The 230,686-nt window shown below is 32.8% G+C and carries 207 protein-coding genes, 9 tRNA genes and 6 rRNA genes (2 of these 222 running past the window's edge); 99 read left to right on the top strand and 123 right to left on the bottom strand.

What is annotated here, in order from left to right:
* The 4 genes from ACR9ES_RS12230 to ACR9ES_RS12215 all read left to right on the top strand — a co-directional run.
* Nucleotides 1–157, top strand: partial view of an NAD(P)H-dependent oxidoreductase gene (locus tag ACR9ES_RS12230; protein ID WP_435254402.1) — the 3' portion only. Its footprint begins 476 nt before the window's first position; the window shows 157 of its 633 coding nt (coding positions 477–633); its start codon lies beyond the left edge, outside the window; the stop codon is at nt 155–157.
* Between the two features lie 63 nt (nt 158–220).
* Nucleotides 221–1,666: a sodium:solute symporter gene (locus ACR9ES_RS12225; RefSeq protein ID WP_435254401.1), complete on the top strand. Its 1,446-nt coding sequence runs from the start codon at nt 221–223 to the stop codon at nt 1,664–1,666.
* A gap of 20 nt (nt 1,667–1,686) precedes the next feature.
* Nucleotides 1,687–2,142 carry a YciI family protein gene (locus tag ACR9ES_RS12220; protein ID WP_435254400.1) on the top strand — a complete coding sequence of 152 codons (456 nt, stop codon included), beginning with the start codon at nt 1,687–1,689 and terminating at the stop codon, nt 2,140–2,142.
* A gap of 1 nt (nt 2,143) precedes the next feature.
* Nucleotides 2,144–2,302, top strand: coding sequence for a hypothetical protein (locus ACR9ES_RS12215; RefSeq protein WP_274633599.1), 159 nt, complete (start codon nt 2,144–2,146; stop codon nt 2,300–2,302).
* A 333-nt stretch (nt 2,303–2,635) separates the two neighbouring features.
* Here the strand turns inward: ACR9ES_RS12215 and ACR9ES_RS12210 are convergent, their stop codons facing one another.
* Nucleotides 2,636–3,259 carry a LysE family translocator gene (locus ACR9ES_RS12210; protein WP_274633598.1) on the bottom strand — a complete coding sequence of 208 codons (624 nt, stop codon included), beginning with the start codon at nt 3,257–3,259 and terminating at the stop codon, nt 2,636–2,638.
* 110 nt (nt 3,260–3,369) lie between these two features.
* Between ACR9ES_RS12210 and ACR9ES_RS12205 the strand changes: the two genes are divergently transcribed.
* Nucleotides 3,370–4,263: a LysR substrate-binding domain-containing protein gene (locus tag ACR9ES_RS12205; RefSeq protein ID WP_435254399.1), complete on the top strand. Its 894-nt coding sequence runs from the start codon at nt 3,370–3,372 to the stop codon at nt 4,261–4,263.
* A 52-nt stretch (nt 4,264–4,315) separates the two neighbouring features.
* Here the strand turns inward: ACR9ES_RS12205 and ACR9ES_RS12200 are convergent, their stop codons facing one another.
* The 3 genes from ACR9ES_RS12200 to ACR9ES_RS12190 form a co-directional block, all read right to left on the bottom strand.
* Nucleotides 4,316–4,573: a DUF6952 family protein gene (locus ACR9ES_RS12200; RefSeq protein WP_028892839.1), complete on the bottom strand. Its 258-nt coding sequence runs from the start codon at nt 4,571–4,573 to the stop codon at nt 4,316–4,318.
* Between the two features lie 2 nt (nt 4,574–4,575).
* Complete coding sequence (locus ACR9ES_RS12195; RefSeq protein ID WP_028892838.1) at nt 4,576–4,884, bottom strand: thioredoxin family protein; 309 nt, start codon at nt 4,882–4,884, stop codon at nt 4,576–4,578.
* Between the two features lie 89 nt (nt 4,885–4,973).
* Entirely contained in the window at nt 4,974–5,612 is a 639-nt protein-coding gene (locus ACR9ES_RS12190) for a peroxiredoxin (protein WP_435254398.1), read from the bottom strand.
* Nucleotides 5,613–5,908: 296 nt separating this feature from the next.
* Here ACR9ES_RS12190 and katG point away from each other — a divergent pair, with 296 nt between their 5' ends.
* Nucleotides 5,909–8,101 (top strand): catalase/peroxidase HPI, encoded by a 2,193-nt coding sequence (gene katG, locus ACR9ES_RS12185; RefSeq protein ID WP_435254397.1) that lies wholly within the window; start codon nt 5,909–5,911, stop codon nt 8,099–8,101.
* A gap of 73 nt (nt 8,102–8,174) precedes the next feature.
* Here the strand turns inward: katG and ACR9ES_RS12180 are convergent, their stop codons facing one another.
* The 5 genes from ACR9ES_RS12180 to ACR9ES_RS12160 all read right to left on the bottom strand — a co-directional run bounded on the left by ACR9ES_RS12180 (nt 8,175) and on the right by ACR9ES_RS12160 (nt 12,815).
* Nucleotides 8,175–9,338, bottom strand: coding sequence for a sigma-54-dependent transcriptional regulator (locus ACR9ES_RS12180; RefSeq protein ID WP_435254396.1), 1,164 nt, complete (start codon nt 9,336–9,338; stop codon nt 8,175–8,177).
* A gap of 42 nt (nt 9,339–9,380) precedes the next feature.
* Nucleotides 9,381–9,506: a hypothetical protein gene (locus ACR9ES_RS12175; RefSeq protein ID WP_274633593.1), complete on the bottom strand. Its 126-nt coding sequence runs from the start codon at nt 9,504–9,506 to the stop codon at nt 9,381–9,383.
* A gap of 22 nt (nt 9,507–9,528) precedes the next feature.
* Nucleotides 9,529–10,461: a mechanosensitive ion channel family protein gene (locus tag ACR9ES_RS12170; RefSeq protein ID WP_435254395.1), complete on the bottom strand. Its 933-nt coding sequence runs from the start codon at nt 10,459–10,461 to the stop codon at nt 9,529–9,531.
* A gap of 98 nt (nt 10,462–10,559) precedes the next feature.
* Nucleotides 10,560–11,882: an ABC transporter permease gene (locus ACR9ES_RS12165; RefSeq protein WP_274633591.1), complete on the bottom strand. Its 1,323-nt coding sequence runs from the start codon at nt 11,880–11,882 to the stop codon at nt 10,560–10,562.
* Between the two features lie 3 nt (nt 11,883–11,885).
* Nucleotides 11,886–12,815, bottom strand: a complete 930-nt coding sequence (locus tag ACR9ES_RS12160) for an ABC transporter ATP-binding protein (RefSeq protein WP_435254394.1) — start codon at nt 12,813–12,815, stop codon at nt 11,886–11,888.
* 190 nt (nt 12,816–13,005) lie between these two features.
* Here ACR9ES_RS12160 and ACR9ES_RS12155 point away from each other — a divergent pair, with 190 nt between their 5' ends.
* From ACR9ES_RS12155 to ACR9ES_RS12055, 21 genes are all read left to right on the top strand, one after another.
* The gene (locus ACR9ES_RS12155) at nt 13,006–13,467 is read left to right on the top strand and encodes a MarR family winged helix-turn-helix transcriptional regulator (RefSeq protein WP_274633589.1); all 462 of its coding nucleotides are present in this window, start codon (nt 13,006–13,008) and stop codon (nt 13,465–13,467) included.
* A gap of 18 nt (nt 13,468–13,485) precedes the next feature.
* A complete protein-coding gene (locus tag ACR9ES_RS12150) occupies nt 13,486–15,891 on the top strand; it encodes a 3-hydroxyacyl-CoA dehydrogenase NAD-binding domain-containing protein (protein ID WP_435254393.1) in 2,406 nt (801 codons plus the stop codon).
* 4 nt (nt 15,892–15,895) lie between these two features.
* Entirely contained in the window at nt 15,896–17,086 is a 1,191-nt protein-coding gene (locus ACR9ES_RS12145) for an acetyl-CoA C-acyltransferase (protein ID WP_274633587.1), read from the top strand.
* A 33-nt stretch (nt 17,087–17,119) separates the two neighbouring features.
* Complete coding sequence (locus tag ACR9ES_RS12140) at nt 17,120–17,476, top strand: four helix bundle protein (RefSeq protein ID WP_073184577.1); 357 nt, start codon at nt 17,120–17,122, stop codon at nt 17,474–17,476.
* A gap of 34 nt (nt 17,477–17,510) precedes the next feature.
* The gene (locus ACR9ES_RS12135; protein ID WP_435254392.1) at nt 17,511–19,319 is read left to right on the top strand and encodes an acyl-CoA dehydrogenase family protein; all 1,809 of its coding nucleotides are present in this window, start codon (nt 17,511–17,513) and stop codon (nt 19,317–19,319) included.
* Between the two features lie 289 nt (nt 19,320–19,608).
* Entirely contained in the window at nt 19,609–20,607 is a 999-nt protein-coding gene (locus tag ACR9ES_RS12130; RefSeq protein ID WP_274633585.1) for a PliI family lysozyme inhibitor of I-type lysozyme, read from the top strand.
* A gap of 11 nt (nt 20,608–20,618) precedes the next feature.
* Entirely contained in the window at nt 20,619–21,047 is a 429-nt protein-coding gene (locus tag ACR9ES_RS12125; RefSeq protein ID WP_274633584.1) for an META domain-containing protein, read from the top strand.
* Between the two features lie 442 nt (nt 21,048–21,489).
* On the top strand, nt 21,490–22,587 hold the full coding sequence (locus ACR9ES_RS12120) for a hypothetical protein (RefSeq protein WP_435254391.1): 1,098 nt from the start codon (nt 21,490–21,492) through the stop codon (nt 22,585–22,587).
* Entirely contained in the window at nt 22,584–23,111 is a 528-nt protein-coding gene (locus ACR9ES_RS12115) for a hypothetical protein (RefSeq protein ID WP_435254390.1), read from the top strand. Before ACR9ES_RS12120 ends, ACR9ES_RS12115 begins: the two co-directional genes overlap by 4 nt.
* Before the next feature lie 397 nt (nt 23,112–23,508).
* A complete protein-coding gene (locus ACR9ES_RS12110; protein WP_198639449.1) occupies nt 23,509–23,841 on the top strand; it encodes a helix-turn-helix domain-containing protein in 333 nt (110 codons plus the stop codon).
* Nucleotides 23,834–24,874, top strand: a complete 1,041-nt coding sequence (locus ACR9ES_RS12105; RefSeq protein ID WP_198639450.1) for a DNA cytosine methyltransferase — start codon at nt 23,834–23,836, stop codon at nt 24,872–24,874. Before ACR9ES_RS12110 ends, ACR9ES_RS12105 begins: the two co-directional genes overlap by 8 nt.
* Entirely contained in the window at nt 24,871–26,310 is a 1,440-nt protein-coding gene (locus ACR9ES_RS12100) for a protein NO VEIN domain-containing protein (RefSeq protein ID WP_198639451.1), read from the top strand. Before ACR9ES_RS12105 ends, ACR9ES_RS12100 begins: the two co-directional genes overlap by 4 nt.
* Nucleotides 26,280–27,416: a DNA cytosine methyltransferase gene (locus ACR9ES_RS12095; protein ID WP_198639452.1), complete on the top strand. Its 1,137-nt coding sequence runs from the start codon at nt 26,280–26,282 to the stop codon at nt 27,414–27,416. The genes ACR9ES_RS12100 and ACR9ES_RS12095 overlap by 31 nt, the downstream gene beginning before the upstream one ends.
* Before the next feature lie 141 nt (nt 27,417–27,557).
* Nucleotides 27,558–28,778: a hypothetical protein gene (locus ACR9ES_RS12090; protein ID WP_435254389.1), complete on the top strand. Its 1,221-nt coding sequence runs from the start codon at nt 27,558–27,560 to the stop codon at nt 28,776–28,778.
* Between the two features lie 160 nt (nt 28,779–28,938).
* On the top strand, nt 28,939–30,135 hold the full coding sequence (locus tag ACR9ES_RS12085) for an SMI1/KNR4 family protein (protein WP_435254388.1): 1,197 nt from the start codon (nt 28,939–28,941) through the stop codon (nt 30,133–30,135).
* A gap of 264 nt (nt 30,136–30,399) precedes the next feature.
* A complete protein-coding gene (locus ACR9ES_RS12080; RefSeq protein ID WP_435254387.1) occupies nt 30,400–31,602 on the top strand; it encodes an adenine-specific methyltransferase EcoRI family protein in 1,203 nt (400 codons plus the stop codon).
* On the top strand, nt 31,599–32,762 hold the full coding sequence (locus tag ACR9ES_RS12075) for an HNH endonuclease family protein (protein WP_435254386.1): 1,164 nt from the start codon (nt 31,599–31,601) through the stop codon (nt 32,760–32,762). Before ACR9ES_RS12080 ends, ACR9ES_RS12075 begins: the two co-directional genes overlap by 4 nt.
* Before the next feature lie 257 nt (nt 32,763–33,019).
* A complete protein-coding gene (locus ACR9ES_RS12070) occupies nt 33,020–33,619 on the top strand; it encodes a hypothetical protein (protein ID WP_435254385.1) in 600 nt (199 codons plus the stop codon).
* Between the two features lie 160 nt (nt 33,620–33,779).
* Entirely contained in the window at nt 33,780–35,495 is a 1,716-nt protein-coding gene (locus tag ACR9ES_RS12065; RefSeq protein ID WP_205123428.1) for an amidohydrolase, read from the top strand.
* Between the two features lie 6 nt (nt 35,496–35,501).
* Entirely contained in the window at nt 35,502–36,215 is a 714-nt protein-coding gene (locus tag ACR9ES_RS12060) for a hypothetical protein (protein WP_138259781.1), read from the top strand.
* 192 nt (nt 36,216–36,407) lie between these two features.
* Entirely contained in the window at nt 36,408–36,974 is a 567-nt protein-coding gene (locus ACR9ES_RS12055; protein ID WP_435254384.1) for a hypothetical protein, read from the top strand.
* Nucleotides 36,975–37,019: 45 nt separating this feature from the next.
* On the opposite strand, the gene ACR9ES_RS12050 is transcribed toward ACR9ES_RS12055, so the two are convergent.
* The 3 genes from ACR9ES_RS12050 to ACR9ES_RS12040 form a co-directional block, all read right to left on the bottom strand.
* Nucleotides 37,020–37,985 (bottom strand): IS110 family transposase, encoded by a 966-nt coding sequence (locus tag ACR9ES_RS12050; protein ID WP_435254383.1) that lies wholly within the window; start codon nt 37,983–37,985, stop codon nt 37,020–37,022.
* Between the two features lie 354 nt (nt 37,986–38,339).
* A complete protein-coding gene (locus ACR9ES_RS12045; protein WP_435254382.1) occupies nt 38,340–39,332 on the bottom strand; it encodes an IS110 family transposase in 993 nt (330 codons plus the stop codon).
* 131 nt (nt 39,333–39,463) lie between these two features.
* A complete protein-coding gene (locus ACR9ES_RS12040; RefSeq protein WP_435254381.1) occupies nt 39,464–39,736 on the bottom strand; it encodes a hypothetical protein in 273 nt (90 codons plus the stop codon).
* A gap of 276 nt (nt 39,737–40,012) precedes the next feature.
* Between ACR9ES_RS12040 and ACR9ES_RS12035 the strand changes: the two genes are divergently transcribed.
* From ACR9ES_RS12035 to ACR9ES_RS12025, 3 genes are all read left to right on the top strand, one after another.
* On the top strand, nt 40,013–40,573 hold the full coding sequence (locus ACR9ES_RS12035; protein WP_435254380.1) for a helix-turn-helix domain-containing protein: 561 nt from the start codon (nt 40,013–40,015) through the stop codon (nt 40,571–40,573).
* A gap of 86 nt (nt 40,574–40,659) precedes the next feature.
* Entirely contained in the window at nt 40,660–43,077 is a 2,418-nt protein-coding gene (locus ACR9ES_RS12030) for a heavy metal translocating P-type ATPase (protein WP_435254379.1), read from the top strand.
* Nucleotides 43,078–43,196: 119 nt separating this feature from the next.
* Nucleotides 43,197–43,418 (top strand): heavy-metal-associated domain-containing protein, encoded by a 222-nt coding sequence (locus ACR9ES_RS12025; RefSeq protein WP_299034443.1) that lies wholly within the window; start codon nt 43,197–43,199, stop codon nt 43,416–43,418.
* 184 nt (nt 43,419–43,602) lie between these two features.
* On the opposite strand, the gene trxB is transcribed toward ACR9ES_RS12025, so the two are convergent.
* Nucleotides 43,603–44,541: a thioredoxin-disulfide reductase gene (trxB, locus tag ACR9ES_RS12020; protein ID WP_435254378.1), complete on the bottom strand. Its 939-nt coding sequence runs from the start codon at nt 44,539–44,541 to the stop codon at nt 43,603–43,605.
* A 221-nt stretch (nt 44,542–44,762) separates the two neighbouring features.
* Between trxB and ACR9ES_RS12015 the strand changes: the two genes are divergently transcribed.
* A tRNA-Pro gene (locus tag ACR9ES_RS12015) sits at nt 44,763–44,837 on the top strand.
* A 330-nt stretch (nt 44,838–45,167) separates the two neighbouring features.
* On the opposite strand, the gene ACR9ES_RS12010 is transcribed toward ACR9ES_RS12015, so the two are convergent.
* The 6 genes from ACR9ES_RS12010 to ACR9ES_RS11985 form a co-directional block, all read right to left on the bottom strand.
* Nucleotides 45,168–45,548: a hypothetical protein gene (locus ACR9ES_RS12010; RefSeq protein WP_435254377.1), complete on the bottom strand. Its 381-nt coding sequence runs from the start codon at nt 45,546–45,548 to the stop codon at nt 45,168–45,170.
* 15 nt (nt 45,549–45,563) lie between these two features.
* On the bottom strand, nt 45,564–45,986 hold the full coding sequence (locus ACR9ES_RS12005; protein WP_274634531.1) for a GreA/GreB family elongation factor: 423 nt from the start codon (nt 45,984–45,986) through the stop codon (nt 45,564–45,566).
* 12 nt (nt 45,987–45,998) lie between these two features.
* Nucleotides 45,999–47,300: a Glu/Leu/Phe/Val family dehydrogenase gene (locus tag ACR9ES_RS12000; protein WP_435255648.1), complete on the bottom strand. Its 1,302-nt coding sequence runs from the start codon at nt 47,298–47,300 to the stop codon at nt 45,999–46,001.
* Between the two features lie 141 nt (nt 47,301–47,441).
* Complete coding sequence (locus ACR9ES_RS11995) at nt 47,442–47,612, bottom strand: hypothetical protein (protein ID WP_299000184.1); 171 nt, start codon at nt 47,610–47,612, stop codon at nt 47,442–47,444.
* Between the two features lie 187 nt (nt 47,613–47,799).
* On the bottom strand, nt 47,800–49,125 hold the full coding sequence (locus tag ACR9ES_RS11990; RefSeq protein WP_435254376.1) for a sigma-54-dependent transcriptional regulator: 1,326 nt from the start codon (nt 49,123–49,125) through the stop codon (nt 47,800–47,802).
* A gap of 5 nt (nt 49,126–49,130) precedes the next feature.
* Nucleotides 49,131–50,228 carry a sensor histidine kinase gene (locus tag ACR9ES_RS11985; RefSeq protein WP_435254375.1) on the bottom strand — a complete coding sequence of 366 codons (1,098 nt, stop codon included), beginning with the start codon at nt 50,226–50,228 and terminating at the stop codon, nt 49,131–49,133.
* Between the two features lie 152 nt (nt 50,229–50,380).
* Here ACR9ES_RS11985 and ACR9ES_RS11980 point away from each other — a divergent pair, with 152 nt between their 5' ends.
* The 3 genes from ACR9ES_RS11980 (at nt 50,381) to ACR9ES_RS11970 (ending at nt 52,159) form a co-directional block, all read left to right on the top strand.
* A complete protein-coding gene (locus ACR9ES_RS11980) occupies nt 50,381–50,992 on the top strand; it encodes a DUF4230 domain-containing protein (RefSeq protein ID WP_435254374.1) in 612 nt (203 codons plus the stop codon).
* A gap of 247 nt (nt 50,993–51,239) precedes the next feature.
* Nucleotides 51,240–51,605 carry an MmcQ/YjbR family DNA-binding protein gene (locus ACR9ES_RS11975; RefSeq protein ID WP_435254373.1) on the top strand — a complete coding sequence of 122 codons (366 nt, stop codon included), beginning with the start codon at nt 51,240–51,242 and terminating at the stop codon, nt 51,603–51,605.
* A gap of 5 nt (nt 51,606–51,610) precedes the next feature.
* Entirely contained in the window at nt 51,611–52,159 is a 549-nt protein-coding gene (locus tag ACR9ES_RS11970) for a 5-formyltetrahydrofolate cyclo-ligase (protein ID WP_435254372.1), read from the top strand.
* 43 nt (nt 52,160–52,202) lie between these two features.
* On the opposite strand, the gene rho is transcribed toward ACR9ES_RS11970, so the two are convergent.
* Nucleotides 52,203–53,822, bottom strand: a complete 1,620-nt coding sequence (gene rho, locus ACR9ES_RS11965) for a transcription termination factor Rho (RefSeq protein ID WP_435254371.1) — start codon at nt 53,820–53,822, stop codon at nt 52,203–52,205.
* 198 nt (nt 53,823–54,020) lie between these two features.
* Between rho and ACR9ES_RS11960 the strand changes: the two genes are divergently transcribed.
* From ACR9ES_RS11960 to ACR9ES_RS11945, 4 genes are all read left to right on the top strand, one after another.
* Nucleotides 54,021–54,455 (top strand): DUF4293 domain-containing protein, encoded by a 435-nt coding sequence (locus tag ACR9ES_RS11960; protein ID WP_274634538.1) that lies wholly within the window; start codon nt 54,021–54,023, stop codon nt 54,453–54,455.
* Between the two features lie 219 nt (nt 54,456–54,674).
* Nucleotides 54,675–55,328, top strand: coding sequence for a response regulator (locus ACR9ES_RS11955; RefSeq protein WP_435254370.1), 654 nt, complete (start codon nt 54,675–54,677; stop codon nt 55,326–55,328).
* A gap of 261 nt (nt 55,329–55,589) precedes the next feature.
* A complete protein-coding gene (locus ACR9ES_RS11950; protein ID WP_274634540.1) occupies nt 55,590–56,267 on the top strand; it encodes a hypothetical protein in 678 nt (225 codons plus the stop codon).
* A 9-nt stretch (nt 56,268–56,276) separates the two neighbouring features.
* A complete protein-coding gene (locus ACR9ES_RS11945) occupies nt 56,277–58,058 on the top strand; it encodes a tetratricopeptide repeat-containing sensor histidine kinase (protein ID WP_435254369.1) in 1,782 nt (593 codons plus the stop codon).
* Here the strand turns inward: ACR9ES_RS11945 and ACR9ES_RS11940 are convergent.
* Nucleotides 58,041–58,538 carry a metallophosphoesterase family protein gene (locus ACR9ES_RS11940; protein WP_435254368.1) on the bottom strand — a complete coding sequence of 166 codons (498 nt, stop codon included), beginning with the start codon at nt 58,536–58,538 and terminating at the stop codon, nt 58,041–58,043. The genes ACR9ES_RS11945 and ACR9ES_RS11940 overlap by 18 nt on opposite strands.
* 285 nt (nt 58,539–58,823) lie before the next feature.
* Between ACR9ES_RS11940 and truA the strand changes: the two genes are divergently transcribed.
* From truA to ACR9ES_RS11925, 3 genes are all read left to right on the top strand, one after another.
* Nucleotides 58,824–59,558, top strand: a complete 735-nt coding sequence (truA, locus tag ACR9ES_RS11935) for a tRNA pseudouridine(38-40) synthase TruA (protein ID WP_435254367.1) — start codon at nt 58,824–58,826, stop codon at nt 59,556–59,558.
* Between the two features lie 50 nt (nt 59,559–59,608).
* Nucleotides 59,609–61,324, top strand: a complete 1,716-nt coding sequence (locus tag ACR9ES_RS11930) for an ABC transporter ATP-binding protein (RefSeq protein WP_435254366.1) — start codon at nt 59,609–59,611, stop codon at nt 61,322–61,324.
* Between the two features lie 69 nt (nt 61,325–61,393).
* Nucleotides 61,394–61,849 (top strand): hypothetical protein, encoded by a 456-nt coding sequence (locus ACR9ES_RS11925; protein ID WP_435254365.1) that lies wholly within the window; start codon nt 61,394–61,396, stop codon nt 61,847–61,849.
* A gap of 51 nt (nt 61,850–61,900) precedes the next feature.
* Here the strand turns inward: ACR9ES_RS11925 and ACR9ES_RS11920 are convergent, their stop codons facing one another.
* The 3 genes from ACR9ES_RS11920 to folP are packed head-to-tail and all read right to left on the bottom strand — an operon-like array spanning nt 61,901 to nt 64,266.
* Nucleotides 61,901–62,593, bottom strand: a complete 693-nt coding sequence (locus ACR9ES_RS11920; protein ID WP_435254364.1) for a GLPGLI family protein — start codon at nt 62,591–62,593, stop codon at nt 61,901–61,903.
* Nucleotides 62,594–62,604: 11 nt separating this feature from the next.
* The gene (cdaA, locus tag ACR9ES_RS11915) at nt 62,605–63,387 is read right to left on the bottom strand and encodes a diadenylate cyclase CdaA (RefSeq protein ID WP_435254363.1); all 783 of its coding nucleotides are present in this window, start codon (nt 63,385–63,387) and stop codon (nt 62,605–62,607) included.
* A gap of 60 nt (nt 63,388–63,447) precedes the next feature.
* Nucleotides 63,448–64,266, bottom strand: a complete 819-nt coding sequence (folP, locus tag ACR9ES_RS11910) for a dihydropteroate synthase (RefSeq protein WP_435254362.1) — start codon at nt 64,264–64,266, stop codon at nt 63,448–63,450.
* Nucleotides 64,267–64,346: 80 nt separating this feature from the next.
* Between folP and ACR9ES_RS11905 the strand changes: the two genes are divergently transcribed.
* The 4 genes from ACR9ES_RS11905 (at nt 64,347) to ACR9ES_RS11890 (ending at nt 67,192) form a co-directional block, all read left to right on the top strand.
* The gene (locus ACR9ES_RS11905) at nt 64,347–64,892 is read left to right on the top strand and encodes a DUF1599 domain-containing protein (RefSeq protein ID WP_435254361.1); all 546 of its coding nucleotides are present in this window, start codon (nt 64,347–64,349) and stop codon (nt 64,890–64,892) included.
* An 18-nt stretch (nt 64,893–64,910) separates the two neighbouring features.
* Complete coding sequence (locus ACR9ES_RS11900; RefSeq protein ID WP_435254360.1) at nt 64,911–65,894, top strand: DoxX family protein; 984 nt, start codon at nt 64,911–64,913, stop codon at nt 65,892–65,894.
* 142 nt (nt 65,895–66,036) lie between these two features.
* Nucleotides 66,037–66,429: a fluoride efflux transporter CrcB gene (crcB, locus tag ACR9ES_RS11895; protein ID WP_435254359.1), complete on the top strand. Its 393-nt coding sequence runs from the start codon at nt 66,037–66,039 to the stop codon at nt 66,427–66,429.
* Nucleotides 66,430–66,487: 58 nt separating this feature from the next.
* A complete protein-coding gene (locus ACR9ES_RS11890; protein ID WP_299034209.1) occupies nt 66,488–67,192 on the top strand; it encodes a crotonase/enoyl-CoA hydratase family protein in 705 nt (234 codons plus the stop codon).
* 29 nt (nt 67,193–67,221) lie between these two features.
* On the opposite strand, the gene ACR9ES_RS11885 is transcribed toward ACR9ES_RS11890, so the two are convergent.
* Nucleotides 67,222–67,830: a DUF1684 domain-containing protein gene (locus ACR9ES_RS11885; RefSeq protein WP_435254358.1), complete on the bottom strand. Its 609-nt coding sequence runs from the start codon at nt 67,828–67,830 to the stop codon at nt 67,222–67,224.
* Nucleotides 67,831–68,194: 364 nt separating this feature from the next.
* On the opposite strand from ACR9ES_RS11885, the gene ACR9ES_RS11880 reads away from it, so the two are divergent.
* Nucleotides 68,195–68,425, top strand: coding sequence for a hypothetical protein (locus ACR9ES_RS11880; protein ID WP_274634553.1), 231 nt, complete (start codon nt 68,195–68,197; stop codon nt 68,423–68,425).
* A gap of 147 nt (nt 68,426–68,572) precedes the next feature.
* A tRNA-Pro gene (locus tag ACR9ES_RS11875) sits at nt 68,573–68,647 on the top strand.
* Nucleotides 68,648–68,683: 36 nt separating this feature from the next.
* Here ACR9ES_RS11875 and ACR9ES_RS11870 read toward each other — a convergent pair.
* Nucleotides 68,684–69,655, bottom strand: a complete 972-nt coding sequence (locus ACR9ES_RS11870) for a helix-turn-helix domain-containing protein (RefSeq protein WP_435254357.1) — start codon at nt 69,653–69,655, stop codon at nt 68,684–68,686.
* Between the two features lie 104 nt (nt 69,656–69,759).
* Between ACR9ES_RS11870 and ACR9ES_RS11865 the strand changes: the two genes are divergently transcribed.
* The 13 genes from ACR9ES_RS11865 to ACR9ES_RS11805 all read left to right on the top strand — a co-directional run bounded on the left by ACR9ES_RS11865 (nt 69,760) and on the right by ACR9ES_RS11805 (nt 88,134).
* Nucleotides 69,760–72,216, top strand: a complete 2,457-nt coding sequence (locus tag ACR9ES_RS11865) for a TonB-dependent receptor (protein WP_435254356.1) — start codon at nt 69,760–69,762, stop codon at nt 72,214–72,216.
* Between the two features lie 12 nt (nt 72,217–72,228).
* Nucleotides 72,229–73,584: a hypothetical protein gene (locus ACR9ES_RS11860; protein ID WP_435254355.1), complete on the top strand. Its 1,356-nt coding sequence runs from the start codon at nt 72,229–72,231 to the stop codon at nt 73,582–73,584.
* Between the two features lie 196 nt (nt 73,585–73,780).
* Nucleotides 73,781–73,854: transfer RNA gene (locus tag ACR9ES_RS11855), tRNA-Thr, on the top strand.
* 98 nt (nt 73,855–73,952) lie between these two features.
* Nucleotides 73,953–74,558, top strand: coding sequence for a uridine kinase (gene udk / locus ACR9ES_RS11850; protein ID WP_274635074.1), 606 nt, complete (start codon nt 73,953–73,955; stop codon nt 74,556–74,558).
* Between the two features lies 1 nt (nt 74,559).
* Complete coding sequence (locus ACR9ES_RS11845; protein ID WP_408034882.1) at nt 74,560–74,883, top strand: FtsB family cell division protein; 324 nt, start codon at nt 74,560–74,562, stop codon at nt 74,881–74,883.
* Complete coding sequence (locus ACR9ES_RS11840) at nt 74,876–76,222, top strand: methylmalonyl-CoA mutase subunit beta (protein ID WP_435254354.1); 1,347 nt, start codon at nt 74,876–74,878, stop codon at nt 76,220–76,222. Before ACR9ES_RS11845 ends, ACR9ES_RS11840 begins: the two co-directional genes overlap by 8 nt.
* On the top strand, nt 76,215–78,278 hold the full coding sequence (scpA, locus tag ACR9ES_RS11835; RefSeq protein ID WP_298999976.1) for a methylmalonyl-CoA mutase: 2,064 nt from the start codon (nt 76,215–76,217) through the stop codon (nt 78,276–78,278). The genes ACR9ES_RS11840 and scpA overlap by 8 nt, the downstream gene beginning before the upstream one ends.
* Nucleotides 78,279–78,283: 5 nt before the next feature.
* Nucleotides 78,284–79,162 (top strand): phosphatidylserine decarboxylase, encoded by an 879-nt coding sequence (locus tag ACR9ES_RS11830; protein WP_435254353.1) that lies wholly within the window; start codon nt 78,284–78,286, stop codon nt 79,160–79,162.
* 105 nt (nt 79,163–79,267) lie between these two features.
* Nucleotides 79,268–82,414: a cytochrome c biogenesis protein CcsA gene (ccsA, locus tag ACR9ES_RS11825; RefSeq protein WP_435254352.1), complete on the top strand. Its 3,147-nt coding sequence runs from the start codon at nt 79,268–79,270 to the stop codon at nt 82,412–82,414.
* Between the two features lie 61 nt (nt 82,415–82,475).
* On the top strand, nt 82,476–82,991 hold the full coding sequence (locus ACR9ES_RS11820) for a DUF2892 domain-containing protein (RefSeq protein ID WP_299034175.1): 516 nt from the start codon (nt 82,476–82,478) through the stop codon (nt 82,989–82,991).
* A gap of 59 nt (nt 82,992–83,050) precedes the next feature.
* Nucleotides 83,051–84,955: a polysaccharide biosynthesis protein gene (locus ACR9ES_RS11815; RefSeq protein ID WP_435254351.1), complete on the top strand. Its 1,905-nt coding sequence runs from the start codon at nt 83,051–83,053 to the stop codon at nt 84,953–84,955.
* A gap of 28 nt (nt 84,956–84,983) precedes the next feature.
* Nucleotides 84,984–85,751, top strand: a complete 768-nt coding sequence (locus ACR9ES_RS11810; protein WP_435254350.1) for a polysaccharide biosynthesis/export family protein — start codon at nt 84,984–84,986, stop codon at nt 85,749–85,751.
* Nucleotides 85,752–85,758: 7 nt separating this feature from the next.
* On the top strand, nt 85,759–88,134 hold the full coding sequence (locus ACR9ES_RS11805) for a GumC family protein (protein WP_435254349.1): 2,376 nt from the start codon (nt 85,759–85,761) through the stop codon (nt 88,132–88,134).
* A 28-nt stretch (nt 88,135–88,162) separates the two neighbouring features.
* Here ACR9ES_RS11805 and ACR9ES_RS11800 read toward each other — a convergent pair whose 3' ends face one another.
* Nucleotides 88,163–88,918: a tyrosine-protein phosphatase gene (locus ACR9ES_RS11800; protein WP_435254348.1), complete on the bottom strand. Its 756-nt coding sequence runs from the start codon at nt 88,916–88,918 to the stop codon at nt 88,163–88,165.
* 150 nt (nt 88,919–89,068) lie between these two features.
* Between ACR9ES_RS11800 and ACR9ES_RS11795 the strand changes: the two genes are divergently transcribed.
* The gene (locus ACR9ES_RS11795) at nt 89,069–89,920 is read left to right on the top strand and encodes an N-acetylglucosamine kinase (protein ID WP_435254347.1); all 852 of its coding nucleotides are present in this window, start codon (nt 89,069–89,071) and stop codon (nt 89,918–89,920) included.
* Here ACR9ES_RS11795 and ACR9ES_RS11790 read toward each other — a convergent pair.
* Nucleotides 89,917–91,170 carry a UDP-N-acetylmuramoyl-tripeptide--D-alanyl-D-alanine ligase gene (locus tag ACR9ES_RS11790; protein ID WP_435254346.1) on the bottom strand — a complete coding sequence of 418 codons (1,254 nt, stop codon included), beginning with the start codon at nt 91,168–91,170 and terminating at the stop codon, nt 89,917–89,919. The two genes, ACR9ES_RS11795 and ACR9ES_RS11790, sit on opposite strands and share 4 nt — an antisense overlap.
* A gap of 63 nt (nt 91,171–91,233) precedes the next feature.
* On the bottom strand, nt 91,234–92,937 hold the full coding sequence (gene gldJ / locus ACR9ES_RS11785; RefSeq protein WP_435254345.1) for a gliding motility lipoprotein GldJ: 1,704 nt from the start codon (nt 92,935–92,937) through the stop codon (nt 91,234–91,236).
* A 355-nt stretch (nt 92,938–93,292) separates the two neighbouring features.
* Between gldJ and porV the strand changes: the two genes are divergently transcribed.
* From porV to ACR9ES_RS11760, 5 genes are all read left to right on the top strand, one after another.
* Nucleotides 93,293–94,396, top strand: a complete 1,104-nt coding sequence (gene porV / locus ACR9ES_RS11780; protein WP_435254344.1) for a type IX secretion system outer membrane channel protein PorV — start codon at nt 93,293–93,295, stop codon at nt 94,394–94,396.
* 80 nt (nt 94,397–94,476) lie between these two features.
* Nucleotides 94,477–94,959 (top strand): cytidine deaminase, encoded by a 483-nt coding sequence (cdd, locus tag ACR9ES_RS11775; protein ID WP_299006461.1) that lies wholly within the window; start codon nt 94,477–94,479, stop codon nt 94,957–94,959.
* A 174-nt stretch (nt 94,960–95,133) separates the two neighbouring features.
* A complete protein-coding gene (locus ACR9ES_RS11770) occupies nt 95,134–96,198 on the top strand; it encodes a 3-oxoacyl-ACP synthase III family protein (protein ID WP_435254343.1) in 1,065 nt (354 codons plus the stop codon).
* A gap of 71 nt (nt 96,199–96,269) precedes the next feature.
* Nucleotides 96,270–97,805: a glutamine-hydrolyzing GMP synthase gene (guaA, locus tag ACR9ES_RS11765; RefSeq protein ID WP_435254342.1), complete on the top strand. Its 1,536-nt coding sequence runs from the start codon at nt 96,270–96,272 to the stop codon at nt 97,803–97,805.
* 33 nt (nt 97,806–97,838) lie between these two features.
* Entirely contained in the window at nt 97,839–99,671 is a 1,833-nt protein-coding gene (locus ACR9ES_RS11760; RefSeq protein WP_435254341.1) for a LysM peptidoglycan-binding domain-containing protein, read from the top strand.
* 1,427 nt (nt 99,672–101,098) lie between these two features.
* Here ACR9ES_RS11760 and rfbB read toward each other — a convergent pair.
* The 35 genes from rfbB to ACR9ES_RS11585 all read right to left on the bottom strand — a co-directional run bounded on the left by rfbB (nt 101,099) and on the right by ACR9ES_RS11585 (nt 134,506).
* Entirely contained in the window at nt 101,099–102,145 is a 1,047-nt protein-coding gene (rfbB, locus tag ACR9ES_RS11755; RefSeq protein ID WP_435254340.1) for a dTDP-glucose 4,6-dehydratase, read from the bottom strand.
* Between the two features lies 1 nt (nt 102,146).
* On the bottom strand, nt 102,147–103,016 hold the full coding sequence (gene rfbD, locus ACR9ES_RS11750; protein WP_435254339.1) for a dTDP-4-dehydrorhamnose reductase: 870 nt from the start codon (nt 103,014–103,016) through the stop codon (nt 102,147–102,149).
* Nucleotides 103,017–103,021: 5 nt separating this feature from the next.
* Nucleotides 103,022–103,573, bottom strand: a complete 552-nt coding sequence (rfbC, locus tag ACR9ES_RS11745) for a dTDP-4-dehydrorhamnose 3,5-epimerase (RefSeq protein WP_435254338.1) — start codon at nt 103,571–103,573, stop codon at nt 103,022–103,024.
* Nucleotides 103,574–103,576: 3 nt separating this feature from the next.
* A complete protein-coding gene (gene rfbA / locus ACR9ES_RS11740; protein WP_435254337.1) occupies nt 103,577–104,452 on the bottom strand; it encodes a glucose-1-phosphate thymidylyltransferase RfbA in 876 nt (291 codons plus the stop codon).
* A 2,036-nt stretch (nt 104,453–106,488) separates the two neighbouring features.
* Entirely contained in the window at nt 106,489–107,463 is a 975-nt protein-coding gene (gene galE / locus ACR9ES_RS11735; RefSeq protein ID WP_435255647.1) for a UDP-glucose 4-epimerase GalE, read from the bottom strand.
* Nucleotides 107,464–107,516: 53 nt separating this feature from the next.
* Nucleotides 107,517–108,101, bottom strand: coding sequence for an acetyltransferase (locus tag ACR9ES_RS11730; RefSeq protein ID WP_435254336.1), 585 nt, complete (start codon nt 108,099–108,101; stop codon nt 107,517–107,519).
* A 7-nt stretch (nt 108,102–108,108) separates the two neighbouring features.
* A complete protein-coding gene (locus ACR9ES_RS11725) occupies nt 108,109–109,059 on the bottom strand; it encodes an MraY family glycosyltransferase (RefSeq protein ID WP_435254335.1) in 951 nt (316 codons plus the stop codon).
* Between the two features lie 5 nt (nt 109,060–109,064).
* A complete protein-coding gene (locus ACR9ES_RS11720; protein WP_435254334.1) occupies nt 109,065–109,814 on the bottom strand; it encodes a glycosyltransferase family 2 protein in 750 nt (249 codons plus the stop codon).
* Nucleotides 109,814–111,097 (bottom strand): phenylacetate--CoA ligase family protein, encoded by a 1,284-nt coding sequence (locus ACR9ES_RS11715; protein ID WP_435254333.1) that lies wholly within the window; start codon nt 111,095–111,097, stop codon nt 109,814–109,816. The genes ACR9ES_RS11720 and ACR9ES_RS11715 overlap by 1 nt, the downstream gene beginning before the upstream one ends.
* Nucleotides 111,094–111,603: an acyltransferase gene (locus ACR9ES_RS11710; RefSeq protein ID WP_435254332.1), complete on the bottom strand. Its 510-nt coding sequence runs from the start codon at nt 111,601–111,603 to the stop codon at nt 111,094–111,096. Before ACR9ES_RS11710 ends, ACR9ES_RS11715 begins: the two co-directional genes overlap by 4 nt.
* Entirely contained in the window at nt 111,593–112,738 is a 1,146-nt protein-coding gene (locus tag ACR9ES_RS11705; RefSeq protein ID WP_435254331.1) for a glycosyltransferase family 4 protein, read from the bottom strand. The genes ACR9ES_RS11710 and ACR9ES_RS11705 overlap by 11 nt, the downstream gene beginning before the upstream one ends.
* Before the next feature lie 10 nt (nt 112,739–112,748).
* Entirely contained in the window at nt 112,749–114,161 is a 1,413-nt protein-coding gene (locus ACR9ES_RS11700) for a glycosyltransferase family 39 protein (RefSeq protein WP_435254330.1), read from the bottom strand.
* Nucleotides 114,152–115,162: a polysaccharide deacetylase family protein gene (locus tag ACR9ES_RS11695; RefSeq protein ID WP_435254329.1), complete on the bottom strand. Its 1,011-nt coding sequence runs from the start codon at nt 115,160–115,162 to the stop codon at nt 114,152–114,154. The genes ACR9ES_RS11700 and ACR9ES_RS11695 overlap by 10 nt, the downstream gene beginning before the upstream one ends.
* Nucleotides 115,155–115,670 carry an acyltransferase gene (locus tag ACR9ES_RS11690; protein ID WP_435254328.1) on the bottom strand — a complete coding sequence of 172 codons (516 nt, stop codon included), beginning with the start codon at nt 115,668–115,670 and terminating at the stop codon, nt 115,155–115,157. Before ACR9ES_RS11690 ends, ACR9ES_RS11695 begins: the two co-directional genes overlap by 8 nt.
* 2 nt (nt 115,671–115,672) lie before the next feature.
* Nucleotides 115,673–117,109, bottom strand: coding sequence for a lipopolysaccharide biosynthesis protein (locus ACR9ES_RS11685; RefSeq protein ID WP_435254327.1), 1,437 nt, complete (start codon nt 117,107–117,109; stop codon nt 115,673–115,675).
* Nucleotides 117,093–117,689: an acyltransferase gene (locus ACR9ES_RS11680; protein WP_435254326.1), complete on the bottom strand. Its 597-nt coding sequence runs from the start codon at nt 117,687–117,689 to the stop codon at nt 117,093–117,095. The genes ACR9ES_RS11685 and ACR9ES_RS11680 overlap by 17 nt, the downstream gene beginning before the upstream one ends.
* Before the next feature lie 30 nt (nt 117,690–117,719).
* On the bottom strand, nt 117,720–118,652 hold the full coding sequence (locus ACR9ES_RS11675) for a Gfo/Idh/MocA family oxidoreductase (RefSeq protein ID WP_435254325.1): 933 nt from the start codon (nt 118,650–118,652) through the stop codon (nt 117,720–117,722).
* Between the two features lie 166 nt (nt 118,653–118,818).
* The gene (locus ACR9ES_RS11670; protein WP_274635341.1) at nt 118,819–119,172 is read right to left on the bottom strand and encodes a four helix bundle protein; all 354 of its coding nucleotides are present in this window, start codon (nt 119,170–119,172) and stop codon (nt 118,819–118,821) included.
* 47 nt (nt 119,173–119,219) lie between these two features.
* Nucleotides 119,220–120,503 carry a nucleotide sugar dehydrogenase gene (locus ACR9ES_RS11665; RefSeq protein WP_435254324.1) on the bottom strand — a complete coding sequence of 428 codons (1,284 nt, stop codon included), beginning with the start codon at nt 120,501–120,503 and terminating at the stop codon, nt 119,220–119,222.
* A gap of 177 nt (nt 120,504–120,680) precedes the next feature.
* Nucleotides 120,681–121,664 (bottom strand): SDR family oxidoreductase, encoded by a 984-nt coding sequence (locus tag ACR9ES_RS11660; protein ID WP_435254323.1) that lies wholly within the window; start codon nt 121,662–121,664, stop codon nt 120,681–120,683.
* 2,377 nt (nt 121,665–124,041) lie between these two features.
* Complete coding sequence (locus tag ACR9ES_RS11655) at nt 124,042–124,146, bottom strand: GIY-YIG nuclease family protein (protein WP_435254322.1); 105 nt, start codon at nt 124,144–124,146, stop codon at nt 124,042–124,044.
* Between the two features lie 268 nt (nt 124,147–124,414).
* Entirely contained in the window at nt 124,415–124,519 is a 105-nt protein-coding gene (locus tag ACR9ES_RS11650; RefSeq protein WP_435254322.1) for a GIY-YIG nuclease family protein, read from the bottom strand.
* A gap of 123 nt (nt 124,520–124,642) precedes the next feature.
* On the bottom strand, nt 124,643–124,843 hold the full coding sequence (locus ACR9ES_RS11645) for a GIY-YIG nuclease family protein (protein ID WP_435255646.1): 201 nt from the start codon (nt 124,841–124,843) through the stop codon (nt 124,643–124,645).
* Nucleotides 124,844–125,021: 178 nt separating this feature from the next.
* The gene (locus tag ACR9ES_RS11640; protein ID WP_435254321.1) at nt 125,022–125,273 is read right to left on the bottom strand and encodes a GIY-YIG nuclease family protein; all 252 of its coding nucleotides are present in this window, start codon (nt 125,271–125,273) and stop codon (nt 125,022–125,024) included.
* 268 nt (nt 125,274–125,541) lie between these two features.
* Complete coding sequence (locus ACR9ES_RS11635) at nt 125,542–125,646, bottom strand: GIY-YIG nuclease family protein (protein ID WP_435254320.1); 105 nt, start codon at nt 125,644–125,646, stop codon at nt 125,542–125,544.
* A gap of 45 nt (nt 125,647–125,691) precedes the next feature.
* Nucleotides 125,692–125,766: transfer RNA gene (locus tag ACR9ES_RS11630), tRNA-Val, on the bottom strand.
* Nucleotides 125,767–125,884: 118 nt separating this feature from the next.
* Nucleotides 125,885–125,959, bottom strand: a tRNA-Val gene (locus ACR9ES_RS11625).
* Between the two features lie 70 nt (nt 125,960–126,029).
* Nucleotides 126,030–127,238 carry a bifunctional folylpolyglutamate synthase/dihydrofolate synthase gene (locus ACR9ES_RS11620; RefSeq protein WP_435254319.1) on the bottom strand — a complete coding sequence of 403 codons (1,209 nt, stop codon included), beginning with the start codon at nt 127,236–127,238 and terminating at the stop codon, nt 126,030–126,032.
* A 34-nt stretch (nt 127,239–127,272) separates the two neighbouring features.
* Nucleotides 127,273–128,283, bottom strand: coding sequence for an NAD-dependent epimerase (locus ACR9ES_RS11615; RefSeq protein ID WP_435254318.1), 1,011 nt, complete (start codon nt 128,281–128,283; stop codon nt 127,273–127,275).
* The gene (locus ACR9ES_RS11610) at nt 128,283–129,608 is read right to left on the bottom strand and encodes a UDP-glucose dehydrogenase family protein (RefSeq protein ID WP_435254317.1); all 1,326 of its coding nucleotides are present in this window, start codon (nt 129,606–129,608) and stop codon (nt 128,283–128,285) included. Before ACR9ES_RS11610 ends, ACR9ES_RS11615 begins: the two co-directional genes overlap by 1 nt.
* 279 nt (nt 129,609–129,887) lie before the next feature.
* A complete protein-coding gene (locus tag ACR9ES_RS11605; RefSeq protein WP_435254316.1) occupies nt 129,888–130,700 on the bottom strand; it encodes an energy transducer TonB family protein in 813 nt (270 codons plus the stop codon).
* Nucleotides 130,701–131,093: an ExbD/TolR family protein gene (locus ACR9ES_RS11600; RefSeq protein ID WP_435254315.1), complete on the bottom strand. Its 393-nt coding sequence runs from the start codon at nt 131,091–131,093 to the stop codon at nt 130,701–130,703.
* 82 nt (nt 131,094–131,175) lie between these two features.
* A complete protein-coding gene (locus ACR9ES_RS11595; RefSeq protein ID WP_298999759.1) occupies nt 131,176–131,859 on the bottom strand; it encodes a MotA/TolQ/ExbB proton channel family protein in 684 nt (227 codons plus the stop codon).
* A 175-nt stretch (nt 131,860–132,034) separates the two neighbouring features.
* Nucleotides 132,035–133,261, bottom strand: a complete 1,227-nt coding sequence (locus tag ACR9ES_RS11590; RefSeq protein WP_435254314.1) for a Glu/Leu/Phe/Val dehydrogenase dimerization domain-containing protein — start codon at nt 133,259–133,261, stop codon at nt 132,035–132,037.
* A 180-nt stretch (nt 133,262–133,441) separates the two neighbouring features.
* Nucleotides 133,442–134,506 (bottom strand): anhydro-N-acetylmuramic acid kinase, encoded by a 1,065-nt coding sequence (locus ACR9ES_RS11585; RefSeq protein ID WP_435254313.1) that lies wholly within the window; start codon nt 134,504–134,506, stop codon nt 133,442–133,444.
* Nucleotides 134,507–134,600: 94 nt separating this feature from the next.
* Between ACR9ES_RS11585 and ACR9ES_RS11580 the strand changes: the two genes are divergently transcribed.
* Complete coding sequence (locus ACR9ES_RS11580; RefSeq protein WP_435254312.1) at nt 134,601–135,743, top strand: acyl-CoA dehydrogenase; 1,143 nt, start codon at nt 134,601–134,603, stop codon at nt 135,741–135,743.
* Nucleotides 135,744–135,791: 48 nt separating this feature from the next.
* On the opposite strand, the gene ACR9ES_RS11575 is transcribed toward ACR9ES_RS11580, so the two are convergent.
* The 3 genes from ACR9ES_RS11575 to ACR9ES_RS11565 all read right to left on the bottom strand — a co-directional run bounded on the left by ACR9ES_RS11575 (nt 135,792) and on the right by ACR9ES_RS11565 (nt 138,935).
* Nucleotides 135,792–136,580, bottom strand: coding sequence for a tRNA pseudouridine(38-40) synthase TruA (locus tag ACR9ES_RS11575; RefSeq protein ID WP_435254311.1), 789 nt, complete (start codon nt 136,578–136,580; stop codon nt 135,792–135,794).
* A 111-nt stretch (nt 136,581–136,691) separates the two neighbouring features.
* Nucleotides 136,692–138,188 carry a sensor histidine kinase gene (locus ACR9ES_RS11570; RefSeq protein ID WP_435254310.1) on the bottom strand — a complete coding sequence of 499 codons (1,497 nt, stop codon included), beginning with the start codon at nt 138,186–138,188 and terminating at the stop codon, nt 136,692–136,694.
* Between the two features lie 6 nt (nt 138,189–138,194).
* Nucleotides 138,195–138,935: a LytR/AlgR family response regulator transcription factor gene (locus ACR9ES_RS11565; RefSeq protein ID WP_435254309.1), complete on the bottom strand. Its 741-nt coding sequence runs from the start codon at nt 138,933–138,935 to the stop codon at nt 138,195–138,197.
* A 362-nt stretch (nt 138,936–139,297) separates the two neighbouring features.
* Here ACR9ES_RS11565 and ACR9ES_RS11560 point away from each other — a divergent pair, with 362 nt between their 5' ends.
* From ACR9ES_RS11560 to ACR9ES_RS11540, 5 genes are all read left to right on the top strand, one after another.
* On the top strand, nt 139,298–140,347 hold the full coding sequence (locus tag ACR9ES_RS11560; RefSeq protein WP_435254308.1) for a hypothetical protein: 1,050 nt from the start codon (nt 139,298–139,300) through the stop codon (nt 140,345–140,347).
* On the top strand, nt 140,344–141,213 hold the full coding sequence (locus tag ACR9ES_RS11555) for a DUF4412 domain-containing protein (protein WP_435254307.1): 870 nt from the start codon (nt 140,344–140,346) through the stop codon (nt 141,211–141,213). Before ACR9ES_RS11560 ends, ACR9ES_RS11555 begins: the two co-directional genes overlap by 4 nt.
* Before the next feature lie 12 nt (nt 141,214–141,225).
* Entirely contained in the window at nt 141,226–142,143 is a 918-nt protein-coding gene (locus ACR9ES_RS11550; RefSeq protein WP_435254306.1) for a hypothetical protein, read from the top strand.
* Between the two features lie 11 nt (nt 142,144–142,154).
* Nucleotides 142,155–142,601, top strand: coding sequence for a hypothetical protein (locus ACR9ES_RS11545; protein WP_435254305.1), 447 nt, complete (start codon nt 142,155–142,157; stop codon nt 142,599–142,601).
* A gap of 207 nt (nt 142,602–142,808) precedes the next feature.
* The gene (locus ACR9ES_RS11540) at nt 142,809–143,789 is read left to right on the top strand and encodes a hypothetical protein (RefSeq protein ID WP_435254304.1); all 981 of its coding nucleotides are present in this window, start codon (nt 142,809–142,811) and stop codon (nt 143,787–143,789) included.
* A gap of 235 nt (nt 143,790–144,024) precedes the next feature.
* On the opposite strand, the gene rrf (ACR9ES_RS11535) is transcribed toward ACR9ES_RS11540, so the two are convergent.
* The 10 genes from rrf (ACR9ES_RS11535) to ACR9ES_RS11490 form a co-directional block, all read right to left on the bottom strand.
* Nucleotides 144,025–144,133, bottom strand: a 5S ribosomal RNA gene (rrf, locus tag ACR9ES_RS11535).
* A gap of 156 nt (nt 144,134–144,289) precedes the next feature.
* Nucleotides 144,290–147,162 (bottom strand): 23S ribosomal RNA (locus ACR9ES_RS11530).
* A gap of 229 nt (nt 147,163–147,391) precedes the next feature.
* Nucleotides 147,392–147,468 (bottom strand) — tRNA-Ala (locus ACR9ES_RS11525).
* A 159-nt stretch (nt 147,469–147,627) separates the two neighbouring features.
* A tRNA-Ile gene (locus ACR9ES_RS11520) sits at nt 147,628–147,701 on the bottom strand.
* A 79-nt stretch (nt 147,702–147,780) separates the two neighbouring features.
* Nucleotides 147,781–149,298: ribosomal RNA gene (locus tag ACR9ES_RS11515) — 16S ribosomal RNA — on the bottom strand.
* Nucleotides 149,299–150,402: 1,104 nt separating this feature from the next.
* A 5S ribosomal RNA gene (rrf, locus tag ACR9ES_RS11510) occupies nt 150,403–150,511 on the bottom strand.
* A gap of 100 nt (nt 150,512–150,611) precedes the next feature.
* A 23S ribosomal RNA gene (locus tag ACR9ES_RS11505) occupies nt 150,612–153,484 on the bottom strand.
* A gap of 229 nt (nt 153,485–153,713) precedes the next feature.
* Nucleotides 153,714–153,790, bottom strand: a tRNA-Ala gene (locus tag ACR9ES_RS11500).
* A 159-nt stretch (nt 153,791–153,949) separates the two neighbouring features.
* Nucleotides 153,950–154,023 (bottom strand) — tRNA-Ile (locus tag ACR9ES_RS11495).
* Between the two features lie 79 nt (nt 154,024–154,102).
* Nucleotides 154,103–155,620, bottom strand: a 16S ribosomal RNA gene (locus ACR9ES_RS11490).
* The 16S, 23S and 5S rRNA genes sit together here with 4 tRNA genes alongside, the layout of an rRNA operon.
* A 993-nt stretch (nt 155,621–156,613) precedes the next feature.
* Here ACR9ES_RS11490 and thrS point away from each other — a divergent pair.
* From thrS to ACR9ES_RS11460, 6 genes are all read left to right on the top strand, one after another.
* Nucleotides 156,614–158,560 (top strand): threonine--tRNA ligase, encoded by a 1,947-nt coding sequence (gene thrS / locus ACR9ES_RS11485; RefSeq protein ID WP_435254303.1) that lies wholly within the window; start codon nt 156,614–156,616, stop codon nt 158,558–158,560.
* A 73-nt stretch (nt 158,561–158,633) separates the two neighbouring features.
* A complete protein-coding gene (infC, locus tag ACR9ES_RS11480) occupies nt 158,634–159,152 on the top strand; it encodes a translation initiation factor IF-3 (RefSeq protein ID WP_408035320.1) in 519 nt (172 codons plus the stop codon).
* Between the two features lie 47 nt (nt 159,153–159,199).
* On the top strand, nt 159,200–159,397 hold the full coding sequence (gene rpmI, locus ACR9ES_RS11475; RefSeq protein ID WP_099215431.1) for a 50S ribosomal protein L35: 198 nt from the start codon (nt 159,200–159,202) through the stop codon (nt 159,395–159,397).
* A 149-nt stretch (nt 159,398–159,546) separates the two neighbouring features.
* Complete coding sequence (gene rplT, locus ACR9ES_RS11470) at nt 159,547–159,891, top strand: 50S ribosomal protein L20 (RefSeq protein ID WP_028891166.1); 345 nt, start codon at nt 159,547–159,549, stop codon at nt 159,889–159,891.
* Nucleotides 159,892–159,987: 96 nt separating this feature from the next.
* Complete coding sequence (locus tag ACR9ES_RS11465; protein ID WP_435254302.1) at nt 159,988–160,572, top strand: hypothetical protein; 585 nt, start codon at nt 159,988–159,990, stop codon at nt 160,570–160,572.
* Between the two features lie 148 nt (nt 160,573–160,720).
* Complete coding sequence (locus tag ACR9ES_RS11460) at nt 160,721–161,761, top strand: XAC2610-related protein (protein ID WP_435254301.1); 1,041 nt, start codon at nt 160,721–160,723, stop codon at nt 161,759–161,761.
* Between the two features lie 122 nt (nt 161,762–161,883).
* Here the strand turns inward: ACR9ES_RS11460 and ACR9ES_RS11455 are convergent, their stop codons facing one another.
* Nucleotides 161,884–163,560, bottom strand: coding sequence for a formate--tetrahydrofolate ligase (locus ACR9ES_RS11455; protein WP_435254300.1), 1,677 nt, complete (start codon nt 163,558–163,560; stop codon nt 161,884–161,886).
* 206 nt (nt 163,561–163,766) lie between these two features.
* On the opposite strand from ACR9ES_RS11455, the gene secDF reads away from it, so the two are divergent.
* The 4 genes from secDF (at nt 163,767) to ACR9ES_RS11435 (ending at nt 170,089) form a co-directional block, all read left to right on the top strand.
* Nucleotides 163,767–166,745 carry a protein translocase subunit SecDF gene (gene secDF / locus ACR9ES_RS11450; RefSeq protein ID WP_435254299.1) on the top strand — a complete coding sequence of 993 codons (2,979 nt, stop codon included), beginning with the start codon at nt 163,767–163,769 and terminating at the stop codon, nt 166,743–166,745.
* Between the two features lie 87 nt (nt 166,746–166,832).
* Nucleotides 166,833–167,951 carry an adenylate kinase gene (locus ACR9ES_RS11445; protein WP_274634936.1) on the top strand — a complete coding sequence of 373 codons (1,119 nt, stop codon included), beginning with the start codon at nt 166,833–166,835 and terminating at the stop codon, nt 167,949–167,951.
* Nucleotides 167,952–168,161: 210 nt separating this feature from the next.
* On the top strand, nt 168,162–169,151 hold the full coding sequence (gene obgE, locus ACR9ES_RS11440; RefSeq protein WP_298996356.1) for a GTPase ObgE: 990 nt from the start codon (nt 168,162–168,164) through the stop codon (nt 169,149–169,151).
* A gap of 170 nt (nt 169,152–169,321) precedes the next feature.
* Entirely contained in the window at nt 169,322–170,089 is a 768-nt protein-coding gene (locus ACR9ES_RS11435) for a hypothetical protein (RefSeq protein WP_298996360.1), read from the top strand.
* A 106-nt stretch (nt 170,090–170,195) separates the two neighbouring features.
* Here the strand turns inward: ACR9ES_RS11435 and ACR9ES_RS11430 are convergent, their stop codons facing one another.
* Genes ACR9ES_RS11430 through surE form a run of 4 tightly spaced genes read right to left on the bottom strand, consistent with a single transcriptional unit; the run spans nt 170,196 to nt 172,928 of the window.
* Nucleotides 170,196–170,753 carry a C40 family peptidase gene (locus ACR9ES_RS11430; RefSeq protein WP_435254298.1) on the bottom strand — a complete coding sequence of 186 codons (558 nt, stop codon included), beginning with the start codon at nt 170,751–170,753 and terminating at the stop codon, nt 170,196–170,198.
* A gap of 7 nt (nt 170,754–170,760) precedes the next feature.
* Entirely contained in the window at nt 170,761–171,873 is a 1,113-nt protein-coding gene (gene lpxB, locus ACR9ES_RS11425; protein WP_435254297.1) for a lipid-A-disaccharide synthase, read from the bottom strand.
* 9 nt (nt 171,874–171,882) lie between these two features.
* Nucleotides 171,883–172,170 carry a hypothetical protein gene (locus tag ACR9ES_RS11420; RefSeq protein ID WP_435254296.1) on the bottom strand — a complete coding sequence of 96 codons (288 nt, stop codon included), beginning with the start codon at nt 172,168–172,170 and terminating at the stop codon, nt 171,883–171,885.
* The gene (gene surE / locus ACR9ES_RS11415) at nt 172,158–172,928 is read right to left on the bottom strand and encodes a 5'/3'-nucleotidase SurE (RefSeq protein ID WP_298996366.1); all 771 of its coding nucleotides are present in this window, start codon (nt 172,926–172,928) and stop codon (nt 172,158–172,160) included. Before surE ends, ACR9ES_RS11420 begins: the two co-directional genes overlap by 13 nt.
* Before the next feature lie 382 nt (nt 172,929–173,310).
* Here surE and ACR9ES_RS11410 point away from each other — a divergent pair, with 382 nt between their 5' ends.
* Together ACR9ES_RS11410 and ACR9ES_RS11405 are read left to right on the top strand one after the other, a co-directional pair.
* A complete protein-coding gene (locus tag ACR9ES_RS11410; RefSeq protein WP_435254295.1) occupies nt 173,311–175,431 on the top strand; it encodes a carboxy terminal-processing peptidase in 2,121 nt (706 codons plus the stop codon).
* Between the two features lie 45 nt (nt 175,432–175,476).
* Nucleotides 175,477–176,091 carry an HD domain-containing protein gene (locus ACR9ES_RS11405; protein WP_435254294.1) on the top strand — a complete coding sequence of 205 codons (615 nt, stop codon included), beginning with the start codon at nt 175,477–175,479 and terminating at the stop codon, nt 176,089–176,091.
* On the opposite strand, the gene ACR9ES_RS11400 is transcribed toward ACR9ES_RS11405, so the two are convergent.
* Entirely contained in the window at nt 176,086–176,880 is a 795-nt protein-coding gene (locus ACR9ES_RS11400; protein WP_435254293.1) for a DUF2797 domain-containing protein, read from the bottom strand. The two genes, ACR9ES_RS11405 and ACR9ES_RS11400, sit on opposite strands and share 6 nt — an antisense overlap.
* A 66-nt stretch (nt 176,881–176,946) precedes the next feature.
* On the opposite strand from ACR9ES_RS11400, the gene ACR9ES_RS11395 reads away from it, so the two are divergent.
* Nucleotides 176,947–178,455, top strand: a complete 1,509-nt coding sequence (locus tag ACR9ES_RS11395) for a GH3 auxin-responsive promoter family protein (protein ID WP_435254292.1) — start codon at nt 176,947–176,949, stop codon at nt 178,453–178,455.
* Nucleotides 178,456–178,457: 2 nt separating this feature from the next.
* Here the strand turns inward: ACR9ES_RS11395 and ACR9ES_RS11390 are convergent, their stop codons facing one another.
* Genes ACR9ES_RS11390 through ACR9ES_RS11375 form a run of 4 tightly spaced genes read right to left on the bottom strand, consistent with a single transcriptional unit; the run spans nt 178,458 to nt 182,155 of the window.
* Nucleotides 178,458–178,922 (bottom strand): hypothetical protein, encoded by a 465-nt coding sequence (locus ACR9ES_RS11390; RefSeq protein WP_435254291.1) that lies wholly within the window; start codon nt 178,920–178,922, stop codon nt 178,458–178,460.
* Nucleotides 178,923–178,958: 36 nt separating this feature from the next.
* Nucleotides 178,959–180,212 (bottom strand): tetratricopeptide repeat protein, encoded by a 1,254-nt coding sequence (locus ACR9ES_RS11385; RefSeq protein WP_435254290.1) that lies wholly within the window; start codon nt 180,210–180,212, stop codon nt 178,959–178,961.
* Nucleotides 180,213–180,263: 51 nt separating this feature from the next.
* Nucleotides 180,264–181,790 (bottom strand): M56 family metallopeptidase, encoded by a 1,527-nt coding sequence (locus ACR9ES_RS11380; protein ID WP_435254289.1) that lies wholly within the window; start codon nt 181,788–181,790, stop codon nt 180,264–180,266.
* Nucleotides 181,787–182,155: a BlaI/MecI/CopY family transcriptional regulator gene (locus ACR9ES_RS11375; RefSeq protein WP_435254288.1), complete on the bottom strand. Its 369-nt coding sequence runs from the start codon at nt 182,153–182,155 to the stop codon at nt 181,787–181,789. The genes ACR9ES_RS11380 and ACR9ES_RS11375 overlap by 4 nt, the downstream gene beginning before the upstream one ends.
* 120 nt (nt 182,156–182,275) lie before the next feature.
* On the opposite strand from ACR9ES_RS11375, the gene ACR9ES_RS11370 reads away from it, so the two are divergent.
* The 4 genes from ACR9ES_RS11370 to ACR9ES_RS11355 all read left to right on the top strand — a co-directional run bounded on the left by ACR9ES_RS11370 (nt 182,276) and on the right by ACR9ES_RS11355 (nt 188,014).
* Nucleotides 182,276–182,776: a DUF456 domain-containing protein gene (locus tag ACR9ES_RS11370; protein ID WP_435254287.1), complete on the top strand. Its 501-nt coding sequence runs from the start codon at nt 182,276–182,278 to the stop codon at nt 182,774–182,776.
* A gap of 424 nt (nt 182,777–183,200) precedes the next feature.
* Nucleotides 183,201–184,898 carry a lysine--tRNA ligase gene (gene lysS / locus ACR9ES_RS11365; protein WP_435254286.1) on the top strand — a complete coding sequence of 566 codons (1,698 nt, stop codon included), beginning with the start codon at nt 183,201–183,203 and terminating at the stop codon, nt 184,896–184,898.
* Nucleotides 184,899–185,183: 285 nt separating this feature from the next.
* Entirely contained in the window at nt 185,184–185,921 is a 738-nt protein-coding gene (locus ACR9ES_RS11360) for a ChaN family lipoprotein (RefSeq protein WP_435254285.1), read from the top strand.
* Between the two features lie 65 nt (nt 185,922–185,986).
* Entirely contained in the window at nt 185,987–188,014 is a 2,028-nt protein-coding gene (locus ACR9ES_RS11355; protein WP_435254284.1) for a ComEC/Rec2 family competence protein, read from the top strand.
* A 2-nt stretch (nt 188,015–188,016) separates the two neighbouring features.
* Here the strand turns inward: ACR9ES_RS11355 and ACR9ES_RS11350 are convergent, their stop codons facing one another.
* The 4 genes from ACR9ES_RS11350 to ACR9ES_RS11335 form a co-directional block, all read right to left on the bottom strand.
* Complete coding sequence (locus tag ACR9ES_RS11350) at nt 188,017–188,538, bottom strand: thioredoxin family protein (RefSeq protein WP_298996399.1); 522 nt, start codon at nt 188,536–188,538, stop codon at nt 188,017–188,019.
* 98 nt (nt 188,539–188,636) lie between these two features.
* Nucleotides 188,637–190,400, bottom strand: coding sequence for a peptide MFS transporter (locus ACR9ES_RS11345; RefSeq protein WP_435254283.1), 1,764 nt, complete (start codon nt 190,398–190,400; stop codon nt 188,637–188,639).
* A 70-nt stretch (nt 190,401–190,470) separates the two neighbouring features.
* Entirely contained in the window at nt 190,471–192,015 is a 1,545-nt protein-coding gene (locus ACR9ES_RS11340; RefSeq protein WP_435254282.1) for a peptide MFS transporter, read from the bottom strand.
* Nucleotides 192,016–192,031: 16 nt separating this feature from the next.
* A complete protein-coding gene (locus ACR9ES_RS11335) occupies nt 192,032–194,176 on the bottom strand; it encodes a S9 family peptidase (protein ID WP_435254281.1) in 2,145 nt (714 codons plus the stop codon).
* Between the two features lie 143 nt (nt 194,177–194,319).
* Here ACR9ES_RS11335 and ACR9ES_RS11330 point away from each other — a divergent pair, with 143 nt between their 5' ends.
* Genes ACR9ES_RS11330 through ACR9ES_RS11315 form a run of 4 tightly spaced genes read left to right on the top strand, consistent with a single transcriptional unit; the run spans nt 194,320 to nt 199,063 of the window.
* Nucleotides 194,320–196,050 (top strand): hydroxymethylglutaryl-CoA reductase, degradative, encoded by a 1,731-nt coding sequence (locus ACR9ES_RS11330; RefSeq protein ID WP_435254280.1) that lies wholly within the window; start codon nt 194,320–194,322, stop codon nt 196,048–196,050.
* Between the two features lie 42 nt (nt 196,051–196,092).
* Complete coding sequence (locus ACR9ES_RS11325; protein WP_435254279.1) at nt 196,093–197,400, top strand: GYDIA family GHMP kinase; 1,308 nt, start codon at nt 196,093–196,095, stop codon at nt 197,398–197,400.
* Entirely contained in the window at nt 197,397–197,858 is a 462-nt protein-coding gene (locus tag ACR9ES_RS11320; RefSeq protein ID WP_435254278.1) for a hypothetical protein, read from the top strand. Before ACR9ES_RS11325 ends, ACR9ES_RS11320 begins: the two co-directional genes overlap by 4 nt.
* Nucleotides 197,855–199,063, top strand: coding sequence for an NAD(P)/FAD-dependent oxidoreductase (locus ACR9ES_RS11315; protein WP_435254277.1), 1,209 nt, complete (start codon nt 197,855–197,857; stop codon nt 199,061–199,063). Before ACR9ES_RS11320 ends, ACR9ES_RS11315 begins: the two co-directional genes overlap by 4 nt.
* A gap of 62 nt (nt 199,064–199,125) precedes the next feature.
* Here ACR9ES_RS11315 and ACR9ES_RS11310 read toward each other — a convergent pair whose 3' ends face one another.
* Nucleotides 199,126–199,428: a hypothetical protein gene (locus ACR9ES_RS11310; protein WP_125066776.1), complete on the bottom strand. Its 303-nt coding sequence runs from the start codon at nt 199,426–199,428 to the stop codon at nt 199,126–199,128.
* Between the two features lie 22 nt (nt 199,429–199,450).
* Entirely contained in the window at nt 199,451–199,681 is a 231-nt protein-coding gene (locus ACR9ES_RS11305; protein WP_435254276.1) for a hypothetical protein, read from the bottom strand.
* A 137-nt stretch (nt 199,682–199,818) separates the two neighbouring features.
* Between ACR9ES_RS11305 and ACR9ES_RS11300 the strand changes: the two genes are divergently transcribed.
* From ACR9ES_RS11300 to ACR9ES_RS11275, 6 genes are read left to right on the top strand one after another with little or no spacing between them, the layout of a single operon-like run.
* Nucleotides 199,819–200,031, top strand: a complete 213-nt coding sequence (locus ACR9ES_RS11300; protein WP_082118685.1) for a LytTR family DNA-binding domain-containing protein — start codon at nt 199,819–199,821, stop codon at nt 200,029–200,031.
* A 35-nt stretch (nt 200,032–200,066) separates the two neighbouring features.
* A complete protein-coding gene (gene mvaD / locus ACR9ES_RS11295) occupies nt 200,067–201,152 on the top strand; it encodes a diphosphomevalonate decarboxylase (protein WP_159494826.1) in 1,086 nt (361 codons plus the stop codon).
* A 13-nt stretch (nt 201,153–201,165) separates the two neighbouring features.
* A complete protein-coding gene (locus tag ACR9ES_RS11290; RefSeq protein WP_159494825.1) occupies nt 201,166–201,660 on the top strand; it encodes a toxin-antitoxin system YwqK family antitoxin in 495 nt (164 codons plus the stop codon).
* 51 nt (nt 201,661–201,711) lie between these two features.
* A complete protein-coding gene (locus ACR9ES_RS11285) occupies nt 201,712–202,638 on the top strand; it encodes a mevalonate kinase family protein (protein ID WP_435254275.1) in 927 nt (308 codons plus the stop codon).
* Between the two features lie 9 nt (nt 202,639–202,647).
* Complete coding sequence (locus ACR9ES_RS11280; RefSeq protein ID WP_047790552.1) at nt 202,648–203,565, top strand: geranylgeranylglycerol-phosphate geranylgeranyltransferase; 918 nt, start codon at nt 202,648–202,650, stop codon at nt 203,563–203,565.
* Nucleotides 203,566–203,610: 45 nt separating this feature from the next.
* Nucleotides 203,611–204,447 carry a pseudouridine synthase gene (locus tag ACR9ES_RS11275; protein WP_047790553.1) on the top strand — a complete coding sequence of 279 codons (837 nt, stop codon included), beginning with the start codon at nt 203,611–203,613 and terminating at the stop codon, nt 204,445–204,447.
* Between the two features lie 36 nt (nt 204,448–204,483).
* On the opposite strand, the gene ACR9ES_RS11270 is transcribed toward ACR9ES_RS11275, so the two are convergent.
* The 30 genes from ACR9ES_RS11270 to ACR9ES_RS11125 all read right to left on the bottom strand — a co-directional run.
* The gene (locus ACR9ES_RS11270) at nt 204,484–204,849 is read right to left on the bottom strand and encodes a heavy-metal-associated domain-containing protein (RefSeq protein ID WP_159615612.1); all 366 of its coding nucleotides are present in this window, start codon (nt 204,847–204,849) and stop codon (nt 204,484–204,486) included.
* A gap of 26 nt (nt 204,850–204,875) precedes the next feature.
* On the bottom strand, nt 204,876–207,101 hold the full coding sequence (locus tag ACR9ES_RS11265; RefSeq protein ID WP_435254274.1) for a TonB-dependent receptor: 2,226 nt from the start codon (nt 207,099–207,101) through the stop codon (nt 204,876–204,878).
* Nucleotides 207,102–207,158: 57 nt separating this feature from the next.
* The gene (locus ACR9ES_RS11260) at nt 207,159–207,569 is read right to left on the bottom strand and encodes an HYC_CC_PP family protein (RefSeq protein WP_435254273.1); all 411 of its coding nucleotides are present in this window, start codon (nt 207,567–207,569) and stop codon (nt 207,159–207,161) included.
* Between the two features lie 116 nt (nt 207,570–207,685).
* Nucleotides 207,686–208,405 carry a hypothetical protein gene (locus ACR9ES_RS11255; protein ID WP_435254272.1) on the bottom strand — a complete coding sequence of 240 codons (720 nt, stop codon included), beginning with the start codon at nt 208,403–208,405 and terminating at the stop codon, nt 207,686–207,688.
* A 67-nt stretch (nt 208,406–208,472) separates the two neighbouring features.
* Entirely contained in the window at nt 208,473–209,234 is a 762-nt protein-coding gene (locus tag ACR9ES_RS11250; RefSeq protein WP_435254271.1) for a hypothetical protein, read from the bottom strand.
* 67 nt (nt 209,235–209,301) lie between these two features.
* Complete coding sequence (locus ACR9ES_RS11245; protein WP_435254270.1) at nt 209,302–210,039, bottom strand: hypothetical protein; 738 nt, start codon at nt 210,037–210,039, stop codon at nt 209,302–209,304.
* 71 nt (nt 210,040–210,110) lie between these two features.
* Entirely contained in the window at nt 210,111–210,830 is a 720-nt protein-coding gene (locus tag ACR9ES_RS11240; RefSeq protein WP_435254269.1) for a hypothetical protein, read from the bottom strand.
* 3 nt (nt 210,831–210,833) lie between these two features.
* Complete coding sequence (locus ACR9ES_RS11235; protein ID WP_435254268.1) at nt 210,834–214,079, bottom strand: toxin VasX; 3,246 nt, start codon at nt 214,077–214,079, stop codon at nt 210,834–210,836.
* Between the two features lie 3 nt (nt 214,080–214,082).
* Entirely contained in the window at nt 214,083–214,865 is a 783-nt protein-coding gene (locus ACR9ES_RS11230) for a hypothetical protein (protein WP_047790823.1), read from the bottom strand.
* The gene (locus ACR9ES_RS11225; RefSeq protein WP_435254267.1) at nt 214,862–216,484 is read right to left on the bottom strand and encodes a PAAR domain-containing protein; all 1,623 of its coding nucleotides are present in this window, start codon (nt 216,482–216,484) and stop codon (nt 214,862–214,864) included. Before ACR9ES_RS11225 ends, ACR9ES_RS11230 begins: the two co-directional genes overlap by 4 nt.
* A gap of 21 nt (nt 216,485–216,505) precedes the next feature.
* On the bottom strand, nt 216,506–218,350 hold the full coding sequence (locus tag ACR9ES_RS11220) for a type VI secretion system Vgr family protein (protein ID WP_159495468.1): 1,845 nt from the start codon (nt 218,348–218,350) through the stop codon (nt 216,506–216,508).
* A 131-nt stretch (nt 218,351–218,481) separates the two neighbouring features.
* Complete coding sequence (gene tssD, locus ACR9ES_RS11215) at nt 218,482–218,880, bottom strand: type VI secretion system tube protein TssD (RefSeq protein WP_073184365.1); 399 nt, start codon at nt 218,878–218,880, stop codon at nt 218,482–218,484.
* Between the two features lie 303 nt (nt 218,881–219,183).
* Nucleotides 219,184–219,678, bottom strand: a complete 495-nt coding sequence (locus ACR9ES_RS11210) for a hypothetical protein (RefSeq protein ID WP_047790431.1) — start codon at nt 219,676–219,678, stop codon at nt 219,184–219,186.
* A 588-nt stretch (nt 219,679–220,266) separates the two neighbouring features.
* Nucleotides 220,267–220,875, bottom strand: a complete 609-nt coding sequence (locus tag ACR9ES_RS11205; protein ID WP_435254266.1) for a hypothetical protein — start codon at nt 220,873–220,875, stop codon at nt 220,267–220,269.
* Nucleotides 220,876–221,122: 247 nt separating this feature from the next.
* Nucleotides 221,123–221,584: a tetratricopeptide repeat protein gene (locus tag ACR9ES_RS11200; RefSeq protein WP_274635267.1), complete on the bottom strand. Its 462-nt coding sequence runs from the start codon at nt 221,582–221,584 to the stop codon at nt 221,123–221,125.
* A 208-nt stretch (nt 221,585–221,792) separates the two neighbouring features.
* A complete protein-coding gene (locus ACR9ES_RS11195; RefSeq protein ID WP_274635268.1) occupies nt 221,793–222,014 on the bottom strand; it encodes a hypothetical protein in 222 nt (73 codons plus the stop codon).
* Nucleotides 222,015–222,052: 38 nt separating this feature from the next.
* A complete protein-coding gene (locus ACR9ES_RS11190; RefSeq protein ID WP_274635269.1) occupies nt 222,053–222,538 on the bottom strand; it encodes a hypothetical protein in 486 nt (161 codons plus the stop codon).
* A gap of 48 nt (nt 222,539–222,586) precedes the next feature.
* Nucleotides 222,587–223,207: a hypothetical protein gene (locus tag ACR9ES_RS11185; RefSeq protein ID WP_274635270.1), complete on the bottom strand. Its 621-nt coding sequence runs from the start codon at nt 223,205–223,207 to the stop codon at nt 222,587–222,589.
* Complete coding sequence (locus tag ACR9ES_RS11180; protein WP_435254265.1) at nt 223,152–224,207, bottom strand: TIGR02594 family protein; 1,056 nt, start codon at nt 224,205–224,207, stop codon at nt 223,152–223,154. Before ACR9ES_RS11180 ends, ACR9ES_RS11185 begins: the two co-directional genes overlap by 56 nt.
* Before the next feature lie 309 nt (nt 224,208–224,516).
* Nucleotides 224,517–225,104, bottom strand: coding sequence for a hypothetical protein (locus tag ACR9ES_RS11175; protein ID WP_047790424.1), 588 nt, complete (start codon nt 225,102–225,104; stop codon nt 224,517–224,519).
* Nucleotides 225,091–225,375 carry a hypothetical protein gene (locus tag ACR9ES_RS11170; RefSeq protein ID WP_274635274.1) on the bottom strand — a complete coding sequence of 95 codons (285 nt, stop codon included), beginning with the start codon at nt 225,373–225,375 and terminating at the stop codon, nt 225,091–225,093. The genes ACR9ES_RS11175 and ACR9ES_RS11170 overlap by 14 nt, the downstream gene beginning before the upstream one ends.
* Nucleotides 225,376–225,652: 277 nt before the next feature.
* Nucleotides 225,653–225,754 carry a peptidoglycan-binding domain-containing protein gene (locus tag ACR9ES_RS11165; protein ID WP_435255645.1) on the bottom strand — a complete coding sequence of 34 codons (102 nt, stop codon included), beginning with the start codon at nt 225,752–225,754 and terminating at the stop codon, nt 225,653–225,655.
* Nucleotides 225,755–225,782: 28 nt separating this feature from the next.
* Nucleotides 225,783–225,986: a hypothetical protein gene (locus tag ACR9ES_RS11160; RefSeq protein ID WP_435254264.1), complete on the bottom strand. Its 204-nt coding sequence runs from the start codon at nt 225,984–225,986 to the stop codon at nt 225,783–225,785.
* Nucleotides 225,987–226,120: 134 nt separating this feature from the next.
* Complete coding sequence (locus tag ACR9ES_RS11155) at nt 226,121–227,053, bottom strand: SH3 domain-containing protein (RefSeq protein WP_435254263.1); 933 nt, start codon at nt 227,051–227,053, stop codon at nt 226,121–226,123.
* A gap of 150 nt (nt 227,054–227,203) precedes the next feature.
* Nucleotides 227,204–227,719: a hypothetical protein gene (locus ACR9ES_RS11150; protein WP_073184348.1), complete on the bottom strand. Its 516-nt coding sequence runs from the start codon at nt 227,717–227,719 to the stop codon at nt 227,204–227,206.
* Nucleotides 227,719–228,333, bottom strand: coding sequence for a hypothetical protein (locus ACR9ES_RS11145; protein ID WP_435254262.1), 615 nt, complete (start codon nt 228,331–228,333; stop codon nt 227,719–227,721). Before ACR9ES_RS11145 ends, ACR9ES_RS11150 begins: the two co-directional genes overlap by 1 nt.
* A gap of 100 nt (nt 228,334–228,433) precedes the next feature.
* Entirely contained in the window at nt 228,434–229,081 is a 648-nt protein-coding gene (locus ACR9ES_RS11140) for a hypothetical protein (protein WP_435254261.1), read from the bottom strand.
* 6 nt (nt 229,082–229,087) lie between these two features.
* A complete protein-coding gene (locus tag ACR9ES_RS11135) occupies nt 229,088–229,663 on the bottom strand; it encodes a hypothetical protein (RefSeq protein ID WP_435254260.1) in 576 nt (191 codons plus the stop codon).
* 149 nt (nt 229,664–229,812) lie between these two features.
* Nucleotides 229,813–230,364 (bottom strand): hypothetical protein, encoded by a 552-nt coding sequence (locus tag ACR9ES_RS11130; protein WP_435254259.1) that lies wholly within the window; start codon nt 230,362–230,364, stop codon nt 229,813–229,815.
* Nucleotides 230,364–230,686: the 3' portion of a hypothetical protein gene (locus ACR9ES_RS11125; RefSeq protein ID WP_435254258.1), read on the bottom strand. It continues 262 nt past the right edge of the window; only the last 323 of its 585 coding nucleotides appear in the window; the start codon falls outside the window, past its right edge; the stop codon is at nt 230,364–230,366. Before ACR9ES_RS11125 ends, ACR9ES_RS11130 begins: the two co-directional genes overlap by 1 nt.

Raw genomic sequence — 230,686 nt, 5'->3', positions numbered from 1 at the left:
TAACCCAGTAAAATATGATGAAATTTTAGGTTTAAATAAGCTAAACTTAAACTCGGTTTTGGTATTACCCGTTGGTTTTAGAGCTGAAGATGACTATATGAAAGACTTAAAAAAAGTTCGTAGAAAAACCGAAGAAGTGGTTATTGAACTTTCTTAGATAATCTTAATTATGAATTACGAATGATAATTTTAGTACATTCGTAATTCATAATTTAACTACATGCAACCACTACATATACTCCTCCTTATTTTAGCTTATTTTGGTGTATTAATCCTTATTTCGTACATCACTGGAAAATCAGCAAACAACCAAACATTTTTTAAAGCAAACAACTCATCTCCTTGGTATTTAGTTGCCTTTGGTATGATTGGCGCATCACTTTCCGGGGTTACTTTTATCTCTGTTCCTGGGTGGATTGAAGGTGATAAAATGAGCTATATGCAAATGGTACTTGGGTATGTATTAGGATATGCCGTGATTGGTTTAGTACTACTCCCACTTTACTACAAATTAAATCTGACTTCAATCTATACCTACTTAGAAGGTCGTTTCGGTAGGTATTCTTATAAAACAGGTGCTTCCTTTTTCTTACTTTCTAGAACAATTGGTGCTTCCTTCCGATTATTTTTAGTTGCCAACGTGTTACAATTAATTTTGTTTGATGCCTATGGAGTTCCGTTTTGGATTACCGTTACCATTACGATTTTATTAATTTGGTTATATACGTTTAAAGGAGGAATAAAAACTATTGTATGGACAGACACCTTACAAACTTTATTCATGCTGATTGCTGTTGGTGTATGCATTGTGATGATAAAAGATGAAATGCAAATCGATAATCTATTTTCGTATGTTGCTAACAATGATCTATCAAAAACCTTCTTTTTTGACGATGTAAAGGCAGGAAATTACTTTTGGAAACAATTCTTTTCAGGAGCTTTCATTTCTATAGTAATGACGGGATTAGATCAAGATATGATGCAAAAAAACTTAACCTGTCGTAACTTGAAAGATGCTCAAAAAAACATGTTTTGGTTTACTATCGTATTAGTAATTGTAAACTTTTTCTTCTTAGCTCTAGGTGTATTGTTAACCGATTATGCTTCTGCTAATGAAATAAACGCACATAAAGATGAACTATTTCCAACAATAGCTATGAGTGGTGATTTAGGAATAGCCACAGCCCTATTCTTTTTATTAGGATTGATTGCCGCAGCATACTCTAGTGCCGATAGTGCTTTAACTTCATTAACTACTTCTTTTAGTATCGATATTTTAGAAATCGACAAAAAAGATAATGAGCAAGAAAAAGAAAAAACACGAAAGAAAATCCACATATTATTTTCCTTCATTTTAGTGGCTACCATTTTAATTTTTAAATATTTTATTGCTGATGAAAGTGTAATTGCTAAAATATTCCAATTTGCAGGTTATACCTATGGTCCGCTATTAGGGTTATATGCCTTCGGATTATTTACCAAACTAAATGTAAAAGACAAATTAGTTCCAATTATTTGTTTAATTACTCCTGTTTTAACGTATGTAATTAGTTTTTACAGCAAAGAAAAAATGGGATTTGACTTTGGTTTCTTTGTGTTAATCTTAAACGGAGCTTTGACTTTCTTAGGTTTATTAACAATTCATAAAAAACGTGTAATTTTATAATTCACAAAACCTTACACAACATGAAGCCTTTTTTTATACTCATAGTAGCCTTATTGTCTATCACAATACATGCTCAAAAAAACAATCCTAATTATGATGCAAAACTTGCTAAGGAATTAGGTGCAGACGACTACGGAATGAAAAGTTATGTGTTTGCTGTCTTAAAAACAGGCACTAATACCTCTACTGATAAAGAACTAAAAAGTAAAGCTTTTAGGGGACATTTAGACAATATTAATAGGTTAGTTAAAGAAAATAAACTTATTGTTGCTGGACCTTTTGGCAAGAATGAAAACGCTTATCGAGGTCTTTTTATTTTTAATGTAAAAACCCTAGAAGAAGCTCAAGAACTAATAAAAACAGACCCTGCTATTGCTGAAAAATATTTAGCAGTAGATTTATACAACTGGTATGGTTCAGCTGCTTTGTCTGAATATTTAAAAACCGCAGATAAAATCTGGAAAATCAATCCTTAAAATGCCTAAAAAAGGAAAAGCTAAAAATACAGTGAACAAAGCGAAACACACTCGCTTAATGAAACAAAAGGAGAATAAACTTCGCCTAGAAAAACAACGCACTAAAGAACGTTTAAAAGCAATTATTAAAAAGGCTAACGAGGAAAAAAACGAAGAATAAACAAGAAAAAGTTAAAGAGATTAAAGATCTTTTCGTTGCTAAAAAATCTAAAATGCACTATCGCGTTTATGAAAGTGGTTTTGGTAAAGTAGGAGACCGTTTTGTTGTGGTTATATCTGCAAAAATAGATTGGATTATGCTCAAAAAAGTGAAGAAAACAGAAACTTATTAGGTAACGATTTCAAACTTAAATTTGACGATTTATATAGTTTACTTTCTAATTACTCTGAAATTTCAGGAAAAATGCGACCAGAGCTTAGCTACACTCAAAAAAAATAAACTTTTTAACCAAATTTAAACCGGTGAGATTTAAATCTTACCGGTTTTTAACTTTTACATAAACGCTATTTGCAATCCCATTAAAACAAAAACTACTCCTGAAATCTTATTCATTCGAATCCCGATATTTTGATTTTCTTTCACCTTTTTTGAAAATGCTCCTGCAAAAGAAGTTAAAAATAAATACCAAACGGTAGTCATAAGTGCATAAGAAATCCCCATAAAAATGAACGGAACTGGATTTTCTATATGATCAGGACTAATGAACTGTGGAAAAAATGCAATGAAGAATAATGCAACTTTCGGATTTAATATATTCGTTATAAATCCTGATTTAAAATCATTTTTTGCTGAATTTTTCTTTTGCTCCTCAACGTCATTTCCTATCAAATCTTTCTTTGATAACACTTTCATCACTCCTAAATAAATTAAATAGGCAGCTCCTAAATATTTTATCAATGCAAAAAATATTGCTGACTTTGCTACAATGATTGACAAGCCTAATGCTCCGAACAAGGTATGCACTAAAGCCCCCGTATTTAAACCAAAAGCAGTATAAACTCCTGATTTCCTCCCCTGACTTATCGATTTGTTTATTAAAAAAATCGTTTCCATTCCTGGTGTTAATACAAAAAGAATGGTTGCTGTAAAAAATGCTATAAAGTTCTCAATTCCCATTTCCTTTAATTTTAAAAATGAATATCAATGTTTTTTTGTGCAAAGCAACGGCAGTTCTGTTTATTAAAAAATACTTATTTTTGAATGATTAATGCAAAAACCGCATTAAAATGACTTTACAACAAATTCGATATTTTTTAGTACTCGCTGAAGAGTTACATTTTTGGAAAACCGCAGAAAAGGTATATGTCTCACAATCATCATTAAGTAGACAAATTCAATCGTTAGAAGAAGAATTAGGCGTTACCTTATTTGAACGCGATAAAAGAAACGTAAAATTGACCGATGCTGGTGTTTTTCTTAAGAAAAAATGGGAAGATTTATTAGATGAGTTTGACCGTACACTTCAACATGCAAAAAAAATTGAAGAAGGTTCTTCTGGGCTTATTAGTATTGCCTATCCTGGTTCTATTTCCTACAACTATTTACCCGAATTACTTAGGATATTTTCCGAAGAAAAACCTGACTTAAAAGTAGAGCTTATGGAGCCTACCGACATTACCCTTGAAAACTTACTGACAAGCTATCAAATAGATGTTGCTTTTAGCAGAAACACTGTTTTAAACTCTTCTATTTGTTCTGAAAGATTGTATGCTGAACCTGTTTGTCTTGTTGTGCCAAAAAACCACTGGTTAACAGCTGAGGATTTTGTAGATTTAAGAGATGTAAAAGATGAAAAGTTTATTCTTTCTGGCTTACATCATACTACTTATTTTTCGTCGTTACTTCGCAGTATTTTTAACACTTATGGTTTTGAACCACAAGCTCATATTGAATCTGATTTTGGAAGTATGATCTTAAACTTAATTTCTAGAGAGTTAGGAATTTCAATTCTCCCTTATTCTTTTCAATTTTCATTAAACTCACATGTTCGTTTTATCACGCTTCCTGAAAAAACAGAATTATTTATCAACTGGCGTAAAAACGACGATAGAAAGATTGTAAAAAATGTTATTGAATATGCTACGAATTTAGGTAAAAGATACAATCAACAGTTTATATAAAACAAAATCCCGAGCAAATTGCTCGGGATTTATATTTTCTTTCGTAGTAAAACTATTGGTCAATCGAACCTAAAACACGCTTCATAAAATTATTCAACGCTTCTTTTTTAGGTGTTCCGTCTTTAATCATTTTATCAACTTCAATTGCCCCGTACATGTTAGAGATTAGTTCTCCTATCACATCTAACTCTTCGTCTTTTAAAGAAGGAACTTCTGTTAAAGCTTCTAGAGTTTCAATAGTTTCTAGTACGTAATCTTGGTCATTTTCTTCAATAAAAGAAGTTAAATGTTTAATTACTGGTAATTTCATAATTAAGCTACTTCGTTTACTAAATCTTTTAACACTTCAAACTTGTTCGTTTGCGTTTGGTTTACAAACTTACCATCTACAAATGTTGCAAATGTTGGTAAGTTACTTACATCAGCAAGTTTTCTACTTTCAGGAAACTGTTCTGCATCTGCAATAATAAAAACCACGTCTTCATTTTCTGAAGCTAACTTCTTAAATTTTGGTTTCATAATACGGCAGTTACCGCACCAAGTAGCAGAATATTGTACCACTACTTTTTTATTACCTGCAACAACTTCTGATAAATTATCTTGACTTAATTCTTGTACCATAGTCTTAAAATTTATTTTATTTCGAAAGGAGCTCGTGCTCGACCCCTTCACTTATCTTACACGAACTTATTCCCTCTCTTAATGTTATATTAGTTTGCCGCTAAGTACTCTGCTGTAGCTTTAGCGTTTGCTTGCATAGCTTCTTTACCTTCTTCCCAGTTTGCAGGACAAACCTCACCTTTTTCTTGTACGTGAGTGTAAGCATCGATTAAACGTAAGTACTCGTTTACGTTACGACCAACTGGCATGTGGTTAATTCCTTCGTGGAATACAGTTCCTTCTTCATCAATTAAATACGTAGCTCTGTATGTTACGTTATCTCCTTCTACTTGTACAGTTCCTGTAGCTTCATCATACGTTTCATTAGTAATATCTAAAATTCCTAAAATAGATGATAAGTTACGGTTACTATCAGCTAATAATGGATAAGTAACTCCTTCGATTCCTCCGTTAGCTTTAGATTGGTTTAACCAAGCAAAGTGTACTTCAGGAGTATCACATGACGCACCAATTACAATTGTGTTTCTTTTTTCAAATTCTGATAAAGCAGCTTGAAAAGCGTGTAATTCTGTTGGGCAAACAAAAGTAAAGTCTTTTGGATACCAGAATAATAATACTTTCTTGTTGTTTTTTACTGCTTCTTCTAATACATTTATTTTAAACGTATCACCCATTTCGTTCATTGCATCTACGCTTAAACTTGGAAATTTTTTTCCTACTGTAGCCATTTTATATTTTTTAAAGGTTAATAATAAATATGTTCTTTTTATCTGGGGCAAATTTATTTCCTTTCTTACGATCTGCACCCTAAAAGCAAAAATATTTTCTTATTCAACTATAAAGATTATCAATACATTTTAAAAAACAAAATAAGTAAAACAAATACAAACCTAACTATCAAAAAGTTATATACTAAAAAAACAAAATAATAAGAATTTATTATATTGAGATAAAAAATATAGATAAAAATTATTCAAGGTTTTATCGTAAATTTGATGGTATTCTAACCTATAAAATTGATAACATGAAAGATGCAAACTCACACGCTTCTGGTAAATGTCCATTCTCACAAGGTGCTAATACCGAAACCCATGATAACGTTATGGAATGGTGGCCTAAATCTTTGAATTTAGACATTCTCAGTCAGCATGACACTAAAACGAATCCTCTAGGAGAAGATTTTAATTATGCTGAAGAATTTAAAAAACTAGACCTTGAAGCTGTAAAAAATGATTTAAAAACGCTTATGACCGATAGTCAAGATTGGTGGCCTGCCGATTGGGGAACTTATGGTGGATTAATGATTCGTATGGCGTGGCACGCTGCAGGCACATATAGAGTTGCAGACGGAAGAGGTGGTAGTAACACCGGAAACCAGCGTTTTGCCCCCTTAAACAGTTGGCCCGATAATGGAAATCTAGATAAAGCACGACGCTTATTATGGCCTATCAAAAAGAAATATGGAAATAAACTATCGTGGGCTGACCTTATTATTTTAGCAGGAAATATGGCTTACGAATCTATGGGATTCAAAACTTTTGGTTTTGCTGGAGGGCGTGAAGATATTTGGCATCCTGAAAAAGATATTTATTGGGGATCAGAAAAAGAATGGTTAGCTCCTACAGGAAGTAAAGGCACGCGCTATTCTGGTGAGCGAGATTTAGAAAATCCTTTAGCAGCTGTTATGATGGGATTAATTTATGTAAACCCTGAAGGTGTTGATGGCAAACCCGATCCGTTAAAAACTGCACATGATGTTAGAGTAACTTTTAAGCGTATGGCTATGAACGATGAAGAAACCGTTGCTTTAACTGCTGGTGGGCACACTGTAGGAAAAGCACACGGTAATGGTGATGCAGGGGCATTAGGTCAAAGTCCTGAAGGAGCAGAAATTCAAGATCAAGGTTTTGGGTGGATGAACCCTAAAGGAAACGGAAATGCAGCCGATACCGTAACGAGTGGTTTGGAAGGAGCTTGGACAACTACCCCCGATAGATGGAACCATACGTACTTTCATTTGTTGTTAAATCATGATTGGGAATTAACAAAAAGTCCAGCTGGTGCGTGGCAATGGGAGCCTGTGAGTATGGATGAAGCAGATAAACCTACCGATGCTCACAATCCGAATGTGAAAAGGAATCCTATTATGACTGATGCAGATATGGCGATGAAAATGGATCCTGAATACAGAAAAATATCGGAGAAGTTCTACAACGATCCTGCAGCTTTTGAAGACGCTTTCGCTAGGGCTTGGTTTAAACTTACCCACCGTGATTTAGGTCCAAACACTCGTTATTTAGGAGCTGACTCTCCTACCGAAACATTAATTTGGCAAGATCCAGTTCCAACTGTTGACTACACTTTAAGTACTACAGAAATTGAAGAACTAAAAGAAAAGTTATTAAATAGTGGACTTACTCGTACAGAATTAATTAATACTGCTTGGGATAGTGCCAGAACATACAGAGGTTCCGATTTTAGAGGTGGTGCTAGTGGTGCTCGTATTCGTTTAGCTCCTCAAAAAGATTGGGAAGGAAACGAACCTACAAGATTGAAAAAAGTGCTTGATAAATTAACTGAAATTCAATCAGGATTAAGTAAAAAAGTAAGTATTGCTGATTTAATTGTTTTAGGAGGAAGCGCTGCCATAGAGAAAGCCGCTAAAGAAGGTGGTTTCGACATTAAAGTTCCTTTTACTCCTGGAAGAGGTGATGCAACTGCTGAAATGACCGATGTAGAATCTTTTGATGTACTAGAGCCTTTACACGATGGCTACAGAAACTGGCAAAAGAAAGATTACGTAGTAAAACCAGAAGAATTATTATTAGACAGAACACAACTTATGGGCTTAACTGCCCCTGAAATGACTGCTTTAATTGGTGGAATGCGTGTTTTAGGAACCAATCATGGAGACACCAAACATGGAGTATTTACTGACAATGAAGGTGTTTTAAGCAATGATTTCTTTGTAAATCTTACCGACATGAAATACTCATGGAAACCTGCCGGTGAAAACCTATATAATATTGTTGAACGTAAAACTGGAAATACTAAATGGACAGCAACCAGAGTTGATTTGATATTTGGATCCAATTCAATTTTACGTTCGTATGCAGAAGTATACGCACAAGATGATAACAAAGAAAAATTTGTAAAAGATTTTGTAGCTGCTTGGACTAAAATAATGAATGCTGACAGATATGATGTAGCATCATAGTTTAACATGACTAATAATCATAAAAAAAGAAGAGCTATATGCTCTTCTTTTTTGTTATTTATGGTTAGATGTATTACTTGCTCGCAAATAGTTTTACATCATTTTTAGACACTTCTTTTTCTCCTAAAATAAGTAAGCGTTCTACAACATTGCGTAACTCACGAATATTACCTGTCCAGTCATATTCTTGCAATTGTTTAATTGCTTCGTCTGCAAATGCTTTTTTAGGCATTCCTTGTTCTTCAGAGATCTTTTTAGCAAAGAAATCTACCAATAAAGGAATATCTTCTCTTCTTTCATTTAACGCAGGAACTTTAATTAAGATTACCGCTAAACGATGATATAAATCTTCACGAAAACGTCCTTCTTCAATTTCCTTTTTTAAATCTTTATTCGTAGCAGCCACGACACGTACGTTCACTTTAATATCCTTATCAGAACCTACACGCTGAATGCGATTTTCTTGTAATGCGCGTAATACTTTTGCTTGTGCAGATAAGCTCATATCTCCTATTTCATCTAAGAAAATAGTTCCTCCATTTGCTGCCTCAAACTTTCCTGCTCTATCTTTATTAGCCCCTGTAAAACTACCTTTTACATGTCCGAATAGTTCACTTTCTATTAATTCTGAAGGAATAGCTGCACAGTTTACCTCAATCATTGGTGCTTTAGAACGATCAGACTTTTCATGCAGCCAATGCGCTACTAACTCTTTTCCTGTTCCGTTAGGCCCTGTAATTAACACACGAGCATCGGTAGCTGAAACTTTTTCTATCATGTCTTTAATATGAGTAATAGCCTCACTTTCACCAATCATTTCGTAGTTTTTGCTTACCTTCTTTTTTAAACGCTTGTTTTCAACTACTAGTTCTTTTTTATCCAATGCATTACGAACTGTGTTTAACAAACGATTTAAATCTGGCGGTTTCGAAATATAATCAAAGGCTCCTAAACGCATTGTATTAACTGCTGTGTCAAGATCTCCGTGACCAGATATCATCACCATTGGTGTTTCTGGTTTAATCTTTCTTGCCTTTTCTAATACCTCAACACCATCCATTTTTGGCATTTTTATATCACACAGCACTAAATCGTAATCTGTGTTTTTTATCATTTCAATTCCTGCTAATCCATCTTCTGCTTCTTCTACTTCATAGGAATCATTCTCTTCAGAAATGATTTTTTTTAACACTCTGCGGATTGCAGCTTCATCTTCTATTATTAATATTTTAGCCATATTCTTTTTTAGATTTTTAAATGTTAGACAAAAGAGAAAAGACTAACCTAATGAGTTCTTAAATCCTGAAATCATTTTTTGTAACTCTTCTATTTCGTCTTCTAAATCTATTAATGTTGTTTTATCAATATGTTCTTTATAACAAGAAAGAACCATTTGTGTTTGCAATTCAAAAAGTAAGCCAAGTATTTTATTGAGACTTTCCTTTTGATTTTTCTTCGATTTTCTCAGTTGCTTTATCGTTAGTTAATCTTTCTTTTGATTCTTGATTAAACTTTAAACCTTTCGCATCTACAATATGTATATCTCTTTGAGGAAATGGAATACTTATATTATGCTCTCTAAATAATTCATCAATCCTAAACCTAATATCACTCTTTGGTATCGCTGCCTGAAAGCTATCATTCAATGTAAAAACTAACTTAAAATCTAACGAACTATCACCAAAGTTTTCAAAAAGCACCAATGGAGCTGGATGTTGATATACCTTTGAATGCTCATTAGCTGCTTGTAACAATAGTTTCTTAACCAAAGCTACATCACTACCATACGCCACTCCAACAGTAACATTTTCACGAGTTGTCGTTCCATTTTGCGTCCAGTTATATAAACTATTTGACAAATACTTATGGTTAGGAATAACCAGTACTTTATTATCTATAGTTACTGCTCGGGTAGTTCTTAATTTTATTTCCTCTACTCTTCCTACTTTATCATCTAACTCTATAATATCTCCTACATGTACACTCTTATCAACGATAATAAAAATTCCTGAAATAATATCTTGAAAGAAGGTTTGTAATGCCAAACCAATACCAATTAATAAAGCAGAAGAAGCTACTAAAACCGCACTTAAATTAACTCCTGCTGAACTTAAGCCTATTGAAAAAACGACTACATAAGCTAACCAACTGGTAAAAGAGAAAATAGTATCAAACTTATTTTTATCTTCTTGTTCTAACTTGCTTTTTGCTAGCTTTTTTAAATACTTTAATAAAAACTTGACAAAAAGTAAGCCTACAATTAAAAACAGAATTGTTTTTAACGTGAACTCAACATCTTTTCCTCCCACAGGGATTCTGTAGTTTAAAAAATCGGTTATTTCCTTTATAATTTCTTTCATCTACTAGTTCTTATTGTTTTATTAATTAAATACAATCTACATTAAACTCTTTCGATTATAGTAAACTAATGACTTTACAATTTATTTCATAAAAATAATTATCCGTTATAACGAATCCACTTCCATAAATCTTTATAGGTTGCTTTTTTACCGTACATTAAAATACCTACTCGATAAATCTTAGCAGCTACCCACACAATCACCATAAAAGTAAGAATTAATAACAACATAGAAATGGCTATCTCCCACCAAGCTACCCCAAATGGAATACGCATTAACATAACGATTGGAGAGGTAAATGGAATATATGAAAACACTACTGACACAGGTCCGTGAGGATCATTAATTACAGTTGCAAACCCGACATATACAGCTAAGATTAAAGGCAACATAATAGGCATCATAAATTGCTGAGTATCTGTTTCATTATCTACCGCTGCACCAACAGCTGCGAATAACGAACTATACAACATATATCCACCCAAGAAATAGAAAATGAACAAGAAAAACATTTTAACTAAAGGCAATCTGAAAATTTCTTGTACAATCATTTCTCCTTTATCGGTTGCTGTTTGCTTAATTACCTCCATTTGTTCTGGTGAAACTTTAGCCGATTGCACATCCATCATATCAACTCCAAAGAAAGAAGATGCAACAAGACTAAATATTAAAAACAAAATTCCCCAAATAAAGAATTGTAATAACCCTGCTGAGGCATTTCCGATAATCTTCCCTAACATTAATTGGAAAGGTTTTACTGAAGAAACAATTACTTCGATAATTCTACTTGTTTTTTCTTCAATAACGCTTCGCATTACCGAAGTACCATAAATCATAACAAACATCATTAATAAGTATCCTGCTATGGCACCTACTCCAATTTTTAATCCGTTGATTAGTTTTGATGATTTTTCACCAGAGAAATTCAACATTTTAATTTCTGAAGCTATTTTTGACTCTTCTATATGCGCTAAATCAATACCGAAACTGGTTAGCTTTTCATGACGTAACACTTTGTCTATCTTATCCTCCAAACTTTCCATAATAGACATACTTGGTGAATCTTTTGAGAAGAACTCAATCGATTTTGCCAATACTTCTAAACTATCTTGCTTGGGAATATATAAAGCTCCGTAATAATCGCCTTCTTCAACTTTCTTTTTAGAATCTTCAATACCTAACGCCGTAAAATCTTGATACTTTACCGTTTTAGAATCTACAAATACATCTTTAGAAAACTTTCCTGACTCATCTACATAAACTATCTTCTTAACCTTCTCATCATTCTTTTTCATTAAGAAAAATACCAACGCCCCCATACCAATCATTAACAAAGGACTTAAGAAAGTCATGACGATAAATGATTTATTTCTAACCTTAGCAATAAATTCACGTTCTATAATTAATCGTAATCTTTTCATAGTTTAACTGTTTTTATGTATTGCTTGAATAAAAATATCATTAGCACTTGGTACTAACTCGACAAAATGCTGTACTTGTCCTTGAGTAGTTAAATACGATAGCAAATCGTTTGGTGAACTTCCATTAGAAAGCTTCACGTTTAATTTTAACCCATCATTCAATAATTTGAAATCTGCTGGTAATACTTCAAAGTTTTGTTTTAATTTACTCTCAACTTCTCTCGAATTTGAAGTTGTTAATCCTACTTGAAAAGTATTTGTTCTAAATTCCTTTTTAATATCCTCTAGCTTACCGTCTAAAATTTTGTTTGATTTATTAATCAAAGCTATATAATCGCACATTTCCTCAACAGATTCCATTCTATGGGTAGAAAAAATGATGGTAGCCCCTTCATCACGCAACTGTAAAATTTCTTTAGCTATTAGTTGTGCATTAATAGGATCGAACCCAGAAAAAGGCTCATCAAAAATTAATAATTTAGGCTGATGTAATACCGTTACTATAAACTGTACCTTCTGTGCCATTCCTTTAGATAGCTCTTCAATCTTTTTATTCCACCATGCGCCAATATCAAACTTATCAAACCAATATTTAAAGCGTTTTTTAGCTTCGGCTTTACTCAATCCTTTTAACTGTGCCAAATACAACGCCTGCTCTCCTACCTTCATACTTTTATACAAACCACGTTCTTCTGGCAAGTATCCTATATATTCAATATGATGTGGTGCTAACTTTTCTCCATCTAAAATTACCTCACCACTATCTGGCATTGTAATTTGATTGATGATTCTAATTAAAGAAGTTTTTCCAGCTCCGTTAGGACCCAACAAGCCAAAAACGCTTCCTTTAGGTATGTGCATAGACACATTATTTAATGCAGTATAATCGCCGTAACGTTTTACCACATTATTTATTTCTAATAAATTATTCATAGACTCAATAGTTGATTAATTACCGTTTATTTAAAAACAGTAGTGACAAACTTACATATTTTTATACTCAATTAGTATACGCTTCTCTCTAAACGTTACAAGATTAATTTTTTGTTAATTTTATTATGCATGCATAACTTTTTTATAAAATACTATGCATGCATAATAAATTTTTATATATTTGGCATCGATGGATAAAGATAAATCGATAGATCACCAATTAAGAGCCACTTGGCAAGCCGTTGCAAAAATGTATAATGAGCAAGCTGCCAAGCACGATAGCACCATGGCTACAGCTTTTGCTTTGTTGAATATAGATTATGAAAATGGTACTCCTTCTACAGCTTTAGGTCCTTTAATGGGAATGGAGCCTACAAGTCTTTCTCGCTTGTTAAAAACCATGGAAGACAAAGGAGCTATATGTCGCGAAAAGAATCCTAATGACGGAAGAAGTGTTATTTTAAAACTTACTAAATATGGTAAGGAAATGCGTGAAGTTTCTAAGGGACATGTGTACGAATTTAACAATAAAGTAAGAGAGCATATTACTGAAGAAGAGTTAGAAACCTTCTTTAAAGTAACAACAACAATAAACAAACTAATTACAGATAAGTTGATATACGAAGAGGATATTGACAATCAAGCTGTATAAAAACAAACCAATAAACAAATGGCAAGAAGAATTAAAAAAGTAGCAATTATCGGTTCTGGTATCATGGGATCTGGTATTGCATGTCATTTTGCTAACATTGGCGTTGAGGTCTTATTATTAGACATTGTTCCAAGAGAACTTAACGACCAAGAAAAAGCAAAAGGATTAACCTTAGAAGACAAAGTAGTTCGTAACCGTTTGGTAAATGATGCTTTGACTGCTTCATTAAAGTCAAAACCATCACCTATCTACAATACAAAATTTGCAGATAGAATTACTACTGGAAACCTTGAAGACGATTTACACAAAATTAAAGATGTAGATTGGGTTATGGAAGTAGTTGTTGAGCGCTTAGACATTAAACAAAGTGTTTTTGAGCAAGTTGAAAAATATCGTACTCCTGGTACTATTATTTCTACCAACACTTCAGGTATTCCTATTAAGTTCATGAACGAAGGAAGAAGTGAAGATTTCCGTAAGCACTTTGCGGTAACGCACTTTTTTAACCCTCCTCGTTATTTAAAATTATTTGAAGTTGTTCCAGGACCAGATTGTAAGCCAGAAGTTACTGACTTCTTAATGGATTACGGTTCTAAATTCTTAGGAAAAACTTCAGTATTAGCAAAAGACACACCTGCTTTTATTGGTAACCGTATTGGTATCTTCGGAATCCAATCGTTATTTCACCAAGTAAAAGAATTAGGATTAACTGTTGAAGAAGTTGATAAATTAACAGGTCCAGTTATTGGCCGTCCTAAATCAGCTACTTTCCGTACTGTTGATGTTGTTGGATTAGATACTTTAGTACACGTTGCTAACGGAATCTATGAAAACTGTCCTAACGACGAAGCTCACGACTTATTTAAGTTGCCAGATTTCATCAACACAATGATGGAAAATAAGTGGTTAGGAAACAAAACCAAACAAGGTTTTTACAAAAAAACAACCAATGCTGAAGGAAAGCGTGAAATTTTAGCTTTAGACTTAAATACGATGGAATACCGTCCGTCTAAAAAAGCAAAATTTGCTACCTTAGAATTAACAAAAACAATCGATAAGCCAATTGACCGATTTAAAGTATTAGTTGGCGGAAAAGATAAAGCAGGAGAATTCTACCGTAAGAACTTCGCAGCAATGTTTGCGTATGTTCAAAATAGAATTCCAGAAATTTCTGATGAATTATATAGAATTGACGATGCCATGAAAGCTGGTTTCGGATGGGAAAATGGTCCTTTCGAAATTTGGGATGCTGTAGGAGTTGAAAAAGGTATCGAATTAATGAAAGCTGAAGGAAAGGAACCAGCTGCTTGGGTTACTGAAATGGTAGCTAAAGGAGAAAAATCTTTCTATACAGTTAAAGACGGTGCAACATATTACTACGATGTACCTGCAAAAGCACAAGTTAAAAAGCCAGGACAAGATTCATTTATCATCTTAGACAACATTCGTAAAACTACCGAAGTATTCAAAAACTCTGGTGTGGTGATTGAAGATTTAGGAGACGGAATCTTAAACTGTGAATTCCAATCTAAAATGAACACTATTGGTGGTGATGTCTTAGCTGGATTAAACAAAGCAGTTGATTTAGCTGAAAAAGACTTCCAAGGATTAGTTATTGGTAACCAAGCTGCAAACTTCTCAGTAGGTGCCAACATCGGAATGATTTTTATGATGGCTGTTGAGCAAGAGTACGATGAATTAAACATGGCTATCAAGTATTTCCAAGATACTATGATGCGTATGCGTTACTCTGCAATTCCTACCATTGCTGCTCCTCACGGAATGGCATTAGGTGGTGGATGTGAATTATCATTACATGCCGATAAAGTTGTAGCTGCTGCTGAAACCTACATCGGATTAGTAGAGTTTGGAGTTGGAGTAATTCCTGGTGGTGGTGGATCTAAAGAAATGGCGTTAAGAGCGCAAGACTTATTCCACACTGGTGATGTTCAATTAAACGTATTACAAGAGCACTTCTTAACTATTGGTATGGCTAAAGTGGCAACTTCAGCTTATGAAGCATACGACTTAAACCTACTACAAAAAGGAAAAGATGTTGTGGTTGTAAACAAAGACCGTCAAATTGCAGAAGCTAAAAAACATGCTGTGTTATTAGCAGAAGCAGGTTATACACAACCAGCAAAACGTAAAGATGTTTTAGTATTAGGTAAGCAAGCCTTAGGTATGTTCTTAGTAGGAACAGACTCTATGGAAGCTTCTAAATATATTTCTGAACACGATCAGAAAATTGCAAACAAACTAGCCTATGTAATGGCTGGTGGAGATTTATCAGAACCTACTAAAGTTACTGAGCAGTATTTATTAGACCTTGAACGTGAAGCTTTCTTAAGTTTAACTACAGAACGTAAAACGTTAGAGCGTATTCAGCACATGCTAAAAACTGGTAAACCATTAAGAAACTAAAACAATGAAAACAGCATATATAGTAAAAGGATATAGAACCGCCGTAGGGAAATCTAAAAAAGGTGTGTTCAGATTTAAAAGAGCTGATGAATTAGCTGCTGAGACCATCAAATATATGATGACTCAACTGCCTGAATTCGACGTAAAGCGTATCGACGATGTTATTGTTGGTAATGCTATGCCAGAAGGTTCTCAAGGATTAAACATGGCAAGAATCATTTCATTAATCGGATTAGATTCTGTAGATGTACCTGGAGTTACCGTAAACCGTTTCTGTTCATCAGGATTAGAAACTATTGGTATGGCAGTAGCAAAAATTCAATCTGGAATGGCAGAGTGTATTATTGCTGGTGGAGCAGAAAGTATGAGTTCTGTACCAATGACAGGTTTTAAACCAGAATTAAACTACGATATCGTAAATGCTGGTCACGAAGATTATTATTGGGGAATGGGTAATACTGCAGAAGCAGTTGCGCAACAATTCAATGTATCTCGTGAAGACCAAGATAAATTTGCATACGAGTCGCACATGAAAGCTTTAAAAGCTTTAGATAGTGACCGTTTCCAAGACCAAATAGCTCCAATTGATGTAGAAGAAACTTACATTGATGGAAACGGAAAACGCGCTACAAGAAATTACATCGTTACTAAAGACGAAGGTCCACGTCGTGGAACAACAGTAGAAGCCTTAGCAAAATTACGTCCTGTATTTGCTGCTAATGGTTCTGTTACGGCTGGTAACTCATCGCAAACTAGTGATGGAGCTGCTTTCGTAATGGTAATGAGTGAAGATATGGTAAAAGAGTTAGGTATTCAACCAGAAGCTCGTTTAGTAAGTTATGCAGCAGCAGGAGTACCACCTCGTATTATGGGTATTGGTCCAGTAGCAGCTATTCCAAAAGCATTAAAACAAGCAGGTTTACAACAAAGTGATATTGAATTAATTGAGCTAAACGAAGCGTTTGCTTCACAATCATTAGCTGTTATCCGCGAATTAGATTTAAATCCGGATATCATTAACGTAAATGGTGGAGCAATTGCTTTAGGTCACCCATTAGGATGTACTGGTGGTAAACTATCTGTTCAGTTATTTGATGAAATGCGTAAGCGTAACATGAATAACAAATACGGAATGGTAACCATGTGTGTAGGTACTGGTCAAGGTGCTGCTGGTATTTTTGAATTCCTAAATTAAGAAACAAGACTATTAGAATCAAGAAACAAGACGATGCACAATTTCAAAAAATTAAAAATTTGGACTGAAAGCATGAATTTAGTTTCTGATTCTTATAAATTAACTAGAACCTTTCCAGACTTTGAAAAGTTTGGCTTGGTTTCTCAGATGAATAGATGTGCTGTTTCTATTCCTTCTAACATAGCTGAGGGTTCAAGTAAAAGCACTAACAAACATTTTAATAAATATTTAGAAGATAGCTTAGGTTCTTCATTTGAATGGGAAACACAATTAATTATTGCTTTTAATGAAAGCTACCTATCTGAAGAAAAGTTTAAAGAATTAGAACAAAAAATTAAGTCAATACAAAAAATGATTTCAAGTTTCCAATCTGGTCTGAATAAGTCTTGACTCTTGGCTCTTGAATCTTAAAATCTAATATACTATGTCAGAATTAACTAAAGATCTTTTACGCGGAGGGCAGTTCTTAGTAAAAGAAACAAAATGCGAAGATATATTTACTCCTGAAGATTTTTCAGAAGAGCAAACAATGATGCGTGATGCGGTTAAAGAATTTAACGACCGCGAAATCATTCCTCATAAAGAACGTTTTGAAAAGAAAGACTATGCACTTACCGAAGAAACTATGCGTAAAGCTGGTGAATTAGGATTCTTAGGTGTAGCAGTTCCTGAATCATATGGTGGATTAGGAATGGGATTCGTTTCTACAATGTTAACATGTGATTACATATCTAGTGGAACAGGGTCTTTTAGTACTGCTTTTGGAGCACACACAGGTATTGGTACTATGCCAATTACTTTATACGGTACTGAAGAGCAAAAGCAAAAATACGTTCCTGCATTAGCAATGGGTGAAAAATTCGGAGCTTACTGTTTAACAGAACCAGGAGCAGGATCTGACGCGAACTCAGGTAAAACTACTGCTGAATTAACTGAAGACGGAAAGCATTACAAAATTAACGGACAAAAAATGTGGATTTCGAATGCAGGTTTTGCTGAAATCTTCATCGTTTTTGCTCGTATTGAAGACGATAAAAACATTACTGGTTTTATCTTAGAATATGATAAAAACAACCCTAACGGAGTAACTTTAGGAGAAGAAGAACACAAATTAGGTATTCGTGCCTCTTCTACTCGTCAGGTATTTTTCAGCGATACCTTAGTTCCTGTTGAAAATATGTTATCTGTACGTGGTGGTGGATTCAAAATCGCAATGAACGCCTTAAACGTTGGTCGTATTAAATTAGCAGCAGCTTGTTTAGATTCTCAAAGAAGAATTGTAACTCATGCTGTAAACTATGCTAACGAGCGTAAGCAATTTAAAACTCCAATTGCTGAGTTTGGAGCTATTAAAATGAAATTAGCTGAAATGGCTACTAACGCTTATATTGGTGAGTCTGCATCATACAGAGCTGCTAAAAATATTGAAGACAGAATCGCAATTCGTGAATCAGAAGGAAATACGCATCAAGAAGCAGAATTAAAAGGTGTTGAAGAATATGCTATTGAATGTTCTATCTTAAAAGTAGCTGTTTCTGAAGACGTACAAAACTGTGCTGATGAAGGAATCCAAATTTACGGAGGTATGGGATTCTCTGAAGAAACTCCAATGGAGTCTGCTTGGAGAGATGCTCGTATTGCTCGTATCTACGAAGGAACTAACGAAATTAACCGTTTATTATCGGTAGGAATGTTAGTTAAAAAAGCAATGAAAGGTCATGTAGATTTATTAAATCCTGCAATGGCAGTTCAAAACGAATTAATGGGAATTCCTTCTTTCGATACTCCAGATTATTCTGAATTATTCTCAGAAGAAAAAGAAATTCTTGCTAAACTTAAGAAAGTATTCTTAATGGTTGCAGGAGCTGCTTTACAAAAATTTGGACCAGAGTTAGAGCATCACCAACAGTTATTAACTGCTGCTTCAAATATATTAATTGAAATATACATGGCAGAATCTGGAATTTTAAGAACAGAAAAGAACGCGAAGCGTTTTGGTGAAGATGCTCAAAAAGAACAGATTGCAATGGCTAAGTTATACTTATACAATGCTGTTGAAATTATTACCAAAAGTGCAAGAGAAGGAATTATTTCTTTCGCTGAAGGTGATGAGCAACGTATGATGTTAATGGGACTTAAGCGTTTTACAAAGTATGCAAACTACCCTAACGTAGTTGAATTACGTAATACAATCGCAGAAAAATTAAAAGCAGAAAATAAATACTGCTTCTAATCCTCTGAAAAGATTAGATATAATTCATAGTTAGTGCACATTATCAGCAAACTAACTTGAATATAAAATTTCTTCAACTATTATAGGTTTTAGAATTTAGTTGTTTGTTTAAAAGATCGTCAAATTAGGTTTTGGCGGTCTTTTTTTTGATGAAATTTCTTTCTAGAGATCTAACAATCCAACCATCTAATCATCTAAAATCAAACTCTCTTAATATTTTCTTAAAACCTTTTTTCATATCCTTAATGGTATATTTATTGAAACAAATTCCTCTGAAAAATTGAAAAACATGATAAAACTAAACACTTCAGCCTTATTAGGAATGGCTTTTTTAGCCCTAGTAAGCTGTAAAAACGAAACAAAAAAAACAGACACGCAAGAAACTACTCAAGAAGCTGTAACTACGACTCTTAGTGTTACAGGAAACTATGTTTCTTCCGAATACGAGAAAAGAGATGAAGGCTACGATTGGGTTTCGGTTGCTGTAAAAGCTGCTAAAGACGAGCAATTAAAAATTGCTGTTCGTTCGCGTGCTGACAAAAAGAAACCTACCTGTACTTTTGAAGCACTTGCAAAAAAAGTAAATGACAGTACCTTTACAGCTACTGCCGAAGGGAAAACAATCCTATTTTCTTTTAAAGACAATCAAATTTCCATCACTACTCAAAACGAATCTGATAGCAACATCTTAAACTTTTATTGTTCTGGAGGAGGTAGTCTTGCGGGTTCGTATCAAAAAATTGAAGGTGATTTAGACCAAACACAGATAGACAAAACCATTTTTAGAAAAAATGTAACCTTACAAGGAATTAGCTTTAGTATTTCTACTCAAAAAAATGGAATGGAAACTGAATTAACGGTTACTCCGTACGGATTAGAAATAGATAATTCAGCCGTTACTCAAACTATTGATGGTAGTGTTGTTGATGCAGAAATTGAAGATTTAAACTCTGATGGTTCTCCTGAAGTATTAATGTACACAAAATCTGACGGAAGTGGAAGCTACGGAAATGTAATAGGATTTTCAGTAAACAATAAAAAATCGATGAGTCAAATATACTTCCCTCCTATTACCGATAACAAAGAATTAAGTAAGGGATATATGGGGCACGATGAATTTACCATTATTGAAACTACCCTATCACAACGTTTTCCTATTTATAAAGAAGGTGATAGCAATGCCAACCCAACAGGTGGCACCAGACAAATTACTTACAAATTGTTTGATGGAGAAGCCTCTAGAAAATTTGTAGTAAAAAACTCAACTGAATTTAACACTAATAACTAAACTTAAATAGTATGAAAAAACTATCATTTGTATTCGCAGTAATTTTATTAATCACAGTCTCTTGTACAAAAAAAGACAATAGCGAACAATTATACGGAACCACTTGGGAACTAGAATACATCTCTGGACCTAGAATTGCTTTTGAAGGATTGTTTCCTGATAAAAAGCCACAACTTACGTTTAATAAAGAAACAAAGAAAGCTACTGGAAATAACGGTTGTAACGGTTATGCTGCTGAATTTACGTTAGGAGAAGAAAATGCGATTTCTTTTGGAGAACCAGGACCAACAACTATGATGTACTGCGGACAAGGAGAACAAGAGTTTTTAAAAACCATTAAAAAAATAAACAAGTATAGTTTTGACGAAGACGGAAAACTAAACTTATTAATGGACGATGTAACCATGATGCGCTTTAAAAAAGTAACTACCGAAGAATAATTCACGATAATTGTTACTTTAAACGAATTAATAACTTAGGAGAAACCTCATACTATAAATCCTTTTTTGGTTTGTTAGTATGAGGTTTATTTTTAACTACCAAAGGCAACGTTCGCTAATAAGTATACAGAGAATGTTGGGTTGTATCTATACAAATGTAAAAGCAGAAAACATTCCGTAATATCAGCGACCCGTGTTATGGGAGTATTCAATAAAATGTGTCAACTTGTTTAAAGTTGCTCCTATTACTGAAGAAGGAAGACAACCGATTAGGCTTCGTTTGTAGTCCCGATAAAAAAGTTGCACTTTTTTATCTTATTTCTTTATATTTGAAAGTGTTAATAAAATTGCTAAAAGTTCCGCATATCTTACCGTAAAAGGAATATATAAGTAATTTTATTACGTATATAAACTAGTTACAAAACATTAAAAACCAACAAAAATGGCTGATGATACAATATACATGTCTGAAAAAGATGACTACCCTAGAGAAAAAAAATCTTATGGAGAATTAGTAACACGAGTTTATTTTAGTGGAAAACCTGAAACAGCAAAAGAAGCTAGATTAAAATATACAAAACCTCTTGTAAAAAAAGTAGAAGGTCCTTTTAATGAAAATGGAGAGTTAGTTGATGAACTTGAAATTGGAACGACATATATTTATAAGGCTACAGAACATCAAGAATCAATTTTATCTCTAATTAAAAATATATGGTGGGCTGAACAATTAGATGACGGAGAAATCACAGACCTAGAATACAAGAAAGGAGAAAATCCATATTTAGATGATAATAATATAGTTTGTTTCAAATATACAGTCAAAAAATGTGAAAAAGTAAGGATTTACGCTTATGTAGCTAAGCCAATAAAGCCTGTAAGTATTGAATCCGAAGTAGCTTCAAAAAAGGCTATAGCGTTTTTTATTGGTGGTGCTAGTGATAAAGAACCATACTATGGCAATCCTGCTACTGAAATTGTAAAAGAACGTGTTAAAACCGAATTTGATGAATTAATTAAAACAGAAAGTATTAAAGGTTATGATAGTTTCTATCTAGGATATAATGAAACAAGAGGAGATGAAGACATTCAAAATAAAATTATTGCTAATATTCACAATAAAGAAAATACAGCTATTTACATTATTGGTCATAGCCTTGGTGGTTGGAATGGCGCTCATTTATCTCAAATCTTAACTGATAGAGGGTATAATGTGGATTTATTAATAACACTTGACCCTGTTGGTGTGGGTTCAACTGTAACTTACATTTCAGATATTTATTGGGGAACACCAAAACCTAAAGCTAATTATTGGATACACATAAGTACATTTCCTGAAGATTATAGATTTGATGATTTTATAGCTGATTTTGGAGAACAGTGGAGACCCAAAACAGGAATGCAAATTAATGATGAATGTAGTTGCAATCACGGAAGTGCTGGTTTTATGTTTACTAAAAACCTAAAGGACACCGATATTTCTGCATCCGATATGCTTCTTCATCAAATAAAACTTTTCATATCAAAACAAGCTGAAAAATGAAAAACATACTAATTATTTTAATCTCTATCTTATTTTTTTCTTGCAATCACGATATTCCAATAGCAAATATTCAGTTTATTAAAATTGAAAAAAATGATAAATATGAAAATTCCTTTTTTTTATATTTCAAGTCTGATGTAGAACTTATAGAAAATCTGCAAAAAGAACACCTAGGAGCAAGAGTTGATTGCTTTTTCAAAAATGAAAGGGTTAATAAAAGAGATTATGCTGACTACAAAGGTTTCATATTATCTTCTGTTGGAGATTTAGAATTAATATCTAAAAAAGATAAGTATACTTATAAAATTAAAACTTTCTTTGAACAAGAGGGTATTGAAAAATATTCGAATAATCCAATAAAACAAGGAGAAATAATATTAAAAAAATTACAAGAAGATATAGACAAACAAACTGAGTGTGCAAATTGCGCTGTAACAGCTGTCACTTTTATGAATACAACAAAACGATATATATCCAATACAATGTGTCTTCCCAAAACAGAAATAAAGAAAGTACTGAAATAACGTTTTGTAACACGGTGTATAAAACATAGCTAATAAGTGCTTAATCAAAAGGTTTGTATATATTTAGAAAGTCCACCAAATTTTTAATTTGGCTTTTAAAATTGATAAATTAAAAACAAAATATAAAAATTCGGCTCTGTGTTAACCCGAAAAGTTAGTGTCTTTTTGCACGCTACGTTTCATACACAAACCGTTGTACGCAAGCTGAAAAAAGCCACCACACGGTCAAGCACATTTGGTTTTTCCGACACACAAATCCAACGCTAAAAACCAAAAGAGCTTGCCCTTCCCCACTACCACCCAGAAATAAAAATCATTAGAACTTGATGCAAAAACAGAAAATTATTTTTACATTTGCTAAAAATAGGTCAAATCATAATTTGATTAAATTATAAAAATGGCAAGTTTCGGACATTACATAAAAACGGAAAGGGAAAAACGAGAATGGACACAAACTGAATTCGGTGCGAAAATCGGAATTAACACAAGTGCCATTAGTCGAATAGAAAACGGAAGTCAAAAATTTAGCAAATCAAAGCTGAAAAAGTTGGCTGAACTATTTAAAACCGACTTACAGACCGTTACGGATTTATTCTTTGCTGACAAATTTGCAAGAGAAGCCTTTAAATATAAATGTTCAGAATCCATTTTTGCTGTGGCAGAAGACACAGCCAATTATTTAAGAACTACTAACTCAAAACAGGGAGAATTCAATTTTAGTAATGAGTAAAAAATATAACGTAATAGACCTATTCTGTGGTTGTGGAGGTCTTTCTCAAGGATTTATTGAAGCGGATTACAACGTAATTCTAGGAATAGACCATTGGAAAGATGCAATTGAAACTTTTAACTATAACCATAAAAATTCAAAAGGAATTATTGCTGACTTGCTAAACCTAGACCCTCAAGAAATAAAGACAAAATATGATATTGAAAGTGTCGATTTAATTATAGGCGGCCCACCCTGTCAAGGTTTTTCTATTGCTGGAAAAAGAATCATTGATGATGAACGAAACCAACTTTACAAATCCTTTCTTCGATTTGTAGATTATTTTAAACCCAAAGCATTTGTTATGGAAAATGTTCCTAACATACTTTCAATGGGAAATGGTGCTATCAAAAATCAAATTTTAAAAGACTTTGAAGATATCGGATATAAAATAACTTATAATAAACTATTAGCATCTGATTTTGCCGTACCTCAGAATAGAAGGAGAGCTTTTTTTGTTGGCTTAAAAGATAGCTTGGAGTTTGAATTTCCGAAACCAACTACAACTGATAATAAAATCACGTCTGAAGAAGCCATTTCCGACTTGCCAAAAAATAGTTTAGAAGATGGATGTCAATACCCCATTAATCCAAAAAGTGTTTTCCAAAGAGAAATGAGAAATGGAAACAAGGTAGTTTTCAATCATCAAATCACAAACCATAATGAAAAAACGGTTGAAATTATTGCTATGGTTCCAGATGGAGGTAATTACAAAGACTTACCAAAAGAACTTCACGAAACGAGAAAAGTAAATATCGCTTGGACTAGACTTAATAGCAAAAAGCCGAGTTTTACCATAGATACTGGTCACAGACATCATTTTCATTATGAATTTAATCGTGTTCCTACGGTTAGGGAAAGTGCTAGAATTCAATCATTCCGTGACGAATTCATTTTTTGTGGTAGCAAAACAAGTCAATACAAGCAAGTAGGTAATGCTGTACCACCATTATTAGCTAAAGAAATAGCTTTAAAAATCAAAAAATATTTATGAGTAAGCCTTTAAAATATAAAATTCCTGACGAATATTTCTTTAGGTTACATCACGTTAGACCTCGCTTCAAAAATGATGTTGAAGAGGTTTTACTTTATGTTGCAACTTCTATTTCGGAAATGCCAATATTGAACAAAGAAGTATTTAGAGATGAATTAAATAAAGTTCTTTTTAGCTTCAAGAAAAATGCCACATCTACTCAAAAAACAATTGACAATTGGAGAACTGAAATCTCCGCATTGTTTGGTTTTATTCAAGAATCGAACGGAAAACAATATCCTGGATTAACTGCAAAGAGATTAGCCAATAATCAATATTTGGATGAATTTTTTAATTACTTCTTGTTCAGTTTTCAATATCCAGGAGGACATATAAAACCTCAAAATGTAATTAAACAAATTGAAGCTGGAGTACGATTCAAACCTTGCCAATTCATCTTACAACTTCTTATTGAAGGAGAAAAAATATTAGGCAAACCTTTTAGTTTCACCGCAGAAGAATTAACTCAATGTGCATATTTTGATTTAAGAGTTACCCGAGATGGCAGACACCCAAAAGAAGTTGCTGAACTAATTTTGTCCAACAGAAATCAAAAGATTGAATATGAACACAAGTATGAGCAACTAAAAAACTCTAGAACTGGAACTTATCCATCCAGAGGTGATGTGTATCGCTATGCTGGAGATATTTTAGATTATATGGTGTTGGCAAATTTGTTACAGCATAAAGGTACTGGCTACTATTATTATCTAAATGATGAAAATAAAGAAGCTATCAATTTTCATTTGAGAAACTCGGTTTGGTTTAATGAGTATGACCAATTTTATGATAAAGAATCAATTACAAATCCTGAGGTTAGTTCTCTTGAAGAATTATGGTTTGATTTTGTTAACAGCTTTGATGAAATAGAAGAATTTAAACCTCAATTAGATTCTAATGAAGTTGAAAGCATTTCCGCTTTGATTCAAGAGTATTATTCTAGAATGACTGGAGATGCTAAAGTTCCAACCAAAATTTTTGGAGACTACGGAGAAACTTTAGTATTAGCTCACGAATACCTACGAACCAAAGAAGGTTCAAACAGACAACATTTGATAAATAAAATTCCAACACCATTAGGAGTTGGATATGATTTACAAAGTATCGAGATTGAGAAAAAGAAAAGATATATAGAGGTTAAAACTACAAAATCGAGAAAAGCCATCAATAGCAATCGATTTAAGTTGACCCCCAACGAATGGGATACAGCTGAAACACTAGGTGACAATTACTATGTTTATTATTTGGTCATTAATGACTCTGGAAAAAACATATTTATCATTAATAATCCTGTAAAGGAATATGAAAAAGGCAACTTAAAAGTTGATAAAAATTTAGTAGTAGAATTTTCAAAAGAATCTGGACAATGGCAAGAGTTAATGGAAATAAGAAATTAAGGGCTGCATCATTTTTTTGTGGTTGTGGCGGTATGGATTTAGGTCTAACTGGTAATTTCAGTTATTTGAATAAAAATTACCCTTCCCTGCCATTCGAGGTAGTATATGCTAACGACTTTGATAAATATGCTACAGAAATTTACAATGACAACTTTGAACATAAATGTATCACTAAAGACATCAAGGATGTTTCAATGGCAGAAATTCCCGAACACGATATTCTTTTGGGTGGTTTTCCTTGCCAATCGTTTTCAATTAGTGCACAAAATCCGCCAAGATTAGGTTATAAAGACGAAAGAGGTATGCTATTCTTTGAAATGGTCAAAATTCTTGAAAAGAAACAGCCTAGATTCTTTATCGCAGAAAATGTAAAAGGAATTTTGTCTGCCAATAAAAAGAAAGCGTTTCCAATGATAATCAAAGAGTTTGAAAATGCTGGTTATTACCTAAAATATCAGCTTTTTAATGCGTCAGAATATGGTGTTCCACAAAAGCGAGAACGAGTTTTTATAATTGGGTTCAAGAATTATGAGGACTTCGTTTATTTTAATTTTCCCAAACCAACCACTTTGAACGGCTCAAAAGTTAAATTGAAAGAGGTAGTTGACAAAAAAGCTAATAAGGATGAAAAATGGTTCTTTAGCCAACGTGCGGTTGATGGAATGATGAGAGTACAAAAGAAAATGAATAAAGGAAGAGACCAAAACTTGGAAGAACCATGCAATACAATTAGTTCGCATCTTGCAAAGGTCAGCCTGAACAGTACTGACCCTGTTTTAAAAATTGACGGTAAATACAGGAGATTCACACCAAGGGAAGCAGCAAACATTCAATCTTTTCCTGACAATTTTAAATTGGATTCTGTTTCTGATGCTAGACAATATCGAGCAATTGGAAATGCTGTTCCACCAGTATTAATGTGGCACATAGCAAATTCATTAGGACAACTTATTGAAAAAGGTATAAAACAAGCCAACCCTGAAAGCCATACACATTTGCAGTTCGCACAAGCCAACGCTTCACCAAAAACTGCAAAAGAGTATGTCTTTTCCAACGCTGATAAAAACGAACTGAATGAAAAAAAGCCAGCGTACAACATTGTATAAAAATAATAGCGGTTTAATCGTTAAAATGAAAGTGAGTAAATATAAAAAAGGTCTGTGTTTAATCGAAAAATAAGTGCTTGGAAATCCGCTACTATTCTTATACGAGACCGTTGTGCATAATGTAAAAAAACGAAATCTGAAATGACACCAACCGAATTTGAAAATCATCAAGTATTTGAAAAACTTGACCAAATCAGTTCTCGAATAGAGGAAAAAGAATTAAGAGAATTAATTGGTGTTGACAGCATTAATTTTTTTGAAACAGCAATTAGTTATCTAAAAGACCGATTAAAACTTACAATTCCAACGATTGTCCAAGAAGCTGAATTGACAAACATTTCGAAAGAAATTGAAAATTCGTTAACTCAAATAAACTCTTTTGTAGGAAATAAAAATACAGGTCATATAACGAATGCTACAAACAATTTGTACACAGCAACCTCAAGAGTTCGAAATTTACCTTTACCATTTGCGAAAAACGACTTTAATTTTTCAAAGAACATTGCAAACTTTGAAAAAATCACAAAGGAGAAATACGACTTATTAGAAACAGAAAATAAAGAACTTAAAAAGCAATTTGACGCTCTATCTAAAAAACTTGAAGAAACTGACAAAGCTTTAGAGAATGTAAATACTACTTTAAAACAAAAGGAGTTAGAAATACAAAACTTAAACAAGTCATTTCAAACAAACTTTGAGACAATAAAAACTTCTGCAACACAAAATTACGAACAAGACCGAAAAACTTTTAGAGCTGAATTTGATACTTCCAAAAAGACATTAGCAGACGAAGTAGAAAGCTTAAAGTCAGAAATAAACACAGGTACTGACCAAATAATAAAAGATTTAGAAGCTAAACTTGAAGAAGCTAAAAAAATTGTTGGAGTTGTAAGCGACAAAGCAGTTACAGGAAACTATCAGAAAGTAGCAAACAGTCACAAAACCACAGCTGACGTTTTCAGAGTAATAGCAATAATCCTTATGATTGCTCTTTCAGGAATTTTAATTTATACAATTTGGGATATTAGTGGAGATAACTTTGATTGGACAAAATCTTTAATAAGAATATTAGCTGCTGCTGCACTTTCATATCCAGCAACTTATGCTGCTAGAGAATCAAGTAAACACAGAAAACTTGAAGTACTAAACAGAAAAGCTGAACTTGAATTGACAGCTATTAATCCATTTATAGAATTACTACCCGAAGCAAAAAAACAAGCTATTAAAGAAAAATTGGTTGAAAAATATTTTGGGAACAGCGGTAATTTATTGAACGAATTAGATGATAAAAAGGAAGAAGATGTTTCAGTTAGTTCAATCGAAAGAATTATAAAAACATTAATTCCATTTATAAAAAAGTAAAACACTATGCACAACAATGGCTATAAGTAATTGCTTGTTCTCGCCTACTTCTGAAAATCCTCGCGGATTTTCAGTTTGGTGTGTACTTGCAAAGTTAACCGCTAACCCACGCAACTACTCATAGCCGAGACCGTTAGGCATAATTAGTGCAAAACCTGAAATGAAATATTTTTTCTTCATCGTTTTATTAACATCAATTAATTGCTCAAGTAAAATGAATATAAAATCTATACCTTACAACAATCAACTAAAGAAAGTAGAGCTTTCCGACATCATATTTAATACTATTTCACTTGACGAGATTCCAGAACCATACTTTAAAGATTACTCTCATCATAAAAGTGCAGCGGCAAGAAACTATAAATCCTACGATACCATGGGATTTAGAGATATTTTGTTAGAGCATCTATCAAAACGCTTTAGGAGCGCCATTTTAAAATTACTGATCATTACACCGAAAGACGAACATTCGCCTTATGATGCCTTTGCCTATCTATCCGATAAAAGAATAATTGGCATACGTATAGAAAATAACGGGAATTACAAGTTATGGATGGACATCATTTTTAAAGATCAATATCAAGAGCTTGAAGAATATAAAAGCGACGGTCAATTTGAAAGGCAACCTGAACTGAATCCTAACCCACAATTTATGCTTACTTTAGGAAAAGGACTGTTTTCACAGAAATGGGTAAATTCTGGAATGTTGATAGATGAAAAACCTTATGAAAATACTGGCGCCTATTTATATAAAAATGCGCCGAAACAATACAATGAAGCAAAAATCGCCAAAGAAAAACAGAACTACATAAAAAAATACATTGATACGACACGTAGCTCACATGTGAACAATGCTCATTTGAAAGCCTTATTTGAAGCATTTATTAGCGTCAAAAAACTCACACCACACCCATCAGAAAATAATAAACAGGTCTATGAAACATTTGAAACCTTGGCAGGCTATGCATTTCCTGAAGAATTAAAACTATTGCTCAGTTTACATAACGGCATTGAAAGCACAGGATTTTTGACTGCCGAACAAATACTTGACGAGTGGAATAATTGGAAAGAAATTTATGATAGTGCTGATTGGATGCTTGTTGATTTAACAGGCGATAATCACCCAGATGGAAGAAAAACAGTGGGTATGTACACCAATCCATATTGGATCCCCTTTCTAAGTACAGGCGGCGGAAATTTTATTGCCATAGACTATGCGCCTGGCAGCAAAGGAACATCAGGGCAAATAATTGCCTTCGGAGCAGACGAAATTAAAATTCGGTTCATAGCCGAAAACTTTGAAGATTTCTTTCAACAATACATAGATGGAAAAGATGTTTTGAACAATGGATTCTGAAAAATAACTATGCCTAACACGGTGTATAAGTAATAGCGGTTGAAGTGGTAAAACGAGAATATAAACACAAAATTAAATAAAGGGCAGTACAAAACAGAAAAATTAGTGAGTAGAAATCCGCTACTACTCATACACTAGCCCGTTGTGCTTCATGCTGAAAAAAGCCAACCGCACAAAACAAAGAGTGCTATCGCACACATTGTTTTTTTGCCAACGCTCATAAAAATATTAAATTTAAACCGAATAAAAAAGATAAAATAGAATATGCCAATACCAACAATGACCAACGCTCAAACTGCGAAAAAAGATGAATTTTACACACAGTATCTTGACGTTGAAAAAGAAATGACAGCTTACTTGGAATATGACAAAGATGTATTTCGTGGCAAAACAATTCTATTACCTTGCGATGACCCTGAATGGAGTAATTTCACAAAATTCTTTGCACAAAATTTTGAAAGATTTGGACTTAAAAAACTGATAAGTACAAGTTATGCGGTTGAAAGTAAAAACTATAAATCAAATTATCAACCTACACTCTTTGAAGTTAACGACCCACAATACGATGAACAAAAGACAAGAGTAAACGGGAAAATATTTACACTAACAAAAGATAAAACTGGCGATGGTGTTATAGATGTAAATGATTTAGAATGGCATTATTTAGAAGGAGATGGAGATTTTAGAAGTGAAGAAATAAAAAAATTAAGAGACGAATCTGACATTATTATAACAAACCCACCATTTTCACTTTTCAGAGAGTTTTTAGCTTGGATAGTTGAAGCAAATAAACAATTTGTGATTATTGGAAATATGAATGCTATATCATATAAAGAAGTTTTCCCTTTAATAATGGCTAATAAAATGTGGACAGGAAATAGGTTTAACAGAAGAGTAAATGGTAAAAATATGACCTTTTACGTTCCTGATGATTACAAGTTAAGTGGCACAGAGGTAGATGTAGATGACAAAGGAAATAAAATGATTAGTGTTGCAGGAACAGGTTGGTACACAAATCTCGAACACGGAAGAAGACACCAACCTCTATCTCTGATGACAATGGCTGATAATATAAAATTTAGTAAGCACAAAGAAGTTAGAGGACAAGAGTATGTAAAGTATGATAATTATGATGCTATTGAAATTCCATTTACAGATTCTATTCCAAGCGATTACGATGGTGTAATGGGTGTTCCAATTAGTTTTTTGACCAAACACAATCCAGACCAATTTGAAATTTTAGGTTTAACACAAAGAGGTTGTCATGATGCAGTTCCTGATACAAAAAAATACGATGACTATTGGGAAGTAAAACAGAATGGAGAAAAAACAGGTTCTTCTGGAGGTAAAACCAACGGCAATCCTAATGTAGAAGGAAACGATGGTCGTAAAAACTATTTTATTAACAAAGAAGGCAGAGTGATACAATCAAAGTATCAAAGAATATTTATTAGACACAAAAGATGATTACAACATTAAAAACAAATATAACAGTTGAGGACATTTGCGATGGTTTTGTTTACAATGAACTTGAGGGAAAAGGTTTATTTGGTTTATCAGGTAAATTAACAATACAACCTGAATATCAACGAAATTATATTTATGCAGATGGAAAAAAGGATGTTGCAGTAATTGAATCTGTTTTAAAAGGCTATCCTCTTGGTTTAATCTACTTTAATAAAGTTTCTAATGACAATTTAGAAGTACTTGATGGACAGCAAAGAATTACGAGTTTAGGTCGTTTTGTAACGAATAAATTTGCAGTAAGGGATGAGAATGGAATGGAACAATATTTTGGTGGAATTGCAAAAGATAAACAATACAAGATATTAAAAACCCGATTACTCATCTATGAATGCGAGGGAGAAGAAAGCGAAATAAAAGAATGGTTTAAAACAATTAATATAGCTGGAGTTCCTCTGAATAGCCAAGAATTATTAAACGCAGTTTATTCTGGGCCTTTTGTTACGTTATTAAAACAAGAATTTAGTAATTCTCAAAATTCAAATATTCAAAAATGGAGTGCTTATATTAGAGGTAATGTCAATAGACAAGAATTTTTAGAACGAGCTTTAGAATGGGTTAGTAAGAACAATATTGGCGAATACATGAGTAAACACAGAAATGAAAATAACATTACTGGAGTTAAGACATACTTTACTTCTGTAATAGATTGGGTTTCGAGTGTATTTAAAGATGTTGAAAGTGAAATGTGTGGTTTAGAATGGGGAAGATTATATGAAGAATATCATAATAAATCATACAACCCTAACAAAGTTTCCGAAAATGTAAAAGAATTATATTCAGACCCTTATGTTAAAAACAGAAAAGGTGTTTTTGAATTTATACTTGGAAACATGGAAAACACAAAACTTCTTGATATTCGTGTTTTTGATGAAGCTACGAAAAAATCTGTTTATGGAAAACAAACAAAAATTGCGAAAGATAAAAATGTGTCGAACTGTCCACTTTGTGCAGTAGGAAATAATGCCAACAAAAATAGAATTTATAAAATATCAGAAATGGATGCTGACCATGTAACTGCTTGGAGTAAAGGTGGAAAAACTGATATTGAGAATTGCGAAATGTTATGTAAAACTCATAATAGAGCAAAAGGGAACAAGTAAAGTCGAAGCAATGTTCAAGCACATTACAATCCTCGTTCCTGCGGTTGTAAAGAGCTTTCACGCCAACGCTGACGGACTGAAAATAAAAAGCACGAAAGCACAACAACGTATATAAAAAATAGCGGTTTAGGTGCTTAAACAAAAGAAAATTAATAAATTAGAGGTCAGTTATAATCCGAAAAGTTAGTGTGTGCAAATCCGCTACTTTTCATATACAAGACCGTTGTAACTAATTTTAAAACAACTCTTACTTTAGAATGAGAACAGTCGAAGAAATCAGAGCAAATTATAAAAAATTTACTGATTCAAAAATTGAAGATTTAGCAAAAAATGAATCTCGTTCATTAAGAAGAGAAATCTTAAGTGTTTTAAAAGACGAAATTATTGAAAGAAATCTTGACCCAAATTTGATAACTTGGGTTGACGCTGAAAATAATTTACTTACAGAATTAGAAAAAAAGAATCTAAAAGAAAAGATTAAACACTTACCTTGTCCAACTTGTTCAAAGAAAAATGGTGAACTTAAAGGTTACGAAATTTCAACAGTTGTATCGTATTTAATTTATTGTGATGACAAAACAGAAATCAAAATAACCTGTAAAGATTGTGCAAGAAAGTATAAATTGAATTCAATTTTAAAAACAGTTTTTTTAGGTTGGTGGTCAAAAAGAGGAATATTAGCAACACCTTTTACATTAATTAAAGAATTCATAAATTTTCTATTTTACAAAGAGAAAATAAGTAATAGAATAATTGACACATTTATTGACAAAAACAACGGAATTTTTAGACTTGATGGAATGGAAAATGACGTTTTAATTCCATTGATAAAATTTGTGAATAGAGAATTTGAATAAAAAACTAGTTACAACAACGGTTACAAGTAATGGCTAGTTCAGGAATATTCCGAAAATTCTCCGAATTTTCTAAAATAAGTTTATATTTGTTATGGCTTGGTGATGGTTTACGCCACTATTTGTAGCCGCGGACCGTTGGCAATAATTAAAACCAAAGAATATGAAAACAAAAAAAACCTTGTTACTGATTTTGGGAATATGTCTATTATTCTCTTGTAAAAAAAATGAAAAACAACGAGTAGAAAATAATGCTGTTGTCTATTATGGTGGAGACATTATTACTATGACAGGAGAAAATCCCGAATATGCCGAAGCGATTGTAGTTAGGGACGGTAGAATATTATTTGTAGGTGACTCAAGTGAAGCTATGGAAATAGCAGGAAACGGTCATCAAATGATAGACTTAAATGGTAAAACCTTAATGCCTAGCTTTATCGACCCACATTCTCATTTTATTAATTCATTAGGAATGAGCACTCAGGCCAATTGTTCGCCCTCACCTGTTGGAGAAGCTGATAATGTAGCTGGTGTAGTAAAAGCTTTACAAAACCTTCAATCAGAAAAAAACATACCAGATGGTAAATTAATAATGGGCTATGGCTATGACGATACCGTGATGCCAGAAGGTAAATTATTAAATCGGGACGACTTAGATGAAGCCTTTCCAAATAATCCTGTAATGGTGATGCACGTTTCTTTGCACGGAGCTGTTTTAAACTCTAAAGCTTTAGAACAATTTGGGTTTTCTGAAAAAACCGAAACACCACCCGGAGGAATTATCGTAAGAAAACCTGGAACCAATAAACCTTATGGCTTGATAATGGAAACCGCATTTTTACCCATTTTTTCTCAATTACCTAAGCCAACTGAAGAAGAGCTGTTACAACAAATTAAAGATGGGCAAATGATTTATGCAGCGGCTGGAGTTACAACTGCACAAGATGGAGCGGCTCATTTAGGAGATATACAAATCGTTCAAAAAGGTGCAGATAATAAGTCTTTATTCATTGATGTTGTTTCCTATCCTTTTATAACCGAATTCGATACAATTTTTAAACTTTATAGTGCTGATGATTTTGGTAAATACAATAATCGATTTAAACTAGGTGGTATTAAAATAACCATAGATGGCTCGCCTCAAGGACGAACAGCATTGTTTACAACACCTTATTTAACTGGTGGCCCTAGTGGTGAAGAAAACTGGTTAGGAGAATCTACATTTTCGCAGGACGAAGTCAACCAAATGCTAAAAAACGTGTATGATAAAGGTTTACAATCAACTTTTCACGCTAATGGTGATGGTGCCATAGATATGTGTATAAAAGCTCACGAATTCGCTAGCAATGGAAATCCAACCAAAGAACGCAGAACTACAATTATCCATTCTCAATTTGTACGTCCAGACCAATTAGATAAATATGTGGAGTATAATATGATTCCATCGCTCTACACTGAGCATACTTTCTTTTTTGCGGATGCCCATATAAAAAATAGAGGTTTGGAGCAAGCGTCTTTTATAAGCCCAATGAAAACGGCAATTTCAAAAGGATTGAAACCTACCAACCACACAGATTTCAATGTAGCACCCATAGACCAAATGATGGTTGTTTGGACGGCTGTAAACAGAGTTTCAAGAAATGGTGAAGTTATAGGTGCGGACGAAAGGATTTCGCCATATCAAGCCTTAAAAGCAATTACCATCAATGCGGCTTATCAGTATTTTGAAGAAGCTAAAAAAGGGACTTTAGAAAATGGTAAGCTAGCAGATTTAGTTATTCTGGACAATAACCCCTTGAAAGTAGACCCTATGAAAATTAAAGAAATCAAAGTCCTTGAAACCATTAAAGAAGGAGAAACCATTTACAAAAAAAATTAGTTAGAGATGAAAAATATATATTTAATATGCTTGTTATTTTCTTTATGCCTTCAATACACACAGGCACAAGATACTTCGGTAGAAATAGACCCTTCTAAGCCTACCAATCTATACACGCAAATAAATACCTTAGGTGAGTACAATGCCTATGATGGTTTTGCTACCTATGGCACGAGAATTAATTTTCAATATGCCTTCAACCCTGATAACCTTTTATTAGCAGAAGTTCCACTTTTGTATAATGATGCAACTAATAAGTTTGGGCTTTCGGATGTAAGAGTGCGTTACTTTAATGCAGTCAAGCGGAATATATCAAAAACTGTTATCGCCATTGCACCTTTTGCAGACATTAGTATCCCAACAGGTTCTGTCGCCAATGGACTTGGTTCAGACACTTGGTCTTTAGCAGCTGGTGCAGTAGTTGGTATAGTATTAAATAAGAATATATCACTATTCCCAGGGGTTAATTACGTGTATTTAACAGAACCTAAAGAAAGTGGTTTCGGGTTTCAAACAAATATGAGCTTGAAATTTAGCAAACAAGCATTTGTTTTTTTAAATCCTATTGTTACAATGTTTGATTTTGACACTATTTGGCAAGCTGAAGTTAATTTTAATTACATAATTACCCCTAACAAATTTAAAGTCAACGCTGGCTGGTATCCAAACTTTACAAATGATATCAATACAATGAGAGTAGGCGCAACTTTTTTTCTTTAAGAAAGATGTAATTTGGTTTATAGAATTACTATGTGCCTAGATTAAACTATAACTATTGCCAACATTGGCTATAAGTAATTGCTGGTTCTCGCCTACTTCTGAAAATCCTCGCGGATTTTCAGTTTGGTGTGTACTTGCAAAGTTAGGTGCTAAACCACGCAACTACTCATAGCCCAACCGTTGTACTACATTATGAAAAAAACTTTAGTCATATTTATAATCCTTTTGATTTCTATAAAAGTGAATGCTTGTAGTTGTAAATGGAGCGGAAATTTTTTGCGAATTGCCAATAATTCAGAATTAGTAATTAAAGGAAAAATTATAGAGCATATTTATCATACCGAAAACGGAAAACGATTCACGAATTACGACGATTATATAGCAGAAACTCTTAACAATGAATTTGACCCATATTATGGAACTGGAGAATCAATAAAAGTTGAAATTCTCGAAATAATAAAAGGAAAGGAAGAAAGAAAAATTATTGAAATTTTTGATACTGACGGAGCAGATTGTAGAGCAAGTATTCGTGATTTTAAAACTGGAAAAATATATGTTTTCGCAACTTACAAACCTGAACGAACTGGAACGAAACTACCGAATGAAACTATAAATGACTATGCAATCGGAGGTTGTTATGAAAGTTCATTGGAATATTTACCTGAAACAAGCCAAGTTTTTGGAATGATTAAAGGAAAATCATATAAACGGAAAAGCCGAAAATATAGTTACGAAAAACTGAAAAGAAAAATAACGTAGTACAACAAAGAACTGAGGTAAAAAACAAGTAAATTTTATACTTTTTTAAACCAAAGTACTTTTATAATTTGCATCATAAGGCAAACCACTTTTTATTATTGCAAAAGCTTGTTTTAGTAGCTTATTACACACCGCTATTAAAGCAAGTTTTTTACTCTTACCCTTAGCTACAATTCGGTCATAAAGTTCTCTACATGTTTTGTTGTATTTACAAGCATTAAAACTACACATAAACAATAAATTTCTAAGCTTTGGATTACCCATTTTACTTATTCGAGGTCTTCCTTTTATACTACTGCCTGACTCTCTAATAACAGGAGTTATACCTGCGTAACTGCACAGCTCCTTTGCCGAAGTAAAGCGCTTAAATCCATCGGTAAAAACTAATAACATTAATGCTGTTTTACCCCCTATTCCTGGAATTGACTTTAATAAAGTCAATTCTTCTTGATAGCTCTTTTTTACATTCTCTAGCAACAAATCTTCTAATTTAACCATCTCTTTTTGTATATTTTTTAGTTGCCTTTTTAAGGAACTAACTACCAATTTTGATGGAGTTCCTAATACTGATTCGCCATGAAGCTTATTCTTTAATTGAGTAGATTGTTTCGTATAAACACTCAACAAACGTACTATTTGTAAACATTCTTGTTGTTCCTTGCTTTCTCCTTTCCATATAGAAGGGGCTTGACTTACGCCATAATTATATAACTGTTTTGCATCACTCTTATCCGTCTTTACTTTTGATAAATTCATTTGAATAAAACGTTTTACCTTCAACGGATTTTCTACAGATACCAAAACTCCTTTTTCTGTTAAAAAATAAGCTAATCGTACATGATAATAACCTGTCGCTTCCATTATACAATGAGTTAAATCACTTGTGATTAACAACAGCTCTTTAAAGCCTGATGTATCATTTTTAAACTGATACCAATTACCTTGATAATCATACACATCTAAAACATCTTTACTTACATCGATTCCTAAAAATTGTTTATTTTTACTCATAAGAAAAAAGGATTGGAAAGAAAAATAACTACTATCAATTCAACAACTTGAAATCGAGATCTTGGTCTCACAGAACTGAACGAATTTAAAGTAGTAAAGCGTAGGGATTATCAATGTTGACGAAATCTAGGTTTCAACGTATATCATAACCTTACTCTACGCTTTTTTCTTTCTGGTTTTTATTACTAAAGTTAAACAATTGCTAACTTAAGATGTATAACCGCAATTACGGCGGATTCGACTACGTCCGAATCCACTCGGAATTGCTAACGTCTGTGCTAAACCGAAAAATCTTCGTATTTTAACCCGTAACTGACGGTTATACGTATTCCAAGGTAAAAAACAAGTTTTTTTTTAGAAATTTACTGCTGCTATATTTACAAAGGGAGTACCTCTTTTAATTACTGCAAAACTGCGTGCTAAAATTTTATTTCTAACGTTGTTTAATGCAATCATTTTATGTTTGCCTTCCTCTAACTTTCTGTGATAATAATTCTTTAACTCCTGATCAGACTGTATCGCTGAAACAGCAGCCATACTTAATAATGTCTTCATTTTTCTATCGCCTATATAGTGGCTTTGTTTTCGTCGCCTAATAGAGCTTCCTGAGCTATATTCAAATGGGGCGATTCCACAATAACTTGAAAATGAACGCCAGTTATTAAATTTCATAAAATTGGATGTATGATAAAGTAATTGACAACTTAATATCAGACCTACTCCTTTTACAGTCCTTAACAACTCATAGTTGTGCTGTAACTTATCATCTGTCTTTAATAATTCTTTCATACGTTTCTCTATAGATAATACTTGCTTGTCAATGTACTTTATTGAGCGTTCTAATATCTTACAACAAGGGTCTGTTGAAGGACTTGAAAGCAAATGCTTTTGCTCTTTTAAAGTAGATTTTAAACCACTACGGTCTCTTACCATTTGATCTCGCAAAGCTAAAAGCCTACCAATCTCTTGAAACTCTTTTGGCTTTACATTACTGGGTTCTAATTCTTCTCGGTATATCCATCCAAATCGGGCAATCATGTAGGAATCTAGTTTATCTGTCTTCTCTCTAGCAAGACCTGTACTACGTTTAATTCGCATTGGGCTTTCTTCTACATAAATAAGTGATAGTGACGACAAAAAAACCGATAGCTTTAAGGAATAATTCCCTGTATTTTCAAAACAGAAAAAATACTCTGATGTTTCTAAATGGCGTTTACTCCATCGGATAAGCTCTTTATATCCCTCTTCATCATTTGAAAATACCGCATGTTGCCTACTGTTGTATAAGGTGGCATCAATGGTCTTTTTTGATACATCAATCCCAATCACATCTCTTACTTTTTTCATATATTTAAAAAATTAATGATTAATGACGTTTTGCAACTATTTCCTTTAATGAGCCATAGTGGCTAGGTATTCCAAGTAGTTCAACTAAACGTCGTGCAAGAAGTAGAGAGGACTATTACGTGTAATAGGTATTACCTAAAGACCGTTCGAGTTCTCCTCTCTACTCTTGTTAAATTTAATAATATCAAAGTAAAGGAGACCGATAGCTTTAAGGAATAATTCCCTGTATTTTCAAAACAGAAAAAATACTCTGATGTTTCTAAATGACGTTTACTCCATCGGATAAGCTCTTCATATCCCTCTTCATCATTTGAAAATACCGCATGTTGCCTACTGTTGTATAAGGTGGCGTCAATGGTCTTTTTTGATACATCAATCCCAATTACATCTCTTACTTTTTTCATATATTTAAAAAATTAATGATTAATGACGTTTTGCAACTATTTCCTTTAATGAGCCATAGTGGCTAGGTATTCCAAGTAGTTCAACTAAACGTCGTGCAAGAAGTAGAGAGGACTATTACGTGTAATAGGTATTACCTAAAGACCGTTCGAGTTCTCCTCTCTACTCTTGTTAAATTTAATAATATCAAAGTAAAGGAGACCGTTGTGTGCAATGCCCAAACTAACCGCTGAAAATTTAACTGATTGAAAAAAAAATTATAGAGTAAGAAAAATAAGATGACGCTTTTTATCAAAAACATGGTTTGCAATCGCTGTATCCTAGTAATTCAAAATGAATTAGACAAATTAGGTGTTGGTTTTAAAAGCATTAAATTGGGTGAGGTTATACTCGAAAAAGAACTTACTTCAGATGAAAAAGAAAGTCTGGACAAGATTTTACTTGATTTAGGCTTCGAAATTATTGATGATAAAAAAAGTCGCATTATTGAAAAGATAAAAAACTTAATCATCAATTTGGTACACCATCAAGATAGTGAAACAAAAATCAATCTATCTGAACTATTAAGCAACGAACTACATCACGATTATAATTACTTATCCAACCTTTTTTCTGAAGTAGAAGGTACTACTATTGAAAAGTATTTTATTGCTCAAAAAATAGAAAAGGTAAAAGAATTACTCGTTTACGATGAATTATCCTTAAGTGAAATTGCTTTCCGTTTACACTATTCAAGCGTGGCATATTTAAGCAATCAGTTTAAAAAAGTTACAGGATTAACGCCAAGTCACTTTAAAAAAATCCGTAAAGACAGAAGAAAACCATTAGACGAGGTGTAAATCTTATAAATCAATTCCAAAATTCCACAATAAATTTTCTCTAACTTAATGCCAACTTTGTATTGTACAATTAATACAGTAAAAAAATGGCAACAAATAACAATAAAGACATCATTTACCTACCTCTAGAAGGTGTGGAAAGTGAACACTGTGCTTTAATCGTTGAAAAAGGGTTAGCACATGTTGAAGGAATTGAAACCCATAAAGTAGAACTAAACAACCAAAGAGCTGCTATTACGGTTACTAACGAAGAAGTTCTTGCGAACGCCGTTACTACTATCAAAGATTTGGGTTATGGTGTAACCACTGTTAAAAAAGTATTTCCAGTATTGGGTATGACTTGCGCCTCTTGTGCTGGAAGTGCTGAAAGTATTGTTAGCTACGAACCAGGTGTAGTAAATGCTTCGGTAAATTTTGCTAGTGGAAATTTAACGGTAGAATACCTTCCAAACATGACTAATGCTACAAAATTGCAAAAAGCAGTACAAGGTGCGGGTTATGATTTGCTAATTGAAGACGAAACCAAACAACAAGAAACCCTCGAAGCTATTCATGAGAAGAAGTTCAAGCAACTAAAAACCAAAACCATGTGGTCGGTATTACTTTCGTTGCCTGTAGTTGTTATTGGTATGTTTTTTATGAATATGCCTTACGCTAACCCTATTATGTGGGCCTTCTCTACCCCCGTATTATTATGGTTTGGAAAAGACTTTTTTATCAATGCATGGAAGCAAGCCAAACATCGTTCTGCAAACATGGACACTTTGGTCGCTTTAAGTACAGGTATAGCGTATATATTTAGTGTATTCAATATGTTATTTCCTAAGTTTTGGGAATCTAGAGGATTAGAAGCACATGTATATTTTGAGGCAGCTGCGGTTATTATCGCATTTATTCTGTTAGGAAAACTATTAGAAGAAAAAGCCAAAGGAAACACCTCATCTGCCATTAAAAAATTGATGGGCTTACAACCTAAAACGGTGGTTGTGATACAACCTGACGGAACGGAAAAGCAAACTGCTATTGAAGAAGTGAACGTAAATGATACTATTCTTGTTAAACCAGGAGAAAAAATTGCGGTAGACGGTATAGTTACCTCAGGAAGCTCGTATGTAGATGAAAGTATGTTAAGTGGTGAACCTGTTCCGGTACTAAAAGAAGAAAATGAAAAAGTATTTGCAGGAACCATCAATCAAAAAGGAAGTTTCCAATTCAAAGCCATTAAGGTTGAAAAAGAAACCATGTTGGCTCAAATTATTAAAATGGTACAAGATGCACAAGGTAGTAAAGCTCCTGTACAGAAATTGGTTGACAAAATTGCAGGTATTTTCGTTCCTGTGGTAATGAGTATTGCTGTTATTACATTTATTATATGGTTTATTTTAGGGGGTGATAACGGATTGGTTCAGGGATTGTTAGCTGCTATCACCGTATTGGTTATTGCATGTCCTTGTGCTTTAGGACTTGCTACTCCTACCGCTATAATGGTGGGCGTTGGTAAAGGTGCTGAAAAAGGTATTCTAATTAAAGATGCTGAAAGCCTTGAATCGGCTAAAAAAGTAAACGCTATTATTTTAGATAAAACAGGAACCATTACCGAAGGAAAACCTGAAGTTACAGGTATATCTTGGCTACGTAATGATGATACCGCTAAGAACATTCTTTTAAGTATCGAGAAAAAATCTGAACATCCATTAGCAGAAGCTGTTGTAAAGTTTTTAGGAGATACTGCCACTACCCCACTAACAAATTTCGACAGTATTACGGGCAAGGGCGCTAAGGCTGATTATAACGGAGAAACCTTTTTTGTTGGTAATAAAAAGTTATTGGCTGAAAATAAGGTTACCATAGCGGAAGAACTTTTAAAACAAGCAGACGAATGGAGTAAACAGGCTAAAACTGTTATTTGGTTTGCTAATAGTAAAGAAGCACTTTCTGTACTTGCTATTTCAGACAAAATAAAAGAAACCTCTGTACAAGCTATTAAAGAGTTACAGGCTATGGATATTGATTTATACATGCTTACGGGTGACAACGAAGCTACCGCGAAATCTATTGCTAAAGAAACAGGTATTCAACATTACAAAGCTGAAGTATTACCACAACACAAAGCTGATTTTGTAAAAGAGTTACAGCAACAAGGAAAAACCGTTGCTATGGTGGGTGATGGTATTAACGACAGTACTGCCCTAGCTACTGCCGATGTAAGTATTGCCATGGGAAAAGGTAGTGATATTGCAATGGATGTTGCTAAAATGACCATTATATCATCTGACCTAAGTAAAATACCACAAGCTATAAAGCTTTCAAAACAAACGGTAGCTACCATTAAACAAAACCTGTTTTGGGCATTTATTTATAACCTTATTGGTATTCCTATTGCTGCGGGTATTTTATACCCATTTAATGGCTTTTTACTAAACCCCATGATTGCTGGTGCAGCTATGGCTATGAGTAGTGTTAGTGTAGTTACCAATAGCTTACGTTTAAAATGGAAAAAGTAAAATCTAACTTAGTGATTAAATCTGTAAATCTCACAAATCAATCTTAAAATTGTACAACAACAAACAACGGTGTTGTGCTGAAATTTGCAGTATTTAATAACAAAGAAATTTTTAATATCATGGAAAATAATAAAGAGTTAAAATTCAAAACAAACCTTAACTGTGGAGGGTGTGTATCAAAAGTACAAGCTGATTTAGACAGTGCTGAAGGTATTTGCCATTGGAATGTAGATACTAATTTAGAGGATAAAATTCTTACCGTAAGCTCTAAAGGAATTACTGCGGATGAAGTAATTGCTATTGTAAAAAGTAAAGGTTTTAAAGCAGAACCTTTAGTATAAAAAGCAAGAATATAGTTTATTTACAAAATAGGACCCAAAGGAGAATTTAAAGTTTCTAAAACCATAAAACAACTATCTATCAATCAAAAAGAATAGATCACGTTAAAAATGAACATGATTTTCATCCATAAAAAAAGAGCTCTTAAAATTTTAACAGCTCTTTTTTGTTTTATTCTTTAAAGTACTATTCTAAAGCACCTAAATAACGTTCTGCATCTAACGCTGCCATACATCCAGTACCTGCCGCTGTTACTGCTTGACGATATTCTTTATCTTGTACATCACCTGCTGCAAAAACTCCTGGTAAATTAGTTTTTGTAGATTTCCCTTTAGTGATTAAATAACCTGTTTCATCCATATCTAACACTCCTTTAAATAATTCAGTGTTAGGTTTGTGTCCGATAGCAACAAACACTCCTGTTACAGGAATTTCTGTTTTCTCTCCTGTTTCATTGTTTACAGCACGAACACCTTCAACAACATTCTCTCCTAAAACTTCATCTATTTCAGTATTGTACATTACTGTAATATTTTCTGTTTTATTCACACGGTGTTGCATTGCCTTAGAAGCACGCATATAATCTTTACGAACTAACATAGTTACTTTACTACAAATGTTCGCTAAATACGTTGCCTCTTCAGCAGCGGTATCTCCTGCTCCTACAACCACAACTTCTTGTCCTTTATAAAAGAATCCGTCACAAGTAGCACAAGCTGAAACTCCACCACCTATTAAACGTTGTTCACTTTCTAATCCTAAATATTTAGCAGTAGCTCCTGTAGAGATAATTACTGTTTGCGCTTCTATCTCTGTTGTGTCGTCTACGATTACTTTGTGAACTCCTCCTTCTTCTTCAGAAAATTCAACTTTAGTAACCATTCCAAAACGAACATCAGTTCCAAAACGCTCTGCTTGACTTTTTAAATCTTCCATCATTGCTGTACCATCAGTTCCTTTTGGATACCCTGGAAAATTATCAACTTCAGTAGTTGTTGTTAACTGTCCTCCCATTTGCATTCCTGTGTACATAACTGGTTTCATATCTGCTCTTGCTGCATAAATTGCCGCTGTATATCCTGCAGGACCAGATCCAATAATCAAACATTTAATTTTTTCTGCCATTATCTTAAAATTTTGAAGTTACAAATGTAATTTTTTTTTACTTCTATTATCTTCTTTTAAATATATTTTAACTATCGTTTTATAAGGTCAGATTATTTGACAAAAAAATCATTTTTTTATTTGTAGTTTACTTTTTTTTTCTACATTTGCAGTCCCAATTAACTTGGGGTGTAGCCTCTCGTTTAACTCGAGATAAACTACATTACAAGTTTTACACTTTTCGGGGTGTAGCGTAGCCCGGTCATCGCGCCTGCTTTGGGAGCAGGAGGTCGCAGGTTCGAATCCTGCCACCCCGACAAACAAAACCCTATTAATCGAAAGATTAATAGGGTTTTTTATTTGAAATTAGTGTTATTTACTTTTACTACGACATTATTAATTTCCTTTCAAAACCATAAACTCCATATTTAATAAAACATCCTTAAAAAGGCTGTTACCCTGAAAACAGTTAAATTGTTTTTAGTGCATTTCTATCTACTTAGTAAATATGAATCATTATTAAATAAGTTAAACTTGCTGTATTTATCAATAAAATAAGTCCATTGCAAAACAGAAACCTTGGGATGAGAATCCCAAGGTTTATCAACTAAATCTACTAATCTAACAAACTTGCTTTCACAAGTATGTTATTCTTTTCTTAGAGCCTCTTCAAACAACTTATCTTTTAGTTGTTGGTAAGCCTCTAAATTATCTTTATAACTTTCACGTAATCTATCATACTCTCCTAAATACGCCATATCACATTGAATGTCATCACATTCTGCAACATTGGTATAGGTAATTGAATATGGTAGCACTTTTTCGTAAAGCGCTTTGTTTAATTTTTTTCTTTGAGAGAAAAGCTCTTGTATTCCTGTTGGAATACTTTTTTCTCCTAAAGCGTTTGCATATAAATTTAAAAGGTTATCAATCTCTTTATCTATATACTGTAATTGATCTACCCACCCTTTTAGTTCTACATGATTGTACTTGTGTACTACATCTATATCGCTATTATTAAGTGTCATAACTTTTATAGTATTTTAAATTAAGGAATTGAGGTTTTCGCTTCCTACTACTTCTTGAGTAACCTTTAAAATTTTAACTTCTTTATTTCCTCCTGGAAATTCCCAATGAACAACATCGTTTAATGCATATCCAAAAAGAGCTATTCCTATTGGAGTTAATATAGAAACCTTATCATTTTTCAGGTCTTTTTCTGTTGGCTTTACAATCTGTATCGTTTTTTCCCAAACATTACCAGAAGCTACAGTAACCGTAGTGTTTAAGCGTACTACATCATCTAACATTTCTTCTTCATCTAAAATGATTGCTGTTTTTAATTCTTCAGCAAACTTTATTAATGATTTTTGAACTTGATGACCTTCAGAATGCTCTGAAACATTCAGCAAACTTTTAATATATACGTACTCTTTTTTTTCTAAAATTAAACTTCCGTGCTTCATTTATGATACTCTTTATGGGAAAATTCCACGTTGAACATAAGCTCTTTCTATTCGTTGAATAGCTATACAATATGCAGCTTTACGCATATCAATTCCTTCTAACTTAGCGTAATCAGAAACTTTTGTATATGACTCTTTTAACTTTTTATCTAGCCTTTGAATTACTTCTTCCATATCCCATAACTCACCGTTACGGTTTTGAAGCCATTCAAAATAACTTGTAATAACCCCTCCTGAATTACATAAAATGTCTGGAATAATTGTTACTCCATTTTCTAACAAAATTTTCTCTCCTTCGACATTTGTTGGACCATTTGCTCCTTCAGCTATTAATTTAGCTTTTACTAAGTGAGCATTCTTTTCGGTTATTTGGTTTCCTAAAGCTGCTGGGATACAGATATCACAATGAAGCGCAAAGAAATCTTCTTTTTCCATAGCCTCAGACTCTGGGTAACCAACTAAACTTCCGTTATTCGCTTTTGTATAGTTGAAAAGATCTTCTACCTTAATTCCGTTAACATTCTTAATACTTCCATAAGCATCTTGAACTCCTATCATTTTAGCTCCTTCTTGCTCTAAGAAATATGCTGCCCAATATCCTACGTTTCCAAATCCTTGAACGATGAACGTTTTTCCTTCTAAAGTTTCGTTATTTCCTTCTATCCAAAATTTGATAGTTAAGAAAACACCGTAACCAGTAGCTCTATCTCTTCCTTCTAAACCACCACTACCAATTGGTTTTCCTGTAACTACGTGTTGGTTCATTGAACGGGCAGCAGGAGCTTTAGTGCTCATATACGTATCAGCCATCCACGCCATTGTTTGCGCGTTTGTATTAACATCTGGCGCAGGAATATCGTGTTCTGGCCCAATGTTATCTCCTAAAGCAAACGTAAAACGTCTAGTAATACGTTCTAATTCATCTTTAGAATATTTAGAAGGATCTAATTGAATACCTCCTTTACCTCCACCGTATGGTAAGCCTGCTAATGAAGTTTTCCAAGTCATCCACATAGCTAAAGCTCTAGCTGCATCGATATCTACAGTTGGGTGGTAACGTAAACCTCCTTTATAAGGTCCTAATGCATTGTTGTGTTGTACACGGTATCCTTGAAAAATTTCAACGTCTCCGTTATCCATTTTTACAGGAAAGTTAACAATGACTTCGTTATTAGTAATACTTAATATTTTACGGATATTTGGGTGTAACCCTATTTGGTCTGATGCACTATTGAATTGCTCTAGTACATTATCAACCATACCTCTAGCATTCTTAGGCTTCGCTGGTACTTTTAACTCTTTTGTTAATGTCATCTCTTTTGTGTTTGAGTTCGATTCTCTATCTGAAATTTCACTTTTTGTATTCTTCATACATTCATAAATTTAGTAAGTCTGTTTTAAGGCTGCTAATGTAAAAAAACTGTTATTTAGTCTTTAACTTAATTCTTTTGTTTTTTACACAAATTCTACCTCTTCTTTTTCAGCGATTACTTCTTTCTGAATCTCTTCATTGCATTTTACCTCATTATATTCACTACATGACCAAACTTTTTCTTTTGATTTGGTCAATACACATGTGTCTATATACGCACACGACGGACAAATATTGAAAGGGTTTGCATTCATAAAATTGTTTCGTTTTATTTCTGTTTCATTAAAGGCAAATGATGTGCCGTTAAATGTGCCAAAAAACACAAAAAAGTAAAAAACCCTTTGTTTACAAGGGCTTGAGTTATTCAATAAAATTTACAGTAAAATTTATAGTGGGTAATTTTTCCTCAGGCGAGTAAAAAAGTCCCAAGGAATTGACTTCTTATTCTTTAAGTTTTTCTCGTAAGGTTTTGCGATCTATTTGAAGAATTTTAGCAGCTTGGGTTTTATTATTATTAGTTGCGTTTAAAACATTTTGTATGTGGCGTTTTTCCATCTCTTTTAAAGAGATTAACCCTTCTTCTGAAAAGTCTACATTATACTTTAATGAATCTGGTAAATGCTCTACCTCTACTACCCTATCACACATAATTACAGCACGTTGTATAATATTTTCCAGCTCTCTAATATTTCCTGGCCAATCATAACGCATTAAAATAGCCAAGGCTTTCGGATTCATCTTTACAAACCTGTCTTTATACTCAACACCGTATTTAAAAAGAAACTTTTCAGCCAACATTGAAATATCTTCTTTTCGTTCTCTTAATGGTGGTACTTCAATTTCAACTACTGTTAGTCTGTAAAACAAGTCTTCCCTGAAAGAACCTTCTTGAATCATTTCTTTCAAGTTATTATTTGTAGCTGCAATAATTCTAACATCAACTTTTTCTGCTTTTTGCGCTCCTACTTTTACTACTTCTTTTTCTTGAAGTGCTCTTAACAATTTAGCTTGCACATTTAACGAAGCATTCCCTATTTCATCTAAAAAAATAGTTCCTCCATTCGCAGCCTGAAAAAATCCTTCTCTATTTTTATCTGCTCCCGTAAAAGCACCTTTTACATATCCGAACAATTCAGACTCTAACAAGTTTTCTGGAATGGCTCCGCAGTTTACAGCTATGTAGGGTTCTTTTGAAAACTTTCCTTCATAATGTATTGCCCTTGCTACCAATTCTTTTCCCGTTCCACTTTCTCCTTTGATAGAAACGGTTGCTTTGTTATTTTTAACACGATCAATGATCTGAAATATTTCATTAATTTTTTCAGAAGCCCCTATCATGTCTCCATAAAATTCTTTATGCTCCTTTTTTTGAGTAGTAGAATCTTGTGTAATTCTTGACTTTTTCAAGGCATCATCCATCGCTTCTTTTAACTCACTTTTCGTAAAAGGCTTAGTTAAATAAGCTACTACTCCAGATTTAATTGCTTCAAGAGAGTCTTGTACAGAAGGATACCCTGTTACAATAAGTTTAGGCAATTTCGGATAATGTTCAGAAACAAACTTTACAAGTTCAAAACCATCAACCTCAGGCATTTTTAAATCGGTAATCAATAAATCTATTGATGTATCTCTTAAAATTGCTACTGCTTCTTTTACAGAAACCGCTTTATAGGTATGGTAGTTCCAGGATTGTAAATGCCTGTGCAACAATTCTAAAATATGAACATCATCATCTACTATCAGTATATTTTCTTTTTTTAGTTGCATTTCTTCTATTTTGGTAACCTTACTTCAAAGATAGCACCTTTTTCGCTGCCATTTTTCGCTGTTATCGTTCCTTTATGACTCGATACAATTCCGTGTACAACACTTAGCCCTAAACCAGTACCTTCTCCTGTCGGTTTGGTGGTAAAGAAAGGCTGAAATACTTTTTCGAGAGCTTCTGGCGTAAGTCCTTTTCCTTCATCAGAAATTCTAAGAACTACTTCATTATCCGTTTGAAAAGTTTCGATTATAACTAATCCGTTTTTAGGAGAAAAATAAATTGCATTAATCGTAAGATTGAAAATTATTTGTGTTAGCTGCACGGTATCAGCCCTCAACAACAACTCTTCATCTTCAACTTTTACAATATACTTTACCTCATGTTTTCTAAAAGTAGCGTCTAACAAATCTATAGCACTTTTTATACTAGGAACAATATTTACTTGCTTCATTTCATTAGGCATTTCGCAAGCAAAGTACATTAACTTTTTAACCACCTCTCTTGAAAAAATAGCACTTTGAATAATTTTTTCTACATCTTGAAGTGCCTTGTTATTTTCTTTTAAATCTGCCTTTAATAATTCTGAAAAACCTAAAATATTAGCTAACGGAGTATTCAATTCATGAGCTATACCTGCAGTTAATTCTCCCAAAATAGACAATCGATCTGCGTGTTCCATCTTACGCCTCATCGACAGTTCATTCTTCTTTATTTCTATTCGCTCTAAAAGTCCACCAATTTTTATGGCTACAGTATCAAACAACTCTTGTTCTTCTTTTAAATATAAATTTTCTTTTAGTTCTACTCCCTCAATATGTGCTTCAATTTTACCTTTTTGTAAATTAAACACAGGGATAGCACTCGAAATTATACAAATACTATTCTTAATCGATTTATTTTCTATTATATTTCCTTCTATTTCAATAACTACTTCGGTGTTTTTAGGAAATTGAAGCGCCTTTTTTAAACTATAGGCAATTGCTTTTAAAGTAACATCTATCTGCTCAAGATCTGCATTTATTATTAAAGAAGTCACCTTGTAAAGGCATGTTAGCTCTTTAATACGTTCTTGTAATTCTGCTTCGGTGTTGCTTGATACTTTCATCAATTTAATACGATTTTGTTACAGTGAAGATAACTGAAATAATAACAGCATAAAAATACAAAATAACTCTCCTTTGCTCACTTTCCTCCTAAAAAACTCCTACAGCATATATTCTCTTTTATGCTTTACCTATTTTACGTAAATTCGTGTTTATGGAATTACTTTTTTTAGGATTAGCAGGAGGTGCTATTATATCCTATTACATTTTTAATAAGTTTACAACAGTTAAAAGAAAAAATTTAACTGAAAAACAATCGGTGGTACTGTTAGATAAGATTAAAAAAGTATCTAAACTAATTACTGTTGAAGGAGAGTTTGCTGAGATTTATCATCACGAAAACACCAAAGAAAAGTTTTTAGGATTAGTTTCTAGTAAGAAGAAAGCTATTATTTTAATTAATGCCAAAGTTCATATTGGTTTTGATTTTAGAAAAATTAAAATGCATACAGATACGAAGAAAAAGGTATTGGTTCTTTCTGAATTCCCTCAGCCAGAAGTGTTTTCAATAGAACCTAATTTACGTTTTTACGATATTCAAAACGGATTACTTAACAAGTTTAGTTCAGAAGATTTAACCGAAGTAAACAAAGAAGCTAGAGAACATATTCTTCAAAAAATCCCTGAAAGTAACTTAATGCAAACCGCCAATAAAGAAGCTTTAGAAGCCGTTACTTTAATGCAAAACTTAGTCGAAACCATTGGATGGAAACTAGATTATTCTGCTTTAGAAATTTCTGAAACAACTCAAAAACATATTGAATAAAGAGAAATAATGGAAAATCTTCATAAGACATTTAAGCTATTGATAATTTCAGCTTTTTCTTTCTTTCTATATTATTACATAGACAATCATGATTCTTTAGAATTACTTCAAGAAAAATTAGACAAGTCTTTAAAAACCCGTGGATTTTATTTTTTTATACTAATAAATCTTATTAAATACTTTTTCTTACTACTTAGTATCATGTCTATTATTTTCCTAGCTTTTACTTCCTATAAAAATAAAAAGAATGAATATTGAAGAATTACGCAATTACTGTATCAATAAAAAAGGAGTAACCGAACATTTCCCTTTTGATGAAGTTACCTTGGTTTTTAAAGTGATGGGGAAAATGTTTGCCTTGGTTGGTCTAGATAGTTGGGAACAAAATGAGACAAAAATCAACTTAAAATGTGATCCTGAACGTGCCCAAGAATTGCGTGCTGAATATGAAAGTATCAATCCAGGATTTCACATGAGTAAAGTACATTGGAATACGGTTACTTTAAACCATGATGTTTCTGATGCTTTCGCTTTTGAACTGATTGATCATTCTTATGATCTTGTCGTAAAAGGATTAACTAAAAAATTACAAGAAGAATTAAAATCGATGTAATAAATATGCTTAAATCTGAACTTAGAAAATTATATAAACAGAAAAGAAACGATCTTACCGAAGCGGAAAAAGAACAGCTACATAAAAGTATTTATCAGCAAATTTTTAGACTAAAAACAGATACAATTAACAATGTTCATTTGTTTTTATCTATGCGAAAATTTAACGAGATTGATACTTTGCCAATTATCAATTTCTTTAGAGAAAAAGGAAAAAGAATTATTGTAAGTCGATGTAATTTTGAAAACGATACACTTTCTCATTTCTATTTCGATAAAGATACCAAATTAGAACTGAACAAATTTGGGGTACCAGAACCTGTTAATGCAGAAGAAGTTGCTGTAAAAAATATCGATTTGGTTTTCGTTCCTATGCTTATTTCTGACGAAGAACACTACCGAGTTGGCTACGGAAAAGGCTTTTATGACCGATTTTTATCAGAGTGTAGAGAAGATACCCAAACCATCGGACTTAACTTCTTCCCTCCTATCAAAAAAATAGAAGACACGCACGAGTTTGACGTTCCGTTAGATTTTGTGATATATCCAAAATAAAAAATCCCGCCAAGTGCGGGATTTTTTATTTTATATCGAATGATTATCCATTCATTGAAATTAAGAATTCTTCGTTGTTTAACGATCTCTTAATTCTATCTTGAATAAATTCCATTGCTTCAATTGGGTTCATATCTGCTAGGTATTTACGTAATACCCACATACGTTGTACTGTTTTATCGTCTAATAATAAATCATCACGACGTGTGCTCGACTTGATTAAGTCAATTGCAGGATAAATTCTACGGTTAGCAATATTACGCTCTAATTGTAATTCCATGTTACCCGTTCCTTTAAACTCTTCAAAGATTACCTCATCCATTTTAGAACCAGTTTCGGTAAGTGCCGTAGCAATAATCGTTAAAGAACCTCCATTTTCTATATTACGTGCCGCTCCAAAGAAACGCTTTGGTTTGTGTAAAGCATTTGCATCAATACCCCCTGATAAAATCTTTCCAGATGCTGGTGCTACCGTGTTATAAGCTCTCGCTAAACGCGTTATCGAATCTAACAAAATCACCACATCATGACCGCATTCAACTAAACGTTTTGCTTTTTCTAATACAATATTTGCTACACGTACATGTTTCTCAGCTGGCTCGTCAAACGTAGACGCAACTACTTCTCCACGAACACTACGTTGCATATCGGTAACCTCTTCAGGACGCTCATCAATTAATAAAACAATTTGGTATACCTCTGGATGATTTGCTGCAATTGCATTTGCAACATCCTTTAATAACATTGTTTTACCCGTTTTAGGTTGTGCTACAATCATACCACGTTGTCCTTTTCCTATCGGAGAGAACAAATCGATAATTCTTGTAGAAAATGAACTTCCTTTTTCTGCTAAATTGAACTTTTCATCAGCAAAAAGTGGTGTTAAATGCTCAAAAGAAACTCTATCTCTAACAATATTCGGGTTTAATCCATTGATTTTTGATACTCTAATTAAAGGAAAGTATTTTTCTCCTTCTTTTGGAGGACGTACATTACCGCGAACCGTATCTCCTGTTTTTAAACCGAATAATTTAATTTGAGATTGTGACACATAAATATCATCTGGTGATGATAAATAGTTATAGTCTGAAGAACGTAAGAAACCATATCCGTCAGGCATCATTTCTAAAACACCTTCACTTTCAATAATACCGTCAAACTCAAAATCAGGGTCACGATACTTGTTTCCACTTTTATGGTGTTGTTTTGAAGTATTTTGATTTTGGTTCTGATTCTGATTCTTGTTGTTTTTATTACCTCTATTTTGGTTTTTATTTTGCTGTTTATTTTGAGGCTGTTGCTGTTTTTTATCTTCAGTCGCTTGCTGATTTTGCTTTTTCTCTTCAGGTTTATTGGCAACATTTTGAACAGTTTCCGTTTTTCCTGCCATTTCTTCTTTAGCTTCTGGTTTAGTTACGGGTTTACTGTCTTGTTCTTGTTGTTGTGAAGTGTTTGCTAGGGTTTCTGCTTTAGCTATTCTTTTCCTTTTTGGCTTTTCTGCCTTCGGTTTAGCTTCATTAACACTTGCTTCTGCTTGCGCATCTATAATTTTGTATACTAAATCTAACTTTTTTAACTGACTAAATTTAGTCAGCCCTATAGTTTTGGCTATAACTTGTAAATCAGCTAATTTTTTAGTCTTTAATTCCGAAATATCGAACATTCGTTGAATAATTAAGTTACTTAAAATTCTTTGTGAAAGAATTGTTTTTTTATTAAGTTTCGTTTTGATTGCTAATTATATAGGGGCTATATAATAATTTTGTGCGGTTACATACAAGGCAAATATATACAAATAATTTAACTTCTAATATTTCTTTTTAAAAAAAGAAGTATTACATTTGCTTCCCGATAAAAAATTATGATACAAAGAATACAATCTATATATCTTTTAGTTGCAGGAATTATCTCTGGAGGATTGACTTTTTTGGTAAATCTTTGGGCGACTCAAACAAGTCCCACTATTCATGTTATAGACTTATTTTCTAGTAATTCTTTTTTAGAAAAGATGGTTCCTGTATCTTTTTTTATCTCAGCATTAGTATCAATTGTAGCTATTTTTCTATTTAAAAATCGTCAATTACAATTTGTACTAAACCGCTTAAACATATTGATAAACCTTTTTTTATTAGGAATATTGATTTATTTATCACAAACATTATCTGGAGAAGCTTCGGTTTCTGAGAAAGGTATTGGGATGTTCTTTCCTATCATTGTTATTTTGCTTTTATTTTTAGCAAATAAGGCCATTAAGAAGGATGAAGATCTTGTAAAATCTGTTGATAGATTACGATAAGCCTAACATCTTAGTATATTTAGTGCGAAAAAAAACCGAGATTTACATCTCGGTTTTTTATTTTTGAAAAACCCTGTATTTACTTGACTTCTAAACACAAATGTTAAAGAAATGTTAAAAAAAACTCAGGGTTATCCCTAATTTCTAAATGTAACAATTAGGGATACTGTGTATTGCACACACTAGTTTTATACTATAGATTTGTAACTGTAAACGACCATGAATTACAAGATTAAAGTTCACATAGCAGATGACCACAAGATATTAATTGACGGTGTCATTGCTTTATTAAATACTGAAGATGACATTGAAGTTGAAGGATACTCTTTAACAGGAAGGCAAGTTATTAATTGGTCCTCAAACAATACAGCCGATGTATTAGTTTTAGACATTAACATGCCTGAAATGGATGGTATAGAAGTTTTAAAAACGTTTAGAAAACGTAATACACAAATTAAAACTATTATACTTTCTAGTTTAAGTGACCCTAAACTTGTGCAAGAAATGATTGCATTAGGAGCTAACGGTTTTGTAGACAAAAGTAGCGCTAATGAACAGATTATTGATGCCATTAAAGTTGTACACAACGGCATACAGTACATTAGCGAAGACATTAAAGAAAAACTATTAGACCTTTATACATCTGACCTTAAAGAAACTATTGAACCTCAATTTTTACATGGAGATTTAACCGAGCGGGAAATTGCTGTATTAAAATTAATTGCGGAAGAAAAAAGTTCTTATGAGATTGCCGATAAATTAAATGTTAGCTTAAAAACAGTAGAAACATATAGAAGTAATTTATATAAAAAATTAAAAGTAAAAAACGTAGTAGGTTTAGCGATGTATGCTGTGAGAAACAAAATAGTGTAAAGATATTATCAACCCTTCAATTTTCTTTAGTCCCCCAGATTAAGAAGCCCCCCGAGTCTATACATTATCATACATCGTTTAACAACTACACAAAAAAAAGTAGCGATGTACGCGTTATTAAACATAGTATAGAAAACCCCTTCATTTTGTTTTCTTTATCCCCCTAAGAGGTATTAGTCCCCCGTCTCTTAATATCTATCCTAAGTACATCGCTATTTTATAAAATATTAATATAAAATAGTGTAATTTATAAATTTAGTCATGAAAAAAATCACTCCTTATTTCCTAGCTTTAAGCTTAAGTATCTTATTTGCTTCTTGTTCTTCTAACGAAACAGAAGCTATTGAAAGCAATCCAGAAAACTTATTACAATCGTATACTCTTAAAAGAGATGCTACGGGCGCTTACTCTATCGATTTTAACACTACGAACAATACAGATGTAACCACAGTTACCAATGTAGACAATTCAAAAGAGATCATCTTAGCTGAAGTTTCTCAAAAAACAGCTACTAAACATTCTAACGATTTCTCTATTGAAAATGATCATTTAAAAATTGGGTTTTTAGAAGCCAATAGAGGAACAACAACTAAAATATATGTTGAAGATGACAATATTACCTTTGCAAAAGGAGTTACCGAGTTTTTAAGTACGTACAGCATTACAGCAAACGAAGACGGAACATACACGTTAAACTTTACTATAAATGATAATGTAGCCACAGATTTTAACTACAACGAAGAAATTGAAACTTATGAAGTACATTTATCAAACGGTACCTCAACTCAGAAAACATTTTCAAGAGAACTAAAAATGCAACCTGATTCAAATGTATTAAAATTAGATTTTGTAAACCATAAGTACTCAAGTAGAACTGAAGAAGCAATAGATACAGAGAGAAAACCGAAATCTATAATTGTCGGAGATACAGTTATTTAATATTTTTTTATGAATAAAACGTTTTTCCTTATTGTTATTACTAGTATAATCTCAAACTTTACTTTTTCAGCATATAGTCAGGAAAAGAATGAAAAACTTTTTAACGAATACAAAAAAGCTGAAGAATTATTTAAGAAAAAGAAATATTCTATTTCTCTCGAAAAGAGCTTAGATCTTTTTTCAAAAATAACTCCATCAGATCAACCAAATTTATACTTTAAAACATCCTTCTTAATTGGGGATGTTTTTAGAGAAATTAATGACCATAATAAAGCTATTCTTTATTACAAGAAAACCTTGTCTATATATAATTCATTACGCCCTTTCAATGATAAAGAAAACCTCTCTAATAACAACTTAGCCAGTAGAAATAACCTGAACAAACTTCTTTTAAGAATTGGAAGTGAATTTCACATAATTAAACAAAAAGATAGTGCAATTAAATATTATAAAGAAATACTAGCTAGTAATTCTTTTAACCAACAAGATATAACTGCAAAGGCAAGCTCCTACACAAACCTATCAAACATATACAGAGAAGATTCTATTTATGATTTGGCGAAAGAATATTCTTTTGAAGCTGTTAAAATATACAAGAAAGCTAATAAAAAAGTGTTAGAAGCTGCTGCTCTTGGTAATTTAGCTAGCATTTATTTAGAGCAGAAGGATTATGAAAAAGCTAAAAAAATTTATCTGGAAAGTCTTGATTTAATAAAAATGGATTCCAGAAGTAGAGCTACGAGATACAAAGAGTTTCTTTACTTTAATTTAGCTTATACATTATATCTACAAAAAGACTACAGAGCCTATGATTATCAAGAAAAATCTTATAACATTAAAGATGACTTAAAAGATGTTGAAATAAGAAGAATTGTAGATGAAATTTACACTAGACATGAACTAAATTTAGAAAAAGAAAAAACAGCTTTAGTTGAAGAACAACGCAAGTTAGAAGAAGCACAAGAAGCTAAAACCTCATTGCTTTTTGGAGCTTTAAGCTTCTTAGTGTTAATTGTTTCAGGAGTAATTATCTATAACTTTAAGTTACGTCAAAAAAACCTTCATCTTAAACTATCTGAAAGTAAACTGATTCAGCAACAAAGTATTGAAAAATTAAAATCTGAAGCGCAAATAAAAATATTAAACGCTACTATTGACGGAAAAGAAACCGAACGTAAACTCATAGCCGAAATATTGCATGATAATGTTAGTGCTTTACTCTCTTCTGCAAACATGCATTTAACAGCAACGAAAAAACAATTTAACGGCGATACTCCTCAAGAAATTGATAAAACTCAAGCAATTATTTCTGAGGCTTCACAAAAAGTAAGAGACTTATCTCACAACTTGGTTTCTTCAATTTTATTAAAATTCGGATTAGAGTACGCTATTAAAGATGTAACTAAAAAATACTCCAACAGCGAACTTAAATTTGATGTTTCTGCCCAAAACATTAATAGATATAATCAAGAATTCGAGATAAAAATTTTTAACGTTATTCAAGAGCTTATTAATAACATTTTAAAGCATAGCAAGGCGCAACATGCCGAAATAAAACTGAAAGAGGAAGAGGATCAACTAACCGTTCTCGTTAAAGATGATGGGGTAGGTTTTTCTACCTCGTCTTCTTCTTTTTCAGATGGCATTGGCTTAAATCAAATTGAAGCTAGAATTCAAATGATGAATGGTAAATTAAATATCGATTCTCAAAAAAACATTGGAACTTCAATTTATATTTCTGTTCCTATTTTAAAAGAACAAAAAGATGTTAAACTAACCTCTGTTAGCTAGTTCTATAATTTCCATATTCTTTATTTCTCCTTTATCTATCTCAAACCGAAGCATTGTTCTAACTTTATGGAAACCATGTTTACCTGCAGCTCCAGGGTTTAAGTGAAGTAAGTTCAATTTTTTATCATACTGAACTTTCAAAATATGCGAATGCCCACAAATAAATAATTTAGGAGGATTTCTATTTAGTTCTTCTCTAACTCGTTGATTATATTTATTAGGATAACCTCCAATATGAGTAATCCAAACTGATACTCCTTCTATTAAAAACCTATTATCTAGTGGAAACTCAGCCCTGGCTTTATTATCATCAATATTTCCATAAACTGCCCTTAGTGTTTTAACATTTTTTATCTTATCTGTAACGTACAAATCACCAATGTCACCTGCATGCCAAACTTCATCCGCTTGCTTTACAAACTTTAAAATTTGTTCATCAATAAAACTATGTGTATCTGAAAGGAGCAAAATTTTCTTCATCAAGACAAAACTAATGAATTATAAACTAAAAAAAATCCATAATTAAACATTATGGATTCTTTAAAATAAGGGGTAATTAATGAAAGGGGAATTCACTATTATTTCAATATGAAACTGAAGGGGGACTTCTTTGTTTTGTACTTTTTCTAAGGCAGCAAAAATAACATATACCCCTTAACAATCTGTTTACATATGTTAATAAAACTCAAAACGTATTATTTAAGTTACTCTTTACAACATTTCATTTTAGAATTTCATAATTTAGCTGTTTAAAATTTATATTTTTTGAGGTATTTTATTGAATTAGCTTACAACGGGAAAAATTATCATGGTTGGCAAGTACAACCACACGCAATTTCGGTTCAAGAGGTAATAAACAAAGCTATCAGTACAATTTTACGACAAGAAGTTAATATTGTTGGTGCTGGAAGAACAGATGCAGGTGTGCATGCTTCGCAAATGTTTGCTCATTTTGATGTAGAATCACCCTTAAATGATAATTTTACTTATAAACTCAATGCTATTTTACCCGATGATGTGGTAATATTTAACACGACATTGGTTCATAACGATGCTCATGCTCGTTTTGATGCTAATAGTAGAAGTTATGAATATAAAATATGGTTAGGTAGAAATCCGTTTTTATTAGAAACTAGCTGGCAATTGCATCATCAACAATTAAATATTGAGTTGATGAATAAAGCTGCCACTATTTTATATGAATATGAAGATTTTGAGTGTTTTTCGAAAGTAAAAACAGACGTTAACACATTTAATTGTACAGTAACCAACGCTGAATGGGTTATGAAAGGGAATGAACTTACTTTTCATATTAGTGCCAATCGTTTTTTAAGAAACATGGTTCGCGCCATAGCAGGTACACTAATTGATGTTGGTCTTGAAAAAATTACGATTGATGATTTTAAAAAAATTATTGAAAGTAAAAACAGAAGTAACGCTGGAGTTTCAGTTCCGGCAAAAGGTTTATTTTTAACAGCAGTAACATACGACTATATATAGTGAGTAAAGCAACAGGAAAAGCATTCGATATTAAAATTTTTTCAAGACTAATGAGTTTTGCAAAAAAGTACCGCCTACGTTTTATCGTTGCTGCGGCTTCTACAATTTTATTAGCAGGATTTGCAGTCCTTACCCCTGTAATTTTAATGACTGCAATCGATGATTTCACCACTACTAAAGACGCTACAAGACTATTGTATTTTACGATAGCTATGGTAGTTGTTTTATTAGTTCAGGTATTATTTCAATTTAGTTTTATTTATAATGCAAACTGGGTAGGTCAACATATTATCAGAGATATAAGAGCTAAAACGTTTAGAAAAATTCTAGAATTTAAAATGAGTTATTTTGATAACTCATCAGTTGGTAAACTCGTAACTCGTGTAGTTTCAGATATAGAAACCATTTCAAACTTTTTTACTCAAGGAGTTTTTATGATAGTAAGCGATATTTTATTAATGCTTATTGTTATAGCTGTAATGTTTTATAAAAACTGGCAACTTGCTTTAATTTCGCTTGCTACCTTACCTGTACTAATTTATGCTACAAAACTATTTCAAATAGCTATAAAATCTACTTTCCAAGATGTACGTAATCAAGTAGCAAACCTTAACAGTTTTGTACAAGAAAGAGTTACAGGAATGAAAATCGTTCAGCTTTTTAATAGAGAACGAATTGAGTATAAAAACTTTATTGACATTAACAACAAACACAAAAAAGCACATATAAAAACGGTTTGGTACTACTCTATCTTCTTCCCTATTGCAGAAATACTTTCTTCAATAGCTATCGGATTAATTGTTTGGTATGGTGGATTACAAGTGATTGAAGATAGTGCTGTTAGTTTAGGTGCTATTATCGGTTTTATAAAAATGGCTCAAATGCTTTTTAGACCATTACGACAAATAGCAGACAAATTCAATCAATTACAAATGGGAATTGTTGCTGGTGAGCGTGTTTTCAACATAATTGACACTAACAGTTCAATAGATAAAAACGGAACTATTATAGCAGAAGACATTGAAGGAAACATCAGTTTTAAGGATGTACATTTTAGCTATATAAAAGGAGAAGAAATTTTAAAGGGAATAAGTTTTAATGTAGAAAAAGGGCAAACCGTAGCTATTGTTGGTGCTACAGGTGCAGGAAAATCAACCATCATAAACCTTATCAGTCGATTTTATGAAATTGATAGTGGACTTATTGCTATTGATAACATTCCTGTTCAAGATTATGAGATTTCTTCTTTACGACAAAAAGTAGCTGTAGTATTACAAGATGTATTTTTGTTTTCAGATACTATTTTAAATAACATTACGCTACGAAACGAAAACATCTCTTTAGATCAAGTTCAAAAAGCTGCCAAACAAATAGGTATTCATGACTTTATTATGAGTTTACCTAACAACTATAATTACAATGTAAAAGAACGCGGAGGCATGCTTTCATCTGGTCAACGTCAACTAATTGCTTTTTTACGTGCTTATGTTAGCAATCCAAGTATCTTAATTTTAGATGAAGCTACCTCTTCTGTAGATGCTCATTCAGAACAAATGATTCAATATGCCACAGATGAAATCACAAAAAACAGAACTTCAATAGTAATTGCACATCGTTTAGCAACCATTAAAAAGGCTGATATGATTATAGTTATGGACAAAGGTCGTATTGTTGAAAAAGGCAATCATACAGAATTGTTAAAAAAACATGAGGGTTATTATAAGAATTTGTACGAAAAACAGTTTAATAGTGAGACTGTGCTATAAATAAATTTGTTTACATCAATCAAAATAGTACATTTGTTATTCAATCTAAAACTAAAAAATCAATAAACGATGAAAAAAGTAATTTTATCAGTATTTGTAGTTGGTGCTTTATTAGCTACCTCTTGTAAAAACACTAAAGAAGAAGCTAAAGACGCTGCTACTGACGCTGTTGAAGCTGTAGAAAACGCTACTGAAGAAGCTACTGACGCTGCTACTAAAGCAGTAGAAGAAACTAAAGAAGCTACAGAAGAAGCTGTTGAATCAGTAAAATCTGCAATCGAAGGAATCGAAATTCCTCAGTTTGAAGACCCTAAAGTAGGTGAGTATTTACAAACTTACTCTCAGTACGCTAAAGATTATATCGAAGCTAAGGGAGATGTTGTTAAAAATACTGAATTAGCTAAAAAAGGTGTTGAATTAGCTGCTAAAGCTAAAGAAATCGCTGCTAATTTAGACGAAGAAGCTACTAAGAAGTTTAACAGCGTAATGGCTGCTATTCAATCTAAAATGGCTCCTGCTCAATAATTTTTTTGACACGGAATACAATAAAAAAAGGCTCGCAAATTGTGAGCCTTTTTATTTATTCCTTCTTGCTAACCTCATTAAACGAACTGATTCTTCTACACTGATTTCTTTTGCCTCAGGTATTGTTTTTGGCTCATCAATTAACTTAAGAAGCTCTATACTTTCGACGTAATAAGAATATCTCTTACCGCGATGCAACTCTAAAATCACTCCTTTTAAACCGCCATATCCAACCGGTCCATACATACCTTTCAACTCAGGACTAAACCAAGCTACAACATCTATATACTTTTCAGAACGTTTATTAAACTCTTTCTTTATTGCTTTAATACATTCGTGTCCTAAAATATTTTTTTTATCTCCTGTTACAATCCAGTCTTTCATTTTATAATCATTATCAATCTGATATATATTATAATCTATAAAATGAACCATTTTAGAATTAAGTTTTGCATCTTGGTAATACTCCCCTATATAACCAACTAGTATTTCGGTAAGTTTAACTTTTTTCTCTTTCCTTACTAAACTTTCATTAAATATACCTTGATACTCTACATCAAAAGAAGAAACTACCTCATTAAATAGTAAATTAAACTTCAAATACTCAGCATTACTAATATTATTTAGAGCTAAAGGTTTAGAACTATTTTTAGGATTATGTAGTACAACCTTATATTTTATTTTACTTGTTTGAGCAAAGAAAGTTGAAGTTGTTATTAAGAGTAGTAGTAAAATCTTTTTCATATTGTTTTTATTTATGCCATTACATCTTTTTCTAATTTCTTATGAAGTTCTTCGAGTGATTTATACAAAACAAACTCTCCGTCTTTTATATATGAAATTTCTCCTGTTTCTTCAGAAACCAATAAACAAATCGCATCTGTTTTTTCCGTAACTCCAATAGCAGCACGATGACGTAATCCAAAACGTGCTGGAATTTTTGTACTGTCAGAAACTGGTAAAATCACACGAGTAGCTACAATATAATTATCTCTTATAATTGTTGCTCCGTCATGTAACGGACTGTTTTTATAAAAAATACTTTCAATAATAGCCTCATTTACCAAAGCATTCATTTTATCTCCAGTATTCACTAAAAAATCAAGATTATTGGTTTTCTCTATTACTAATAATGCCCCTGTTTGGGTTCTAGATAAATTAGCACAAGCCTTTAAAATCGTATCTATATCTATTTCTGAATGAATTTCAGATTTTAAAAATTTGAGCTGATTTAAAAATCCTCTTTTAGTAGAAAAATTGGTGGTTCCTATCATTAATAAAAACTTCCTGATTTCTTGTTGAAACACAATAATTAACGCGATAACTCCTCCAGAAAGTAAATACCCCAAAATACCGCTTAGCATTTCCATATTAAGCGCTTGCGTAACCTTCCAGATTAAAAAAATAAAGGCAATACCTATGACAATATTTATTGCTACCGTACCTTTTAACAGTTTATAGATATAAAATAATAAAACTGCTACTAAAAAAATATCCAGTACATCCAAAAACGAAAAGTCGATAAAATCTAGGTTCATTAATTTTGTTGAAGTTTTTACTATTTAAAATAATCTAAACAAGTAAATGTAAGCATTTTATTACAACTGATTTACAATCGTTACCGCTTCAACGGCTTCTTTTACGTCATGTACTCGTAAAATATGCGTTCCGTTTAACAAAGCAATCGTGTTAGCTACTGTAGTTGCATTTAAGGCTTCTTGAGCTGAAGTTCCTAATAACTTATACAACATTGATTTTCTTGAAACCCCTGTTAAAATAGGAGCATCTAAGCTTTTAAACAGTGATAAGTTTTTAAGTAACTCGTAATTCTGGTCGACTGTTTTTCCAAAACCAAAACCAACATCAATAATCACGTCATTAACTTTTAGTTGACGAAGTTTAAAAAGCTGCTCTGCAAAAAAAGATAGTACTTCAGTAACCACATTTTCATATTCTGGATTTTGTTGCATGTTCTGCGGAGTTCCTTGCATGTGCATCATAATATATGGCACTTGCAATTTTGCTACCGTTTCAAACATATTAGTATCCATCTTTCCACCAGAAATATCATTGATGATGGCTGCGCCAGCGTTGATAGACTCCTCTACCACTCTACTCCTAAAAGAATCAATTGAAATAAGAATTTCAGGGAAATTTTTCACCAACAACTCAACCACAGGAAGCATTCTTTGCAGCTCTTCTTCTTCAGAAATATGCTTCGCTCCTGGTCTTGAAGAATACGCTCCTATATCAATAAAAGTCGCTCCTTCATTCAACATCTTTTCTGTTTGAGCTAAAAAATCATATTCGTTTTTATATTTTCCTCCATCAAAAAAAGAATCAGGGGTTACATTTAAAATCCCCATAACCCTAGGTGTGATAAGATCTAGTAAGGTTCCTTTACAATTAATCGTCATTACACTAAATTTCCAAGTAAAAATAAATGAAAAGCTTGTAATATTTACTATTTTTGGTCGAATACTTTTAAATAAGAAAGATGCAAGACACCTCAAAACAGTATGATACTGTAGTTGAAGAATGTAAAAATTTATTTACCAAAAAAATGAGCGATTATGGTAGTGCTTGGAGAATCTTGAGACTCCCTTCACTAACCGATCAAATATTCATCAAAGCACAACGCATTCGTCAATTACAAGAAAATACTGAGCGAAAAGTTGATGAAGGAGAAAAATCAGAGTTTATTGGCATTATCAATTATTCAGTAATGGCATTAATTCAAATAGAGTTAGGAGTTGTTGAACAACCTGATTTAACTACTGAACAAGCTACTGAATTATACAACAAACACATAAAAATCACCAAAGAATTAATGGAAAATAAAAACCATGACTACGGTGAAGCGTGGAGAGATATGAGAGTTTCATCGTTAACCGATTTAATTCTACAAAAACTACTTCGCGTAAAACAAATTGAAAACAATCAAGGTAAAACTTTAGTTTCTGAAGGAATTGATGCTAATTATCAAGATATGATTAATTATGCTATTTTTGCCATGATTCACCTTTCTGAATTAGAAAATTAACCTAAAACAACCCCTAATATGATTTTAAAATTATTAACTCATATTTCAAGAGTACTTGTAGGACTTCTTTTTATTTACTCTGGATTTGTAAAATTGGTAGACCCTATCGGTTCTCAATACAAGTTTGAAGAATATTTTAGTGCAGGTGTACTAAACTTAGAGTTCTTAATACCATTTGCTTTACCTTTTTCTATTCTTTTAATTGTTACTGAATTGGTTTTAGGTATTATGCTTTTAGTAGGATACAAAGCAAAATTTACTGTATGGAGTTTATTTGGTATTAACCTTATCTTCTTATTTTTAACTTGGTACTCGTACACTTACAACAAAGTTACCGATTGCGGTTGTTTTGGAGACGCTTTAAAGCTTACACCAAAAGAAACATTTTATAAAAATGTGGTGTTTATGGTATTTATTGTAATCCTAATTTTAGGCGTTAAACACATTAAACCTTTCATTTCTAGCAAAATTGCTTCTGTAACAACTTTTGCTTCAATTTTTGTATCACTTTTGGTAACCTATTACGTATTACAACACTTACCAATCATCGACTTTAGAGCTTATTCAATAGGAACTGATATTGCTGAAGGAATGAAATACCAAGAAGGAAGTGATGAAATTCCTCCTATTCATGACTTTGAAATAGGAACAGATGACGGAGACAAGTTAGAAGAAATGCTAACAAAAGAGAAAGCCATGTTAATTCTAATATATGAATTACAAAAAGCTGATATGGAAGGTATTCCTGTAGTATCAGAAGTCGCAAAGAAAGCCAAAGAACAAGGCTATGAAATTTATGTTTTATCTGCTGACTCAATGCTATATGACGAAAACGAATTGAACTCTTTTAAAGAAAAGTACGATATGCACTATGTATTTGGAACTTGCGACGGAACAGCTTTAAAAACTGTTATCAGAGCCAACCCAGGTATTGTTACCGTTAAAAATGGAATAATTGCTGGAAAGTGGAACTGGACAGATGCTGACGACGTAGAACTATAAACAATTATACAATTTATATATAAGTAAAACCTCACAAATTTGTGAGGTTTTCTTATTTTAGCACATACAGAAAGCTGATTAGAGATACTTTAAAAGTTTCTCTAACAAGTTAAAATCAAGCTTTAATCTAGAACTATTCTTTGTGAAACAACTTTTATTAGTCTTTATCGGCGGCGGAATAGGTAGTGTATTGCGATACATTATCGGAAAAACGTTAAACAGCTCACAAACAGGAATTCCATACGGAACATTTACTGCTAATATTTTAGGTAGCTTGCTTATCGGAATTATTTTAGGTTTAGCCGCCAAGAACCAAGCATTAACTCAAAACCATACGTTGTTACTAGCTACTGGTTTTTGTGGTGGTTTCACTACTTTTTCAACCTTTGCTTACGAAAACCATATCTTTTTAAAAGCAGGTGATTTTAGCAGTTTTGCCCTATACACTATCGCTAGTTTCATTATTGGTTTTTTAGCGGTTTTTGCAGGAATTTTCTTAGTAGATCACTTTTGGAATAATCCGCAAAACATTTAAACTGTAAAGGACAATCTAAAGAGACCCTCTCAATAATAAAATAAAATTCATATAACAAATGAACGAACTTATACAATATACCTCAGCAGACAATCATGTATTAATCACAATTACCAACGGAAAAGCCAATGCAATTTCTCACGAAGTAATTGACGCTTTAAATACCGCTTTTGATAACGCTGAAAAAGAAGAAAAACCAGTAATCTTAACTGGGCAACCAGGAATTTTTTCTGCGGGTTATGATTTAAAAAGCATGACTCAATCTGCCAAATCTGCTTTAGATTTAGTTACCAAAGGATCGCAATTATCACACAGAATGTTATCATTTCCTTATCCTATAATTGCTGCTTGTTCAGGGCATGCTGTTGCTAAAGGCGCATTTTTATTGCTGTCTGCAGATTACAGATTAGGTATTGAAGGAGATTTTAAAATTGGACTAAACGAAGTTATGATTGGTATGACCATGCATAATGCAGGTATTGAGATTGCAAAAGCACGTCTTGCTCCTATTTATTTTGAGAGAAGCGTAAGTTGTTCAGAAATATACAATCCGAAAGAAGCTATTACTGCTGGCTTTTTAGATAAAGTTGTTCCGCAAGAACACCTATTACCTACAGCTTTTAAAATAGCTGAAATGTTTACCAAACTAAACAAGAAAGCACACACCGAAACAAAATTAAAGGTTAGAAAACCTTATTTAGATTCATTAGCCAAAGCTATTGAACAAGACAGTAAAGAAGGATTAACTCCTCCTTCAAAATAAAAAAATCCTGCAAGAGCAGGATTTTTTTATTAAGGTTTTTTATAAGCCATTACTCCAGCTTTTATTTCTGTATCTAAAGAATTTTCTTGAGGAGGAATAGGACACGAATAACGATCGCTATACGCACAATACGGATTGTATGCTTTGTTAAAATCAATTGTAACTGTTCCGTTTGGTTGTATATCTGTAGTGTACACATCTATATAACGTCCACCTTCATAAGACGTTTTACCATTCGTGTTATCTAAAAATGGCAAAAACAAATGATTAATATATTCAGGATCAGGATTTACATCTTGATAAATAGCTAACTCAAAATCTTTTCCTTCAATAGAAAAAGACAAAATTCCATATTTTCTATACAACACTACCCTATCTGTTGTTGTTGGAAAATTAAAAACAGGGGCATCTGGCAGTAATGCTATTTTGGCATTTACAGTGTATTTTTCATCAATAGGAAAGAAATCTAACCCTTTAAATTCCTTTAATCCCTTTTTTGTTAAAGGCGATTTTGACGCATCTTTAAATTTGGTATTCATTTCTATCTGAAAATCAGATTCTCCTGAAACCGTTCTTTTCCTTTCGGTTTTACAAGACAAAAACCCAACGACAAGTAACAATATCACTATTTTTTTCATATTTCCCTTTATTTTTCGGTATTCAACAAAAATACTATATTCTTAGTAAAACAAGGCGATTCCTTAAAGAATCATTAAATGATATATCAAAAACTGTTAATTTTCTGCTAATAACTTGACATAACAATATAAAATCACTACATTTATATTTATAGATATATGTCTATAGTTGATGTAGGGGATTTTTCACCGACAATAAAAAAAACTTATAAGCACATAAGGTAAATTGATAATTTTACCTATAGTAAACATAAAGTTTCCTCTAAATTTGTCGCCCCAGTTATTTTAGGGGTTAATTTTTTTAACCAAATCAATTACCAGACAAAACCTAAAAGAAAATTTTAAATTAAAATTGGTAGATTTTATGAAATCAGAATTAATCAATAAGGCAGAAGAGTTTGAAAACAGAAAATTCAAATTTGTAACTACTAGCGATCGAATTTTAGCCGCTAGAGAAGCAAAAGCTCTAATTTTAGAGATTAACGAGGTATACAAAAAAACAAAAGACACTACGTTAATGGACGTCATGAAACGTTTAACAGCTGTAAAACAACGTATTGAAAAACGTTTAAAAGGAAAACCTTTAACTGCCTAAACAATAAATAATTTTTAAGCACGTTAACAATAATATACATAAGAATAGTAGTTTGATTAACTACAGCTCTCATTATAATATTTATTCTTGATAAAGTTCTAAGTAAATTTACTTAGAACTTTTCTTTTTAAATATATTTGTACTTATCGGGATGTAGCTTAGTCCGGTTAAAGTGCTGGTCTGGGGGACCAGAGATCGGTGGTTCGAATCCACTCATCCCGACTTCTATCATTTATATATTTTTCATACTAAAAAAAACTAATCAAGTAATTGACTTGGCAAATAGCCTAACTTCTTTTTAAATGCTACCGTAAAATGCTGTGGATTTTTATATCCTACTTCGTAAGAAGCTTGCGCAATAGTATAATTATCATTTACAATTAAGTCTTTGGCTTTCTCTAACCTTAACGAGGTTATATATTTAAAAACAGTTACCCCATAAAATTGCTTAAAAGCGCTTTTGAATTTAGAAGTGTTAAAACCAGCCAAAACAGAGAGCTTATCAATTGTTAAATCTTTATGTAGATTGTTTTGAATATGGCTTTCTATTTTAACTAGCACTTCTTTATCTTCATCTCTTATAATATTATTTGTACTTTTTAAATTCGATGATTGAAGCGCTAGTAACACTATTTCAGTCAACTTAACTTCCAAGTACGATTTGCGCGCCGCACCCTTAAAGGAGCAATTAATAAATTCATTAACAACATCTCTTAACTTGTTATTTAAAATCATGTTTTGACCTAAAACAGCACAAAAAAGATTTTTCTCTTTTGCTTCTTCATAGTTTTTTAAACTTTCAAGATAAGTAGTTCCCATTTTATCTTTCAAAAAAGATTCTGTAAAATAGATATTTAAAACATTTCTTTTACTTTTTAAACATGTACATGAATATGTTAAAGCAGGTACATACAACAAATTGTACATATTACTTTGTAATCTTATTTCTGAATCCTGATCGTCGTTTAATGAAAGAACCACATCTCCATTAAGAACAATTTGAAGCAAAAAAAAAGGCTGATTTTGAGCTACTTCTAAAGTACAAACCTCTTGATTATTCGCAGTGCAGTCTTGACTTATAACAAATACATTATTTAAGTGAATTCCTTTTAAAACCTCTTTGTTTTCTGAGTACAACTCTTCTTTTAAAGATAAGGTTTCAAAATCTTCTCTATCTATTTTTATCACTTCCTTAGTGTTTCCATTTGAACCTTTAAACCGAAATTCCATTCATTCCTTTTTCGTTATAATAATTCCTTTTTACGTTATTAAGAATCATTTTAAATAAAATACTTTTGCAAAAGTAAAACATTATTTTAATTAAATCTAAATAAGTGAAATTTAAACTACTTCTATTATCGTTACTTGTTACGTTTACGGTTTTTTCTCAAAGCAATAAAAGTGTTATTCACGGAAAAGTTGTTGATAGTTTTGGTACACCTCTTTACGGAGCCACGGTTATTGTTAACAACAATACTCAAGCAACCATCACCAACGAAGATGGTACATTTAGCTTAGAAGGTATTCTTTTAGAAAAGAACATAGTTACAGCTTCATACATGGGGTTTCAATCAAAATCAAAAGAAATAAAATCTTCTACCAAACCAAACAACACTAAACTAGAGGTAAATTTTTCTTTAAATGAAAACTTAGAATTACTAGACCATGTTAGTGTTCAAGGAAAATCTAAAAAAGCTAAAAAAGAAACCAAAGGTTTTGCTGTTAATGTTATTGAAACTAAAGAAGCTAGCCTAAGAAGCATACAAACCAACGAGCTATTAAACACTACTGTGGGTGTAAAAATTCGCCAAGATGGAGGCTTAGGCTCTCGTGCTCAATATAGTTTAAACGGATTATCTGGTAATGCTGTTCGTATTTTTATTAATGGAATTCCTATTTCAATGTATGGTTCGTCTTTTAACCTAAATAGCATTCCGCCTTCAATGATTAAAAACATAGAAGTTTACAAAGGTGTCGTACCTGGGCATTTAGCTGACGATGCTTTAGGAGGCGTTATCAACATCACCCTTCATAAAGGAAGCGAAAACAACTTTAACGCTTCTGTTTCGTATGGTTCTTTTAACACATTTCAAATGAATTTTAATGGTTTGTATCGCGCTAAAGAATCAGGATTTACCATAAAAGCTTCTAGTTTTCTTAATTATTCTGATAATAATTATAAAGTTTGGGGAGGGCAAGTAAAACATATTGAAGTAAACGGAAGCCAAACTCCAATCACAGCTAAAAGATTTAACGATGCTTATAGATCTACGGGAGGAATGGTACAAGCTGGTTTTACCAACGTAAAATGGGCGGATCAATTTTTAGTAGGATTTACAGGTTCAGATGATTACAAAGAAATACAACATGGTGCTTTCATGACTATATTACCTTACAACGGCAGATTTATGAAATCTGACGCTCAACTTGCCAACCTTACTTACCAAAAAAAGGATTTACTTTTTAAAGGATTAGATGTTAACATAACCGGACTTTACGGTACTAGAAATAGAGTTGTAAACGACACGGTAAGTCAAGCCTATACCTGGAAAGGTGTAAAACTACAGAGAGAACAATTTAATCCAGACGGAACAGTAAGTATTGTAGATCATAAATACCCTTGGAAATCTCAGCAAGAAGGAGGACCAACACTTCTCAACATCAAAAGAAATGTTGCCTCAATAAGAACTGGAGTTTCTTATAAAATCAATAAAAACCACAAAATACAACTAAATCATTTTTACAGCGGACTTGACAGAGAAGATAGCGATGAGTTAAAATCGCTTTTAGAAAACACCTTTAAACAAACAAGCGATTTATATAAAAACATCTATTCATTAAGCTACGAATTGAACGCTTTTGAAAACAAATTAAAGATTAACACCTTCGGAAAACATTACGAACAAAAAGTAACAAACACGAAACCTGTTTTTCAAGACAATATTGACGGAACTAAAAGCGTAGTGAATGAAATTTACAACAGTCAAAAAAATTATAACGGATACGGATTTGCTTTCTCTTATGCACTTCTTCCTAACATTACCTTATTAACTTCTGCTGAAAAAGCTATTCGATTACCAAATGAATCTGAAGTTTTTGGAGATGCTGGAGACAATGTAATTCCAAACCTTAAAGTTCAACCAGAAATCAGTAATAATTATAATCTAGGTTTCCGACTAGGAAAATTCAACCTAAAAAAACACGGATTAACCGTTTCTACCAATCTATTTACACGAAACATTAAAGATTTAATTGGACTTCCACCAAACTCAGACGGTCTTAAAGAAAGTGATGAAGTTGTGCAATATGCAAACTTTAATGAACGAACAACATCTAGAGGAATAGAAGCTCAAGTAAATTATAGCTACAATGAAAACTTCGGATTTAATTTTAACGTTTCACGTTTAAGGCTAAAAACAAAAAACAGAGAAGGCATGACGGTAGATGTACCTAACACTCCGTTATTTACCATGAACGCTGCAATGCGCTATTCTGTTCAAAATTTTATTCAGAAAAACTCACGCTTAAACCTATTTTACAACGCTTATTTTACAGATAAGTTCTTGTACCAAAATCCTCCTGGAAATAACAACAGCGGACTTGAGCATTTTCAAATTCCAAAGCAATTTATACAAGACTTAGGACTTAGTTACACATTTCCTAAAAACAATATTGTAGTAAGCTTCGATGCTAAAAATATTTTTAATAAAGCTGCCTACGACAATAGATCAGTACAAAAACCTGGTCGCTCATTTTTCTTAAAACTTAATTATACAATACATAAATTTTAAAAACAATTAGATATGAAAAAACATTTTTTCCCTTTTAGAACATTAGCGCTAGCCGTAAGTTCTTTATCAATAATGGTAAGTTGTAGTGATGACACGAACATAACCCCTAGCGAAGACAAAGACTCAGACAGTAGGTGGATTACCGTGGCAGGTGCCAGAATGGGAACCAACCCAGGCGACGGTAACGGAGGAACATTAATTTACGCTATTAGCTCTAAAGACGCTAAAGATCCTACCAAAACTATCGAGCCTTTCAATAACGGTTTCATTGTACCATCAAACAGGACTGCCAGATTACAAGCTTCGGAAGATGGTAACACAATATTCAACATTAGTTATGCAGGAGATACTGGTGGTAACTACACTAAATATTCTGTAAAAGGTGGGCAAAATTTCACACAAACAGGTTCTGAAATCAGCATTGCTCCTTACGTAGGTACTGCTCCTAGATGGATTAAATTATTCGATGGAGATAAAACTGGTGCTGCTGTTTACATAGCTACCGAACATAAAGTTGACGATAAAGGCACTGAAGCTGTTACCGACGACACATACTTACGCACTGAAGCAACTATGGGAATAGTAACTTTAGATCTAGAAAATTCTGCTATCAAAAACTTTCAAGAGCACAGTATAGCTTTAACTGCAGAAGAAGAAGCTAAAGGTTATTATATCGGTAGGGTTGACATGCCTGTCTTAAACGCAGCAGGAAATAAGCTATATATAGGTACACAAATTCGTAAAGTAAACCCTGAAACCATAGAAAGAGAAAGAAATTTTGAAATTTTAGGCTCTAAAACTATCGTATTAGACTATCCTTCTTTACTAAATCCAAAAGTAGTTTCATCTACAGTAGGACTAGGAAACACAAACGGTTACCGTAGTATCAATGCCTTTTTATATAATGGTGATGTTTATCAGGCAAACCAAGGAGACCCTAACGGTTCACATATCTTAAAAATTAACGCAAACAACGAATATGACAATTCTTATGTTTTAAACTTAGATGAAGCTTTAGGCGTACAAGATGCTTATATTCTTGCTTGGAGACCTACTGATAATGGAAAAGCAATCGTAGCCTATCGTCATGCTGGTTCTACAGAAGGTGTAGCTGGTGCTCAAGGGTTTTTTGCTCTTGTAGATTTGAATGCAAAGACAGCTACCAAGATAGATGCCATTCCTTACGATCCTGACTTCTACCTATTCCAATATCAAGGTTTTGCTATTGAAGGAAACGAAGTATACCTAACACAAGCCCCAGTAGGTAAAAATGGAAATATTTATATTGTAAATACCGAAACAAGCACAGTAACCAAAGGAGCTCAGTTAGTAAACGCTGAAGGAAGCCACTTTATTGGTGCTTGGTAAAGAATAACCAAATACAAATAACCTCTAGTTCCATGTTGACAACTCAACATGGAACTTTTTTTTAAAAAAACCGAACAAAAAAAACACTGTTTTTCAAACACTTAAAAAACATCTCAAAAAAAAGTCACCCAAAAAGCAAAAAAAGTTTTTGCAGTATCAAAAAACGTTATATATTTGCCACGCTTTAAAGGAAAACGCCGATGTAGCTCAGCTGGCTAGAGCAGCTGATTTGTAATCAGCAGGTCGTGGGTTCGAGTCCCTCCATCGGCTCAAAAGCCAAAAGCGCTAACAAAAGTTAGCGCTTTTTTTATGCGCTTATTTTACTAAATTTGTCATAACTCTATTTTTACAAAGACTTAATGAAAAACATATTTGTTATTGGTATTGCAGGAGGAACAGGAAGTGGAAAAACCACTGTAGTAAATCAAATTATCAACGAACTTCCTGCGGATGAAGTATGTGTTATCTCTCAAGATTCTTACTACAAACAAACAGACAATCTTACTTACGAAGAACGCACCAAAATAAACTTCGATCATCCAAGAGCTATTGATTTCGATTTAATGGTTCAACATTTAACTGAGTTAAAAAATGGAGACATCATTGAACAACCTGTATATTCGTTTGTAGCTCACAACAGAACCAAAGACACTATAAAAACCCACCCTAGAAAGGTTATTATTATTGAAGGAATTTTAATTTTTAATAGTGAAGATCTTCGTAACTTGTGTGACATTAAAGTTTTTGTACATGCTGACGCTGACGAACGCCTAATAAGACGTGTTCGAAGAGATATTAAAGAGCGCGGTAGAGATGTTGATGAAGTTTTAAACCGTTACCAAACCACCTTAAAACCAATGCATCAACAATTTATTGAACCTACAAAAAATTACGCTGATATTATTATACCTAATGACAGATATAATACTGTAGCTATCGATATTGTAAGAACCGTAATTAACGACCGTTTATAACATGAATTTTAAATCAATTAAAAATAAACCATCCTTTAAAATCGCTACTAATATTTATGTGATTATACTTACTGTGTTTGTAGTTTGGATGCTTTTTTTTGATGAAAATTCATACCTTACACATAGAGAGTTCAATACAGAAATTAAAGAACTAAACAGTTGGATTGAGTATCACGAAAAGAAAATTAAAAAAGACAAACAAACGATACAACAACTTCAAGACTCTCTTCAATTAGAACGTTACGCAAGAGAAAAATACTTAATGAAGAAAGAAGGAGAAGATATTTATATTATTGAATTTGATACCATAAAAAGTGATGAGTAATTATTTATTTGACGAATTTAACGGTGTTAGCCCCGCTGAATGGAAACAACAAATACAAGTAGACCTAAAAGGAGCCGACTACAACGAAACCTTATTATGGAAAACAGAAGAAGGAATTACTGTAAAACCTTTTTACACCAAAGAAGATAGAACAAACACAAAGGTTAACACTCCACAAAAAGGCTTTGCTATTTGTCAGTCAATTTTTATTGACGATGAAAAAAAAGCCAATGCTTTTGCTATCGACTCACTTCAAAGAGGTGCTTCATCAATTCATTTTTTAGCAAAAAAAGAGTTCGATTACAAAACTCTTTTAAAGGGTATTGATACAGAAAATACCACTATCTATTTTTCTTTTGACTTTTTATCTTCGGAATTCACTAAAGGACTAGCTAGTTTCATCAACTCAGACAAATGTTATTTTAACACAGATATTATTGGTCACTTAGCAAGTTCTGGAAATTGGTATTCTAATCTTAAAAATGACCATACTCAACTAGAAGAAATAGTAAAGACAACCAAAAATGCTATTTGTATCAATGCTTCAATTTATCAAAACGCCGGAGCAACAATTACACAACAACTAGCCTATGCTTTAGCACATGCAAATGAATATCTGAATCATTTTGGGAGTACAGTCGCGAGCAATATCCATTTTAACTTCTCTGTAGGAAGCAATTACTTTTTTGAAATTGCAAAACTAAGAGCTTTTAGGATTTTATGGGATTCTTTATTGAAAGAATATAATACTGATACAACCGCTCATATTTTTGCAGAACCTAGCAAACGTAACAAAACTATATACGACTATAATGTGAACATGCTTCGTACAACTTCTGAATGCATGAGTGCCATTTTAGGAGGCGCAAATACTGTTTCAAATAGCTCATATGATAAAATATTCCACCAACCGAATGAGTTTGGAGAACGTATATCAAGAAATCAATTATTGATTCTCCAGCAAGAAAGTGAACTGGCGGAAGCTCAAAATATTGCTGATGGAGCTTATTATATTGAAACCATCACGCAACAACTAGCACAAAAAGCACTAGAAATTTTTAAACAAATAGAACAAGGTGGTGGCTTTTTAAAACAATTGAAAGAAGGCGTTATTCAAAGAAAAATCAAAGAATCTGCAGATAAAGAACAACAATTATTTGATTCAGGAGAATTAGTGTTACTTGGAACAAACAAAATTCAAAACGAAAACGACAAGATGAAAAACGATTTAGAAGTTTCTCCTTTCTTGAAAATTCGTAACGAGAAAACACTAATTCAACCTATTATTCAAAAACGATTATCTGAAAAGCTAGAACAAGAACGTTTACAAGATGAGTAGAAAAGACATATCAAACATACAGTTACCTAAAAATCAAGAACAAGAAAACAACTCTTTTAAACACGAAGATTTTGTTGCAGGTATTGCTCCTAACTTACGCGGTCCTTACTCTACCATGTATGTTCGTAGACCTTGGACCATTCGTCAGTATGCAGGTTTTTCTACCGCTGAAGAAAGTAATGCTTTTTACCGAAGAAATTTAGCTGCTGGTCAAAAAGGATTATCAGTTGCTTTCGATTTAGCTACACACCGAGGGTACGATTCTGATCATGAACGCGTTCAAGGTGATGTTGGAAAAGCAGGAGTTGCTATTGATTCAATTGAAGATATGAAAGTCTTATTTGATCAAATTCCATTAGATAAGATGTCGGTTTCTATGACTATGAACGGAGCTGTTTTACCTATTTTAGCTTTCTATATTGTAGCTGCAGAAGAACAAGGTGTCACTCCTGAGTTATTATCAGGAACAATTCAAAACGATATTTTAAAGGAGTTTATGGTGCGTAACACCTATATTTACCCACCTACGCCTTCAATGAAAATTATTGCAGATATTTTCGAATACACTTCTGAAAATATGCCAAAATTCAATTCTATTTCAATTTCAGGATACCACATGCAAGAAGCTGGTGCTACTGCCGAAATTGAATTAGCTTACACGTTAGCTGACGGACTGGAATACATTAAGAAAGGATTGGAAGCAGGAATGGACATTGATACTTTCGCTCCTCGTTTATCTTTTTTCTGGGCTATTGGAATGAACCATTTTATGGAAATCGCTAAAATGCGAGCAGGAAGAATGTTATGGGCAAAAATGGTAAAACAATTCAATCCTAAAAACTCAAAATCACTAGCATTAAGAACTCACTGTCAAACTAGCGGATGGAGTTTAACAGAGCAAGATCCTTTTAATAATGTAGCCAGAACTACCATCGAGGCAATGGCTGCTGCCTTTGGAGGAACTCAGAGTTTACATACTAATGCTTTAGACGAAGCAATCGCTTTACCTACTGACTTTTCAGCACGCATTGCTCGTAACACACAAATTTATTTACAAGAAGAAACACATATTACCAAAACTGTTGATCCTTGGGCAGGTAGTTATCATGTAGAGAAACTCACCGAAGAAATTGCCAACAAAGCTTGGAAATTAATTCAGGAAGTTGAAGAATTAGGCGGAATGACCAAAGCTATTGAAAAAGGAATTCCGAAAATGCGAATTGAAGAAGCTGCTGCCAAAAAACAAGCAAAAATTGATAGCGGTCAGGATGTAATTGTTGGCGTTAACAAGTATCAACTAGCAGAAGAAGATCCTTTACATATTTTAGAAGTAGATAACGAAGCTGTTCGTCAATCACAAATCAACCGATTAAACGACTTAAAATCTAAAAGAAATCAGACTGAAGTAGACAAAGCTCTAAACGACTTAACCGAGTGTGCTAAATCAGGTGACGGAAATTTATTAGATTTAGCAGTAAAAGCTGCAAGAAACAGAGCCACTTTAGGTGAAATTTCTGACGCTCTTGAAACTATTTTCGGTCGTCATAAAGCAGTACATAAAACAATTTCAGGCGTGTATAGTAAAGAAATAAAAGATGACGAATTATTTAAAAAAGCAACCGAGTTAGCCGATAAATTTGCTGAATTAGAAGGACGTCGTCCGCGTATTATGATTGCAAAATTAGGACAAGACGGTCACGACCGAGGTGCAAAAGTAGTAGCAACAGGTTATGCTGATTTAGGTTTTGATGTAGATATAGGACCTTTATTCCAAACACCACAAGAAGCCACCAAACAAGCTATAGAAAATGATGTCCATATTTTAGGAATTTCATCGTTAGCTGCTGGACATAAAACATTAGTCCCTCAAGTAATTGCTGAACTTAAAAAATATGGACGTGAAGATATTATGGTTATTGTTGGTGGAGTTATTCCCGCACAAGATTACCAATATTTGTTCGATGCTGGCGCTGTAGGTGTTTTTGGCCCTGGAACAAAAATAGCACAAGCCGCTATAGACATGTTAACTATTTTGATTGATAGTACTGAAGAGTAATCGCTATGCAAATAAGATTCATTGATAGAAAATCAGGTAAAATCATTACCGAAACCCCTCCTGGTGAAGGGTATTTAAAATTATTATACAACAACCCGTTTGGCAAAATGGCTTTGTTACCATTGGTTAAACGTAAATTTTTATCATCATGGTATGGCAAACTCATGAACAAACCCAACTCTATTAATAAAATAAATAGTTTTGTTAGAGAGCTTCAAATTGACATGAGCGAAGCCGAAAGACCTTCGGAAGATTATATTTCTTTCAATGATTTTTTCTATAGAAAATTAAAACCTAGTGCTCGTCCTATTGAAGAAGGCTTTGTTTCTCCTGGTGACGGAAAAATGTTAGCGTTTAAAAACATTTCAGACATTCATAAGTTTTTTATTAAAGGACGAAAATTCACCCTAGAAGAATTTTTAGGCAATAAAGAACTAGCCACAAAACATAAAGACGATTCTTTAATTATACTTCGATTAGCCCCAAATGATTATCACAGATATCATTTTCCGTATGACGGAGTTCCTTCAGAAATGACAAAAATTAAAGGCAATTATTTCTCAGTATCTCCCTATGCTTTAGCCTCAAACTTTACCAAAGTTTTTTGCGAGAACAAGAGAGAATATTGTACTCTATCTACTAAAGACAAAGGAGATATTATCATCGCTCCTGTAGGCGCAACCATGGTAGGCAGCATTATTGAAACTTTCACTCCTAATTCCGAAGTACAAAAAGGAGACGAAATGGGCTATTTTGCTTTTGGTGGCTCAACTATTGTTTTGTTAGTTGATAACTCTAAAATCACTATTGATGAAGACATTTTAACAAATACCAAAAACAAAATGGAAACCTTTGTTAAAATGGGCGAACGAATAGGAAATTAACCCACATAACTTTAACATTTTACATTTTAAAAATGATTGATTTCTTAGGGTGATTAACGCTTTAATCCGTAAATTTGCGTCGTTTTATACTTAGCAGATTTACTGATGAAAAAAATCTTAGACACCCTCTACTCTACCCGTTTAATGGCTGTATTATTTTTTGTTTTTGCCATTGCCATGGGAGTTGCCACTTTTATTGAAAACGACTACGGAACACAAACATCAAAAGCATTAGTCTACAACACTTGGTGGTTTGAGCTAATAATGGTGTTTTTTGTAATTAACTTTTTCGGAAACATTTTCAGATACCAATTATATAAGAAAGAAAAATGGTCTGTACTATTATTTCATATCTCTTTTCTTTTAATTTTAATTGGAGCAGGCATTACAAGATACATAAGTTATGAAGGTTTAATGGTTATTGATGAAGGAGAAACCACAAATCAATTCTATTCAGAACATACGTATTTAAATGTGATTATTGATAATAGCGAGTTTCAAAAAACGACCGCTAATAAATTATTACTTTCTGCTTGGGGAAGCAATTCTGCTAGTTTTACCGAAAATTTCCAACCTCAAAAAGGCGGAAAAAATCACGAGGTTTCTTTTAATTTAGTGGATTATATTCCTTGGTCTGAAACAAAAATGGTACCTGATGAAAACGGAACAGAACACTTATTTTTAGTTGAAAGTTCTGACGGAAGCAGGCATGAACACTACGTTAAAAAAGGAACTATAGAAAACATTCATAATATCTTAGTTGGTTTTGAAGCGGAAGATAGAAATGCTGCTTCAATTAACTTCTTTTATGAAAACGGTAGCTTAAAAATGATTTCTAAAAATGATGGAGATTGGCTTCGAATGGCTGATCAAAAGAAAGGTTTAATAGTTAAGGATAGCGCACAACACTTTCAATATTTAACACTTCATAATGTAAACGGCTTACAATTTGTTGTTCCGAAATCACCTGAAAAAGGAGAAATAAAAACTGTGAGAGGTGAAAAGGATGACAAAAAATATGATACCGTAATTTTTGACGTTACTACAAACGGAGAAACTAAGCGTGTAGAGTTTTATGGAGGTAAATTTAATGTTGATAACCAACAACAATTCAGTATTGGAGAACTAAACTTCAGAGCTTGGTATGGTGCTAAATTATTAGAAACTCCTTTCAGTGTAAAACTAAATGATTTTCAACTAGAAAAATATCCTGGATCAGAAAGTGCTGCTGCTTATGCTAGTGAAATTACAGTAATTGCTCCAGAAGAAACTTTTGATTATAGAATTTACATGAACCATATTTTAGATTATAAAGGATATAAATTCTTCCAATCTAGTTATAAAATTGAAGGCGAACACGAACAAACTCACCTATCTGTAAACCACGATTTTTGGGGAACTTGGATTACCTACATCGGTTACTTCTTATTATTCTTTGGTATGACTGCTGCATTATTTGTAAAAGGAACTCGTTTTCACGATTTAAAACAATCGTTAGTTAAAATCCGTAATAAAAAAGCAAAATTATCAGTAATTGCTTTATTCATTTCTTTAGCTGGCTTTAGTCAACACAAACAACACCAGCCTAATCAAATTACTGAAGCGCAAATTGATTCTATTTTAATTGCTAACAAAGTAAATAATGAACATGCCGATTTATTCAGCTCTTTAGTAATTCAAGATGCTGGCGGACGTATGAAACCTGCACATACTTTTGCTTCGGAATTGGTTAGAAAAGTAGCCCATGTTGATAAATTTAAAGACATGGATCCTAGCCAAATTTTACTTTCAATTACTGAAAGTCCGATGCTTTGGTTAAATGTTCCTTTTATTTATCTAGAGGACGGGAATACACAAGTTAGAGAACTTTTAGGAGTTGACAAAGATGCTGAATATGCACGTTTTATTGATTTTTACAATCCTGATGGTTCTTCTAAAATAAGTAAGCTTGTTGTTGAAGCTGAGAAGAAAAAAATTCAAAATAAATTTGAAAAAGACATCATAAAAATTGAACGTAGAGTTTGGTTATTATCGCAAGCCTTAGGAGGAGGAATGTTACGTATTTACCCAATTCCAAACGATGAGAATAACAAATGGGTTTCGCAACCAGAAACCTTACAAGCCAATTTTAAAGGAACAGATTCGGTATTTGTACGTCAGTCGCTACCTGTGTACTTACAATTATTACAAGCTTCAAAAAAATCTGGAGATTATACTGAAACCAACAAAGTTTTAGACGGAATTAAGAAATTCCAACGAAAATTTGGCGCAGAGGTTATTCCTGCAAAAGATAAAATTGATTTAGAAATTGCTTATAACAAACTAAACATCTTCGTAAAACTCTCGAAGTACTACGGATATGTAAGTTTACTTTTAATTGTATTTGTTTTCTTACAAATTTTTAACAACAAACCATGGGTTAACAAGGTTGTAAAAGTATTAATAGGTATTGTTACCTTCCTTTTTGTTTTCCATGTATTAGGGTTAACAGCACGTTGGCTCATTAGTGGTAATGCTCCGTGGAGTAACGCTTATGAATCTATCATTTTTGTTGGACTAGCTACCATGTTATTTGGATTAATCCTAGGAAAAAAATCTTCATTAACCATTGCTGCTACCACATTTTTAGTATCAATAATATTAATGTTCGCACACCAAAACTGGTTAGACCCTGAAATTGCCAACTTACAACCTGTATTAAACTCTTGGTGGTTATATGTGCATGTATCTGTAATCGTTGCAAGTTACGGTCCGTTTGCTATGGGAATGATTTTAGGAATCTTCTCTTTATTCTTAATCATTTTTACCAATGAAAAGAACAAAAAGAAAATGGACTTACATATTAAAGAGTTAACCGTAATCAACGAAATGGCTTTAACTGTAGGTTTAGTTATGCTTACTATTGGAAACTTTTTAGGTGGTATGTGGGCTAATGAAAGTTGGGGTCGTTACTGGGGTTGGGACCCTAAAGAAACATGGGCGTTAATTTCAATTATGGTATATGCTTTTGTATTACACATGCGCTTGATTCCTGGATTAAGAGGAAGATATACTTTCAACCTATGGTCTATCATCGCTTTTGCTTCTATTATGATGACTTATTTTGGGGTAAACTTCTATTTATCAGGGCTACACTCTTATGCAAGTGGAGACAAAGTAATCACCCCTACCTCTGTATATTATTCTGTAGCTTTTGTAGCTGTTTTAGGAATTGCTGCTTGGGTTAAGAACAAAAAGTATTACAAGAAATAAGTTGACAGTTTTTCTGTTAAAAAAATGTATTTTTGCAAACCGACAAAAAGAAAAAACAATTATGTTCAATAAAAATATAAAATTAGTTCTAGCTGCTTTAATAACAGTATGGTCTGTGTACGAGTTTACTCAAGGACACATCATGAATGGAATATCAATACTTTTACTAGCTGGACTGTTTATTTTATTTTATTTCAAAAACGAATTTATTCTTTTAGCTTTTTTACAACTACGTAAACAAAACTTTGCTGGAGCTCAAAAATGGTTAGGATATATTAAAAACCCTTCTGCTGCTTTGACCAAAAAACAAGAAGGGTACTACAATTACCTACATGGCATCATGTTATCTCAAACCAATATTACACAAGCTGAAAAATATTTAAAAAAAGCTGTTAAATTAGGCTTAGCTATGGATCATGATTTGGCCATGGCTAAATTACAATTAGCAGGAATAGCAATGACCAAACGTAGAAAAAGAGAAGCTACTACTTTGATGGCAGAAGCTAAGAAATTAGACAAACACGGAATGCTTAAGGAGCAAATGCAAATGATGAAACAACAAATGAAGAAGATTTAATTCTTCTTTAATTTGTTCATTTTATATTTTGTACCTTTATTTGCCAACAAAAATTAACAATGATTAAGGGTTTATTCTTAAAAGCTTTTGACAGATATGCTTCTCGGTGGGTTGTTTTAATTATAGATATCTTTTTAGTTTGTATCTCTTTTGTTTTAGCCTACACAGTTCGCTTTAATGCGAGTTTAAACTTTGAAGTAGAAAAGCTATTCTATCAAATTCCTTTCATTACTTTTATTGCTCTTATCAGTTTTCTTACTGTTGGTTCTTACAAAGGAATTGTCCGCCATACAGGAACAAGAGATGCCTTTAATGTTTTTATTGGTGTAACCTTACTTTTTATTATTACTACAAGCCTTGTATTAATTAATAACCTTTTAAAAGTAGTTCCAAATTTTACGATTCCGAAATCAATACTTATTATTCATTATTTGATTTCTTCCATCGTTTTAATTATTAGCAGATTTATATTTAAAGCCTTTTATGAAATTATTTCTACTGAATTAAAATCAATCACCAATGTTTTAATTTATGGAGCTGGAGACTCTGGATTGATAACTTATGGAGCTTTAAACAGAGATACCAAAAACAAATATGAGGTTGTAGGTTTTGTTGATGATGATCCGAAGAAAATTGGTAAAAAGTTAGATCGAATAAAAATATATAGTAAAGAAGTAATCAATAAGAACTTCATACAAGACAAGAAGATTGATGAAATTATTATTTCTATTCAAAATATAAAATCTGAAAAACTTTTATATCTAACAGATAAATTACTAGAGTTAGGAATTCAAGTAAAAATTGTACCTCCTTTATCTAAATGGATTGATGGCGACTTGGAAGCCAATCAAATTAAACAAGTTAAAATTGAAGACTTATTAGATAGAAAACCAATCTCTATCGACAATCCAATTGTTAAAAGAGAGGTAAATAATAAGGTAATTTTAGTCACAGGTGCTGCAGGATCGATTGGTTCTGAAATTTCACGCCAACTAAGTGTATACAACCATAAACACTTGGTTTTAGTAGATCATGCAGAATCTCCTTTATACGATCTTCAACAAGAACTTATTCAAAAAGGTTGTAAAAACTTCACTTGTATTGTAGCCGATGTTAGAGATGAAGTAAGAATGAATGAAGTTTTTGAAGAATTCAAACCTCAGAAAGTATTCCATGCGGCAGCCTACAAACATGTTCCTTTAATGGAAATGAGTCCATATGAGGCTGTAAAAATTAATATTGGAGGAACAAAAAATATCGCTGACTTATCAATAAAACATAATATTGATCGTTTTGTAATGGTATCTACTGATAAAGCTGTAAACCCAACCAACGTGATGGGTGCTACAAAACGTGTCGCTGAAATGTATATAAGCTGCCTTAGCAATTCTAAAAAACATACAACAAAATTTACAACCACTCGTTTTGGTAATGTTTTGGGATCTAATGGATCTGTAATTCCACTTTTTAAACGTCAAATTGAAAATGGCGGACCTTTAACGGTTACTCATAAAGACATTACCCGATATTTTATGACGATTCCTGAAGCTTGTCGATTGGTTTTAGAAGCTGGAACTATGGGTAATGGTGGAGAGATTTACATTTTCGACATGGGGAAATCTGTAAAAATATATGATATCGCTAAAAGAATGATTCATTTATCAGGCTTACAATTCCCTGATGATATTGATATAAAAATAACTGGTCTTCGTCCTGGTGAAAAACTGTATGAAGAACTCTTGGCTGATGGTGAAAACACCACTCCTACCTATCATGAAAAAATTATGATTGCTAAAAACCAAGAAATAGATCATGCTACTATTGCTGAGAAAATTACTGACTTGTGCCAATCAAATAAGTCACATAACAATCATAATACGGTACAGTTGATTAAGGAAATAGTTCCTGAATATATATCTAACAATTCTATATACGAAAAATTAGATACTAATACCAAAAATTAAATTAGTACTTTCGCAAAAATTTTAATCAATGCAAAGAATTAAAAAAATTGTTTTAGCTATTATTGTAGTAACTATAACTTCTTGTGCTTCAAGAAAAGAGATAGTTTATTTTCAAAAAGATCAAGTTGATCAATCGAAAACAAACACAACGTATAAAACTGTTTTCAAAGCTGACGATTTACTTCAAATCACTGTTTCTGCTCTGAACTCTGAGGCTGTAAAACCCTTTAACTTACAAACTGTTAGTTATTCTCTTTCTACTGACAGTCCCACTGGAAGACCACAACAACAAACCTACCTCATTGACAATGAAGGATTCATAGACTTCCCTGTACTAGGAAGATTGAAATTAGCTGGATTATCTAGAACAGAAGCTATCGAATTATTAAAAAACAAATTATCACCTGATTACGTTAAAAATCCTACCATAAATATTAAAATCACTAACTTTTCAATTACCGTATTAGGTGATGTTAAAATGCCAGGGAGATTTACCATACCAAACGAGCGAATTTCTGTACTGGAAGCTGTTGGTTTAGCAGGTGATTTAAACATGTCGGGGATTAGAACTATTGAAGTTAAAAGAGAAGAAAACAACGAAATAAAGAGTTATAAATTAGATTTACGCTCTAACGAGGTTTTCAACTCTCCTGCTTATTATTTACAACAAAATGATGTGGTTTATGTAGAACCTAACAGATCTTCATCTCAAGACGCAGCCTATAATAAAAACACAGGTCTTTTTATTTCTTTAGGCTCAGTAATCATTTCATTAATTTCAATCCTTACAAGATAATATTGCTATGAGCAACGAACAATATTCTCCACAGCTAGAAGAAAACGATACAATTAATATTAGAGCTGAATTAGAAAAATACTTAATTCATTGGAAATGGTTCGTTTTAGGTGTATTATTAACACTAATAGGTGCTTTTTTATTTTTACGATATAGTACTCCTAAATACAGCGCTTCTACTACCATTTTAATAAAAAATGATAAACAAGGTGGTATTTCAGAAGAACTTGCCGCTTTCGAAGATTTAGGAATTGTGGGTGGTTCTAGTAAAAATATTGATAACGAAATTGAAATTATAAAATCTCGTAAACTTATCAATGATGTTATTCAAACTTTAAATTTAAACATTAGTTACCTAACTGAGGGTAGAATTAAAGAATCTGAAGTTTATAAAAATAGCCCTATTATTTTCACTCAAATTGATTCTTCATCTACAGCTTTACACGAAGTTGATACTACTTTTAATGTTGAAGTTTTATCAGCAGACAGGTTCCGTTTGAAAGATATAAATGGTTATATTATTTCTGAAAATGAATTCAGTAAAACTATAGAAAGCACTACTTTAGGAAGTTTTAAAATTGAAAAATCTTCAGTATTTAAAGACGAAAAAACTGGTAATGATGTAAAAATAGTTGTACGTTCTATAAATAAAGTGATTGATGGTTACCAACAAGCAATTAACATTGCACCTATTGGTAAAAAGTCTAGTGTTTTAAAATTATCCTTACAATCTTCTATAAAAGAAAAGGCAGAAGACATCTTAGATGAATTAGTAAGACAGTATAATTTAGATGCTATTAATGATAAAAAAGAAGTTTCAGAAAAAACAAATAGTTTTATTTCTGAACGTCTAAGTAATGTAGCTTCTGAACTAGGAAGACTTGATGATAATGTTAAGACTTTTAAGGATAAAAATAACATAACTGATATCGAGTCTGAAGCTCAATTAGCGTTGCAAACCAACACAGAGAATCGCAAAAAATTAATTGAAGCTTCTACAGAATTAAGCCTAGCAAAATCTTTAAACAAAGAGCTAGATAATAATGATTATTTACCTGCCAACTTAGGTTTATCAGACTCAAACATTGGAAGTTCTATAAATGAGTACAACCAGTTAATGGCTCAACTAAAACGTTTAGAGAAAAGTGCTGGATCAAAAAACACTGTACTTATAAATGTTCAAGAAAATCTAGCTAGTTTAAGAAGTTCTTTAAAAAGAAGTCTTGAAAATACTGTTAAATCTTTACAGATAAAAGTAGGTAGCTTGCAGCGTGAAGCTAACCGATTTGATACTAAAATTTCTTCTATCCCTACAAAAGAAAGAGAGTTTTTAGATATCGCTAGACAACAAGAAATTATTGCAGGTTTGTATTCTTACTTATTAAAGAAAAAAGAAGAAACAGCTATTTCTTTAACTGCTACTGCGGTTCCTAATGCTAAAATTATTGATAAAGCTTACGGTTCTGACATTCCTGTGAGTCCTAAGAAAAAAATTATTTATTTAGCCGCATTATTACTGGGCTTAATTATTCCTTTCATTATTATTTACTTAAGGGATTTATTAGATACAAAAGTTCATACAAGAAAAGATATTGCAGATTTAACCTCAATACCTTTCTTAGGGGATATTCCACATTCTGAAACAAAAGAAAAGATCGTCATCAACTCTAGTGCCCGTTCTGGTACTGCTGAAGCTTTCAGATTAATAAGAACGAACCTTGATTTTATGCTTTCTAGCAAAGATGAAAATAAAGGCAAAGTAATTTTTGTAACCTCTACCACTAGTGGAGAAGGTAAATCGTTTACTTCTATAAACTTGGCTGCTTCTCTATCTTTGTCTGGAAAAAAAGTTGTACTTGCTGGATTAGACTTAAGAGCTCCTAAAATTACAGAGTACCTTGAACTTCCAAATAGAAAAGGTGTTACAAATTATATTACAGATGATAGTATTACGATAGATTCATTAAAGTTTACTATTGATGAAATCCCTAACTTAGATATTATCTCTTCAGGAGCTATTCCTCCTAACCCAGCTGAACTGCTAATGACTGAAAAGGTAGAACGTTTATTCGCTGAGTTAGAAGCAGATTACGATTATGTAATTATAGATACTGCGCCTGTTAGCCTGGTTACAGACACTTTATTAATTGCTAAGTACTCAGATCTTGTTATGTATGTAGCTAGAGCTAATTATTTAGACAAACGAATGTTAATTGTTCCGCAAACCTTATATAAAGACAAAAAATTACCTAACCTAGCAATCATTTTAAATGACACAGACTTAAAACGTGGTTATGGATATGGTTACGGATATGGTTATGGCTACGGTTACGGTACAAACGAAGAAGACAATAAACCTTGGTATAAAAAAATATTTAGTTAATTTCCGATGACTAAATAAAAAAGGAAGCTTAAATAGCTTCCTTTTTTTGTATAAATTTTTTATTATTATTTAATAAATGTTCTATTTGATTTTTTGTTTTCACATTCCCTATTTTTTGTAAAAGCTTTAAATGATTATGATGATGCGTATCTGTCCCTACAAAATCATACATATTCTCGCTTAATAACTTCTGAGCTGTTTTTTGTACGCCTTTTCCATATTGTTCTGTCAACGACAATAAATTCAATTGAAAAACACAACCAGCTTTTTTTAATTTATAAAAGTTCTGAAAATCGCCATGATAAAAATTATAGCGTTCTGGATGTGCTAAAACAGGTTTATACCCTTTTAACTGAATTTCGAACAAGATGTCATATAAGTTATACGGAGCATTGAAGTAAGACATTTCAACTAATATATAATTATCTTTTAATGTTAAAATATCATCTGCTTTTAATCGTTCTACAAAACGTTCATCCATCATATATTCAGCAGCAGCATTTATATTTACATCACTAAATCCTTGCTTTTTCAACTCAATTCTCACCTCTTCTAGCTTATTCTTTATCGTTTCAGAAGAATTCGGATATACATCTCCCAAAACGTGAGGCGTTGTTATAAAGTTTTTAATTCCGTAAGAATACATCTTAGAAATTAACGAAATTGAATTCTCTAAATCTTTAGCTCCATCATCTATTCCAGGCAACAAATGTGAGTGAATATCTACAAAACCATCTGGGAAAACTTCATGTAATGGAAGTTCCTTTTTCTTGAAAAAAAACATAATAAGGCGAAATATCTATTTAACTACAAAAATAAACGAATAATGTATATCATGTAGTATCAAAACCCATTCCTTTTTTAGTTCAAGATAAAATTAATTGCTGTCATCTCATTATGATGCTATATCTTTGGGCTGTAACAGACGAATAATATGATTTTAATTGCTGATGGCGGCTCTACAAAAGCCGATTGGATTGCGCTTAACAACGATAAAAAAGAAGTTTTTAGAACTACTTCTTTAGGCTTAAACCCTTCTGTATTAACAAAAGAAGAAATGCTCCGTACGATTAACAGTACAGAAGAATTGCTTTCAATACAAAACGAAGTGCAGCAAATTCATTTCTATGGAGCCGGTTGTGGTAGCCCCAAAGCTGCGGAAAATTTACAACAAGTTTTAAAATCAGTTTTTAAGAAAGCTACCGTTTTTGTTTCTGAAGATACACTCGCTGCGGTTTACTCTAGTTCTGGAAACAATCCTGGTATAGTTTGTATTTTAGGAACAGGTTCTAATAGTTGTTATTTTGATGGTAAAGAAATGATTACTACTGCTCCTTCGCTTGGTTATACACTAATGGATGAAGCTAGTGGTAATTACTTCGGAAAGCAACTCCTTCGTGATTATTACTACAAAAAAATGCCTAAAAAAATAGCAACTGCATTTGAAACTTCTTTTGAACTAGATACAGATGTTGTAAAAATGAACTTGTACAGAAAACCAAACGCTAATATGTATTTGGCTTCTTTTGCTCGATTTATGTTTGAATACAAAGAAGAAAAATACATCAGGAGAATGATAAAAAAAGGGTTTCAAGACTTTTTTTACTACAGAATACTTCCTTTTGAAAAAGACTCAAAAACCCCAATTTATTTTATTGGTTCTGTTGCCTACTATTTTAGAGACATCTTAGAAAAAGTGGCTACAAAAAATAAGCTAGTTATTACTGATGTTATCCAACGTCCTATTGATAACTTAGTAGAATTTCATAGAAACAACACCTTTTAACAAAACTCAACTACTCTTTCAAGAGCCATTCCTCTTGATCCTTTTACTAAGACTGTGCTCTTATTTATAGGGTTTAATTTCAAATACTCTGCTAACTCTGAAAAAGTTTTAAACTTTTTGAAGTCAGTAGTAGTTTTGTAAAAGTTTTCTCCTACTAAGAATACGTTGTTGAAATTAAGTTCTTTTGCTATGTTAACAATATTTTGATGCTCTGTTGAACTATATGTTCCTAATTCAAACATATCACCTATGATAATTGTTTTATGGGTAGCTTTTAGTGCTTTAAAACTCTCTAAAGCAGCTTTCATACTAGTTGGATTCGCATTATACGCATCTAAAATTATGGTGTTACTCTCTGTCTTAATAACTTGTGACCTGTTATTTGACGGAATATAGTTTTCAATTGCTTGCTTAATCTGTTCTGAGTTAACCTCAAAATAGTTACCTATCGTAATGGCTGCTAAAATATTCGCAAAATTATATGCTCCTATTAAATTACTTGCTATTGTTTTATTTTGATACGAAAATCGAACTAACGGATCTGCCTCTAAATACTTAATATCGTCGCTAAACCATACACTATCCATACCTTTGGTACGCTCCATCTGTTTAGCATCATTAGGATTGACGATTACTTTTTTGTTATGTTTTCTAAGATAATCATACAATTCAGATTTTGCTTTTACCACCCCTTCAAGCGAACCAAAACCTTCTAAATGTGCGCTTCCAAAATTAGTTATATATCCGTAATCTGGTGCTGCGATTTCTGATAGAAAAGCGATTTCTTTGTGATGATTTGCTCCCATTTCTACAATACCAATTTCAGTATCACTATTCATTGACAATAAAGTTAATGGAACACCAATATGATTGTTCAAATTTCCTACTGTAGCAGTCGTTTTATACTTTTTTGAAAGTACCGCATTGATTAGTTCTTTGCTTGTTGTTTTACCGTTACTTCCTGTCAACGCAATAATAGGTAACCCTAATTGATTACGATGGTAATTCGCCAATTTTTGAAGTGTTTCTAAAACATCATCTACCAGAATAGTCTTTTCAGAAGTATTATATGCTGCTTCATCAATTACAGCATAACTCGCTCCGTTTGCTAATGCTTCTTCAGCAAATTTATTTCCATTGAAATTCTCTCCTTTCAAGGCAAAGAACATTGTGTTTTGTCTAATATTTCTGGTATCAGTATCAACCAACCCATGAATGCTATATAACTGGTATAAGTCTTCTATCTTCATCTTGTAAAAATAAAAAAACCTCATTGAGATTCAATGAGGTTTTTTCTATAATTAAAACTGTACTTATCTTACTTTATCTGGTGTTGCCGTCTTTCTTTTGTTTAACACCATTGGTCCCATTTTGTCAGTAGCACATCTAAACCCGATGTAGTTAGTTGCCATATATTCTGGGAAATATCTTCTTTGAGCAGGATCTAACCAATATTCTCTATCAGCCCAAGAACCTCCTTTATACACTCTAGACTTATCACTAATTAATGTAGTTCTTCTCTTATCGTCATATTTGTAATTTTCGATAGCATTTCCTAAAGAATCTACTTCAGCTTCTGGTTTTTGAGGAGAGTTGTACATTCTAGAAGAACGATCCAACTGATCTTTGTCTAATCCGTAGAACTTAGAAGAAGCTTGATCTCCATCTCCTAAGCTAGAGTTATTAGCTAAGTTATAGTTTCTTCTCATGTAAGTATCTTCCTTAGTAATTGGAATATACTTCACACTTCCTGGTAAGTCTTTAGGAACGATTCTTCCATTCTCTAAGGTATCGTACTCTACCTCTCCATCACCAACGATTACAACTTTACCTTCTTCGTTGATTAATTTCTTTGTAAAGATATTTCCTCTAAAGTAGTTGAAGTCATTTGCTTCTGAATCGATAATTGGTCTGTATACATCTTCTACCCATTCAGCAACGTTACCAGACATATCGTATAAACCAAATGCGTTTGGAGGATAACTTCTTACTGCGTTAGGAATATCAGAACCATCACTACTCCATCCAGCAATACCACTATAGTCTCCTTTTCCTTGCTTAAAGTTCGCTAACTGATCTCCTCTTCTACGCTTATCTCTATCACGTGTATATTTTCCACTCCAAGCATATTTTTTTCTACCTCTAATGTTGTTATACTCACGGTTTTCAAAAATAGCTTTTGCAGCATATTCCCATTCAACTTCAGTAGGAAGTCTGAATTTCTGAGCTAAAATACCATCAGAAGAAGTCACTTGTCTTCCTGTAAACGATCCCTTCGCTGGTTTTGGTTCTCCTTTAACTCTTGGTACAGGAATACCTTTTTTATAGATAGTAGAATCACCATCGAAAATTGCATACGGATCAGTTAAATAGGTATCCGTATCGAAATTATTTTGTCCTTTGAAGCTTAATGAATCGTCTTTAAAGATGTTTTTAATCACCCCTTTATCCATTAAAATTTTCAAGTTCAATGCATTGGTACGCCACTTACAGTATTTATTAGCTTGAATCCAGCTAACCCCAACCACAGGATATTCTGCATACGATGGGTGACGTAAATAACTTTCAGATAATAAGTTTGTGTTTCCTAAACCTTTTCTCCAAACTAAAGTATCTGGTAAGATTGAAGGATAAATATCTTTGAATTGAGGATCTTCTGGAGGAAATACATCTTTGGTATATTGCATAAACAAACCATATTCTGCATTGGTTACCTCTACTTCATCCATATAAAAAGAACGTACGTGCATTTTTTGAGGTGTTGTATTCCAATCAAACATTACGTCGTCTTGTACTAGTCCCATAGTAAAGGTACCACCTTCAATATGAACCATTCCTGGGGGAACATTTTTACCTTCTTTGTACTTCCCTTTTAAATAACCACCATAACTAGGATCGTTAAAGTTCCAACCAGTTAGAGAGGACTTACTTGAACCGCTACCTCCATTACTCTTACAAGAAGTAATCAGCAAGCCGGTGATCGCTAATAAACTAAATAATTTTAACGTACTTTTCATGTATTTTAAACTGTTTTTTAAGGGTGTCGCAATTTACAATATTTCTAATTTCTTACAACTAATTTAGTCACAAATTCTCTTTTCGCAACCTTAGCCTTGCAAGATTACAAACGATGTATTTAAAACTTTAGTATTACGAATCTAAGAAAAAGATTAAAATAAAGGTTGTTTAACTTCATTATTTCTCACATTCTAAAAAAAAGACAAATTAAAACACCTTATATAATATATTCTTTATCTTGTCGTTAATGTACTACAGAATTAAAGTAATTAGAAATACGTAAGTTTCCTATTACAGCCCCGATAATCCTTCAATTAAAATTATATATTTGCTAAACAATTAATCAAATTTTACATGAAAAAATTATCGATCGTATTATTTTTTGTGTGCTTTACCCTTCAAAACAAAGTACAGGCCCAAAATGAAACGTCAATAAATACAACGGCAATGCCTTTTTTATTGATTACACCCGATGCTAGAGCTGGTGGTATGGGAGATATTGGTGTTGCAACATCTTCTGATGCTTTCGCTATTTTTCACAACCCTGCAAAAACTGCTTTTAATCAAAATAAAATTAGTGTTGGTGTTAATTACACTCCTTGGCTTAGAAACCTTACCGATGATATTTTTGTAGGTGGAGGTTCCTATGTTAGTAGGTATAGTGAAAAATCTGCTTGGGGAATAGACTTAAAATATTTTTCTTTAGGAGAAGTAGCATTATATGACTTAGGAGGTATTTCTAACGGCGCAGAAAACCCTAATGAATTAGCCATTACAGGAATTTATTCGTTAAAACTAAGTGAAACCTTCTCTATGGGTATCGGTCTTAAATATATACATTCTAATTATAAAATTAGAAGTACTGATTCTAATTTAAACGCTGTTAACTCATTTGCTGTAGATGTTTCTGGGTATTATCAATCAAAAGAAGCCAACTACGGAAGCTTTAACGGTCGTTACCGCTTAGGTTTTAACATTGCTAATATTGGGCCTAAAGTAAATTACAGTAACAGTGGGCCTGATAACTTTATACCAACCAATGCTAAAATTGGAGGTGGATTCGATTTTATTTTTGATGATTTAAACATCTTAGGATTGAATTTAGAATTCACAAAACTATTGGTACCTTCTAACCCTAATTCAGATAGAGGGTGGTTTGAAGGAATATTTACTTCTTTAGGAGATAGAAGCTTTAAAGAAGAACTACAAGAAACTACTTGGGCTATTGGTGCTGAATATTTGTACAATAATTCTTTTGCTTTAAGAACAGGATACTTCCATGAGAGCCCAAAAAAAGGGCAACGCCAGTACTTTACCTTGGGGGCAGGTTTTGCTACCAAAGATTTTAACATTGACTTATCCTACTTAATCAATACAGCAGAGGTAAACAACCCGTTAGAAAACACCTTACGTTTTTCTCTTTCTTTTGATTTAGGAGAACTTTATGAAATTTACTAAAACTCGTATTTTTTTTATAAATTCGTATCAGAATACAAAAGCAGTCTACACGACTGCTTTTTTTGACTAATTTATTCACTATGAAGAAAATTAATGTAACCACCTCCGCTACGTTGTTTGATGATATCTCTCAACTGTCAGCCGAAGATACTTTCTTATTAGAAAAAGCAGTTGAAGCTAGACAAAAAGCCTATGCTCCTTACTCAAAATTTAATGTAGGAGCTGCTTTACTTCTTGATAATGGAGAAATCATTTTAGGAAACAATCAAGAAAGTGCAGCGTATCCTTCAGGTATGTGTGCCGAACGTGTTGCTATTTGGAAAGCAGGTTCTGAGTATCCAAACATGAAGGTAAAAAAGATAGCCATTACTGCTGCTTCTGAAAACTCTATAGTCAACAAACCTGTTGGCCCTTGTGGTGCTTGCCGCCAAACGTTATCAGAATATGAAATCAATCAAAAACAACCGATTCAAATACTATTTATGGGAGAAGTTGGGCAAATTGTAAAAACAGAATCTTTGCTTTCATTATTACCATTTTCTTTTGATAGTTCTTATTTATAAAGTACTTAAACATCAAAATCATAAAAAAGATGATTCCTAATTTCTAAAAAAATAATTTAATCCTATTTTTTTAAGAATCTAACAAATCTTTAAAATTGACTATAAATAAAAAGGTTATCGTCAATAAAAATGCTTTATTTGTAATTACTCAACCCTAAAAAATCATTTATTTCAATGAAATTATCAGTAATTACAGGAACAGGTTCATTCATTCCATCTATCAAAAAGGAAAATACTAACTTTAACAATCATGTATTTTTAAATGCAGATGGAACCTCTTTTGATAATCCTAACCCTATAATTATTGAAAAATTCAAATCCATTACCGGTATTGAAGAGCGTCGTTATGCAAAAGAAGAATATAAAGCTTCCGATTTAGGTTATTTTGCAGCAAAAAAAGCTATTGAAGATGCTAATATTAATCCAGAGGAGTTAGATTATATCGTTTTTGCACATAATTTTGGTGATGTAAAAAAGGATGCTATTCAAAGTGATATTCTTCCAAGCTTAGCCACTCGTGTAAAGTATTTACTCCAAATTGAAAATCCAAATTGTGTAGCTTACGATATTTTATTTGGATGTCCTGGTTGGGTTGAGGGAGTTATACAAGCACAAGCTTTTATCAAAGCTGGTATCGCTAAAAAGTGTTTAGTAATTGGTGGAGAAACTTTATCGAGAGTCGTTGACATCAATGACCGTGATTCTATGATTTATAGCGATGGTGCAGGTGCTTGTATTGTAGAGGCTACTGACAAAAACGACAGCGGGATTTTAAGTCACGCTTCACAAACCTTTACTAAAGATGAAGCTTATTATTTATTCTTTGGAAACTCAAATGATAAAAGCAAAGACAAAGACGTTCGTTATATTAAAATGCACGGACGAAAAATTTACGAATTTGCCTTAACCAATGTACCTAAAGCCATGCAAACTGCTTTAGATAAAAGTGGCGTTTCAATTGATGATGTTAAAAAAGTTTTTATTCATCAGGCAAACGAAAAAATGGATGAAGCCATCATCAAACGTTTTTATCGTCTGTATAAAAAACCAATTCCTGAAGGAGTTATGCCTATGAGCATTCATAAATTAGGTAATAGTTCCGTAGCAACCGTACCTACCCTACTTGATTTAGTGCTAAAAGGAAATATTGAAAACCAAGAAGTAAAAAAAGGAGATGTCATCATTCTTGCCTCTGTCGGAGCAGGTATGAATATTAACGCAATTGTTTACAAGTATTAAAGTTTCTTAAACAGGAAGAATTTCTTGCTAAATATTCTCGCAAATCTAAAATGTAAGTACTATTTTTGCGCATGCAACAACACAACGTACTTATATTAGATTTCGGATCGCAATACACGCAGTTAATTGCGCGCCGTGTAAGAGAATTAAACATCTATTGTGAAATTCACCCTTACAACAAAATACCACAAAATTTAAACGATTTTAAAGCAGTAATCCTTTCTGGAAGTCCATCATCGGTTCGTTCAGAAGAAGCTCCACATCCAGATTTATCTGAAATTAGAGGTAAAAAACCTTTATTAGCAGTATGCTACGGAGCGCAATACTTAGCGCATTTTTCTGGTGGATTGGTAGCTCCTTCCAACACTCGTGAGTATGGTAGAGCCAATTTATCTTTCATTAAAGAAGATGAAGAGTTTTTTAAAGGAATTTCTCAAGGAAGTCAAGTTTGGATGAGTCATTCAGACACTATCAAAGAATTACCTACTGGAGGGATCTTATTAGCAAGCACGCACGATGTTGAAAATGCAGCTTATAAGATTGAAGGTGAAACTACCTATGCAATACAATTTCATCCAGAAGTATATCATTCTACTGACGGTAAACAATTATTACAAAACTTTTTAGTTACTATAGCTGGAGTTGCTCAAACTTGGACACCAGATTCGTTTGTTGACGAAACCGTTGCTGAGTTAAAAGCTAAGATTGGTGATGATAAAGTTGTTTTAGGGTTATCTGGTGGTGTAGACTCTACCGTAGCTGCTGTTCTATTACACAAAGCTATCGGAAGCAATTTACATTGTATTTTCGTAAACAACGGATTGTTACGTAAAAATGAATTTACCGATGTATTAAAGCAATACGAAGGTATGGGATTAAACGTTAAAGGTGTAGATGCTTCGGAACGCTTTTTGGGCGAATTAGCTGGATTAAGTGATCCTGAAGCGAAGCGTAAAGCCATTGGTAAAGTTTTTATCGATGTTTTTGATGATGAAGCACACCAAATAGAAGATGCAAAGTGGTTAGCACAAGGAACTATTTATCCGGATGTAATTGAATCAGTTTCTGTAAATGGTGGTCCTTCAGCAACTATTAAAAGTCACCATAACGTAGGTGGTTTACCAGATTTCATGAAATTGAAAGTAGTAGAACCTTTACGTATGATTTTTAAAGATGAAGTACGTCGTGTAGGTGCTTCTATGGGAATTGATAAAGAATTACTAGGTCGTCACCCTTTCCCAGGTCCTGGTTTAGCTATCAGAATCTTAGGTGATATTACCGCTGAGAAAGTTCGTATTTTGCAAGAAGTAGATGCTGTGTTCATCAACGGATTAAAAGAAAGCGGACTGTACGATAAAGTATGGCAAGCAGGTGCTATTTTATTACCAGTAAACTCTGTTGGAGTTATGGGTGATGAAAGAACTTACGAAAAGGTAGTTGCTTTAAGAGCAGTTGAAAGTACCGACGGTATGACGGCTGATTGGGTAAATTTACCTTATGAGTTTTTACAAAAAACGTCAAATAAAATAATAAATAATGTAAAAGGTGTGAATAGAGTTGTGTATGACATCAGTTCTAAACCACCAGCAACAATTGAATGGGAATAACCCTCAATTAGATTAAAAATAAAAAAAGAGTAGATGAAGAAATTACAGTTTTTACTATTAGTTTGTATTTTAACTTTCACCGTTTCTTGCGGACAGCAAAAACGTTATGTATCGTATAAAGTTCAAGAAGGTGAAACCATGCGTGATATTGCCGATCGTTTGGATATGAAAACAAAAGATTTACTACGTTTAAATCCTGATGTTAGCAGACGTCCTGAAGCCAATACGGTTATTGTGATTCCTAATCCTAAACTTAAAAACAGTACTTCTACATCTACTCCTTCTTCAGAAAAAGAAAACGAAACGGTAACTTCTGACACTACTAACGAAGAAATTACTCCTGAAACAAAAGAAGACGACACTGTTTTTCAGCAAACCATTGTAGAGTATGAAACTCATGAAGTTCAAAAAGGAGAAACCGTATACCGAATTACCAAACAATACGGAATTACTAAAGATGATTTAATTAAGTACAACCCTGAATACACCAATATTGAAAGTAATAATTTGAGTATCGGTCAAGTACTAAAAGTTAAAGAAATAAAAAAAACAATTACTATTGACAAGGAAGAGGTTTTAGAAAAGTTTTTAACCCACACAGTTAAAAGCAAAGAAACCATGTATAGTTTAACTCGTTTTTACAACGTTTCAAAAGAAGATATTTTACGTTTAAACCCCGAATATCCTGATTTAGCAGATAACAAGCTATCAATAGGTCAGTTATTAAAAATAAAACCTATTGAAGAAGTAAACGAAGCTGAAAATTATACTTTTTACAAAGATTCTATAGAAGAAGACACATCTATCAATTTAGCTATTTTACTACCTTTTAGAGCTGATGAGTATGTAGAAAAATCAAGCAAAGATATTTTTGAAAAAAATCAATTAGCTAACATGGTAACTGATTTTTATATGGGTGCAGAAATTGCTATTGATTCTATCAAAAAACAAGGAGTAAACGTACATGTAAATGTTTTTGATACTGGTAATAGAGGAAAAAACATCGATGTTATCTTAAACGAAAATAAATTAGAAAATACCGATGTTGTTATAGGTCCTTTCTATTCAGACAAAGCTGAAGTTGTTGCAAAAGGAGTAAATGTTCCTGTTATTTTTCCTCACTATTCTAATAACCAAGAAAAATTTTCTTCTTCTAAATTAGTAAAAACAGCTCCTGAAAAAACTAGATATGCAGACTATTTAATTTCTTATTTAAAGGACAGTTATAAAGATCAAGAAATTTTTGTTGTTGGTGATGATAAAAGCGAATCTAATCGTTTGGTTTCAAAAATTGTTTCTGAATTAAAACAACATGACAGCATCAACAACATTCATATTTTAAAGCCTGAAAAAGGATATATCAAAAGAGAACGTTTTACAAAAAAAATGTCTTCAAAAAGACATAATTGGGTAATCATTGCTTCTGAAGATAATGTTGTAGTTGCTGACGCTTTAAATAGTATGATTGGCTTACCTGATGAAATGAATGTTCAAGTATTTTCTTCAGATAAAGGAAGCGCTTATTACAGAATTGACAACAATAAACTAGCAAACATTAACTTTACCTATGTTTCTGATACTTATACTGATGAAGACGCCTTAGAAACTAAAACTTTTACCGAAAAATATTTACAAGCTAACAATACGATTCCTTCTGATTATGCTATTAAAGGATTTGATATTACTTACGATATATTAATGCGTTTAGCTTCTGGTGAAGATCTTGACACTACCTTTAAAAAGGGAGCTTCATTACGTGTAGAAAATAAATTCGACTATCGTAAAAAAGTATTTGGAAGCAGTAGTAATAATGGTTTATTTGTTGTGAAATACAATAAAGATCTTAGCTTAAGCAGGTTGAGATAAACTAAAAAATACAGTAAATAAAAAGCCGAAACTAAGTTAGTTTCGGCTTTTTATTTATATTATTAACAGATTGCCTCTCCCCAAGTATTGGGTTCGCAATCACGATTTTTATTCCATTCATTTTTTGCTTGTCCAAAAAACGAATCAAAAAAGGACACTTTTTCAATAGGAATTTCTGCTGCGCAGAACCGTACGCAAAACTTCGCGGCGTTTCACGCCTGAATCTCGAAGCTTTTGCATCCTATTCTTATGAAAAAGAGATTTCTTCTTTCAATCGAAATAACAAACAAAATGTCATTTCTAATATGAGTGGTAACGAATATGAGAAATCTTATTAAAAGGAGTAACTCACAACTTTAAGATTTAGCTACGTTGAACCTAAAGATTTCCCCCTACGGTAGAAATGACGTATCCTTTTTTTTGATTACCTTTTGACTACGCTCAGGGTACAGCCTTCAGTGTCTGTTTGTCGTAAGGATCTTTTCTTCTTACTCCCCATTCTTTTTTGCTTGTCCAAAAAACGAATCAAAAAAGGATACTTTTTCAATAGGAATTTCTGCTACGCAGAACCGTACGCAAAACTTCGCGGCGTTTCTCGCCTGAATCTCGAAGCTTTTGCATCCTATTCTTATGAAAAAGAGATTTTTTATTATTAAATTCTACTTTTTGATATGTCGGGTTCGCAATGACGTACTTATTTTATGCTGTTCATTTTTTCCATTGATGAAAAAACGAACCAAAAAAATCTAGACTTACGAACCTTTATCTAAATTTTTTGCTCGTTCTCTAAATTTTAGGAACTCGCCTTTAAAAAATAGTACTTTGAATAAAATTTCGTTTAGGCTCAAACAGCCTAAAATTTTACAAGAACTTCACTTCAAATTTTACGATAAATCTTCGGTAGGTCGGGTAATTCTTTGAATCTTGAAGTTTTTGAGTAGTATTCTTTGAAAAAGAGAAGTTTTTGTTCTTAATGTCTAAATTGATACGTCATGCTGTTCCGAAATTTCGGAAGATTTCAGCATCGCACAATGACTCAAATAATGAAGACATCTCGATACTCCCGAGGCGTCGGGATTCCTCCTTATAGTCCGGAAAATCACTCGATGTGACATTCTTTTATGCTGTTCATTTTTTCCATTGATGAAAAAACGAACCAAAAAAATCTAGACTTAGTTTCCTTTTTTTGAATTCTACGTTGTATTCCGTATTCGAATCCAGACCGTAAACTCTTTGGATTCTCTTGTACTCCATAACCTTGAATTCTACTAAAATGAAAATAGGTCGGGGTTGTTTTTGACGGTTCTATATGATGAGATCCTGAAATCTTCCGAAATTTCGGAACAGCATGACCTATCCTTTTTTTTGATTATCCTTCGACAGGCTCAATTTGACAAAAAATGTTTTTTTTTACAATAGCTTAGTTACTACTCATACATTTGTTGGTAGTACTTTTGATACTCTCCGCTAGTAACATGTTGCACCCAGTCTTCATTTTCTAAATACCATTTTACAGTTTTTTCTATTCCTTCTTCAAATTGTAAAGAGGGCTCCCAACCCAACTCATTCTTCAATTTTGAAGAATCTATAGCGTAACGATAATCATGTCCTGCTCTATCTGTTACATATGTTATTAGCTTCTCAGAGGCTCCTTCTTCTCTCCCTAAAAACTTATCTACGGTTTTTATCAACACCTTTATTAAATCTATATTCTTCCATTCGTTGAATCCTCCAATATTGTAAGTATCACCTAATTTTCCTTTATGAAAAATTACATCAATTGCTCTAGCATGATCGTTTACAAACAACCAGTCTCTTACATTATCTCCTTTACCATACACAGGTAATGCTTTGTTGTTACAAATATTATTAATAAACAACGGAATTAACTTTTCTGGAAATTGATACGAACCATAATTATTTGAACAGTTTGAAATTACAACTGGCAAACCGAATGTATCATGAAAAGCTCTTACAAAATGATCTGACGAAGCCTTTGAAGCTGAATAAGGAGAATGTGGATCATACGCAGTGGTTTCTAAAAAGAAACCTTCATCACCTAAAGAACCGTAAACCTCATCAGTAGACACATGATAAAATAATTTATCTTTAAAATTGCCTTCCCAATAGTTTTTAGCTGCCTGTAATAAGCTCAAGGTTCCCATTACATTGGTTCTTGCAAAAGAGAAAGGATCTTTTATCGAACGATCTACATGTGATTCAGCAGCTAAGTGAATTACTCCATCTATCTTGTATTTTGAAAAAATATCGGCCACAGTATCATAATCACAAATATCAGCCTTGATAAACGTATAATTTGGTTTACCTTCAATATCTTTTAAATTCTCAAGGTTTCCAGCATAGGTAAGAAGATCTAAATTAATAATATTATAATTAGGATAGTTGTTTACAAACAAACGTACCACATGGGAACCTATAAAACCTGCACCTCCTGTTACTACTATATTTTTCATATTATTCCCCTTGTTTTATATTCAATATGCATTCTTTTAAAGAATCTCTCCAGTAAGGAACTTCTATAGTAAAATCATTTTTAATTTTCTGTTTATTCAACACTGAATAATGAGGTCGTTTTGCCAATGTTTTATATTCCTTTGATTCAATTGGATTAATTGCACATGGTAAATTACCAAACTCTATAATTGCTTTTGCAAAATCATACCACGAAGTAACACCTTCATTTGAAAAATGATATATTTTTGAATCTCTATCTATCTTCCGATTTAAAGAAATAATATGTAAACAAACTTTCGCTAAATCTCTAGCATAAGTTGGTGTTCCTATTTGATCATAAACAACATTTAGTGATTCCTTTTCCTCCCCTAACCTTATCATCGTTTTCATAAAATTATTTCCGTAGGTAGAATATAGCCATGAAGTTCTAATTATGATAGCTTCAATAGATGAAGACTCTACAATCTCTTCACCTCTTCTTTTAGTATTGCCATACACTCCTAAAGGAGCTACGTTGTCTTCTTCTTTATAAGGCAAAAAACTTTCCCCATTAAATACATAATCGGTAGAAATATGAATTAATTTCCCTCCTCTACTTTTTATTGAGTTAACTAAATTTTCAACTCCAAAAACATTTACCTTTTCAGCCTCTTCAGGAGCCTCTTCAGCTTTATCTACGTTAGTATATGCTGCACAATTGATAACTCTATCAATCTTGTTTTTTCCTATATAATTAGCAACAAGATCAGCATTTGTAATATCTAAGCTTTTTGAGTCTTCAAAAAAAAATCTAAAATTAGGATAACTTAAAGACAATTCTTTTATTTCTGAACCAAGCTGTCCATTCGCCCCTGTAACTAAAATATTCATTATTGTTATATAAAAGGATTTTCTAACTCTTCTAACATTGGTAAATTTTGGTCTTTTTCAGATAACCTTACCTCACTTTCACTAATATTCCAATCGATATTTAACTTGCTGTCGTTCCATATAATTCCTGAATCACATTCAGGAGCATACAAATTATCTACTTTATAAGAAAAAATAGCTTCATCAGACACTACCACAAAGCCATGTGCAAAACCTCTAGGCACGAATAATTGTCTTTTATTCTCTTCTGACAATTCTACAACTACATGCTTTCCATAGGTAGGTGATTTTTTTCTGATATCAACCGCAACATCTAACACTTTTCCTTTGATACACCTCACTAACTTTGCTTGAGTATACGGTGGTTTTTGAAAATGCAATCCTCTCAATACACCAAAAGAAGATTTTGATTCGTTATCCTGTACAAAATTTATCTTTCCGATATTTTCTTCAAACTCTTTTTGATTGAAAGATTCAAAAAAATAACCTCTATGATCACCAAACACTTTTGGTTCAATAATGACAACTTCAGGAATAGCTGTTTTTGTAAAAATCATCCTTTATTCTTTTGCTAGATTAAGTAAGTATTGTCCGTAACTATTTTTCTGCAAAGGTTCAGCCAGTTTTTTAACTTGTTGTTTGTTTATATATCCCATATATAAAGCTATTTCTTCAAGACATGCCACCTTTAAACCTTGACGTTTCTCTATTGTTTCAATAAACTGACTAGCTTCTAATAAAGAATCATGTGTTCCCGTATCTAACCACGCAAAACCACGTCCCATTAATTCAACTTTTAGCTGTTGGTTTTCTAAATAATGTTGATTTACAGATGTGATTTCCAACTCCCCTCTGTTTGATGGTTTTACCTTTTTCGCCACTTCAATCACTTCATTTGGATAAAAATACAGTCCAACCACCGCATAATTCGATTTCGGATTTTCTGGTTTTTCAACAATCGAAATTGCATTTCCGTTTGAATCAAAATCTACCACTCCATAACGTTCTGGGTCTTTTACATTGTATCCAAAAATGGTGGCTTTATTTCCCTTTTTAATATTATCAATTGCAGATTGTAACATTTCAGGCAAACCGTGGCCATAAAAAATATTATCACCTAAGATGAGGCATACATCCTCATTTCCTATAAATTCTTCACCAATGATAAATGCTTGTGCCAATCCATCAGGAGAAGGTTGTTCCGCATAACTTAAGTTTATTCCTAAATCATTACCATCTCCTAATAATTTTTGAAAACTTGGTATGTCATCTGGGGTAGAAATAATTAATATTTCTCGAATACCAGCCAACATCAATACTGATAGTGGATAATAAATCATAGGCTTATCATATACTGGAAGTAACTGTTTAGAGACTCCTTTTGTAATAGGATATAATCTTGTTCCTGATCCACCTGCTAGTATTATGCCTTTCATGTAGTATAATTTTGATTTATTCACTTACTATAAAACAACTTAATTCTTAGTATTTTTTCTATACAACTGTTCTCGATACTATTCCGATTTATTATCGGAATAACTCAAACTGACACTTGTTCTTTTAAAACACTACCAATAAAAAATAGGTTTAATTTATACAAATGATATTGCTAAAGTATAGAAAAAATAAACTATTAAGGGTTTTGAAGTTCTCAATTTTTAGTTTTTAGTGAGTGATTCAAACAAAGTAGTTAAGAATTTTAAAAATCTTTAGTTTGATATAAAATTTGCTACGCTGAACCTAAAGGTTTCTCCCTGCGGTCGAAATGACGTGGTTTTCTTTTATACTGTTCATTTTTTCCATTGATGAAAAAACGAACCAAAAAAATCTAGACGTATTTTCCTTTTTTTTAATTCTACGTTGTATTCCGTATTCGAATCCAGACCGTAAACTCTTTGGATTCTCTTGTACTTCATAACCTTGAATTCTACTAAAATGAAAATAGGTCGGAATTGTTTTTGACAGTTATATATGATGAGATCCTGAAATCTTCCGAAATTTCGGAACAGGATGACATATCCTTTCTTTTTGATTACCCTTCGACTACGCTCAGGGTGCTGCATTCAGTATCAGTTTGTGGTAACGGTCTTTTCTTTTTATTCCCTCATTCATTTTTTGCTTGTCCAAAAAACGAATCAAAAAAGGACACTTTTTCAATAGGAATTTCTGCCGAGCAGAACCGTACGCAAAACTTCGCGGCGTTTTACGCCTGAATCTCGAAGCTTTTGCCTCCTATTCTTTGAAAAAGAGGTTTCTCGTTTGAATCGAAATAATGAACTAAACATCATTTCGAACTAAGTGATAACGAATGTGAGAAACCGCTAGGTTCAGCGCAGCTAAATCTTATCAAATGGAATCTCTTACAACTTTAAGATTTAACTACACTGAACACAAAAATTTCTCCTTGCGGTCGAAACAACAAACAAAACGTCATTTCGAACTGAGTGATAACGAATGTGAGAAATCTTATTAAGAGGAGTAACTAGTAACTCATAACCTAAAGATTTAACTACACTGAACACAAAGATTTCTCCCTGCGGTCGAAATGACGTGGTTTTCTTTTATACTGTTCATTTTTTCCATCGATGAAAAAACGAACCAAAAAAATCTAGACGTATTTTCCTTTTTTTGAATTCTACGTTGTATTCCGTATTCGAAACCAGACCGTAAACTTTTTGGATTCTCTTGTACTTCATAACCTTGAATTCTACTAAAATGAAAATAGGTCGGAATTGTTTTTGACAGTTATATATGATGAGATCCTGAAATCTTCCGAAATTTCGGAACAGGATGACATATCCTTTCTTTTTGATTACCCTTCGACTACGCTCAGGGTGCTGCGTTCAGTATCAGTTTGTGGTAACGGTCTTTTATTTTTATTCCCCCATTCATTTTTTGCTTGTCCAAAAAACGAACCAAAAAAGGACACTTTTTCAATAGGAATTTCTGCTGCGCAGAACCGTACGCAAAACTTCGCGGCGTTTCACGCCTGAATCTCGAAGCTTTTGCGTACTATTCTTATGAAAAAGAGGTTATTATTCTTGGGTTCTACTAAAATGAAAATAGGTCGGGGTTTTAGATTTAGCTACACTGAACCTAAAGATTTAACTACGCTGAACCTAAAGGTTTCTCCCTGCGGTCGAAATGACGTGCTTTTCTTTTTATTCCCCCATTCATTTTTTGCTTATCCAAAAAACGAATCAAAAAAGGACACTTTTTCAATAGGAATTTCTGCTGCGCAGAACCGTACGCAAAACTTCGCGGCGTTTCACGCCTGAATCTCGAAGCTTTTGCTTCCTATTCTTTGAAAAAGAGGTTCCTCGTTTTAATCAAAAAAACAAAACGTCATTTCGAACATGAGTGGTAACGAATGTGAGAAATCTTATTAAGAGGAGTAACTCGCAACTTTAAGATTTAGCTACGCTGAACACAAAGGTTTCTCCCTGCGGTCGAAATGACGTTTTGTTTCTTATTATTTCTGTTTTTGTTGCCATTTCCAAGCGGAAAGCAACGCTTCTTCTAGTGTCTCTTGGGGTTTCCAACCTAATACTACATTCGCTTTTGTAGTATCTGCATAGGCAGCTGTGATGTCTCCTTCTCTTCTATTCGTTATTTTATAACTTAATGATTGTTGCGTTACTTTTTCAAAGGTTTTAATAATTTCCATTACAGAACTTCCTTTTCCTGTTCCTACATTAAAAAATTCGAAATTTTCTTCATTTTCTTTATTCAGTAAACGTTCTAAAGCTTTTACATGCGCTTTTGCTAAATCAACTACATGGATATAATCACGAATTGCAGTACCATCTGGGGTTGGATAATCATCTCCAAAAACTGCTAGTTCTTCTCTAATTCCTGCCGCTGTTTGTGTGATAAATGGAATCAAATTTTGTGGTACTCCTAATGGTAACTCTCCAATTTTAATTGACTCATGTGCTCCTATCGGATTAAAGTATCGTAAAGCTATGGCATTAATGTCATACGCTTTACAACTATCTTTTATAATTTCTTCTCCTATCTGCTTGGTATTTCCATAAGGAGACTCTGCTGGTTTAATAGGTGCTGCTTCTGTAATTGGTAACTCATCTGCTTGTCCATATACAGTATACGATGAACTGAAGATAAAATGATCTATATTTCGATCTTTCATTTCTTGTAACAGATACACTAAGGCATTGATATTATTTTCATAATAATCCAACGGTTTTTGAACGCTTTCTCCAACTGCTTTAGAAGCAGCAAAATGTATCACTCCATCAATTATATTCTCATTAAAAAAGCTACTTACAACTTCTTTATCTCGTAAATCTATCTGGTGAAAGTCTAGTTTAACATTGGTAATCTCAGTAATTTGCTCTAATACTTCAATTTTAGAATTCGATAAGTCGTCAATAATTACTACTTCAAAGCCTGCACTTTGTAGTTCTACCACTACATGTGAACCGATAAAACCTCAACCTCCTGTTACTAGTATCTTTTTCATTCTGTACGTATTAAACCTTATTTAGAAAAAAATGTTCCTGCTTTAATAAAACCATTATCTTCAATAATAACTGGCTGATCAATTTTTGTTCCATTACCTATATATACTTTTTTTCCAATTGTAGCTCCAGCCGAAATTGACACTGTAGGCATAATCATACTATACTCGCCTATTTTAGTATCATGAGATATAATAGAAGCTGTATTTATGTATACAAAATCTCCAACACTAATATTTGTAGTTAAAACCGAATTAGCTCCTATTACAATTCCCTTCCCTAAATTTACCGTACTCTCTGAATAAATTTCTACTGTTGGATGCAAAATAGTTGGAAAACTTATATTCTGATTCTCTATTCTGTTTATTATTTTTTCTTTTATATTTGGATTTCCTACCCCTATAACAATCGCTAAATCTTCGTTGATTTTATTTATCGAATCAATATTTCCAATTACAGGTAATCCATTTATCAATTCATCATGAGAGTTATCATCAAAAAAACCTATAATATCCCAATATTTTTTTTTTCTATTAATACTCTCTAGAATTCCTAAAACTTCTCTACCCAATCCTCCAGCACCTACTATTCCAATCTTTCTCATTATGCTATTATTTTATTTTTTCTACACTTTTAAACATAAAATAATAGAAAACTGTTAATATTAGTGAAACTAATACGATTATTAAGTATTGATAAGAAATTTTTAAGTCATAAGTATAATACACTATAGTATTAATTATCATTTGTATTAACACATAAATTGTTGAAACCTTTAAATGAGATAAATTTAAGGTATGCACCATTTTTTGATAGATATGGAGCCTATGAGCTTGAGTTAAACTTTCCCCTATCGATTTTCTATATATTATAGTTAATATTGTATCTGCTCCATAAACAGCTACTAAAAGAATAATTACTGGAGCCTTTAGCTCTTTTATAAAGTAAACCCCTATAAAAAATAGTAATACTGCTATAGAGATACTTCCAATATCACCTGCAAACATTCTTGCTTTTTTCCGAAAATTATAGAATCCAAAAACAACTAGAGACATTAAACTATAAACAATTAAATTATTATCAATTATGTTTTCTTTACTATTTATAAGTAAAATTCCTAATAAACTTACAATACTATACAGTCCCGTTATCCCGTTAATTCCATCCATGAAATTATATATGTTAATAAACCCTACTCCAACAATTAACAATGGAATTAAAACTAAAAGATCATTTGGAGAATACCCTATTTGATACAAACATAAAACTATTGCCAAAAACTGAAAAGGTAATCTAAAGCTAGAACTTAGTGTAATTATATCATCTACAAAACTTACAATAGCAATTAATGAAACTCCTAGTACAAAGTAAGGGTACTGAAATCCTGAACTAACAAAAAAAATAAGTATTGCTAAAAAAAATAAAATACCTCCGCCCCTAATTGTTGGTGAGGTGTGTGAGCTTCTGTGGTTTGGTTTATCTATAATATTTAATTTATCTGCTAACTTTAAATAAATTATAGATAGAAATGTTAATACTAAAAAAACTATTATATAATTCATAGCTCTTATTTTATAAAATATCTTATAAAGCCATTGACCATCCAATATGCTGTATAGTACAATGCTTTAACTGTTGAAAAGTTTTGAGTTTCTTTTAAAAAAGTAATATGCTTTAAAACTAGCTTATATTTTTTACTCGTTGCTGAATTTTTTACTTGTCTGTAATATGCCAATTCTTGATCTATACCATAACAAACTGTTCCACTTTTTAAAATAGATAACCATAAAGCATAATCTTGTTTTCTAGCATGTTCTGACATATAAAACTTACCAATTTTTTCAGCATCATATATTGCAGTTAAACAGCTTATTTCAGTTCTTTTTAATAAGTTTTTATAATTAACTTTTGTACTTACATGAAATGTAGATTTAATTTTTTTTCCTTCTTCACTAATATACCCATAAGATGTATGAGAAAAATAATATTGATTCTCTACCATAAATGGTATTTGAATACTTAACTTGTCTTTATGCCATAAATCATCACTATCTAAAAAAGCAATAAACCTCCCTTGTGCTTTTTCAATAGCAAAATTTCTTGTTTTACCTGATTTTAAATTTTTTTCATTTTTAAAAATTTTAACTCTATTATCTTTTTTTAACAACTCTTTTAATATTTCCCAAGAACTATCTGTAGAGCAATCATCTACTAAAATCCACTCCCAATTAGTATACGTTTGATTAAAAACAGATGCTGCTGTTTTTTCTAAAAAACGGCTTGCATTATATACTGGCGTAATTATCGAAACCTTCATTATTCCAAAGTAGTAATAAAATCTCTTAATTTCCCTTCCATCTCATGCAACTTAGAGTTAAACATAATTTGAAATTCAATATCCTTTTCAAAATATTTTTGTAACTCTGTCTTTATATAATTCTCTACTTCTATATTATTTTGTTCTATTTTTAGTAAGACCTTTCCTTTTTCCTCTTGAACAGCTTGATAGTTTAAAACTACATCATGATTCAATGCTAAATTTTTAAATACATAATAAAATGTTAAACTTGGATAAGAATTTTTATATCCAACAACATTTTTACCAACTCTCCCTAAAACATTAAGAATAACAGGATGTTTTCTTCCACATGTACAGTTAAAATCATCTTGTGCTAACTCTATTTTGTCTCCTAATCTGTACCTAATAATGGGAAATGATAATGACATTAAATTAGTAACTAAAACCTCACCTCTCTCTTCTTCAACAATTACATTTTCTGAATTAATATGCATATATCCTTCAGGGCATTCAAAAGCTATTAAACCCGCTTCTGCTGCTCCATATTCACTCACTATTTTTTTACCAAAAGCTTTAATTGTTTCTTGATGATAATTATCGTATATCTTTTCAGAAGTTCCTTTTATTAATTTTATGTTTCTAGGTCTTTCTAATTTTAAATTATTAATTTTTTTTGCTACCTCATAAATCATAGAAGAATAACCTTCTATATACTTGGCTTTTTTTATTTTTTTTGAGAACTTCAAAATTCCTTTTTCATTATAAGAAAAAATTCTAAACCTATTTTGCAGAAAGTCTAAAACTGAATTTTTTAGTATACTTTTGAATGATGGATTATATCCCCAAAAATAACCATTTCTATCCCAAGGATTTACTCCATACCAACTATACCCTCTATACATAGCTGCTCTATTCATTGAGTCCCATTCCTCATTTTTATAAAATGTTAAAGGTTGTCCTGTTGTACCTGATGTCTCTGACTTTATTAACTTTTTAAATTGTAAATTAGTCTTAATGTTTTCTGCATTTTTCCTTAATTCTTCTTTATCTAAAATTGGAAGTTTATGAATATCTTCAACAGACTTAATATCCTCTCTTTTAACACCATAATCTAAATATTTATCTTTTAAATAAGACGAATTCTTAAAAGCGACATCAATTAATGAATTAAATTTTTGTTCTTGGATTAACTTTAACTCCTCTAATGAAGCATAATCCGTTTTAATCAACTCCTTATATAATTTGACTAAGTTTGGATTTCTATATTTAACTCCTAGCCGAAAAAAAAGCTCCTTTATCATATCTTTTTAATAAATTTGGATGGTACCCCAGCATAAAGAGAGTCTGGTTCACTGAACTTTTTATTTAAAAAACTATTAGCTCCAAGTATAGAATTTGAAGGTAATTCAGCTCCTATAGCTATAGTACAATTTCCTCCAACCCAAGAACCTTTACCTATCTTCACCTCTCCTTTATTTATTTTACCATACCTAAATGATTTATTACTCGAAGTATGATTACCTATTACAATAACTGTACCTGGGGCAATCATTACTTCATCTTCAATTATTAAATTTCCACTTCCCATTATTACTGTGTTGTTCCCTATGAAAACATTGCTCCCTATTTCAAAATTTTGAACCCCTTTTAATAAAGCATTATTAGTTACTTGAAAATCTTTACCACATTTTTTCATCACTAACCCATAAAAAAAACCTCTAACTCTCATTGTAAAAGGAAAATCGGGCACAAAAAAGAAACAGGTTCTAATTAACCATGCATATATTAAAATTAACTTATGCTTCATAAAAAATTTTTTTAATAAAATTATCTATTGTAAAAGTCGCTACTTTTTTAAAAGAGTTCTTTCTAATTTTATCATAATGAGCCTTATTAGAAGAAATAGTTAGTAACTTGTTTTTAAAATCTTCTGAGTCATTAAAATTAGCAAATAAAATATCTTCTTTATCTACAAAAGTATGTGGTAATGATCCCACAGGAGTACTTACTACTGCTAAACCATTAGCCATAGCTTCTAAAATTACTCTCGGTGATCCTTCTGACAAGCTTGCAAAACAAAAAATATCGTGAGATCTTAGCAATTCATTCAGTTTTTCGCGATTATCTACATGTCCAGTAAACAAAACATTAAAAATGTTTTGTTCTTTTACAATATTTTTAAGTAATTCTTCAGACTCACCATGACCAACAATAGTCAAACTAGCATTGGGCTTTTCTCTTTGCAAAAGAGCAAATGAATTTACAACTGTTTCAACCCCTTTTGCCTTTCTTAGATACCCCACATAAATTATTTTTGGAGCTTCTGTATTAATTATTTTATCATTATTAAAGTAAAAGTCATCTTTATTTAATGTTGATGATACTAAAGGAGTAGCTTGAATTCCCTTTTTATTTAATCTTTCAGCTATGTGGTAACCATTTGTATATACACTAGCTTGCTTACATGCCTTTGTAAACATATAATTTTCTGGTTTAAAAAAAGTAGTGTATAATTTTTTCTTTAAAAATGATAAATTAGGGTTGTTTATTATAGTGTCGATAGGGTCTCCTACAAAGTGAATAATTTTCTTCTTGTTTCTAAAATATTTTTGTTGTAGCCAACCAAAAGGTATTGGATAACGAGCATAAACCTCATCATATTGAGGTGCTAACTCTTTATATGCTTTCTTATACGTAAAAAAATATTTAATCGCATCTATGTATCCTTCTGAAAATGGTAACTCATGTACTTCTACATTTTCAAATACACTTACAGATTCATATTGGGATTCATCTTGTAAACTTTTATTTACTGGAGATAACAAACATACTTTATCGTAATACTTTACTATTTCTTGTAAATACACCCAATGTGTATATGGTATATAATATTTATTTTCTTTTTTATGTAATGTCCATGCATGGACTAAGATTGATTTCATAGTTTACTTTTTATATTATACCTCTAGAATTAAGTCTTACATATGTGAATGCAAGCATCACAATTAAAGAAATAATAAAAGTTTTATTTTTTAAATAATAATACTTATTATCAATAAAAAACATAGGTAACATTAAGTACATTAAATATATACCACCTAACGATTGTCTTGTATTAAAAACACTTAGTAAACTATTGGCTTGCCCTAGTTTAAACATAAAAAAAAGTAAAAGTAAGAAAAAGGGTATAATATTCTTCTTTCTTTCTTTAAAGGTATTCACTACAGCAACTATAAGAAAAGGAATTAAAGAATAGTGAAAAACCAACCCAAAAAGAGTATAATTAATTGTTTCCATATTCGGTAAATTAACTAAAAGTGCTGGTGGTAAAAAAAAACTGAATAAGAAATACACTGGTGTTCCCAAAAATTTAATAATATTTTTTCCGCCTCCGATTTCAGAATTTTCAAAGCTCTGATTTTGCATTTTATCATATCTTGATGTTACGTATAACTCTAGAGAATCTACTCCGTTTAATTCTGTTAAAAACTTCCATCCATATATAAGAGTAAAAATTATAACACTTAAACTTATAATATTATACAAACTTATTTTTCGTTGCTTTTTACTCTTAATAAATAAAATTATTAAAAATGAAACTAGTAATGGGATGATTGTTGCTGCCCTAAAAAAAACTATTATTAAGAGATAAATCCCTAATAGTATAAGGTTTGTTATATTTGATTTATTTTCTATAATAAATATTAATCTTTTTACTACTGCAAAAGTTAAATATAACAGAACTGTATCTTTTAATTGTAAGGATGAAAAACTAAATAATAAAGGAGAGAACACAAATATTACTGCTACTAACCTTGCTCTTTTTTGAGTAGTAAAAGAACTTACTATTTGGTATGCTAATACAGATGTTAATGAAGAAAAAAAGGCATTACCTAGCCTTGGTACATAAATACTATCTCCAAAAACATACATTAAGAATGCACTAAAGTTTGGAAACCCTGAATAAAACCCAGTAGAGAACCAAATATCAGAGTAAAACCCAATACCTGACACCCTCCACCTATTAACTATTTCTATTGATGCCTGTTGATAATTATAGTCATCCTTCATAGACAAAAAAGGATAACCATTTAAATTTAACAATATATCGGCAAATACAAAAACACCTAGTACCCTAACTATTAACGAAATAAAAAAAATCTTGTATACAAAGACTTTATCCTTAATAAATAGATTTCTTTTATATAATAAAAAAACAAACCAATATAGTATTGGAAGTATTAATAAACTGATGTGAGCCAAATTAAATGATCCCACTAGTGATAATGAACTAATGAAAACAAAAAGTATGGAAAAAAACAAATAACTTTTCCATTGACTCAACATTTTATTAATTAACTCCATGCTTTGTATTGAGATAAAATTTCAACTTGAAATTTAAACAAATCATAATCATTTGCTATTCCAATTCTTGAAACATAGTTCATTTTATTGTTAGTAACTGAAGAGCCATCAACTGCAAATCCTAAATCATAATAGTTATTTACCCTGGAAAGAGAGTAATCAGATACAGAACTTTTATCTCCATTAGGAAAAGCAAAATAATTACTTGATTTAGTTATTTTATTTTCAATACTTTTTTTACTAAGTATTAATTGTTTATCTACCTCTTCATCATTTTGATTACTATGTAAAATAGTATGATCTAAACAGTGAGAACCTATAATACAATCATAATCTATTATCTCATTTACCTCCTCCCAATTCATTAAATCTTCTGAGATAAATTTATTCTTAATCAATTCAATTTCATTTACACTTAGGTTTTGATTTAAATCTTTTAAAATTAAATCTACTTTATTTTTTGGAGCGGTCTTTATTATTTTTATTAATGTATCTATAGACTCTAATTTATCAGATTTTGTTTCAATCTTGAGTTTTATATTTATACCTTCTAAATCTAAAAACTTTTTTTCTGAATATAATATTGATGATCTAACATAAAATGTAGGAACTCTAAGACTATTTTCTATTAAATCAGGGCAAATAAAAACTGTAAACGGAAAATTATTAGCCTTAAGTATTGGGGCTGCTACTGTTAAATTGTTTCTATAACCATCATCAAAAGTTATTACTAACTCATTTCCTTTAAATTTTTTATTATCTAATAATTTATAATAAAACTCATCCAAAGAAATTACATTATACTTTTTCTTTAAATACTTTATTTGCCTTTCAAAAATTGAAACTGGCATTTGGTTGGCTTGAACAATACTATCTTTTATGTTTGAATCATTTTCAACACCGTGATAAAACAAAATTTTAGGTTTGTTACTTAATAAATGAAAAGTATGTGGTAAAAATGTTTTACCAATAATTTTAGCTATATTTTTTTTTCTAAACATCTTTTCTTTCTTCTATTTTTTTCACAACTTTAGCAGGATTACCTACAACTATAGTCCAATCAGGCACGTCTTTAACCACTACGGATCCTGCGCCAACAATAGCTCCCTCTCCCACTGTTACACCTGGCAGAATAATTGACCCCATACCTATACTACAACCTTTTTGGAGTATTATATTTTCTTTAACATATGGTAGTTTATTATAATCATCTCCCAAGTAATAGTCTTTCATATCTCGTCTATGAGCAAGTAATAAAGTTCTACTAGTTATCCAAACATTATCTTCTACTGTTATTAAATTAGCATTACCTACATCATAGTATACATCATAACCTATAGAAACATTTTTTCCTATTTTACACCCTGTAATTCTCCATAAAAAGGGTCTTAAACTTACATGTATTCTATTAAGAATAATCCAATTTTTAGCTATTTTGAATAAATACCATTTAAAAGTATCTGTTATTCTTTTGTAGAATGAAAAAATTATTTTTTTTAATAATCTCATATTTATTTTTTTAGTTGCAAAATACTCATAACATTAACGAATGCTTCAATTTTAAATAGCTTAGATAATAAAACATATACTATTAGCCCTATCAAAGAGCTAGAGACTAATACATAAAAATCGTTAACAATCAATATGTACTTTTTTGCTAGTAAGATTGATAAAAACATTGTTAATGAAACCAGAAATATCTTACTAATATCTTTTAGCTGTTCTTTAAAAGTATAATTTATCTCTTTCCCTGAATAATACATTGTAATAATTGAATTAATTATTGCAGCTACTATTTGCCCCCAAACTAACGCATAAATACCATAACTAACAGAAATAACAATAAATAAGATTGTTATTACTCTTTTTGTCATACTAACTTTAAATAGCTTTTTTGTATTTCCTGTTACCATAAAAAGATTCATTCCTATAGAGTATAATGGAAAAACGGCTCCAATAAGACATAATGGTTTAAAATACTGAATTGAAGGCTCCCATTTATTAGACAACAATAAAGGAATAATCAAATCACCAGTAAGCATAAGTATAGCCATTAAAGGAAAAACAACAAAGCATGAAATTGTTATAACTTTTCTATATGCATTTTTAACTTGGTTAATATCATCTTTAATTTTAGAAATAGAAGGATAGGTAACATTTTTTACAACAGTAGTTATTGTCGTCGCAGGCATACTCTCCAAAGTATAAGCCTGTGTATAATAACCTAAATCTTTTTTTGAATAAAACTTTCCTATTAATAAGATTTGTAAGTTTGAAGCTAATACATCTAAAGCCTTGGAAAGCATTATATAAAAACTAAAACTGAACATTTCTTTTATAGGAGAAAGCTTAAAGTATAAAGATGGTCTCCAGTTAGTAAATTGCCAAAGCAAAATAATCTTAAAAAATGCTGACAAAACTAATTGAATTACTAAAGACCAAACTCCAAAACCTTTATAAGCAAAAAAAACACCTATTATTCCAGACAATAAGTTACTTAATATTGTTCTCTTTGCCAATACCTTAAAATTAATTTCTCTAACAATTATAGCATTTAAAACAACACCAAAGGAGTTAACTATTATGATTAAAAATACTATCCTTGATATATTTGATAACTTTGGATAATTATAAAAATCTGCTATAAAGGGAGCTCCGATAAATAATAAAGAATATAGCAAACATCCCAGAAAAATATTTAGAAAAAAAATCGAGGAATATTCTTCCTGAGTTACTTCTTCTTTTCTTATTAGCGCCTGTGAAAAACCACTATCTGTTATCACTTGAGATAATGCTGTAAACACAACCAATAGACCTATAACTCCGAAATCTTCAGGAGTTAAAAGTCTCGCCAAAATAATATTAAAAAAGAATTGTATACCGTAACCTAAAAACTTTTCAACCGCTCCCCAAAAAACACCTATTATGGTTTTATTCTTTAAACTCATTACCTCTCTTTTTCACTATTTTTGCTGGTACACCAACTGCTATAGAATAATCCGGTATATCATTAGTTACTACAGAACCTGCTCCTACAACACACCCTTTTCCTATACTGACACCATCAGTTATTGTAACGTTAGCTCCAATCCACACATCATCTGATATATTAATTCCTTTTGACACAACACCTTGATTTTTAATCAATTCATTTGGATTATTAAAAATATGATTTGAACCAACTATAACAACATTAGGAGCTATTAATGTATTATTACCAATTACCACCTTTCCTAATATCATTGAGTTTCTATTAACAGAACAATTTCTACCTATAACTATCTCTGAAAAAGTAGTTCTTACTTCTGTGTTTTCACATAAAACAGTTCCATCTCCTATAGTAACATTACCTTTAACTTTAGAATTATCATATATTCTAATATTCTTACCAAGCTTTACCTTTCCTATAAAAAAAACATTTAATCCAACATACAACCTTTTACTTTTTCCTTTAAATAAAATCAAATTATACATTAAAGAAAGTATAAATCTATAACCTCTTCTTATATTATAAACTATATCAATCATTAGACAAACAATGTGTATTTTTCATCTTTACTAAAAAAATGGGTGTAAATCACTAACTTTTGTTAACTCTACATTCCTTATATCATGCACAACCTCTATCGACTGTCTTGCTTCTTGTAAACCAAAGCCATTTCCTTTTAGGATTTCTTGATAACTAGTAGTGTGTAAATCGGTAAAACCTGAGCTAAACTCAATTTCTTCCCCATTTACTGTAATAGAACGATAGGTGCGTTGTCCTTTTTCTTGAATTTCTTTTGGTAAAGTAGTTTCATCAATCGATAAAAACCAACGAACACGCGCTTTTTCAAATTCTAAATAACCTGAAGCTTTGTGTTTTTCTCTTAGATGCACTTTATTTTCTTGTACATTTCCAAAAATCCAAGACAACATATCAAAAAAATGTACTCCGATGTTGGTTGCTATTCCTCCCGATTTACTCTCATCCCCTTTCCAAGAAATATCATACCAATTTCCTCTCGAAGTAATGTAGGTTAAATCTACTTCGTACTTCTCCTTTTTATTTTCTTTTTCAATTTTATTTTTTAAAGCGATGATACTCGGGTGTAATCGTAATTGCAATATCGTATTGATTCTGTTTCCTGTCTCCTTTTCAATTGCTTCTAGGGCATCTACATTCCATGGATTTAACACCAATGGTTTTTCACAAATCGCGTCCGCCCCTCTGCGCAATGCCATACGAATATGAGAATCGTGTAAATAATTGGGCGTACAGATACTTACATAATCCAATTGGATATTTTGTTGTCGTTTTAATTTTTCAATATGGCGATCAAAACGTTCAAACTCTACAAAAAAATCTGCTTTCGGGAAGTAACTATCTAATATTCCTACGCTATCATTTTTGTCTAACGCAGCTACTAAGACATTATTCGTGTCTTTAATTGCTTTTAAATGACGTGGAGCAATATATCCTGCAGCTCCTATGAGTGCAAAGTTTTTCATGGTTGAGGTTGACGTTGACTTAGACGTTGACTTAGACTTAGACGTTGACGTTGACTTAGACGTTGACTTAGACATTGACGTTGACTTAGGCTCAGACTTAGACGTTGACGTTGACGTTGACGTTGACTTAGACTATAATTTTCCTTAAAAACAACGTTTTTATAAATCATTTCTTTAATTTTCTTTTTAAACCATTAATCCTTTTCTGTATGCTCTGAATCTTCATCACAATGTTATCTCCCGACTCTTGGTTCATATAATTTCTTCTCATCGCAATGATAATTTGTGTTTCTAATTCAAAGCATGATCCAAGGGCTATTTGCAAAAATCTGGCAAAATCTTTTTCTGATTCTCTAGAACTTCCTTCAGCTATATTCGAAGGAATAGAAACCGCTGCTCTAATAATTTGTGTGCTTAAGCTGAATTTTTCCGTTTCAGGAAACCTAGAAACGACATCATAAACAACATCAATCAAGCTAATAGCATCTTGCCAAATATCATATTTTCTAAAATCTCTCATCCTCCTTTCTCTCAACTTTTTTTAGTCTATGTCTTAGTTTCAATCCACTAAAGCCCTTTATCTTTTATTGTCGTAGCTAATACGTTTTTCACATCGTATACTACTGATCTTTCGTTTCGTAATGATGAAAAATCTAAGTCTTCAAACTCTTTATGCGCTACTGTTAATACAATCGCATCAAAAGTTTTATTTGGCAAATCTCTTGTTGACGTTAATCCGTATTCATGCTTCACTTCCTCTTCATTTGCCCAAGGATCGTAAATGGTAACATCTGTTCCGTACTCTTTTAAAGCAGCAACTACATCTACTACCTTGGTATTTCGTACATCAGGACAATTCTCTTTAAAGGTTACTCCTAACACTAAAACGTTCGCATCTTTTACACGAATATCTTTTTTAATCATCAGTTTTACTACCTCTGAAGCCACGTACTCTCCCATGCTATCATTTAATCTACGTCCTGCCAAGATTATTTCTGGATGATACCCATATTCTTGAGCCTTTTGTGCTAAATAATAAGGATCTACTCCTATGCAATGCCCTCCAACTAATCCAGGTTTGAATGGTAAAAAGTTCCATTTGGTTCCTGCTGCTTCTAACACATCGTGTGTATTGATATCCATCAAACCAAATATTTTAGCTAACTCATTTACAAAAGCAATGTTAATATCTCTTTGAGAGTTCTCGATTACTTTTGCTGCTTCTGCTACTTTAATTGTTGGTGCTAAATGTGTCCCTGCAGTAATCACCGATTTATATAAGTCGTCTACTTTTTTTCCTATTTCAGGTGTAGACCCTGAAGTAACTTTCAAAATTTTTTCAACCGTATGCTCCTTGTCTCCTGGATTGATACGTTCTGGAGAATATCCTCCGTAAAAATCTTTATTGAATTCTAATCCAGATACCCTTTCTAACACAGGAATACATTCTTCCTCAGTTGCACCAGGATACACTGTCGACTCATACACTACAATATCTCCTTGCTTTAACACTGCTCCTACTGTTTCACTCGCTTTTACCAAAGGAGTTAATACAGGACGGTTATTCTTATCAACCGGAGTTGGTACTGTTACTATATAATAGTTACACTCTTTAATATCTTCTAAAGAAGTAGAACAAAACAATCCATTTACATCTGATGGCTTTTCTACTAATACTGATTGTAATATCTCATCCTCTACTTCCAACGTAGTATCTGTTCCCGACATTAATTCTGCTACACGTTCTGTATTAATATCAAAACCAACGGTAGGATATTTTGTAGCGAATAATCTTGCTAACGGTAATCCTACATACCCTAATCCTATAACAGCTATTTTTGGTTGCTTCATTATTTTTTTTGACTAAGACTTAGACGTTGACTTAGACTAAGACTGGTCTTATTTTACTTATTAACTATTTTCTTTATTAATCCAACTATTCTTTTTTACTAGCTAATTATTGTTTCTAAAACTTTTAAAAAGTCTACTTCTGAAATATAATTTAGTCTTAGACTAAATACCTTCCAATTACAAATTCTCCCAATACCACTTCACCGCTTCTTTTAACCCTTGCTGAAGTGAGTATTGTGGATTATAGTTTAATAATTTTGTTGCTTTTTCTACACTTGCTAAAGAATGAGGGATATCCCCTACTCTATTAGGCCCGTGTTGTACTTCTATATTTTTTATTGATGCATCAAATTCAGACAGATATTCTTTTAAATACCCTACCAAATCGTTTAGTGTATTTCTATCTCCATAAGCTACATTATACACCGTATTTATCGCTTCAGGCTTATCAGCCACCAAAGACAATAAGTTTGCTTGAATTACATTATCAATGTAGGTGAAGTCTCTTGAATAATTCCCATCTCCGTTAATTGTAGGTGACTCACCTTTCATAAATTGCCCTACGAACTTTGGAATTACTGCTGCATACGCTCCATTTGGATCTTGCTTTCTACCAAATACATTGAAATAACGGAGTCCGATTGTTTCTAAACCATAGGTTTTTGCAAAAACATCTGCATACAATTCATTCACATATTTTGTGATAGCATAAGGAGATAATGGTTTCCCTATCACATCTTCTACTTTTGGTAATCCTTTTGAATCTCCATAAGTTGAAGAACTGGCAGCGTATACAAAACGCTTTACCCCTGCATCTCTAGAGGCTACTAACATATTAAGAAATCCTCCCACATTTACGTCGTTAGAGGTAATAGGATCATTAATTGATCTAGGTACCGAACCTAAAGCTGCTTGATGTAGTACAAAATCTGCTCCTTCAACAGCATTCTTACAATCTTCTAAATTTCTTATATCACCTTCTATTAATTTGAAATTTGGATTTTCATGAAGGTGCGCTATATTTTCTCTTTTCCCTGTAGCGAAGTTATCTAAACACACTACTTTGTTGTTCTTTTCTAATAGTACCTCACAAAGATTGGAACCTATAAAACCAGCACCTCCAGTAACTACTATTTTCTTTTCGGAAAGATCTATATTCATTTTTAAGAAGTTAAAAATTTCTTTTTCTCTTTTATTAGTCCGCAAAACTACAAAAAACAATATTAATAAAAGGTTATAAAACAAAAAAGCCTGTAGTATAAGTTATTACTTCTATTCCACAAGATATAAAGATACTCCCGAGGCGTCGGGATTCTCCCCTTCTCTCCGAGAAATCACTTGATGTGACAATCTTTATACTGTTCATTTTTTCCATTGATGAAAAAACGAACCAAAAAAATCTAGACTTACGAACCTTTATCTAAATTTCTTGCTCGTTCTCTAAATTTTAGGAACTCGCCTTTAAAAAATAGTACTTTAAATGAAATTTCGTCTAGGCTCAAACAGCCTAAAATTTTACGGGAACTTCACTTCAAATTTTACGATAAATTTTCGGTAGGTCGGGGTTATTCTTTTACGCTCTTGTCCTTAAAATTGTATTACTGCCATTTTGATTACCCTTCGACTACGCTCGGGGTGCAGCGTTCAGTATCAGTTTATGGCAACGGTCTTTTCTATTTATTCCCCACATTCATTTTTTGCTTGTCCAAAAAACGAATCAAAAAAGGACACTTTTTCAATAGGAATTTCTGCCTTGCAGAACCGCACGCAAAACTTCGCGGCGTTTCACACCTGAATCTCGAAGCTTTTGCGTACTATTCTTATGAAAAAGAAACTCTCTCCTTTCAATCAAAACGTCATTTCGAACTGAGTGATAACGAATGTGAGAAACCGCTAGGTTCAGCGCAGCTAAATCTTATTAAAATGGAATAGCTCACTTTTTTGAGAAATAGCCTCACATAACCTAAAAATGCAGCTACGTTTAACCTAAAGATTTCTCCCTACGGTCGAAATGACTAGCTTTCTTTTATGTTGTTCATTTTTTCCATTGATGAAAAAACGAACCAAAAAAATCTAGACTTACGAACCTTTATCTAAATTTTTTGCTCGTTCTCTAAATTTTAGGAACTCGCCTTTAAAAATAGTACTTTAAATAAAATTTCGTCTAGGCTCAAACAGCCTAAAATTTTACAAGAACTTCACTTCAAATTTTACGATAAATTTTCGGTAGGCCGGGTTCTTCTTTTACGCTCTTGTCCTTAAAATTGTATTACTGCCATTTTGATTACCCTTCGACTACGCTCAGGGTTCAGCGCTCAGTGTCAGTTTGTGGTAACGGTCTTTTCTTTTTACTCTCCATTCATTTTTTGCTTGTCCAAAAAACGAATCAAAAAAGGACACTTTTTCAATAGGAATTTCTGCTGCGCAGAACCGTACGCAAAACTTCGCGGCGTTTCACGCCTGAATCTCGAAGCTTTTGAGTACTATTCTTATGAAAAAGAAGTTATTATTCTTGGATTCTACTAAATGAAAATAGGTCGGGGTTGTTTTTGACGGTTCTATACAACGAAATCCTGAAATCTTCCGAAATTTCGGAACAGGATGACGTATCCTTTCTTTTTGATTACCCTTCGACTACGATCGGGGTGCAGCGTTCAGTTTTAGTTTGTGATAAGGATCTTTTTTTTACCCTCCTTTCATTTTTTGCTTGTCCAAAAAACGAATCAAAAAAGGACACTTTTTCAATAGGAATTTCTGCCATGCAGAATCGTAGGCAAAACTTCGCGGCGTTTCACGCCTGAATCTCGAAGCTTTTGCGCACTATTCTTATGAAAAAGAAACCCTCTCCTTTCAATCAAAACGTCATTTCGAACTGAGTGATAACGAATGTGAGAAACCGCTAGGTTCAGCGCAGCTAAATCTTATTAAAAGAAGGAACTCACAACTTTAAGATTTAGCTACGCTGAACCTAAAGGTTTCTTCCTACGGTCGAAATGACATTACTTTTATGTTGTTCATTTTTTCCATCGATGAAAAAACGAACCAAAAAAATCTAGACTTACGAACCTTTATCTAAATTTTTTGCTCGTTCTCTAAATTTTAGGAACTCGCCTTTAAAAAATAGTACTTTGAATAAAATTTCGTTTAGGCTCAAACAGCCTAAAATTTTACAAGAACTTCACTTCAAATTTTACGATAAATCTTCGGTAGGTCGGAAACACTTTGGAATATCAACCTTTTTGAATACAAAATATAAACAAAGTAACTCATAGCTATAAAGCAAAAAACCTCTACAAAATGTAGAGGTTTTATCTGTGGGCGCTGCTTGTCCCGAATTCATTTCGGGAAAGGGATTCGAACCTCCCGATTAGCATCGGGATAAACACTGACCCTCTACCTATTCTTCTCAATTAAAACCTCTATCATCTTTCTACTCTTCCATTTTTTAATCGTAAATTCTCTTTTAACTGCTACTTCTTTGGAAAAATACGCTTCTTGATATACCACAATCCAATCTTTTGCTTTTGATGTATATCCTTTAATTTGACAAATGTTTTCTTAATCGGTTTTCCACGTCATTCGTAGAACCAATATAATATTTATCTAAAGTTTTTGAATACAAAATATAAACGAAGTAATTCATAGCTGTAAAATAAAAAACCCCTACAAAATGTAGAGGTTTTATCTGTGGGCGCTGCTTGTCCCGAATTCATTTCGGGAAAGGGATTCGAACCTCCCGATTAGCATCGGGATAAACACTGACCCTCTACCTATTCTTCTCAATTAAAACCTCTATCATCTTTCTACTCTTCCATTTTTTAATCTCAAATTCTCTTTTAACTGCTACTTCTTTGGAAAAATACGCTTCTTGATATACCACAATCCAGTCTTTTGCTTTTGATGTATATCCTTTAATTTGACAAATGTTTTCTTAATCGGTTTTCCACGTCATTCGTAGAACCAATATAATATTTATCTAAAGTTTTTGAATACAAAATATAAACGAAGTAATTCATAGCTGTAAAATAAAAAAACCCTACAAAATGTAGAGGTTTTATCTGTGGGCGCTGCTTGTCCCGAATTCGTTTCGGGAAAGGGATTCGAACCTCCCGATTAGCATCGGGATAAACACTGACCCTCTACCTATTCTTCTCAATTAAAACCTCTATCATCTTTCTACTCTTCCATTTTTTAATCGAAAACTCTCTTTTAACCGCTACCTCTTTAGAATCACACGCTTCTTGATACACCACAGTCCAGTCTTTTGCTTTTGATGTATATCCTTTATGATTTGACAAATGTTTTCTTAATCGGTTTACCACGTCATTCGCAGAACCGATATAATATTATTTATCTAAAGTTTTTGAATACAAAATATAAACGAAGTAATTCATAGCTGTAAAATAAAAAAACCTCTACATTTTGTAGAGGTTTTATCTGTGGGCGCTGCTTGTCCCGAATTCATTTCGGGAAAGGGATTCGAACCTCCCGATTAGCATCGGGATAAACACTGACTCTCTACCTATTCTTCTCAATTAAAACCTCTATCATCTTTCTACTCTTCCATTTTTTAATCGCAAATTCTCTTTTAATCGCTAACTCTTTAGAACCACACACTTCTTGATACACCACAATCCAGTCTTTTGCTTTTGATGTATATCCTTTATGATTTGACAAATGTTTTCTTAATCGGTTTTCCACGTCATTCGTAGAACCGATATAATATTTATCTAAAGTTTTTGAATACAAAATATAAACGAAGTAATTCATAGCTGTAAAATAAAAAACCTCTACAAAATGTAGAGGTTTTATCTGTGGGCGCTGCTTGTCCCGAATTCATTTCGGGAAAGGGATTCGAACCTCCCGATTAGCATCAGGATTAACACTGACCCTCTACCTATTCTTCTCAATTAAAACCTCTATCATCTTTCTACTCTTCCATTTTTTAATCGAAAACTCTCTTTTAACCGCTAACTCTTTAGAACCACACACTTCTTGATACACCACAATCCAGTCTTTTGCTTTTGATGTATATCCTTTAATTTGACAAATGTTTTCTTAATCGGTTTTCCACGTCATTCGTAGAACCGATATAATATTTATCTAAAGTTTTTGAATACAAAATATAAACAAAGTAACTCATAGCTATAAAGTAAAAAACCTCTACAAAATGTAGAGGTTTTATCTGTGGGCGCGAAGGGATTCGAACCCCTGACCCCTTGGGTGTAAACCAAGTGCTCTGAACCAACTGAGCTACGCGCCCTTTTTATTTAAACTCGTTAAGGTTTCGAGTGGTAACCCTGACTCTCCCGATGTCAATCGGAATACTCTAAAGCAACTGAGCTACGCGCTCGTTTGCAATTAAATCTTTGTAAGAGTTGTGGGCGCGAAGGGATTCGAACCCCTGACCCCTTGGGTGTAAACCAAGTGCTCTGAACCAACTGAGCTACGCGCCCTTACTTGTTAATTGCGGATGCAAATATATAACAGTTTTAGAGATTGACAATAACTTTTTTCATTTTTTTTCTATAAAATTTCTGCCACTACAAATGTGCTTCCACCCACGTAGATTACATCCTTCTCAGATGCATTTGCTTTAGACTTTTCAAGTGCCTGACTTACAGAACCAAACACCTCTCCTACCAATCCAAATTCGTTAGCTTGGACTTTTAATTCATCTGCTGACAACCCACGAGGAATATTTGGTTTACAGAAATAATACATCGCATTTTTTGGAAACATGGGTAAAATTTCACTCAAATTTTTATCTGAAACTACTCCTAAAACGATGTGTAATTGCTTATAATTTTCCTTTTTTAATTGTTCTAAGGTATAAAATAATCCTTCTTTGTTATGTGCTGTATCACAAATTACCTTCGGATTGTTCTGTAACACCTGCCAACGACCTTTTAAATTGGTGTTTTTTACTACGTTTAACAATCCGTTTTTAATATTTTCTTCAGAAATTGTATACTCTTTTACTTGTTGAATTGCAGTTACCGCTGTGGTTACATTGTGCTTTTGATAGTCTCCTAATAAATCCGTTGTATAGTTTTTTTGGTTATCTGAAGCAAAAACTATTGGAGCTTTGCATTCTTCCGCTTTAGCGATAAAAACATTTTCTGTTTCTTTTTGGCGTTCCCCAATAACTACAGGAGTATTCTGTTTGATGATTCCTGCTTTTTCAAACGCTATTTCTAGCAAGGTTTCTCCTAAAAACTGGGTGTGATCCAATCCGATATTCGTAATTACCGAAACTTCAGGCGTAATTATATTGGTAGAATCTAATCTTCCTCCCAAACCTACTTCAATAATCGCAATATCTACTTTTTGATTGGCAAATTCTTCAAATGCCATCCCTACTGTCATTTCAAAAAAAGACAATCCTTGATTTTCTAAAAAGGCTTTATTGTTTACTATAAAATCAATTACCACATCTCTGGAAATCTCTTCTCCGTTGATTCGAATGCGTTCTGTGAAGTTTTTTAAATGTGGAGACGTATACAATCCAACCTTATAACCCGCCTCTTGTAATATAGAAGCAAGCATATGACTAGTGGATCCTTTTCCGTTTGTTCCTCCTACATGAATCGTTTTGAACTTTTTATGTGGATTATCAAGCTCCTCGCATAGCGCAACGATATTGGTTAAATCTTTTTTAAATGCTGTTTGTCCTTGACGTTGGTACATTGGCAACTGAGCAAACATCCAATCTAGTACTTCTTGATAAGTCATTAAACAATTATATTATAACTGAAGTTTTTATAAACTAACTATGATATTTTTGATACCATTGTACAAAACGATGCACTCCTTCTGCTACCTTTACCTGAGGCTTGTATTCGTAATCACTGATTAAACCATCAACATTTGCCCAAGTTCTTTTTACATCGCCCATCTGCATCGGCAACATTTCTTTGGTAGCATCTTTTCCTAAACTCATTTCCATCTGTGTAATAAAATCCAGCAGTTTTACAGAATCGTTGTTCCCTATGTTATAGATTTTATACAGCTCTCTATTTTCAACTGACTTTTCTATGACTCGCTTTACTCCTTCTACAATATCATCTATATAGGTAAAATCGCGTTCCATATCTCCGTTGTTAAACACTTTGATTGGACGATCATTTGAAATAGCTTCAGCAAATAATATCGGTGCCATGTCTGGTCTCCCCCATGGTCCGTAAACGGTAAAAAATCGTAATCCTGTTGTTGGAATCTTATACAAATGGCTGTAGGTATGCGCCATGAGTTCGTTACTTTTTTTCGTTGCTGCGTACAAACTCACAGGATTATCTACACTATCTTCTTCGGAAAAAGGTACTTTTTTATTGGCTCCGTACACACTTGAACTACTCGCATACACCAAATGTTTAATTTCATGATGTCTGCAACATTCTAAAATATTCAGGAAACCAACAATGTTACTTTGAATGTATGCATCAGGATTTTCGATGCTATAACGAACTCCTGCTTGTGCAGCAAGGTTACAAACCACTTCAAATTTTTCAGTAGTAAATAATTGAAGTAGTTCTTCTTTATCCTCTAAGTTCAACCTGATAAACTTGAAGTTTTCATTTGTTGAACTAATCGTTTCTTGATAAAAAACCTCAGCATTCTCTCTACCAATCCCCAACTCTTTTAATCGAGCATATTTTAAATTGACATCGTAATAATCATTGATATTATCAACCCCGACAACTGTGTGTCCTAGTGCTAACAATCTTTCACTTAAATGAAATCCAATAAAGCCGGCTGCTCCTGTTACTAAAATTTTCATTAGTTCTTTCCTATTTGATAATACTCAAATCCTCGTTCTTCTAAATTGTAACTATTGTACTGATTTCTTCCATCGAAAATAACAGGAGTTTTCAGTTGCTTTTCAATTTCAGAAAAATCTGGCGAACGGAATTCTTTCCATTCTGTCAATAATATCAATGCTTCAGCATCAGCTAAAACTTCATACTTCGCATTTTTATAAGCTATATTCTCAACATCTTTTAAATAAAAATGCTGTGCTTCTTCCATCGCCTTCGGGTCATAAGCTTGCACTTTAGCCCCTCTCTTCACCAATTCTTTTACCACATAAATTGCTGGAGCCTCACGCATGTCATCGGTTCCTGGTTTGAATGCCAATCCCCATAACCCAAAGGTTTTTCCTGTTAAATCTTCTCCAAATCTTTTGATGATTTTCTCAGCAACTACAAACTTCTGACGGTTGTTTACTTCTTCAACTGACCTTATCAATTGTGCTTCGTAACCGTTTTCTTCCGCAATTTTTTTCAATGCTTTCACATCCTTCGGAAAACAAGAACCTCCATAACCAGCTCCAGGATAAATAAAACTATAACCAATTCTTGAATCAGAACCGATTCCTGCTCGAACATTGTTTACATCCGCTCCTACTCGTTCGCAAATATTCGCCATTTCATTCATAAACGAAATTTTTGTTGCCAACATCGCATTTGCTGCATACTTCGTCATTTCCGCAGAACGAACATCCATTCCAATAAAACGTTCGTGTGACATGGTAAACGGTGTATATAACTGACGCATTTTTTCAAACGCATAGTCAGATTCTGCTCCAATTACCACTCTGTCTGGCTTCATGAAATCATTGATAGCATCTCCTTCTTTTAAAAATTCAGGATTTGAAACTACATCGAACTCAATTTTTACATTTCTTTTATCTAATTCTGCTTGAATTGTTGCTTTTACTTTATCAGCTGTTCCTACAGGTACGGTAGATTTATCAACCACGATCAATCGGTGATTCATCTTTTGACCGATCTCTTTTGCTACCGCTAACACGTATTGTAAATCTGCAGATCCGTCTTCTCCCATTGGAGTTCCTACCGCAATAAATACGATTTCGGTTTCTTCAATCGCCTCTTCTAGTTTCGTTGTAAAGAATAAATTTTGTTTCTCTACGTTTTTCAACACCATTTTTTCTAATCCTGGTTCGTAGATAGGAATGATTCCTTGATGCAGTTTATTTATTTTTTCTTGATCGATATCTACACACGTTACTTTATTCCCCATTTCTGAGAAACAAGTCCCTGATACCAATCCTACATAGCCTGTTCCGATGACAGTTAGTTTCATGTATTTGTATTTTTATTTCTTACCCTTTGTGCCTTTTGATAAAATTCTGACAATTCGAGTGTGTTTCACGATTCTTATGAGTGAAATTTGTATCGAGAAAAAATTGATTTTTAAATTAGTTCTCGATACGATTTTTCGTACCTCAAAATCACTCGAACTGACAATCTATACTGTTTTTTGTTTCAAAATACACATCAGATTAATTCTTCAATAGTTGTGCCTTTAGTTTGCACAACCTACTTGAATACCTTTTTGTTGCAACTATTTGGCAAAGATAGTTTATTTTGAAAGAGAAAACTTGTAGATAATTGTCCCTCCTTGAACTGAAGGAGCATTTCCATCAGCATTCCATTTCGTTCTTAAAGCTGCTTTTTTTGCCGCTTCGTATAAACATGAAGCTGAATTTGTAGTCCCTTTAGCTCCAGGGATTGCTTTTGTTACTTTTCCATTTCTATCAACCTCGATGCTTACCACTACTGTCCCTTCTTCTTGACAATCGGGTTTTTCAATAGGTTTTGATAAGGCTTTTCTTCCTGCTAAATTATAATTTCCACCAGAGCCACTACCTGAATTTCCGTAATATTTATCTGAATTGGGATCTCCGCTTTCGTTTCCTTTTACCCCTGCTTGCTTATCATCTCCTTCACCAGTGTTCGCCCCATCTTTAGATGTTCCGTTTAATAAACTATTTAACGCATCGGTAGTTTCTTTAGATGGTTTTGGTTGCTCTTTAGGCTTTTCTTCTTTCGGAGTTTCCTTTACAGGTTCTTTCTTTACTTCTTTTTTTTCAACTACAGAAACTTCTTCAGCCGTGTCATTTGTAATAATTTCTTCTTTGATAGGCTCTTCTGGCGTTTCTTCTACTTGTTCTTCAACCACTTCTTCTTGCTGAGGAGTTGCTTCTGTCTTCGTTTTTTCAACAGGGTCACCGCTTCCCACATCAGAATTCCCGAAATTGATTGCCAATCCGTATTCAATAGGCGGATCTAAATACTTCATTCCGTAGTTGAATATTCCGATTAACAACAGTATCAGGATAATGGTGGTAATAACCGCCGACTTGCGTTTATGTTGGGTATTTAAAACTGTCATTTATTTGCCTTTTACAGCCAAAATCATTTTTAACTTGTTTCTGTTCGCGATATCAATTACTTGCATTACGTTTTTGTACTGCACGTTTTGATCGCCACGAATTACCACTGTTTTCTTTTTATCAGCCCCTACTTTGTTCAGTAATTCTCGCTCTAAATTTGCATTACTCACCTTGGTTTTATCAATATAAAAAGAAGCATCATTTGTAATGGTTACTGCTACCGAAGTTTGATTTTCAGTTTTTCCTCCTGCTTTAGGCAACAAGACATCAATCGCACTCACGGTAACCAATGTTGATGTTAGCATAAAAAAGATCAATAACAAAAAAACAATATCAGTCATTGATGACATATTGAAATTTGGATTGACTTTATTTCTTCCTCTTAAATTCATTCGAATGTAGTTTAAAAAGTTAAAAGTTGAAAAGTCTAAAAGTTACTTTGCTTCTTTCGTACTTTGTGACTTTTATACTTAATTATACTGGCTCATTTAATAAATCTAAAAACTCAACCGACTTCGCTTCCATTTGGTACACTACTTTATCGGTACGAACTACTAAATGGTTGTATGCGATATAAGCGATAATCCCTACAATTAACCCAGCAACCGTCGTTGTCATAGCCGTATACAATCCGTCTGATAACATTTTAATATCTATTTGTCCACCTGAGTTTGCTATCTCATGAATGGCAACAATCATTCCAATTACGGTTCCTAAAAACCCAATCATTGGCGCAGCTCCTGCGATGGTTGCTAATACTGAAACATTTCTTTCTAGCTTATAAACCTCTAATTTACCTGCATTTTCTATTGCTGTATTAATATCTTCCAAAGGTTTTCCTATTCTAGAAATCCCTTTTCCTATTAATCTAGCTGTTGGGGTAACCGTATTATCACAAAGTGATTTTGCGCTATCTATTCTTCCGTTGGTTACATGGTCTCTAATTTGATCCATGAAATTTACATCTACTTTAGAAGCTTCTTTGATGGCAAAAAAACGTTCAAAATAAATATATAACGCCACTGCTAACAACACAAATAACAACGCAATAATAATTTGCCCACCTATACCGCCATCCATAATTAAATTATAGATTGATAAGGTTTTTTCTTGAGGAACTTCCTCTACCAACTCCTGAGTTTCTTGAAATAATAGCATGAATACTAAATTAGGGTTTATGTAATGTTTTCGCTAAATAATTAACGATTTGTTTTGTTTAAAATTGTTTGATGTAAAAAGTCTTCCTTATTATTTACATTAAAGGAAGACTTTTATTTTTTATTGTGCTTGTTTGCTAAAAACAGCTGTGTAACTCTTGTAAAAACTGTTCGTTTTACACTAGTTCTTTCAACGCAATTTCAAAAGCAGTTTCGCTTATTTGAGTTTTTGCTGCGCTTCTAGCATGTGTTCTTTGTAACGCTTTTTTAATGGTATTTGACGTATCTTCAAAAATAGCTTGATCTGTCATTTCTACTCTACGCTCCATGAAATACGCAAATACTCTTGCCATACCACAGTTAGAAATGAAATCTGGAATTAAACTTACTTTTTTATCTGTATCTTCCATAATTGATCCGAAGAAAATTTCTTTATCTGCAAACGGAACATTCGCACCACATGAAATAACCTCTAAACCAGAACCGATCATTTTGTTAACTTGTTCTTGTGTAACCAATCTTGAAGCTGCACAAGGTGCAAAAATTTCACAAGGTAAATTCCACACTCGCTCGTTCATTTCTTCAAACGGAATCATGTTTTCAGATACTAAGGTATTACCATCTTTGTTTAAGAATAATTCTTGAATTTCTTCAAAAGAAAATCCTTCTTCTTTGATAACTCCACCCACACGGTCGATAATTCCCACTACTTTAGCTCCCATTTGCGCTAAATAGTAAGCAGCAGCAGAACCTACGTTACCAAAACCTTGAACTACAGCACGCTTTCCTACTACAGTTCCTCCATAAATATCATAGTAATGACGTACTGCTTCAGCAACACCGTAGCCTGTGATCATATCAGCTACCGTATATTTTCTAATAATATCTGGTGATAAGTTTTTATCTTCTAATACTTTTATTACTCCGTTACGTAACTGACCAATACGGTTAATTTTATCAGCCTCTGTTGGTTTGAAGTGTCCGTTAAAAACTCCCTCCTGAGGATGCCAAACACCACTATCTTCTGTAATTGGAATTACTTCGTGAATTTCATCAACGTTTAAGTCACCTCCTGTTCCGTAGTAATTTTTTAATAACGGAGCCACCGCTTTGTACCAACGCTCTAAAACACCTTTTTTACGAGGATCTTGTGGATCAAAATTAATTCCTGATTTTGCTCCTCCAATGGCTGGTCCTGACACGGTAAACTTTACTTCCATCGTTTTAGCTAGTGACATTACTTCATATTTATCTAATCCTTTACGCATACGTGTACCACCACCAGCAGCACCTCCTCTTAATGAATTAATAACTGTCCATCCTTCTGCCTCAGTTTCAGGGTCTTTCCAATTAAATACTATTTCTGGTTGCTTTTCTTCGTATTGCTTTAATAATTCTTTCATTGTTTAATGTTATAATAGATGATTTTCAACTTTATCTGTTTCTTTTTCTTGCTTAAAAATTGAGTTGTGATTTTTCCCCTTTGGGGAAGCTAAAGTTGATTCATTTTACTATAGTTTTAATGTGTAGTTGTTTCCGAACAAATTTATCATAAAAAACAATATTCCTCAAAATACTTTACATTATTTCTTCGGATAAAAAACTTTACCAGAAGAATGATCTTTTTTTGCTCCAGTTACTGATTGTAAACAATTTACTTTGTTTTGAACTTTTAACAGCCCCAATAATGCAAAAATGAGCGCTTCTTTATAATTGATGAATTCTTTATCTGCTTGTTTGATTTTTGTTTTTGCATAAAACTCAATCCTACTCATTAAAAAAGTATTAAAAGCTCCTCCGCCTGTTACCAAAATAGCAGCTTCATCCTCTACAACATTCCCTACTTGTAGAGCTGTATGCTCAATAAAAGTTCTTAAAATTGTAGGAATGTCCGTTTCGTATTCATCTATTAAAGGGAAAATGTTTTTCTGAACCCACTCTAATCCCAATGACTTCGGAGGTGTTTCTTGATAAAAAGAAAGTAAATTTAGTTGCTCTAATAATTCGGTGTTGATTTTTCCTTCGGAAGCTATTCTTCCTTCATCATCATATTCCAGTCCTATTGTACGTGTGTAATGATTCAACACAATATTTACAGGGCAAATATCAAAAGCAATTCTTTGATTCTCCTTCTCATAGGAAATATTGGCAAAACCTCCTAAGTTTAAACAATAGTCATAATCAGCAAACAACAAGCTATCTCCAATCGGTACCAAAGGCGCACCTTGTCCTCCTAATTGTACATCTTGTGTTCTAAAATCGCATACTACTTTCTGCTGAGTATTATTGGCTATAACCTGTCCATTTCCTATTTGCAGCGTAATTCCGTTTTCAGGTTGATGTAAAATGGTATGTCCGTGCGATGCTATGAAGTCTACATTATTAATAGCATTCTTCTTAAGAAAATCATTTAATACTTTCCCTAATAATTCACCATAAGCACTATCTACTAATTTCAATTCTTCATTACTATAGGCTACTGCTTCTTGTAGTTTCGTTTTCCATTCTTTGGAATATGGTATGGTTTCCGCTTTTAAAATTTCAAAATCTTTGTATGAAGAAGCGTGCATTTTTATATACGCCAAATCAATTCCGTCTAGCGAAGTTCCCGACATCAATCCGATGCAGTAAATATATTTTTCTTGCATAAAGTAAAAATAGCAACTCTATTGAAAATTTGCTATTAAAAAAGTATCTTTGAGCACAATTTTTACGAATAATTTAATAAAACATAAAAACATAATGGATTTTAATCTTACAGAAGAGCATTTAATGATTCGTGATGCTGCACGTGATTTTGCTCAAACCGAATTATTGCCTGGAGTTATAGAAAGAGATGAGAAACAACAATTCCCAGACGAGTTAGTACGTAAAATGGGAGAGTTAGGTTTTATGGGAGTAATGGTAGATCCTAAATACGGAGGAAGCGGAATGGACGCGGTTTCTTACGTGTTAATTATGGAAGAATTATCTAAAATAGATGCTTCTGCTTCAGTAATGGTTTCTGTAAACAATTCATTAGTATGTTATGGTTTAGAAGCTTATGGTACTGAAGAACAAAAACAAAAATATTTAACAAAATTAGCTACTGGTGAGCAAATAGGAGCTTTTTGTTTAAGTGAGCCAGAAGCAGGTTCTGATGCTACTTCTCAAGCAACTACTGCTGAAGACAAAGGAGATTACTATTTATTAAACGGTACTAAAAACTGGATCACTAACGGTGGACGTGCAGATACTTATTTAGTAATTGCTCAAACTGATAGAGCTAAAGGTCATAGAGGAATTAATGCTTTTATCGTTGAAAAAGGTATGGAAGGTTTCCACATTGGGCCAAAAGAAGATAAATTAGGTATTCGTGGTTCTGATACACACACGTTACAATTTAACGATGTAAAAGTTCCTAAAGAAAACCGTATTGGTGAAGACGGATTCGGATTTAAGTTTGCAATGAAAACATTATCTGGAGGACGTATTGGTATTGCGGCTCAAGCTTTAGGTATTGCTTCTGGAGCATACGAATTAGCTTTAAAATATTCTAAAGAGCGTAAAGCTTTCGGAACTGAAATTTGTAACCACCAAGCTATCGCTTTCAAATTAGCTGATATGTATACTGAAATTGCTGCTGCTCGTCATTTAGTAATGGCTGCTGCTTGTAAGAAAGATGCTGGTGAAAACTACGACCGTGAAGGTGCTATGGCTAAATTATACGCTTCTAAAGTAGCAATGGAACAAACTGTTGAGGCTGTTCAAATTCATGGAGGTAACGGTTTCGTAAAAGAATACCATGTAGAGCGTTTAATGCGTGATGCTAAAATTACTCAAATTTATGAAGGAACTTCAGAAATTCAGAAAATTGTAATTTCAAGAAGTTTAATTAGAGACTAATTCTACTCTAAAATATAGTAAAAAATAAAGCTTGTCGATCGACAAGCTTTATTTTTTGAATTCTACTTTATGCAAATGTAACCCTGAAGCTGGCGCGATAGTTTTCATAAAATCAATATTACTATTCTCTGGGCTCAAACTTTTTTTGATAAACTCCAAATCATAATTTCCTTTACCTAATTCTGCTAAGGCTCCCATAATCAAACGTATTTGATTTCGTAAAAATCCGCTTCCTCTGATAATTAAAACATAACTTTTCTCGGGAAAAAAAGAAGCTGTTAACTCAATGTTTTCTTCAATCTTACAAACATCAATTTCTCTTTCAACTTTTGTTTCAGGTGACGGTTTTGTACAGTAATGTTTAAAATTATGATACCCTTGAAACAATTGAGCTCCCTGCTTCATTAATTCTACATCCAACTCTTCTAAATACCCTGTTAAGAAAGCTGCGCAATAAGGATGGTTCTTTTCTCCATAAGAAAAATAATATCGATACTCTTTTGTTTTTGGATGTTGGATAATATTAAATGATTCATCGTGCAACTGCTCAACTGCTACTACACGAATATCAGAAGGAGAATTTCGATTGAAATCTTCCATAAAAAAAGGTTCATCTAATTTTTCGTCAATAAACAACTGAAAATAATAATCGGTTGATGATACTTTGGCATCTGTTCTCCCAACTCCTACTGATTTACAACGAATTCCTTTACACACGAACTTTAATGTTTTATCAACAAAAAAGTGAACTGTTTTTAAATTTGGTTGCTTTTGCCAACCGTGTAAACGAAATCCTAAATATTGAAATCGGACTAAATAAGCATATTTATAATTCATTCTGAATTTTATTCATTTTGAGTTGTAAAATCACAACAAGTTGTTTTTTACTTGGCAAAACTACAGCTTTTAACAAGATAAATATGATAGCATTTATATAAAAATTTTGGACTATATCAGAGGAATTAACAATGATACTTTGGTCCCTTCAGGTTGATTTTTTGCGTACAAATCTGTAAAAACAATCGTTGATCTACTTTTATAATTTTTAGCAAAATGTTGCAAGCGTTCTTCAGTTAGTTTTATTCCAACAGATGAACGTTGATGGATTTTTTTCTCTTTAATTTCTCTTGATCTCACTCTGCCAATTCCGTTATCTACAATATCTATTTGTACTTGATTCTCGTTTACTTTAAAAACCTGTGCGGTTAGTTTCCGATTCCCTTTTTTTAATGCGAGTCCGTGCCAAATCGCATTTTCAATAAACGGTTGGGTTATTAAAGGCGGAACTTTTATCATTCTTAAATTCAGTGCTTCATCTACACTTAACGAAAAATCTACTGTATTATCAAGTCTTGTATTTTCTATGCTCATGTATAACTCTAAAATCTCCAATTCTTCTTGTAAAGAAGATTCTGTATCTATAGTGCTCGCTAAAATTTTTCGAATCAGCTTTGAAAATTTATTGAGGTAAAAAACGGCTTCTACTTTATCGTTATCAATAATGTATCGTTTGATAGAATTTAACGAATTGAAAATAAAATGCGGATTCATTTGGTTGCGCAATGTTGCTACTTTTAATTCTGCCAACTCTTTATCGTATTGCATTTTAACCGCTTCTAACTTTTTAAGTTCTGTTTGTTTACTCAGCGCTTCAATATCTAATTCTAACTTTTTTTGACCCTCTTTTCGCAATTCTTCATTTTCTGCATACTGCTGAATTAATTGTCTTTGCGATTCGTTTCGTTCTTCTAAAATTAGCTTTTGTTTGTGCCCTAATCCCAATGAAAAAATGATGTTTTCTAGAATAAATCCTATATATAAAATACTATACGCAGGTTCTACATTTTCTCCAGTTCTATTTAAATATAAGTAGTAAGACAATGATGAAACTGATGTTATGAAAAGTACCATAGATCCGCCAATCATATAATACTTTAACACACTTTTCGATTTAAAAAAAGGAATGTACATAATGATTCCTAAAACTGTCATCATCACCGTAAAATAGAAGTATCCTGAGAATAATATATTCCTATTTCCTGTAATTATAAAAACTAAGAGTTTAAGCACACAATACACTATGATTACATACAGTCCGTTAAAACTCCATTTATACCAAAGAGGTTGCTCCTTTTTTATCTCTAAAAATTTAAAAGCAAAGAAAACATACATTATATAGTAGGTTTCTGTAAAAATTTCAGGAAACTTAATTACTTCTTCTACTGGTTTAAAAAAGTGGTATAAAAACACCTCTCTAAGCCATTGTAATTGTGATAAAAAAATAAAAAATGTATAGCCCCCGTACAAAAGGTAGAGCTTGTCTTTATGCTGAAAATACAGTAAAAAGTGATAAACTGTTAAAATAAAAAGTATCCCTAAAGTAAATATTAAAAAACCATTTTGATGCGGCTGATTAAAAAAATATGTTAACGAAGAAGTTTCCAAAGTAAATTAGGAATTTAATATCTGTAACAATTCGTTCTTTTTTGCTCTTGAAACAGGAATTGATACTCCATTCGATAATACCAAATAAGGTCCGTCATTTTTCACATACTCTTTTACGTAATATAAATTAACTAAATACGAATTATGTACTCTAAAAAATGAATCGTCTGTTTGCGCTTCAATCTCTTTTAACTTTTTAGAAAGTAACTCCATCCTGTCTTCGTTAAAATGCATTTCTGTATAGCTTCCTTCAGACTTACAGTATATAATATCTTTAAAATCAACAAAAATGGTTTTTCCTAAAACTGGCATTGCTAAACGTGCGAACTTTTTTTCAGGTATGTATGATTTTATAATATTTTTTAACTGATTACCTAGTGTATTTCCTTGTTGGTTTTGACGCACTCTATTTACTGCCTTAAGCAAGTCTTCTGAATCTATCGGTTTTAGTAAATAGTCTACCGCATGTTCTTTAAAAGCTTTTATTGCATAATTATCGTATGCTGAAGTAATGATCAAGTCAAAATCTCTAAAAGTTAATCTTTCTAACAACTGAAAACCATCCATCTCTGGCATTTCAATATCTAAAAAAACACAATCGGGTTTTAGATAGTTAATCCCGGATATTGCTTCTAAAGGATTGGTAAATGTGTCACATATTTCTATATCACTACAAAAGCTTTCTATTTCCCATTTTAAGTTTTTAACGGCATTAAATTCATCGTCTATAATAATTGCTCGAATCATACCTTACATCGTTTCCTTAAATATACTTATAAAAATTCAGTATAACATAACCACTTCATTTTTAGTGTATTTCACTTTATAAAATCAACAAAAACCCTTCTAATTTGAAAACTTCATCTTGTAACTTTGCAAAAACGATTTATAAGTTTTAGCATACAAAGTATGTATTGATTGAAACAAACTATAAATAAACCTCTTAACAACTTAACTATTAATCTTACTTTTAAGCTGCACGTAGTTAAATAGTTTCTTTTGAAATTATACTCCTTTTAACTTCACCCTTTTGCATTTATGTTTATTACTACAAATAAACATCATCCCTCTTTTACTCCTCCAAATAGTAATAACTAAAAACAGATACTATGAAAACAACGTTTTTATTCTTAATCATGGTTATAGCTTCACACATAGGCTATTCTCAAATATTTTTTGATGATGTTTCAGAGGAAACAATGGGGGATTTCCCCAGTAAATGGGATGTAATTACAGGTATGGCAACTGTTGAGGCAATTGAAGGTTTTAATACTATAAGTTTACTACATGGTAGTATTATTAAACCCGTGGTTAACAACCAAACCAACAATTATATTAATGGTGATTTTACCATAGAGTTTGATGCTTTTTTTGGTAAAACAAGTTCTATATACGGTCAACGTATTATTGTTAGGTTATGGAACGGAAAATACAGCCATAAACAAGGTACTATTTGTTATAATCCTTTTGTTATAAAACGAAATGGAATATCTACTAGTTGGTTACAACCCGAATCAGGTAAAGCCGAGAACTTTTTTAAAGATCTACATACATTAGAACCTATTTGGCGTCATGTTAAAATAGCATGTAAAAACAGTAACCTCAAAATATTTTTAGACAATAAATTAATTTTAAACTTACCTCGATTTAAAATGCAACCTACCATGGTTTCTATTGGTGGGGCTATTAATGATTCTAAATACGATGCTAAAGTAGGGATTGCTAATTTTAGAATAACAAGTATTAAAAACAACTCTTCTAATCTTAGCGGTTCAAAAATTATCTTAATTGTAGACAACAATACAAATAAAATACAAAATATTGAGCTTTTTGAAACGATGCAGAACCCAGAAATAGTTAAAAAGAAATATCCTAATAGTTCCTTTTACAAAGGAATGCTCTACGGAAATTACTCTTTAGTTCCTACAAATAATACTGTATTAGCTTTTGATATTAAAAATAGTTATATACCTGGAGATCAATTCATCCCCGGTGACCAGTTTATTCCTAGTGATCAGTTTATCCCGGGCGATCAGTTTATTCCAGGAGATCAATTCATCTCTGGTGATCAGTTTGATATAAGAATTACTAAAACAAAAATTAAAGAAAATAAAAACGGAATAGTTGTTTTAAAAACCATAAAAAAACTAAAACCATGAAAACAAAACACATAATATTAACCTTACTTTTTTTAAGTATGAGTTATACAGCAGAAGCCCAATTTTTTAAAAAATTAAAAAAGAAAGCTCAAGAAGCAGCAGAAAAAACCATTTTAAAAAAAACAGATGAAGTCGTTACCAAAAAAACAGAGCAGGTTATAGACAGTGCTACAACTAGTAATCCTTCGAAAAAAAACAAAGGAAAAGAAGGTGCTATGCAGCAAAAAATGTCAAAAATGTTTGGTGGCGGACTTGATGCTGTTCCTGATACCTATAAATTCTCATACCTGTGTACTATGAAGGTTGATACGGATAAAAAAGAAACAGACATGAAATATTGGTTGGAACCAAACAAAGCATATTTTGGAAATTCTATGACTGATGGAAAACAAAATAATATTACAGTAATGGACATGAAAAACAAACTCATGGTACTATTTAGTGACAACGGAGAACAAAAAACAGCAATGAATTTACCAATGAATTATGGCATGATGGCCAAATACACTAAAAAGCTAAACCAAAAAGCTGATGTAAAAAATAGTGATGTTAAAATAACTTCTATACCCAGCAAAACAATTTTAGGCTATTTCTGTAAAGGATTTCAAATAACCTCAAAAGAAGGAGTGACAAGAATTTGGATTACTGATGAAACTCCAGTAGGCTTTTTAGGAGGAATAAGTGGCATGGGTAAAGCAGCAAATAGTATTTTACCTCTTGGTGAAAATACGATGCTAATGGAAATGAATCATACTTCTAAAAAAGACAAAAAGGGCGCTTTTAGTATGGTTTGTACAGATATTAAACAACAAAACCTAGTTATTAACAAAAGTGAATACAAAGCTCAAGGTTTTTCTAACAACTAAAAATCGTGTGTCATGAAAAAAATTAGCGACATCATAATTATTCTATTGCTGTTTTGCAGCTCATTACAAGCACAAGAACTAAGTGATATATTGAATGCAGCCAAAGATGCTTTTGGAGAAGCAAAAGACGCAGGAAAAGAACAGGCAGATACGGACGCTGAATGGGGAAATACCATGAAAGAAATAAACAAAAAAATTGAAGATCGGAAGTTTAAAAACTTAATGGGAAATTTTTCTGAAGCTTTAAATAAATTCTCTAACGAATCTAAAACAGGAAAATGCTTACAAATAATGGGAGCATATGCAGAAATGTTGGCTTACTGTGATTTAAAGGCAGAAACTGAAACTGATCCGTGCAAAAAGAAAGATTGGTTAGGAATAGAATCCATGGTGCTCTTTGCTGGTACTGCAATTAATTACTGCCCGCAAGAATTTTATGGGTTATCTGCCGATGGTGATAAAGATGATGGAGTTTCTAAACAATATGAGATAAAAATTAGGAACTACTTTTTTGGAAATCAAACTTTATATGACGACTCTATAGTTTTGGGTGAAAACCAAATAGAGCTTTTCGAATTAGGCAATAGAGCAAAAAACATGTATAATGACGCCTTAGCTAAATTTTTAAAAGATAAAGGTAAGAGAAGTTATTCAGATCTTGACCCAAAAGATAAAGAGACATTTAATTTATGGTTAAAGAAACTACAATTTGATTTCAGTGAAACCGTAAAACATGAACTTCCTCATATGGTATTATATTATAAATTCAAGTTTGCTAATGAACAATTAGAGTTAAATAACTTGGCAAATTCTGAAGCAGGGCAACCTATAGTAAACTTTGTCGGCAAAATGTTCACTCCAGAGTTTCTAGTAAAAAAAACACTTGAAATAGCAAATGAAAACGGAAAGCTTAAATGCATATCTAAATAACAACTATACAAATGAAACCACAAAAAACATATTTTATCATACTGTACTTATTCTTTATTTGGTCATGCAATACCGATAAAAAAGAAAACAAAGAAATTCTTCAAGAAACTGTAAAAGCAGTAAAGAAAGCACCTAAGACTAATGATTTTAGAGAACGTTTAAAAGCTACAGAGCCCGCCACTGAAGCACAACTTAAAAACTGGTTGCCTGAAAACTTGGGTGATTTTAAAAGAGAAACATTTACAACAAGTCGTATTTCACAAGACAATATCGCTTCCGCAGGCGCTATTTACAAAAACGATGAAAATCATAAACTAGAAATTTCCATAGTCGACGGAGCAAGTAAAGACGGTTTATTAGCTATAAACACTCATTATATGGCTCAAAACATAAAAATTAATAGCAAAAAAGCATCTGGCTACGAAAAAACCTATGAACGAAACGGATTAAAAGTTTAAGAAACTTATGTAAAAAAAGATAACTTTTACAGAGTGTTATTTTTATATGATATGCGTTTTGGTATAACTGTAGAAAGTTATGGCTTAAGTAATGATGAGCTTTGGGAACTTATTAAAAGTTTAGACAACAGTAAACTTAACGAGCTCTAAGTAGCACAAAAAACAAACACGTATATTTAGGTATCAATTAACTAATAATAAACAAACATGTTAACAACAAAAAAACTCCTAAGTACATTTGCAATAGTACTGCTATTTTCTATCGTATTTAGTAACTGTAAAACCGAAAAAAAAGATGCAAGTAGTGATTTAAAGACAGAAACAAAAGTCGAAAGTGATTATTTCGAGGTAATAACCCAAAACATGGATTTTCAATCGGTAGACACACTTAAATCTGGCTGGAATAATTTAAGGTATAAAAACTTATCCAACGAAGTACATTTCATTTTGATGGATAAACTCCCTTCAGACTCTATTAATAAAAATGATATAAACCACGAATTACTACCTCCTTTTAGTGATGGTATGAAATATCTTATGGAAGGAAAAGCTGATAGTGCAATGGCTGCTTTTGGAAGTGTCCCAACATGGTTTCATGAAGTTAAAAGATACGGAGGCACAGGCTTAATATCTCCTATGAAAGTAACCAACACTACCATAAACTTAGTCCCTGGTAAATACATGATGGAGTGTTACGTTAAAATGGCTAACGGAGAATGGCACACCTCTCATGGTATGTGGAAGTTTATTACCGTCATAGATCAACCTACAAATATTACACCTCCAGAAGCAAATCTAACATTGACAATTTCTAGTACAGAAGGATACAAATTAACAGGTGAACCTAGTATAGGAAAAAATGTTTTTAAAGTAAATTTTATTGATCAAGTACCTTATGAGCATTTTTCTGGGCATGATGTTAACCTAATCAAATATGAAGAAGGTGCGAACGTAGATGCTTTAATAGAATGGTTAAACTGGATGAATCCTGATGGATTACGTACACCAACTCCCCAAGGGTTTAGTTTTATAGGTGGAATAAATAATTGTGAAGCTGGAGAAACAGGATATTTTGAAGCCGAACTTAAAGCTGGTAATTACATACTTGTTTCAGAAACACCAAAAGCAGATGAGAAAAAGCTCATGCATACTTTTACTTTAGAACAATATCAGCATTCAACTCAATAATAATACTTTATATATTCAAAATAAGTAAAAAAGAAGCCCACAAAATATTGAGGGCTTTCTTATTGGTATAAAATAAAAAACCTCATTACTGTATTAGGTTAGTTTTCTAGGGTTTTCTTTCATAGCTATTCTAAAGTTACCTTTAATAGAATTCTCTATTACGGATATGCTATGATATTCTAAAAAAAAGTGCAAAAAAAAACCTCAATCTAGTAAAAGATTGAGGTTTGTTAAAGAAAGGCAACGACCTACTCTCCCACCAGTGGCAGTACCATCGGCGCTAATGGGCTTAACTTCTCTGTTCGGAATGGTAAGAGGTGAGCCCCATTGCGATAATCACCTTAAATCGTTGCTATTAGCCTGTAGCTCTTAGCTTTTGGCTTATAGCGCAGCTTCGCTGCAAATAAGTTAACATATTAGTAAAATCATATCATAAATCTTTCAAAGAGTTCTGCGCCCCTCTAGTTATCCTCCCCCTTCGGGGGAGCTAGAGGGGGCTTGTACATAAGCCTATGGGTTATTAGTACTACTCAGCTACATACATTACTGCACTTACACTTATAGCCTATCAACGTGGTGATCTTCCACGACCCTTTAAAGAAATCTCATCTTGTGGTGGGTTTCGCGCTTATATGCTTTCAGCGCTTATCCCTTCCCGACGTAGCTACTCTGCAGTGCCCCTGGCGAGACAACAGATACACTAGAGGTCAGTCCAACTCGGTCCTCTCGTACTAAAGTCAGATCCACTCAAATTTCTAACGCCCACAGCAGATAGAGACCGAACTGTCTCACGACGTTCTGAACCCAGCTCGCGTGCCACTTTAATGGGCGAACAGCCCAACCCTTGGGACCTTCTCCAGCCCCAGGATGTGACGAGCCGACATCGAGGTGCCAAACCCCCCCGTCGATGTGAGCTCTTGGGGGAGATCAGCCTGTTATCCCCGGAGTACCTTTTATCCTTTGAGCGATGGCCCTTCCATGCGGAACCACCGGATCACTATGCTCTACTTTCGTACCTGATCGACCTGTATGTCTCTCAGTCAAGCTCCCTTATGCCATTGCACTCTACGCACGGTTACCAAGCGTGCTGAGGGAACCTTTAGAAGCCTCCGTTACTCTTTTGGAGGCGACCACCCCAGTCAAACTACCCACCACGCACTGTTCTCATTGCTGAGTTAGGCTCTAGATAAGCAAAGGGTGGTATTTCAAGGATGACTCCACAACGCCTAGCGACGCTGCTTCAAAGTCTCCCACCTATCCTACACATTACTTATCCAAAGTCAATACGAAGCTATAGTAAAGGTTCACGGGGTCTTTTCGTCCCGCTGCGGGTAATCGGCATCTTCACCGATACTACAATTTCACCGAGCTCATGGCTGAGACAGTATCCAGATCGTTGCACCATTCGTGCAGGTCGGAACTTACCCGACAAGGAATTTCGCTACCTTAGGACCGTTATAGTTACGGCCGCCGTTTACTGGGGCTTCATTTGATTGCTTCGCCGAAGCTAACAACTCCACTTAACCTTCCAGCACCGGGCAGGTGTCAGGCCTTATACATCATCTTTCAATTTAGCAAAGCCCTGTGTTTTTGATAAACAGTCGCCTGGATCTTTTCACTGCGGCCAACATTGCTGTTGGCGACTCTTCTCCCGAAGTTACGAGTCTATTTTGCCTAGTTCCTTAGCCATGAATCTCTCGAGCACCTTAGAATTCTCATCCCAACTACCTGTGTCGGTTTACGGTACGGGTTCTTATAACCTGAAGCTTAGAGGTTTTTCTTGGAAGTTTTTAGGCACACTATCCACGCATCCGAAGACTTGTGGTACTATCACACTTCAGCTAAACCGGCGGATTTGCCTACCAGTCTAATACCTAAATGTTTCAACGAACTATTCCGTCAGTTCGCGGTGCTTTCACTACTCCGTCACCCCATCGCAGTTATAAGAAGTACAGGAATATTAACCTGTTGTCCATCGACTACTCCCTTCGGATTCGCCTTAGGTCCCGACTAACCCTCAGCTGATTAGCATCGCTGAGGAAACCTTAGTCTTTCGGTGAGGGGGTTTCTCGCCCCCTTTATCGTTACTTATGCCTACATTTTCTTTTCTATACGTTCCAGCATGCCTCACAGCACACCTTCAGCACATATAGAATGCTCCCCTACCACTTTAATAAGTCCATAGCTTCGGTAATATGTTTATGCCCGATTATTATCCATGCTCGACCGCTCGACTAGTGAGCTGTTACGCACTCTTTAAATGAATGGCTGCTTCCAAGCCAACATCCTAGCTGTCTGGGCAGTCAAACCTCGTTTTTTCAACTTAACATATATTTGGGGACCTTAGCTGATGGTCTGGGTTCTTTCCCTCTCGGACATGGACCTTAGCACCCATGCCCTCACTGCTGAAAAACATTTTATAGCATTCGGAGTTTGTCAGGAATTGGTAGGCGGTGAAGCCCCCGCATCCAATCAGTAGCTCTACCTCTATAAAACTTTTATTCAACGCTGCACCTAAATGCATTTCGGGGAGTACGAGCTATTTCCGAGTTTGATTGGCCTTTCACCCCTACCCACAGGTCATCCAAAGACTTTTCAACGTCAACTGGTTCGGTCCTCCACTGTGTGTTACCACAGCTTCAACCTGCCCATGGGTAGATCACTCGGTTTCGCGTCTACTACTACTAACTAATCGCGCCCTATTCAGACTCGCTTTCGCTTCGGCTCCGATCCTTAAAATCTTAACCTTGCTAGTAACAGTAACTCGTAGGCTCATTATGCAAAAGGCACGCCGTCACACAGTTAATGTGCTTCGACCGCTTGTAGGCGTACGGTTTCAGGTTCTCTTTCACTCCCTTACTTAGGGTTCTTTTCACCTTTCCCTCACGGTACTAGTTCACTATCGGTCTTTCAGGAGTATTTAGCCTTACCGGATGGTCCCGGTGGATTCATACAGGATTACACGTGTCCCGCACTACTCAGGGTACTGCTATATCCTCTTCGATTACCTGTACGAGACTATCACTCTCTTCGGTTCGTCTTTCCAAACGATTCCAGTTCTCTTAGATTCTAATGTCGCAGCCCTACAACCCCAATATTGCCGTAACAACATTGGTTTGGGCTAATCCGCGTTCGCTCGCCACTACTAACGGAATCACTTTTGTTTTCTCTTCCTCTGGTTACTTAGATGTTTCAGTTCACCAGGTTTGCTCACCCGAAGGTGTGACATGTCTTCAACATGACGGGTTGCCCCATTCGGAAATCTACGGATCATAAAATATGTGCTTCTCCCCGTAGCTTATCGCAGCTTATCGCGTCCTTCATCGCCTCTGAAAGCCTAGGCATCCTCCATACGCCCTTATTTAGCTTATTGTACTTTTTGCTCTAGCTTTACGCTAGAACGAGCTCTTTATAATTCTTGTTCTTATAAAAATATTTCGTTAGATATTATCTAACTCTCTATCTTGATTCTTTACGATATCATTTTACCAATATGTCAATGAACGTTGTGGCGAGTCGCCACTGACAAGTAATTAAACTTGTTAGTCACAATCTGCCTGCAATACTCTTGAAGATAATATTACTTATCTCCAGGCATCGCCTGGTGGAGAATATCGGAGTCGAACCGATGACCTCTTGCGTGCAAGGCAAGCGCTCTAGCCAGCTGAGCTAATCCCCCATCTCTTTTAGTTATGAGTTATTAGTCGTTAGTTATTAGTTGGTGTGAGTTTAACTTAAAACTTAGCACTCAACACGTAAAACCAAATCCCTCAACTTCTAAAATTTCCTTTAACTAAAATCTTTCAATTCTTTAATCATTCAATCTTTGAATAATTTGTAGTCTCGGGCAGACTCGAACTGCCGACCTCTACATTATCAGTGTAGCGCTCTAACCAGCTGAGCTACGAGACTATAAGATCTTAGTCTATTTTTTAAAATTAACAGCAAAGAGTAAAATTAACCTCTTATGTAACTCACCATCTTTCTCTAGAAAGGAGGTGTTCCAGCCGCACCTTCCGGTACGGCTACCTTGTTACGACTTAGCCCTAGTTACCAGTTTTACCCTAGGCAGCTCCTTGCGGTAACCGACTTCAGGCACCCCCAGCTTCCATGGCTTGACGGGCGGTGTGTACAAGGCCCGGGAACGTATTCACCGGATCATGGCTGATATCCGATTACTAGCGATTCCAGCTTCACGGAGTCGAGTTGCAGACTCCGATCCGAACTGTGATATGGTTTATAGATTCGCTCCAACTCGCGTTGTGGCTGCTCATTGTCCATACCATTGTAGCACGTGTGTAGCCCAGGACGTAAGGGCCGTGATGATTTGACGTCATCCCCACCTTCCTCACGGTTTGCACCGGCAGTCTCGCTAGAGTCCTCAGCTTTACCTGCTAGCAACTAACGATAGGGGTTGCGCTCGTTATAGGACTTAACCTGACACCTCACGGCACGAGCTGACGACAACCATGCAGCACCTTGTAAAGTGTCCGAAGAAAAAGGTATCTCTACCCCTGTCACTCTACATTTAAGCCCTGGTAAGGTTCCTCGCGTATCATCGAATTAAACCACATGCTCCACCGCTTGTGCGGGCCCCCGTCAATTCCTTTGAGTTTCAATCTTGCGATCGTACTCCCCAGGTGGGACACTTATCACTTTCGCTTAGTCACTGAATTTGCACCCAACAACTAGTGTCCATCGTTTACGGCGTGGACTACCAGGGTATCTAATCCTGTTCGCTCCCCACGCTTTCGTCCATGAGCGTCAGTATATACGTAGTAGACTGCCTTCGCAATCGGTATTCTAAGTAATATCTATGCATTTCACCGCTACACTACTTATTCTATCTACTTCCGTATAACTCAAGTCAACCAGTATCAAAGGCAGTTCCATAGTTAAGCTATGGGATTTCACCTCTGACTTAATTGACCGCCTGCGGACCCTTTAAACCCAATGATTCCGGATAACGCTTGCACCCTCCGTATTACCGCGGCTGCTGGCACGGAGTTAGCCGGTGCTTATTCTTACAGTACCGTCAAGGTCGTACACGTACGACTGTTTCTTCCTGTATAAAAGCAGTTTACAACCCATAGGGCAGTCTTCCTGCACGCGGCATGGCTGGTTCAGAGTTGCCTCCATTGACCAATATTCCTCACTGCTGCCTCCCGTAGGAGTCTGGTCCGTGTCTCAGTACCAGTGTGGGGGATAATCCTCTCAGACCCCCTACCTATCGTTGCCATGGTAAGCCGTTACCTTACCATCTAGCTAATAGGACGCATAGTCATCTTGTACCGATAAATCTTTAACTAAATTGTGATGCCACATCTCAGTATTATGGAGTATTAATCTTCATTTCTAAAGGCTATCCTCCTGTACAAGGCAGATTCTATACGCGTTACGCACCCGTTCGCCGGTCGTCAGCGGTGCAAGCACCCTGTTACCCCTCGACTTGCATGTGTTAAGCCTGCCGCTAGCGTTCATCCTGAGCCAGGATCAAACTCTTCATTGTAAAATCTTTAATTATTTTAAATGTTAAGTTCCAAAAGAATTTTTTCGGTAATCTTTTAGATTATCCGTGGTAATTCTACTCTTTTAATTACGCTGTCAATTTCAATATTTTCAATGAACGTGGCGAGTCGCCAATAACAAGTCTTAAACTCATCTCTTTAACTCAACCTTCTTGTAGAAACACTAGACTCGAACTAGTAGCTTATCGCTTTCCAAAATCTCTCTGATCGTAACCGCTTTCTTAAAGCGGGTGCAAACATACAAACTCTTTTTATTCTGACAAAAACTTTTTTGAAGTTTTTTTTCGTTTGTTTACTGCACTATTTTAATGAACTATTCCCGTTAAAATCGGACTGCAAAGATATTACGTTTAACTTTAATAAAACAAGAAAAAATTAAACTATTTTTTAACCTTTTCTTGATGTATCCTACACCCTATTTTAATGAACTCTTGCTAACTTATTAGCTTACCGCCTTTCCGTTTGCGGGTGCAAATATAGATACCTTTTTCCTTATAACAAGCACTTTTTTTGCCTTTTTTCACAAGCCTTTTTTAATGCTTTAAAAATTAATGCTTTACGTTCGGAAGTTTTTTAGTTTAGAGCTTGGATCACTTTACTAAATCTCCCTTTTTAAGGACTCTTCCTTCATTTATTAACTTTGGAAGCCTAGTTAAAAACTCTAAAAATTAGGGGTGATGTAACATCTCTGCTTAAGTTACCAACAACTACTTTCTCTTTTTCTTGTGATCTCGCTTCTTCTTCATCCTTGAAAACATAGCCTTATACTCCGAAACATCTACGTATCCTCTACTCTTTGATACTATAACCTTACAAACTTGCTATATAACAGCAAATAATACCTTCTTCTAAAGTCTACGTGTTTTTATCCCTTTATAGTAGTTTAAATCCTATGATAACACTTAGGCTATAAATATAAGAGGTTAGATAAAAGCTTAAGTTATTTGTAGGTTTTCTATAATTTACTTTCATAGCCATTGTAAAATCTACCTGTATACCTATTTCCTGTTAAGGATATATTATAGTATTCTAAAAAAAAGTGCAAAAAAAAACCTCAATCTACTAAAAGATTGAGGTTTGTTAAAGAAAGGCAACGACCTACTCTCCCACCAGTGGCAGTACCATCGGCGCTAATGGGCTTAACTTCTCTGTTCGGAATGGTAAGAGGTGAGCCCCATTGCGATAATCACCTTAAATCGTTGCAGTATATTTCAACTGTAAAAGTTAACATATTAGTAAAATCATATCATAAATCTATCAAAGAGTTTGCTCCCGGCCACTAGGACCGGGATACGTACATAAGCCTATGGGTTATTAGTACTACTCAGCTACATACATTACTGCACTTACACTTATAGCCTATCAACGTGGTGATCTTCCACGACCCTTTAAAGAAATCTCATCTTGTGGTGGGTTTCGCGCTTATATGCTTTCAGCGCTTATCCCTTCCCGACGTAGCTACTCTGCAGTGCCCCTGGCGAGACAACAGATACACTAGAGGTCAGTCCAACTCGGTCCTCTCGTACTAAAGTCAGATCCACTCAAATTTCTAACGCCCACAGCAGATAGAGACCGAACTGTCTCACGACGTTCTGAACCCAGCTCGCGTGCCACTTTAATGGGCGAACAGCCCAACCCTTGGGACCTTCTCCAGCCCCAGGATGTGACGAGCCGACATCGAGGTGCCAAACCCCCCCGTCGATGTGAGCTCTTGGGGGAGATCAGCCTGTTATCCCCGGAGTACCTTTTATCCTTTGAGCGATGGCCCTTCCATGCGGAACCACCGGATCACTATGCTCTACTTTCGTACCTGATCGACCTGTATGTCTCTCAGTCAAGCTCCCTTATGCCATTGCACTCTACGCACGGTTACCAAGCGTGCTGAGGGAACCTTTAGAAGCCTCCGTTACTCTTTTGGAGGCGACCACCCCAGTCAAACTACCCACCACGCACTGTTCTCATTGCTGAGTTAGGCTCTAGATAAGCAAAGGGTGGTATTTCAAGGATGACTCCACAACGCCTAGCGACGCTGCTTCAAAGTCTCCCACCTATCCTACACATTACTTATCCAAAGTCAATACGAAGCTATAGTAAAGGTTCACGGGGTCTTTTCGTCCCGCTGCGGGTAATCGGCATCTTCACCGATACTACAATTTCACCGAGCTCATGGCTGAGACAGTATCCAGATCGTTGCACCATTCGTGCAGGTCGGAACTTACCCGACAAGGAATTTCGCTACCTTAGGACCGTTATAGTTACGGCCGCCGTTTACTGGGGCTTCATTTGATTGCTTCGCCGAAGCTAACAACTCCACTTAACCTTCCAGCACCGGGCAGGTGTCAGGCCTTATACATCATCTTTCAATTTAGCAAAGCCCTGTGTTTTTGATAAACAGTCGCCTGGATCTTTTCACTGCGGCCAACATTGCTGTTGGCGACTCTTCTCCCGAAGTTACGAGTCTATTTTGCCTAGTTCCTTAGCCATGAATCTCTCGAGCACCTTAGAATTCTCATCCCAACTACCTGTGTCGGTTTACGGTACGGGTTCTTATAACCTGAAGCTTAGAGGTTTTTCTTGGAAGTTTTTAGGCACACTATCCACGCATCCGAAGACTTGTGGTACTATCACACTTCAGCTAAACCGGCGGATTTGCCTACCAGTCTAATACCTAAATGTTTCAACGAACTATTCCGTCAGTTCGCGGTGCTTTCACTACTCCGTCACCCCATCGCAGTTATAAGAAGTACAGGAATATTAACCTGTTGTCCATCGACTACTCCCTTCGGATTCGCCTTAGGTCCCGACTAACCCTCAGCTGATTAGCATCGCTGAGGAAACCTTAGTCTTTCGGTGAGGGGGTTTCTCGCCCCCTTTATCGTTACTTATGCCTACATTTTCTTTTCTATACGTTCCAGCATGCCTCACAGCACACCTTCAGCACATATAGAATGCTCCCCTACCACTTTTAAAAGTCCATAGCTTCGGTAATATGTTTATGCCCGATTATTATCCATGCTCGACCGCTCGACTAGTGAGCTGTTACGCACTCTTTAAATGAATGGCTGCTTCCAAGCCAACATCCTAGCTGTCTGGGCAGTCAAACCTCGTTTTTTCAACTTAACATATATTTGGGGACCTTAGCTGATGGTCTGGGTTCTTTCCCTCTCGGACATGGACCTTAGCACCCATGCCCTCACTGCTGAAAAACATTTTATAGCATTCGGAGTTTGTCAGGAATTGGTAGGCGGTGAAGCCCCCGCATCCAATCAGTAGCTCTACCTCTATAAAACTTTTATTCAACGCTGCACCTAAATGCATTTCGGGGAGTACGAGCTATTTCCGAGTTTGATTGGCCTTTCACCCCTACCCACAGGTCATCCAAAGACTTTTCAACGTCAACTGGTTCGGTCCTCCACTGTGTGTTACCACAGCTTCAACCTGCCCATGGGTAGATCACTCGGTTTCGCGTCTACTACTACTAACTAATCGCGCCCTATTCAGACTCGCTTTCGCTTCGGCTCCGATCCTTAAAATCTTAACCTTGCTAGTAACAGTAACTCGTAGGCTCATTATGCAAAAGGCACGCCGTCACACAGTTAATGTGCTTCGACCGCTTGTAGGCGTACGGTTTCAGGTTCTCTTTCACTCCCTTACTTAGGGTTCTTTTCACCTTTCCCTCACGGTACTAGTTCACTATCGGTCTTTCAGGAGTATTTAGCCTTACCGGATGGTCCCGGTGGATTCATACAGGATTACACGTGTCCCGCACTACTCAGGGTACTGCTATATCCTCTTCGATTACCTGTACGAGACTATCACTCTCTACGGTTCGTCTTTCCAAACGATTCTAGTTCTCTAAGATTCTAATGTCGCAGCCCTACAACCCCAATATTGCCGTAACAACATTGGTTTGGGCTAATCCGCGTTCGCTCGCCACTACTAACGGAATCACTTTTGTTTTCTCTTCCTCTGGTTACTTAGATGTTTCAGTTCACCAGGTTTGCCCCACTTACGTGGTAATACATCTTCAATGTACTGGGTTGCCCCATTCGGAAATCTACGGATCATAAAATATGTGCTTCTCCCCGTAGCTTATCGCAGCTTATCGCGTCCTTCATCGCCTCTGAAAGCCTAGGCATCCTCCATACGCCCTTATTTAGCTTATTGTACTTTTTGCTCTAGCTTTACGCTAGAACGAGCTCTTTATAATTCTTGTTCTTATAAAAATATGTTGTTAGATATTATCTAACTCTCTATCTTGATTCTTTACGATATCATTTTACCAATATGTCAATGAACGTTGTGGCGAGTCGCCACTGACAAGTAATTAAACTTGTTAGTCACAATCTGCCTGCAATACTCTTGAAGATAATATTACTTATCTCCAGGCATCGCCTGGTGGAGAATATCGGAGTCGAACCGATGACCTCTTGCGTGCAAGGCAAGCGCTCTAGCCAGCTGAGCTAATCCCCCATCTCTTTTAGTTATGAGTTATTAGTCGTTAGTTATTAGTTGGTGTGAGTTTAACTTAAAACTTAGCACTCAACACGTAAAACCAAATCCCTCAACTTCTAAAATTTCCTTTAACTAAAATCTTTCAATTCTTTAATCATTCAATCTTTGAATAATTTGTAGTCTCGGGCAGACTCGAACTGCCGACCTCTACATTATCAGTGTAGCGCTCTAACCAGCTGAGCTACGAGACTATAAGATCTTAGTCTATTTTTTAAAATTAACAGCAAAGAGTAAAATTAACCTCTTATGTAACTCACCATCTTTCTCTAGAAAGGAGGTGTTCCAGCCGCACCTTCCGGTACGGCTACCTTGTTACGACTTAGCCCTAGTTACCAGTTTTACCCTAGGCAGCTCCTTGCGGTAACCGACTTCAGGCACCCCCAGCTTCCATGGCTTGACGGGCGGTGTGTACAAGGCCCGGGAACGTATTCACCGGATCATGGCTGATATCCGATTACTAGCGATTCCAGCTTCACGGAGTCGAGTTGCAGACTCCGATCCGAACTGTGATATGGTTTATAGATTCGCTCCAACTCGCGTTGTGGCTGCTCATTGTCCATACCATTGTAGCACGTGTGTAGCCCAGGACGTAAGGGCCGTGATGATTTGACGTCATCCCCACCTTCCTCACGGTTTGCACCGGCAGTCTCGCTAGAGTCCTCAGCTTTACCTGCTAGCAACTAACGATAGGGGTTGCGCTCGTTATAGGACTTAACCTGACACCTCACGGCACGAGCTGACGACAACCATGCAGCACCTTGTAAAGTGTCCGAAGAAAAAGGTATCTCTACCCCTGTCACTCTACATTTAAGCCCTGGTAAGGTTCCTCGCGTATCATCGAATTAAACCACATGCTCCACCGCTTGTGCGGGCCCCCGTCAATTCCTTTGAGTTTCAATCTTGCGATCGTACTCCCCAGGTGGGACACTTATCACTTTCGCTTAGTCACTGAATTTGCACCCAACAACTAGTGTCCATCGTTTACGGCGTGGACTACCAGGGTATCTAATCCTGTTCGCTCCCCACGCTTTCGTCCATGAGCGTCAGTATATACGTAGTAGACTGCCTTCGCAATCGGTATTCTAAGTAATATCTATGCATTTCACCGCTACACTACTTATTCTATCTACTTCCGTATAACTCAAGTCAACCAGTATCAAAGGCAGTTCCATAGTTAAGCTATGGGATTTCACCTCTGACTTAATTGACCGCCTGCGGACCCTTTAAACCCAATGATTCCGGATAACGCTTGCACCCTCCGTATTACCGCGGCTGCTGGCACGGAGTTAGCCGGTGCTTATTCTTACAGTACCGTCAAGGTCGTACACGTACGACTGTTTCTTCCTGTATAAAAGCAGTTTACAACCCATAGGGCAGTCTTCCTGCACGCGGCATGGCTGGTTCAGAGTTGCCTCCATTGACCAATATTCCTCACTGCTGCCTCCCGTAGGAGTCTGGTCCGTGTCTCAGTACCAGTGTGGGGGATAATCCTCTCAGACCCCCTACCTATCGTTGCCATGGTAAGCCGTTACCTTACCATCTAGCTAATAGGACGCATAGTCATCTTGTACCGATAAATCTTTAACTAAATTGTGATGCCACATCTCAGTATTATGGAGTATTAATCTTCATTTCTAAAGGCTATCCTCCTGTACAAGGCAGATTCTATACGCGTTACGCACCCGTTCGCCGGTCGTCAGCGGTGCAAGCACCCTGTTACCCCTCGACTTGCATGTGTTAAGCCTGCCGCTAGCGTTCATCCTGAGCCAGGATCAAACTCTTCATTGTAAAATCTTTAATTATTTTAAATGTTAAGTTCCAAAAGAATTTTTTCGGTAATCTTTTAGATTATCCGTGGTAATTCTACTCTTTTAATTACGCTGTCAATTTCAATATTTTCAATGAACGTGGCGAGTCGCCAATAACAAGTCTTAAACTCATCTCTTTAACTCAACCTTCTTGTAGAAACACTAGACTCGAACTAGTAGCTTATCGCTTTCCAAAATCTCTCTGATCGTAACCGCCTCTTTAAAGCGGGTGCAAACATACAAACTCTTTTTATTCTAACAAAAACTTTTTTTAAGTTTTTTTTCGTTTGTTTGCTACACTATTTTAATGAACTACTTCCCGTTAAAATCGGACTGCAAAGATACTACGTTTAATCTAAATAAAACAAGAAAAAATTAATCTATTTTTTAACCTTTTCTTTACCTTCTCTACTCCCTATTTTAATGAACGCTTACTAACTTCTTAGCTTACCGCTTTTCCGTTTGCGGGTGCAAATATAGATACCTTTTTCCTTATAACAAGCTCTTTTTTTGCCTTTTTTTACAAGCCTTTTTTAATACTTTAAAAATTAATGCTTTACGTTCGGAAGTTTTTTGAATATTGGCTGTTGGCTTTTAGTTTTTGACAATTAACTTAGCTATAAACACCTTTAATGACTAACGACTGATCTATACCTCTCGCGTTAGGGGTTAACTCAATCATTCTATATTACTTATTTGTTTCGTTGAATACATAGACATAGCATTTGAAGTGGCATCCTTTTGTTTTGCCTCGACTTCGCTCAGCAACCTAAAACAAAAGATATAGCGGAAAGCCCAAAAGTTTGATAGTGTTTGAACAGCTAGTGAAAACCACTAGCAAAATGGGACGCCCAAGGAGCAAAAATCTATTTTGAAATACCTTATATATATATTGTATGAAAAATGCTTTTACAATATCTTTGCAATTCAAAATTTCCACTTGTAAGGAAATTACATATAACACATATATATAATGATTAAGATTACATTACCTGACGGGAGCGTCAAAGAATTTGAAAAGAACAGCACTCCAATGGATGTTGCGAAAAGTATTAGTGAAGGTTTAGCTAGAAATGTTATTTCTGCAAGTTTCGAAGGAAAAACCATTGAAACTACCACCCCACTTACCACAGACGGCTCGTTAGTATTATATACTTTTAATGATACGGCAGGAAAGAAAGCTTTTTGGCATTCTTCTGCTCACGTATTAGCACAAGCTATTCAAGATTTTTTTCCGAATGCAAAGTTAACTATTGGACCAGCTATTGAAAATGGTTTCTATTATGATGTTGATTTTGGAGACGAAACTATTTCTGAAAAAGATTTTGATAAAATAGAAAAGAAATTTTTAGAGCGTGCTCGTGAAAAAGCAGAGTTTAAAATGCGTTCTATTTCTAAATCTGATGCTTTAGCTTACTATAAAGCACAAGACAACCAATATAAGGTAGAACTTATTGAAGGTTTAGAAGATGGGGATATCACTTTTTGTGATCACAGCGATTTTACCGACTTATGTCGTGGAGGTCATATTCCGAATACTGGAATCATCAAAGCTGTAAAGATTATGAATGTTGCTGGTGCATACTGGCGTGGTGACGAAAAGAACAATCAGCTTACTCGTGTCTACGGAATCTCTTTTCCGAAGCAAAAAGAATTAAAAGAATATTTAGAACTTCTTGAAGAAGCTAAAAAACGTGATCATAGAAAACTTGGTAAGGAGTTAGAGCTATTTACGTTTTCTCAAAAAGTAGGACAAGGTTTACCTTTATGGTTACCTAAAGGTGCTGCTTTACGTAACCGATTAGAAGATTTTTTAAAAGCTGCTCAAAAGAAAGCGGGGTATGAAATGGTCATGACACCACATATTGGTCAGAAAGAATTATATGTTACTTCTGGTCACTATGCGAAGTATGGTGAAGACAGTTTTCAACCAATTACAACTCCAAAAGAAGATGAGGAGTTTTTATTAAAACCGATGAACTGTCCGCATCACTGTGAAGTTTACAACCACAAACCTTATTCATACAAAGATTTACCAAAACGCTTTGCTGAGTTTGGTACTGTATATAGATATGAGCAAAGTGGAGAACTACATGGTTTAACTCGTGTACGTGGGTTCACTCAAGATGATGCACATATTTTCTGTACTCCTGAACAATTAGATGAAGAATTCAAAAATGTAATTGACCTTGTATTATATGTATTCGGTTCATTAGGTTTTGAAAACTTTACTGCTCAGGTTTCTATCAGAGATATGGAAAATCCAGATAAATATATAGGTTCTGTTGAAAATTGGGAAAAAGCTGAACAAGCAATTATCAATGCAGCTAAAGATAAAGGTTTAGATTATGTGATTGAAGAAGGTGAAGCTGCCTTTTATGGTCCGAAATTAGACTTTATGGTAAAAGATGCTTTAGGTAGAAGCTGGCAGTTAGGAACTATTCAGGTAGATTACAACTTACCTGAGCGTTTTGATTTACATTATAAAGGAACCGATAACCAATTACATCGTCCTGTAATGATTCACCGTGCACCATTTGGTTCTATGGAACGTTTCATTGCTGTTTTATTAGAGCACACTGGTGGAAATTTCCCACTTTGGTTAACCCCAGAACAAGTTATTATACTGCCAATCAGTGAGAAATATCAAAATTATACCAAAAAAGTTTTAACTTTGTTGGAAAATTCCGAAATTCGCGCCCTCGTTGATGACCGCAATGAGAAGACAGGAAGAAAGATTCGTGATGCCGAAGTTAACAAAATACCATTTATGGTAATTGTTGGTGAACAAGAAGAAAAGGATGGCACAGTATCTGTAAGGAAACATGGCGAAGGAGACCTTGGAACATTTACTATAGAAGAATTCATTTCTCTAATACAGAATGAAGTTAGTAAAACATTGGTTCCTTTCGGAAGTTAAAAAATAGATAGTAATTTTAAATTTATAAGTCATAGCAATTAGAAGAAAAGGCGGAAGAAAACCCGCAAGAGTAATTAAAGAAGATCAACATAGAATTAACGATAGAATTAAATATGTTGACGAAGTTCGTCTTGTAGGCGATAACGTAGAAGTAGGTGTATACCCTTTAGCTAAAGCTAAAGAGATTGCACGAGAGTTAGAATTAGATTTAGTTGAGATTTCACCTAAAGCTGTTCCTCCTGTTTGTAAAGTTATTGATTACAAAAAGTTCTTATACGAGCAAAAGAAACGTGAAAAAGCTTTAAAAGCGAAAGCTACTAAAGTTACTGTAAAAGAAATTCGTTTCGGCCCTCAAACAGACGAACATGATTACGAATTCAAAAAGAAGCATGCTATTAAGTTCTTACAAGACGGAGCCAAATTAAAAGCTTTTGTATTCTTCAAAGGACGTTCGATTGTGTTCAAAGAACAAGGACAAATTTTACTATTAAAACTAGCTCAAGAACTAGAAGAATATGGTAAAGTAGAGCAAATGCCAAAATTGGAAGGAAAACGTATGATTATGTTTATTGCACCTAAAAAGACAAAATAGACAAATCTATAACGATAATATAAGCAAGATAAAACTAAAGATCAGAGATGCCTAAAATTAAAACAAAATCTAGTGCCAAGAAACGTTTCAAGTTAACTGGTTCTGGAAAAATCAAAAGAAAGCACGCGTTTAAAAGCCACATTTTAACAAAGAAGTCTAAAAAACGTAAGCTTGCATTAACTCATTCGACTTTAGTACACAAGTCAGATGAAGCTAACATTAAGCAACAATTAGTATTAAAATAATTGTTAGCTAGGTAGTAAATTAATTATTAACCATGGAGTTGGGCCACAAAGAGTTTTAAGTTTTGAGTTTATAGTTTTCAGTTAAACACAACTAAAAACTAAACACTTAAAATTATATAAACCGCCTACTACAAAAACACATTTGAATTATGCCAAGATCAGTAAATTCAGTAGCTTCAAGAAATAGAAGAAAGAAAATCTTGAAGCAAGCAAAAGGTTACTTTGGACGTCGTAAGAACGTTTACACAGTAGCAAAGAACGCGGTTGAAAAAGGAATGCTTTATGCATACCGTGACCGTAAAAACAACAAGAGAAACTTCCGTTCATTATGGATTCAACGTATCAACGCTGGAGCTCGTCAGTTCGGAATGTCTTACTCACAGTTTATGGGTAAAGTTAAAGCTAACAACATCGAGTTAAACCGTAAGGTTTTAGCTGATTTAGCTATGAACAACCCAGAAGCTTTTAAGGCCATTGTAGAGAAAGTAAAATAAGTTTCATAACCTTGCTTATACTAAAAACCCAAACCTAAACGTTTGGGTTTTTTTAAACCATCTTATATTCATCAATTGAAATAAAATACCAATCCTATGAAATTTTTCAAAATAGCATTCATCTTTATTTTTACTCAAAGTATTATCGCTCAAGAAAATCTTCCTGAACAACCAAATACTGTTGAGAACCAATTTAATGAACTTTATAAAAAATCGAACAATTACCAGGTTTATAAAGTAATAAAGAAGAATGAATACTTAAGACTTCAAAAAAGTATATTAGACAGCATAAAGGTAATTAAAACAGATGCTGCCTCTAAACAAGTTAAAATAAACGAACAACAAAAAAGTATAACTGAGTTACAAACAAAAATTGATGCTTTAAATAGCGATTTAACTACTTCTATCGGTAAAGAAGATGCAATTTCATTTATTGGAATTCCTTTAAACAAAGCTACCTATAACACTATTGTATGGGGTATTATTTTCGCTCTACTGGCTGGATTAGCTTTCTTTATTTATCGTTTTAACAATAGTAATGTAGTTACTAAAGAAACTAAGAGTTTATTAGCTGATACCGAAGAAGAATTTGAACAGTACAAAAGAAAGTCTATAGAAAAAGAACAAAAGTTACGTAGACAATTGCAAGATGAAATAAACAAACAACGTGGTGTAAATTAGTCACAACTCGTTAACATAAAAAACAACCCTCATTCGGCTACTTCTGTAACCTAAGGGTTGTTTTTGGGTTTAATCCCGCACATTTTTTTGATAATTTTGTCGTTGAGAAAAAAGCTATTTGAAATTATTATACTTAACAAATTAATTAATGAAAAAGAATTTAACACTCTTACTTATTTTCACTTTCCTAAACGTATTAGGCCAAACTAAATACGAAATCAAAGGTTTTTCAGAAAAATATAAAGGACTGTTGATTATTGAAAAAGGTTATGAAAATGAAATTTTTAAAAAAGGAAGTGTTGCTGTATTTGAATCTAAAACAAATACCAAAATTATAGAAATTCATTCCGATGAATTAACTTTTGAATTAGAAACCATCGGGGTTGTTAAAACAAACATTTTAGAACTTCCTTACGGAGAACAGAGTATTTTAATATATAAAGACTTCAATTTTGATGGCATTAAAGATTTAGCCATTATGGATGGGCAATTCAGTTGTTACCATGGTCCATCTTTTAGAATATACCTCGAAATTAATAATAAGCTAACCTTTAGTCCTGAGTTTACTCGATTAGCACAAGAATATTGTGGTATGTTTCAAACGAATAAAAAAACAAAAACCATCCACACTATTACAAAAAGTGGTTGTTGCTGGCATCAATATTCAACTTTTAAAGTAGTTAACAATATTCCCTCTCCTACACTAATCATTGAAGAAAGTGCTGATTCCGCTCCTTTTTATTCAACTACTACGACCAAATGGAATGGAAATAAAAAAAGTACTGAAATTATTAAAACACTAGATTTAGAATATGATGGGCTTTCTGAAATATTATCATTTAATCTTATTAAAAACCAAAAGCAAGTTGTTCTGTTTAGCATGAATGAACTAGACCTTAATTACGCTTTAATTAAACCTGATGGAGCTGTGGAATTCTCATTCCCAATTGAAATGATGGAAGAAGATTATAATTTCAAGATTAATAAAACAGGAAACTCATTGACCTTTAAAAACAAAGGTGCTACTTATGAAATTTACCAAACTAGTAAAGAAGGTAAAATTAATAGCATCGGAATATTTGTTACGGTAAATGGTAAGAAGTACGACTTAAAAGGAGATTTGAACTCTATAGAAGGAAGTTTAGAAGCTCTAAAAAACATAAAACTAAACAATCTTATCACTGAATAGATTCTAATTTTAAACAAAAAAATCCCGAGTTTATCACTCGGGATTTTTTTATTAATAACGGTTTCAACCTATCTTAACCACAATATTTACTTCTACTTAAAAAGCGCTATCTGATTGCATATTTATGATAATCCTGAGATTACACCTTTGTTATCGATTTTCATATTTTCTGAAGCAGGAATTGCAGGTAACCCAGGCATACGCATCATTTTCCCTAAAATAGGAATGATAAATTGTGCCCCTGCAGCAATTTCTATTTCACGTACATTTACGGTAAATCCTTCTGGTCTTCCTATTAAACTTTCATTATCTGAAAAAGACTTTTGTGTTTTAGCCATACAAATAGCAAAATCATTAAACCCTAATCGATCTATTCTTCGCAAATTTAACTCTGCTTTTTTATCATAGGTTACTCCTGTAGCTCCGTAAATTTCTTTGGCTATCTTTTCTATTTTTTCTTTTACAGGACTTTTCCAATCGTACAACGGTTTGTACTGTGTAGCCTTGTTTTCAACTACATCAACAACTGCCTCTGCCAATTTTTTAGTTCCTTTACCTCCTTTTGCCCATCCTTCTGAAACAACTGCTTGTACACCTAAACTAGCACAAGCATTAATTACATAGTTTACTTCTTCTTCAGTATCAGAAATAAAAGAATTGATGGCTACAACAGGCTCAATATTAAACTTTCTAATGTTTTCAATATGCTTTTCTAGGTTTTTAAATCCATTTTGTACACGCTCTAAACTTGGAGTATTGTATTCTTCTTTTAGCGAACCTCCATGATGACGTAACGCTCTAATTGTCGCAACTAACACAACACATTTAGGATTTAACCCCGCATATTGTGATTTAATATTCAAAAATTTCTCAGCTCCTAAATCTGCACCAAATCCTGCTTCTGTTACTACATAGTTTGACAACGACAACCCCATTTTGGTCGCAATAATAGTGTTTGTTCCTTGCGCAATATTAGCAAAAGGCCCTCCGTGAATAATCGCTGGGTTCTCTTCTAGCGTTTGTACTATATTAGGCTTGATAGCATCCTTTAATAAGATAGCCATAGCATCTTGCGCTTTTAAGTCACGAGCAAAAACTGGCTTTTTATCAAAAGTAAATCCGATGAAAATATTTCCTAAACGCTCTTTTAAATCGTCAAAACTAGTTGCCATACAAAGAATTGCCATCACTTCAGATGCCGGGGTAATATTGAACCCATCTTCTCGTGGAATTCCGTTTGCTGTACCTCCTAAACCAATAGTTATTTGGCGTAACGCACGATCGTTCATATCTATTACACGTTTCCATAAAATAGTACGTGGATCAATATTTAGATTGTTAACGCTACTCTGTAAATTGTTATCTATTAAAGCTGATAATAAGTTATTTGCCTTTTCAATAGCATTGAAATCTCCTGTAAAATGTAAATTGATATCTTCCATAGGAACTACCTGAGAGTATCCTCCACCTGCAGCACCTCCTTTAATACCAAAAACAGGTCCTAATGATGGTTCACGCAACACAACAGTAGCTTGTTTTCTTACTTTGTTTAATCCTTCTGTTAACCCTATAGAAACTGTTGTTTTTCCTTCACCTGCTGGCGTCGGTGTTAATGCTGTTACCAACACTAAATTGTTTTCTTTTATTTTTTCTTCGTCAATTAAATCAAGTGGCAGTTTAGCTTTGTACTTTCCATACATTTCTAAGTCATCTTCACTTACTTTCAATTTACTTGCTATATGTTTAATATGTTGTAATTCTTTTGCTTGAGCAATCTCGATATCGGTTAAATGCGCCATGGCAAGTTGTTTAAAATTTAAGTTATTTGTTTTTTCTAAAAAGTAAGTAAAGATACACAATATAATTCCCGCAAAAACTGACTTTTGTTAGCATTTATTCCCCAATTATTGCGTTACGACATAAATATGACAAAAGAATTCGCTTTTTTTTTAACGAAACGCTATATTTGCACGTTTTTAAAATAAAGTCGATTAAATTATTTACAATGCAAAACAAAGGATTAATTAAATTATTTGCTATACTTTTTGGTTTAGTAAGTATTTATCAATTATCGTTCTCGTTTTTCGCCAACAAGGTAGAAGACAGCGCGAAACAGTATGCGAAAGCAAATGTTAGTGATAACAACGGAAGAGCTTTAGCAAGATATGAAAGAAAATACTTAGATAGCGTAGCTAACAAAGAGGTAGTAAACTTAGGATTTGCTAAGTACTCTTACAACGACATCAAAGACAAAGAAATGAACCTTGGTCTTGATTTAAAAGGGGGTATTAATGCAATTTTACAGGTATCGGTAAAAGATATCTTAATCGGATTATCTAACGATTCTCAAAACACAACTTTTAAGCAAGCATTAAAGAATGCTGATGAAGCTCAAAAGAACAGTCAAGCGAATTACTTAGATTTATTCTACGATGAGTTCGAAAAATTAAGCAACGGTAACGTTAAATTAAGCGACCCAAGCATTTTTGGAACGAAAGCTTTACGTGATAAAATAGACTTCAACAAAACTAACGAGCAGGTTAAATCGACTTTACAAGAAGAAATTAACACTTCTATCAACACTGCTTTTGAAGTATTACGTAGCCGTATTGATAAATTCGGAGTTGTACAACCAAACATTCAACGTATTGGAACTTCTGGTAGAATTCAAGTAGAATTACCAGGAGCAAAAGATATTGATCGTGTAGAGAAATTATTACAAAGTACTGCTGAATTACAATTTTGGGAAGTACACACCAATGCTGATGTACAAAACTTTTTCTTTACTGCGAACGCAAAAGTTGCTGAATTATTAAAAGATGATTCTGCTACAGAAGAAGTAAAAGACACTGCTAAAACTGGTGATAATATTGATGATTTATTAGGTGAGTCTGCAGATTCAACAAATGTTGAAAATCAAAAGAACTTATTTACTTACTTATTCCCTAATGTAGCTCAAAGTCCACAACAAGTGAGTCCTTTAGTAGCGCAAGCTAGAGTTCAAGATACAGCTAAAGTAAACAGTTTCTTACACAATAAAGAAGTAAGAGCTTTGTTACCTACTAACTTAAAGTACACTAAGTTTTTATGGGATTACAAATCTCACGCTAGTACTGACGGAACTGAACTTATTGGTTTATATGCTATAAAATCTAACAGAAAAGACAAAGCTCCTATTGGTGGTGATGTAATTGCAGACGCAAAACAAGAATACGACCAAATGAGCAAGCCTGTAGTATCAATGTTAATGAACGGTATTGGTAGTAAGCAATGGGCTAAAATGACTGGTGAAAATGCTGGTAAATTCGTAGCAGTTGTTTTAGATGATTATGTATACACCGCTCCATCTGTTCCTGGTGCGATTACTGGAGGAAGCACTCAAATTTCTGGAGGTTCTATGACTGTTACAGAAGCACAAGATATTGCTACAGTATTAAAAGCTGGTAAATTACCTGCTCCTGCTCGTATTATTCAAGCAGAAGTAGTTGGACCATCATTAGGTAAAGAATCTATTGATGCAAGTATGGCATCATTCGCGTTAGCTATTTGCTTAGTGTTAGTTTGGATGTTCTTATACTACGGTAGAGCTGGTTTATTCGCTAACGTTGCTTTAGTTGTAAACATCTTATTCATCTTCGGAGTTTTAGCTTCTTTCAATTCTGTATTAACCTTACCAGGTATTGCGGGTATTATCTTAACCATTGGTATGTCGGTTGATGCGAACGTAATTATTTTCGAAAGAATTAAAGAAGCATTAAACGGAGGTAAAAACTTAGGTGACTCTGTAGAGGAAGGGTTTAGTATTAAAGGAGCATTATCTGCGATTATTGATGCTAACATTACCACTTTATTAACGGGTGTTATCTTATATACTTTTGGTACAGGACCAATTAAAGGATTCGCTTTAACATTAATGATTGGTATTGCTACTTCTTTATTCACTGCTGTATTTATTACTCGTTTATTTATTGACGGAGCAGTTGCTAAAGGAACAAGTTTACCTTTCAATACTGGGTTATCAAAAAACTGGTTTAAAAACATCTCTGTCGAGTTTTTACAAAAACGTAAAATCGCTTATATCATTTCAGGATTCTTCATCGTTGTTGGTTTAGTTTCTATATTCACTGTAGGGTTAAAACAAGGAGTTGACTTTAAAGGAGGTCGTTCTTATGTAGTTCGTTTTGACGAAGCTATGAAAGGTAACGAGGTTGCTGAAGAATTAAAAGCTGTTTTCGGTACTGCTCCTGAAGTTAAAACATACGGATCTGACCATCAGTTAAAAATTACAACTGCTTTTAAAATTGACGAAGACGGTACTCAAGTAGATGAAGAAGTACAATCTGCTTTATATAACGGATTAAAGCCTCACTTAGGAGATACAACTTACGAAAATTTCAAACCTGGTTTTGAAAAAGCAGGAAATGGAATTATGAGTTACATGAAAGTAGAACCTACAATTGCTGACGATATTAAGCAGGCTGCTTTATGGGCGGTATTAGGATCGTTAATTGTAGTATTCTTATATATCTTATTACGTTTTAGAAAAATGGCGTATTCTATCGGTGCGGTAGTTGCTGTTTTCCACGATGTATTAGTAGTATTAGGAGTATTCTCTTTACTATACAAATTCATGCCATTTGATATGGAAATCGGTCAGTCGTTCATCGCTGCTATCTTAACCGTAGTAGGATACTCATTAAACGATACCGTGGTAATTTTTGATAGAATTAGAGAGTTTACTGAAGGTAAAAACTCAGTTACTGCTAACTTAGTAAACAAAGCACTATGTAGTACTTTAGGAAGAACTATCAACACCTCTTTAACAACATTATTAGTAATGTTAGCTATCTTCTTCTTTGGAGGAGACAGTATTAAAGGATTCATGTTCGCATTAATCGTAGGTGTAGTAGTAGGTACTTACTCTTCTTTATTCGTTGCAACACCAATTATGTTCGACGTTTCTAAGAAAGAAGAAAACAAATAAGCGCTACTTAAACATATATAAAACCGTTTTGAAGTTTATTCAAAACGGTTTTTTCATTTAATATCAAGAAACTATCTTTGCACTCTGATGAAAATTACAAAACTTCACGATTTATATTTTAAAGAGTTCATTTCAGCAAATGAAATCTCTAGTATTGTTACATCTTTAGCTAAACAAGTTAAAAATGATTTACCTAAAGACGAGGTTCCTGTTTTTATAGGGATTTTAAACGGCTGCTTTGTTTTTACTGCCGATTTTTTACGTCAATACAAAGGTGACTGTGAAATAAGTTTTGTAAAACTCTCTTCTTATGAAGGTACTAGTTCAACAGAAAATGTAAAAAGTTTAATAGGTCTTAACGAAGACTTGACAGGACGTACTGTTATCATTTTAGAAGATATTATTGATACCGGAACAACCCTTCAAGAAATCTATGAGATTTTTTCTACAAAAAATTTAAAAGAATTAAAAATAGTTACACTTTTTTACAAGCCAGATGTATATCGTAAAGAATTGCATATAGACTATATCGGAAAAGGTATTGAAGATAAGTTTATTGTTGGTTACGGCTTGGATTATAAAGGTATTGGTAGAAATTTACCAGCTATTTATCAATTAACAACACAACCCAAAATGAAAAACATCGTATTATTCGGTCCTCCAGGTGCAGGAAAAGGTACTCAAGCAGAAATTTTAAAAGAAAAATACAATTTAGTACACATTTCAACAGGAGACGTATTCCGATTTAATATTAAAAATCAAACTGAATTAGGATTATTAGCAAAAACATATATTGATGCTGGTGATTTAGTTCCTGATGAAGTTACAATTAACATGCTAAAAGAAGAGGTTAACAAAAATGCTGACGTAGCAGGATTTATTTTTGATGGTTTTCCTCGTACCGAATCTCAAGCAGAAGCTTTAGACGCATTTTTAGCTGAAAAAGGTGAGCGCATAAACGGAATGGTTGCTTTAGAAGTTCCAGAAGATTTATTAGTTGAGCGTATTTTAGAAAGAGGAAAAACAAGCGGTCGTTCAGATGATATGGATGAAAGTAAAATCCGTAATCGTTTTAACGAGTACAACACTAAAACAGCTGTTTTAAAAGATTTTTACCAAGCACAAGGTAATTATTACGGCATAAACGGTGTAGGATCTATCGAAGATATTACACAACGTTTATCAGACGTATTTGATACATTATAAAACTTGTTAAGTTGTTGAATCTTTTAATTTACATGTCAGTTCGAGTGATTTTTATGACCTAAGGAAGAAAAATTGTATCGAGAACTACTTTAAAATTCTTATTCTCGATACAAATTTTACTCTATTCAATCGTAAAATTCACTCGAATTGACAGAATTTTTGAAATACACAACTAAACGATTCAACAATTAAACAACAAAAAACAAAACAATGACTGAAGGAAATTTTGTCGACTATATAAAAATTTACGCATCATCTGGTAAAGGTGGTCGTGGATCTGCTCACTTACATCGCGAAAAATACATCGCGAAAGGTGGTCCTGATGGTGGTGATGGTGGTCGTGGTGGACACGTAATTTTACGTGGTGATAAAAATATGTGGACGCTTTTCCATTTAAAATTTAAACGTCACTTTAGAGCAGAACATGGTGGCGATGGTAGTGCTAGCCGCAGTACAGGTCATGATGGTGCCGATGTTGTGGTTCCTGTTCCGTTAGGAACTATTATCCGTGATGCCGATACTGACGAAATTTTACATGAAGTTATTGAAGACGGACAAGAAATCATCTTATTAGAAGGTGGTAAAGGTGGTCGTGGTAACTGGCACTTTAAATCATCTACCAACCAAACACCTCGTTATGCCCAACCGGGTATTGACGGACAAGAAGGTTGGTTTCGTATCGAATTAAAAATTTTAGCTGATGTTGGTTTAGTAGGTTTCCCTAATGCAGGAAAATCAACTTTATTATCAGTTATTACCGCTGCAAAACCTAAAATTGCTGATTATGCGTTTACAACCTTAAAACCTAACTTAGGAATTGTAGAATACCGTAATCACCAGAGTTTTGTTATGGCAGATATTCCTGGAATTATTGAAGGAGCTGCCGAAGGAAAAGGATTAGGACATCACTTTTTACGTCATATTGAACGTAACTCTACCCTACTCTTTTTAATTCCTGCCGATAGTGATGACATTCATAAAGAATATGACATCTTATTGAATGAATTGCGCAAGCACAACCCTGAATTATTAGATAAGGATCGTTTGTTAGCCATTTCTAAATCAGATATGTTAGACGACGAATTAAAAGAAGAAATTAAACAAGATTTACCAGAAGGTATTGAAACTATTTTTATCTCTTCTGTTGCCCAACAAGGCTTAACAGAACTGAAAGATAAATTGTGGCAAATGTTAAATTAATTCATCTTTACAAATAAAATTTAAAAAAGCAATCTCAGTGAGGTTGCTTTTTTGTTTGAATCATAATTTTTAATCTATTAACTTCGCTATTCACGGATATAAATCGTTAGAACGAATTAATATCCTTAATCATGTTTTATTGAATATCCAATCATATTGTTAAAATTGAAATGAAAGTAAAAATATTAAGTTTCTTATTCTTAATTATTGCAATTACTTCTTGCAATAAATTTACCCGTGAAAAATACCCTCAATTAGCTTCAAAAAAGGAAAGTTATAAATATATAAACAGTTGCTATTCTGCTGAGTTTGAAGACATGAATAAAATTCCAACTGAAATGCAGAATATGTTAACCTCTTATTTAAAAAACAGATTAGGAAATAAAAACTTCGAAAAACTGGAATTTAAAAATGGCTATATTTTATCTGACAAACCAATTGAAATAGAAAAAACAGAAAACGAAAGCAGAATTTTAGATCTTCTTGGTCAAAACATACAAAAGATTGATTGTGACACTATATTAGACTACCCAATTTATTCAGTTGTTTATCAACTAAAAAAGCCTGAAATCGGAATTGAAAAAATTGGACTGAACTTAATGCTTGACAGAAATGGAAAACTAATCAAGGATATTGATTTTCCAAAAGCTAAATTTGCTAATGTCATAATACCAATAGACTCTGTACACTCTGAATTAATTCGTAGAAAAATTTCATATAAAAAACTGAATATTGACTTATGGTTTGATAGGAGAACAGAATCATTTGTCTGGTCAACTAACACATTAATTCGAGATGGAAGTATAATGGGACCTAGTTGTTTTCCTGAAGTGAATTATCATTTTAAAATGAACGCAAATGATGGAAAAATTACAGAATTTAATATTGAAAAAGCAAATGATTATTTCTTTGGGTCTGACAATCATTATATTGAATAGAAAACACTACCTAACAAGATCTATCACTTTAATACTAATTGATTATAAGAATATTATTGGGTTATAATTTAAGTATTTAATTGCGACATTTATTCTCTTTAAAAGTTTACAGCACCCTTTTCGCTTCAATAAAAGCACGTTTCCAGTAATTTTCGTGTAGTGAGGTTACAATCACCCCTTGTGAAGTAGTTGAGTGAATAAAACGTACATCTCCATTATCAACTGAAGTTACCAACCCAACATGATTTATAGGCCCTCTTCTTCCTCTTGTTTTAAAAAACAATAAATCACCTCTTTGTACTTCTCGCAACGAAATTTTCTCTCCTTGTCGATACATTTCACGAGAACTTCTGGCAATAGGAACCTCACGTAGTTGAAACGACGTGAAAATTAATCCAGAGCAATCCATTCCTTTCTTTGTCATTCCGCCAAAACGATACGGAACTCCTTTGTAGGTAACTGCTGTCCATATAATTTTATCGGCAACGGTTACTTCTTTTACCTCAACCTCTTCAGTAGCTTCTGTCTTAACGCTTGCAACATCAACTGTTTTAGGACTAATTGTTGATGCTGTTTTTTGGTAAGCTCCACTTACATTTTTTGATGATCCACAAGAAATCATTAAAAACGACAGTGTACATAGAAAGAGGATTTTTTTAATCATAGGTGTTTTATTTTTTTACTCCATCAACAATTAATTTTGCTGCTTTGGCTGAGGCTCCTTTACCTCCTAGTTTTTGTTCTAAGTCAAAGTACGATAAAAATAATTGCTGACGATGTTCTGCTTCAAGAATACGCTCTAACTCGTGCTTTAAGTTTTCTTTCGTAAAATCATTTTGAATCAATTCTTTTACCACTTCTCTATCCATAATCAAATTGACTAGTGATATATAACTTAAGGTAATAATTCGTTTTGCTATTTGGTACGATATATTGCTTCCTTTATAACACACTACCTGCGGAACTTTAAACAGTGCTGCTTCTAAAGTTGCGGTTCCTGATGCTACCAAAGCGGCATACGAAACACTTAATAAATCATAGGTTTTATTATTGATGAATTTCACATTCGCATCTCCAATAATTTCTTGATAAAACTCATACGACTGACTCGGAGCTCCCGCCACCACAAATTGATACTTAGGAAAATCATCCACCAACGATAACATTACCGATAGCATTTTGGTTATCTCCTGTTTTCTACTTCCTGGTAATAATGCTATAATTTCTTTATAGCCTAAATCGTGTTCTTTTCTAAATTCTTCAATCGACACCTGCTTTCTACCAGCAATTCCATCAATTAAAGGATGCCCTACAAAGTGTACATTATATCCGTACTTCTTGTAAAACTCTTTTTCAAACGGAAGAATCACAAACATTTCATCAATATCGCGTTTGATATCTTTTACTCTACCTGCTCTACTTGCCCAAACTTGCGGCGAAATATAATAATTGGTTCTAAAACCTTGTTGTTTTGCCCATTTAGCTATACGAAGATTAAAACCAGAGTTGTCTATAAAAATAAGTACATCAGGATTGAATTGAGCAATGTCTTTTTTACAGAAAGAAATCATACCTAAAATCTTACGTAAGTTCATCAACACCTCAACAAACCCCATAAAAGCACGCTCTTTGTAATGTTTTACCAACGTACCTCCTACTTCTTGCATCAAATCTCCACCCCAAAAACGAATCTCTGCTTCTGGGTCTTGTTTCAACAACGCCTTCATTAAGTTTGCTCCGTGTAAATCACCCGAAGCTTCTCCTACAAGAATGTAATACTTCATTTACTAAAATTAGAAAAATTTTAAAATTGCGGTTAATAACGCTACTGCAATGGTAGTTATCAACACTCCTCTTGCTCTATAATCTTGCTTCTTCTTTAAAAATACCCAAAACACAAATAAATTAGGTATTGCCGATAATGCTATTACTGACCCTAACATACCTCCTTCTTTTATTTTACTTAGTGTTTCAGATAAGTCTGATTGTGAAATGTATTGTAAATACACAAAAAAACCACATGCTGTTGCCAACAACGATATTAAAATTCCTATGGCTATTTCTTTCTTTATATGTCCCATGTATGTAATTTTTGAATTGCGTGATGCGCTGTCATATCAAACTGAACAGGCACCACTGAAATATAACCGTTTTCTAACGCCCAAATATCGGTATCTTGTCCTTTATCTCTGTTTACAAACTCTCCTGATAACCAATAATATTCTTTTCCGAATGGGCTCTTACGCTTATCAAATGTTTCTTTCCAATATCCGTTTGCTTGTCTACAAATACGAACTCCTTTAATATCTTTCTCTTTTAACTTCGGAATGTTTACGTTTAAAATAACTCCATCAGGCAAACCATTTAACAACACATTTAACGCTATTTTTTCTATAAACTTACGCGCAGCTCTAAAATCGGCATGCCAATCAAAATCTAACAATGAAAAACCAATGGCTGGAATTCCTTCAATACCAGCTTCAACAGCAGCACTCATCGTTCCTGAATAAATTACATTGATAGATGAATTAGAACCATGATTGATTCCAGAAACACATAAATCAGGTGTGCGATTTAATATTTGATTCTTTGCCATTTTAACACAATCGGCTGGAGTACCTGAACAACTATATTCTATTTGCGGACCTTCATCTATGGTAATTGGGTTACAATGCAGCACATTATTCACCGTAATTGCATGTCCCATTCCACTTTGTGGGCTATCAGGAGCTACTACTACTACATCTCCTATTTTATTCATGATTTCAATCAACATTCGAATCCCTGGAGCAGTAATTCCATCATCATTCGTAACCAAAATTAAAGGTCTGTCTTGCATTGTATGTAAGTTTTACAACAAATGTAACATAAAAAAAGGATTCTTTTTTTAACATTTTGTAAAGACAGATTCGTTTATTTTATATGTAAAATTGTGGTAATCAAACACAAGCGTCATGATACGAATTATTGTTCACCTTACCGTTTTTATTATTTCGGCTTTTTGCGCTATTATTTCAATCTAACATAAGATATATTGTCTAAGTATATTTAGAGAAATAGTAACATTACATCCTTAAATGGATTTAAAAGGTAAAATCAAGAGTATAAAGTTGGATTGCTGTTTTTATAAAAAGCAACAAAACTTAAAAAATTGGCATTATTTTAGTAGCTTAGCAACACAACTAAACTACTCAACACAAATTTAAAAGATAGAAGGTTTTATGAAGACGAAGTTTATTATACCATTTTTAGCTATTACATTATTATTTTCGAACTCTGTTAGCTCGAATACACTTCCTAATAATGACCCAGAAAAAGATAGAGTTATTGTATATGTTTTAAAAAACATTTTAAGTCGTTACCATTATGTTCAAAAAGATTTGAATGATGATTTTTCTGAACATGTATATACAACTTTTATTGATGGTTTAGATCCAAGTAAACGCTATTTTACACAAGAAGATTTAAAAGAATTCTCTCAATATAAATATCAAATTGATAATCAACTAAGAGAATCTAATATTGATTTTTACAAACTGGTTTATAATCGTTTTCTTGAAAAAATGGAATCAGGAAAAGCAAATTATCGCGCTTTATTAAAACAACCTTTTAACTACAAAAAAAATGAGGTAATTGATATTGATTACGATAAGATTCCGTTTGCTAAAAACGAAACCGAGTTAACCGACTATTGGAGAAAACAATTAAAATTATCTATTTTAAGTAATATAGAAGATGCTGAAGCACAGCAAAACGAAAAGGCTAAAAAAGATAAAAACTTTAAAAAGAAATCTTTTAAAGAATTAGAAGTTGAAGCTAGAAAGAAAGTGTTAAAAAACATGGACGATTTGTACATGCGTATAGGTGAATTGGAAAATTCTGACTGGTACTCTACGTTCTTAAATAGTGTGGTAAGTGGTTTTGATCCGCACACAACTTACATGTCTCCTAATATTAAAACACGTTTCGATCAAGAAATGTCTGGTAAACTTGAGGGAATTGGTGCTCGTTTACAAAAGAAAGGAATTTACACGCATATTGTTGAGTTAATTTCTGGTGGGCCTGCTTGGAAACAAGGTGAACTAGAAGCTGATGATATCATTTTAAAAGTTGCTCAAGGAGACGAAGAACCTCTTGATATCGTAGGAATGCGTTTAGATGATGCTATTAAATTTATCAAAGGTAAAAAAGGAACTGAGGTACGTTTAACCGTTAAGAAAAAAATTGATGGTTCTATTAAAATTATTCCAATTATTAGAGATGTAGTAGAACTGGAGGAAACTTTTGTAAAATCGAGTATTGTTGAAAAAGACGGTAAAAAATACGGAGTAATAAACCTTCCTAGATTTTATATTGATTTCAACGACTTAAGCAGAAGAGATGCTGCAAAAGACATGGAGCAAGAAATTGAGCGTTTAAAGAAAGAAAATGTTGAAGGTTTAATTGTTGACTTACGTGATAATGGTGGAGGTTCTTTAAAAACAGCCATTGAAATTGGAGGATTATTCATTAAAGAAGGGCCTATAGTACAAGTAAAGTACCGTGGAGAAGATCCTTTAGTAAAAAATGATACCGATTCTAAAATACAATGGGAAGGACCATTAGTAGTAATGGTAAATGAATTCTCTGCTTCTGCTTCAGAAATTTTTGCTGCAGCAATGCAAGATTATAAACGTGGAGTTATTATTGGTGGTAAACAAACTTACGGTAAAGGAACCGTACAAAACGTATTACCTATCAATCGTTTTTATGAGCAATATCCTGATGACTTAGGAGCTTTAAAAATGACCATTCAAAAGTTTTATAGAATCAACGGTGGTTCTACACAAATTGAAGGTGTATATTCTGATATTTCATTACCTAGCAGATACAGCTATATGGACTTTGGTGAACGTGATTTAGATGGTGCTTTACCATGGGATAAAGTAAAACAAGCTAAGTATACAACTACCAATACCTATAGTAATTTTGCTGATGTTGTTTACAACAGCAAGCAACGTGTAATGAATGATGAAAAGTTTAATAAAATAAACGAGTACGCTAAGTGGTTAAAGAAAAATCAAGACGAAAGAGTATACTCATTAAACTACGAAACTTTTAAAAAGGAAAGCGAAGCTAAAGTTAAAGAAGGCGAACAATATAAAGATATCTTCAAGTTCGATTCTCATTTAACATTTGAATCTCCTACATACGAACTAAGTTTATTTAAAAAAGACACTGTTTTAGAAGAAAAACGTGTTGCATGGCATAAAAACCTTCAGAAAGATATTTACATTAATGAGGCACTAAATGTATTGAGTGAGTTACGAATGAACAACCACCAAGTTGCTTTAAAAAATTAAAAAACGGGGATATCCCCGTTTTTTTATCTCATTATTTTATTTCCTATGCTAAAAAATACTTTTCTAAGTTTAGCCGCTAATTATTCTGATGACAAAGTACTGCACCTAACTCTTTGGGAAGAGATTGTTAAAAACCATACTGACAAAAAACGATACTATCACACTTTAGTTCATCTAGAAAATTTACTTTTTCAATTATCTCAAGTGAAAACAGAAATTAACTCTTGGAATACTATTTTATTTACACTTTTCTATCACGATGTAATCTACAATTCCCTTAAAAGTAACAATGAAGAAAAGAGTACTGAATTCGCTATAGAAAGAATGCAACTACTCTATGTACCTAAAGAAATTATTAAAAGGTGTGAAAATCAAATTTTAGCTACTAAACATCATAAAGTATCAGAAGATACTGACACCAATTATTTTACCGATGCTGACTTAGCTATTTTGGGCTCAAATTGGGAAACATACGAGCAATACTATAAAAATGTGCGAAAAGAGTACGCTGTGTATCCTAGCTTAGTTTACAATCCTAGTCGAAAAAAAGCACTGAAACATTTTTTAACCATGGATAATATATTTAAAACTGAATACTTCCATCAAAAATTTGAAAAAGCTGCTCGTGAAAATATTCAACGAGAAATCGATTTACTATAGCAACTCAATCTTCACAACTAACCCTTCATTGGCACGAACATTAAAAACCGTTTCGTCTTCAAAAATTAGGTATTGTCCTTTTATTCCAACCAACTTACCTGTATAGTTTTCTTCTTTCTCTAAGTTTAAACTCTTAGGCTTTTTGGGGTATTTCTCTACAGGAAATTGAATATTTGTTTCCGTATTCGTAGCTATATAATATTCTTTTGCTTCTTCAGGAATAAACTCTTGTAAGCGCTCTCTCCACTCCACCAAATTTTCATCTTTAATGTCGTTTTTCAGCATCGTTCTCCAATTGGTCTTATCAGCAACGTGTTCTTTTAAAGCTACTTCCGTTATTCCTGCTAAATATCGATTTGGCACCTCAACTATTTCAATAGCTTCATGTGCTCCTTGATCAATCCAACGAGTTGGTACTTGTTGTTTTCTTGTTACTCCCACTTTTACATTACTTGAATTTGCCAAGTACACAATATGTGGCTGCAACTGCACTTTTTTCTCATATTCTAAGTCTCTATCTTCTTCTCCTAGGTGCGCTTTACTCAATTCAGGACGCATAATCCAATCACCAGCAGTAGGTATTTCAAAAAAACAACTCTTACAAAAACCTTGACGGTAAATTTTCTTTTCTAAATGACAATTTAAACACTCATAAGTAACAAAGCTTAAAGACATTTCTCTATTCAATAACTGATTCATATTCAAATAACCAGATGGCATCTCTAAATAATACTGAACAGTCGTTAGGTTCTCGGTAGGCATTTTTTTTAAAACTCCTTGGTATTGCATGTCTTAAATTTTATTACTTTTAGCTTCACAAACTTACTGTAAAAAAATTGAATTAAGAGTTAAACTATGACGTTTCCATTTATAAATTCAATCATTTCTTGGTTCTTAAAAAAGCGTAAACATCAAGTTGAGTTGTTTTTAAAATACCCTATTGATGTGCAAAATGAGTTGTTACTCAAACTTGTGAGTGCAGCTAAGAATACTGAATTCGGAAAACAACAAAACTTTGCTTCAATTAAAAATTACTCAGACTTTGCAAATAATATTCCTATTCAACGTTACGAGAGTATTGAACCACTTATTGAACGCTGTAGAAAAGGAGAACAAAATTTGTTTTGGCCAACACCTATTCGTTGGTTTGCAAAATCTAGCGGCACTACTAATGCAAAAAGTAAGTTTATTCCTGTAAGTGATGAAGCTATTGAATATTGCCATTTTAAAGCAGGAAAAGACATGTTATGCCTGTATATTAACAACAACGAAGATGCTAAATTATTTACAGGAAAGGGACTTCGCTTAGGCGGAAGTTCAGCTGTATATGAAGACAATAATTCTTATTTCGGAGATCTTTCTGCAATTATTATTGAAAACATGCCTTTTTGGGCAGATTTTAGCTCTGCGCCTAAACAAGAAACAGCATTGATGAGTGAATGGGAAACGAAAATGGAAGCCATTATCAACGAAACCATTCACGAAAACATTACCAGTTTGGTTGGAGTTCCTTCTTGGATGCTAGTTTTACTAAACAAAGTTTTAGAAAAAACTGGAAAGGATAATATTTTAGAAGTTTGGCCTAATTTAGAAGTATACTTTCACGGAGGAATCAACTTTAACCCATATCGTGAACAGTACAAAAAGCTGATTCCGAAAGACGATTTTAAATACTATGAAACCTATAACGCCTCTGAAGGATTCTTCGCTATCCAAGACCGAAACAATTCTGATGAAATGCTCTTGATGCTAGACTACGGAATTTTCTACGAGTTCATTCCTATGGATCAATACGATGGTGAAAACTCTATTGCAATTCCGCTTTCCGAAGTAAAAAAAGATATAAACTATGCTGTTGTAATAACTACCAATGGTGGTTTATGGCGTTATTTAATTGGAGATACAATTAAATTTACCTCAACCGATCCTTATCGTATAAAAATTACTGGACGTACCAAACATCACATCAACGTTTTTGGAGAGGAATTAATTATTGAAAATGCCGAAGAAGCATTAAAAGCTGCCAGTGATAAAACCAATAGTGAAATAAAAGAATATACAGTTGGGCCTATTTTTATGAACGGAAAGGAAAATGGTGCACATGAATGGATTATAGAGTTTGAAAAGCCTCCTAAAAATCTTGCCTTCTTTACTGAAATGCTAGATAACGCCCTAAAAAATTGCAACTCTGACTACGAGGCTAAACGTTATAACAACATGACCTTGGCAATGCCAAAAGTACATCAAGCCCGTAAAGGTTTATTTTACGATTGGATGAAAGAAAAAGGGAAATTAGGTGGTCAACACAAAGTTCCGAGATTATCTAACGAACGTAGTTTTGTAGAGGAGTTATTAAAACTCTAAGCTTATTTTGTTTGAATTTTTAACGGCAAGTGATATTGTGTAGCTACAGGAATACCTCTTTTTATTGCTGGGTGTATTTGTGGCAATTTTTCAATAGTAGATTTTAAAATACTATCTAACTCTGGAAGTTGCTGCGAAACATTATTCGAAGCCGTAATATTTTTCAATATAAAGTTACCTTCAGCAGTAATTAATAAATCAATAAGTACCTCTTCTTCAATCCATTCTTGTATTACAAAAGAATACTCTTGTAAACTTTTAGCAAACCTTTGATGAATTTCTTCTCTAAAACAACTTGATTTTTCTTCTTCTGAAAGACTTCTACATCTATTAAAAGCAGGTGAAACATCTACTTTCGTAAAATCTACTATAGTATCAAGAGTTTGTAGATTCTTGTTTTTAGGTGGTGAAAAAAAATCACAAGAAGTAGTTAGTAAAAGTAAAAAGACGGCATAACGTATATTCATCTTATTGATTTTAAGATGAATATACGAATTTTACTACTAATCTAAGATTTCTCCTTGTAAGAAATAATGTTTTTTTATCGCTTCTAATCGTGTTTTCACATATTCAGTATATGAAACATCTTTTCTTTCAAAACGATTTATATAAGTTTTATAGTACTTATATGCAATTTTCTTGTCTTCATAATAAACTTCACTCTTTAAAGCCAATTGAAACAATGCTTGATAATTTTTTTTATTCTCATCAAAAGCCTTTTTATATAAACTCAACTCTTCTTTAGAGTTACCTAACTCTTTATACACTCTTGCTAATTGGTAATATTCCTCATCTCTTGGTTCTTTACCAACAAAAGTCGCTAATGTATAATTCAACTGTGCTTTATGAAATTTTCTCTGTTCAAAATCAATATCTCCTAAATATTTATATGCTTTAAAATCTGATCGATCTATTTTAAGTGCTTTATTAAAATACTCTTTTGCCTTCTTATACTTCTTCAAATTAAAATAACTTCGTCCTAACATTTTTTGAGTATAATGCTCATTAGGCTCTATAGAATCTATCTTATCTAATAGCTTAATCGCTTCTTTATACTTTTCTTTTCTGTAGAGGTTATTAATTTTAAGTTTGTTTAAAGCTATATGATTAGGATCGACTTCCAACCCTTTATTGATAAAAATAGTTGCAGAATCTTTATCTCTTAAAAAAGTATACGCCAACGCCAATTGATGAATCGATTTAATATGCTCCTCATCGTTTTTGTAAGCTTCTAAAAAGCTATTAATTTTTAAATTATTCTTGTTCAACATTGCATATCCAATTCCTAATTGATAGTAATAATTTGCATTTGTACTATCTATTTGGGTTAAACTCTTAAAAGTTTCTATCGACTTAGTAGGTTGTTTGGTTTTTGCATACAACTTTCCAAGTTGATATTGTATCAATAAATTTTCGGCATCCTCATTTATAATTCCTTCATAAATTTCAATTGCCTTTTCTAGCTTTTTTTCTTTCTGATATGCTTTTCCTAAGTTTACTTTTACAGCATAATCATCTTGCAACGCCAATGCTTGCTCATAGTATTTCGAGGCTTGTTTATGATTATCTATAGATGCATAGATTGCCGCTATTTTTGAAGTTGATTGAAAAGTAGTATCCAACTCATGTAACTTTGTTAATGCTGTTTGATAGCGTCCTTTATTTAGTAAACTATCAATAGTTTGAAAAGCCGAAACTTGCGCCTCGACTTTTATAATTCCTACTACAAAAACAATAAGTAAAATTTTATTTTTCACGTTTCTATTTTTGGTATTATTCATTGGTTAACTGTGACCAAGATACTTATTTTATTTCACCTCAAAAGTAATTGGTAAGGTATAACCTACTTGAACTTTTGTTCCATTTTTAATTCCTGGTTCCATTTGGGGCAATTTTTGTGCCAATTCTTCAGCATACTGTTGTAATGTTGGATGTGGAGCTCTTGCCTTAACATCAATTACTTTACCTTCTTTATCTATTTTAAATTGCACATAAATTCGTTTTTTTCCTGACTCTAACCCTAAACCTTCGACTATAGACACATTAAAATTATCTTTTACAAATTGTTGTAAACTTCTATTAAAGCAGTCTTTATCTCCTTCTGCGCATCCAGGGAATGTTGGTACTTTATCTAAAAGCGAGAAAGGAATGTCTTCTCCCTCTATTGACTTGTTCTTAATTTTCGAAAAATCTATAATATTTGCTATTACTTTTCTCCCATTCGGTTTTTTATACAATTTAAACTCTACAGTTTTGGAGTATACATTGTCTTTTCCTTTAACATTACTAAAATCCTCATCATATTCTAGCTTTTCTTCTGCTAACAAATCATTATATGATATCTCTTCCCATTCAGGGATTTCTGTTCCTTGATAAAAATCTAAATAAGTCTCTTTCTTTCCTACCATTTCTTTTTGGTACTCCTTTCCCATTTGTAAATGTATGGTGGTTAGTTCTTTTTTTGCTACTTCTTCACTACTTTTACTCTCATCAGAACATGCCGTATATAAAATCATGCTTCCTAAGAGCGGAATTAGCAACAAATACTTTAGCTGTTTTACTTTTTTTGATTGTGTTTTCGTCATCATAATAATTCGTTTTTTAATTAATGAATGTTTATAAAATTGATTAATGAATGAAATATGCTCGACCTGAAAAATATCAGCGAGTAAATGGTTGATATAATTTTCTTTTTGATCAGATTTGCTAGCTACAGCATCTGAAATATACTCATGAACTAACGAAATACGGTTTTGATACACATACACCATTGGATTAAACCACATTACTATTTTTAAAAACTCAAAAAATAGTAAGTCCAACGTGTGTTTTTGTTCACTATGCACCAATTCGTGTTGAATGATTTTTTCTTGCTTTGATGATGGAATTTCTTTTCCTAAAAAGATATAGTTGAAAAATGAAAACGCTTTGGTTTCTTTTGGAAGTAATATCAATTTATAATTTCCTTTTGGAATAGTTCCGTATTGTAATACCAGTCGAATAATACGTTCTAACTTTACTAAAAACACTATTAGAAACAAGGTACATCCACTCCAAAATAACAGGTCTAAATAAGTAATGGATTGATACCAAGCCGCTTTTTCAATCACTTTTTGGGGCGACAACACTACCTCTGGTAATAAAATATAATATTCTTGCGGCACTGCTTTTTGAACCGTTGGAATTTTAAACAAAGGCAATACAAACGACAGCACTGCTGTACCCAACAAATACCATCGGTTTTTAGTAAAAAAGGTTTCTTTGCTTAAAAAGAAATCGTACACCGCTACAAACAGTACCTGAAATAATATAACTTGAATAATATAGTTGATCATGACTTCTTATTTTTATTCACCTCTTTTAAAATACTTTCGAGTTCTTGGATATCCATTTTGTTTTCTTTCATAAAAAACGACACCATACTCTTAAATGAACCTCCAAAATAACCATTCATTAGCTTGTGTAAACTATCATTGCTATAGTCAGACTTTTCTATCAACGGGTAATATTCATATCCTCTTCCCTTAGGTTTATGTCCTACAAACTCCTTAGTTTCTAAAATTCTAATTATGGTAGAAACCGTATTGTATGCTGGCTTAGGTTCTGGTAACTGCTCAATTACTTCTTTTACCGAAGCTATTTTTAACTCCCATAATACCTGCATTATTTGTTCTTCTGCCTTCGTTAATTGTTTACTCATAGTACTTTATATGAAATATTCCTGAAACAAATATAACTAAAAAATTAGTTTAAACTAATTTTTTAGTTAATAAATATGTAACAAAGCTTTCCTATCTTCGTCTTATCAATAAAAAAATTAATGGATATATTTTTAATTATACTTGGGTTTGTATTTGCTTGTTTAGGAATTGTCGGGTCGTTTTTACCTATACTACCAGGCCCTATTACTAGCTGGGTAGGTTTGTTATTATTACACTTAACAAGTGTAATTCCTCAAAACTGGACGTTCTTAGGCATTACCCTAGCTATTGCTATCTTCATATTTATTCTTGATTATTTTATCCCTGCTATGGGAACCAAACGCTTTGGAGGCTCTAAATACGGTGTATATGGTACCACAATTGGTTTAATTGTGGGGCTCTTTACTCCTATTCCCTTCGGAATTTTAATTGGTGCTTTTGTGGGAGCTTTAGTTGGTGAATTGATTTATGACAGTAAAGATACCAACAGAGCTATTAAAGCCTCGTTCGGTGCTTTTCTTGGATTTTTAGCATCCGCAACTATTAAATTTTCTATTGCTACGGTATACTTAGTTTTATTTATCGTGAAGTTTTTTGAGTACAGTAATTCTTTCTTTTAGGAAGATGTTTTATTGATAATGTCCCTTCGGATATGCTTAAAGACCCCTTAAATAATTAGGAAAGTTAGCAAATACGCTTAGCCCCGATTGTAGCAATTGTTTGAGCTCTCCCGACACTTCGGGAAGCGAGTGCGAAAAGCGGGAAATGGCTTCAAAAAACACTTAAATTTAGCGCAAAAAAAAAGCAACCCATCTCAGGGAAGCTTTCCATTGGTTAACAAAACCATGGTACTATTTAAAGTACCTAACAACACAACTAAATGCTGTCTTTTTAAAATTAGACAGCCTGCAAATATACAACCTTTTTTAAAGTTCGCAAACTTTTTTGAGTTTTTTACAAAAAATGTGAATCTGTTAAGCGTTGTTTAATTCTGCAATTGATTGTATCTTTGCAGCTTCATTAAATATTAATAAAAAATAACCCATGCAATTATCAGAACAAGAAGTTGTACGTAGAGAAAAGTTAGGGAAGCTAAGAGAATTAGGCATCAATCCCTACCCAGCTGATTTATTCCCATTAAATTCAAACTCGAAAGAGATTAAACAGAAGTTTGAAGAGGGTAAAAAGGTGGTGATTGCAGGTAGATTAATGTCACGTCGTATTCAAGGAAAAGCGTCTTTCGCTGAATTACAAGATAGTGAAGGTCGTGTACAGGTATATTTTAACCGTGACGAGATTTGTACTGGTGAAGACAAAAACTTGTACAATGAAGTGTACAAAAAGTTATTAGATATAGGTGATTTTGTAGGAATTGAAGGTGAGTTATTTAAAACTCAGGTAGGAGAAATCACTGTAATGGTAAAAGATTTTAAATTATTAAGTAAATCTTTAAAGCCATTACCATTACCAAAAGTAGATGCTGAAGGAAATACTTTTGACGGATTTACAGATCCTGAAATGCGTTACCGTCAGCGTTATGCTGATTTGGTAGTAAATCCACAGGTAAAAGAAGTTTTTGTAAAGCGTACAAAGTTATTCAATGCGATGCGTCAGTTTTTTAACGATGCAGGATATTTTGAAGTAGAAACGCCAATTTTACAACCTATTCCAGGTGGTGCTGCTGCAAGACCATTTATTACACATCACAACGCCTTAGACATTCCGTTATACATGCGTATTGCGAATGAGTTATACTTAAAACGTTTGATTGTTGGTGGTTTTGACGGTGTATATGAGTTTTCTAAAAACTTCCGTAATGAAGGAATGGACAGAACGCACAACCCAGAATTTACAGCCATGGAAATTTATGTAGCTTACAAAGACTACAACTGGATGATGGAGTTCACCGAAAAACTATTAGAGCACTGTGCTTTAGCAGTGAACGGAACTACCGAAGCTACGTTTGGAGAGCATAAAGTAGACTTTAAAGCTCCGTATGCGCGTGTTACGATGGCTGACTCTATCAAACACTTCACTGGTTTTGACATCAACGGAAAATCGGAAGATGAAATCCGTAAAGCTGCTCAAGACATGGGAATTGAAGTAGATGAAACCATGGGTAAAGGAAAGTTAATTGATGAGATTTTTGGTGAAAAATGTGAAGGAAACTACATTCAACCAACCTTTATTACCGATTATCCGAAGGAAATGTCTCCGCTGTGTAAAGAGCACCGCGACAATCCTGAATTAACTGAGCGTTTTGAGTTAATGGTATGTGGTAAAGAAATTGCCAATGCGTACTCTGAATTAAACGACCCAATAGATCAACGCGAGCGTTTTGAAGCACAGTTAAAATTAGCGGAGCGTGGAGATGATGAAGCAGGTCAGTTTATCGATCAAGATTTCTTACGTGCCTTAGAATATGGTATGCCTCCTACTTCTGGATTAGGAATTGGAATGGATCGTTTAATTATGTATTTAACAAACAATCCGTCAATTCAAGAAGTATTATTCTTCCCACAGATGAAACCAGAAAAGAAAGCTCCTTCTGTTGAGTTAAATGATGATGAAAAAGCATTGTTAGCATTGATAGAAAAAGCTGAAAAAATAGATTTAAACGAGTTAAAAACGCAAAGTGGTTTGTCTAACAAAAAGTGGGACAAAACTATTAAAGGATTAACTAAAAACAACCTTGCTAAAGTTAAAAAAACGGAAGAAGGTTTGGTTGTAGAAATCGTGTAACGTATTTCAAAGACTAAATACCATTGAAAAGCAATCTTACTGGTTACTGAGCGTAGCCGAAGTAAGGTTGCTTTTTTTATTTGGCTATTCTGCAATTTTGGGTAAATTAGCTAGCTATGGATATTAGTTATTAAAACTGAACTCTAATTCTGTCAATTAAAACAAACCAATATGAAAAAGACTCCCTTTTTACTTCTATTCTTGTTTGTCGCTCCTAACTTAGTTGCTCAAAAAAGGGCTTATAAAATATACAATGCTTAAGGAAAGAAAGTTTCTTATGACAGAATGCTTAAAAAAATAGCAAAAAATGATATTGTTTTGTTTGGAGAACTTCATAATAACCCTATTGCGCATTGGCTTCAGTATGAAGTAACCAACGACCTTCATAAAACACATAAACTTATTTTAGGCGCTGAAATGTTTGAAGCTGATAATCAACAACTTTTAAGTCAATATATAAACGGTAGTATCAACAGCAAACAACTCGACACCTTAGCTAGATTATGGTCGAACTATAAAACTGATTATGCCCCACTTGTAAATTTTGCAAAAGACCAAAAACTGAACTTTGTTGCAAGTAACATTCCTAGAACATATGCTAATTTGGTATATAAAAAAGGTTTTGAAGCGCTTGATGCTTTATCAGACACCGAAAAATCATGGATTGCTCCTTTGCCTATAAAATTTGATAGCGAACTACCTACCTATAAAAAAATACTGACGATGATGGGAGATCATGGTACTCCAAAATTAGTCATGGCTCAAGCCATAAAAGATGCTACTATGGCACATTTCATTTTGAAAAACCACCTGCCAAATCATTTGTTTTTGCACTATAACGGAGCTTATCACTCTGATTATTACGAAGGAATTTTGTGGTATTTGAAGAATGAAAATCCAAATTTGAATTATGCAACAATCACCACGGTTTTGCAAAAGGACATTAACAAGCTTGAAAAAGAAAACCTCAAAAAAGCTGATTTTATTATTTGTGTAGATGATAATATGACAACAACTTATTAATTATATTTCTCTCTTATTCAAACGGATAGTATTTTTATTTAATTTTTTCATAACTTTAAAAGGTTATGAAAAAGTTGCTTACATACCCTCCTTTTCATTTTTTGCTATGTGTGATTATTGGAATAACACTTCAGTTTTACACACAGATTTGGCATTTTAACCTTCTTTATTTAGGAGTTTTATTGCTAGTTTTTCTAATTGCTCTCTACTTTTTAAAAAGGTTTCAAATGCGAAAAGTATTTAGTATCGTTAGCTTACTATTATTTGTCTCTATCGGAATTAGCACTACCTACATTCACAATCCGAAGAATTATGCGAATTATTACGAACATCAATTAACAAACGACTCTTCCTCTGTACTAACCATTCAAAAAGTATTAAAACCCGGAAATTATTATAAAAAGTATGTAGCTAAAGTCTCTCAGGTTGATTCCACCAAAACAAACGGATACATTCTTCTAAACATCCAAAAAGACAGTACACAAACTTCACTTGCTGTTGGTAATCGGATTTTTATTAAAACTCCTTTTAAGGAATTAATTCCTCCTTTAAATCTGCATCAATTTGATTACAAACAGTATTTGGCAAAACAGTACATCTATCATCAAGTGTTTTTAAGCAAACAGCAATTTAAACAGCTTGATGATGCAAGTTTTTCTTTAATCAATTTATCAGCTAGTATTAGAGAAAAAGTACAAACTTCCTTAAAACAATATGATTTTTCAAACGATGAATTTGCTGTCATTAATGCTTTATTACTCGGTCAGCGTCAAGAAATATCAAAAGAATTATTAGAAAGTTATACCAATGCTGGGGCGGTTCACATCTTAGCCATTTCAGGGTTACACATAGGAATTTTACTATGGCTACTCTCCTATCTATTTAAACCTTTGGAAAGAATTCCGCATGGAATACTTATTAAAACTACTTGCATTGTAGTATTACTCTGGTTTTTTGCTTTTATCGCAGGCTTATCGGCATCGGTAGTACGTGCCGTAACCATGTTTACTTTTGTGGCTATCGGTTTGTCGTTTAAACGGAAGAAGGTTATTGAGTTTTCTTTAATCAGTTCCATGCAATTTTTACTGTTGATAAAACCCGTGTTTTTATTCGATGTCGGATTTCAACTCAGTTATTTAGCCGTTTTTGGCATTGTTTGGGTACAACCGTTACTCTACAACCTCTGGAAACCTAAACTTTGGTTACTAGATAAAGGTTGGGGTTTATTTACAGTTTCGGTAGCCGCTCAAGCAGGAATTTTACCTATTAGTTTGTACTATTTTCATCAGTTTCCAGGATTGTTTATTCTATCTAACTTAATTATCATTCCCTTTTTAGGAACAATTTTGGGCTGTGGAATAGTAATCATTCTATTAGCAACCTTCAATATCTTACCTCAATTTGCAGCTAATGCGTACGGATTCGTAATTTCTTTGATGAATTATTTTGTCAACTGGATTTCACATCAGGAAGATTTTCTATTGAAAGAAATATCGATGTCTTTCTGGGCGATGTTGGCTTGGTATGTATTTACCATCTTCTTCTTTCAGGTTTGGATTCGCAAAACTTCTAAAAGTGTTGTTTTCTTGTTCACTTCTATTCTTCTTTTACAAGGAATTTATTTTTATGAAAAACATGAGAAGGTAAACAAAAATGAGTTTATTGTATTTCACAAAAGCAGGCATACTGTTTTAGGAAAAAGAAGTGGTAACGAACTACACGTTTTCAGTTCGATAAGTGATTCCATTATTCAACAAGAAAAACTTTTACAATCCTACAGAATTGGTGAACATATTCTTTCTAAAAATACAGATTCAGTATTTAACGTTGCATCTTTCAACAACAAACAAATTTTAATTGTAGATAGTTTAGGCGTTTATCAAATTAACGGACTTAAAAACCCGATAGTGCTACTACAAAACAGTCCTAAAATCAATTTAAACAGATTAATTACTACGCTAAAACCTCAACAAGTTATTGCGGATGGAAGCAACTACAAATCGTATGTTAATAGATGGAAAGAAACTTGTGATAAACAAAAAACACCATTTTGGTATACGGGTCAAAATGGTGTTTATATTATTAGAGAATAGCTTTACATGGCACTTTTAAAGTTTTTTTCAAACTCAGGCCAAGGTGTACTCTTATAATTCTCTTTATTAAAATAGGCTAGTATTTTTTCAAATCTTTTCTCTTCTAAATACCCAGGAACATTTTGTAACAATTGTCTTTCTGTGTTAAAAAATGCTGTTGAAGGATAGCTTAATTGCCCTTTCATAATCGCTGCTGCTAATTCATGATATCCTCTTCTACCCTGTGCTTGGTAAGTGAAAGTTCTTCCTTGAAACATAATATCATGTTTAGCTTCACCATTTAACTTTACAGGGTAGTAATGTGTATTGATGTAATCTATAATTACCTTGTTTTGGTACGTTGTTTTATCCATTTTTTTACACCATCCGCACCAATCGGTATAAATATCTACCATAATTGGCTTAGGATCTTTCTCACTCATTTCCATCGCTTCTTCAAAAGTTAACCAATTAACTTTATTTTCTTGTGCTCTTACTCCAAATGAAATAATGGCGAAAACCGCTACTACTATTATTTTTTTCATATCCTTAAAGTCTCAATAAGTGTTCCAAATTTACAAAAAAACCTGCCAAGTTTTTGACTTGACAGGTTGTTAAAAGTTCTTTTAACCTATATTTAGGGTTATTTCACCCCGTGCATTAACTTTTTAATTACTGGATATAATACTGCAGATAATACTGCTAATCCTAAAGAAACAAATGTTAATAACCAAAAGAAACTGCTTAAACCTTGTTCTTCAGCAATCGCTTCAGAAGATTCAGCAAAAACACCTGCTAATTTCATTCCTATCGCTACTGCTAAGTACCAAATACCAAACATAAAAGCAATCATACGTCCAGGAACTAATTTAGAAACATACGATAATGCTACTGGAGAAACGCATAACTCACCCATGGTATGGAATAGATACACTAAAATTAACCATATCATACTTACAGAAGCTGTTTTAGCCCCCACAGGAATTCCTGATGAACCAATTGCAACACAAGCCATACCTAAACCTAATAATCCCATACCTATAGCCCACTTCATGTTTGCATTAGGATTGTATTTACTTTCCCACCATTTAGAAAACAACGGTGCTAATGTGATAATAAATAATGAATTTAATATTGAGAACCATGATGCTGGAACCTCTGTTGAATCTTTTTGAAATTCTACATATAACATCCAAAGAGCAATTCCCCAAACAATAACAAAACTTAATGCTAAGAATATATTAGAAAGTGCATATTTGGCAAAAGTCTTTTTAAATAATAAAAATAACACCCATGAAATGATTCCTAAAGGAACAATTGTCATTAAAGAGTTTACTATTTTAAAGATTGTTCCTGCACTACCTTCTAAAGTTCGTTGTGTGTAATCTTTAGCAAATACTGTTAACGAACTTGGTGACTGTTCAAATATAGCCCAGAAGAAAATAGTTACAAAAGCAAAGAAAACTACTGCTAACATTCTATCTCTTAATACCGGTGTATATTTAGGAATTCTAATTACTAATAAGGCTATAAAAAGGCCTAAAGCTGTTAAAATAGCTAGATCTGAACCTGTTAAACCTATGGCTTCAAATGGAAATAAATTATATTTTCCTTCTGAAATTTTTGAAATAGGATCATTAAAAATCCAAGCTAAACCTAAAACTGCTGAGATAGCAATCATTATTTTTTGTACACCTGTAAAAGGATTAAGCCCCTCTTCTTCTGATTTTTCTTCACTTGTAGCCTCATTGATAGACTTCGTGTTTTTAATTTTTGGTCCATCTCCAATCTTACCAAAAATTCCTTGAGCAAACCAAAACTGCAACATTCCAAATAACATAAAAATACCTGCTACTCCAAATCCCCAAGACCATCCTACTTTCTCTCCTAAATACCCACAAAGTAAAATTCCTAAGAAAGCACCTGCGTTTACTCCCATATAAAATATAGTGTAAGCACCATCTTTCTTTTCTTCTTTACCTTTGTACATTTCTGAAATAATAGAAGTCATATTTGGCTTAAAGAATCCACTACCAATTACTAAAAACCCTAAACCTGCATAGATAAAAAATGGTGTTTCAATAGCCATACAACCATGACCTATAGTCATTAAAACTGCTCCTAAGACTACTGCTTTTCTAATTCCTATTACATTATCAGCAAAATAACCTCCTACCATTGTAGATAAATATACTAAAGATGTATATGTTCCAAAGATTGCGTAAGCCCATTCACGTGGCCACCCCCAACCTTCATCCATTAAAGAAGCTGTAAAAAATAAGATTAACAATGCACGCATTCCATAATAAGAAAAACGCTCCCACATTTCAGTAAAAAACAGTACAAACAATCCAGCTGGATGCCCTAAAACTTTGTCTTTAAATAGATTTTCAATATCCGTATTCATTATTTTTATTTATTATTTATATATAACAAACCTCATGATAAAAAGCTATCATGAGGTTAAATGTTCCTTATTATTTTACTCCGTGCATTAATTTTTTAAGTGGGAAACTTAAAAGGAATAATACCACACCACCGATGATTGGAATCCAAACTAAGATATTGAAGAAATCAGACATTGAAGATTCTTGTGCGATTTTTTCCATGTAGCTAGAAAAAGATCCTGCTAACTTATTACCCATCGCTGAAGCGAAGAACCAAATACCAAACATGATACCTAATAATCTTTTTGGTGATAACTTATTAACATAAGAAAGCCCTACTGGTGATAAACTTAATTCTCCCATAGTATGTAACAAATAAGCTAACACTAAGAAAATCATACTTGTTTTTTGTACTGAATCAACACCTAATCCTGCTGATCCTATTACCATTGGAATAAAACCTAATCCTAATAATATTAACCCAATTGCAAATTTTTGAGGCCCGTTAGGATTGTATTTTGTCTTCGCTAATTTTTGCCAAATCCAAGAAAATAAAGGTGCTAAAGTAAAGATGAATAACGCATTTAAACTCTGGAACCATGTTGCAGGCACTTCTGGGTTTTCATCAAAAAATTGGTTGTAAATCATGTACCCAATAATTCCCCATAAAATGACTACACTTAACGCCATAAACATCATTGCTGTAGCATACGTTTTACCAATTGCCTTGAACATTCCTATGAATAACCAAGTTAAAATTACCACTGGTAAAGCAGATAACAAAGCGCCAAATACTTTAAAAATCGTAACTCCAACTCCCTCTAAACTTCTATCAGTATATTCACTTGCAAAAATGTTCATACTTGAACCTGCTTGTTCAAAAGCTGCCCAGAAAAAGATAGAGAAAAACGCTAAAACACCAACAACAATTAATCTTTGTGTTTCTACTTTTGTTAACGGCTCTTTTTCTACTACTGCGGTTTCTTCTGAAATTTCCTTCTTTGGTGCTAATCCAATTTCTCCAAACATTTTTTGTGCTAAATGGAACTGAATTAATCCTATAAACATGAATATACCTGCTAATCCAAATCCGTAGTGCCATCCTAAAGTTTCTCCTAAGTAACCACATAAAATTGATCCTAAGAAAGCTCCAACGTTAATTCCTTGGTAAAAAATAGTGTATCCTGAATCTTTTTTATCACTTCCTTCTGGATATAACTGCCCTACAATTGAAGAAATGTTAGGTTTAAAAAACCCGTTACCTACAATTAATAAACCAAGCCCTAAATAAAACGCTGGCATTGGTTCAAAAGCTAATGATAAATGCCCTAAAGTCATTAATACAGCACCTATAATAATTGCCTTTCTAAATCCTAAGATTTTATCGGCAATAATTCCTCCAATAATTGGAGTAATATAAACAAGCATTGTGTACCAACCATATAAACTACTAGCATCACTTTTAGACCATCCTAAACCTGGGTTATCGCTTGCTACTTCGCTAATTAAATATAAAACCAGTAAAGCTCTCATACCGTAGTATGAAAAACGTTCCCACATTTCTGTAAAGAACAACATAAATAATCCTACCGGATGCCCAAATATTTCCCTTTCGGTTGCTACATTTTTAGCCATAATATATTGTTTTAGTTTATAAGTTGTTTTTAATAAAGTTCGTCATCTTAGTATATAAGTGTAAACGTGTGTTACCACCATAAATACCATGATTCTTATCAGGATATATACCCCACTCAAATTGCTTGTTAGCTTGAATCAAAGCTTCAGCCATTCTGTAAGCATTTTGCACGTGTACGTTATCATCACCTGTTCCGTGAATTAATAAATACTTTCCTTTTAATAATTCAGGATAATTTAATGGTGAATTATCATCGTACCCTACAGGATTTTCCTCTGGTGTACGCATGTAACGCTCAGTATAAATAGTATCATAAAAACGCCATGTAGTTACTGGTGCCACAGCAATTGCAGCTGCAAACACATCATTTCCTTTTAATAAACAGTTGGTACTCATGTGTCCTCCAAAAGACCATCCCCAAATACCAATTCTATTAGCGTCTACATAAGGTAACTTACCTAATTCTTGAGCTACTGAAATTTGATCTTCAGTTTCGTGCTTTACTAAGTTCATATAGGTAACTTTCTTGAAGTCACGACCTTTAAATCCTGTTCCTCTACCATCAACACAAACAACAATATACCCATCTTGTGCTAACATTTGATGCCAATAATCGTTAGCCCCATTCCAGCTATTCTTTACATTTTGAGAACCTGGACCAGAATATTGATACATTAAAACTGGATATTTCTTATTCGCGTCAAAGTTTGCTGGCTTGATAGTATACATGTTTAAATCGTTTCCATTTACATTGATCGTTGAAAACTCTTTTTCACTTAAATTATACCCTGCTACAACCTCTTTTAAATTTGTATTATCAATAATTGTCTTTAATACTTTTCCTTCATCATTTCGTAAAGTATACACAGGTGGTGTGTTTGCATCTGAGAATGTATTGATAAAATAGTGCATGTTTTTACTGAAAGAAGCATTGTTTGTTCCTGAAGGATTGCTTAATAACCCCTTATTCTTTCCGTCTAAAGAAATACTATAAACTCCTCTATTGATAGAACCATTTTCTACCGATTGATAGTAAATAGTTTTCTTATCAGCATTATAACCGTAGTAAGAGGTAACTTCCCAGTTTCCTTTGGTTACTTGGTTTAATAACTGTCCGTCTTTATTATAGTGGTAAACGTGATTGTAACCATCTTTTTCACTTGTCCAGATAAAACTGTTATCATCTAAAAATGTTAAATCATCGTTGATATCTACGTAAGCTTTATCTGTTTCATTTAAAACTAAGTGACTTCTGTAAGAGTTAGCATCAACAAAATACATTTTTAAATCATTTTGATGACGATTTAACGTACGAACAGCTAATAAATTAGCATCGCTTGTCCAGTTAATTCTCGGAATATATTCATAATCTCCTACTCTTATCTCAGCAGTTTTACCAGTATTTAATGAGAAAATATGTAATGAAACTTTTGCGTTAGCCTCTCCTGCTTTTGGATATTTAAAAACGTGTTGTGATGGATACTTTTCTTTTCCGTAAACATCCATAGAAAACGTTTTTACTTCACTCTCATTGAAACGCAAAAAAGCTAGGTTATTACCATCTGCACTCCAATCGAAAGCTTTTACAAAGCCGAATTCCTCTTCGTATACCCAATCAGTAATACCATTAATTATCTCATTCTTTTTTCCGTTGCTAGTTATTTGAGTAACTGTATTATCAGAAAAATCTTTAATAAATAAGTTATTTGCTTTAGCATAGGCTACTTTTTTGCTGTCAGGAGAAAATGTAGGTTCCTGAATATCTGTACCTATAAGATCTAATGTCTTTTTAGCAATATCGTACACATAAAATGTACCTAAAAAAGAATGACGAAAAATTGGCTTAAAGTTAGTACCTAAAATCAATTTGGTTTCGTCATTGTTAAAACTATATGATTGAAATGATTTCAATCCTGCTAAATCTTTACTATCTACAATAGTAGCTACTTTTTCTAAAGTTTCATAGCTGTATTTATCTACAGAAGTACTTCCATTTTCATAGTTTAAAAGTGAATAAAAATCTCCATTCATAGAATTCAAAGAATTCATATAATCTGCTCTAAACGTGCCTTTTCTCCATATATCTTCTAAGGAAATATCTTTTTTCTGAGCTTGCACTAGCGAAGATATCCCTATGAATAATAGTAATAATTTCTTCATATTAAGTTGTTGTTTATCTAAAAAGTTTGCCAAGTTTACGGAAAAATAGCCAAAAACCCCCTCAAAAAAATCATAAAAACTAAATATCACCCCTATTTTAACACGTTTCACTTATCTTTGAACCATCAAAAAATGAATTGAGGATGCCTAAAACGATCTCTGGTTTTTCAAAACTTACCAAAGAGGAAAAAATAGACTGGTTGGCAGAAAGTTACTTTAACAATCAACCAGAAATTATACAAACCATTAAGCAATACTGGAATGTAGACGAAAAACTACAACAGCTGCACGATGATTTTATTGAAAATACCATTTCTAACTTTTATATGCCTTACGGCGTTGCCCCTAACTTTGTTATTAACGGACGTAGTTATGCAATACCTATGGTCGTAGAAGAAAGTTCTGTAGTTGCTGCTGCTTCAAAAGTAGCCAAATACTGGAGTACTAGAGGTGGATTTAAAACTGAAGTGATTTCTACCACAAAAATTGGTCAAGTACATTTTATGTACGCTGGAGATAAAAAGGAATTACATTCTTATTTCAACGAACAAAAAACCGAATTACATGCTGCCACTGCATCCATTACAAAGAATATGGAAAAACGTGGTGGTGGTATTTTAGATATTCAACTGGTTGACAAAACTGATAAACTAGCAGATTACTATCAATTACATGTTACGTTTGAAACAAAAGATAGTATGGGTGCTAACTTTATTAATTCTTGTTTAGAAGCTATTGCCAAAGCTTTAAGAAAAGATGATATTGAAATTGTAATGAGCATTCTTTCTAACTACGTTCCTGAATGTTTAGTTAGAGCGGAAGTTAGCTGTAAAGTAGAAGAATTAGGCGAAAAAAACCCAGAGAAATTTGCTCAAAAATTTGAACAAGCAGTTAAAATCGCTGAAATAGAACCGTATCGTGCAGTTACCCACAATAAAGGTATTATGAATGGAATTGATGCTGTTGTGTTGGCAACGGGTAACGATTTTAGAGCGATTGAAGCTGGTGCACATGCTTATGCTTCAAAAAATGGGCAATACAGTAGTTTAACACATTGCGAAGTAAAAGATGGTGTTTTTAGATTTTGGATTGAAATTCCTTTAGCTTTAGGTACCGTAGGTGGACTAACCGCATTACACCCAATGGCGAAACTATCGCTAGATATGATGCAAAAACCAAGCGCACGCACCTTAATGCAAATTATCGCTGCGGCTGGTTTAGCGCAGAATTTTGCTGCTTTACGTGCCTTAACTACTAAAGGTATTCAACACGGACATATGAAAATGCACTTGATGAACATCTTAAATCAACACAAAGCCACCAACGAAGAAAAAGAAGCAGTCGTTGCTTATTTTGAGGATAGAACGGCCTCACACAGTGCTGTAGTTGAAAAACTAAATGAGCTTCGCAAACCAAAAGTGCAATGGGTAGACTTTTTAAATGAGGAAGAAGTACGTAGTACGCTTATAAACTTAGCAGCTGATGCAAAACCCTTATTTGGAAAAATGAACGGGCAACAAATGGTTGAACATTTAAGTACAGTTACTCAAATAGCTAATGGAAATTGGCATGTTGACATGTACGTTTCTGATGAGAAAACAGCTAGAAGAAAACCTTTTTTAAATACTGACAATGAGTTACAGGTAGGATTTAAAGCTCCTTTTTTATCAGAAGATCCAACTCCGTTGAAGTTTGATTCAATGAACGAAGCTATTAATGATTTGATACATCAAGTTCAATATTTTGAGACTGTGTTTAATGAAGACCCCAACCGAAAAGTAGTACATCCATTTTTTGGAGAGTTGGATTATGAGTATTGGAAAAAGTTTCAAGTAAAACACTTTACCCATCATTTTAAACAATTTGGATTGTGACTTCGACTACGCTCAGTCACCAGTTAACATTAAAATTATTAAATGCCTAAAGGTTTTGTTTACATACTAGAATGTTCTGATGGAAGTTTCTATACTGGTAGTACAATAAACCTAGAAAAAAGACTTACCGAACACCAAAATGGTGAAGGCGCTCGTCATACTCAAAAGAGATTACCTGTTAACTTAGTTTATGTCGAAGAGTTTCAACAAATCCATCAAGCTTTTTACAGAGAAAAACAAATTCAAGGTTGGTCAAGAACTAAGAAAATAGCTCTAATTGATAAAAACTACGAAATTTTACCTAAGCTTTCTGAATGTAAAAACGAAAGTCATTATGAAATTCAAAAAAAGAAAAGGTTTAGTTTAAATATGAAAAAAGACACAACCCAATCGGTAGCTGAGCGTAGTCGAAGCTACTCTAACGGAAAATTATTACTGACTGGAGAATATGTTGTTTTGGATGGCGCAACATCATTAGCTGTTCCTACCAAGTTTGGACAAGATTTAATTGTTGAACCAATTAAAGAACCACAACTTATTTGGGGAAGTTTTACCCATACAGGAGAATGTTGGTTTGAAGCTTCTTTCGATTTACCAAAACTGAGGCTAACCTCAGCAACCTTCAATTCAGATAAAGAAGGTAGTGCTGAATTTATAGCTGAAACTTTACTTGACATTTTACAAGAAGCAAAAAAATTAAATCCTGATTTTTTAAACACTAATCATGGATATATTATAAAGACAAACCTAACATTTCCTCAAAACTGGGGATTAGGAAGTTCTTCAACTTTAATTAATAATATTGCTACTTGGGCTAATATAAATCCGTTCACCTTACTTTGGAACGCTTTTTCTGGAAGTGGTTACGATATCGCTTGTGCAAAACATAACACTCCGATTCTATATAGATTAATGATGACTGAGCGTAGTCGAAGTCAACAACCTCATATTGAAGAAGTAAATTTCAATCCACATTTTTCTGAAGAATTATTTTTTGTGCATTTGAATCAAAAACAAAATAGTAGAGAAGGAATTGCGCATTATAAAAAACACAAAGAAGAAGCTAAAATCTTAATTCCTGAAATTGACAATTTAACTCAAGAATTTTTAAAAGCTGGCACTTCTAAAGATTTAGAAAAAATCATTATTGAGCATGAGCAAATCATTCGTTCAATTATAAAACAAGACACTGTAAAACAAAGATTATTTTCTGACTATTTTGGTGAAGTAAAAAGTTTAGGTGCTTGGGGTGGAGATTTTATTTTAGCTACTGGAAACGAAGACACAATAAGTTATTTTAAACAAAAAGGATTCAATACTATCCTCACCTATAAAGAAATGATTTTATGAGATATCAGTTAAATAAAAAGGATTATGAAACTATTATTGAATACAGCAGTTTTATTATTCAGAATACTAAAAATATTGCTTTTAACTGCGCTAATATTTCTGCATTAATCAAAGCAGTTATTACAGATAATCATAACATCCCAGCAAAAATGATTGCTGGTCATTTTAATTATCAAGGAAAAAGATTATTCAACTGTACTTCAAATATTCCTTTTGATTACTCCAAAAAAGTTTTAAATGAAATTTGGGACGGTCATTGTTGGGTGCAAATTGAAGATTATATTTTAGACCTTACGATAACTAAAAGTTCAAAGATTTCTTTTCCTCAATTAAAAAAAGAACATATACTATTTGAAAGTATCGAGAATTTAAGAAACAATGAAATTATCTATACCCCTGTTTTTACTATTGAAGACAAAGTAATAGATGGACTAATCAAAGGATTTAATTTTCAATGAAAAAAGTAGTTATTATAGGTGGTGGAGCTGCAGGTTATTTTACAGCAATTAATGCAAAAGAACTTAATCCTGAATTAGACATTACTATTCTTGAGAAAGGAAAAGAGGTTTTACAAAAAGTAAAAATTTCTGGTGGAGGTCGTTGTAATGTTACACATGCTTGTTTTGAACCTAAAGAACTAACAAAATTCTACCCAAGAGGAGAAAAAGAATTACTAGGGCCATTTCATCAATTCATGACGGGTGATACTTTTGAATGGTTTGAAAATCGCGGAGTTCCTTTAAAAATTGAAGAAGACAATCGAGTATTTCCAGAAGCAAACACCTCACAAGCTATTATAGATTGTTTTCAAGATGCTGTTGATAACCTAGGAATTACGGTGTTAAAAAACCATGGTGTGAATTCTATTTATCAACAAAATGAGAAATGGATTATCAACACAAAAAATCAAGATTTTGAAGCTGATTTCGTAGTGGTTGCCGCAGGAAGTAGTAAAAAAGTTTGGGATTTATGTAAAACGCTAGACCATACGATTATTGAACCTGTTCCTTCTTTATTTACTTTCAACATAAAAGACAAACGAATTATTGATTTAGGCGGAATATCAGTTCCAAATGCAGAAGTTACACTTGTTGGAACTAATTTGGAAAATTCTGGTCCGTTACTAATTACCCATTGGGGCTTGAGTGGTCCTGCTATTTTAAAATTATCTGCTTTTGGAGCAAGGATCTTAGCTGATAAGAACTATCAATATAACGTACTGGTAAATTGGTTAGGACAAGATACCGATTCAGTTTTTTCAACATTACAAGAGTTAAAAAAATCACAAGCTAAAAAACAAGTTAGTTTAAAATCTCCTTTTAGTGATATTCCTCGCCGATTGTGGGAACGTTTGGTAATAGCTTCAGAAATAAGAAACAATCAGAATTGGGCTGATTTGAGCAATAAGCAACTTCAAAACTTAGCAGACGAGCTAACCAAAGGTTTATTCAATGCAAATGGACGTACTACTTTTAAAGAAGAGTTTGTGACAGCTGGCGGTATCGATTTAAAAGAAATCAACTTTAAACGTTTTGAAAGCAAAAAGCATAAAAACTTGTTTTTTGTAGGTGAAGTGTTAAATATTGATGCCGTTACTGGTGGCTTCAACTTTCAAAATGCGTGGACAGGTGGTTTTATTTGCGCTAATGCAATTGCTGAATAAAAAAATCATTTCGAACGAAAATGATTGAGATTTCTCACTCCGTTCGAAATGACATGCTTTTTTTAATCTTCGTCTTCTCCTTCTTCTTCGTAGCAATTAAAAATAATAGAGTATCCATACTCTACAGCTTCTTCATACAATTCTTTTTGCTCATTATCTTCTACATCATCTACAGAATCTAACGTAAAATATTCGTCCTCTATTTCTACTACTTTCCAATCTTCATTTTTGATATAAAACTTTGCTAATCGCATAGCTCCTTCAATATCTTTATAGTCGATATACAGACTTACGTATGCTCCTATAACTTCATCGTAATGTTCAGAAGATTTTTTTGGTTTTGCTAAGGCATTAATTAAAAACATAGATCTATTTTTTTGTGTTATATTATGCTAATTCTCCTCTGTGAGGCTTTAATGCATCTCTAAAGGTTTTCATATATTCCTCATCAACCACCATAAAAGCGATGGTATGCATTTCGTTTAAAGATACAAAATTTACTTCATGATACGGTAAACCATCTATCTGCGTAAATTCTTTTAAATGTATACAGTGATGTTTTGCTGTTTCCAATCCATCAGGACCTTTAAAGTCCCAAATCAGTTTAATTTTTCTCATACAACAAAAATACCCATTTCTATGTTAGAAATAGGTATTAAAAGGATTAACTAATCAAAAATCTAGATTAGCTATCTCTTTTCCACAACAAGATAATATCGAATAGCCCTCAACAATCCAAATGCTGGCGCTAAAACTTGAGACGAAATACTATAGTTACTAGAGAAACCATTAGTAATTTTGAAGCCATATTACCAAGTGATTGTTTTATAAGAGTACATCGTTCTTACATTGTTTCAGTTTCTAAAATTTCCTCATATACTAACGAATATATTGAAGTTACTAAAAAAGCAATCTCAATAAGCAGAAGCTATAAAGAAAGCGTTTTACAAAAATTAGCACAAGTGTAAGCGAAGTTCTATCTTTACAGCAAATTTTTTACACGTTGAATACATCAGATTTCTTATTTCTTTCTCAAGATAAAAAAGTAGATAACTTAACCGTTACATGGCAGACACCTAGTAATATTGCTTTGGTAAAATACTGGGGAAAAAGCGAACCTCAAATTCCTAAAAATGCCTCAATAAGCTTTACATTGAATAATTGCCATACAACTACAAAAATTGAATTCACAAAGACATTACCAAAAAACCAAGTAGAATTTGAATTGTACTTTGAAGGAAAAAAGAAAGATGATTTTAAACCTAAAATAGCCAAATTCTTTGAAAGAATACAAAAATACTGTACCTATATTTTAGAGTATAACATGGTTATTTCTTCTGAAAATTCATTTCCACACAGTAGTGGTATTGCTTCTTCTGCAAGTGGAATGAGTGCTATTGCTATGTGTTTAATGAATTTGGAAAAAGAATTAAATCCAAATTTAACTGATGAATATATTAATAAAAAAGCTTCTTTTTTAGCTCGTTTAGGATCAGGAAGTGCTAGTAGAAGTATTGAAGGGCCATTAGTCGTTTGGGGAAATCATCCTGAGATTAAAGGAAGTTCAGATTTATTCGGCACAAAATTCCCTTATAAAGTTCATCCTATTTTTGAAGACTACCAGGATACTATTTTATTAGTTGATAAAGGTGAAAAGCAAGTTTCAAGTACTGTTGGTCACAATTTAATGCATAATCATCCGTATGCTGAAAATCGTTTTAATCAGGCCAATGAAAACTTAGAAAAACTTTCAAAAATCCTTCAAAATGGAGATATTAAAGCATTTATTGACCTTGTTGAAAGCGAAGCTTTAACATTACATGCAATGATGTTAACAAGTAGTCCATATTTCATTTTAATGAAACCGAACACGTTAGAAATCATCAATAAAATATGGGAATACAGACAAGAAAATGATAGCAATGTTTGCTTTACCTTAGATGCAGGGGCAAATGTACACGTATTATACCCTAATTCGGAAAAGACTGAGATTGAAGTATTTATTAAGAATAATTTAGCTGCATACTGCCAAAAAAATCATTATATTTGTGATAGTGTGGGTTTTGGCGCGAGACCTATTTTAACCTAAATTCCCTACTATTATGAAAACTTCAACATTAATAATTGCCTTTTTTATTGGTTTTATAACCAATTCAGTCAATGCACAAGATACTATTTGGTTTGATAAAAACTGGCAAGAAACAACTAAAGGAGAGCATGAGTTTTATAGACCTGCTCCTAAAAGAATGAATGACGGCTTTTGGATTGTAGATTACTACAAAAATGGTCAAGTACAAATGGAGGGTTTTAGTACTGTGAAAACTCCTAACCAAGAAGAATTTGATGGTTTGGTACTATATTACCATACCAATGGCAAACCTTTTCATAGAGCCAATTACAAAAACGGAAAACTTCACGGAATTCGAAAGGTATACTATGAATCTGGTGAGTTAAAAGAGGAAGGAAAGTATGAAGAAGGTGAAAGAGAAGGTATATGGAAAACTTTTTATAAGAATGGTAAAATAGAAACAAAAGGTAAATACCGCGATAACGAAAAAGTGGGCGTTTGGAAAACTTTTTACAAAAACGTGTACTAGTTTGTAAACTAGTAGTTTTACTTGTATGTTTGCACCGTAATTAAAACACCTATGAAAGGACCCTTATTTTACGCAAAAATATTACTCTTTGGAGAGTATGGAATTATCAAAGACTCTAAAGGATTAGCAATACCTTTTAGTTCTTATAAAGGAGCGTTAAAATCTGCAAAAAACTTAACTGGAGAAGCTGAGAAGTCAAATCAAAGCTTAGCGAAGTTTTATAATTATTTGACTAACTTAAATTCTGAATTAGTATCTTTTGATTTAGATTCTTTGAAAAGTGATATTGATAACGGAATGTATTTCGATTCTTCAATACCTCAAGGGTACGGAGTTGGAAGTTCTGGCGCTTTAGTAGCTTCTATTTACGATAAGTACGCTAATGATAAAATTACAATTTTAGAAAACCTAACGAGAGACAAGCTTTTAACTTTAAAACAAATTTTTTCATTGATGGAGTCTTTTTTCCATGGAAAAAGCTCTGGGTTAGATCCTTTAAACTCTTATTTAAGTTTACCTATCTTAATCAATTCAAAAGAACATATTGAACCAGCAGGAATCCCTTCTCAAAAAGAAGGAAAAGGAGCTGTTTTCTTATTAGATTCTGAGCAAATTGGGGAGACTGAACCAATGGTAAACATCTTTATGAACAAGATGAAAAACGAAGGTTTCAGAAAAATGATTAGCGAAGAGTTCGCAACACATACAGATGCTTGTATTGAAGACTTTTTACAAGGAAACGTAAAATCGTTATTTGGTAACGTGAAAAAACTATCAAAAGTAGTTTTAGCTAACTTTAAACCTATGATTCCTACTGCTTTTCATAAAGTATGGGAAAAAGGTATACAAACCAACGATTACTATTTAAAGCTTTGTGGTTCTGGTGGTGGAGGTTACATCTTAGGATTTACTGAAGATTACGAAAAAGCAAAAAACAGTTTAAAAGATTATAAATTAGAATTAGTGTATCGCTTTTAAAATGCTACTATGAGTACATTTAAAAACAATACATTTTTCTTAAAAATATTTAGCCTTTTATCTGTCATAAGAGGTTATAACATTCTAGTATTAATAGCAGCCCAATATTTGGCTGCTATTTTTATTTTCTCTGATGCAAAATCAGTTAAACCTGTAGTTTTTGATTGGCATTTACTTTATTTAGTTATTGCTACCGTTTGTGTAGTTGCTTCCGGATATATCATCAATAATTTTTACGATAAAAAAGCTGATATTATTAACAGACCTATAAAAACAGGCTTAGATTCTTATGTAAAGCAAGAAACAAAACTAACGTTATATTTTACACTAAATTTTATTGGTTTTTTCTTCGGATGGTTAGTTTCATGGCGAGCAGCATTCTTTTTCTCTGTATATATATTTGGCATTTGGTTTTACTCTCATAAACTAAAAAAACATCCACTAATAGGATTAATAACAGCCACAGTATTAACCATACTTCCTTTTTTTGTAATTTTTGTACACTACAAAAATTTTTCAAAAGTAATTTTCATACACGCAATCTTTCTTTTTCTAGTCATCATGATTCGAGAACTTATGAAGGATTTAGAAAATATTAAAGGAGCTATAGCTAATAACTACAACACTTTCCCTGTTAAATATGGAGAACGAAATACTAAAAAGCTAATTATTTTATTAATGGTATTAACTTTAGTACCTATTGGAGTTTTATTTAACTACCCTGCTATAGAATACATGAAATATTATTTTTATTTAGCTGCCATTACCTTAATATTTGTTGGTTTTTACACATGGGAATCAACAAAAAACAATCAATATAGATTAGCTCACAACATTTTAAAGGTCTTGTTATTAATAGGAGTCTTTAGCTTGTTATTTATCGATAAATCTTTAATTGTAGATAAAGTAGTTGAGGTTTTAGATTAAAAACCAAATAATTACCGTAAATTTGCAAACTTTTAAAATTTAATTATGAATTCAAAAAACTCGTCGAGAGGACGACAAGCTGGACGTAACAGCAATCCTCAAGGAAAAAATCAATTCAAAAAAGATTTCAGAAAACCAAAAAGCAATAAACCTACTCAGAAAAAAACTGAGGATACAGGAATTCGCTTGAACAAATTTATCTCTAATTCAGGAATTTGTTCTCGTAGAGAAGCAGATACGTATATTGAACACGGAAGTGTTTCTGTAAACGGGAAATTAGTTACGGAAATGGGTTACAAAGTGCAGCCTACTGATGAAGTTCGTTTTGATGGAACTTTAATTTCTATGGAGCAGAAACGTTACGTTTTATTAAACAAACCTAAAAATTACATTACTACTATGGAAGATGACCGTGGTCGTAAAACTGTAATGGAATTAGTAGGAAACGCCACTAGAGAACGAATTTACCCTGTTGGAAGATTAGATAGAAATACTACTGGTTTATTATTATTTACTAACGACGGTGAGTTGGCAAAAAAATTAACGCACCCTAAGCATAACGTTCGTAAATTATACCATGCTTCTTTAGATAAAAAATTAACCATTGCTGATTTAGAAAAATTACGTGGTGATGTAATTATTGAGGGAAGAAAAGTTTTTATTGATGCCGTTTCTTACGTAGAGGGTGAAAAGAAAACTGAGGTAGGTATTGAAATTCACTCTGGTAGAAACCGTATTGTTCGTAAAATTTTTGAACATTATGGATATCATGTAAAAAAATTAGATCGTGTTATTTTTGCTGGTTTAACTAAAAAGAATTTACCTCGTGGTAGATGGCGTGAATTAACGCAACAAGAAATTAACACTTTGCAAATGTTATAACATAAAAATCCCGAGTTAATACTCGGGATTTTTTTATTACTTCTTTGTTTTTTTATGATCTTTTTGCACTTCCTCATCACGATACTTACAGCACTCATGTAAATTATCATAAGCTTCTTTTGTTGCTTTAAACTCTTTTGTGTCATGACCTACACCAGCAATAGTTTTTTTAACTGTTTCTGTACTTGTTTTGCGTTCATCAATAATTAAACTTAACTCGTGAGTATTCACATCCCATTTTGCAAATTTCACTCCTTTGGTTTTTAACGCTGCTTTTTCTATACGCTGCTTACACATCATACAAACACCGTCTACTTCAAAAGATACTTTTGCATTCTTCTTCTGAGCAAATGTTGATGTGCTTAATAATAAAACAACTGCTAATAAAAATATATTTTTCATATGTTCTTGATTTTTAATTTATTGAATTAATCTATTTTAAATCGTAACCCTGCATAGAAGTTACTTCCAAAAACTGGTGCATATACAATAGTAGTATCAAAATTTGCACCAAATGGATTATCACTTCCCAGTATAGGATTTTTTTGTTTGTAATTTGTAATATTTTCAGCTCCAGCATACATTTCAAACTTTTTTGAAAACACTTTTGTTATTTGCGTGTTTAATAAGTTATAGCTATCTGAATATGTTGGCAACTGGTTGTTTGTATTAGGTAGTCGTTGCTCTCCTATCCAGTTATAAGTTATATCAAACTTCCAACTGGCATCGCTTTCTTCTGTTTTAGTTTCGTAAGATACATTGGCAAAGAAGCGATGTTTAGCTTGTAATGCTTTTGCTAAGTTTCCTGATTTATAATCTGTAGAAACATCGTAAAACTTATAAGAGAATCGAGTATTAAAATAAGGGATTATATTTTGGTTCATTTCTATCTGGAAACTATTTGCGATACTCTTTCCTTCTAAATTATAAAAAGAAATTTCTTGTGGATTCTCCCAATCGACTACCACCTGATTTGAAAAATTTGTTTGATAAAAATCGAATGTTACATCTCCTTTTCTACCAAATAGTTTATATCCTTGTAAAAACGATACTCCGTAATTCCAAGCTTCTTCTGGGTCTAAGCCATAAATATTTCCACCTGAACTTTCAATAGTAATTGCTCGTGATGAAGCAAAAAATTGTTGATTCTCTGCAAAAATATTTGCACTTCGTTTTCCTCTTCCTACAGAAGCTCTTAATACTCCTCTTTCCCAAGGAACATAACGCATGTGCAATCTTGGTGTTACAAAAGTCCCTAACAAGTTATGATGGTCTAATCGAACGCCTGCTGTAACACTAAGATTATCTGCATTGTCATAAGCATATTCAAAAAAAGCTCCTACAGAATTCTCTTTTCTATTAAAATTAGGGGACAGCAGCTCACTAACAAACTCTTCGTAATTGTCATACGTAAGGCTAGCACCAGTTTTAAACTTATTACGAGTATCTCCAATAATAGAGCTAAACACAAAACTGCTATAAAAGCTTTGATGCTGAATATTGTAATCTCTCAATCCAAAATACGAATCTTGTTTGTGGTTACTATATGCTGCTTGAAAGCCCATATTTTGAAATGGCATATCAGGAAACACATAACCTACTTTTACAGAAGTATCAAAACGTTTAGTTTTAATTTCGCTTCCCCAAACAGTATTTGATCCTTTATCTACTTCTGGGTCAAAACCAACTTCTCCTACTTGTTTTGAATCGTCTAAATACCTAAAATTGATAAAACTTACCCAACCTTTTTCGGCATCGGTATATTGCCAACGATTCATCACATTAATTTGTTCTGCTAATGGGTTGTCTAAAAAGTTATCCTTGTTTTTATCAAATTTTTCTCCTCTATAGTTTCCATGTACATACAACCCTGTTTGCCACTTTTCGCTCACTTTTTGATTGAAATGGGTATTGAACTCTAATCTACCTCCCAAAGCTCCATAAGCATTAAGGTAAAACTTATGATTGGTAGATGGTTTTACTAGCTCTGTATTTATTTGACCTGAAATACTTTCGAAACCATTTACAACACTTCCTGCTCCTTTTGTTATTTGAATACTTTCAACCCAAGTCCCAGGTGTAAATGTTAATCCGAATGCTTGTGCAGCTCCTCTAATTGACGGAATATTTTCTTGGGTAATTAACAAATATGGACTTGTTAATCCTAACATTTGAATTTGTTTTGTACCTGTTAACGCATCAGAAAAATTAACATCTATTGACGGATTGGTTTCAAAACTTTCTGACAGATTACAACAAGCGGCTTTTAACAACTCATCACTATTAATAGTTACCAAGTTTTGTGTTTGTAAATACGACCTTTGTGTTGAACTTTTTTTTGCAGAAACTGCAACCTCATTTAACGTATTACTTTCTGTTAAATAGTGATTGATTGGTTTTGTACTGCTAACATTTATTGTATCTGTCTTATAACCAACAAAACTTATTATTAATTTTTTATACTCCTTTTTATACGGAATAACAAACGTTCCTGTTTCATTGGTGGTCGTTCCTGTATTTGTGTTTAACCAATATACATTCGCCCCAAATATTTCTAAATTATTATTATCTTTTATTACTCCTTTTAACTCTTTTTGAGCAAAAAGTGATAGAGAAATCAGTAAAAAAATACTGATTATGAAGTTTTTTTTCATTATTTATTTCATCATACTATATTATACAATTCTTATTTTTTTAGTAAGAATTGTAAATCATATGATAAAGACTTCGTGAAGTACCTGTATATCAAAAAATAACTTAGGTGGTACATACTGTTTATGTGGAATAATTTGTTTTTCTAAGTCTTGAAATAACAGACTGTTAAAAACATATGAAGTAACCGCTGTAGCAACCTTTATAAAGGTTATTTTTTCTACAGACGATTTCTGAATTTGAGTTTGCCCTTTTATAAGCTCTACATCGTCTTTACAACACGATGGTTCTATTGTTTTACTCTCGCAGCTGTCCTCCTCTACATCATCACAGCTAGCTACACTTCCTACATAAGAAACAGCTACTAAAAAATCACCACAAAAATGTTTTTCTACATTAAAAGAGAATGTAGATAGCAACACTGTTAGTGCTAAGGTTATAGCTGTTATTTTAGAAAAATGTTTCTTCATGCCTTGCAAAGGTACAAATTTTTAAAACTTTACATTTCATAACCTTAGGCTTTTACTCTTTTAAAAATTATTTGTAAAACAATAACTCATAACATAGCTTACTTAATTTTATCTCTTTACCATCCACCTATACGTTTACGTTCTGCTTGTTGTTCTTTTGTAGCCTCTGGTGTAGAAATTTTACTTGGGTACAAAGGCTTAGGAAATCCCTCAGCTTTTCTTCGTTCAAAATCCGCTTGTCTGTACTCGTCAAAAGCACTTCCTGGTGGTAACGGTCTATTTTTATCCATGTACCAAACTATAAAACTCCAATCTTCTATTACTTCATGTCCCATAACATCTGTACTTGTAAACCCATTTGGGTGAAGAAGAGACAAACTTGGACCTGTAGGGTTGATACCAGAATTTTTTACTGACCATGCTGCTAAAGCGTCTTGAAAAGGCATTGTATATGGTTTAAAATATAATGTATTCGGTATAGTTATAAGCCCTTCTAAACGATTTAATACTAGCTCTTTTTTGGGGCGAGTATAATGATATACTATAAAAAAGAAGCCTAAAGAGAGTAGAAGAAAAAAACCTAAATAGTTAACTCCTTTACTTACAACAGTTCTTCCAAAAAGATACAATAATGCACAAAAACTTATCCACATCCCTGTATACATATATATATTACCAATAAGACCATTATTCATTATAAAAAACTGATTATCTACTCTTACGTAATAATCAGGATCGTTTACTTTCTCTTTTTCTACCTTTCGTTTCGGTTTTTCATAAATAAGCTTCTCTAAATATCCACCCCATTTACCGTACCTTTTTTTAATTTTTGCCATAAATTTAATGCTAAGGTTTTATTCGCATTTAAATTTTTATTTTATAGTAGGACTACTCTATAATATTTTACCATCCACCAATACGTTTACGTTCTGCTTGTTGTTCTGGCGTAGCTTCGGGTGTTGGTATACTACTTGGGTATAAAGGCATAGGAAAACCTGCTTCTTTTCTTCGTTCAAAATCCGCTTGTCTGTACTCATCAAAAGCACTTCCTGGTGGTAACGGTCTATTTTTATCCATAAACCAAACTATAAAACTCCAATCTTCTATTACATAAAATCCCATAACATCTCTACTTGTAAATCCATTTGGGTGAAAAAGAGATAACCTAGGTGAAGTTGGAAGTACCCCTGAATTTTTCACTGACCATGCTGCTAAAGCGTCTTGAAAAGGCATTGTATATGCTTTAAAATACAATGTATTCGGTACAGTTATAAGCCCCTCTAAACGATTTAATACTAGCTCTTTTTTGGGACAAGTATAATAATAAACTATAGAAAAAGCTCCTAAGCAATAAAAAAAAATATAGAAAAGAATATTATGAGCTACTCCTTTAAACTCACGAAGTAAAATAAATAATGATATTAAAATCATAAGAGCTATCCCTGCATACATATATATATTATCAGGAGCACTAGGCATGATAAAAAACTCGTTATCTGCTCTTGTGTAATAATCTTTAACTAGTACCTTACTATGGTATTCTTCTGTATAGTACTCTTTTTCTGTTACTACATTTTCTTTTTCTATTGTTCTTTTCGGTTTTTCGTAAATAAGCTTCTCTAAATAACCTCCCCATTTACCGTACCTTTTTTTAATTTTTGTCATAAATTTAATGCTAAGGTTTTATTCGCATTTAAATTTTTATTTTATAGTAGGAATACTCTATAATATTTTACCATCCACCAATACGTTTACGTTCTGCTTGTTGTTCTTTTGTAGCCTCTGGTGTAGAAATTTTACTTGGGTACAAAGGCTTAGGAAATCCCTCAGCTTTTCTGCGTTCATAATCGGATTTCCTGTACTCATCAAAAGCACTTCCTGGTGGTAACGGTCTATTTTTATCCATGTACCAAACTATAAAACTCCAATCTTCTATTACTTCATGTCCCATAACATCTATACTTGTAAACCCATTTGGGTGAAGAAGAGACAAACTTGGACCTGTAGGGTTGATACCAGAATTTTTTACTGACCATGCTGCTAAAGCGTCTTTAAAAGGCATTGTATATGGTTTAAAATATAATGTGTTTGGTATAGTTATAAGCCCCCCTAAACGATTTAATACTAGCTCTTTTTTGGGACGGGTATAATGATAGGCTATAAAAAAAGTACCTAACAAAAATAATAAAAACAAGAAAATAAAACTAAGACTCTTATTGAAAAATAGCCTTACTACAACAGTAAATAACACAAAGAAATACCCTGCCAATCCTGTATATATATATATATATATATATATATATACATTACCAATAAGACCATTATTCATTATAAAAAACTGATTATCTACTCTTACGTAATAATCAGGATCGTTTACCTTTTCTTTTTCTACCTTTCTTTTCGGTTTTTCATAAATAAGCTTCTCTAAATATCCACCCCATTTACCGTATCTTTTTTTAATTTTTGCCATAAATTATATATTCAATACCAGAGCTTTATTTGTATTGAAATTTCTCTTTCATGATAGGACTCTATAATATTTTACCATCCTCCAATACGTTTACGTTCTGCTTGTTGTTCTGGCGTAGCTTCGGGTGTTGGTATACTACTTGGGTATAAAGGCATAGGAAAACCTGCTGCTTTTCTTCGTTCAAAATCCGCTTGTCTGTACTCATCAAAAGCACTTCCTGGTGGTAACGGTCTATTTTTATCCATGTACCAAACTATAAAACTCCAATCTTCTATTACTTCATGTCCCATAACATCTGTACTTGTAAACCCATTTGGGTGAAGAAGAGACAAACTTGGACCTGTAGGGTTGATACCAGAATTTTTTACTGACCATGCTGCTAAAGCGTCTTTAAAAGGCATTGTATATGGTTTAAAATATAATGTGTTTGGTATAGTTATAAGCCCTTCTAAACGATTTAATACTAGCTCTTTTTTGGGGCGAGTATAATGATATACTATAAAAAAAGTACCTAACAAAAATAATAAAAACAAGAAAATAAAACTAAGACTCTTATTGAAAAATAGCCTTACTACAACAGTAAATAACACAAAGAAATACCCTGCCAATCCTGTATATATATATATATTACCAATAAGACCATTATTCATTATAAAAAACTGATTATCTACTCTTACATAATAATCAGGATCGTTTACTTTCTCTTTTTCTACCTTTCGTTTCGGTTTTTCATAAATAAGCTTCTCTAAATATCCACCCCATTTACCGTACCTTTTTTTAATTTTTGCCATAAATTATATATTCAATATCAGATCTTTTGCCCACACTAATAAATTATTAAGCGTATCCACCTTTACATTTTTATAATAAAACCCTTTATATTCTGTTGGTTGCGGTTTAAATAACAAACCATCCATATTTTTAGTGCCTGTAACTTTGCTTTCAAACAGTTTTATTTTTATTCCCATAAAACGTTCCTCCCCCACATACGTATGAGGGTAATACTTATTTGTTTCTTCATCTATTGTTAACTTACAAATAAACAACAACTGAAAAATAGTAGTTTGATTGTTATGTCTTTTTCTGTGAACTCTGTTAGGGATATTAATAGTGGTGTTTGTGGCTATTATTTTACCTTTGTTATCTTCTTCTAAATTAACTTCTCCTCTTAATTCTTCTTCAGCTATTTCTTCATAACTTCCTGTTCTAGTATTAACCAAAAAAACTTTATACTGCAATTGGTCTTTAAACCACAAAAATTGGCGAAAACTTGTTTGTATGGTTACCTTACTTACATCGCTTGTAGCAAAAGAAGCACCAGCTCTACCATCTTCTCCACCTATACTAATTGCCCTTTCTGAACTTAATTTAATTTCTTTTACAAACATTGCACTGCACACCATTAAATCTAACAGTTGTTGATGACAAACACGTAAATCTTTCCAATCTTTATATTCTTCTCTATCCTTTATTAATGTGCTGCGATTTTCATACACCCTGTTGATATATTGCCAAGGAGCTTCATTATTATTTCTTGATAAAGCAACCCTATCACTTAACCAATAATGCTTAAAATATCGCTCAAGTGGTGTATCTTTAAAATAGTTTGCTAAGTACACCAAACCTATGGCTACCCCACCAATGACCCAACCGGCGGGTCCTAACACAAAGATACCCGTTGTAAACAACGCTCCTGCGCCTACCCACATAAAAGCCGCATCGTTATCGTTGTCACTAAAAGCATCAATAGCTTCCCAAAAACATACAGCTGCTGTAAACCCTGCTCCTACTCTAGAAAAATTAGAGGCTCTAGTTATCATTTCATTTGCAGGAACAATTCCTTTACTTAATACTTGAACGTTTTTCAGATTTAAGAAAGCTCCTGTCAACTCAGATCCAATACCCACCAAATTTGCTATACTTTTATAAGACCCTTTGTTTTCATACACCTGATAAGTTGCAGAAGATATATTTAAAATTTGCAAGTAATATAAGCCTTTAGCAAAATGAATATTGTTTAATACCCGTTGGGCTCCTTGCACTTGAGCTTTTGTTTTTTTTGCAGGTATTTTTACTGGTACATTTAAGGTGTTTTTTCCTTTGGGGTTATACTCATTTACCAAATATATTTCTTCTACGTCTAATATTTTAGCTATTCGATGTCCTTTTTTAAAGTCTACCAACTTTACACTTTCATCTAAAGTGGCTCCATTTTGTTTTAATAAAGCCTCAAGAGTTCTTGTTCGTGTTTGAAAAACTGGTTTGCCTTTATGCGTAAGCACCTTGAGTCTATCAAAAGTAAGGTTTAAGTTTATTTTTTTTGCATTACTAAGCCCTACATAAGCTTCTAAACCATTACTAACATGTCCTGCTACTTTGTTAGCTAAATCAGTTAACAAACTGTTATTTAAAACATTTTCATTTTCATCAAAAAAATCGAGATTTAACTCTTTTTCTAAAACTTCGTGTACTTTTTTATTACTCCCTTTTACGTATTTTATGTAGAATTCTTTAGCTTCTTTGTTTTTATTTTTCAGTTCTCCTTTGTAGTTATCACGATGTTTTTTTAAGTCTAGATAATGATCTATACCCCCTGGAGCAATACTTAATAAACGCATATGAGATGTAGTAATATGCTTTCCTTCTAACAGTCCTATAAAACCATTTTCATTAAAATCTTCAAAATATTGCGTATAATAATCACTACCTAAAATAATTGTAAAATCGTGTCGATAACTCACAATTGATTCACGTATTTTTTTACGTTCTTTTACAGCTAGTATGTCTATTAATTTTTGTTGCAAGATACCATTGCCATCCCAATATATCATTGGAGTTGCCCCAATGTTTATGCCTGTAAATTTTGGTCCACTACCACTTTCTCCTCCATCATAATCGGTAATCATTTCTTTATCATTATACACTAATTGATAGGTTGTTAATGCTGTTGCTAATAATGTAGATATTTGTTCCTCTCTTGAACCTTTCTTTATTTCTTGTTTTGGTTTTCCTTCAAGAATATCTTTTTTTATTTCAACAGGGTCTTTACCAGTACCTAACGACTCTACTAAAGCTTCTAAATCTGCTATTTTATCAGCTAACTCTACTCCTACATCATTTGCACAACCTACAGGGTCGTGCAACGTAACAAACATATCTTCAAAAACCTCATTATCTCCTTTTTCATCTTGCTTCTTTTCATCTGATAATATTGAATCTAGCATTTTTTCAAGTGCACCTGCCCTTGGATGATTACCAGGAAACGTTGCTCTTACGTTTGTAAATGGTATAACATTTTCATGTTTTTCTTCTTCTCCTTTTTTTATACCACTACAGTCTATCAACTTCATACGTTCTTTACGCTTATTAGCATCCGTATTCAGCTCATTATGATAATCTCTACTCCATTGTACAGGAGAGTATGCTACCCAATATTTTTTTCCTGGTTCTATTATTAACTTATATTCATTCTTGTCTCCAGATGGTTTTCGAATATCTTTATAGTTTCCTTTTTCATCTTTGTTGTATGCCCATATAATATGCTGTAGCTGTCCACTTTCATCAACATATAGTTCGTGGTAATCGTCTTGATCTTCATCGTTAATTAGATAAATATATCCTTTATTTAGAGCAGTTCGGGCTACATAAAAATTATTAATTTGAGGCAATTCTTTTAGTGACAACACCTCTACTTCTTCTAACTCAAGCGTACTGTTTTCTGCTGCATTTGTATTCTGGGTATTAGAATTACAAGTAGCTACATTTTTACATACTGCTTTATCATCTTGTATTAAAACACCTTTGGTTATTCTCGGATCGTTATATTTAGGTGCATTTACATCTTCTTCTGTTTGGTTTTCTGAATTCCTATCAAATAAACCATAACGTAAAAAATGTAAACGAATACCCGGTTTTAAAGCTTCTTTTTCTGGACTCTTTACAGGTTCCGTAACACCACCTCCTGTACATTCAAAAAAATACCTAGCAACTACCTCATTATATTCTGTTAGTTGGTTTTTTTCTAAAATATCGTTAGCCATTTTTTAATTTTTGTTTTTAAAAAGTACTTTAAGATGTTTTCCTCTTTCAAAATATTTTATTCTGAAAATAAATTTGTTTTTGCATAAAACATCGTAATTGTAAATATTCGAAGTAAAGTGAGATTTGTTCTTTTTTGCCAACTCTAAGCTTTTAGAAAATGAATTATAATTTAATAATGTATCTTCTAAATATATGTTAGATAAAGTATCATTTACTGATTCAATTTTATACTCCTCTTTTTTTATCTCCGTATTCGTAAATTTTGATATAATACTTTCTATATCTCCTTTTTCCTTATCTATTATAAACTTAAATATTAAGTTCTCTCTATCATTGGGGTTTGCATTTTCAACAGGCCTTAAAAGCTCATAATCAAAAAAGCTTGATTCTATTTCTTCTTTAGTTACTGAAGCTTTATTAACTACATTTTTAGCTGACTTATCCGCCATTGCACTTCCCGATATAATCTTCTCTTGGACTTTCTTTTTTTGTTTTAGTTTTCTATTTTTTATGTCATCATAAACATAATTAAATATGCTTTCTATTTGATCAGAGTTGCCTTTAAAGTTAAATACATAATCTGCATAATAATCATTTATTGTAACATGTTTTATTTCAAAAGTTGAGTTTTTATTTTTTACTTCCCTCTCACTTAAAAGATATACCCAAAAAGCAGTTGAAAGTAACAAAAGAGACAGTACGATTTTTATTGACTTCTTTTTTTTAATAAAAAAAAGAATGAAAATTACAACAATAACAACTAGAGAAAGAAAAATTAAATTCATGATTCCGAAGGTTTAATATCTACAAACACTGTAAAAGGTCTATACTTTTCAGGATTATTTACATTTTTAAAATGTTGTAAACAGAACATTGCCACCAAACCTGGCACCCATTGCTTAGCCATACCATTAGCTCCTCCATCTTCCCATCCTGCTCCAAAAGTATCAAGAAATATCACCCTATCTATTTCAACTTTTACTTCATTGGTCTTTTCATTTTTTAACACTCTATATTTTGCCAAACAACCTTGAATACCTCCAATAAATGTTGCTGCTTCATTCATATTTGGGTTTAATGATGATGATACTCCATAGTAAGGAAGTGAAGTTTTTATTTTATAAGATGTATTCTTTGTAGAATCATTATCTATAACACCATCTTTATTATATTTCTCTTTAAGTTCCTTTTTTAAAGATGACAAAAAAGACTTAAACCTTTTTGAATCACGTATTTCTTTTGAAGGGTTTGAATTTTGATTAAATTCAAAATCTTTTCCTCCTCCTGAAAAAAAGTGGTTTGCTAATCGTACTCCATTTTCTCCAAAGCCATCTTCTATATCAGAAAACAACCAAAGTGTGACTTTCATTTCTGCTTTTAGATACGCTTCAGGATAAGATTTTGTTAGCTTTACATTGAAAATATCATAATCTGACATTCCATTTTGCTTCATTTTAGCTTCATCAGGATTGTCTGCATACTCCCAATCATAAGCTCTTTGCCCATTTCTATTAACAATAACCGTATTTCCTTCTTCTGTAATCCAATTTCCTTTTTTTACTTCTCCTGTTTCTACCTCGACAAAACGATCTTCCTTCTCTTCTCCTGAAGCAGGAGTAGCTACTACATTATTGGATGGTGTTGTATTACTTTCTGCTTGCGTACTTACTATTGTATTGTTCTTTTTTTGTGTATTACTTGTACTCTCTCCTTCTTCTGAAACATCTTCAACCTCCCAAGTAACTTCTACTTTTTTATCTTGTACTGTTCCTGTTAATTCTACCACTTCTTCTTCATTTGTGGCTGTACTACCATTTTCATCGGTAGTTTCAATAGGTTTCTTTACTTTAAACGTAATACTTTCTCCTTCTGGTATATTATAAACATAAGCTCGTAGTGTTACTTCTTTTAACACTTTTGACTTCCGTATTATATTCTTTTCTTTTAGCCATTGTAAATTATAAATTCGCGGTTCTCCTTGCTCTTCTTCTTTTAATTTTTCTTGATTTTCTTCCGCTTCTTTTATTTTACTATTGTGAGCTAACCTATCTACAATACTAATTTTTGGAAATGGTATCTTGTTTACAGGCATATTAACTGAAGGAACTGGTGCGGCACTACCTACTATAATATTAGCTTCTCCTGCTGTTATTGTTCCTCCGTGGGCTGTTAGGTCTCCCAAACATGCTACGGGTTTTCCGTTAATTAAAATATTAGGAAATCCTTGTGCTATGGTATCTGGTGGTCCTACACAGGTACACATGCTACCTATGGTGGCTACGGGTTTACCATTGGCTAATACATTTGCTTCTCCTTGTGCTATTGGTCCTCCAACATGAGGGGTTGTTCCACTACACATAGGACATGCATGCATACTACCTACTGTTGCTACTGGTCCTGGCATATATTTTAGTTTTTAAAAAGATTACATTATATCAAACTTACCGCTTGCTCCTTGTACAACAGTCATTTGCCCTTGTACTTTTGTTTGTTGTCCTTTTAACTCGGCTGCCGCTTGACCTTCAATAGTTGTGTTTTGCCCTTTAATGGTAGCTTTACTACTTGCTTCAATGGCTACATTTGCACTACTTGTAATACTAGCGTCTTTATCTGCCTGAGCTTTAATTGCTCCTTGAGATAAGATTGAAGTGTCTTTTTCTGATGCTGTTTTTATTTCTCCTTTTGCTTGTAGTTCGATATTTTCTTCAGCAATTATTTTTACATTTTTTGCAGAAAACTCCATAGTTTCAGCAGACTGAACAAACAATGATTTTTCTTTAGTATCAAAGGTTATGATACTTCCGTCTTTATCTTTTATGGTTATTTTCTCTTTATCTTTTGTGTCATCTAACTCAATAGTGTGTCCACCTCGCGTAATAATACTCTTTCTTACATTTTCTTCATCTCCACCTGCTCCATTTTTACCTGTAAACATACTTCCCATTACAAAGGGACGGTTAGGGTCATTATGCTCAAAACCTACCATTACTTGGTCTCCTACTTCTGGAATAAAAACAAAACCTCTATTAGTTTTAGTAAGATCACTGCTCCCTGCATCTGGGGTCATTACACGAATAAAATCTGTTTTTGCTCCAATAGCTTCTTGCCAGTAAAACTGAACTTGTACACGTCCTTTACTTTCTGGGTCTTTATTACTTACTACCTTCGCTACTTGATTATTAGCAACAGCTGGTGCTATGTTTTCGTTTAATGGTAAGCTTTTTGTGTTTGCTGGAATTGCCTCAAAAGTATTAGAATATGCTCCTCCTACATCTGCAAAGTGGCTTATTTGTGTTATAATATATTCTCCATACTGTTTTACAGTATATTTTCCTTCGTCATACTTTGCTGCACTTACTTTAATTACGCTCCCTAAACTTAGTCCTTTTGCTCCTCCACTTGCTTTTAGTACATTACCTCCTGCGCTTAACCCTTGTAATCGTTTTTGTAAATACTCATCTAATGATGATTTGTCTTGTAAAAACACATCACTTACACCAAAGTCTTTTACCTCTTTATAAACTTGTTCTGATGCTTTAAGTGCTGTATTTGCTAAATCGTTTAATCCTTCGTTAGTTACTTTTAAATCTCCTTCAAAAAACTGATCATTTAATGAATCGTAACTATAAGTTGCTAAAGTAGGATTATACGTTTTCGTTTTTATTTGTAGCTCTTTTAAGTCTTTACTATATTCTAGCTCTATTGGTTTTTGACCTTGCGATTCTGGCTTTCCAAAAATAACGTCTACTCCATCAAAATAAAACCATTCATTATACTGATATGCTAATCTTTGTAGGTACTTATAATCGCTCTCTGCGTATTGGCATTGGTAAGGAATTACTGAAGTGTATGCTGGATTAATCTTGTTTTTTATAGCGGTAGTATCCATGATCTCTGAAATAATACTTGCCAAATCTTTTTCTAGCCAAGATTTCTGTTGTTTTCCATTTTCTAGTAAAACTGTTTGAGATAATCCTTTAAGTATTAATTCACCGTGTAAACCTATTTCATTATGGCGCATTGACACATCTAACACAACACCTATAAATGCTTTACCAGAAACGTTAGTTGTTAATTGTTTTCCTAACCATTCTTTTGATTTTTCCAAGGTGTAACTTCCTGCTTCTTCTACAGTTTCTATGTCTACCACGACTTCAAAAGTATGGTGCTGGTATAAGAATTGGTTTATTGTAATTGTTTTATAGCTCTTTACAAAATTACCATCTATAGTAATTTGTTTATCTAATGCTTCTTCTTTTATCTTATGCATGGGGGTATTTTTTCTTTGTTAGAATAATTTTCAATGCTATTTTTTAAACAAAAAAAGACCTTCCTTTGTAATAAAGAGAAGGTCTTTAATAAATAAATTATATAAAACTAAATGTTATTTAGTCCTTCTCATTAAGCTACTGGCCAACGGTTATCTAAGTTAGCGTTACCAATTAATAATTCTTCAGCTGAGAAAGTAACTGTTAATTTCATTGGAATTTCGTTGTTTACATCTAATTCTTCTTTGAAGTAAACGATGTAAGCGTTTTTAAATTCTACTTCTTTCATTTTTGAATCTTCATCTGTTTTCTTGAAAACAATTTTTCCATCTACAGACTTAAACTGGCTATTTACCATTGCCTCGATAACAGAAGTATCTGATGTAGATTCAATAGTTAAAGTAACTCTTCCTCCGTTTACACTTGAAGATGGCTTACCTTTTGTGTCTGTGTTTCTGTTTAAGCTGTACTCAGCTTCTAATACGTCGAATTCTTTTCCTGCGAATTCGAAACTTGCTCTAAATGATCCCATAGTTTCTTTTTTTGGGTTTAATAATTAATTTTAAAATACTTTTTAGAGCTTTCTCAATAAAAAAAGAGAAAGCTTTAAACAATATAAAACCTTCTCTTTTTTTATTTTTGGCGCCATTCTAAAAGAAGAAAGAAGATAACAAATATTGCCTTGTGTGGTGTAAATTTATACTATAGTTTTCTTACTACCAAATTTTTATGTAAATAAATTGTTACTTTTCTTAAAGTATTTTCTCAAGAAATCTTAACAATCTTAGCTAAACAAAGACTACTACTGATTAAATTGACTTTACGCTCTTTAAAGTTATTGGGCTTTTGAAAAGTGTTTTATTTTAAACCCCATATTTTCATATAAAGTAATGAGTTCGTCTTTATCATTATAATCTTTAATATCTTTTACTTTCCAACTAACTTTTTCTTTTGTGGCTTTATCAATCAAGTTAAATAAATGCATCATTGCAACTTCTTCGAAGCCCTTGTTTTTTCCATTTCTATCTTGTAAAAAAACTTCTTTACTTCTCATTTTGTCCCACATCTTCACCCATAACCCAGATTCTTTAACTGGAGGCGTGTTCATAGTATCAATATCAAAAACTTCTATTTCGTTTTCTTTAGAGTTTATTGCTACTAACACTTCTACACCTTTATTAGTTGTTTCTATTACACATTTTACTTCTTTACCTACTCGTTCATCTAATAAATACTTAACTTTTTTTAAACGGTTTCTTTCTAGCTCTATTCCTTGTTCTTTCTTTTTTAATTCTTTTAATTTTTTTCTAAATATCAGTTTAAAAATCATACATATAAATTTAATTGAAAAACTGCTACTAACACGTTTATAATTATAATGAAGAAAGAGTTGTATTAAATTTTAATTTGGTTACTACCATATTGTAATTTTGTAGTAGCTCTTTTTTCTTCTTCAAAATATAAGAATGTTAGATTTATCCTTTCTTTTTTAGCAGTTAAGCAAAAGTAGTAAGTTTTTTATATTGACTGACAGTAATTACTAATAATATACTTATGTAAGAAGTAAAGAGATTAAAGTTTAGCAACTAATTACAATGGTTCACCTCAGCAAAAACTAATCTTGCAGTATTGTTACCTCAGTTTTTTTTAATATCCAGAGGTAATTTTTGTTCCATCATAATACACTTTTACAGAGTTATCATTACTTTCTTCTAAGTATGCCTTATCATTTTTACAAAAGCTATTAGAAAATAGTTTTATTTACCCTTCAAAACCTCACAGTCACGAGTTTCTAGTTTACTCAATTCTTTTTTAGTTATAAAAAATGTATTGATTTGAAAATCTTCTATTTCTTGAAAATTTATATTTAACACATAATTATAAATCGGAACTTCTTATGTTTTAGCTATAAATAATCTTATTTTTTTATTTTATTAAAATAACCTTGGGTATCTATTTTATACTTATTTATATATGTTACTTTTTCAATTTCTTTTTCTTCTTCTATATCGTAACAAGATTGTTCATCAATGGTTGTAATTGTATAATCTTTATCAATTTCAAAGCTTCTATCCCATCCACATTCATAATTCCTTCCTCCCACAACTATAAGTTTATCAACAGTTTTGTTATTATTATCTATAGTCTGTAACTCAAAATATGGTAAATAATAATCTTGTTCTTTATTTGAATAAATAAATAAAAGCACTTTATACTTATTTTTATCTGGAAACCTCTTATAAAAATATCCTTTTCCTTTATAAGGATAACTATCTTCCTCTTTAGCGTATAAATCCTCTTTTAATTTAAACTCAGTTTTATCCGAGAATAAAAAATTCAACTCCGATTTCTCACTTATTTCATTTTTCTGCTTTAAGCTATCAGTAAGAGCAAATAAAAAATCATTATTATAGTCATACGAATACGTATAAGGTAACTTTTTAATAGAAACAGTATCCCAGTTAAATACTTGTATACTTTCTGCTGAAGAAGCTTGAACAAGCTTTTTTTCGTTATCCTTAGACATTTTACAACTTATTAAAAACAAAGTAGATGTAAAAAATATTATTAAATTGTAGGCTTCGTTTTTTATCATTTTTTTAGTCTCTATTACCATATATCATCATCTCAATTAGCACCATTAAACCTAATAAATCTTATAATCAAAATTTCCACTGCCCAAATAATAACATTAATAGATATATTTCAATTAATTTGAAAGCCTTAAACTTAGCTAAGAGAATTTAACTTTTATATATTCTGAAAAGATATAACTAACTTATTCTTTCTAAGACTTGACTTGGTATTTTACTTTCTTTATTTTTAGCTTTCATTTGTTCGATATAAATTTTATATGCTTGTTTAGCTTCCTCTTTTTTGCCTAAGCTCCAATATGCATCTCCTAAATTGATATATGCAACTGTCCTATTTGGAAACTCTTTTATAATTACTTCAAGAATATAAACGGCTTCTTCATATAGGCCAGATTGCTCAAGAAAATAACCTATATCATTATATTTAGATAAATTCCCCTCAGACACATCAATATTGTTTATAATAAAGGCTAAAACTATTTCATTTGATATACTACTCAGAGTGCTTTTTTCATTTCTAGCTTTTTTTATTTTTTCATAGTACTCTTCTATATTTGGAATCTTATACTCTTGAAAACCTGAAAACTTATAAATTTCGTTATATTCATCTTTTTGTGGTAAAATTCCATTATAATTTGACAAATTTAGGTGTGGAAATGAATAATAAAAAAGCCCTAGCTCATTCCTTGAAGAAGTTTGAATATATACTTTATCTATACTAAATTTTGAAAGTGAATCTTTTTCAAAAAGATGAATTATTTTTTGATAACTATTTCCTATCTCTTCTATAAAAATTACCTTAAAACTTTCTTTACCACACTCTACATCTATAGTGTTTAATTCTCCATATTCATCTAAGTCTATTTTTTTTTTCTAAACTAGAATTATCTGTTTTAACACTCAAATATATTTTATCATTATCATCTTCTAATAATGATATTTCAACATTACTCCCACTAACATTACAAATTTTCTTTATTGTTTTTTTTTCTTGTTTTTTACAACTAACTATAAAAACTAATAGAATTAGAGTAAGTATTTTATTTCTCATTTTCTTTTTTTCAAAACTCATACATTTCTGTTTTATTATACACAGATACATACTATTAATTAACCAGCTGCCCCCATACCTTCCAATAAAATCTCTCCCGCTTTTGTTTTAATAAAATAAAAAATCAATGTGCTTTCACTAGAGTATTCTTCTCCATCATCTATAATCTTAACCATATAATTATAATAAACGGGTAATAGGTTACAGTCAACATCATCTTCTTTTATTTCAAAGGTTGGCTTAACATCATTTTTTAAAGCCTGTTCAAAAAGTTCATTGGGAAACTTTTCAAATGTTTCTATGTAATTTTCAGATAAGTATTCAGACATATCCTTTTTTAAATATTCTTTACTAAATTTTAGCAAAAGAGAAGATATTTTTACACTATCCTTACTTTGAAAACAACCTGAATTATTCTTATTTGTTTTTCTTTCGATAGAACTTTCTATTTCAACTTGTTTTGAAGTTTTAACTTCTATAGTCTCTTTTCCTTTCTTTCCACAAGAAAAAAATGTAAAAATCAAAATTAACAATAGGTGTTTCATAATGAATTTAACTTTTCTAAATCAATGGACATTCTAAACTATTAACATCTACCTGTCCTTTAAAAGCAAACTTAAAGTCTCAATAAAATATCTTTCTTTTGTAGCTTCTTTTACTTCACTATTTAGTATATCATTTATTAGTTCTTCTTTCTCTGCATCATTTTCAAAAAATTTAGGTATGCTAATTTGAGTATCCTCACTTTTTAAACTCTTCCAAAAAAATATTTTTAGGTCATCAGGTTCTTCTCCATCACAACTATCCAGAATACTAAATATTAAACTATTATTAATTATTTTTGGATTTATCAGTTCTATATCACATAAAATACTTTGGTTTGAAAACTCTATTTTGTCAATTACTTTTTCCTTTTTTAAAATTAAAACATCTATATATTTCTCAAAATTTCCATCTCCTAATTCTCCTTCTTTATCTATAGTAAAAACAACTGACTGTTCTTGATCAATTATTAGTTTTTTAACCACATTATTTTCATCATATACTACCTCCTGTTCTTTCACTTCCTGAGAATTATATTGTGAATCTATTACATTTAATTCTTTGTTTTTTTTATTCTCCTTACTTACATTGCATGAAAGCAGAAACACAAAAACATTAACGAGTAGAAGAAAGTGACTCAAAGCCTTCATTTGTCGATTTAATTTCATCATATTTATAATCTTTTTCAGTTGGTTTATAATTATTTGGTATTCTAACATAGTCAATATGTGATTTCTTATATTTTCCTATACATACTTTTCCATTTGTTGTTTTATCTCCCCCTGTTTGATTCCCTCCTAAAAGATAAAAATTTTTGTCATCTACTTTGACTATAAAACCAACATGTCCTGCTTTATTATCATTTTTACCCCAATCAATAACAGCTAACGCCCCATACATAGGTTTATCTTTTGAGTCAGCATTTCCCCAATTTTTCCAATTAGTAGCTTTTGCTGTAATTTTACCTGAGTATTCAGGTGTTTGAGTAAATACCCAACAAGCAAAAGAAGAGCACCATGGCCAATTCTTATCGTCTGTAATTTTTACTGTTTGACCTTTTTTGTTTTTATAATCTTTAACTCCAGCAGATTTATGATACTCCAAAATTCTTGAATTATGTTTTTCTCCTGCTATCTCTTCTACTCCTAATTCCTTGTACGCTATCTCCATCCATGGAGCTCTTTCATCTTTCTCCAACTCAAACCACTTATCATCCATATCAAGCCAATACTTAGGAGTAGTTCTTTTATCTGGTTCTCCTTTTTTATCAGGATTTCTTCCATTATACACTACCTTTATATCATTAGGAGTGTGGGCATCAACTAATAAGTACATAAATGCCTTTTTATCCTTAAGCTTATCTAACTCTTCTTTTTCTCTTCTGGTATCTTTATCCCCTAAGATTATTTTAAAAATTGCCCAATCTTTAAAATCAGTTTTGTTGGTTATTTTATTATCTTTTGCATAAGCTCCAACTACTGCTTCAGCTTCTGTAGTTGTACCTTTATCATGCTGTAACATTAAACCTTTTTCTTTAGTTTCTAGTTTTGTCTTCTCACCTTTTCCTTGCTTTACATTTAGCCTAACTTTTTTATTTGCTAAGTTTAATGTTTTTACAACTACATAAACTTCATCACCTAAATTTGCTGACTTTAACTTTTTAAAAGTCACTTTATTTCCTATTTTTTCTTTTTTAGGTTGTGAGCCAATATTTAGAGTTTTTCCTACATAAATTGTATCGCTGGTTAAGTCATTGTCTGCTTTTATTTTTGCTATTTTACTTAATGAATCCTGAACTACTAATTCTATAAGTTTCTTTTTTTACTTTTGGAGTATCTCTTTCTCCTATTATTTCTACTTCTTCATCTAATAACAGCCAATTTTATTTTATCTATTATTATCTCAGATAATTTATCATTAAATATAAAATCGTACTTTAAAACCAATTCAAAACTAAAACGATTATAAACAATTAAATATCTATTTTTTTTCTATTACTCCTTTTTTATTTATTTTGTAAGAAGTCTTTATAGTATCTTTTTTCAAAACTTGCTGAGTTTCTAAATTTTCTACTACTGAAACTTTAAATACATCTAAATCCAGAGATTTTTTAAACAAATAATAATCAGAATACTCATACTTCTCTACATTACCATCAGGAGCAGTATTGTAATACACTAATAACTTAGAAAGTTGCTTACCTTGATTATCTAACGTTACTATATATTCATCATAATTTCCAAAATCATAATATGAAAATAAAACAAGTACAGAAAATTCATTGCTTTTAACAATGATCTTAAAATCATTATCAGAATGGTAATCCTCCAATTCTATTTTTATTTTATCCTCATCTAATGGAATTGCATCATCATTGTTAATTTGAAAATATGGCAATTGTTCTGACGTACCTTGTTGTTGAATAGACGTATCTTCTACTTTTACATCACTTTGTTTATTTAACTCAACATCTTCTTTGTCAATACTTCCTTCCTTTGTTTCTGAATTCCTACAATTTAACAGTACAACAGACAGTAAACTAATAATTAAAACCTTAAATAATTTCATTCGTTATATCTTTTTTTGATTTTATAAAAAACTTATCCTTCAGATATTTTAACTCAAAATTACGAACATCAAAATGCACCCATGTAGTTGCAATAAATTCTCTACCTATTCTATCTTTAGTACTAGGCTCTAGTGAAAATTTATTTTTTCCACTCCAACGTAATTGAGCTCCTGACTTATCTTTCATTATTTTTCTTACTTTATCACAATTAGCCTCTGTAGATATGGTATTATCCGATTTATAAAAGTGTATATCTAACGCCTTACCCATATGATTTGTTGATCTTCTCTTGTGATTTTTGTTATCTTGATGACATCTATATCCTGAAGATACTTTTCCAAACTTTAAATTATAATTAGAATAATCATCGTGTTTTAAGTAAAAAAGAGTCGCCTTTAATGTCCAAAATAAAGTCCTATGAATTCCTGGATACTCATATTTTCTTTTTTTCTCAAGTATACTAGACGACTGCTTCTGTTCAGGGTAAAGCCCCTTACCATAACCATCACACGTACCACATGTACATTTAGTTTTATTAAATGGTATATCAAACTCTTTTCCGATTTTTTTTTATAGCTTCTAATGTTTTAGATTCAACTATACCTGTTGGTTCAATTTCCATATAGTCCTTTTGAAACTGTTTAACCATTCTCACTGTCCTATCTGTAAATTTTTCATCAGGAACACCCCACAAAACCAGCTAAACGAATATTTATTTCTTGGACCTCTTTACCTTTATCTCCCTTTTTGTAAACTTTTGTTCCAGAAAATTCAAACCAATTACCATCACCATGATACCAAAGATTCGGCCTATTATCAACCACTTCTTCATATTGCACTTCAAACCAATTTTGGTTCTTGGGTTCTGTATCAACAACCATAAACAACCTCGTTTTTTTATCTGTTGTTTTATTTAGAGCTTCTCTGTATTTTTTTGTTTTTCTTCTTCCTAAGGATATATTGAATTTAATTTAAGCAATGAACAACTAATAATCTGTAAGTTATTTTTCGTTTTTTACTTAACCAAACGCAACCTGCTTTTATGAATATAACCTTTTTTGTTATCATAAAGAACAAGCCACCATTCATCTTTTTGTTCTAAAATTTCAACTAATTTACCAGACTGGATTTGAGAAAGTATTTTAGACGTAGTATTATTTTTTTCACGCATATTTACATAACCGTCTTTATCTACAATTTTAGCAAACTCACTATTTGGATTTATAGTTTCCTCTTCTGAAGAATACAATTTCCACCCTTGATTGTAATATTTTGGGTTAGGTGAAAACTCGGCTGCCCCAATATCTAAATCTCCAGAGCATGGTATTCTGTAATGACTCCATGCTGTTAATATCTTTTCATTTTTATCTTTATTTATCCAACTTCCAAAAAAATAACAGTTAGCATAACTTGGTATATAATCTAAAGTATCATCATAATTTATATTATTATCAGTGTCTTGATACCATGAAACCATTAGCTTCCCCTTAAAAACACCTCTATTATCTAAATTATTATCTTCTTTCAATTCATAAGTCAATATTGAAAAACCTTGTTTTAAAATTATATCAGAATAAGATACTTCCTCGTCTAGTTTTTTAGAAAATTTGTATTGTTTTTCTAATAAGAGTTCTCCTTTAAAATTCCTTGTACTTTCAGAGTAAACCTTTGTTTGCCCTTCTATTAGATAGCGATTATTATTGATTGTATCACGCTTAATCAAAGTAATAAAAAAATCTATTTTTCTCTTACTTTCTCCAATAAAACCTATATATGGTACTGTGTTATTTGTAAACACATCTGTTAAACCAACACTTGTTTCATCTTCAGAATAAGGCACCTCTGTATTCAAAAAATCATCAATAACATCATTCAATTTACAATGATTTTGAGCATTTGAGCAGCAAGAAAATAAAAAAAGTAATATAAGTATCTTAATTAATTTCATCGGTAATAACTATTTTAACATTATCTATTCCTTTTTCTTCTACAGTTTTTCTTTTTAAAAATACCTTAAAAGAAATAATTAATTCACTTACCTCAACCCAACTAGTCTATCCATAATCAAACAATATCCTGCAAAATCATACATAAATTTCTAATCTTTTAGAACACTGTCTATTTCTCGTTTAATAGCTAAAATCTCTTTTTCTTTTTCTAACATTTCTTTTTGTGTTACTTGTTTATTTTTCCAGAAATACAATTTATTTTCTTTAAAGAGAAAAGTATCTTTCTGTATTTTATTTTTAACATCAGAAGTTTTAACCACTAATAGAATAGAATCTTTATTGGTAATGAAAAACTTTGAAGAGTATTCGTTATCACTATAGTTATTAACTACTATGTATTCTAGTTCTCTTATAGAGTACTGAAAACTATCATTTAAATCTTCGTGTATTTCAACAAATGTTACTGTTGAATCAGATTCAATTCTTTCTCCTCCATTTGGTTGATAAAAAACAGAATTTTTAGCTTTATTTATTTTAGACATTACTTTCTTAAAGTATACTTTTTGAGTCTTAACATCTGGAATTAATCTAGTTTCTCCAGATTTTTTTTGGCAAGAGATTATTAATAAAATAATTATTATTTTTATAGTATTTGAAATATTCATTACTTTTTATATTTAGGAGTAAATAATCTTGTATGTAAATGATGGTGATGTGGTGGCATATTGTCAGATAATTTTAATATTTTTTTTACCTTGTTTAAGGTATAATAAACACTATAAAATCTTTTCCATCCAAACTTATGGAAAGCATCAATCATTTTTTCTTGACGAGTTACATCTAATTCTTTAGCCCCTTCGTCATTATTAATGTGAAGACTTGCTCCTGTTTTATCATTACGTAAATACCTAAAATCTCCGTGTAACCCATTTACATGTGTTGTACTTGGAAAGCCGTGATTATCTTTACTTGTAAAACCAATCATTGTAATGTCTTTATAACCTACATTAGCTATTGCACCTAATACACAAGCAAAAGCATTTGGGTGAATATAAGGTCTAGTACTATCGGACATTAATTTAAATTGAATAGGTAATTTTTGTCCTGTATAATTTTTACTACCTATTTTAATTAATGGTGATTTCTTCCCTGTCTTTATGTTTTTTCTAATTTTCCCTTTTTCATCACCCTTTGTTCCTTTGACAACTACTTTATCAGTATACGTATACTTTTTACGTCCTTTACCTATAGTTTCTTCTTTCGTGAACCCTGCTGGCACAGATTTTAGTGTTTTTCCATACTCATACTCTTCAACTTGAATTATATCATAAACATCTTTTAAATTGTGTTTTTTCCATCCTTATCATAATAAACATATTTTACTTTTTCAATATTTCTCCTTTATCATTTATCATATATTTTTCTACATTAGAAAACTTGCTACTCCCTTCTTCATCTTCAAAGTAATATTTAATATAAATGACGCCTTCTTTATCAATAAAAAATGATTTCATTCTGGCAAATATCCCATTGCTGTAATCATAATACAGATTCATTTCACTAATAATCTTATGATTTTCATCAATTACAACCAAATCTTTTCGATCTACAGAAAAAACATTACCATCATAATCATTAATAATAGATTCTCCTCCAAAAATCATTATATAAAAATTATTCTTTTTAGGTAAAACTTTCACCAAATCAAAAAAAGAATAATCGCTTATAGATTGTAAAGCAAACGAATCTTCCTCATTGAATGTATCTGCTTTAGTTGGTTTATAAAATGAACTATATTGATTAGTTTTTATTCTTTTAAAATTAGAATTATTTACATCGTAATATTCAAAAAAAGTTTTCTGTTCTTTTTCTTTATCTATTAAATCTTTAAAGAAAAAATCCGACCCTATAGGTAATGAATCTATAACTAAACTATTTAACCCTTTGTTTTCATGGTTTTCATTTTTTATACTTTTCTTACAGCCTAAAGGTAATAAGGCTAAAAACAATATCAATAAATATCTCATGTATTTCTATCCTTCAAAATCTCCACAATCTTCTTTTGAAAATCCCCTTTCTTTAGATTTATCTATATAATACTCATGCCTTCCCATATCCGTTTCTTTTAACAAAGAATCTATTTTAAACCTATACAGTTCTTCCTCATTTAACTTAAAAAAACTTATACTATAAGTTTTTTTATCATCTAATAATGTAAAATTAATACTCGTTGCCTCTTTTCTAACTTCACTAATTTCAAAACTGTAAATAATGTCTATTTCTTTTAAATCAAAATCTTCAGAGTACCGAGAAAAATAAATTTTTTGTTTACTTGTATCTATATATATAGAAAGCGAATTCCACATACAGGTAGAATAAAAATCTAACCAGTATCTTTCATACATTTTGGTCTGTGAAGAATCTTTTATGGATAAACCTATAAGTTTTTTGTTAAAAATATCTTTATACAAAGGAATATCAAAAGACACTTTTTTCTCACTCTGAACAACATTATTTACATTATTATCTAATCTGTCTTTTTTTTCAATGTTCTTTTTACAACTAACTATAAAAACTAATAGAATTAGAGTAAGTATTATATTTCTCATTTTCTTTTTTTAAACCTATTTGGTCTTTAAACTCCTCTGTCAAGTATGGTTCTAGTTCATTAATATTAAAACCAATATACCCATTGGGAAATATCTGTCTGTAAATGCCTCCTTGTCCATTATAATGAAAATTTTACATTAAAAATTAACTAATCTGTACCATTCCCAAATAGTTCTTCTACTTTATATTTTTCATCTTCACTAATAATCCATTCATTCAAATTATTCCATTCACCACTACAAAACAAGTCTGTGTTTTTTTCTGAAAGTTTCATGTTTTCTATGTCAAAGAAAATACAATAATATTTTTCAACCTCTTCTTTATTGCTATCTATTTCTAATATTCCTTTCTCTATGGAATGTAATAGTAAATATTTCTGATTTGGTGAAAAGTCTTCTATAGTATTTTTTTCAAAACACATATTTGCTTTAGTATCTAGTCTATTTATTTTATTGCTTATTTTATTTTGAACCTTTATGGTTGACCAACATTCCTTTTTACTTTTAACAAAGTATACAATATACTTTTCTAAATCAAAAACTATACTATCAGTACTTGATTTAATATCTATTTCTTTTAACTTTTGTGATTTTTTTTCTACTCTCGGTTTACTCTTTACAACTACTTTTGCATCTTTACTGGTTTGCTTACAAGATTGTGTAATTATAAAAAACATTAAAAAAAGTCTAGCTAATTTCATTATAGTTCTGTTTTCAAGTGATTATATCTACTTGGAGCGACACTAACTCCATTACTTTTGGACATTCTTCTATTAACTCCATAATCATCTAATATTTCCTTCTCATATTCGGAATGACTATTTCCCCAATCGTTTGGATTTCTTGAAATCTTGGTTTTATGTTTTTTTTCATCTTTCTCTTTCTTATTAAAATCTTCTATTTCTTTATCCTTCTTAGTATAAAAATTATCTAAAGCTTTTCCCAAATCGGTTTTAACATAAGCAGGTCTATTTATATGATGGTCTAATGCAGTAGCTTTACCTAACTTAGATTTAAAATAAG

The sequence above is a fragment of the Tenacibaculum sp. A30 genome, assembly GCF_051200845.1.
In the GTDB taxonomy this organism is placed as follows: Bacteria; Bacteroidota; Bacteroidia; order Flavobacteriales; family Flavobacteriaceae; genus Polaribacter.
Note: the sequence above shows the minus strand (reverse complement) of the source record. Positions and strands in the feature narration are given on the sequence as shown.

Coding starts and splice junctions, on each gene's coding strand:
- ACR9ES_RS12225 (WP_435254401.1), top strand. CDS start 221: ATGCAACCACTACATATACTCCTCCTTATTTTAGCTTATTTTGGTGTA.
- ACR9ES_RS12220 (WP_435254400.1), top strand. CDS start 1,687: ATGAAGCCTTTTTTTATACTCATAGTAGCCTTATTGTCTATCACAATA.
- ACR9ES_RS12215 (WP_274633599.1), top strand. CDS start 2,144: ATGCCTAAAAAAGGAAAAGCTAAAAATACAGTGAACAAAGCGAAACAC.
- ACR9ES_RS12210 (WP_274633598.1), bottom strand. CDS start 3,259: ATGGGAATTGAGAACTTTATAGCATTTTTTACAGCAACCATTCTTTTT.
- ACR9ES_RS12205 (WP_435254399.1), top strand. CDS start 3,370: ATGACTTTACAACAAATTCGATATTTTTTAGTACTCGCTGAAGAGTTA.
- ACR9ES_RS12200 (WP_028892839.1), bottom strand. CDS start 4,573: ATGAAATTACCAGTAATTAAACATTTAACTTCTTTTATTGAAGAAAAT.
- ACR9ES_RS12195 (WP_028892838.1), bottom strand. CDS start 4,884: ATGGTACAAGAATTAAGTCAAGATAATTTATCAGAAGTTGTTGCAGGT.
- ACR9ES_RS12190 (WP_435254398.1), bottom strand. CDS start 5,612: ATGGCTACAGTAGGAAAAAAATTTCCAAGTTTAAGCGTAGATGCAATG.
- katG (WP_435254397.1), top strand. CDS start 5,909: ATGAAAGATGCAAACTCACACGCTTCTGGTAAATGTCCATTCTCACAA.
- ACR9ES_RS12180 (WP_435254396.1), bottom strand. CDS start 9,338: ATGGCTAAAATATTAATAATAGAAGATGAAGCTGCAATCCGCAGAGTG.
- ACR9ES_RS12170 (WP_435254395.1), bottom strand. CDS start 10,461: ATGAAAGAAATTATAAAGGAAATAACCGATTTTTTAAACTACAGAATC.
- ACR9ES_RS12165 (WP_274633591.1), bottom strand. CDS start 11,882: ATGAAAAGATTACGATTAATTATAGAACGTGAATTTATTGCTAAGGTT.
- ACR9ES_RS12160 (WP_435254394.1), bottom strand. CDS start 12,815: ATGAATAATTTATTAGAAATAAATAATGTGGTAAAACGTTACGGCGAT.
- ACR9ES_RS12155 (WP_274633589.1), top strand. CDS start 13,006: ATGGATAAAGATAAATCGATAGATCACCAATTAAGAGCCACTTGGCAA.
- ACR9ES_RS12150 (WP_435254393.1), top strand. CDS start 13,486: ATGGCAAGAAGAATTAAAAAAGTAGCAATTATCGGTTCTGGTATCATG.
- ACR9ES_RS12145 (WP_274633587.1), top strand. CDS start 15,896: ATGAAAACAGCATATATAGTAAAAGGATATAGAACCGCCGTAGGGAAA.
- ACR9ES_RS12140 (WP_073184577.1), top strand. CDS start 17,120: ATGCACAATTTCAAAAAATTAAAAATTTGGACTGAAAGCATGAATTTA.
- ACR9ES_RS12135 (WP_435254392.1), top strand. CDS start 17,511: ATGTCAGAATTAACTAAAGATCTTTTACGCGGAGGGCAGTTCTTAGTA.
- ACR9ES_RS12130 (WP_274633585.1), top strand. CDS start 19,609: ATGATAAAACTAAACACTTCAGCCTTATTAGGAATGGCTTTTTTAGCC.
- ACR9ES_RS12125 (WP_274633584.1), top strand. CDS start 20,619: ATGAAAAAACTATCATTTGTATTCGCAGTAATTTTATTAATCACAGTC.
- ACR9ES_RS12120 (WP_435254391.1), top strand. CDS start 21,490: ATGGCTGATGATACAATATACATGTCTGAAAAAGATGACTACCCTAGA.
- ACR9ES_RS12115 (WP_435254390.1), top strand. CDS start 22,584: ATGAAAAACATACTAATTATTTTAATCTCTATCTTATTTTTTTCTTGC.
- ACR9ES_RS12110 (WP_198639449.1), top strand. CDS start 23,509: ATGGCAAGTTTCGGACATTACATAAAAACGGAAAGGGAAAAACGAGAA.
- ACR9ES_RS12105 (WP_198639450.1), top strand. CDS start 23,834: ATGAGTAAAAAATATAACGTAATAGACCTATTCTGTGGTTGTGGAGGT.
- ACR9ES_RS12100 (WP_198639451.1), top strand. CDS start 24,871: ATGAGTAAGCCTTTAAAATATAAAATTCCTGACGAATATTTCTTTAGG.
- ACR9ES_RS12095 (WP_198639452.1), top strand. CDS start 26,280: ATGGCAAGAGTTAATGGAAATAAGAAATTAAGGGCTGCATCATTTTTT.
- ACR9ES_RS12090 (WP_435254389.1), top strand. CDS start 27,558: ATGACACCAACCGAATTTGAAAATCATCAAGTATTTGAAAAACTTGAC.
- ACR9ES_RS12085 (WP_435254388.1), top strand. CDS start 28,939: ATGAAATATTTTTTCTTCATCGTTTTATTAACATCAATTAATTGCTCA.
- ACR9ES_RS12080 (WP_435254387.1), top strand. CDS start 30,400: ATGCCAATACCAACAATGACCAACGCTCAAACTGCGAAAAAAGATGAA.
- ACR9ES_RS12075 (WP_435254386.1), top strand. CDS start 31,599: ATGATTACAACATTAAAAACAAATATAACAGTTGAGGACATTTGCGAT.
- ACR9ES_RS12070 (WP_435254385.1), top strand. CDS start 33,020: ATGAGAACAGTCGAAGAAATCAGAGCAAATTATAAAAAATTTACTGAT.
- ACR9ES_RS12065 (WP_205123428.1), top strand. CDS start 33,780: ATGAAAACAAAAAAAACCTTGTTACTGATTTTGGGAATATGTCTATTA.
- ACR9ES_RS12060 (WP_138259781.1), top strand. CDS start 35,502: ATGAAAAATATATATTTAATATGCTTGTTATTTTCTTTATGCCTTCAA.
- ACR9ES_RS12055 (WP_435254384.1), top strand. CDS start 36,408: ATGAAAAAAACTTTAGTCATATTTATAATCCTTTTGATTTCTATAAAA.
- ACR9ES_RS12050 (WP_435254383.1), bottom strand. CDS start 37,985: ATGAGTAAAAATAAACAATTTTTAGGAATCGATGTAAGTAAAGATGTT.
- ACR9ES_RS12045 (WP_435254382.1), bottom strand. CDS start 39,332: ATGAAAAAAGTAAGAGATGTGATTGGGATTGATGTATCAAAAAAGACC.
- ACR9ES_RS12040 (WP_435254381.1), bottom strand. CDS start 39,736: ATGAAAAAAGTAAGAGATGTAATTGGGATTGATGTATCAAAAAAGACC.
- ACR9ES_RS12035 (WP_435254380.1), top strand. CDS start 40,013: ATGACGCTTTTTATCAAAAACATGGTTTGCAATCGCTGTATCCTAGTA.
- ACR9ES_RS12030 (WP_435254379.1), top strand. CDS start 40,660: ATGGCAACAAATAACAATAAAGACATCATTTACCTACCTCTAGAAGGT.
- ACR9ES_RS12025 (WP_299034443.1), top strand. CDS start 43,197: ATGGAAAATAATAAAGAGTTAAAATTCAAAACAAACCTTAACTGTGGA.
- trxB (WP_435254378.1), bottom strand. CDS start 44,541: ATGGCAGAAAAAATTAAATGTTTGATTATTGGATCTGGTCCTGCAGGA.
- ACR9ES_RS12010 (WP_435254377.1), bottom strand. CDS start 45,548: ATGACACTTAATAATAGCGATATAGATGTAGTACACAAGTACAATCAT.
- ACR9ES_RS12005 (WP_274634531.1), bottom strand. CDS start 45,986: ATGAAGCACGGAAGTTTAATTTTAGAAAAAAAAGAGTACGTATATATT.
- ACR9ES_RS12000 (WP_435255648.1), bottom strand. CDS start 47,300: ATGACATTAACAAAAGAGTTAAAAGTACCAGCGAAGCCTAAGAATGCT.
- ACR9ES_RS11995 (WP_299000184.1), bottom strand. CDS start 47,612: ATGAATGCAAACCCTTTCAATATTTGTCCGTCGTGTGCGTATATAGAC.
- ACR9ES_RS11990 (WP_435254376.1), bottom strand. CDS start 49,125: ATGCAACTAAAAAAAGAAAATATACTGATAGTAGATGATGATGTTCAT.
- ACR9ES_RS11985 (WP_435254375.1), bottom strand. CDS start 50,228: ATGAAAGTATCAAGCAACACCGAAGCAGAATTACAAGAACGTATTAAA.
- ACR9ES_RS11980 (WP_435254374.1), top strand. CDS start 50,381: ATGGAATTACTTTTTTTAGGATTAGCAGGAGGTGCTATTATATCCTAT.
- ACR9ES_RS11975 (WP_435254373.1), top strand. CDS start 51,240: ATGAATATTGAAGAATTACGCAATTACTGTATCAATAAAAAAGGAGTA.
- ACR9ES_RS11970 (WP_435254372.1), top strand. CDS start 51,611: ATGCTTAAATCTGAACTTAGAAAATTATATAAACAGAAAAGAAACGAT.
- rho (WP_435254371.1), bottom strand. CDS start 53,822: ATGTTCGATATTTCGGAATTAAAGACTAAAAAATTAGCTGATTTACAA.
- ACR9ES_RS11960 (WP_274634538.1), top strand. CDS start 54,021: ATGATACAAAGAATACAATCTATATATCTTTTAGTTGCAGGAATTATC.
- ACR9ES_RS11955 (WP_435254370.1), top strand. CDS start 54,675: ATGAATTACAAGATTAAAGTTCACATAGCAGATGACCACAAGATATTA.
- ACR9ES_RS11950 (WP_274634540.1), top strand. CDS start 55,590: ATGAAAAAAATCACTCCTTATTTCCTAGCTTTAAGCTTAAGTATCTTA.
- ACR9ES_RS11945 (WP_435254369.1), top strand. CDS start 56,277: ATGAATAAAACGTTTTTCCTTATTGTTATTACTAGTATAATCTCAAAC.
- ACR9ES_RS11940 (WP_435254368.1), bottom strand. CDS start 58,538: ATGAAGAAAATTTTGCTCCTTTCAGATACACATAGTTTTATTGATGAA.
- ACR9ES_RS11930 (WP_435254366.1), top strand. CDS start 59,609: ATGAGTTTTGCAAAAAAGTACCGCCTACGTTTTATCGTTGCTGCGGCT.
- ACR9ES_RS11925 (WP_435254365.1), top strand. CDS start 61,394: ATGAAAAAAGTAATTTTATCAGTATTTGTAGTTGGTGCTTTATTAGCT.
- ACR9ES_RS11920 (WP_435254364.1), bottom strand. CDS start 62,593: ATGAAAAAGATTTTACTACTACTCTTAATAACAACTTCAACTTTCTTT.
- cdaA (WP_435254363.1), bottom strand. CDS start 63,387: ATGAACCTAGATTTTATCGACTTTTCGTTTTTGGATGTACTGGATATT.
- folP (WP_435254362.1), bottom strand. CDS start 64,266: ATGACGATTAATTGTAAAGGAACCTTACTAGATCTTATCACACCTAGG.
- ACR9ES_RS11905 (WP_435254361.1), top strand. CDS start 64,347: ATGCAAGACACCTCAAAACAGTATGATACTGTAGTTGAAGAATGTAAA.
- ACR9ES_RS11900 (WP_435254360.1), top strand. CDS start 64,911: ATGATTTTAAAATTATTAACTCATATTTCAAGAGTACTTGTAGGACTT.
- ACR9ES_RS11890 (WP_299034209.1), top strand. CDS start 66,488: ATGAACGAACTTATACAATATACCTCAGCAGACAATCATGTATTAATC.
- ACR9ES_RS11885 (WP_435254358.1), bottom strand. CDS start 67,830: ATGAAAAAAATAGTGATATTGTTACTTGTCGTTGGGTTTTTGTCTTGT.
- ACR9ES_RS11880 (WP_274634553.1), top strand. CDS start 68,195: ATGAAATCAGAATTAATCAATAAGGCAGAAGAGTTTGAAAACAGAAAA.
- ACR9ES_RS11870 (WP_435254357.1), bottom strand. CDS start 69,655: ATGGAATTTCGGTTTAAAGGTTCAAATGGAAACACTAAGGAAGTGATA.
- ACR9ES_RS11860 (WP_435254355.1), top strand. CDS start 72,229: ATGAAAAAACATTTTTTCCCTTTTAGAACATTAGCGCTAGCCGTAAGT.
- ACR9ES_RS11845 (WP_408034882.1), top strand. CDS start 74,560: ATGAATTTTAAATCAATTAAAAATAAACCATCCTTTAAAATCGCTACT.
- ACR9ES_RS11840 (WP_435254354.1), top strand. CDS start 74,876: ATGAGTAATTATTTATTTGACGAATTTAACGGTGTTAGCCCCGCTGAA.
- scpA (WP_298999976.1), top strand. CDS start 76,215: ATGAGTAGAAAAGACATATCAAACATACAGTTACCTAAAAATCAAGAA.
- ACR9ES_RS11830 (WP_435254353.1), top strand. CDS start 78,284: ATGCAAATAAGATTCATTGATAGAAAATCAGGTAAAATCATTACCGAA.
- ccsA (WP_435254352.1), top strand. CDS start 79,268: ATGAAAAAAATCTTAGACACCCTCTACTCTACCCGTTTAATGGCTGTA.
- ACR9ES_RS11820 (WP_299034175.1), top strand. CDS start 82,476: ATGTTCAATAAAAATATAAAATTAGTTCTAGCTGCTTTAATAACAGTA.
- ACR9ES_RS11815 (WP_435254351.1), top strand. CDS start 83,051: ATGATTAAGGGTTTATTCTTAAAAGCTTTTGACAGATATGCTTCTCGG.
- ACR9ES_RS11810 (WP_435254350.1), top strand. CDS start 84,984: ATGCAAAGAATTAAAAAAATTGTTTTAGCTATTATTGTAGTAACTATA.
- ACR9ES_RS11805 (WP_435254349.1), top strand. CDS start 85,759: ATGAGCAACGAACAATATTCTCCACAGCTAGAAGAAAACGATACAATT.
- ACR9ES_RS11800 (WP_435254348.1), bottom strand. CDS start 88,918: ATGTTTTTTTTCAAGAAAAAGGAACTTCCATTACATGAAGTTTTCCCA.
- ACR9ES_RS11795 (WP_435254347.1), top strand. CDS start 89,069: ATGATTTTAATTGCTGATGGCGGCTCTACAAAAGCCGATTGGATTGCG.
- ACR9ES_RS11790 (WP_435254346.1), bottom strand. CDS start 91,170: ATGAAGATAGAAGACTTATACCAGTTATATAGCATTCATGGGTTGGTT.
- gldJ (WP_435254345.1), bottom strand. CDS start 92,937: ATGAAAAGTACGTTAAAATTATTTAGTTTATTAGCGATCACCGGCTTG.
- porV (WP_435254344.1), top strand. CDS start 93,293: ATGAAAAAATTATCGATCGTATTATTTTTTGTGTGCTTTACCCTTCAA.
- cdd (WP_299006461.1), top strand. CDS start 94,477: ATGAAGAAAATTAATGTAACCACCTCCGCTACGTTGTTTGATGATATC.
- ACR9ES_RS11770 (WP_435254343.1), top strand. CDS start 95,134: ATGAAATTATCAGTAATTACAGGAACAGGTTCATTCATTCCATCTATC.
- guaA (WP_435254342.1), top strand. CDS start 96,270: ATGCAACAACACAACGTACTTATATTAGATTTCGGATCGCAATACACG.
- ACR9ES_RS11760 (WP_435254341.1), top strand. CDS start 97,839: ATGAAGAAATTACAGTTTTTACTATTAGTTTGTATTTTAACTTTCACC.
- rfbB (WP_435254340.1), bottom strand. CDS start 102,145: ATGAAAAATATAGTAGTAACAGGAGGTGCAGGTTTTATAGGTTCCCAT.
- rfbD (WP_435254339.1), bottom strand. CDS start 103,016: ATGAATATTTTAGTTACAGGGGCGAATGGACAGCTTGGTTCAGAAATA.
- rfbC (WP_435254338.1), bottom strand. CDS start 103,573: ATGATTTTTACAAAAACAGCTATTCCTGAAGTTGTCATTATTGAACCA.
- rfbA (WP_435254337.1), bottom strand. CDS start 104,452: ATGAAAGGCATAATACTAGCAGGTGGATCAGGAACAAGATTATATCCT.
- ACR9ES_RS11730 (WP_435254336.1), bottom strand. CDS start 108,101: ATGAGAAAGATTGGAATAGTAGGTGCTGGAGGATTGGGTAGAGAAGTT.
- ACR9ES_RS11725 (WP_435254335.1), bottom strand. CDS start 109,059: ATGAATTATATAATAGTTTTTTTAGTATTAACATTTCTATCTATAATT.
- ACR9ES_RS11720 (WP_435254334.1), bottom strand. CDS start 109,814: ATGAAGGTTTCGATAATTACGCCAGTATATAATGCAAGCCGTTTTTTA.
- ACR9ES_RS11715 (WP_435254333.1), bottom strand. CDS start 111,097: ATGATAAAGGAGCTTTTTTTTCGGCTAGGAGTTAAATATAGAAATCCA.
- ACR9ES_RS11710 (WP_435254332.1), bottom strand. CDS start 111,603: ATGAAGCATAAGTTAATTTTAATATATGCATGGTTAATTAGAACCTGT.
- ACR9ES_RS11705 (WP_435254331.1), bottom strand. CDS start 112,738: ATGAAATCAATCTTAGTCCATGCATGGACATTACATAAAAAAGAAAAT.
- ACR9ES_RS11700 (WP_435254330.1), bottom strand. CDS start 114,161: ATGGAGTTAATTAATAAAATGTTGAGTCAATGGAAAAGTTATTTGTTT.
- ACR9ES_RS11695 (WP_435254329.1), bottom strand. CDS start 115,162: ATGTTTAGAAAAAAAAATATAGCTAAAATTATTGGTAAAACATTTTTA.
- ACR9ES_RS11690 (WP_435254328.1), bottom strand. CDS start 115,670: ATGAGATTATTAAAAAAAATAATTTTTTCATTCTACAAAAGAATAACA.
- ACR9ES_RS11685 (WP_435254327.1), bottom strand. CDS start 117,109: ATGAGTTTAAAGAATAAAACCATAATAGGTGTTTTTTGGGGAGCGGTT.
- ACR9ES_RS11680 (WP_435254326.1), bottom strand. CDS start 117,689: ATGATTGATATAGTTTATAATATAAGAAGAGGTTATAGATTTATACTT.
- ACR9ES_RS11675 (WP_435254325.1), bottom strand. CDS start 118,652: ATGAAAAACTTTGCACTCATAGGAGCTGCAGGATATATTGCTCCACGT.
- ACR9ES_RS11670 (WP_274635341.1), bottom strand. CDS start 119,172: ATGAGAGATTTTAGAAAATATGATATTTGGCAAGATGCTATTAGCTTG.
- ACR9ES_RS11665 (WP_435254324.1), bottom strand. CDS start 120,503: ATGAAGCAACCAAAAATAGCTGTTATAGGATTAGGGTATGTAGGATTA.
- ACR9ES_RS11660 (WP_435254323.1), bottom strand. CDS start 121,664: ATGAATATAGATCTTTCCGAAAAGAAAATAGTAGTTACTGGAGGTGCT.
- ACR9ES_RS11655 (WP_435254322.1), bottom strand. CDS start 124,146: ATGAATTACTTCGTTTATATTTTGTATTCAAAAACTTTAGATAAATAT.
- ACR9ES_RS11650 (WP_435254322.1), bottom strand. CDS start 124,519: ATGAATTACTTCGTTTATATTTTGTATTCAAAAACTTTAGATAAATAT.
- ACR9ES_RS11640 (WP_435254321.1), bottom strand. CDS start 125,273: ATGAATTACTTCGTTTATATTTTGTATTCAAAAACTTTAGATAAATAT.
- ACR9ES_RS11635 (WP_435254320.1), bottom strand. CDS start 125,646: ATGAGTTACTTTGTTTATATTTTGTATTCAAAAACTTTAGATAAATAT.
- ACR9ES_RS11620 (WP_435254319.1), bottom strand. CDS start 127,238: ATGACTTATCAAGAAGTACTAGATTGGATGTTTGCTCAGTTGCCAATG.
- ACR9ES_RS11615 (WP_435254318.1), bottom strand. CDS start 128,283: ATGAAAATTTTAGTAACAGGAGCAGCCGGCTTTATTGGATTTCATTTA.
- ACR9ES_RS11610 (WP_435254317.1), bottom strand. CDS start 129,608: ATGAAACTAACTGTCATCGGAACAGGCTATGTAGGATTGGTATCAGGG.
- ACR9ES_RS11605 (WP_435254316.1), bottom strand. CDS start 130,700: ATGACAGTTTTAAATACCCAACATAAACGCAAGTCGGCGGTTATTACC.
- ACR9ES_RS11600 (WP_435254315.1), bottom strand. CDS start 131,093: ATGAATTTAAGAGGAAGAAATAAAGTCAATCCAAATTTCAATATGTCA.
- ACR9ES_RS11595 (WP_298999759.1), bottom strand. CDS start 131,859: ATGCTATTATTTCAAGAAACTCAGGAGTTGGTAGAGGAAGTTCCTCAA.
- ACR9ES_RS11590 (WP_435254314.1), bottom strand. CDS start 133,261: ATGAAAGAATTATTAAAGCAATACGAAGAAAAGCAACCAGAAATAGTA.
- ACR9ES_RS11585 (WP_435254313.1), bottom strand. CDS start 134,506: ATGCAAGAAAAATATATTTACTGCATCGGATTGATGTCGGGAACTTCG.
- ACR9ES_RS11580 (WP_435254312.1), top strand. CDS start 134,601: ATGGATTTTAATCTTACAGAAGAGCATTTAATGATTCGTGATGCTGCA.
- ACR9ES_RS11575 (WP_435254311.1), bottom strand. CDS start 136,580: ATGAATTATAAATATGCTTATTTAGTCCGATTTCAATATTTAGGATTT.
- ACR9ES_RS11565 (WP_435254309.1), bottom strand. CDS start 138,935: ATGATTCGAGCAATTATTATAGACGATGAATTTAATGCCGTTAAAAAC.
- ACR9ES_RS11560 (WP_435254308.1), top strand. CDS start 139,298: ATGAAAACAACGTTTTTATTCTTAATCATGGTTATAGCTTCACACATA.
- ACR9ES_RS11555 (WP_435254307.1), top strand. CDS start 140,344: ATGAAAACAAAACACATAATATTAACCTTACTTTTTTTAAGTATGAGT.
- ACR9ES_RS11550 (WP_435254306.1), top strand. CDS start 141,226: ATGAAAAAAATTAGCGACATCATAATTATTCTATTGCTGTTTTGCAGC.
- ACR9ES_RS11545 (WP_435254305.1), top strand. CDS start 142,155: ATGAAACCACAAAAAACATATTTTATCATACTGTACTTATTCTTTATT.
- ACR9ES_RS11540 (WP_435254304.1), top strand. CDS start 142,809: ATGTTAACAACAAAAAAACTCCTAAGTACATTTGCAATAGTACTGCTA.
- thrS (WP_435254303.1), top strand. CDS start 156,614: ATGATTAAGATTACATTACCTGACGGGAGCGTCAAAGAATTTGAAAAG.
- rpmI (WP_099215431.1), top strand. CDS start 159,200: ATGCCTAAAATTAAAACAAAATCTAGTGCCAAGAAACGTTTCAAGTTA.
- rplT (WP_028891166.1), top strand. CDS start 159,547: ATGCCAAGATCAGTAAATTCAGTAGCTTCAAGAAATAGAAGAAAGAAA.
- ACR9ES_RS11465 (WP_435254302.1), top strand. CDS start 159,988: ATGAAATTTTTCAAAATAGCATTCATCTTTATTTTTACTCAAAGTATT.
- ACR9ES_RS11460 (WP_435254301.1), top strand. CDS start 160,721: ATGAAAAAGAATTTAACACTCTTACTTATTTTCACTTTCCTAAACGTA.
- ACR9ES_RS11455 (WP_435254300.1), bottom strand. CDS start 163,560: ATGGCGCATTTAACCGATATCGAGATTGCTCAAGCAAAAGAATTACAA.
- secDF (WP_435254299.1), top strand. CDS start 163,767: ATGCAAAACAAAGGATTAATTAAATTATTTGCTATACTTTTTGGTTTA.
- ACR9ES_RS11445 (WP_274634936.1), top strand. CDS start 166,833: ATGAAAATTACAAAACTTCACGATTTATATTTTAAAGAGTTCATTTCA.
- obgE (WP_298996356.1), top strand. CDS start 168,162: ATGACTGAAGGAAATTTTGTCGACTATATAAAAATTTACGCATCATCT.
- ACR9ES_RS11435 (WP_298996360.1), top strand. CDS start 169,322: ATGAAAGTAAAAATATTAAGTTTCTTATTCTTAATTATTGCAATTACT.
- ACR9ES_RS11430 (WP_435254298.1), bottom strand. CDS start 170,753: ATGATTAAAAAAATCCTCTTTCTATGTACACTGTCGTTTTTAATGATT.
- lpxB (WP_435254297.1), bottom strand. CDS start 171,873: ATGAAGTATTACATTCTTGTAGGAGAAGCTTCGGGTGATTTACACGGA.
- ACR9ES_RS11420 (WP_435254296.1), bottom strand. CDS start 172,170: ATGGGACATATAAAGAAAGAAATAGCCATAGGAATTTTAATATCGTTG.
- surE (WP_298996366.1), bottom strand. CDS start 172,928: ATGCAAGACAGACCTTTAATTTTGGTTACGAATGATGATGGAATTACT.
- ACR9ES_RS11410 (WP_435254295.1), top strand. CDS start 173,311: ATGAAGACGAAGTTTATTATACCATTTTTAGCTATTACATTATTATTT.
- ACR9ES_RS11405 (WP_435254294.1), top strand. CDS start 175,477: ATGCTAAAAAATACTTTTCTAAGTTTAGCCGCTAATTATTCTGATGAC.
- ACR9ES_RS11400 (WP_435254293.1), bottom strand. CDS start 176,880: ATGCAATACCAAGGAGTTTTAAAAAAAATGCCTACCGAGAACCTAACG.
- ACR9ES_RS11395 (WP_435254292.1), top strand. CDS start 176,947: ATGACGTTTCCATTTATAAATTCAATCATTTCTTGGTTCTTAAAAAAG.
- ACR9ES_RS11390 (WP_435254291.1), bottom strand. CDS start 178,922: ATGAATATACGTTATGCCGTCTTTTTACTTTTACTAACTACTTCTTGT.
- ACR9ES_RS11380 (WP_435254289.1), bottom strand. CDS start 181,790: ATGATCAACTATATTATTCAAGTTATATTATTTCAGGTACTGTTTGTA.
- ACR9ES_RS11375 (WP_435254288.1), bottom strand. CDS start 182,155: ATGAGTAAACAATTAACGAAGGCAGAAGAACAAATAATGCAGGTATTA.
- ACR9ES_RS11370 (WP_435254287.1), top strand. CDS start 182,276: ATGGATATATTTTTAATTATACTTGGGTTTGTATTTGCTTGTTTAGGA.
- lysS (WP_435254286.1), top strand. CDS start 183,201: ATGCAATTATCAGAACAAGAAGTTGTACGTAGAGAAAAGTTAGGGAAG.
- ACR9ES_RS11360 (WP_435254285.1), top strand. CDS start 185,184: ATGCTTAAAAAAATAGCAAAAAATGATATTGTTTTGTTTGGAGAACTT.
- ACR9ES_RS11355 (WP_435254284.1), top strand. CDS start 185,987: ATGAAAAAGTTGCTTACATACCCTCCTTTTCATTTTTTGCTATGTGTG.
- ACR9ES_RS11350 (WP_298996399.1), bottom strand. CDS start 188,538: ATGAAAAAAATAATAGTAGTAGCGGTTTTCGCCATTATTTCATTTGGA.
- ACR9ES_RS11345 (WP_435254283.1), bottom strand. CDS start 190,400: ATGAATACGGATATTGAAAATCTATTTAAAGACAAAGTTTTAGGGCAT.
- ACR9ES_RS11340 (WP_435254282.1), bottom strand. CDS start 192,015: ATGGCTAAAAATGTAGCAACCGAAAGGGAAATATTTGGGCATCCGGTA.
- ACR9ES_RS11335 (WP_435254281.1), bottom strand. CDS start 194,176: ATGAAGAAATTATTACTATTATTCATAGGGATATCTTCGCTAGTGCAA.
- ACR9ES_RS11330 (WP_435254280.1), top strand. CDS start 194,320: ATGCCTAAAACGATCTCTGGTTTTTCAAAACTTACCAAAGAGGAAAAA.
- ACR9ES_RS11325 (WP_435254279.1), top strand. CDS start 196,093: ATGCCTAAAGGTTTTGTTTACATACTAGAATGTTCTGATGGAAGTTTC.
- ACR9ES_RS11320 (WP_435254278.1), top strand. CDS start 197,397: ATGAGATATCAGTTAAATAAAAAGGATTATGAAACTATTATTGAATAC.
- ACR9ES_RS11315 (WP_435254277.1), top strand. CDS start 197,855: ATGAAAAAAGTAGTTATTATAGGTGGTGGAGCTGCAGGTTATTTTACA.
- ACR9ES_RS11310 (WP_125066776.1), bottom strand. CDS start 199,428: ATGTTTTTAATTAATGCCTTAGCAAAACCAAAAAAATCTTCTGAACAT.
- ACR9ES_RS11305 (WP_435254276.1), bottom strand. CDS start 199,681: ATGAGAAAAATTAAACTGATTTGGGACTTTAAAGGTCCTGATGGATTG.
- ACR9ES_RS11290 (WP_159494825.1), top strand. CDS start 201,166: ATGAAAACTTCAACATTAATAATTGCCTTTTTTATTGGTTTTATAACC.
- ACR9ES_RS11285 (WP_435254275.1), top strand. CDS start 201,712: ATGAAAGGACCCTTATTTTACGCAAAAATATTACTCTTTGGAGAGTAT.
- ACR9ES_RS11280 (WP_047790552.1), top strand. CDS start 202,648: ATGAGTACATTTAAAAACAATACATTTTTCTTAAAAATATTTAGCCTT.
- ACR9ES_RS11275 (WP_047790553.1), top strand. CDS start 203,611: ATGAATTCAAAAAACTCGTCGAGAGGACGACAAGCTGGACGTAACAGC.
- ACR9ES_RS11270 (WP_159615612.1), bottom strand. CDS start 204,849: ATGAAAAATATATTTTTATTAGCAGTTGTTTTATTATTAAGCACATCA.
- ACR9ES_RS11265 (WP_435254274.1), bottom strand. CDS start 207,101: ATGAAAAAAAACTTCATAATCAGTATTTTTTTACTGATTTCTCTATCA.
- ACR9ES_RS11260 (WP_435254273.1), bottom strand. CDS start 207,569: ATGAAGAAACATTTTTCTAAAATAACAGCTATAACCTTAGCACTAACA.
- ACR9ES_RS11255 (WP_435254272.1), bottom strand. CDS start 208,405: ATGGCAAAAATTAAAAAAAGGTACGGTAAATGGGGTGGATATTTAGAG.
- ACR9ES_RS11250 (WP_435254271.1), bottom strand. CDS start 209,234: ATGACAAAAATTAAAAAAAGGTACGGTAAATGGGGAGGTTATTTAGAG.
- ACR9ES_RS11245 (WP_435254270.1), bottom strand. CDS start 210,039: ATGGCAAAAATTAAAAAAAGATACGGTAAATGGGGTGGATATTTAGAG.
- ACR9ES_RS11240 (WP_435254269.1), bottom strand. CDS start 210,830: ATGGCAAAAATTAAAAAAAGGTACGGTAAATGGGGTGGATATTTAGAG.
- ACR9ES_RS11235 (WP_435254268.1), bottom strand. CDS start 214,079: ATGGCTAACGATATTTTAGAAAAAAACCAACTAACAGAATATAATGAG.
- ACR9ES_RS11230 (WP_047790823.1), bottom strand. CDS start 214,865: ATGAATTTAATTTTTCTTTCTCTAGTTGTTATTGTTGTAATTTTCATT.
- ACR9ES_RS11225 (WP_435254267.1), bottom strand. CDS start 216,484: ATGCCAGGACCAGTAGCAACAGTAGGTAGTATGCATGCATGTCCTATG.
- ACR9ES_RS11220 (WP_159495468.1), bottom strand. CDS start 218,350: ATGCATAAGATAAAAGAAGAAGCATTAGATAAACAAATTACTATAGAT.
- tssD (WP_073184365.1), bottom strand. CDS start 218,880: ATGGGATCATTTAGAGCAAGTTTCGAATTCGCAGGAAAAGAATTCGAC.
- ACR9ES_RS11210 (WP_047790431.1), bottom strand. CDS start 219,678: ATGATTTTTAAACTGATATTTAGAAAAAAATTAAAAGAATTAAAAAAG.
- ACR9ES_RS11205 (WP_435254266.1), bottom strand. CDS start 220,875: ATGTCTAAGGATAACGAAAAAAAGCTTGTTCAAGCTTCTTCAGCAGAA.
- ACR9ES_RS11195 (WP_274635268.1), bottom strand. CDS start 222,014: ATGAGTTTTGAAAAAAAGAAAATGAGAAATAAAATACTTACTCTAATT.
- ACR9ES_RS11190 (WP_274635269.1), bottom strand. CDS start 222,538: ATGAAACACCTATTGTTAATTTTGATTTTTACATTTTTTTCTTGTGGA.
- ACR9ES_RS11185 (WP_274635270.1), bottom strand. CDS start 223,207: ATGATGAAATTAAATCGACAAATGAAGGCTTTGAGTCACTTTCTTCTA.
- ACR9ES_RS11175 (WP_047790424.1), bottom strand. CDS start 225,104: ATGAAATTATTTAAGGTTTTAATTATTAGTTTACTGTCTGTTGTACTG.
- ACR9ES_RS11170 (WP_274635274.1), bottom strand. CDS start 225,375: ATGGGTAAGGCGTTAGATATACACTTTTATAAATCGGATAATACCATA.
- ACR9ES_RS11165 (WP_435255645.1), bottom strand. CDS start 225,754: ATGGTTAAACAGTTTCAAAAGGACTATATGGAAATTGAACCAACAGGT.
- ACR9ES_RS11160 (WP_435254264.1), bottom strand. CDS start 225,986: ATGGTTGTTGATACAGAACCCAAGAACCAAAATTGGTTTGAAGTGCAA.
- ACR9ES_RS11155 (WP_435254263.1), bottom strand. CDS start 227,053: ATGAAATTAATTAAGATACTTATATTACTTTTTTTATTTTCTTGCTGC.
- ACR9ES_RS11150 (WP_073184348.1), bottom strand. CDS start 227,719: ATGAATATTTCAAATACTATAAAAATAATAATTATTTTATTAATAATC.
- ACR9ES_RS11140 (WP_435254261.1), bottom strand. CDS start 229,081: ATGAGATATTTATTGATATTGTTTTTAGCCTTATTACCTTTAGGCTGT.
- ACR9ES_RS11135 (WP_435254260.1), bottom strand. CDS start 229,663: ATGAGAAATATAATACTTACTCTAATTCTATTAGTTTTTATAGTTAGT.
- ACR9ES_RS11130 (WP_435254259.1), bottom strand. CDS start 230,364: ATGAAATTAGCTAGACTTTTTTTAATGTTTTTTATAATTACACAATCT.